Source organism: Paenibacillus sp. OAE614 (assembly GCF_040546645.1).
GTDB classification, from domain to species: Bacteria; Bacillota; Bacilli; order Paenibacillales; family Paenibacillaceae; genus Paenibacillus_AQ; species Paenibacillus_AQ favisporus.
The window spans coordinates 3,761,134-3,991,819 of sequence record NZ_JBEPOD010000001.1 but is presented as its reverse complement, the minus strand read 5'-3'; the positions used below and the strand labels follow the sequence as shown (position 1 = coordinate 3,991,819).

206 protein-coding genes and 1 pseudogene (2 of these 207 running past the window's edge) are annotated in these 230,686 nt (G+C 52.9%); 157 read left to right on the top strand and 50 right to left on the bottom strand.

Annotation, left to right across the window (positions count from 1 at the left end; genetic code table 11):
- The 3 genes from ABIE48_RS18295 to chrB all read right to left on the bottom strand — a co-directional run.
- Positions 1-154, bottom strand: the 5' end (the start) of a protein-coding gene (locus tag ABIE48_RS18295) for a PucR family transcriptional regulator (protein ID WP_192715467.1). It extends 1,433 nt beyond the left edge of the window; the window shows 154 of its 1,587 coding nt (coding positions 1-154); it begins with the start codon at positions 152-154; its stop codon lies off the left edge, out of view.
- Between the two features lie 170 nt (positions 155-324).
- Positions 325-861 carry a chromate efflux transporter ChrA gene (gene chrA / locus ABIE48_RS18290; RefSeq protein WP_076171446.1) on the bottom strand — a complete coding sequence of 179 codons (537 nt, stop codon included), beginning with the start codon at positions 859-861 and terminating at the stop codon, positions 325-327.
- Complete coding sequence (chrB, locus tag ABIE48_RS18285) at positions 845-1,444, bottom strand: chromate efflux transporter ChrB (protein WP_192715466.1); 600 nt, start codon at positions 1,442-1,444, stop codon at positions 845-847. Before chrB ends, chrA begins: the two co-directional genes overlap by 17 nt.
- Positions 1,445-1,712: 268 nt before the next feature.
- On the opposite strand from chrB, the gene ggt reads away from it, so the two are divergent.
- The 33 genes from ggt to ABIE48_RS18120 all read left to right on the top strand — a co-directional run bounded on the left by ggt (position 1,713) and on the right by ABIE48_RS18120 (position 38,647).
- Positions 1,713-3,293: a gamma-glutamyltransferase gene (ggt, locus tag ABIE48_RS18280; RefSeq protein ID WP_192715465.1), complete on the top strand. Its 1,581-nt coding sequence runs from the start codon at positions 1,713-1,715 to the stop codon at positions 3,291-3,293.
- 189 nt (positions 3,294-3,482) lie between these two features.
- A complete protein-coding gene (locus tag ABIE48_RS18275; RefSeq protein WP_192715464.1) occupies positions 3,483-5,162 on the top strand; it encodes a CocE/NonD family hydrolase in 1,680 nt (559 codons plus the stop codon).
- A 170-nt stretch (positions 5,163-5,332) separates the two neighbouring features.
- Positions 5,333-6,700, top strand: coding sequence for an amidohydrolase family protein (locus ABIE48_RS18270; RefSeq protein WP_192715463.1), 1,368 nt, complete (start codon positions 5,333-5,335; stop codon positions 6,698-6,700).
- A gap of 54 nt (positions 6,701-6,754) precedes the next feature.
- Positions 6,755-7,459 carry an NAD(P)H:quinone oxidoreductase type IV gene (gene wrbA / locus ABIE48_RS18265; RefSeq protein ID WP_145024326.1) on the top strand — a complete coding sequence of 235 codons (705 nt, stop codon included), beginning with the start codon at positions 6,755-6,757 and terminating at the stop codon, positions 7,457-7,459.
- Positions 7,460-7,689: 230 nt separating this feature from the next.
- Positions 7,690-8,502 carry an ABC transporter ATP-binding protein gene (locus ABIE48_RS18260; protein WP_145024327.1) on the top strand — a complete coding sequence of 271 codons (813 nt, stop codon included), beginning with the start codon at positions 7,690-7,692 and terminating at the stop codon, positions 8,500-8,502.
- Positions 8,503-8,592: 90 nt separating this feature from the next.
- Complete coding sequence (locus ABIE48_RS18255; RefSeq protein ID WP_192715462.1) at positions 8,593-9,471, top strand: ABC transporter permease; 879 nt, start codon at positions 8,593-8,595, stop codon at positions 9,469-9,471.
- A gap of 51 nt (positions 9,472-9,522) precedes the next feature.
- Positions 9,523-10,296: a cysteine hydrolase family protein gene (locus tag ABIE48_RS18250; protein ID WP_145024331.1), complete on the top strand. Its 774-nt coding sequence runs from the start codon at positions 9,523-9,525 to the stop codon at positions 10,294-10,296.
- Positions 10,297-10,302: 6 nt separating this feature from the next.
- Positions 10,303-10,755 (top strand): cupin domain-containing protein, encoded by a 453-nt coding sequence (locus ABIE48_RS18245; RefSeq protein ID WP_145024333.1) that lies wholly within the window; start codon positions 10,303-10,305, stop codon positions 10,753-10,755.
- A 17-nt stretch (positions 10,756-10,772) separates the two neighbouring features.
- A complete protein-coding gene (locus tag ABIE48_RS18240; protein WP_192715461.1) occupies positions 10,773-11,975 on the top strand; it encodes an amidase in 1,203 nt (400 codons plus the stop codon).
- Between the two features lie 15 nt (positions 11,976-11,990).
- Positions 11,991-12,821, top strand: a complete 831-nt coding sequence (locus ABIE48_RS18235; RefSeq protein WP_192715460.1) for a creatininase family protein — start codon at positions 11,991-11,993, stop codon at positions 12,819-12,821.
- Entirely contained in the window at positions 12,818-13,699 is an 882-nt protein-coding gene (locus ABIE48_RS18230; RefSeq protein WP_192715459.1) for a fumarylacetoacetate hydrolase family protein, read from the top strand. Before ABIE48_RS18235 ends, ABIE48_RS18230 begins: the two co-directional genes overlap by 4 nt.
- Before the next feature lie 76 nt (positions 13,700-13,775).
- On the top strand, positions 13,776-15,095 hold the full coding sequence (locus ABIE48_RS18225) for an FAD-binding oxidoreductase (protein ID WP_192715458.1): 1,320 nt from the start codon (positions 13,776-13,778) through the stop codon (positions 15,093-15,095).
- A 94-nt stretch (positions 15,096-15,189) separates the two neighbouring features.
- Positions 15,190-16,512, top strand: coding sequence for a 5'-deoxyadenosine deaminase (locus tag ABIE48_RS18220; RefSeq protein ID WP_192715457.1), 1,323 nt, complete (start codon positions 15,190-15,192; stop codon positions 16,510-16,512).
- Positions 16,513-16,573: 61 nt separating this feature from the next.
- Complete coding sequence (locus tag ABIE48_RS18215; protein WP_192715456.1) at positions 16,574-17,533, top strand: XdhC family protein; 960 nt, start codon at positions 16,574-16,576, stop codon at positions 17,531-17,533.
- A complete protein-coding gene (locus ABIE48_RS18210) occupies positions 17,530-18,186 on the top strand; it encodes a nucleotidyltransferase family protein (protein WP_192715455.1) in 657 nt (218 codons plus the stop codon). Before ABIE48_RS18215 ends, ABIE48_RS18210 begins: the two co-directional genes overlap by 4 nt.
- A gap of 194 nt (positions 18,187-18,380) precedes the next feature.
- Positions 18,381-19,343 (top strand): FAD binding domain-containing protein, encoded by a 963-nt coding sequence (locus ABIE48_RS18205; RefSeq protein WP_192715454.1) that lies wholly within the window; start codon positions 18,381-18,383, stop codon positions 19,341-19,343.
- Positions 19,337-21,613: a xanthine dehydrogenase subunit D gene (gene pucD, locus ABIE48_RS18200; RefSeq protein ID WP_192715453.1), complete on the top strand. Its 2,277-nt coding sequence runs from the start codon at positions 19,337-19,339 to the stop codon at positions 21,611-21,613. The genes ABIE48_RS18205 and pucD overlap by 7 nt, the downstream gene beginning before the upstream one ends.
- Positions 21,610-22,140 carry a (2Fe-2S)-binding protein gene (locus ABIE48_RS18195; protein ID WP_192715452.1) on the top strand — a complete coding sequence of 177 codons (531 nt, stop codon included), beginning with the start codon at positions 21,610-21,612 and terminating at the stop codon, positions 22,138-22,140. The genes pucD and ABIE48_RS18195 overlap by 4 nt, the downstream gene beginning before the upstream one ends.
- The gene (uraD, locus tag ABIE48_RS18190; RefSeq protein WP_145024354.1) at positions 22,137-22,655 is read left to right on the top strand and encodes a 2-oxo-4-hydroxy-4-carboxy-5-ureidoimidazoline decarboxylase; all 519 of its coding nucleotides are present in this window, start codon (positions 22,137-22,139) and stop codon (positions 22,653-22,655) included. The genes ABIE48_RS18195 and uraD overlap by 4 nt, the downstream gene beginning before the upstream one ends.
- Positions 22,656-22,662: 7 nt before the next feature.
- Positions 22,663-23,643 (top strand): factor-independent urate hydroxylase, encoded by a 981-nt coding sequence (pucL, locus tag ABIE48_RS18185; protein WP_192715451.1) that lies wholly within the window; start codon positions 22,663-22,665, stop codon positions 23,641-23,643.
- Positions 23,640-23,999, top strand: coding sequence for a hydroxyisourate hydrolase (uraH, locus tag ABIE48_RS18180; protein WP_145024358.1), 360 nt, complete (start codon positions 23,640-23,642; stop codon positions 23,997-23,999). The genes pucL and uraH overlap by 4 nt, the downstream gene beginning before the upstream one ends.
- A 22-nt stretch (positions 24,000-24,021) precedes the next feature.
- Positions 24,022-25,443, top strand: a complete 1,422-nt coding sequence (gene allB, locus ABIE48_RS18175; RefSeq protein ID WP_192715450.1) for an allantoinase AllB — start codon at positions 24,022-24,024, stop codon at positions 25,441-25,443.
- Positions 25,440-26,699, top strand: a complete 1,260-nt coding sequence (locus tag ABIE48_RS18170; protein ID WP_192715449.1) for a Zn-dependent hydrolase — start codon at positions 25,440-25,442, stop codon at positions 26,697-26,699. Before allB ends, ABIE48_RS18170 begins: the two co-directional genes overlap by 4 nt.
- Positions 26,696-27,967, top strand: coding sequence for a pyridoxal-phosphate-dependent aminotransferase family protein (locus ABIE48_RS18165; protein WP_354519434.1), 1,272 nt, complete (start codon positions 26,696-26,698; stop codon positions 27,965-27,967). The genes ABIE48_RS18170 and ABIE48_RS18165 overlap by 4 nt, the downstream gene beginning before the upstream one ends.
- Positions 27,968-28,269: 302 nt before the next feature.
- Complete coding sequence (locus tag ABIE48_RS18160) at positions 28,270-29,325, top strand: ABC transporter substrate-binding protein (RefSeq protein WP_354519432.1); 1,056 nt, start codon at positions 28,270-28,272, stop codon at positions 29,323-29,325.
- Between the two features lie 280 nt (positions 29,326-29,605).
- On the top strand, positions 29,606-30,460 hold the full coding sequence (locus ABIE48_RS18155) for an ABC transporter ATP-binding protein (protein WP_192715448.1): 855 nt from the start codon (positions 29,606-29,608) through the stop codon (positions 30,458-30,460).
- On the top strand, positions 30,453-31,109 hold the full coding sequence (locus ABIE48_RS18150) for an ABC-2 transporter permease (protein ID WP_192715447.1): 657 nt from the start codon (positions 30,453-30,455) through the stop codon (positions 31,107-31,109). Before ABIE48_RS18155 ends, ABIE48_RS18150 begins: the two co-directional genes overlap by 8 nt.
- Positions 31,106-31,471 carry a GntR family transcriptional regulator gene (locus tag ABIE48_RS18145; protein ID WP_192715446.1) on the top strand — a complete coding sequence of 122 codons (366 nt, stop codon included), beginning with the start codon at positions 31,106-31,108 and terminating at the stop codon, positions 31,469-31,471. The genes ABIE48_RS18150 and ABIE48_RS18145 overlap by 4 nt, the downstream gene beginning before the upstream one ends.
- A 259-nt stretch (positions 31,472-31,730) precedes the next feature.
- The gene (locus ABIE48_RS18140) at positions 31,731-33,476 is read left to right on the top strand and encodes a sensor histidine kinase (protein WP_483312692.1); all 1,746 of its coding nucleotides are present in this window, start codon (positions 31,731-31,733) and stop codon (positions 33,474-33,476) included.
- Positions 33,469-34,899 carry a response regulator transcription factor gene (locus ABIE48_RS18135; RefSeq protein ID WP_192715445.1) on the top strand — a complete coding sequence of 477 codons (1,431 nt, stop codon included), beginning with the start codon at positions 33,469-33,471 and terminating at the stop codon, positions 34,897-34,899. The genes ABIE48_RS18140 and ABIE48_RS18135 overlap by 8 nt, the downstream gene beginning before the upstream one ends.
- A 180-nt stretch (positions 34,900-35,079) precedes the next feature.
- Positions 35,080-36,756 (top strand): extracellular solute-binding protein, encoded by a 1,677-nt coding sequence (locus ABIE48_RS18130; protein WP_089547819.1) that lies wholly within the window; start codon positions 35,080-35,082, stop codon positions 36,754-36,756.
- A gap of 93 nt (positions 36,757-36,849) precedes the next feature.
- Entirely contained in the window at positions 36,850-37,740 is an 891-nt protein-coding gene (locus ABIE48_RS18125) for an ABC transporter permease (protein WP_192715444.1), read from the top strand.
- 22 nt (positions 37,741-37,762) lie between these two features.
- On the top strand, positions 37,763-38,647 hold the full coding sequence (locus ABIE48_RS18120; protein ID WP_076171504.1) for a carbohydrate ABC transporter permease: 885 nt from the start codon (positions 37,763-37,765) through the stop codon (positions 38,645-38,647).
- Positions 38,648-38,824: 177 nt separating this feature from the next.
- Here ABIE48_RS18120 and ABIE48_RS18115 read toward each other — a convergent pair whose 3' ends face one another.
- On the bottom strand, positions 38,825-40,201 hold the full coding sequence (locus ABIE48_RS18115) for a serine hydrolase (RefSeq protein ID WP_192715443.1): 1,377 nt from the start codon (positions 40,199-40,201) through the stop codon (positions 38,825-38,827).
- A gap of 753 nt (positions 40,202-40,954) precedes the next feature.
- Here ABIE48_RS18115 and ABIE48_RS18110 point away from each other — a divergent pair.
- From ABIE48_RS18110 to ABIE48_RS18100, 3 genes are all read left to right on the top strand, one after another.
- Positions 40,955-42,286, top strand: coding sequence for an ABC transporter substrate-binding protein (locus ABIE48_RS18110; protein WP_076171508.1), 1,332 nt, complete (start codon positions 40,955-40,957; stop codon positions 42,284-42,286).
- A gap of 75 nt (positions 42,287-42,361) precedes the next feature.
- Positions 42,362-43,255 carry a carbohydrate ABC transporter permease gene (locus ABIE48_RS18105; protein WP_105442313.1) on the top strand — a complete coding sequence of 298 codons (894 nt, stop codon included), beginning with the start codon at positions 42,362-42,364 and terminating at the stop codon, positions 43,253-43,255.
- A gap of 2 nt (positions 43,256-43,257) precedes the next feature.
- Complete coding sequence (locus ABIE48_RS18100) at positions 43,258-44,091, top strand: carbohydrate ABC transporter permease (RefSeq protein ID WP_076171512.1); 834 nt, start codon at positions 43,258-43,260, stop codon at positions 44,089-44,091.
- Between the two features lie 101 nt (positions 44,092-44,192).
- Here ABIE48_RS18100 and ABIE48_RS18095 read toward each other — a convergent pair whose 3' ends face one another.
- On the bottom strand, positions 44,193-45,104 hold the full coding sequence (locus ABIE48_RS18095; protein ID WP_192715442.1) for an EamA family transporter: 912 nt from the start codon (positions 45,102-45,104) through the stop codon (positions 44,193-44,195).
- A 110-nt stretch (positions 45,105-45,214) separates the two neighbouring features.
- Between ABIE48_RS18095 and ABIE48_RS18090 the strand changes: the two genes are divergently transcribed.
- Positions 45,215-46,108 (top strand): helix-turn-helix domain-containing protein, encoded by an 894-nt coding sequence (locus ABIE48_RS18090; RefSeq protein WP_192715441.1) that lies wholly within the window; start codon positions 45,215-45,217, stop codon positions 46,106-46,108.
- Positions 46,109-46,132: 24 nt separating this feature from the next.
- Here the strand turns inward: ABIE48_RS18090 and ABIE48_RS18085 are convergent, their stop codons facing one another.
- Positions 46,133-47,023, bottom strand: a complete 891-nt coding sequence (locus ABIE48_RS18085; protein WP_192715440.1) for a LysR family transcriptional regulator — start codon at positions 47,021-47,023, stop codon at positions 46,133-46,135.
- A gap of 169 nt (positions 47,024-47,192) precedes the next feature.
- On the opposite strand from ABIE48_RS18085, the gene aroC reads away from it, so the two are divergent.
- The 7 genes from aroC to ABIE48_RS18050 all read left to right on the top strand — a co-directional run bounded on the left by aroC (position 47,193) and on the right by ABIE48_RS18050 (position 55,349).
- The gene (gene aroC / locus ABIE48_RS18080; protein WP_192715439.1) at positions 47,193-48,248 is read left to right on the top strand and encodes a chorismate synthase; all 1,056 of its coding nucleotides are present in this window, start codon (positions 47,193-47,195) and stop codon (positions 48,246-48,248) included.
- A gap of 140 nt (positions 48,249-48,388) precedes the next feature.
- Complete coding sequence (locus tag ABIE48_RS18075) at positions 48,389-49,093, top strand: hypothetical protein (protein ID WP_192715438.1); 705 nt, start codon at positions 48,389-48,391, stop codon at positions 49,091-49,093.
- Between the two features lie 11 nt (positions 49,094-49,104).
- Positions 49,105-49,803, top strand: a complete 699-nt coding sequence (locus tag ABIE48_RS18070) for a CD3324 family protein (RefSeq protein WP_354519424.1) — start codon at positions 49,105-49,107, stop codon at positions 49,801-49,803.
- 96 nt (positions 49,804-49,899) lie between these two features.
- Positions 49,900-51,168 carry an ATP-binding protein gene (locus ABIE48_RS18065; protein WP_354519422.1) on the top strand — a complete coding sequence of 423 codons (1,269 nt, stop codon included), beginning with the start codon at positions 49,900-49,902 and terminating at the stop codon, positions 51,166-51,168.
- A 164-nt stretch (positions 51,169-51,332) separates the two neighbouring features.
- Positions 51,333-52,286, top strand: a complete 954-nt coding sequence (gene mraY / locus ABIE48_RS18060) for a phospho-N-acetylmuramoyl-pentapeptide-transferase (RefSeq protein ID WP_145024392.1) — start codon at positions 51,333-51,335, stop codon at positions 52,284-52,286.
- Between the two features lie 121 nt (positions 52,287-52,407).
- The gene (locus ABIE48_RS18055) at positions 52,408-54,000 is read left to right on the top strand and encodes an amidohydrolase (RefSeq protein WP_192715436.1); all 1,593 of its coding nucleotides are present in this window, start codon (positions 52,408-52,410) and stop codon (positions 53,998-54,000) included.
- 365 nt (positions 54,001-54,365) lie between these two features.
- Positions 54,366-55,349, top strand: a complete 984-nt coding sequence (locus ABIE48_RS18050) for a phosphotransferase family protein (protein WP_145024396.1) — start codon at positions 54,366-54,368, stop codon at positions 55,347-55,349.
- 98 nt (positions 55,350-55,447) lie between these two features.
- Here the strand turns inward: ABIE48_RS18050 and ABIE48_RS18045 are convergent, their stop codons facing one another.
- The 3 genes from ABIE48_RS18045 to ABIE48_RS18035 all read right to left on the bottom strand — a co-directional run bounded on the left by ABIE48_RS18045 (position 55,448) and on the right by ABIE48_RS18035 (position 61,350).
- Entirely contained in the window at positions 55,448-59,281 is a 3,834-nt protein-coding gene (locus ABIE48_RS18045; protein ID WP_192715435.1) for a S8 family serine peptidase, read from the bottom strand.
- Between the two features lie 392 nt (positions 59,282-59,673).
- The gene (locus ABIE48_RS18040) at positions 59,674-60,306 is read right to left on the bottom strand and encodes a GyrI-like domain-containing protein (protein WP_145024400.1); all 633 of its coding nucleotides are present in this window, start codon (positions 60,304-60,306) and stop codon (positions 59,674-59,676) included.
- A gap of 69 nt (positions 60,307-60,375) precedes the next feature.
- A complete protein-coding gene (locus ABIE48_RS18035) occupies positions 60,376-61,350 on the bottom strand; it encodes a helix-turn-helix transcriptional regulator (RefSeq protein ID WP_192715434.1) in 975 nt (324 codons plus the stop codon).
- 168 nt (positions 61,351-61,518) lie between these two features.
- Here ABIE48_RS18035 and ABIE48_RS18030 point away from each other — a divergent pair, with 168 nt between their 5' ends.
- On the top strand, positions 61,519-61,866 hold the full coding sequence (locus tag ABIE48_RS18030) for a hypothetical protein (protein WP_192715433.1): 348 nt from the start codon (positions 61,519-61,521) through the stop codon (positions 61,864-61,866).
- 154 nt (positions 61,867-62,020) lie between these two features.
- Here the strand turns inward: ABIE48_RS18030 and ABIE48_RS18025 are convergent, their stop codons facing one another.
- Entirely contained in the window at positions 62,021-65,284 is a 3,264-nt protein-coding gene (locus ABIE48_RS18025; RefSeq protein ID WP_192715432.1) for an FIMAH domain-containing protein, read from the bottom strand.
- Between the two features lie 387 nt (positions 65,285-65,671).
- Here ABIE48_RS18025 and ABIE48_RS18020 point away from each other — a divergent pair, with 387 nt between their 5' ends.
- The 3 genes from ABIE48_RS18020 to ABIE48_RS18010 all read left to right on the top strand — a co-directional run bounded on the left by ABIE48_RS18020 (position 65,672) and on the right by ABIE48_RS18010 (position 68,954).
- The gene (locus ABIE48_RS18020) at positions 65,672-67,117 is read left to right on the top strand and encodes an ABC transporter substrate-binding protein (protein ID WP_089547804.1); all 1,446 of its coding nucleotides are present in this window, start codon (positions 65,672-65,674) and stop codon (positions 67,115-67,117) included.
- Positions 67,118-67,211: 94 nt separating this feature from the next.
- The gene (locus ABIE48_RS18015; RefSeq protein WP_192715431.1) at positions 67,212-68,105 is read left to right on the top strand and encodes a carbohydrate ABC transporter permease; all 894 of its coding nucleotides are present in this window, start codon (positions 67,212-67,214) and stop codon (positions 68,103-68,105) included.
- 15 nt (positions 68,106-68,120) lie between these two features.
- Entirely contained in the window at positions 68,121-68,954 is an 834-nt protein-coding gene (locus ABIE48_RS18010) for a carbohydrate ABC transporter permease (protein ID WP_145024411.1), read from the top strand.
- A gap of 184 nt (positions 68,955-69,138) precedes the next feature.
- Here ABIE48_RS18010 and ABIE48_RS18005 read toward each other — a convergent pair whose 3' ends face one another.
- Positions 69,139-69,675 carry a DUF1697 domain-containing protein gene (locus ABIE48_RS18005; RefSeq protein WP_145024413.1) on the bottom strand — a complete coding sequence of 179 codons (537 nt, stop codon included), beginning with the start codon at positions 69,673-69,675 and terminating at the stop codon, positions 69,139-69,141.
- Positions 69,676-69,743: 68 nt separating this feature from the next.
- The gene (locus tag ABIE48_RS18000) at positions 69,744-70,751 is read right to left on the bottom strand and encodes a tetratricopeptide repeat protein (RefSeq protein WP_354519417.1); all 1,008 of its coding nucleotides are present in this window, start codon (positions 70,749-70,751) and stop codon (positions 69,744-69,746) included.
- Positions 70,752-70,972: 221 nt separating this feature from the next.
- Between ABIE48_RS18000 and ABIE48_RS17995 the strand changes: the two genes are divergently transcribed.
- A complete protein-coding gene (locus ABIE48_RS17995; protein ID WP_192715429.1) occupies positions 70,973-71,548 on the top strand; it encodes a TetR/AcrR family transcriptional regulator in 576 nt (191 codons plus the stop codon).
- A gap of 2 nt (positions 71,549-71,550) precedes the next feature.
- Positions 71,551-72,369 carry a DUF2785 domain-containing protein gene (locus ABIE48_RS17990; RefSeq protein ID WP_192715428.1) on the top strand — a complete coding sequence of 273 codons (819 nt, stop codon included), beginning with the start codon at positions 71,551-71,553 and terminating at the stop codon, positions 72,367-72,369.
- Positions 72,370-72,487: 118 nt separating this feature from the next.
- Here ABIE48_RS17990 and ABIE48_RS17985 read toward each other — a convergent pair whose 3' ends face one another.
- Positions 72,488-73,429, bottom strand: coding sequence for a copper amine oxidase N-terminal domain-containing protein (locus ABIE48_RS17985; protein ID WP_192715427.1), 942 nt, complete (start codon positions 73,427-73,429; stop codon positions 72,488-72,490).
- A 165-nt stretch (positions 73,430-73,594) separates the two neighbouring features.
- On the opposite strand from ABIE48_RS17985, the gene ABIE48_RS17980 reads away from it, so the two are divergent.
- Positions 73,595-74,209: an NADPH-dependent F420 reductase gene (locus ABIE48_RS17980; RefSeq protein ID WP_354519414.1), complete on the top strand. Its 615-nt coding sequence runs from the start codon at positions 73,595-73,597 to the stop codon at positions 74,207-74,209.
- A 65-nt stretch (positions 74,210-74,274) separates the two neighbouring features.
- On the opposite strand, the gene ABIE48_RS17975 is transcribed toward ABIE48_RS17980, so the two are convergent.
- Entirely contained in the window at positions 74,275-75,153 is an 879-nt protein-coding gene (locus ABIE48_RS17975; protein ID WP_192715425.1) for a LysR family transcriptional regulator, read from the bottom strand.
- Between the two features lie 107 nt (positions 75,154-75,260).
- Here ABIE48_RS17975 and ABIE48_RS17970 point away from each other — a divergent pair, with 107 nt between their 5' ends.
- The 12 genes from ABIE48_RS17970 to ABIE48_RS17915 all read left to right on the top strand — a co-directional run bounded on the left by ABIE48_RS17970 (position 75,261) and on the right by ABIE48_RS17915 (position 86,980).
- Positions 75,261-76,547 (top strand): adenylosuccinate synthase, encoded by a 1,287-nt coding sequence (locus ABIE48_RS17970; RefSeq protein ID WP_192715424.1) that lies wholly within the window; start codon positions 75,261-75,263, stop codon positions 76,545-76,547.
- Positions 76,548-76,805: 258 nt separating this feature from the next.
- A complete protein-coding gene (locus ABIE48_RS17965; RefSeq protein ID WP_105442337.1) occupies positions 76,806-77,480 on the top strand; it encodes an SOS response-associated peptidase in 675 nt (224 codons plus the stop codon).
- Between the two features lie 284 nt (positions 77,481-77,764).
- Positions 77,765-78,418 (top strand): TetR/AcrR family transcriptional regulator, encoded by a 654-nt coding sequence (locus ABIE48_RS17960; RefSeq protein ID WP_192715423.1) that lies wholly within the window; start codon positions 77,765-77,767, stop codon positions 78,416-78,418.
- Positions 78,419-78,488: 70 nt separating this feature from the next.
- Entirely contained in the window at positions 78,489-79,016 is a 528-nt protein-coding gene (locus ABIE48_RS17955; protein ID WP_192715422.1) for a hypothetical protein, read from the top strand.
- A 1-nt stretch (position 79,017) separates the two neighbouring features.
- A complete protein-coding gene (locus ABIE48_RS17950) occupies positions 79,018-79,434 on the top strand; it encodes an SRPBCC family protein (RefSeq protein WP_192715421.1) in 417 nt (138 codons plus the stop codon).
- Between the two features lie 181 nt (positions 79,435-79,615).
- Positions 79,616-80,218 (top strand): nitroreductase family protein, encoded by a 603-nt coding sequence (locus ABIE48_RS17945; protein ID WP_076171583.1) that lies wholly within the window; start codon positions 79,616-79,618, stop codon positions 80,216-80,218.
- Between the two features lie 182 nt (positions 80,219-80,400).
- Entirely contained in the window at positions 80,401-81,672 is a 1,272-nt protein-coding gene (locus ABIE48_RS17940) for a WD40/YVTN/BNR-like repeat-containing protein (RefSeq protein WP_192715420.1), read from the top strand.
- Between the two features lie 108 nt (positions 81,673-81,780).
- Positions 81,781-82,212 (top strand): DUF2500 domain-containing protein, encoded by a 432-nt coding sequence (locus ABIE48_RS17935; RefSeq protein ID WP_152398039.1) that lies wholly within the window; start codon positions 81,781-81,783, stop codon positions 82,210-82,212.
- A 175-nt stretch (positions 82,213-82,387) separates the two neighbouring features.
- Complete coding sequence (locus ABIE48_RS17930) at positions 82,388-83,137, top strand: SDR family NAD(P)-dependent oxidoreductase (protein ID WP_192715419.1); 750 nt, start codon at positions 82,388-82,390, stop codon at positions 83,135-83,137.
- Positions 83,138-83,356: 219 nt separating this feature from the next.
- Positions 83,357-85,165, top strand: coding sequence for a glycoside hydrolase family protein (locus ABIE48_RS17925; RefSeq protein ID WP_192715418.1), 1,809 nt, complete (start codon positions 83,357-83,359; stop codon positions 85,163-85,165).
- 89 nt (positions 85,166-85,254) lie between these two features.
- Positions 85,255-86,358, top strand: coding sequence for a hypothetical protein (locus tag ABIE48_RS17920; protein ID WP_145024445.1), 1,104 nt, complete (start codon positions 85,255-85,257; stop codon positions 86,356-86,358).
- A gap of 157 nt (positions 86,359-86,515) precedes the next feature.
- Entirely contained in the window at positions 86,516-86,980 is a 465-nt protein-coding gene (locus tag ABIE48_RS17915) for an SRPBCC family protein (RefSeq protein ID WP_192715417.1), read from the top strand.
- Positions 86,981-87,122: 142 nt separating this feature from the next.
- Here ABIE48_RS17915 and ABIE48_RS17910 read toward each other — a convergent pair whose 3' ends face one another.
- From ABIE48_RS17910 to ABIE48_RS17900, 3 genes are all read right to left on the bottom strand, one after another.
- A complete protein-coding gene (locus ABIE48_RS17910) occupies positions 87,123-88,502 on the bottom strand; it encodes an ABC transporter substrate-binding protein (protein ID WP_145024449.1) in 1,380 nt (459 codons plus the stop codon).
- A gap of 143 nt (positions 88,503-88,645) precedes the next feature.
- Complete coding sequence (locus ABIE48_RS17905; RefSeq protein WP_145024451.1) at positions 88,646-89,470, bottom strand: carbohydrate ABC transporter permease; 825 nt, start codon at positions 89,468-89,470, stop codon at positions 88,646-88,648.
- Complete coding sequence (locus tag ABIE48_RS17900; protein WP_260869361.1) at positions 89,467-90,408, bottom strand: carbohydrate ABC transporter permease; 942 nt, start codon at positions 90,406-90,408, stop codon at positions 89,467-89,469. The genes ABIE48_RS17905 and ABIE48_RS17900 overlap by 4 nt, the downstream gene beginning before the upstream one ends.
- Before the next feature lie 244 nt (positions 90,409-90,652).
- Between ABIE48_RS17900 and ABIE48_RS17895 the strand changes: the two genes are divergently transcribed.
- The 4 genes from ABIE48_RS17895 to ABIE48_RS17880 all read left to right on the top strand — a co-directional run bounded on the left by ABIE48_RS17895 (position 90,653) and on the right by ABIE48_RS17880 (position 94,510).
- On the top strand, positions 90,653-91,078 hold the full coding sequence (locus ABIE48_RS17895; protein WP_145024455.1) for a cell wall hydrolase: 426 nt from the start codon (positions 90,653-90,655) through the stop codon (positions 91,076-91,078).
- Between the two features lie 66 nt (positions 91,079-91,144).
- Complete coding sequence (gene gerQ / locus ABIE48_RS17890) at positions 91,145-91,651, top strand: spore coat protein GerQ (protein WP_186325981.1); 507 nt, start codon at positions 91,145-91,147, stop codon at positions 91,649-91,651.
- 347 nt (positions 91,652-91,998) lie between these two features.
- A complete protein-coding gene (locus ABIE48_RS17885; protein ID WP_145024457.1) occupies positions 91,999-93,306 on the top strand; it encodes a hemolysin family protein in 1,308 nt (435 codons plus the stop codon).
- A gap of 286 nt (positions 93,307-93,592) precedes the next feature.
- Positions 93,593-94,510 (top strand): ArsR/SmtB family transcription factor, encoded by a 918-nt coding sequence (locus ABIE48_RS17880; RefSeq protein ID WP_260869362.1) that lies wholly within the window; start codon positions 93,593-93,595, stop codon positions 94,508-94,510.
- Positions 94,511-94,673: 163 nt separating this feature from the next.
- On the opposite strand, the gene ABIE48_RS17875 is transcribed toward ABIE48_RS17880, so the two are convergent.
- A complete protein-coding gene (locus ABIE48_RS17875; RefSeq protein ID WP_192715416.1) occupies positions 94,674-95,126 on the bottom strand; it encodes an SRPBCC family protein in 453 nt (150 codons plus the stop codon).
- Between the two features lie 288 nt (positions 95,127-95,414).
- Between ABIE48_RS17875 and ABIE48_RS17870 the strand changes: the two genes are divergently transcribed.
- The 6 genes from ABIE48_RS17870 (at position 95,415) to ABIE48_RS17845 (ending at position 101,802) form a co-directional block, all read left to right on the top strand.
- The gene (locus ABIE48_RS17870; RefSeq protein ID WP_192715415.1) at positions 95,415-97,169 is read left to right on the top strand and encodes an ABC transporter substrate-binding protein; all 1,755 of its coding nucleotides are present in this window, start codon (positions 95,415-95,417) and stop codon (positions 97,167-97,169) included.
- An 81-nt stretch (positions 97,170-97,250) separates the two neighbouring features.
- Positions 97,251-98,207, top strand: coding sequence for an ABC transporter permease (locus ABIE48_RS17865; RefSeq protein WP_076171622.1), 957 nt, complete (start codon positions 97,251-97,253; stop codon positions 98,205-98,207).
- Between the two features lie 36 nt (positions 98,208-98,243).
- Positions 98,244-99,152, top strand: coding sequence for an oligopeptide ABC transporter permease (opp4C, locus tag ABIE48_RS17860; RefSeq protein ID WP_397341697.1), 909 nt, complete (start codon positions 98,244-98,246; stop codon positions 99,150-99,152).
- A gap of 14 nt (positions 99,153-99,166) precedes the next feature.
- Complete coding sequence (locus ABIE48_RS17855; RefSeq protein ID WP_192715414.1) at positions 99,167-100,150, top strand: ABC transporter ATP-binding protein; 984 nt, start codon at positions 99,167-99,169, stop codon at positions 100,148-100,150.
- Positions 100,143-101,108, top strand: coding sequence for an ABC transporter ATP-binding protein (locus ABIE48_RS17850; RefSeq protein WP_076171631.1), 966 nt, complete (start codon positions 100,143-100,145; stop codon positions 101,106-101,108). The genes ABIE48_RS17855 and ABIE48_RS17850 overlap by 8 nt, the downstream gene beginning before the upstream one ends.
- 178 nt (positions 101,109-101,286) lie before the next feature.
- Entirely contained in the window at positions 101,287-101,802 is a 516-nt protein-coding gene (locus tag ABIE48_RS17845) for a hypothetical protein (RefSeq protein ID WP_354519405.1), read from the top strand.
- Between the two features lie 78 nt (positions 101,803-101,880).
- Here the strand turns inward: ABIE48_RS17845 and ABIE48_RS17840 are convergent, their stop codons facing one another.
- Positions 101,881-102,693, bottom strand: a complete 813-nt coding sequence (locus ABIE48_RS17840; RefSeq protein WP_192715412.1) for a DUF4367 domain-containing protein — start codon at positions 102,691-102,693, stop codon at positions 101,881-101,883.
- Positions 102,674-103,261, bottom strand: coding sequence for an RNA polymerase sigma factor (locus ABIE48_RS17835; RefSeq protein ID WP_192715411.1), 588 nt, complete (start codon positions 103,259-103,261; stop codon positions 102,674-102,676). The genes ABIE48_RS17840 and ABIE48_RS17835 overlap by 20 nt, the downstream gene beginning before the upstream one ends.
- Positions 103,262-103,542: 281 nt before the next feature.
- Between ABIE48_RS17835 and ABIE48_RS17830 the strand changes: the two genes are divergently transcribed.
- Both ABIE48_RS17830 and ABIE48_RS17825 read left to right on the top strand, forming a co-directional pair.
- Complete coding sequence (locus tag ABIE48_RS17830) at positions 103,543-105,825, top strand: histidine kinase (protein ID WP_192715410.1); 2,283 nt, start codon at positions 103,543-103,545, stop codon at positions 105,823-105,825.
- A gap of 59 nt (positions 105,826-105,884) precedes the next feature.
- The gene (locus ABIE48_RS17825) at positions 105,885-106,889 is read left to right on the top strand and encodes an aldose 1-epimerase (RefSeq protein ID WP_192715409.1); all 1,005 of its coding nucleotides are present in this window, start codon (positions 105,885-105,887) and stop codon (positions 106,887-106,889) included.
- Between the two features lie 99 nt (positions 106,890-106,988).
- Here the strand turns inward: ABIE48_RS17825 and ABIE48_RS17820 are convergent, their stop codons facing one another.
- A complete protein-coding gene (locus ABIE48_RS17820) occupies positions 106,989-107,471 on the bottom strand; it encodes a double zinc ribbon domain-containing protein (RefSeq protein WP_192715408.1) in 483 nt (160 codons plus the stop codon).
- Between the two features lie 292 nt (positions 107,472-107,763).
- Here ABIE48_RS17820 and ABIE48_RS17815 point away from each other — a divergent pair, with 292 nt between their 5' ends.
- Genes ABIE48_RS17815 through ABIE48_RS17805 form a run of 3 tightly spaced genes read left to right on the top strand, consistent with a single transcriptional unit; the run spans position 107,764 to position 110,346 of the window.
- Positions 107,764-108,702, top strand: a complete 939-nt coding sequence (locus ABIE48_RS17815; RefSeq protein WP_192715407.1) for a helix-turn-helix transcriptional regulator — start codon at positions 107,764-107,766, stop codon at positions 108,700-108,702.
- Between the two features lie 21 nt (positions 108,703-108,723).
- Positions 108,724-109,422: an AlkZ-related protein gene (locus ABIE48_RS17810; protein ID WP_354519401.1), complete on the top strand. Its 699-nt coding sequence runs from the start codon at positions 108,724-108,726 to the stop codon at positions 109,420-109,422.
- Positions 109,423-109,446: 24 nt separating this feature from the next.
- Complete coding sequence (locus ABIE48_RS17805) at positions 109,447-110,346, top strand: hypothetical protein (protein ID WP_192715406.1); 900 nt, start codon at positions 109,447-109,449, stop codon at positions 110,344-110,346.
- Positions 110,347-110,448: 102 nt separating this feature from the next.
- Here the strand turns inward: ABIE48_RS17805 and ABIE48_RS17800 are convergent, their stop codons facing one another.
- From ABIE48_RS17800 to ABIE48_RS17790, 3 genes are all read right to left on the bottom strand, one after another.
- Entirely contained in the window at positions 110,449-111,213 is a 765-nt protein-coding gene (locus ABIE48_RS17800) for an SDR family NAD(P)-dependent oxidoreductase (RefSeq protein ID WP_440382158.1), read from the bottom strand.
- A 173-nt stretch (positions 111,214-111,386) separates the two neighbouring features.
- Positions 111,387-112,616 carry an aminopeptidase gene (locus ABIE48_RS17795; protein ID WP_192715405.1) on the bottom strand — a complete coding sequence of 410 codons (1,230 nt, stop codon included), beginning with the start codon at positions 112,614-112,616 and terminating at the stop codon, positions 111,387-111,389.
- A gap of 182 nt (positions 112,617-112,798) precedes the next feature.
- Positions 112,799-114,031 (bottom strand): aminopeptidase, encoded by a 1,233-nt coding sequence (locus ABIE48_RS17790; RefSeq protein ID WP_192715404.1) that lies wholly within the window; start codon positions 114,029-114,031, stop codon positions 112,799-112,801.
- A gap of 159 nt (positions 114,032-114,190) precedes the next feature.
- On the opposite strand from ABIE48_RS17790, the gene ABIE48_RS17785 reads away from it, so the two are divergent.
- The 5 genes from ABIE48_RS17785 to ABIE48_RS17765 all read left to right on the top strand — a co-directional run bounded on the left by ABIE48_RS17785 (position 114,191) and on the right by ABIE48_RS17765 (position 118,231).
- Positions 114,191-114,463, top strand: a complete 273-nt coding sequence (locus ABIE48_RS17785) for a hypothetical protein (RefSeq protein WP_076171655.1) — start codon at positions 114,191-114,193, stop codon at positions 114,461-114,463.
- Between the two features lie 56 nt (positions 114,464-114,519).
- Positions 114,520-115,188 (top strand): sporulation-specific diadenylate cyclase CdaS, encoded by a 669-nt coding sequence (gene cdaS / locus ABIE48_RS17780; RefSeq protein ID WP_076171658.1) that lies wholly within the window; start codon positions 114,520-114,522, stop codon positions 115,186-115,188.
- Between the two features lie 43 nt (positions 115,189-115,231).
- Positions 115,232-115,840: a signal peptidase II gene (gene lspA / locus ABIE48_RS17775; protein ID WP_354519398.1), complete on the top strand. Its 609-nt coding sequence runs from the start codon at positions 115,232-115,234 to the stop codon at positions 115,838-115,840.
- Positions 115,841-116,043: 203 nt separating this feature from the next.
- Complete coding sequence (locus tag ABIE48_RS17770) at positions 116,044-117,297, top strand: DUF445 domain-containing protein (RefSeq protein WP_192715403.1); 1,254 nt, start codon at positions 116,044-116,046, stop codon at positions 117,295-117,297.
- A 25-nt stretch (positions 117,298-117,322) separates the two neighbouring features.
- Entirely contained in the window at positions 117,323-118,231 is a 909-nt protein-coding gene (locus ABIE48_RS17765) for an aldo/keto reductase (protein ID WP_192715402.1), read from the top strand.
- Positions 118,232-118,364: 133 nt separating this feature from the next.
- Here ABIE48_RS17765 and def read toward each other — a convergent pair whose 3' ends face one another.
- Together def and ABIE48_RS17755 are read right to left on the bottom strand one after the other, a co-directional pair.
- The gene (def, locus tag ABIE48_RS17760; protein WP_192715401.1) at positions 118,365-118,880 is read right to left on the bottom strand and encodes a peptide deformylase; all 516 of its coding nucleotides are present in this window, start codon (positions 118,878-118,880) and stop codon (positions 118,365-118,367) included.
- Positions 118,881-118,908: 28 nt separating this feature from the next.
- Positions 118,909-119,148 (bottom strand): helix-turn-helix domain-containing protein, encoded by a 240-nt coding sequence (locus ABIE48_RS17755; protein WP_192715400.1) that lies wholly within the window; start codon positions 119,146-119,148, stop codon positions 118,909-118,911.
- 333 nt (positions 119,149-119,481) lie between these two features.
- Here ABIE48_RS17755 and ABIE48_RS17750 point away from each other — a divergent pair, with 333 nt between their 5' ends.
- The 5 genes from ABIE48_RS17750 (at position 119,482) to ABIE48_RS17730 (ending at position 127,135) form a co-directional block, all read left to right on the top strand.
- A complete protein-coding gene (locus ABIE48_RS17750) occupies positions 119,482-121,176 on the top strand; it encodes a M3 family oligoendopeptidase (RefSeq protein WP_192715399.1) in 1,695 nt (564 codons plus the stop codon).
- A gap of 319 nt (positions 121,177-121,495) precedes the next feature.
- Complete coding sequence (locus ABIE48_RS17745) at positions 121,496-122,656, top strand: type III polyketide synthase (RefSeq protein ID WP_192715398.1); 1,161 nt, start codon at positions 121,496-121,498, stop codon at positions 122,654-122,656.
- The gene (locus tag ABIE48_RS17740; RefSeq protein WP_192715827.1) at positions 122,643-123,377 is read left to right on the top strand and encodes a methyltransferase domain-containing protein; all 735 of its coding nucleotides are present in this window, start codon (positions 122,643-122,645) and stop codon (positions 123,375-123,377) included. The genes ABIE48_RS17745 and ABIE48_RS17740 overlap by 14 nt, the downstream gene beginning before the upstream one ends.
- Before the next feature lie 391 nt (positions 123,378-123,768).
- On the top strand, positions 123,769-124,911 hold the full coding sequence (locus ABIE48_RS17735; protein WP_192715397.1) for an NAD(P)/FAD-dependent oxidoreductase: 1,143 nt from the start codon (positions 123,769-123,771) through the stop codon (positions 124,909-124,911).
- A 40-nt stretch (positions 124,912-124,951) separates the two neighbouring features.
- Entirely contained in the window at positions 124,952-127,135 is a 2,184-nt protein-coding gene (locus ABIE48_RS17730; protein ID WP_192715396.1) for an MMPL family transporter, read from the top strand.
- On the opposite strand, the gene coaA is transcribed toward ABIE48_RS17730, so the two are convergent.
- Positions 127,121-128,041: a type I pantothenate kinase gene (gene coaA / locus ABIE48_RS17725; RefSeq protein WP_145024501.1), complete on the bottom strand. Its 921-nt coding sequence runs from the start codon at positions 128,039-128,041 to the stop codon at positions 127,121-127,123. The genes ABIE48_RS17730 and coaA overlap by 15 nt on opposite strands.
- 284 nt (positions 128,042-128,325) lie before the next feature.
- Here coaA and ABIE48_RS17720 point away from each other — a divergent pair, with 284 nt between their 5' ends.
- From ABIE48_RS17720 to ABIE48_RS17690, 7 genes are all read left to right on the top strand, one after another.
- On the top strand, positions 128,326-129,261 hold the full coding sequence (locus tag ABIE48_RS17720) for a DNA-binding transcriptional repressor DeoR (protein WP_076171822.1): 936 nt from the start codon (positions 128,326-128,328) through the stop codon (positions 129,259-129,261).
- 240 nt (positions 129,262-129,501) lie between these two features.
- On the top strand, positions 129,502-130,170 hold the full coding sequence (deoC, locus tag ABIE48_RS17715; protein WP_145024503.1) for a deoxyribose-phosphate aldolase: 669 nt from the start codon (positions 129,502-129,504) through the stop codon (positions 130,168-130,170).
- Positions 130,171-130,339: 169 nt separating this feature from the next.
- Positions 130,340-131,518, top strand: coding sequence for a NupC/NupG family nucleoside CNT transporter (locus tag ABIE48_RS17710; RefSeq protein WP_192715395.1), 1,179 nt, complete (start codon positions 130,340-130,342; stop codon positions 131,516-131,518).
- A 47-nt stretch (positions 131,519-131,565) separates the two neighbouring features.
- Positions 131,566-132,747 (top strand): phosphopentomutase, encoded by a 1,182-nt coding sequence (gene deoB / locus ABIE48_RS17705; RefSeq protein WP_192715394.1) that lies wholly within the window; start codon positions 131,566-131,568, stop codon positions 132,745-132,747.
- A 49-nt stretch (positions 132,748-132,796) separates the two neighbouring features.
- Positions 132,797-133,504, top strand: coding sequence for a purine-nucleoside phosphorylase (gene deoD, locus ABIE48_RS17700; protein ID WP_076171689.1), 708 nt, complete (start codon positions 132,797-132,799; stop codon positions 133,502-133,504).
- A 63-nt stretch (positions 133,505-133,567) separates the two neighbouring features.
- Positions 133,568-134,869, top strand: a complete 1,302-nt coding sequence (locus tag ABIE48_RS17695; protein WP_089547764.1) for a pyrimidine-nucleoside phosphorylase — start codon at positions 133,568-133,570, stop codon at positions 134,867-134,869.
- 140 nt (positions 134,870-135,009) lie between these two features.
- Positions 135,010-135,450, top strand: coding sequence for a MarR family winged helix-turn-helix transcriptional regulator (locus ABIE48_RS17690; protein ID WP_105442369.1), 441 nt, complete (start codon positions 135,010-135,012; stop codon positions 135,448-135,450).
- A gap of 136 nt (positions 135,451-135,586) precedes the next feature.
- Here the strand turns inward: ABIE48_RS17690 and ABIE48_RS17685 are convergent, their stop codons facing one another.
- On the bottom strand, positions 135,587-135,907 hold the full coding sequence (locus tag ABIE48_RS17685; RefSeq protein ID WP_076171824.1) for a DUF4190 domain-containing protein: 321 nt from the start codon (positions 135,905-135,907) through the stop codon (positions 135,587-135,589).
- Between the two features lie 229 nt (positions 135,908-136,136).
- Positions 136,137-137,012 (bottom strand): AraC family transcriptional regulator, encoded by an 876-nt coding sequence (locus ABIE48_RS17680; protein WP_076171697.1) that lies wholly within the window; start codon positions 137,010-137,012, stop codon positions 136,137-136,139.
- Between the two features lie 233 nt (positions 137,013-137,245).
- Here ABIE48_RS17680 and ABIE48_RS17675 point away from each other — a divergent pair, with 233 nt between their 5' ends.
- From ABIE48_RS17675 to ABIE48_RS17665, 3 genes are all read left to right on the top strand, one after another.
- Positions 137,246-138,304 (top strand): Gfo/Idh/MocA family protein, encoded by a 1,059-nt coding sequence (locus ABIE48_RS17675; protein ID WP_076171700.1) that lies wholly within the window; start codon positions 137,246-137,248, stop codon positions 138,302-138,304.
- Entirely contained in the window at positions 138,301-139,158 is an 858-nt protein-coding gene (locus ABIE48_RS17670; RefSeq protein WP_145024509.1) for a sugar phosphate isomerase/epimerase family protein, read from the top strand. The genes ABIE48_RS17675 and ABIE48_RS17670 overlap by 4 nt, the downstream gene beginning before the upstream one ends.
- 63 nt (positions 139,159-139,221) lie before the next feature.
- On the top strand, positions 139,222-140,094 hold the full coding sequence (locus tag ABIE48_RS17665) for a sugar phosphate isomerase/epimerase family protein (protein WP_089547762.1): 873 nt from the start codon (positions 139,222-139,224) through the stop codon (positions 140,092-140,094).
- 98 nt (positions 140,095-140,192) lie between these two features.
- On the opposite strand, the gene ABIE48_RS17660 is transcribed toward ABIE48_RS17665, so the two are convergent.
- The 5 genes from ABIE48_RS17660 to ABIE48_RS17640 all read right to left on the bottom strand — a co-directional run bounded on the left by ABIE48_RS17660 (position 140,193) and on the right by ABIE48_RS17640 (position 150,876).
- The gene (locus tag ABIE48_RS17660) at positions 140,193-141,869 is read right to left on the bottom strand and encodes a COG1361 family protein (protein WP_192715393.1); all 1,677 of its coding nucleotides are present in this window, start codon (positions 141,867-141,869) and stop codon (positions 140,193-140,195) included.
- Complete coding sequence (locus ABIE48_RS17655; RefSeq protein WP_192715392.1) at positions 141,866-148,582, bottom strand: DUF7507 domain-containing protein; 6,717 nt, start codon at positions 148,580-148,582, stop codon at positions 141,866-141,868. Before ABIE48_RS17655 ends, ABIE48_RS17660 begins: the two co-directional genes overlap by 4 nt.
- Before the next feature lie 209 nt (positions 148,583-148,791).
- The gene (locus ABIE48_RS17650) at positions 148,792-149,427 is read right to left on the bottom strand and encodes a helix-turn-helix transcriptional regulator (RefSeq protein WP_105442372.1); all 636 of its coding nucleotides are present in this window, start codon (positions 149,425-149,427) and stop codon (positions 148,792-148,794) included.
- 116 nt (positions 149,428-149,543) lie between these two features.
- Entirely contained in the window at positions 149,544-149,783 is a 240-nt protein-coding gene (locus tag ABIE48_RS17645) for a ferredoxin family protein (protein ID WP_076171713.1), read from the bottom strand.
- 22 nt (positions 149,784-149,805) lie between these two features.
- Positions 149,806-150,876 (bottom strand): Mrp/NBP35 family ATP-binding protein, encoded by a 1,071-nt coding sequence (locus ABIE48_RS17640; RefSeq protein ID WP_192715391.1) that lies wholly within the window; start codon positions 150,874-150,876, stop codon positions 149,806-149,808.
- Positions 150,877-151,329: 453 nt separating this feature from the next.
- On the opposite strand from ABIE48_RS17640, the gene ABIE48_RS17635 reads away from it, so the two are divergent.
- The 5 genes from ABIE48_RS17635 to mnmH all read left to right on the top strand — a co-directional run bounded on the left by ABIE48_RS17635 (position 151,330) and on the right by mnmH (position 155,854).
- On the top strand, positions 151,330-151,695 hold the full coding sequence (locus ABIE48_RS17635; protein WP_234489955.1) for a globin domain-containing protein: 366 nt from the start codon (positions 151,330-151,332) through the stop codon (positions 151,693-151,695).
- A gap of 31 nt (positions 151,696-151,726) precedes the next feature.
- Positions 151,727-152,269, top strand: coding sequence for an NADPH-dependent FMN reductase (locus ABIE48_RS17630; protein ID WP_089547757.1), 543 nt, complete (start codon positions 151,727-151,729; stop codon positions 152,267-152,269).
- Between the two features lie 179 nt (positions 152,270-152,448).
- Positions 152,449-153,474 (top strand): M15 family metallopeptidase, encoded by a 1,026-nt coding sequence (locus tag ABIE48_RS17625; RefSeq protein ID WP_192715390.1) that lies wholly within the window; start codon positions 152,449-152,451, stop codon positions 153,472-153,474.
- Positions 153,475-153,698: 224 nt separating this feature from the next.
- Positions 153,699-154,748 (top strand): selenide, water dikinase SelD, encoded by a 1,050-nt coding sequence (gene selD / locus ABIE48_RS17620; protein WP_483312691.1) that lies wholly within the window; start codon positions 153,699-153,701, stop codon positions 154,746-154,748.
- 11 nt (positions 154,749-154,759) lie between these two features.
- On the top strand, positions 154,760-155,854 hold the full coding sequence (gene mnmH / locus ABIE48_RS17615; RefSeq protein ID WP_192715388.1) for a tRNA 2-selenouridine(34) synthase MnmH: 1,095 nt from the start codon (positions 154,760-154,762) through the stop codon (positions 155,852-155,854).
- 559 nt (positions 155,855-156,413) lie between these two features.
- Here the strand turns inward: mnmH and ABIE48_RS17610 are convergent.
- Both ABIE48_RS17610 and ABIE48_RS17605 read right to left on the bottom strand, forming a co-directional pair.
- A complete protein-coding gene (locus tag ABIE48_RS17610) occupies positions 156,414-157,595 on the bottom strand; it encodes an MGDG synthase family glycosyltransferase (RefSeq protein WP_192713753.1) in 1,182 nt (393 codons plus the stop codon).
- A gap of 368 nt (positions 157,596-157,963) precedes the next feature.
- Positions 157,964-158,515 (bottom strand): TetR/AcrR family transcriptional regulator, encoded by a 552-nt coding sequence (locus ABIE48_RS17605; protein WP_186325773.1) that lies wholly within the window; start codon positions 158,513-158,515, stop codon positions 157,964-157,966.
- A 142-nt stretch (positions 158,516-158,657) separates the two neighbouring features.
- On the opposite strand from ABIE48_RS17605, the gene ABIE48_RS17600 reads away from it, so the two are divergent.
- Entirely contained in the window at positions 158,658-159,422 is a 765-nt protein-coding gene (locus tag ABIE48_RS17600) for an SDR family oxidoreductase (protein ID WP_145017981.1), read from the top strand.
- A gap of 33 nt (positions 159,423-159,455) precedes the next feature.
- Here ABIE48_RS17600 and ABIE48_RS17595 read toward each other — a convergent pair whose 3' ends face one another.
- The gene (locus ABIE48_RS17595; protein ID WP_145017984.1) at positions 159,456-159,656 is read right to left on the bottom strand and encodes a hypothetical protein; all 201 of its coding nucleotides are present in this window, start codon (positions 159,654-159,656) and stop codon (positions 159,456-159,458) included.
- Positions 159,657-159,883: 227 nt separating this feature from the next.
- Between ABIE48_RS17595 and ABIE48_RS17590 the strand changes: the two genes are divergently transcribed.
- Positions 159,884-162,286 carry a YcdB/YcdC domain-containing protein gene (locus ABIE48_RS17590; RefSeq protein WP_192713754.1) on the top strand — a complete coding sequence of 801 codons (2,403 nt, stop codon included), beginning with the start codon at positions 159,884-159,886 and terminating at the stop codon, positions 162,284-162,286.
- A 96-nt stretch (positions 162,287-162,382) separates the two neighbouring features.
- Here the strand turns inward: ABIE48_RS17590 and ABIE48_RS17585 are convergent, their stop codons facing one another.
- Positions 162,383-162,952 (bottom strand): LOG family protein, encoded by a 570-nt coding sequence (locus ABIE48_RS17585; protein ID WP_116230032.1) that lies wholly within the window; start codon positions 162,950-162,952, stop codon positions 162,383-162,385.
- Positions 162,953-163,186: 234 nt separating this feature from the next.
- On the opposite strand from ABIE48_RS17585, the gene ABIE48_RS17580 reads away from it, so the two are divergent.
- The 3 genes from ABIE48_RS17580 to ABIE48_RS17570 all read left to right on the top strand — a co-directional run bounded on the left by ABIE48_RS17580 (position 163,187) and on the right by ABIE48_RS17570 (position 165,910).
- Positions 163,187-163,567 (top strand): potassium channel family protein, encoded by a 381-nt coding sequence (locus tag ABIE48_RS17580; protein WP_145017994.1) that lies wholly within the window; start codon positions 163,187-163,189, stop codon positions 163,565-163,567.
- A 147-nt stretch (positions 163,568-163,714) separates the two neighbouring features.
- Positions 163,715-165,109, top strand: coding sequence for a protoporphyrinogen oxidase (locus tag ABIE48_RS17575; RefSeq protein WP_192713755.1), 1,395 nt, complete (start codon positions 163,715-163,717; stop codon positions 165,107-165,109).
- 249 nt (positions 165,110-165,358) lie between these two features.
- Positions 165,359-165,910 (top strand): HXXEE domain-containing protein, encoded by a 552-nt coding sequence (locus ABIE48_RS17570; protein WP_192713756.1) that lies wholly within the window; start codon positions 165,359-165,361, stop codon positions 165,908-165,910.
- A gap of 104 nt (positions 165,911-166,014) precedes the next feature.
- Here the strand turns inward: ABIE48_RS17570 and ABIE48_RS17565 are convergent, their stop codons facing one another.
- Positions 166,015-167,040 (bottom strand): hypothetical protein, encoded by a 1,026-nt coding sequence (locus tag ABIE48_RS17565; protein WP_192713757.1) that lies wholly within the window; start codon positions 167,038-167,040, stop codon positions 166,015-166,017.
- A gap of 118 nt (positions 167,041-167,158) precedes the next feature.
- The gene (locus ABIE48_RS17560) at positions 167,159-168,034 is read right to left on the bottom strand and encodes a TetR/AcrR family transcriptional regulator (RefSeq protein ID WP_192713758.1); all 876 of its coding nucleotides are present in this window, start codon (positions 168,032-168,034) and stop codon (positions 167,159-167,161) included.
- Positions 168,035-168,266: 232 nt separating this feature from the next.
- Here ABIE48_RS17560 and ABIE48_RS17555 point away from each other — a divergent pair, with 232 nt between their 5' ends.
- From ABIE48_RS17555 to ABIE48_RS17495, 13 genes are all read left to right on the top strand, one after another.
- On the top strand, positions 168,267-168,797 hold the full coding sequence (locus tag ABIE48_RS17555; protein WP_145022842.1) for a sigma-70 family RNA polymerase sigma factor: 531 nt from the start codon (positions 168,267-168,269) through the stop codon (positions 168,795-168,797).
- Positions 168,798-168,898: 101 nt separating this feature from the next.
- Positions 168,899-169,330 carry an NUDIX hydrolase gene (locus ABIE48_RS17550; protein WP_354519386.1) on the top strand — a complete coding sequence of 144 codons (432 nt, stop codon included), beginning with the start codon at positions 168,899-168,901 and terminating at the stop codon, positions 169,328-169,330.
- A 193-nt stretch (positions 169,331-169,523) separates the two neighbouring features.
- Entirely contained in the window at positions 169,524-170,147 is a 624-nt protein-coding gene (locus tag ABIE48_RS17545) for a hypothetical protein (protein WP_260869110.1), read from the top strand.
- Positions 170,148-170,182: 35 nt separating this feature from the next.
- Positions 170,183-173,299 carry an ATP-binding protein gene (locus tag ABIE48_RS17540; protein ID WP_354519384.1) on the top strand — a complete coding sequence of 1,039 codons (3,117 nt, stop codon included), beginning with the start codon at positions 170,183-170,185 and terminating at the stop codon, positions 173,297-173,299.
- The gene (locus ABIE48_RS17535; RefSeq protein WP_145018014.1) at positions 173,299-173,949 is read left to right on the top strand and encodes a response regulator transcription factor; all 651 of its coding nucleotides are present in this window, start codon (positions 173,299-173,301) and stop codon (positions 173,947-173,949) included. Before ABIE48_RS17540 ends, ABIE48_RS17535 begins: the two co-directional genes overlap by 1 nt.
- 217 nt (positions 173,950-174,166) lie before the next feature.
- Positions 174,167-175,609, top strand: a complete 1,443-nt coding sequence (locus tag ABIE48_RS17530; protein WP_192713759.1) for a hypothetical protein — start codon at positions 174,167-174,169, stop codon at positions 175,607-175,609.
- A 6-nt stretch (positions 175,610-175,615) separates the two neighbouring features.
- Entirely contained in the window at positions 175,616-177,061 is a 1,446-nt protein-coding gene (locus ABIE48_RS17525) for a hypothetical protein (protein WP_192713760.1), read from the top strand.
- 58 nt (positions 177,062-177,119) lie between these two features.
- Entirely contained in the window at positions 177,120-177,647 is a 528-nt protein-coding gene (locus tag ABIE48_RS17520) for a YEATS-associated helix-containing protein (RefSeq protein WP_186381917.1), read from the top strand.
- 135 nt (positions 177,648-177,782) lie between these two features.
- Positions 177,783-178,412 (top strand): hypothetical protein, encoded by a 630-nt coding sequence (locus ABIE48_RS17515; RefSeq protein ID WP_192713761.1) that lies wholly within the window; start codon positions 177,783-177,785, stop codon positions 178,410-178,412.
- Positions 178,413-178,572: 160 nt separating this feature from the next.
- Positions 178,573-181,287 carry a winged helix-turn-helix domain-containing protein gene (locus ABIE48_RS17510; protein WP_192713762.1) on the top strand — a complete coding sequence of 905 codons (2,715 nt, stop codon included), beginning with the start codon at positions 178,573-178,575 and terminating at the stop codon, positions 181,285-181,287.
- 231 nt (positions 181,288-181,518) lie between these two features.
- Complete coding sequence (locus ABIE48_RS17505) at positions 181,519-181,809, top strand: hypothetical protein (RefSeq protein WP_145159075.1); 291 nt, start codon at positions 181,519-181,521, stop codon at positions 181,807-181,809.
- 65 nt (positions 181,810-181,874) lie between these two features.
- Positions 181,875-182,567 (top strand): hypothetical protein, encoded by a 693-nt coding sequence (locus ABIE48_RS17500; protein ID WP_192713763.1) that lies wholly within the window; start codon positions 181,875-181,877, stop codon positions 182,565-182,567.
- 152 nt (positions 182,568-182,719) lie between these two features.
- Positions 182,720-183,238, top strand: coding sequence for an NAD(P)-dependent alcohol dehydrogenase (locus ABIE48_RS17495; RefSeq protein ID WP_483312657.1), 519 nt, complete (start codon positions 182,720-182,722; stop codon positions 183,236-183,238).
- 19 nt (positions 183,239-183,257) lie between these two features.
- Here the strand turns inward: ABIE48_RS17495 and ABIE48_RS17490 are convergent, their stop codons facing one another.
- A complete protein-coding gene (locus ABIE48_RS17490; RefSeq protein ID WP_192713764.1) occupies positions 183,258-184,097 on the bottom strand; it encodes a helix-turn-helix transcriptional regulator in 840 nt (279 codons plus the stop codon).
- A gap of 137 nt (positions 184,098-184,234) precedes the next feature.
- On the opposite strand from ABIE48_RS17490, the gene ABIE48_RS17485 reads away from it, so the two are divergent.
- From ABIE48_RS17485 to ABIE48_RS17405, 17 genes are all read left to right on the top strand, one after another.
- On the top strand, positions 184,235-186,253 hold the full coding sequence (locus ABIE48_RS17485) for a beta-galactosidase (RefSeq protein ID WP_192713765.1): 2,019 nt from the start codon (positions 184,235-184,237) through the stop codon (positions 186,251-186,253).
- A gap of 114 nt (positions 186,254-186,367) precedes the next feature.
- Positions 186,368-186,550 (top strand): DUF2524 domain-containing protein, encoded by a 183-nt coding sequence (locus ABIE48_RS17480; protein WP_076164415.1) that lies wholly within the window; start codon positions 186,368-186,370, stop codon positions 186,548-186,550.
- Between the two features lie 281 nt (positions 186,551-186,831).
- A complete protein-coding gene (locus ABIE48_RS17475) occupies positions 186,832-187,032 on the top strand; it encodes a DUF418 domain-containing protein (RefSeq protein WP_192713766.1) in 201 nt (66 codons plus the stop codon).
- Between the two features lie 13 nt (positions 187,033-187,045).
- Positions 187,046-188,554 carry a serine hydrolase domain-containing protein gene (locus ABIE48_RS17470; RefSeq protein ID WP_354519378.1) on the top strand — a complete coding sequence of 503 codons (1,509 nt, stop codon included), beginning with the start codon at positions 187,046-187,048 and terminating at the stop codon, positions 188,552-188,554.
- Positions 188,555-188,615: 61 nt separating this feature from the next.
- Positions 188,616-188,966 (top strand): MmcQ/YjbR family DNA-binding protein, encoded by a 351-nt coding sequence (locus ABIE48_RS17465; RefSeq protein ID WP_089547734.1) that lies wholly within the window; start codon positions 188,616-188,618, stop codon positions 188,964-188,966.
- 131 nt (positions 188,967-189,097) lie between these two features.
- A complete protein-coding gene (locus tag ABIE48_RS17460) occupies positions 189,098-189,226 on the top strand; it encodes a DUF6254 family protein (RefSeq protein WP_219845392.1) in 129 nt (42 codons plus the stop codon).
- 256 nt (positions 189,227-189,482) lie between these two features.
- Positions 189,483-189,839 carry a MarR family winged helix-turn-helix transcriptional regulator gene (locus tag ABIE48_RS17455; RefSeq protein ID WP_354519375.1) on the top strand — a complete coding sequence of 119 codons (357 nt, stop codon included), beginning with the start codon at positions 189,483-189,485 and terminating at the stop codon, positions 189,837-189,839.
- Positions 189,840-189,909: 70 nt separating this feature from the next.
- On the top strand, positions 189,910-190,728 hold the full coding sequence (locus tag ABIE48_RS17450) for an SDR family oxidoreductase (protein WP_192713768.1): 819 nt from the start codon (positions 189,910-189,912) through the stop codon (positions 190,726-190,728).
- A 48-nt stretch (positions 190,729-190,776) separates the two neighbouring features.
- The gene (locus ABIE48_RS17445; protein WP_192713769.1) at positions 190,777-191,259 is read left to right on the top strand and encodes an anthrone oxygenase family protein; all 483 of its coding nucleotides are present in this window, start codon (positions 190,777-190,779) and stop codon (positions 191,257-191,259) included.
- A gap of 534 nt (positions 191,260-191,793) precedes the next feature.
- Positions 191,794-192,966 (top strand): cation:proton antiporter, encoded by a 1,173-nt coding sequence (locus tag ABIE48_RS17440; protein ID WP_192715242.1) that lies wholly within the window; start codon positions 191,794-191,796, stop codon positions 192,964-192,966.
- 492 nt (positions 192,967-193,458) lie between these two features.
- A complete protein-coding gene (locus tag ABIE48_RS17435) occupies positions 193,459-194,409 on the top strand; it encodes an ABC transporter permease (protein WP_192713770.1) in 951 nt (316 codons plus the stop codon).
- Between the two features lie 18 nt (positions 194,410-194,427).
- Positions 194,428-195,303 (top strand): carbohydrate ABC transporter permease, encoded by an 876-nt coding sequence (locus ABIE48_RS17430; protein ID WP_192713771.1) that lies wholly within the window; start codon positions 194,428-194,430, stop codon positions 195,301-195,303.
- A gap of 38 nt (positions 195,304-195,341) precedes the next feature.
- Positions 195,342-196,982: an extracellular solute-binding protein gene (locus ABIE48_RS17425; RefSeq protein WP_192713772.1), complete on the top strand. Its 1,641-nt coding sequence runs from the start codon at positions 195,342-195,344 to the stop codon at positions 196,980-196,982.
- A gap of 257 nt (positions 196,983-197,239) precedes the next feature.
- A complete protein-coding gene (locus tag ABIE48_RS17420) occupies positions 197,240-199,093 on the top strand; it encodes a cache domain-containing sensor histidine kinase (RefSeq protein WP_192713773.1) in 1,854 nt (617 codons plus the stop codon).
- Positions 199,086-199,892: a response regulator transcription factor gene (locus tag ABIE48_RS17415; protein ID WP_192713774.1), complete on the top strand. Its 807-nt coding sequence runs from the start codon at positions 199,086-199,088 to the stop codon at positions 199,890-199,892. Before ABIE48_RS17420 ends, ABIE48_RS17415 begins: the two co-directional genes overlap by 8 nt.
- 15 nt (positions 199,893-199,907) lie before the next feature.
- The gene (locus ABIE48_RS17410; RefSeq protein ID WP_192713775.1) at positions 199,908-200,267 is read left to right on the top strand and encodes a hypothetical protein; all 360 of its coding nucleotides are present in this window, start codon (positions 199,908-199,910) and stop codon (positions 200,265-200,267) included.
- A complete protein-coding gene (locus tag ABIE48_RS17405; RefSeq protein ID WP_192713776.1) occupies positions 200,245-201,447 on the top strand; it encodes a macrolide family glycosyltransferase in 1,203 nt (400 codons plus the stop codon). The genes ABIE48_RS17410 and ABIE48_RS17405 overlap by 23 nt, the downstream gene beginning before the upstream one ends.
- Positions 201,448-201,518: 71 nt before the next feature.
- Here the strand turns inward: ABIE48_RS17405 and ABIE48_RS17400 are convergent, their stop codons facing one another.
- The 9 genes from ABIE48_RS17400 to ABIE48_RS17360 form a co-directional block, all read right to left on the bottom strand.
- Positions 201,519-202,295 carry a glycerophosphodiester phosphodiesterase gene (locus ABIE48_RS17400; RefSeq protein WP_145018073.1) on the bottom strand — a complete coding sequence of 259 codons (777 nt, stop codon included), beginning with the start codon at positions 202,293-202,295 and terminating at the stop codon, positions 201,519-201,521.
- Positions 202,237-203,310, bottom strand: a complete 1,074-nt coding sequence (locus tag ABIE48_RS17395; protein ID WP_145018075.1) for a CehA/McbA family metallohydrolase — start codon at positions 203,308-203,310, stop codon at positions 202,237-202,239. The genes ABIE48_RS17400 and ABIE48_RS17395 overlap by 59 nt, the downstream gene beginning before the upstream one ends.
- Positions 203,307-203,777, bottom strand: coding sequence for a hypothetical protein (locus ABIE48_RS17390; protein WP_192713777.1), 471 nt, complete (start codon positions 203,775-203,777; stop codon positions 203,307-203,309). Before ABIE48_RS17390 ends, ABIE48_RS17395 begins: the two co-directional genes overlap by 4 nt.
- A complete protein-coding gene (locus tag ABIE48_RS17385; protein WP_192713778.1) occupies positions 203,774-204,619 on the bottom strand; it encodes an ABC transporter permease in 846 nt (281 codons plus the stop codon). Before ABIE48_RS17385 ends, ABIE48_RS17390 begins: the two co-directional genes overlap by 4 nt.
- Positions 204,616-205,779 (bottom strand): extracellular solute-binding protein, encoded by a 1,164-nt coding sequence (locus ABIE48_RS17380; protein WP_116230061.1) that lies wholly within the window; start codon positions 205,777-205,779, stop codon positions 204,616-204,618. The genes ABIE48_RS17385 and ABIE48_RS17380 overlap by 4 nt, the downstream gene beginning before the upstream one ends.
- A 51-nt stretch (positions 205,780-205,830) precedes the next feature.
- Positions 205,831-206,856 carry an ABC transporter ATP-binding protein gene (locus ABIE48_RS17375; protein WP_145018081.1) on the bottom strand — a complete coding sequence of 342 codons (1,026 nt, stop codon included), beginning with the start codon at positions 206,854-206,856 and terminating at the stop codon, positions 205,831-205,833.
- Between the two features lie 33 nt (positions 206,857-206,889).
- Positions 206,890-207,714, bottom strand: a complete 825-nt coding sequence (locus ABIE48_RS17370; protein WP_076164462.1) for an ABC transporter permease — start codon at positions 207,712-207,714, stop codon at positions 206,890-206,892.
- Between the two features lie 33 nt (positions 207,715-207,747).
- Positions 207,748-208,752, bottom strand: coding sequence for a LacI family DNA-binding transcriptional regulator (locus ABIE48_RS17365; protein ID WP_145018083.1), 1,005 nt, complete (start codon positions 208,750-208,752; stop codon positions 207,748-207,750).
- A gap of 623 nt (positions 208,753-209,375) precedes the next feature.
- The gene (locus ABIE48_RS17360; RefSeq protein WP_145018086.1) at positions 209,376-209,726 is read right to left on the bottom strand and encodes a helix-turn-helix domain-containing protein; all 351 of its coding nucleotides are present in this window, start codon (positions 209,724-209,726) and stop codon (positions 209,376-209,378) included.
- Between the two features lie 134 nt (positions 209,727-209,860).
- Here ABIE48_RS17360 and ABIE48_RS17355 point away from each other — a divergent pair.
- From ABIE48_RS17355 to ABIE48_RS17265, 19 genes and pseudogenes are all read left to right on the top strand, one after another.
- Positions 209,861-210,499 (top strand): annotated as a pseudogene (locus ABIE48_RS17355) (nitroreductase family protein).
- A gap of 122 nt (positions 210,500-210,621) precedes the next feature.
- Positions 210,622-210,996 (top strand): winged helix-turn-helix transcriptional regulator, encoded by a 375-nt coding sequence (locus ABIE48_RS17350; protein ID WP_076164472.1) that lies wholly within the window; start codon positions 210,622-210,624, stop codon positions 210,994-210,996.
- 72 nt (positions 210,997-211,068) lie between these two features.
- On the top strand, positions 211,069-211,623 hold the full coding sequence (locus ABIE48_RS17345) for a cysteine hydrolase family protein (protein WP_354519368.1): 555 nt from the start codon (positions 211,069-211,071) through the stop codon (positions 211,621-211,623).
- A gap of 348 nt (positions 211,624-211,971) precedes the next feature.
- Complete coding sequence (locus ABIE48_RS17340; protein ID WP_076164478.1) at positions 211,972-212,610, top strand: glycoside hydrolase family 11 protein; 639 nt, start codon at positions 211,972-211,974, stop codon at positions 212,608-212,610.
- A 158-nt stretch (positions 212,611-212,768) separates the two neighbouring features.
- Positions 212,769-213,611, top strand: coding sequence for a formylglycine-generating enzyme family protein (locus ABIE48_RS17335; protein WP_192713779.1), 843 nt, complete (start codon positions 212,769-212,771; stop codon positions 213,609-213,611).
- A gap of 168 nt (positions 213,612-213,779) precedes the next feature.
- Complete coding sequence (comA, locus tag ABIE48_RS17330; RefSeq protein ID WP_192713780.1) at positions 213,780-214,646, top strand: phosphosulfolactate synthase; 867 nt, start codon at positions 213,780-213,782, stop codon at positions 214,644-214,646.
- Between the two features lie 212 nt (positions 214,647-214,858).
- Positions 214,859-215,839, top strand: coding sequence for an aldo/keto reductase (locus ABIE48_RS17325; protein ID WP_192713781.1), 981 nt, complete (start codon positions 214,859-214,861; stop codon positions 215,837-215,839).
- 138 nt (positions 215,840-215,977) lie between these two features.
- Positions 215,978-217,162, top strand: a complete 1,185-nt coding sequence (locus ABIE48_RS17320; protein WP_192713782.1) for a stalk domain-containing protein — start codon at positions 215,978-215,980, stop codon at positions 217,160-217,162.
- A gap of 123 nt (positions 217,163-217,285) precedes the next feature.
- A complete protein-coding gene (locus ABIE48_RS17315) occupies positions 217,286-219,541 on the top strand; it encodes an ATP-binding cassette domain-containing protein (RefSeq protein ID WP_192713783.1) in 2,256 nt (751 codons plus the stop codon).
- Positions 219,542-219,615: 74 nt separating this feature from the next.
- Positions 219,616-220,500 (top strand): DUF1963 domain-containing protein, encoded by an 885-nt coding sequence (locus ABIE48_RS17310; protein WP_192713784.1) that lies wholly within the window; start codon positions 219,616-219,618, stop codon positions 220,498-220,500.
- A gap of 118 nt (positions 220,501-220,618) precedes the next feature.
- Entirely contained in the window at positions 220,619-221,119 is a 501-nt protein-coding gene (locus ABIE48_RS17305; RefSeq protein WP_192713785.1) for a VOC family protein, read from the top strand.
- Between the two features lie 221 nt (positions 221,120-221,340).
- Positions 221,341-222,312, top strand: a complete 972-nt coding sequence (locus tag ABIE48_RS17300; RefSeq protein WP_192713786.1) for a helix-turn-helix transcriptional regulator — start codon at positions 221,341-221,343, stop codon at positions 222,310-222,312.
- Positions 222,313-222,386: 74 nt separating this feature from the next.
- Positions 222,387-222,803, top strand: coding sequence for a RidA family protein (locus ABIE48_RS17295; RefSeq protein WP_192713787.1), 417 nt, complete (start codon positions 222,387-222,389; stop codon positions 222,801-222,803).
- A 301-nt stretch (positions 222,804-223,104) separates the two neighbouring features.
- Positions 223,105-223,836 carry an AzlC family ABC transporter permease gene (locus ABIE48_RS17290; protein WP_354519362.1) on the top strand — a complete coding sequence of 244 codons (732 nt, stop codon included), beginning with the start codon at positions 223,105-223,107 and terminating at the stop codon, positions 223,834-223,836.
- Positions 223,827-224,153 (top strand): AzlD domain-containing protein, encoded by a 327-nt coding sequence (locus ABIE48_RS17285; RefSeq protein WP_192713789.1) that lies wholly within the window; start codon positions 223,827-223,829, stop codon positions 224,151-224,153. The genes ABIE48_RS17290 and ABIE48_RS17285 overlap by 10 nt, the downstream gene beginning before the upstream one ends.
- A 497-nt stretch (positions 224,154-224,650) precedes the next feature.
- Complete coding sequence (locus tag ABIE48_RS17280; RefSeq protein WP_145018124.1) at positions 224,651-226,405, top strand: sensor histidine kinase; 1,755 nt, start codon at positions 224,651-224,653, stop codon at positions 226,403-226,405.
- The gene (locus tag ABIE48_RS17275; RefSeq protein ID WP_192713790.1) at positions 226,402-228,087 is read left to right on the top strand and encodes a response regulator; all 1,686 of its coding nucleotides are present in this window, start codon (positions 226,402-226,404) and stop codon (positions 228,085-228,087) included. The genes ABIE48_RS17280 and ABIE48_RS17275 overlap by 4 nt, the downstream gene beginning before the upstream one ends.
- Positions 228,088-228,299: 212 nt before the next feature.
- Positions 228,300-229,964, top strand: a complete 1,665-nt coding sequence (locus ABIE48_RS17270) for an extracellular solute-binding protein (RefSeq protein WP_192713791.1) — start codon at positions 228,300-228,302, stop codon at positions 229,962-229,964.
- Positions 229,965-229,987: 23 nt separating this feature from the next.
- On the top strand, positions 229,988-230,686 hold the 5' portion of the coding sequence (locus ABIE48_RS17265) for an ABC transporter permease (RefSeq protein ID WP_145018133.1). The gene runs 198 nt beyond the window's last position; 699 of the gene's 897 nt are visible here — the first part of the coding sequence; the start codon lies at positions 229,988-229,990; its stop codon lies off the right edge, out of view.

The following is a 230,686-nucleotide window of genomic DNA, read 5'->3' as shown; positions in this document are numbered from 1 at the left end:
ACAAGATATCCCCTTCCCGGACCCAGTCCGAAATATCGGGTGCATCCATCACGTTGACCGATTTGACGATACGGTTCAAACCGCTGCGGCCTGCGGTCAGTTTACCTTCAGAAAGCGGGTAAATGGTGAGTGCATCTTCGATGGTCAAATACATACAGTCATCATCCTTTCGCAACTGAACTCTGTCGAAACCCGAAACGTACAAGGTAAGCCCTTGGGGAAGGGCTGTACCGGATTGAATTCAATCATCAGGAAAGGCGGTTACTGCAACAGGGGATAGAATTGGACGGCCGTCCGGGTTCGCTAGGTCTACGGAGGGGAGGACTATCTTCCCAGAAAGATGCCTCCGTAAACAAAAGCGCCCACGATGACGAGCGCGGGATGAACTTTGCGGCGCTGCATCAGCCAGTACGAGATGAGGGCGATAGCGCCGAATTGGATCCAGCCGATGGAGAGTATCGACTCTTTGGAGCTTTGAATGGTGAGCTGCAGCATCATGACGGCGATGACAGGCTGCACGAGCAGCGTCATGCCCTTGACGGCCTGGGACTGCTTGTATTTCTGCAAAATTCGCATCAATACGATTAGGGCGACGGCGGACGGCACGACGGTGGCTGCTTCGGCGGCAAGCACCCCCATCCAACCGGCCGCATCATAGCCCACGTAAGCGGCGATCTTCGTCGCGATCGGTCCGGGGAGCGAATTGCCGAGAGCGAGCATGTTGGAAAATTCGGCGCCCGACAGCCAGTGGTAATGCGGCACGATCTCCCGGTACATGAGCGGGATGGAGGAGGGGCCGCCGCCGTAGCCGAATACGTTGGCTAGAAAGAAGCCGATGAGGAGTTCAATCCATGTCTCCATGGCGGCGTTCCTCCTTCCGCTTGCGGGTTTCTTTCAGCTTGCCCATAACTTTAAAGTATACCGAGCCATAGGCCAGCGCGATCGCAATCAGGATCGCCGGGTGCAGCTGCACCCACTCCAGCAGGACAAACGCGATGACCCCGCAGGCGAGCGCCATATACTTGCCAAGGCCTTTGACTGCCTTTTCGCCGAACTCGTAACACATTTGACCCAGCATGACGGCCACGACCGGAACGACCCCTTCGATCATGCCATGGATGATGCGGGACGAACTGAATACGTCGATAAAAGAGACTAGGGCGATCATCGCAACCGCAGTGGGTAGAATATGGGCGAGCAGCCCGACCAGCGCACCGAGCGTCCCTTTCAGGCGGTAGCCGAGATAGGCGGCCAACTTGGTCGCGATCGGACCGGGCAGCGTGTTGGCGATGGCCAGCACCTCCCCGAATTCCTCATCAGCCATCCACCTGTACCGGGAGACGGCCTCGTGCCGGATGAGGGGGACGGTCGACGGACCGCCGCCATACCCGAGAATTCCGGTCCGGAACATGGCGAGGGATAATTCTGCGTATGTTTTCAGCATGGTGCACTTCCTTCCTTGTCTATCAACTATTCTGACATTTCATCTCGGATTCTGGTAGGATGCGAGGGTCGCATTCTATAGGCAAAGCTCTGGCATCATGGGAAAGGGAGCTGGACCGTTTCCGAAGCTGGTGATCATCCATGTGGCATTGATGTTATTTAAATTTACACTATAACGGTTTTCCCTCAGGATGAAAAGTAGTTATTGCCAAAAAATCCTGCTGCATGTTAATTTAGTTAACAATTTAAGGATGCAGGAGGGATGAGTGATGAGGCAGGCTTCAATCGGCACGAAAACGATGGTGGTCAGCCCCCATGCACTGGCATCGGCCGCGGGTGCCCGAATATTGGAAAAGGGCGGGAATGCCTTCGACGCTGCGGTTGCCGTCAGCAGTACCCTGGCGGTCGTGTATCCGCATATGACCGGGCTGGGCGGCGACTCATTCTGGCTGTTGTACAGTCCCGGAGAGGGTGCAGTCCGGGGTTACAACGGAAGCGGCCGCTCGGGGTACAAGGCATCGCCGGAAGCATATGCCGGCGAGCAGGCCATTCCGACGCGGGGGATCCGCAGCGTACTGACCGTTCCCGGCATGGTGGACAGCTGGAGCGCCATTCTGCGCGAGTATGGTACCCTGCCGCTTGGGGACGTCCTCGAGCCGGCAATTACTTACGCCGGAGGGGGCTATCCCGTATCCCGCAGCCAATACGCCAATACGACGTTGTGCGCGGGGCTGTTGGCAGCGAATCCCTATTCGGCCGCAGCGTATTTGCGAGGCGGCGGTGTCCCGCCGGCAGGCACCCGCTGGATCCAAAGCGGCTTGGCCCAAAGTTTGCGCCGGATCGCGTCGAATGGCCGGGACGAATTTTACCGGGGCGGATTAGCACGGGACATCACGTCATACATCCGGAAGTCCGGCGGGCTGCTGCTGGCGGACGATTTCGCCGATCATGAGGGCAATTGGGTTACCCCGCTCACCGGTTCCTATCGCGATCTTGAGCTGTATCAGCTTCCTCCGAATTCGCAAGGATTTACGGGCATCGTGATCGCCCAAATGCTCGAACATTTTGATTTTAACAGTATTCCGCACGGTTCGGTAGCATTTTACCACGTACTGGTCGAGGCAGTGAAGCTGGCTTTCCGCGACCGCAACCTCGAGCTCACCGATCCGGATTTCCGAAATATTCCGGTGGAGCGCTTTCTGGATAAGGCCTACTGCAGGGAATTGGCGGGGCGCATAAGCCGCGATTCGGCCGCTCCGCTCACCGCCGAACCGCTCGGCAGCGATACGGCGTATGCCGCCGTGGTGGACGGGGACGGCAACGCCGTTTCTTTTATCCAAAGCCTGTACTTTGAATTTGGATCGGGCGTGACGGCTGGGGAAACGGGCATTCTGCTGCAGAACCGCGGCTCGTTTTTCTCCCTGGACGAGTCTTCCGCCAACCGGCTTGAACCGCGGAAACGGACTTTTCATACCCTGATGCCTGCCCTCGCGCTCAAGGACGAGAAGCCTTATTTGCTCTACGGCTCGATGGGAGGGGAGGGGCAGCCGCAGACGCAGACGGCGCTTCTGACCCGGATCGTCGATTACCGAATGGACCCTCAGGAAGCGATTAACGAACCTCGATGGGTGTGGGGAAGGACATGGGGCGAAGCCTCCACGGAACTGAAGATGGAAGCCAGGGTGGGGGAGCAGGTGCTCGGCGGGCTGGCCGCCATGGGGCATGAGGTTCGAAAAATCGGCGACTGGGATGCCTTGACCGGGCATGCGCAGGCGATCCTTCTGGACGCTCACGGTTTTCGGATCGGCGGCTCGGACCCCCGCTCCGACGGAGCGGCGATCGGCTGGTAGTTCACCATCTCATAAAGAAGTTATGAAATATGACAAAGATAAACGGGGTCCTTGTGGCCGATGTCCAAACATCGGCCTATTTATTGTGCTTTGTCACAAAGATGCCTTCTGAACCGTTGTAGACTCCTGTATTGTCTGTTATAAAATGTAACATCTAACGAAAAACAGGATCGCAAAGGGGGGACAGCTGTGGAATTCGGACATGTGAAAGTGGAGAGGAAAGCAGCCTGCGTCATGCGGGACGGCATCACGCTGTATGCCGACATTTACCGTCCGGCGGAGGAAGGAACATACCCGGTACTGCTGATGCGGCAGCCGTACGGTCGGAAAATCGCCTCAACGGTTACATACGCCCATCCCGTTTGGTATGCTGCGCGGGGGTATATCGTCGTTATTCAGGACGTACGGGGGCGCGGGGATTCGGAGGGAGAGTTCACGCCATTCGTGAGCGAAGCCAAAGACGGCTACGACACGGTCGAATGGGCCGCCGGGTTGGAAGGGGCCAGCGGAAAGGTCGGCATGTACGGCTTTTCCTACCAGGGAGCGACGCAGTGGGCTGCCGCTTCGCAGCATCCGCCGCATTTGGCTGCCATCGCGCCTGCGATGACTGCGGCCGACCTGTACCACGGCTGGATGTACACATTCGGCAGCTTCGATCTGCAGAGCTGTCTGCCCTGGGCCTATCAGCTGGCCAGGGATACGGCGAGAAGGAAGGGCGACACGGAAGCCGAAGCGGCGTGTTCCCGCGTGATGAGCGATCCTTCCGGTGTGCTGGCCCAACTGCCATTAGCGCAGGGGCACCCGCTGCTCGAAGCTTACCTCCCCGCTTATTTCGATTGGTTGGGCCATCCCGCTTATGATGAGTATTGGTCCCGGCTGAACTGGCTGGACGCCTTCAAGGAACAGCCGGTTCCAGCGCTGCATATCGCGGGCTGGTACGATTTTCTGCTGGAAGGTACGCTGCAGTCTTACAATGCACTGCAAGCACAGGAGAGCAGGCCGGACTGCTTTCACCGTTTGGTGGTCGGGCCATGGACGCATATTCCGTGGGGCCGCAAAGCAGGCGGAACGGACTACGGACCGAAGGCGGACGGCAATATCCACCTGGAACAGCTTGCCTGGTTCGACTATTGGCTGAAGGGCGAATGCGGATCAGCCCTGAAGGAGCGGAAGGCGGTCCGTTATTATGAAGCCGGCAGCGGCGTTTGGGTCGAAGCCGAAGCGTATCCGGCCGGAGCGGAGGGCGACAGCCGGTGGTATTTAACCGGAACGCAGCTGCCTGCGAACGGGGCTTCCGGCGGCGGTCGGCTCGCTGCGGATGCAGGCGCGGAGCCTGGCCGGGCGGCGGATGTGTTCGTCTACGACGCGCGCCTGCCGATGCCGCTTCGCTCGGTGCTGCCGCAGGACCGGAGCGCCCAGCAGGACCGCTACGAAATCCTGGTGTATACCGGGGAGCCTGCCGGCGCGCCGCTGCGGATCCTCGGCGCCCCTGAGGTAACCGTCTCCTGCCAGGTGATGGACGGTCCTACCGACCTTACCGCCATCCTCACGCAGGTCACACCAGCGGGCGAAGCGAGGTTTCTGTCCGTGGGGCGCACGGAGATCGGCGCATCCGGCGGCATCAGCGGCTGGGAGACGGCGACGATCCGGATGCGGCCGCTGGCCGCCGAGCTCCCGGCCGGTTCGATGCTCCGGCTGGAGCTGAGCGGCAGCGCATACCCGCTGCTGCTTCGCCACCCCAACGGTATTCCGCTGCAGGAAGCCGCACGCCAAGGGCCGGATGCGCTGCAGATTGCCACAGTGGCAGTGGATGCCAGTGGAGGCGCCTCGTGGCTTCAGCTGCCGATTCTTGGTGACACCTCGGAATAAAGCGGACTATGAAATGAACCATTGCGTGACAACGGAGCGAAAGGCTGCATTCAAACGCTTATTGTCCAGCCGGGTCGAACGCATACGCCCTTTATGTCCTCACAGCCTGGCGCACGAGAGTGCAGAAGTAGAAAACATAAATACCGACGGATGAAAGGAGCGGGATTGATATGGAACAAGAAGTGGTGATCTTCAACGCCTCCCTGCCGCTGCAATCGGAGGAGACACTGTACACGCTGGCCATCTGCGGCGGAAAGTGGACGTCGGTGACGGCCCAAACCGGTGAAGTGGAGGCTCCTGAAGCGGTGTGCCTGGACAAATGGAACGGATCCTCTGCGGATGCGCAGCTGCTGCTCGACGCTAAGGGAAAAATAGTTCTGCCGGGTTTCGTGGATGCCCATATGCATCTGGATAAAGCTTTTTCGCTCCCGCAGGTCGGGAATGTCTCCGGCACGCTTGGCGAAGCGGTCGTCAATTACGCCGCAGCCGCCCCGAGGTTTTCCAAGGAGGAGATCAAAGCACGCATCATGCGCTCAGCGCTGCAGTCCATTTCTTACGGAACGGTGGTGCTGCGCAGCCATCTCGATTTTCACGTCAAGCATGGAAAAGACGTCGCGATGCGCACCATCGAAGCTGCGCTCGAAGTCAAAGAGGAGCTGAAGCCGTATGCAGAGCTGCAGCTGTTCCCACTGCTCCCTTATTTTGAGCTCAGTGAAGCGGCGCTGGATACGGCCGAGGAATCGGTTGCGATGGGCGTGACGGGATTGGGCGGCGCCCCTCATCTTTCCCCCAACCCGGAACCCGACATCGACAGGCTGTTCGCCTTGGCCGATAAGCTGGGCTGTCCGGTTGATCTGCATACGGACGAGAGCGACGATCCGAACCAGCGGACGGCAATCCATATCGCCCGGCGCGCGATGGAATACGGCTGGAGGGGAAAGGTCACGGCAGGGCACTTATGCTCCTTAGCCGCCATGAAGGACGAGGATGCCGCCATGATCATTGGACTTATGGCCGAGGCAGGCATGGGCGCCGTTACGCTTCCCGGCGCGAATCTGTACCTGCAGGGCCGGCATGACGCCTTCCCGGTGCGCAGGGGAGTCACCCGAGTCAAGGAGCTGCTGGCGGCCGGCATTCCGCTGGCGGCGGCTTCAGACAATATACATGACCCGTTTCATCCGTTCGGAAGGGGCGACCTGCTGCTGATCGGCCTGGTCACCGCCTATGCCGCCCATATGGGCAGTCCTGCCGAGATGCGCGAAGTACTGCGGATGATCACCGAATACCCGGCCAGGGTAACGGGTGCAGACGGTTACGGCATCCTGCCGGGGAACCCGGCCCATTTTGTGGCGCTTGATGCCAGGACGCCGGAGGAACTGCTGACCATGCTGCCGGAACGCCGCTGGGTATGGCGCGGCGGCACCTGCCTGAAAGCAGCCCCGGCGAAAGAGAAATGGAGCTCCGCATTGTTACAGGGCTATTGGGAAGACTCGTGCGAACGAGTCGACTTTGTCCAGAAACGTGCGCTCACGCTATGATCGATCCGTTTGAAGGCATGCTCCGTTTCCACTATGCAATGAGGAGGTATGAGGATGAGCCGCACATTGGTGCTTTATTACAGCGCATACGGCCATGTCTTGGACATGGCGCGGGCGGCCGCTGATGGAGCGCGCAGGGCGGGAGCCGAGGTCCGCATCTGCCGTATTCCCGAGCTGGAATCAGAGCGTAACCGGACCCCTTATCAGGATAAGCACTGCACCGGGGAGCCAGGCGAAACTTCGCAGCTGAAGACCCGTTTTAAGACGGTGGACCGCTTCGCCAAATACGAAGAAACAATGCGCCGGCAGCAGGACATACCGGTAGCCACGAACGAAGATTTAAGATGGGCGGACGGCATCGTCTGGGGATTTCCGACGTATTACGGCTCCATGCCCGCGCAGGTCAAGCTGTTTCTGGAATTTGCCGGGGACCTGTGCGCCGACGGGAGCCTGGAAGGCAAACCGGCGGGTCTGCTGACGAGCGCCGGATCGATCCATACCGGGCACGAAGCGAATGTGCTGACGTCGATGGTGCCGCTGTTTCATTTCGGCATGATCATGCTCGGGCTGCCCTATTCCGAAAATCCGGAATACTTGACCGCCGATCCAATCGGCTGCTCTCCTTACGGAGCTTCCACATTGGCGGGTCCTGACAGCAGCCTCAAGCCGGATGAACGCGAACTGGTGATGGCCGGCCGGCTCGGACGGCGCGTGGCGCTGTGCGCGGAGGCCCTGAAGGCCCAAGGTTTTTTGAAATAACCGGTAACGGCAGAGGGTGGCATCGATCGCCGAGGTATTTTATGAAAGTCCGGATGAATTCCGGGCTTTTTTGTGTTAGATAACATAACATAAATGATCATCCCTTTCGTAAATGAATCCAAAAGAATTACGTTTTATTGTAATTAACCACAAAAACAACGGATATTCATTGAGCGGCATAGGCATAGATGTTATTTATTATTACATAAAGGATTAGAGGAGGGCTGGAAATGTATACAGCACAGCAAACCGCAGCAAATCCGCAGCCGCCCGGAAGTCCCGGCGCTCCCGAGCTTTTGGTGGGCATGGACCAGATCGGCAAGGTATACCCGAATGGAACGATTGCCGTTCAACAGGTCAATCTGCGAGCGGGGGAGGGTGAGTTCCTCTGTTTTGTCGGACCGTCGGGATGCGGAAAATCGACTATGTTTAACATGATTGCCGGCTTGACCGAGCCGTCGACCGGTCAGCTTTCGGTCCTCGGTACGACGCCGCGCGAAGCGCGGAAGCAGAACGAAATCGCTTTTGTGTTCCAGGAGCACACCCTGCTGCCTTGGGCGAAGCTTCTGGACAACGTGACGATGCCGCTCACCCTCCGCGGCGTTCCGAAAAAGGCTCGCAACGAAGAAGGCGAACGCGTGCTGGAGTTGGTTGGGCTCAAGGACTACCGGAAAGTACTGCCGAGACAGCTCTCGGGAGGTATGAAGATGCGGGCGTCGATCGCCCGTGCGCTCATAGCCCGGCCGAAGCTGCTGCTGATGGACGAACCGTTCGGGGCGCTGGACGAAATCACCCGCCAGACTCTGCAGGATGAACTGCTGGGCATTTGGCGCCAAGATCAGAAGATGACCGTGCTTTTCATTACCCATAACGTGTTCGAAGCGGTGTTTCTATCAACCCGGGTTGTCGTCATGACGCCGCGGCCGGGGAAGATTTCCGATATCGTGCCGATTGAGGCGCCGTATCCGCGTACGGATGAATTCCGGACCACGTCCGAGTTTGGCAAATATGTGCGCAGCATAACCGAAGTGCTGAATCACTGAGGCTCGCAGAAGCTGGTGCTTGCTTTCCTGGATAATGGAAATTTAGAGGTGCATGGAAACATGCCACTTACGAAAGGAGTCGTTGAGGTCATGGAAAAAGCAGCAGTGAACGCGGTTACCGATGCGGCGAAACAGGCTTCGCCGGCCGCGCCTATGGTCCGGAGAAGTGTCGGCAGCGGCAGCCACGTCTGGGGGAAAATTGTGTCTCGGGTCGTACCGCCGCTGAGCGTATTCATCTTCGTCGTCTTTGTATGGGAAATGGTGCTGCGGCTGACCGGCACCGCGGAGTACTTGCTGCCCAAGCCGTCCGATATCGTTCAAGCGGTGTCGCAGAACGGGCACAATCTGGTGGTGTCGGTGAGCACGACCATCATGGAGGCAGTCTTGGGATTTGCCCTTAGCGCCATTCTCGGCGTGGCTGTTGCCATTTTGCTTGCGCTGTCCAAAACCGTCGAACGGAGCGTATACCCTTACGCGATCATTTTGCAGACGATCCCGATCGTGGCGATTGCGCCCATCATCGTCATCTGGTTTGGGGCCGGCATGAACGCCATCGTTATTATCGCCTTTCTGATCAGTTTCTTTCCGATTTTGTCCAATACGCTGATCGGGCTAAACTCGACCGAGCAGAACATGAAGAATCTGTTCTATCTGTACAACGCCACGAAGATGCAGACGATCTGGAGGCTCAGACTCCCGGCAGCGCTGCCCTACATTTTGGCCGGCTTCAAAATCTCCTGCTCCCTGTCGGTCGTCGGGGCCATCGTCGGCGAGTATATCGCTGGTATCGGCGGGCTGAACGGCGGGCTCGGTTACGCGATCACGGTCGCGGCGACCCGGATGCAGACGGCGTATTTGTTTGCCTGCGGCTTGTCGGCCGCCGTGGTCGGCATCGTCTTTTTCCTGCTGATCAATGCCCTGTCGAACCGGCTTCTGCGTACCTGGCATGACTCGGCCATCACCGGCTAACCGCATCCGCCAAAACGAGCGGCAAGTTTGCAACAAAGGAGGGGAGTTCCCATGCACAGACTGGGGAATTCGAAAAATTACTGGAACGTGTCGGAGGAGCTGGCCGATTTGTCCAGGAGCGATCCCAAACCGCTCGTCACCGTGACCCTGCCGGCGCTGCCGCAGCGGATCACGCTGGATCTCGCCAAAACCGCCGTCGTCATCATTGATATGCAGAACGATTTTTGCAGCCCGGGCGGGTGGTTGGACTCTATCGGAGTCAATACCGCCCCGCTGTTGGCTCCCACCAAGCCGCTTCAGCGGCTGCTTCCGGCCCTTCGCGAACAGGGGGTTCCGGTGCTGTGGGTCAACTGGGGCAATCGGGAGGACCGGATGAACTTAAGCCCTTCGGTGCTCCACGTATATAATCCGGACGGTGTCAGCCATGGGATCGGCAGCCCGCTGCCGGATACAGGCTCGAAGGTGCTGGAACAGGGGAGCTGGGGCGCGGCGCTGATTGATCGGATGGTACCGGAGCCCGGGGATATCCGGGTGGATAAATACCGTATCAGCGGTTTTTGGGATACGCCGCTGGACAGCATTCTCCGCAATTTGGACGTGAAGACGCTGCTTTTTGCCGGCGTCAACCTCGACCAGTGCGTGATGCATACGCTTCAGGACGCCGTATGCCTCGGATACGACGCCATTCTGCTGGAAGACTGCTGCGCGACAAGTTCTCCGGCTTACTGCGCGGAGGCCGCCTTATACAATATCAAACAGTGCTATGGCTTTGTTGCTGGTTCCGAGGATCTGCTTGCAGGCCTGCACACGAAAAGAAAGGGATGAAGTGATATGATCGATGGTCTGGTTCTGGGGCATTTCGAGCAATGCGAGGTACGCAAAATTTCAAGCAAGGATTCCAACAAGTTTGTCATGCTGTGCGACGGGACGCAGGTGCCGTTCGTATCCGTTGTGGAAATTTTCGACGCTGGCGGACAGACGCCGCCGAACGAACACAGCGGAGCGTATGAGTATTTTTACGTGCTGGCCGGAGAAGGGATTGCCATCGTAGGCGATATGGAAACCGGGATTCGCACAGGATCGTTCTTTGTCGTTCCGCCCGGCAACAATCATCAGGTCATAAATACCGGTGAGGGCAGGCTCTATGTTCTGACGACCATGGTGCCCGATGAGAAGTTTTCCGATTTGATCAAGTCAGGTCCGGCGGCAAGCCTGGACGAGGAGGATTTGGCGGTGCTGCGCGGAGCGGCTCTCCCGGGAGCAGCCGCTCCCGCGAACTCATAACGATTGGAGGAACTCGTATGCAGCCAGAATGCACGCCGTGGATTCGGTTGGGAACGGAGGCGAGACACGCGGAAGGCGGTCTCCTTCAAGGGCTCAACTTTGCCGTAAAGGACGTGTTTGCCGTAGCAGGACACACCAATGCTGCCGGCAATCCCGATTGGCTTAACACGCACAAACCTGCAGTGAAGCATTCGGCCGCCGTGGAACGTCTGCTCGGCAGCGGAGCAAAGCTTCGTGGAATGACTCACACCGATGAGCTGATGTTCAGCCTGAACGGGGAAAATGTGCATTACGGCACGCCGCCGAACCCTATCGCTCCAGGACATATTCCCGGCGGTTCCTCAAGCGGCTCGGCGTCCGCCGTTGCCTCCGGGGAAGTGGACTTTAGCCTTGGCACTGATACTGCCGGTTCGGTGCGGATTCCCTCCTCTTTTTGCGGTATTTGCGGATTTCGCCCGACACACGGCGGCGTGCCCATGGAGGGCGTCATCCCGCTGGCTCCGGCCTTTGACACGGTCGGCTGGATGGCACGCCGGGCAAGCACCTTGCTGCAGGTCGGCCGCGTGCTTCTCGAGGAACCGCTTGATGACGGCGGGGAATTCGCTCGGATGATGCTTCCGGTTGAAGCGTGGGCAGCTGCCGAACCCGGCTGCGCCGAGTCGCTCCGCGGTGCGCTTGTATCATTCGGATCGCTGGGAGCGTTCGAATCCATCCATTTGACGGACGGGGAACTCGCGGCGTGGGCCGGCATATTCCGCACGATTCAGGGGTACGAAATATGGTCTGCCCATGGCGCATGGATCACGGCGCAGCATCCCCGATTCGGTCCCGGCATCGCCGAAAGATTTGCCTGGACCGCCACGATTACCGAGGGAGCGTACCGGGAAGCGAGCCAGCGGCAGCAAACGATTGCTGCCCGGCTTGAGGCGCTTCTCGGAAGCGAAGGCGTGCTCGTCATCCCGACAGCGCCTTGCGGAGCCCCCGTGATCGGGCTGCCCGGCGAGGAAATTGAAATGACGCGCACGCGGATCCTGCAGCTGTCCTGCATCGCCGGGCTGGGCGGGCTGCCGCAGGTTACACTGCCGCTGGCAAAGACGGACGGTCTGCCGGTCGGGCTGTCGCTCATTGCCGGCAGAGGGCAGGACCTGAAGCTGCTTCGATGGGCAGCGGATTTCGAGGCATCGATGCAGTCCGCGGCCGTGATCAACCAAATCCAATAGCAAAGGAACATGCCGATGTTTACACGATACGAAGGAGCAGCCTGGGAGGAGAGATTCCTGCCAAGGCTGACAAGCAAGCAGATCAAAGAGCTTCCCAAGGAAAGCACGCTGGTCATTCTGCCGGTCGGCGCGATCGAACAGCATGGACCGCATCTGCCAGTCATGACCGATACGCTGATCGGGGAGGCTACGGTGACCCTGGCGCTCGAAAAGCTGAAGCCCGATGCGCGGGTGTGGCTGCTGCCGCCGGTTTCGTACGGCAAAAGCAATGAGCATCTCGGCCTGCCGGGAACCATTTCGCTGTCGGCAACGACCCTGCAGAGCGTGATCCTGGATATCGCCGAAAGCCTGCGGCTGAGCGGTTTCCATAAGCTGCTGCTGTTTAATACGCATGGCGGCAATACCGACTTGCTAAACGTGGTGTCCCGGGAAATCCGCATTCGCCACAATATGCTCGTCTTCTATTTATCACCCTCCTCCCTGGGAGGTGCGGAGGATCTCATGCCCGCCGATGAACTGGAATACGGCATTCATGGCGGGGACTACGAAACGTCGATCGTGAAGGCCATCAAACCGGGATGGGTGCAGGATCAATGGCTCGTCTCGGAGACCCCGTCCATGACCGGGCAGAAATTTTTGACCCTTGAAGGGAAAATACGCTTCGCCTGGCGGATGGCGGACATTTCCGACAGCGGCATATGCGGCGATGCGACCCAGGCGACGGCAGCCAAAGGCAGCATCATTCAGGAACGGGTGACCGACATTCTAGCGGAGGTGTTTCGTGAGCTGAGCGAATTCGAGTTCGGCGATATCCGGGCCAAGGCGGAAGCGGGAGCCGAGCGATGAGGCTCGTAACCTTGGCGGGAAGCGGGCCAGGCAGCGCGGGCATCGTCGCAGGCAATCGGGTATTTCCCTTAACCGGGATCAATGAATCGCTTGGAACGGCTTGGCCGACGACCGTTCTGGAACTGTTGCGGACCGGCGAGGCGGCGGCGCTGTCCGGATGGCTGCGGGAACGAGGGCAGGAGGTGCTGACCGCCATCCCCTCCGTTCCCTTGGAGCAGGCACACCTTGGCCCCTTGTATCATGGTGCGGTCAATGTCTGGGGCGTTGGCGCGAATTTCCGGAAAAAGGCCGCGGATATGGCCGTGGTGCCGCCGGAGCAAGAGCCTATCTGCTTCTTGAAACCGGCAAGCACGATGATCGGCCCAGGCGAGGCCATTCTTCTTCCGGACGGGGCCGGACGCATTACGGCCGAGGCGGAGATCGGCCTGGTGATCGGTAAGACCTGCAAGCACGTCAGCCCCGAAGAGGCGCTGCACGTACTTGCCGGCATCGTTCCGACGCTGGATATGACTGCCCAGGACATCCATGCCCGCAATCCGCGGTTTCTTGGCCGCTCGAAAAGTTATGACACCTTCTTCAGTTTCGGACCGGAGCTGGTCGGCATGGACGAAATCGGGGACCTGGATGCACTGGATATACAGACCGTGCTTAACGGATCGGTCCGGTACAGAAGTAGTGTATCCGACATGATCTACTCCCCATGGTTGATTCTCTCGTATTTCTCGCGGATGATGACCCTTTATCCCGGCGATATCATCATGACCGGGACACCGGGATCGGTAGGCATCCAGGATGGGGATACGGCCGAATGCCGGATCGGCTCCCTGCTTCCCCTGCGGAATCCGGTCGTTCAGGAACGGATTAGCACCGTTTTATGAAATCGAAAAATTGTCCTCGCGAAATGTTCTTCTATATGGAGTAAGCTGTGAATCCAAAGAAAGCGGGTGGTTCCTCATGTCAATGGTATGGAAGCCTGAAATGCCTGAAGCGTTCAACGCACTGAAGCTGCTTACCGACGAAACGGCGGTCGAAAAGCTGTCGAAGGATTTTTATTGGTATTCCCCCGTGCTGAGCGGAAAACTGAAGGACAAAAAAGCGGATGCCGTTCTCGTACCAGCTACGGTCGATGAAATCCGTGAAGCGCTGCGCATTGCTTACCGGCATCGGATTCCCGTCACTGTCCGCGGAGCGGGAACTGGGAACTACGGACAGGCGATCCCGCTCGAAGGCGGCCTGGTGCTGGACCTCAGCGGCATGAACGAAATATTGGAGATTGGCAGCGGCTATGCCCGTGTACAGTGCGGCGTCAAGCTCGGCGTCCTGGAGAAGACGGCCCGGGAGCAGGGACAGGAGCTGCGGATTTACCCGAGCACTTTCGCCAAGGCGACGGTCGGCGGGTTCGTGTGCGGCGGCTCCGGGGGCGTCGGGTCGATTACCTGGGGCGACCTGTGGGACGGCAACGTGCTGGAGGCGACCGTCCTGACGATGGAAGAGGAGCCCCAGGTTCTCCGAGTCCACGGCGAAGATCTCAAGGACTATATTCATAACTACGGGACGACGGGCATCGTCACCGAGCTGGTCATTCCTTTGGCACCCCGGACCGAGTGGGCACAGGTGGTGGTGAACTTCGATCGCTTGGAAGATGCGGTCCGATTCGGGGAAGCGCTGGCGGAGGAAGCAGCAATCCCCAAACGGCTGATCACGCCGATGGAGTGGCCGATTCCCTCCTTCTTCAAGCCATTAGAAAAAGTGCTCGCTCACGGCAAATCGGTGGTTTTTACCGAAATCGCCGGGCATGCTGCCGAAGCGCTGCCGGCACTTGCCGCAGCTTTCGGCGGGGAAATCGGCTATGTCATTGACCCCGAGAAGTACCGCAAATCGATCGGGCTGTCCGATTTTACGTGGAACCATACGACGCTTTGGGCGCTGAAGCGTGATCCGGCTTATACCTACCTGCAAGCAGGTTTCAAGCTGGACTGCTACTTGGAGCAGATCCGGACGCTGAAATCGATGTTTGGGGACGAAATGCTGCTGCATTTTGAATGGATCCGCTCGAGGGGCAAACTCCAGCCGAACGGCCTGCCCGTCGTCCGCTACAGCACGGAAGAACGGCTGTACCATATCATAGACACCTGCCGGTCCATCGGCGTGGAAATTTATGATCCCCATACCTGGCTGCTGGACAATGGTGGACGCGGGGCTATACCCGGCATGCAGGAACGTAAGAGGCATAACGATCCGCTCGGCCTCCTGAATCCGGGGAAAATGGGCTGAGCAGCCGGGCAATGCGAAGGAAGAATCGTGTCCGGGAGAAGCGGCATCCGTGCGGCATCTCCCGGACTTTCCGTACAAGAAGGGGGAAGCGCCTTTGACAACGACGATCATACGCAATGCCATCATCATGACAATGAACCCGGCCGACGAAATTATCCATGGCGATGTTCGGATTGAGGACAACCGCATTACTCATATTGGACCCGGCGCGCCGAGCGAAGCCGATCGGGTGATCGAAGCCGGGGGCAAAGTATTGCTGCCCGGCTTTGTGCAAACGCACATCCATTTATGCCAGACGCTCTTTCGCGGACGGGCCGACGACTTGGAGCTGATTGATTGGCTTAAACAAAAAATTTGGCCGCTCGAAGCCGCGCATGACGAGGAGTCGGTGTACTATTCGGCTCTGCTTGGCCTCGGCGAACTCATCCGCAGCGGGACGACGACCATTCTCGATATGGAGACCGTGCACCACACCTCTATGGCCTTTCAGGCGATCGAGGAAAGCGGCATTCGGGCGTTTTCCGGCAAAGTGATGATGGATCACGGCGATGAGGTGCCCCTGGCGCTGCAGGAGGATACGGATCGTTCCCTCCGGGAAAGCGTCGATTTGCTGCAAGTGTGGGACGGGGCTGCCGGAGGGCGGATCCGTTATGCGTTCTGCCCGCGTTTTGTCGTCTCCTGCACCGAGCGCCTGCTGACCGAAGTCCGGGATTTGGCAGAGCATTACGGTGTTCTGGTGCACACGCACGCGTCGGAAAACCAGGGCGAGATCGCCATGGTCGAGGCCGAACGGGGGATGCGGAACGTGATTTATCTGGACCATATCGGCCTTGCCCGACCGAATCTCGTGCTCGCGCACAGCATATGGCTCGATGACGAGGAAAAGCGGATCATCCGCGAGCGCGGCGTCAAAGTCACCCACTGTCCGGGATCCAATCTGAAGCTGGCATCTGGGATTGCAGAAGTGCCGGAATTGATGCGAAACGGTATCCCGGTCGGCCTCGGCGCGGACGGAGCCCCGTGCAACAACAATCTTGACATGTTTCAGGAAATGAGATTATCCGCATACATGCAGAAGGTGGGGCACGGTCCGACGGTCATGAACGCGAGGACCGTGCTGCGAATGGCCACGATTGGCGGAGCGGAAGTGCTTGGCATGGAACGGGAGATCGGAAGTATTGAGACGGGAAAACTTGCAGACCTGATTTTGCTGGACCTGGAAGATTATCATGTCTATCCTTCCTTTGACGCGGATTGGTTCTCACGGGTCGTCTACGCCGCCACCCGCGGGGATGTTGATATGGTGATGATCGACGGTCATGTTGTGATGGAAGGAAGGCAGGTGCTGACCCTGGATAAGCCGCGGGTACTCGACGGAGCGAACCGGGCCTTGCAAAAGCTGCTCCGTAGATTGTAATCCTGCTTCAAGGAACAGGATCGCTGTATTTTTAGGAAAATGCATGTAAGGAGGAGTTCGGATGGAGACGGAAAGCATTCTCCGGTACGTGCAGAATGAAGAGGGGACGGCGGTGCTTGCGAGCCTGGTATCGGTGCGCGGCCATGCTTACCGCAAGTCCGGAGCCATGATGCTGATGGCCGCGGATGGACACCGCATCGGCAGCATCAGCCCTGGCTGTCTGGAAGCGGATCTTGCTGCAAGGGTTCCCCGGATTCTCGAGCGCGGCCGGTTTGAATGGGCGAGTTATAACACCGAGCCTGGCGTCGACCCGATCTGGGGAGAAGAAATGGGCTGCGGAGGCGAGCTCGTCATATTGCTGGAGCCGATCGAAGGCCGTCTTCTAGCGGTTCTTCTGGAAGCGGCCAAAATCGTCCTACAGGGGACGGCTGTCCGGCTCGTTCGGGAACTCTGCCCGGATCAAGAAATGGATTACCGGCTGGAGGAAGACGGCCCCATACAGGATTCGGTTGCAGGGCGGGGAGTGTTCTTCTATGCGACCCGGCTGGCTCCGAGCCGCCGGCTTATCATTTTCGGCGCCGGGGAGGAAACGGCGGCGCTGGAGGCGATGGCGCGCTCCATCGGATTTGCGACAGCGGTGGCGGATTGGCGCGAGGATTGGTGCAGCAGGGAGCGGTTCCCGCTGGCCCAAACGGTTGTTGGCGATGCCGGCAGGATCGTTGAGGAGCTGCGCATCGGCATCCGCGATTACGTCGTCCTTGCCAGCCATCACTTGCGCCGCGACCGGGAGATGCTGCAGCGTCTTCTCCCGCTGCAGCCGGAGTACGTCGGCGTCATCGGCTCCGCGTGGAGGATCGGGCTGCTCTTTGGTGAGCTGCCGATCCCGGACTTCGTGGATGCTCCTGCAGGTCTTCCCATTGGCGCGGAAGGCGCCTACGAAATCGCCGTCAGCATCGCGGCCCGGCTGGTGCAGTGGAAGAGCGGCGCTGAGGCGGCTGTTCGGGAAAGGCGGCATGCATGAGCATCATGGGCGTATACCTTGCGGCGGGAAGCAGCCGGAGAATGGGCTGCCGCAAGCAGTCCTTGGAGCTTGCACCAGGTATGCATCTGGCCGGCAGCGGCTTGGCGGCGCTTCGGGACAGCGGCCTGAGCGGGTTGATCGTAGTCGTTCATCCCGAAGACCCGCTGGTATGGCTGGACGCCGGTCTCCTCGCAGACCAAGCGGACGGCCCTGGCATTGTCGTCGCTGTCTGCCTGGCAGCGGATCAAGGCATGGCGCTCTCGCTGCAGTGCGGCATCCGTGCTGCTTCCGATGCAGGTGCCGATGCTGTGCTTGTGGCGTTGGCTGACCAGCCGTACGTGTCGCCGGCTTGGCTGATGCAGCTGATCGACGCGTGGCGATCAGCTCCCGGGCTGGATTATGTGACGAGCGAGGCGGGAAGGGAGGCGATGCCGCCCGCGGTTCTGTCGGCAACGATGTTTGAGGCGGCTGCCGGACTGAAAGGGGATCAGGGGGCGAAGCGCCTACTGGATTCTTCGCGGTTTCAAGGGCTCCGCTTGGCCCCTGCCGATCCTTTGCTTGTTCTGGATATCGACACGCCGGAAGAGTGGGCGGAGGCAAAACGTATATGGACGCTTCAGACGAACCAGCATCTCCCTATGTGTAAGAAATGATGACATAATTTTGATGGGTCTTGCCCAATTTTGGCATCGGGCACAATGTGAATGAACCGGATTGTGCATGACTCCTAAATCGAAGTTAAGTTTATTTACACAAACACGGTGGCGGCGTATAGTGTGAAAAACCAACCAATCTATTCCATTTAAACACCAGGATGCATTCAAGACACTGCAAAGGAGAGATGGCCATGGATGCTGCCTTCAACCCGGTGATGAGTGCACCGACTGTATGGCATCCGGCAGATGCCCGGGAAGCCTATTTGCTGAAACGCCGTTTTGGTCAGCAAGCGGACTATGTCGCTGGCGGCACACTCCTCCGTACGGAATGGGAGGCCGGAACACGGAGCATTTCCCCGCATTGGATCGACCTGCAGCGTGTGACCGGCTTAAGGGAGGTGTTCATGGAGGCCGGGGGATTGTGCATCGGTTCCCAGGTGACCCTCGGAACATGCCGGAGACATCCGAGCCTAGCCAGCCTTTACCCATTGGTGGGGGAAGCCATCCGCAGCACGGCAGCGTCTTCCGTACGAAACGTGGCGACGCTCGGAGGTAACGTATGCTCCGGCGTGGGGGACGTGCTGCCGGCGCTGCTCCTCTACGACGCAGAGTTGGAATGGCAGGATGAACACGGCCCCGTGGCGCCGCTGCCTTTGACGGAATGGCTGGAGCTTCGTGCCGCCGATGCCTTGGACCCTGACCGGATCCTGCTGACGATCAGGCTTCCTGCAAGGGCGGATGTGACCGGGATCCAACAGGCATCGGGCGGCGATAACGGCTTGCCTTCGCTGCTTCGGATCGCAGTCTACCACAAAGTAGGGAGACGCGAAGCCTTCTCCCCGTCGCTCGTTACGACGGCGGTGTCTGCGGAAATCGATGCCGCCGGCTGTTTCCGGCAGGTGAAGATCGCAACAGGCGGCGGGAAAGCAAAGCCTGCCCGCCTTGGCGCTCTTGAAGCATGGCTGGAAGGGAGCAAGGCAGACCTGAGCCGGCTTCCGGACGTTTATGAACGGGTCCTGGAAGAGTACAGACCGGCTGGCGATATATTCGCCGGAGAATCCTACCGCCGCAAGACGGCAGCATCGCTGATCACCGCAGATTTGTGGCAGCTGCTTCAACAGACTGCATCCGAAGGAGGGGAGACGCTATGCTGAACCGATCCAGCAGCGGAACGCGCTGGAGGGTGCGTCCGGACGGCCCGGATAAAGTGACGGGGCAGCTCAAGTATTTGACGGACATGAGCGCGCCGGATATGCTATACGGCCGGGTGCTGCGTGCGGCTTATCCGCATGCGGCCATCCGGTCCGTGCGGACGGAACGGGCGTTGGCGCTGCCCGGCGTGGAGGCGGTCCTGACCTGGAAGGATGTGCCCGGGCTGAATCGTTTCGGCATCGCCCGCGCCGATCAGCCGGTCTTCTGCGAGGACCGGGTCCGGTATACGGGCGATGCCGTGGCGGCCGTCGCAGCGGCTACACCGGAAGTCGCCGAATACGCCCTTCAGCTGATCGAGGTGGATTACGAGCCGCTCCGGGTTCTTACCGAGCCCGATGAAGCTTTGGCCGAAGGTGCGCCGCAGCTTCATCAGGACGGCAACATGCTTCACCGGAGTGAGTACCGCCGTGGCGATGCCGACGAGGCGTTCGGGATGTGCGCTCATATCGTGGAGGCGACCTACCGGACGCCGCGCCAGATGCACACCTATATGGAAACGGAAGGCGGGCTGTTCGTTCCGGGAGAAGACGGGAGACTTACCGTCTACTCTCCCACACAGCACGGCCTGATGGACCGGCTGCAGCTGGCGCGGATTTTGGCGGTCCCGCCGGAGTCGATCCGAGTTGTGTCCAGCCCGATCGGGGGCTCCTTCGGCGGGAAGGACGAATTAAACGTCCAGCCGTACGGGGCGCTTCTCGCCAGGGTGACGGGCAAACCGGTGAAGATTCACCAATCCCGCATGGAATCGGTACGGGCCGGCCTGAAGCGCCATCCGATGACCATCCGCATGAAAACCGGTGCGGACGCATCGGGACGTATCCTTGCCCATCAGGTCAGGGTTCTGGCCGATACGGGACCTTACGCCACGCTCGGTGCGGAGGTGCTGAACTTTGCGACGGAGCATGCCGTTGGTTCTTATGCCTTCGGCGCCGTCGATGCCGTAAGCATCTCGGTGTTCACAAACAACGGCATGTCCGGCGAGTTCCGGGGATTTGGCGGCAATCAGGCGCTGTTTGCACTGGAGGGCCAGCTGGACCGTCTCGCCGAGGCGCTCGGGATGGACCCATGGGAATTCCGCCGCATCAACCTGCTTCCGCCGGACGGGACCGGACCCTTCGGTCAACCGATTTCGGTGACTGGCGGGGCACTCAAAGTATGGAATGCCTTGAAGGAATCACGGTTGTGGCAGGAACGGGAACATCTCACGGAAATCGGGAACCGGCCCCCCTGGATTCAGACCGGTGTCGGAGCTGCTTTCGTCATGCATGGTGCAGGCCTTGGTTATGGCATTCCCGACCCGTCGGGCGGCCGGCTTCTGCTCACGCAAGACGGGAAGGTGGAGGTCGCGTTCGGTTTCGAAGAATGCGGACAGGGGCTGCTCGCGACGCTGGAGCAAATGCTGGTCGAGATGTACGGTCTGGACGCTTCCGATCTCAGGCTCGTCATCGGGGATACCGATGCGGTGCCGGACAGCGGCTCCAGCACTGCGTCCCGAGCGACCAGCATGATGTGGCAGGCACTGAAGCGTATGCAGCAGCCGTTTACAGAACGGCTGCTGGCCGCCGCTGCCGAAGCTGCGAGCGTGTCGGCGGAATGTCTCCGGATCGGTAACGGAGGTATTTACGATATTTACACGCAGAAGCGGGTGATGACGTACCAGGAACTGGCCGCCGCCGGGAAGGATCCCATCCGTGCCGATACGAGCTTTGCATACCCTGTGTCCCCTACGGCGAGGATCGGAGCTCACTATTTATATTCGTATGCCGCGGTTTGTGTCAGGATCGAGGTGAACCGGTTGACCGGGCGCATTCGACTGCTGGACCAATTTCATGCCGTGGCCGCAGGCCCGGTCATGAACCCGCAGGGCTATCTCGGCCAAATCGAGGGAGGGAGCGGAATGGCGCTAGGCTTTACACTGAGCGAGGATGCCGTCATGGAGGAGGGGATATACAAAACCGGCAACCTCGACACCTATCTCATTCCGACCGCAGCCGACTTGGCAGGTCCCGTCGAAGTGCTGCCGATCGAGGATCTGCCGGAAGGCGACGAGCACGGACCGAGAGGAATTGGCGAGATCGGCTCTGTCGGGCTTGCGCCGGCCATCGCAGCGGCTGTCCGGCAGGCGACGGGAATTTGGCTGAAGAAACTCCCTGCGAATCCGGCTTTGCTGCAAGATGCATCCTTCCTTGGGAGAAAGGGGGAGACGGTATGAAAACCGAAAAGGATCGTATCCAGCTGAAGCCGTGGACCTGCGAGATCAATGGCGGGCGGGTGTCGTTGAACATATCGCCGTCCAGACGGCTCCTCGACATTCTCCGCGACGATTTGGGCATGACCGGGACGAAACGGTCATGCGACATCGGTCGGTGCGGCGCCTGCATGGTGCATATGGACGGCGTGCCGGTCAACAGCTGCCTGGTCCCTGCGTATCAGGCGGAGGGCCGATCCATTACGACGATCGAAGGCATCGGACGGGATGGGCTCCATCCCGTGCAGCAGGCCTTTTTGGAGGAAGGGGGCTTTCAATGCGGTTACTGCACGCCGGGAATGATCATGACCGTCATTGCGCTGCTTGATGAACATCCCGATCCGGAGCCGGAACAGGTAGAGGAAGCGCTGTCCGGCAATCTGTGCCGTTGTACGGGATACGCGGCGATTCTAAGGTCGGTCCGGAGAGCATCGGAACGGATCATCTGGGAAAGGCGCGGTCCCGGAGGGAAGGAGGATGCGCGCATATGATCACGATCAACGAACTGAACGAAGGGACGGCCGAAACGTTCGTCCGGCGCCTGGGCGGCGTCTTCGAGCATTCGCCTTGGGTGGCGGAGCAGGTATGGGAGCTGCGGCCGTTCGAATCGGCTGCGGATCTGCACGGGCGGATGATGGAGCAGGTGTACGCAGCGTCTGAGTCTCAGGTGCTGGCGTTGCTTCAGGCGCACCCCGACCTTGCCACGCGCATGCAAGTCACAGCATTTTCGGCTCAAGAGCAGCGGGGCGCAGGTTTGGATCAGCTGACCGGGGAGGAATACGAAGCCTTTGCATCCATGAATGCGCAGTATGTAAGCAAATTCGGTTTTCCTTTCATTATGGCCGTAACCGGATGCACCAAAGACGACATCGCGCAAGCGATGCGGCAAAGAATTGATCATGATCCGGAGCGCGAATGGACGCAAGCGCTGCGCGAGATTGCCCGAATTACGCGAATCAGGCTGGGGCGGATCGTCACGGATCGCAGCCACGAACAGAAAGGATGACCTAATCATGCTAAAAATAAACTCCGGACGCACGCTTTATTACGGAAAAGGAGACGTCCTTGTTTACAGGACTTACGCAGAGCCGTTGGAAGCGGCCCCAATACCGGAATCTCCCTTTGTCGGGGAGGATAATATTTTGTTTGCCCATAACATCCGTTTTGCGGTCAGCGGTGACGCTCTGCTGACTTCGTTCACCGACGGGGACAACGCGCAGCTGGTGGCTACCGATTCCATGAAAAATTTTATTTTGCGCCAAGCTGCAACCTTTGAAGGAGGGACGACGGAAGCGCTGCTGTATTTTTTGGCCGTACGGTTTATGGAGACTTACGGCCATATCGACACCGTGCGGCTGTCGGCCAACCGGATTCCCTTTCTTCCTCTGCCGGTGCCGGGCCCGGGAGGGTTTCTGGATAACCGTCTCGTGTACAGGCGTTCTTACAACGATCATGCCGCCGCAGAGATGAAGCTGGCGCGCGGCGTCGAGGGGTATGATCTCGACGAGGCGTGGAGCGGCCTGTCGGACCTGCAGCTGATCAAAGTCAGCGGCAGCTCGTTCTATGGCTTTATACGCGATGAATACACGACGCTGCCTGATGCCTATGACCGGCCGCTTTTTATATTTCTCGATATCCGCTGGAGATATGACGACCCGCAGGATGCGATCCATCCGGAGGCAGGCAAGCATGTGCCCGTCCAGCAGATACGCGACATTGCCCAGAACGTCTTTTATGAATTTGCGACCCCGTCGATCCAGCATTTGATCTGGTTGATCGGGCAGCGGATTCTGATCCGGTTTCCGCAGCTGGCCGAGGTCCGGTTTGAAACGAGCAACCGGACATGGGAGACGGTCGTGGAACCTTCGGACGGCTTGTCATCCGGGGTCTTTACCGAACCGCGCCCGCCATTCGGCTTTCAGGGCTTTTCGATGACCCGGGAAGATCTAATTGCCGCACCGGAGCCGGCTGAAGGCACCGTCAGTTCCGGATGAGCGGGCGGATTTCGACACATGTGCTCGATACGTCCCGCGCGGTGCCTGCAAGCGGCCTTAAGGTAGAACTCCGGCTGCTGGGGCGGGAAGCGGTAGGGGGACGGCTGCTGGCATCCGGTATAACGGGAGCTGATGGGCGTCTTTCGCAGCCGCTGTGGGACGGCGGTTTGGTACCCGGGGGCGAATACGAGCTGACGTTTTGGGTTGGCGATTATTTCCGTCAACAGGCGGAGGCCGACGGGATTTCGTTTCTGGACCTTGTTCCGATCCGGTTCAGGGTGTCTAACGGCAATGAAAATTACCATATCCCGCTGCTGCTGGCGCCGGGAGGGTACAGCACGTACCGCGGAAGCTGATAGAAAAAGGGGTGGGCGAAGCATGGATGCGCACGAAGAATGGATCATACGCGGCGGAAGCGTCGTGCTTGAGGACGAAGTCGCAAAGATGGATATCGCCATCCGCGATGGAAAGATCGCCGAAATCAAAGACCGCATCTCGGGGACGTCCGCTTCGAAAATCGTAGAAGCGGACGGCCAGATCGTCATGGCCGGCGTGGTGGATATGCATGTCCATCTCAATGAGCCAAACTTCGGACATTGGGAGGGGTTTGAGACGGGCTCTGCCGCGCTCGCGGCAGGCGGCTGCACGGCGTACGCGGATATGCCGCTGAACGGAAACCCGCCGACGGTTACGCTGGATGCGCTGCGGCACAAAGAACGATTGGCGCAAGGCCGCTCGGCGGTGGATTATGCCTTGTGGGGCGGACTGGTGCCAGGGCGAATGGACCAGCTGCGAGCGCTGGCCGATGCCGGCGTCATAGCATTCAAGGCGTTCATGTCAAATCCAGGCGGGGAAGGGGAGGGGCGATTCCGTGAGGTAGGGGCGGACGAACTGAGGGAAGGGATGCGGCGCATTGCCGGTCTCGGTGGCCTCCTTGCACTGCATGCCGAAAGCGACGAAATGACGTCACGCCTGACCGCCGAGGCCCTTGCCGCAGGGCGGACCGATGCGGCAGCTTATGCGTTGACCCGCCCGGTCGAAGCCGAACTCGAGGCGGTAGCCTCCGCACTTGCCCTTGCGGAAGAGACGGAATGTCCCCTGCATTTCGTTCACATCAGCAGCCCCGAAGCGGTGGATCTGATTCAGGATGCCAAACAGCGCGGCCTTGACGTAACGCTGGAGACCTGCCCGCATTATCTGACTTTGAGCGAGGAGGATATGATCCGCATCGGACCGGCGGCCAAATGTGCGCCGCCGCTCCGTTCGGCCTTTTTAATAGAAGGCATGTGGGAACGTCTTAAGGCGGGTGCGATTGATTTCATTGCCTCCGACCACTCGCCCTGCCCGGAAGCGATGAAGGCCGTGACCGAAGGTGGCGGCTTCTTTGGAGCATGGGGCGGCATCGCCGGTGCCCAGAGCACCCTGCTGCTGATGCTGGAGGAAGGTTGGATCAAGCGGGGAATTCCGCTTCCGCAGCTCTCGAAGCTGTTGTCGGAACGTCCGGCCGGAAGATTTGGCCTTGGCCGCCGTAAAGGCAAAATTCAGGTGGGAATGGATGCCGATTTGGTGCTGATTCAGCCATCGTCTCCGCACGTCTTGCGCAAAGAGGATCTGCTGCAGCGCCACCGGCACAGCCCATATATCGGCAGGATTTTCAGCTGCTCCGTAGCTGCGACGTACTGCCGGGGCCGCCTGGTCTATACGTCGGAGGGAGGAATCGTAAGTCCGGGTGCCGGCCGGCGGCTGACACCGCTGAAGCCGCACACTGCCGGACGCAGCGGGGAGGTTGTGGCGCCATGAATATTGCCGCTGAATCTGGTGCTTTTGCCGATATGATGCGTCTGCTGGAAGATCTGGGCCGGATCGGGCGCGAACCCGGGGGCGGCGTCACCCGGCTGCTGTATTCGCCGTCCTGGCAGGAGGCGCAGCGGCTGCTGGCCGGCCGCATGGCAGATGCGGGGCTGGAGGTGCGTTATGATCGGGTCGGGAACCTCTACGGCCGGCTGCCGGGTACCCGTCCCGATCTACCCGTGGTTCTGACTGGCTCCCACGTGGATACCGTCCGCGCCGGTGGAGACTACGACGGAGCTGGCGGCATCGCCGCCGGTATCGCCGCGTTGTCCTATTTGAAGCGGCGGTTCGGGATGCCTGTCCGTACGCTCGAAGTGGTCTCCTTCTGCGAGGAAGAAGGCAGCCGGTTCCCCTTAACGTATTGGGGCTCGGGCAGTATTGGCGGCCGCTACCGGATCGGTGATGGAACCGGCATTTACGACGCGGAGGGTGTATCGCTGGATGAGGCCATGAAAGCGGCTGGCTTCGGACACGGGAGCCAACCCGACTGCCGCCGGAGGGACATCGGCGATTACGTTGAGCTGCACATCGAACAGGGCGTCGTGCTGGAGGCAGCCGGACGGCGAATCGGCGTGGTCGAATCGATCGTCGGACAGCGCCGGTACGGGATCGCGGTGACGGGCAACAGCAACCATGCGGGAACGACGCCGATGTCCTACCGTGCCGATGCGCTGGCCGGAGCGGCCGACATGATCGTCCGGGTGGAGGAAATGGCGAAGCAGGCCGGCAACGGAGTGGTAGCGACTGTCGGGCGGATCGAAGCCTTGCCGAATACTCCGAACGTCATTCCCGGCGAGGTACGCTTCTCCTTGGATATCCGTCATACCGAGAGTTGGATGCTGAACGAGTTCAGCGAGTCCGCTCTTGAAACGTTCCAACGGATAGCCGCCGCAAGAAAGCTGCAGGTGAAGGCCGACTGCTGGCTGAAGACAGAGCCTGTCCCGATGGACGGTACACTGGCGGGACGGATCGAGCGGCTGTGCATGGAGGCGGGTCTGCCGTACCTGCGCATGGTCAGCGGCGCGGGACACGACGCGCAAATGATGGCCGCCGTCAGCCGCGCGGCCATGTTGTTCGTTCCGAGCCGTGGCGGGATCAGCCATGCCAAGGAGGAATACACGGAGCCGGCTCACCTTGCGGAAGGAGCGGCAGTTTTAGCAGCCTGCCTGCATGAGCTTGCCTATACGACAGGAGTGGATGGATGATGAATAGGGTATCCGGGGGAAGCTGGAATGAATTTGTGCCGATTTCGCGCATCATTATGACGCCGGGACCGGTAGAAGCCGACCCGAGAGTGCTGCGGGCCATGTCTTATCCGATTCTTGGTCAATTCGATCCGGCATTTACGGAGCTGATGAATGAAACGATGGGAATGCTGCGCGAATTGTTTCGTACGGACAACCGGTGGGCGTATCCCGTCGACGGGACGTCGAGGTCCGGGATTGAGGCCGTGATGGCAAGCCTGATCGAGCCGGGGGACCGGGTGCTCGTTCCGATCTACGGGCGTTTCGGCCACCTGCTGCACGAAATCGCCGAGCGGTGCGGTGGCAGGGTTATTACACAGGAGAAGCCGTGGGGCACTGTGTTTGACCCTGGCGAATTGATCGAAGCCATCGGCCGCGAGCAGCCGGATGTCGTCGCCATGGTGCACGGGGAGACTTCCACGGGCCGGATGCAGCCGCTGGCCGGGATCGGCGAAGCCTGCCGTCGCCACGGCGCGCTGCTGATCGTCGACGCCGTAGCAACCATTGGCGGCACAGCGGTCGATACGGACGCCTGGCAGCTCGACGCGGTCATCGGCGGCACGCAAAAGTGCCTGTCCGTTCCTTCAGGCATGGCGCCGATAACGTATAACGACCGTGCAGAGCGGAAAATTGTTGCCCGCAAACGCATTGAGCGGGGACTGCGCAGCAATGCCGCTTCCCTCCCGTTACAGGAGGCTCCGCCGGGGCCTAGTCCCATCCAGAGTAATTATCTGGATTTGGCCCAGCTGCAGGATTACTGGAGCCCTAAGCGGCTGAACCATCATACGGAGATGACCTCCATGCTGTATGCGCTTCATGAAGGGCTTCGCCTGGTGCTGGCCGAGGGACTGGAGGCGCGTTTCAAGCGGCACCGTCTTCATGAATCCGCGTTGATGGCCGGGCTAACCTCGATGGGACTGTCCATTTACGGCGACCCGCTGTCCAAGCTGCCGATGGTGACCTGCGTGCAGATTCCGGAGGGCGTAGACGGGGAAACGGTACGTGCGATGCTGCTGCACCAATTCGGCATCGAAATTGCCAGCTCCTTTGGGCCGCTCGCGGGTCAGATTTGGCGGATCGGCACCATGGGATACAGCTGCAGGCAGACGAATATCCTGCACCTGCTGGGTGCGCTGGAGGCGGTACTGCTCCGGGCCGGCGTCAAGCTGCCGGCGGGTGAAGCGGTGCAGGCGGCATTAGACGCGTATGAAGAAGCGCGAGTGGGTTAGGTTCAGGCACCATCCATCCGTTTGCCTTTCGACTAAGGGTGTCGAAAAGCGCAAACGGCTTTTTTTGATTGTGCCAATGGAATTTACGGGGCCCGGGCGGGTGAAGAAAGATACAGTTTGGTTAGGTTTATGTAAGTATAATTAACAAATTAAAGTTTGTAATGTTAGAGGATAGGCGTCCGTAACATATTTAATTTGATTTTTTGTTCGTGATTACAAAACGGAGGCATATTTGTTGACGCTAATTTGACGTATCTCCTATGATAGGCATAGAAAGTCAAGTCCTAAGGGGGATGGGTAACATGGCAACGAAAATGACAGCGAACAAACGCAGTGTTAAGAAGATGATGGCATTGTCCTTATGCGCCGTATTGATGACGGGACTGCTGGCCGCCTGTTCGGGGAAAACGGCAGCTCCGGAAACAGCATCCTCCGGGGAAAAGACGGGGACGGCTTCCGCAGAGCCGAAGCTGGAGAAATCCACCTTGGTTCTCAACTGGTTCGCCGAACCGGAACACGGCGGCAACTTCGCGGCCGTCCAGCAAGGCTTCTATAAGGACGCGGGGCTGGACATGACGCTGACGCCCGGGGGTCCGCAGGTATCCTCCACACAGATCGTAGCTTCCGGCAAAGCCGATTTCGGCATCGCGAACGGCGACGATATTCTGGTCGCAAGGCAGGAGGGCATTCCAATCGTTGCCATCGCCGCCTCGTTTCAGAAGAGCCCGCAGGTGCTGATTTATCACAAGGAAGCGGGAATCCAGGACTTCTCCGACCTGAACGGACATGCGGTTTACGTCGCTCCGACGGCGAGTTTCTGGCTGTACATGAAAAGCAAATATAAGCTGGATCAGGTCAAGGAGCTGAAGTATACGGGATCGTTGGTCAATTTTGTGAACGACCCTAACGCTTTGACGCAGGGATACATCACATCCGAGCCTTATACTTTGGAAAAACAGGGAGTGAACGCTGGCACGCTGCTGATCGCGGATTCCGGGTATAACCTTTACGCCAACGTCTATTTTACGACCGAGAAGATGATCAAGGAGCATCCGGACAAAGTCAAAGCGTTCGTTGAAGCTACGGTAAAAGGGTGGGATTACTATAAGAACCACGCCGAGGAAATCAATCCAGCCATCCACGAGCAAAACCCGGATATGGATCTGGATATGATGAAATACAGCGCCGAAAAGGAGATGGATCTCGTATTCGGCGGTGACGCGGCGGAGCAGGGCGTTGGTACCATGACGAAGGAGCGGTGGGAAGAGGTGCAGAAGCAGCTCATCGAAGTCGGCGTTTTGAAGGAAGCGGAGCCGATCGCCAACGTATTTACCACCGAGTTTTTACCGGCCAAATGAAGCAACTCCGGCCATTCCGCCGTATCCTTCCTCTCGCGACTCCAGAACAAGGAGCGGACAATATGATCCCGTTAGACCCAAAGAAAAGCAGCGCCGATGCGGCAATGCTTTTCTTTTTTTTGAATGCGATACAACCTTTGGAGAACGCCGGGCGGTTTTAAATTCATGCCTTTTGGATAAAAATCTTTTCAACATTCCGCATTCCATCCATTGACTTCATCCATGGTGCGATGATATATTGTGCATACACGATATACACAATTTATCGAGGAGGAACGGTATGCTGGCATTAGACATTCGAAACTTAAGCAAAACCTATCCGAATTTCCAGTTGAAAGACGTGACGTTTCAGCTGGAAAAAGGTTATATTATGGGGTTTATCGGCGCCAATGGGGCAGGAAAGACGACGACGATCAAATCGATTTTGAATCTGATTCATACCGACAGCGGCGAAGTGCGGATATTCGGCAAGAACATTGCCGAACACGAAATCGAATTGAAGCAGGACATCGGATATGCGTTTGGTGGCATCGACTTTTATACCCGGAGCAAAATAAAAGCATTGACCGAAGTGGTGAAAAAGTTCTATACCAACTGGGATGATGAAATTTATTCGTATTATTTAAGAAGATTCAAATTGGATGAAAACAAAAAAATCGTCGAGTTGTCGACAGGGATGAGAGTAAAGTACAGTTTGGCCCTTGCCTTATCCCATGACGCAAAGCTTCTGATTCTCGATGAACCGACAAGCGGGCTGGATCCGATCGCCAGAGACGATCTGCTCGATCTTTTTCAATCGCTCGTCGCAGAGGGTGAAATCAGCATCCTGTTCTCAACGCATATTACATCGGATTTGGAAAAGTGTGCGGATTACATTACCTATATTCATAACGGAAGAATCATCAACAGTGCCGTGAAAGAAGAGTTTATTGAATCCTACCTTTTACTGAACGGTAGCGTGAGTCAGCTGGACCTGGTGAAGGCGCAGCTGATTTCCTACAAAACGAATTCGTTCGGCTTTACGGGATTGATCCATGCCAAAGACTTCGATCCTTCCTTAGATGTGAAAGCGGCCCGGCCCACTCTTGAGGAGATTATGATTTATTTCGCGAAAAAGGAGGATATGTATGTATAACTTGGTAATGAAGGATTTAAAATTGGGGATCAATCCGTTGTTTTTTTTGGTGCCTGTCGTTTTGGGCGCGTTGATGCTCATACCGGGCTGGTTGTATTTTATCGTGCTGCTGTATTTTTGCTGGATCACGGTCCCTAATACATTTGGCCAGTTCCGGTCACAAAACGATTTGATGTTTACTTCGATGATGCCTGTCACCAAAACAGACATGGTCAAGGCCAGGGTGCTTGTCATTGTCATCCTGGAAATGCTCCATATGCTGATGGCCATCATTTTTGGTATCATCAATATTCGTCTCTATGGGGAAATACACAACGTTTTCTTCGGACCGTATCCGGGTTTTTGGGGTCTGTGCTTTGTGATGTTTGCGGTCTTCAACGTGTTCTTTATCCCCATGTTTTACAAGACGGCGTATAAATTTGGCGGGGCGGCGCTGGCGGGCATTACCGGAGCGATGATTTTTGCCGGACTCGCGCAATGGATCGGAATCCAGAATTCCTATGTGTCCAACATGTTTAATGGCAGCGGCGTCCACAATGTGGCACTTCAAGCATCCTTAATGATCGCCGGAATCGTTATTTTCATCGCACTCACTGTGATTGCTTACCGGATTGCGGTTAAACGTTTCCACAAAGTGGAGATCCAATGAACATTGCGATTTCGAACCATTCCGAAAAACCGATCTACCAGCAACTTTTCGAACAAATCAGCGCCCAAATTTTGAAAGGGGAACTGGAAAGCGGATATAGTTTACCGCCGATCCGGCAAGCGGCCCAGGAGCTGCGGGTTAGCGTCATCACCGTAAAGAAAGCTTGGGAAGAACTCGAGCGATGCGGTTTGATCAACACGGTCACGGGAAAAGGGTGCTTTGTCGCCGATTTCTCACCTGAAGACAAGTTGCGTCTACGCGATGAAATGATTTTGAAGCAGATGGTTAACGATACGGCATACTACAAATCCTTCGGCCTTACCCTGGATGAAGTAATGGATCTGATGAAGAAGATTTATTAAGCACCCCCTGATGGAGCTTGAAAAAAGTCACCGTAAAAGCCCAGCGGAACAGCGAATGAACGATCGCCGTTTCTGCCGGGCTTTTTTTGCGTTGTCTACGCAGCTACCGCATGCAGAGTATTTTCCTGGGCTAACGCGATAAATCGTTAATGCACGCCTGGCTTCGCCTGTGTTAACCTACATCTGATCTTCTCCCATTTCATTTTCCAAGACCTGAAGGAGGGGCCAAGCCAAGCATGAGAAAAGAGGGACTGCCATGATGAATGCCATGAAAACAAGGTGGAAGGCGCGTATCTATCATTATTTGACCTTGAAACGAAGGATTATGATCATTTTTCTGTTCAGCTCATTGATTCCGTTTGTCAGCATCGTGCTCATCTCGTATTTCACCATTTACTCCATCCTCACCAACAAAATCCAAAACGGTATCCAGAGCAACCTCAAGCAGGTCGAGCTCTCCCTGGAAAACTCCATCAACAACCTCAACCATGTGTCGCAGCAGTTCGCCGTAGGCGGAAGCGTCGGAAACAAGCTGAGTGAAATGCTGTCGGCGGAGGAGCCGTTCGAACGGGCGAAAACGCTCAGCGATTTGAAGGAGGAGCTCGGCCTGATTACGTTCACCAACCCCAGTATCGGACTGGCCATGTATTATTTTATGAACGACCGTCACTATGAACTGGAGAATACGGGCGTCAAGGACAGCTTCGCTCCCGAGAAGCTCCCCCTGCTGGCCCAGTACAGCCAAATTTCGTACTACGGACCGCATGTGAGCAACAGCCGTTTTGACAACCAATACGTGCTTTCGGCCATGCGCAAAGTGGATCTGCCTAACCTGGACGGCGTGTACATTTACATGGAGACCGGCTTCAAGCTGACGCAGAACATATTGAATAATGATGCCGTCGGCGGGACGGCTTCCCATGTGTTTGTGGATAACGAAGGGCGGATCGCCTACAGCGACGCCCCGGATTCGTTCCAGGTCGGAACGAAGTTTCCGCATTTCGACCAGGCCAAGTCGTCGGGCACGGAACAAGGCTATTACTGGTTTAAAGAAACAAGCAATCAAGGCTGGAGCATCGTCTCGTTAACGTCCAAGGCGGACTATAACCGCGAAATGAACCGCTGGTTCGTGCAGATCGGCTTGTTTTCGCTGCTGTTTCTCGGCATGAGCCTGCTGCTGGGTTGGCTGTTGTGGAAAATGGTGTACCGCCCGCTTCGCGGCTTTCACCGGGAAATCGAACAAATGGCTGACAGCCGCATCGGCAGTCCGGCTGCCCGCACCCATATTCCGGAATTCGACCTGCTGGTGCGGCGGTTTCAGCAAATGAAGCATCAAATTTGGGAATTGTTTCGGGAAGTCGAGGCCAAGGAAAAACGGCGTGCGGATCTTGAGGTGGAGAAGCTGCTGTATCAGATCAACCCGCATTTTCTGATGAACAGCCTGGATACCGTCCGCTGGATCGCGGTCATGAATGGGCAGGAGGAAATCGACAGGCTTGTCTCTTCCTTGAACAAACTGCTGCATTACAATCTGGGAAAGCTCGGCCAGACGTCCACCATTCAGGAGGAGATCGATGCGGTAAAGCAGTACCTGATTTTGCAGCAGATCCGCTACGATTTCCAGTTCGACGTCCATATCCACGTTGATCAGGAGGTGCTGGATGTGCCCATTCCCCGGTTTATTTTGCAGCCGCTTGTCGAGAACGCTCTCTATCACGGATTGGATGACGACGGCTATATCCAGGTGGATGTGCGGCAGTCGGATCAAATCGAGATCTCCATCCGGGATAACGGAGCGGGCATTCCCGAGGACAAAATCGAGGCGCTGCTGTCCGCGGAGGGTGGTAACCGGAGTGCTGGCATGGGCATCGGGATGAGCTACGTCAACCGGATCATTGGGATGCATTACGGCGAAAGGGCTAAGCTCGGTGTATCGAGCAGGCTCGGAGAAGGGACGACGATCAAGCTTAGCTTACCTAATGAAGGAGGTGCGGACCATGATTAAAGTGCTCGTGGTCGATGACGATAAACTGGTCCGGAAGGGGCTCATTTCGGTGATGCCCTGGCAGGATTTCGAGATGGAGGTGATCGGGGAGGCGAACAACGGAGCAAAAGCGCTGGAATTTCTGGACAACCATGAAGTCGATCTGCTGCTGACGGATCTGGAAATGCCGGTCATGTCCGGCATGGAGCTGATGCACTTGGTGCGTGAACGGCATCCGGAGGTTTACATCGCGGTGCTGACCCTGCATCAGGATTTCGAATACATCCAGGAAGCGATCCGGCTGGGAGCGATTGATTATATCGCCAAGGTCCAGCTGGAGAAGGAACGGTTTGAGGAGGTGCTGGGACGGATTCATCGCCGCATCACAGAGCAGGAAGGGCGGCTTCGGAAGCTGCGCATTCTGCCCGGGGCAAGCAGCCCTGACGAATCCTTTGTGACGGACCGGGGTTATGCGCTGCTGTCAGTGGTCCGCGATCCGGAACAAGGTGCTGTGGTGGAGTGGGCGGTCCGGCATGCGGAGCGTTTTGCTGAATTGGGGCGCCAAGTCTTGTTCTTTACCCTCGGGGGAGGGGAGAAGGGGGAGGAGGGGCTGGATGAACTGGTACGATTGGCTTCAGCGGACGACGGGTGGACGCTGATCCGGTTAAAGGGTATCCAGGGCCGAATGCCTTCCGAAGTGTATGACCAGGTGCGGAGGTACTGCGAAGGGGGGGTTTTTTACGAATATGACCCGGCCGTAAAGGTCATGGATCGATCCTTGTCAGCGCTCGCGCAGAGCGTGAATACCGTAAATGATGATCTTACACTCACCGTAATGGCCCAGTGGCTCTCGCCGGGCTGGATCTACCGGGAAGGTTTGTTTCAGGCAAATCTGCAGGAGTTGAAAGAACTGCGGCTGCCGCAGGCGGAGCTCTCGGGGCGGCTGTACGTGCTGGCCGACCGGTTGGACCAGCTGGCCGGTAAAACCGGAACGACTCGCATTCGCCTGCCCGCCCCGCTGAATTCCTGGTTTGAGGTCGAAGTGTGGTTTGACGGCGTCCGCAAACAGCTTCGCGAAGAATGGGGCAAGGCTCCTTATTCGCCGGAAGTTGTTCAGAGCGTGATGACAGCCGTTTCCATGCTGCACGAGGAGCTGGACCGGCCGGTGACGGCGGCGGATATCGCCCGTAGGGTCAGCATGAGCCGCAGCTATTTCAGCCAGTGCTTCAAGGAAATCGTCGGAACCAACTTCAATGCCTACCTGCGCCGCATCCGTCTGGATCAAGCCAAGCATTACTTGCGGAATACGACCAAAACCGTCCTCTGGATCGCACAGCACGTCGGCTATGAGGACGAAAAGTATTTCAGCCGTTCTTTCCGGGAGTATACCGGGCTGCTGCCGAGCGAATACCGGAATCAATCGGATCAGGATAGAGAAGGGTAGAGAAATGTCCTCCGGCAAGTAGGAAATTCGTCGAAAACGCTTCAGTGAAACCGCTGACATCCTCCCGATTGGAGTCAATTGTCTATCCCAACCTGAAACTTCCGTCTAACCGGGAAAAGCGGATTCCTGTGTTACCTTAAAGGTGCAAGCAAACCAAGAGCGAAAGAAGGGGCGAAGAAGATGAGAGCAAAATCCATGATGAGCCTGGCGATAGCAGGCCTGATGCTGGTTCTGTCGGCCTGCGGCAGCGGCGGCGCTTCGGAGAAGGAAGCCGACGTATCCAAAGATCCGGTGGACCCGTTCGGCAAGTACAGCGAGACGGTTACGATCAACATCGGCAAAGAGGTGGACTCGGCAGATAAGAGCCTTCCGCCAGGCGACTCACCGGAAAACAACGTCTATACCCGGTACGTCAAGGACAACCTCAATATCGATACGAAGATTATTTGGCAGGCCGGCGTCGGCAAGGATTATCAGCAAAAGGTAAATCTGGCCATCGCCAGCAACGACCTTCCGGATGCGCTCGTCGTGACGGACACGCAGCTGCGGCAGATGGTCAAGAGCAACCAGTTGGCCGACCTGTCGGAAGTATACGAGCAGTATGCCTCCCCTGTGCTGAAAAAGATCATCGATTCGACGGATGGGCTTGCGATGAAATCCGTGACTTTCGACGGAAAAATGTATGCGCTGCCAAACGTGACGGCGGAATCGGACATGCAGCATATTATGTGGATCCGCAAGGACTGGCTCGACAAGCTCGGTCTTGAGGTCCCGCGTAACGTCGATGAGCTGGAGAAGGTCGCCAAAGCCTTTGTGGAACAGGATCCGGACGGTAATGGCAAAAACGACACCATCGGCATCAGCGGCCCGCAATCCGGCGGACTGCTCAATGCGGATTTCATCAATCCGAACAACAACAACTACGGATTTGATCCGATCTTCGGCGCCTATCACGCGTATCCGGGCTTTTGGCTGAAAGGTGCGGACGGGAATCCGACTTACGGATCCATCGAGCCCGAAACGAAAGAGGCGCTCGCCAAGCTGCGGGACCTGTATGCCAAAGGGCTGATCGATCCGGAAATGAGCATCCGCAAGGACGCGCAGGAGCTGATCAAGAACGGCACATCCGGGATCTACTTCGGCCTGTGGTGGGCAGGCGGGTACGGCCCGCTGGCGGACGCCATCAAAAACAATCCGAAGGCGAACTGGCAGGCCTACACCCTGCTCGACAAGAACGGAGAGTTCACACCTCATATGGGAACGCCGTCCAACCAATATCTCGTCGTCCGCAAGGGCTACAAGCATCCGGAAGCTGCGATTAAAATGGAAAACCTTTTGCTTCGGGACGAATCCAAATTCGACGTCAGCGTCGGCATCGGGAATTACCCGCTGCGCATCGTATTTGCACCAATGGACGAAATGTACGTGACCTACAACGCGATGAAGGAAGTGCTGGCCGGCACCAAAAAGCCGGAGGAGCTCGATCTGCCGGGTTACAAGCTGCTGAAGGCCGATGCCGAGAACATTAAGAAGGTGAAGCTCGAACCGTACGATAAAATGGACATCCAGTATTGGGACCCGAATGCGGATCTGGGCGCCTGGAAGCGGCTCTACTCCACCTTGGTCGGCATTGCGCCGCTGATGGAGCCTTATAAAAAGACGTACAGCCTGACCTATTCCCAAACGAAAACGATGGAGAGCAAGTGGGCGACGCTCGACAAGATGGAGAAGGAAACGTTTCTGAAAATCATTATGGGAGCAGCCCCGCTGGATACCTTTGATCAGTTCGTAAAGGACTGGCGGAAGCAGGGCGGAGACGACATTCTCAAGGAAGTCGCGGAAATCGCGCAGCAGTAGGCTTTTAACGCTCCAACGAAAGGCAGGTGCCGGGAACCGTTCCGGCGCCTCCCCTATTTAAGCATATGACCCGGAAAAGGAAGGAGCTGCAAGATGATTAACAAGGGATTCGCCAAGCACTATTACTTGATGCTTCTCCCCGGAATGATCTGGCTGACCCTGTTCAGCATCGTTCCGATGTTCGGCATCGTCATGGCTTTTCAGGATTACAACCCAGGCCTCGGAATTTTGCATTCGGAATGGGTCGGTCTTGAAAACTTCAAATACATGTTTTCCTTGAACGACAGCGTCACGATTCTGGTCAACACCCTGGTGATCGCCGTGCTCAAAATTGTAGGTAATCTGGTCATCCCGCTCGTCTTTGCCCTGCTGCTGAATGAGCTGCGGCTGCGGTTTTTGAAACGCTGGATTCAGACGATCGTATACCTGCCGCATTTTTTGTCCTGGGTTATCCTTTCGGGGATTCTGCTCGATATCTTCGGCTACACCGGTCCGGTGAACCAAATCTTGTCGGTGTTTCATATCAAGCCGGTCCTGTTCTTCGGGCGGGCGGACCTGTTTCCGGCCCTCATCGTGGGAAGCGACGTGTGGAAGGAATTCGGGTTTAACACGATCATTTATTTGGCCGCGTTGACCGGCATCAACCCGGCTCTGTACGAGGCGGCTGCGATCGACGGGGCGACCAGGTTCAAGCGGATACTGCACGTGACGCTTCCCGGCATCGTCTCGGCGATCGTGCTGCTCTCGGTGCTCAGCCTTGGCAATGTGCTGAACGCGGGCTTTGAGCAGATCTTCAATCTGTACAACCCGCTGGTCTATTCCAGCGGCGACATTATCGACACCTGGGTCTACCGGACGGGGCTGGTCAATCTGCAGTTCAGCCTGGCGACCGCCATGGGCCTGCTCAAATCGGTGGTCAGCTTCCTGATGATCACGATCTCCTATTATCTCGCTTACCGGTTTGCCAACTACCGTATCTTTTGATGACAAAAGGAGTGCATGTTCTATGGTAAAAGACAACACGGCAGGCTCCCGGCTGTTTGATATTGCGCTGATCGTGATCCTGGTAGGCATCGCAATCTTATGCATCCTGCCCATCTGGTACACCCTTGCCGTATCCCTCAGCAACAACGCAGCGGCAAGCTCGGGCCGGGTCGGGCTGTGGCCCGTCGGTTTCAACCTCGGTTCTTACCAGGAGCTGATGGGAGACCGCAAATTTTTTAACTCGTTCTGGATATCCGTGCAGCGGGTCATCCTCGGGGCGGGGCTGAACTTTGTGGTCATTCTGCTGATGGCGTATCCGTTATCCAAAAATGCCAAGGAGCTGCCGTATCGCAATGTACTCATGTGGATCCTCGTGTTTACGATGCTGTTTAACGGCGGACTGATTCCTTGGTACATGACGGTAAAGTCGCTGGGGCTCATCAACAACATTTGGGCGCTCGTTCTCGGCAACAGCGTGCCGGTATTCAGCGTCATTCTTGTCATTAACTTTTTCCGCAATCTGCCAAAAGAGTTGGAGGAGGCTGCGCTTGTCGACGGTGCGGGCCCCTGGCGGATGATGATCCAGATCTTTGTCCCGCTCGCGGGGCCGGTCATTGCTACGGTGACGCTGTTCAGCATCGTGTACCATTGGAACGAATTTTTTAACGGGCTGGTGCTGATGTCGGCGGCGGACCATTATCCGCTTCAGACGTATATCCAGCAGATGGTGGTGGTGATCGATGCCAACACGATGACGGCCGAACAGATTCAGCGGATGAGCGAACTGTCGAATCGGACGCTGAATGCGGCCAAAATTTTCATTGCGATGATTCCGGTGCTGGTCATCTATCCTTTTCTGCAGCGGTTCTTTATTACGGGGATTACGCTGGGCTCCGTGAAGGAATGAGGGGGACGCTGGCAAAATGGATCAGGGAACATCCGCTGATCCAGTATCGTCCTTGCGTGCTGAGCCCGACGAAAAAGCAAGGAATAAAGACAAAAGGGATGCCCTTACGCCGATATGACGGCAGGGCATCCCTTTATGTGTTGAATCCAGCGGCAGCTTAGATGAAGCCGGACCGGATCAGCGAGTGAAGTTCCACATGCCGGTGATGAATCGGGACCCGTCCTGCCGGTTTGCAGGTTGGTCTGTCCTTCGCGCTGCAGCAGGCTCCATCATTCCCAATTGGAGAGCTTGGCTGACATAACCTGCGGCCCAGGAGGGAACGGTACCTTCGTTGGCTTCGGGAGCTTCCCCTGACGCCGAGGCTCCGCGGTGAATGAACACATAGGCGCGAACCGCAATCGCAGCCATTTCGGCGCGAGTAATTGGAGCAGACCCATTGAACAAGCCCTCGCCGGTTCCTTGCACGAGGCCAGCTTGACGGGCTGCGGCGATATCGCCTGCAAACGGACTGTCGTCACTGATATCGTGAAACTGGCTGGATTGATCCGCAGCGGATGCCAGGCCAAGTTCCCGGGCGACCAGGGAAGTGAACTCCGCGCGGGTGAGCGGACTGCCGGCGGATGCTTCCTGATCCTTGACCTGCTCGCTATAGATGGCTCTGGCGGCCTTTTGCACGATGGGATTGCCGATCCGCTGCGCTTCGTCGAAATCCTGGGTTGTCGTTACTTGCAGCAGCACGGAGACGGCGAGCTCGTGCCCCGGTACAAGGAAATACCCGGCATCGTGGGTGACGTTGGCGTTTTCCCCGGTTTTATGGGCGATTGGCGCATCGGGCAGCGCAGCTCCAAACTTGGTGTTGACCTCCTGCCGGGCCATCCAGGCGATGATCTGATTTCTGGAGGAGACGCTGAGGAAGGAACCCTGATAGATTTGGCCGAGCAGCTCCGTCAAATCCGCGGCGTCGATGTAATTGTCCTGGGCGGGGGAGGGGGCAGCCGCAAACATTTTGCGTCCAAGATGCATTGTCCGCAGGTCCAATTGGTCCATCAGCTGTTGGACCCTGTCCATGCCGACCTTGTCGATGAGCACGTTGGTCGCCGTGTTGTCCGACTGGGTGATCATCAGACGGGCAAGGCGTTCCAGCGTAAGGTTCTGCGGAAAGCTTTCGGTCTGCAGCGATCCGCTGCCGCCCACGACGTCTTCGGGCGTTACCGTGACCTGATCGGCCAGGGACAGCTCGCCCCGGTCAACCTGCTGCATCAATGCGGATACGACGGCAAGCTTGATTGTACTGGCCGGCATGTACGGCTCTTGCGACCCAAGCAGCAGCGTTTCATGCCCGTAATGGCCGCTGAGGTCGCGGATGCCGACCGACATGCGAATCCCGTCCTTCTCCGCCTGCTGGAGGATGGGAGTCAGGGCTGATGCGATAGCAGATAAGCCTTTTTCCGGAGAAGCATCGGACGCTGCCGGAAGCAAGCTGGTCAGCAGGGCAGTGGCGGCAATCGTCGTCATCAGGGTTCTTCTTAATACCGGTTTCCGTCTGCGGGTCATCAAACATCCCTCCAAAAAAGAAATGTTATATAAAATGACATGATCGGTTGATGTATACCTCTTATTATAAATGGGTGTAATATTTGTTTACAATCTGTTTTTGTGAGCGTTCACTTTTTGTTCATAACATTCTGTCGATGCCGTGGTTTTGACAAAATTACTTACATAAACCCGAAAAAAAGCGGTGCGTAGACTCTGTTTTTTATTTTATAAAAACATAAAATAGTAGGGACGTTAGAAGAAACGTGCAGAAAAATGTCGATTGGTTGGGGTGGAATGCAGACAATGAGGATAACGATCGCTAAGTAAAGGGAGAAAAGAGCTAGTATGGGCAGCTAAATGAAGAGAAGGACGTATTGGAGGTAAATGTGACTCCTGTTATTATGTTTTAAAAAAATATAAAATGTTTTAGATTTTATATTTACAACTCCATTTCCTGTATGTTATTTTATACTTGCAAACGGATTCATTCAATATGTATTGAATTATTTTAGAAAACTTTAAAACCGAGGAGGTCATCTTCGCAGCAACCTATCGAAGCTGCCCCGGTTCAGCTTGCGGAAGCGGCGCCCGGAAGAATGGTTCCTGAGATGAGGAGCCGCCGGAGCCCGGCAGGGGAGTTGAAATCAGACACAAATGAAAGCGCTTTATTCATGTTTTTAGGTCACCCGTTCCTGGTCAGTCAGATTTGTTTTGTCCTGCAAGTGCTTGGCGGCAAGAAAAATCATTGAAGCTTAGGGGAGGATCCTGGATATGAAGAAAAAATGGCTGATGCTGCTGCTGGTCGTCACGATGACGACGATGTTGTGGGGATGCGGCAAGTCTTCCAATAGTGCGGAAGGCAAAACGTCCGTCCTGGACGGAGGGGCCGGCGACACGGCAACCGAGCTGTCCTATTGGACGTTTGTGGAGCTGCACGGGCAGCATTTCAAGAAGATGCTGGAGAAGTGGAACGCGGCGAACCCGGACCGCCAGATCAAGCTGAACGTCACGGTCATGCCGTATGACGACATGCATAACAAGCTCTCGATCGCGGTACAGACAGGCGTTGGGGCACCGGATATTGCAGACATTGAGATCGGCAAGTTTCCCGATTTTCTGAAAGGCACCCCTCAGCTGGAGCCGCTGAACGACGTGGTCGAGCCTTACAAAGATACCATCGTCCAGTCCCAGATCGATATGTACAGCAAGGAAGGGAAGGTATACGGACTCTCGACCCACGTCGGTGCGTCGGTCGCGTTCTATAACACTGAAATTCTAAAGGAAGCCGGCGTGGACTACAAATCGATCGTCACCTGGGACGATTTCAAGAAGGCAGGCATGCAGGTGTACGAGAAGACCGGCAAATACATGGGTACGGCGGATACGAGCGCCGGTTGGGAGGCATCGATGATGCTGGCTCAGCAGAAAAGCGATTTTACCGATGATGCGGGCAATCCGATCGTCAATTCGGACGCCATGGTCAAAGGACTGAAGGTGCTGAAAGACCTGCAGGATAACAACGTCATCGCCACAATTGCCGGCGGGCAGCCGGACACAGAGGAAGCGTACGGCGAGTTTAACGAAGGAAAATATGCGACGGCTTTCATGCCGCTGTGGATGATGTCGCGTTACACGAACTATATGCCTGACCTGTCCGGTAAAATCGCACTTGCGCCGATTCCGGTCATGGAAAAAGGAATGCCGCGCTCTTACGGCGGAGGCGGAACCGGTACCGTCGTCACCAAAACGGCCAAAGACGTTCAACTGGCCAAAGACTTCATTGCTTACGCCAAGCTGTCCCTCGACGCGAACATCGAAATCTGGAACACGCTCGGCTTTGACCCAATTAATATGGACGTATGGAATATGAAGGACGTGACGCATAATCCCGAAAACCAATTCGTGAAATATTTCGTCAACAACCCGTTTGACGTGCTGAACGATATCAAGGATGAAATCCGTCTGATCAAATCGACGCCGGCTTCGCCGACGATCAACAACGTGCTGTACACGACGACGCTCAACGAAATTTTCGAGGACGGACGTGACATTAAGGAAGCGCTGGACGATGCGCAGGCGCAGATCGAACAGGAACTGAAATAGCCGGCATGCCCGGAATCAGAGCTGCTCTTGTCTTTTCGGGGAGCGGCTCTTTTTCAAACAGAAAGGAGTAGAGACATGATCAAGCGTTTTATATACTCGCAAAAGGTCGCCCCGTACGTGTTCGTGTTCCCGTTTGTCGCCATTTTTCTGGTGTTCTGGGTTTATCCGCTGCTCAGCTCATTCGGCATGAGTTTCCAGCATGTCACCCTGGGGCAGGAGGCCGAGTGGACAGGAATGGACAACTATCAGAAGCTGATGGGGGACAGCGTGTTCCTGAAGTCGATCGGCAACAGCGCTCTGTATATGGTGCTGACACTGGTCATTCTGATTCCGTTTCCGATGCTGCTTGCGGTACTGATCAACAACAAATGGATGTGGGGCCGCGAATTTTTTAAGTCGGCTTTCTTCTTTCCTGCACTGACATCCGTGGTGGTGGCGGGGACGATCTTCCGTCTGATGTTCGGGGAGATGGAAGGGTCGCTGATCAACAGCGTCCTTGGCGTCTTCGGTATCGAGCCGGTGAAATTTCTGAAAGGGCATCTGACCGGTTTTGTTGCGCTGCTCGCCCTGGCGACTTGGCGGTGGACTGGAGTTAACATCCTTTACTTCCTGTCGGGTCTCAAAAATATTCCGGAGGAATACTACGAAGCCGCCTCGATCGACGGCGCCTCCGCATTCCAGAAATTCACGAGAATCACGATGCCGCTCCTGAAACCGACCACGATTTATGTACTTACGATCAGCATTTATGCGGGACTGGCCATGTTTATCGAAAGCCTCATGCTGTGGAACGGCAACAACTCGCCGAAAAACATCGGCCTCACGATCGTCGGCTACTTGTACCGCCAAGGGATCGAGAAGAACAATCTCGGCTACGCCGCCGCGGTCGGCATTGTGCTGCTCGCCGTGACGATGATCATTAATCTGACGCAGCTGGCGTTCTCCGGCATGTTTAAGAAGGAGGATTAGGGATGAAAAAGAATACCGCGCTCAACATCGTCCTCGTCGTCATTTTCGCCGTCATCTGCTTCCTGATCTTGCTACCGTTCTACGCTATTACGCTCGCTTCCTTCAAGCCCGGCGAAGAGCTGATCCGATACGGATTGAACCTGAAGCTTGATTTCTCGGTCATGAGCCTGGACAACTTTGTCTTTTTGTTCACGGGGGATCACGCGTATTTCACCTGGTTCTTCAACTCGCTGCTGCTGACCGTGGTACAGGTCGTTCTGACGCTGCTGGTCAGCGCAACGGTAGCTTACGGCTTTGCCGCTTATGATTTTAAAGGAAAAAATATCCTTTTTATCTGCGTACTGCTGATCATGATGGTTCCCTTTGAAATACTGCTGCTTCCTTTATACACGCTTACTTTTAACCTTGGCATGATGAACTCCTACTCGGCGATTATTTTGCCGGGCATTGCCAATGCGGCGACGATCTTTTTCTTCAGACAATACCTGTCTGGCATTCCGAAAGAGATTATCGCCTCCGGCCGGGTGGACGGTGCGAGCGAGTACGGCATTTACGCCAGGCTGATCCTTCCTGTTATGAAGCCTTCCTTCGCGGCGATGGCCATTCTCAACGGCATGAACAGTTGGAACAACTTTTTGTGGCCGTTTATGGTGCTGAGCGATTCGCACAAGTATACGCTGCCGATCGGTTTGAAGACGCTGCTGACGCCGTACGGCAACAACTATGACCTGCTCATCGTCGGCTCGTTCTTTTCGATTCTGCCGATCTTTATCCTGTTTGTGGCCTTCCAAAAGTACTTCATCGACGGCATGACAGCCGGTGCGGTGAAAGGGTAGATTCGTTTCGGAAATGGCTGCATACACCCACGAGTACCGGCAAATTTGCCGGTTTTTCTTTTGAGCTGCATATGAGAAATTCGATATATGAAAAAATCGCACTAGTCGGATGAAGGTTTCTTATTCCATGCCAGAAGCAAAATCAGCCCGATGATACACGCCGTACCCAGCCACTGAAAAAAACCAAAAGGCTCTTTTAACCAAAATACGGTTGTGATCACAGCGGCCAGCGGCTCCAAACTGCCTAAAAGGCTTGTTTCTTTGGGTGATAGGCTTTGTAAGCTTTCGATATAAAACCAAAATGCGACCATCGTGCCGAAAAGGACCACGAAAGCAAGGTATAGATAGGCGTCGATCGTCAAGCCTGTAAAGTCGGTGTGCCATGGTGGATGGATCACAATTAAGCCCAAACCGCCGATGATCATCGCCCAGCCGACAATGACGAGGGAATCGTATTGCTTCAGCAGCGGGACGGCATACAAGGTGTAGAACGCCAAGGCCGCACCTGATAAAACACCCCAAACAACGGCTGGAAATGGCACGGAAAGCTCCGAGATTGAGCCGTTGGTTAATAAGAAGAAGCAACCCGCTAAAGCTAGGATCACGGTGAGCAAGTCTTTTCGCGTGAAAACCATTTGCTTCCGCAACATTAAATAGAGGATGATCATGACAGGCGCCAAATACTGCAGCAGTGTTGCCACAGCGGCATTTCCATGCTGAATCGATGCCATATACGTATATTGAACCGATAGCATGCCAACCAATCCGAAAACAATGAGCCGCAAAGCGGTCCGACTGTTTCTCCATACCCCAACGATTTGCGAGCGGTCTTTGACCCAAAATTGAATGGTTAACAGTAAAATACCGGCGATGAGCAGGCGTACCGTGACCAGTCCGTTAACATCGATTGCAGTTTGCTCAAAGAGCTTTTTGGCGACGGTGCCGCTCACTCCCCAAAATATCGCTCCTGTCATGACAAGAAATAACCCTTTTCTTCTAGCTGTTGGATTCATCGATCGATTCTCCGCTTCAAATATAATAATAGTGTTATAATAGGTAAAAAATCTCGTTCGGAATACCGGAATTGGATATAAAAATATAACAATATTGAGGTGGGGGTTATTTGCAAATTAAAGATTTCAGGATTGGCGGCAATTTGAAGGAGTTAACCGAGCACCGGACGGTCGTGCTTCCGGTTGCCTGCTACGAAACGACGATTAACCAAAACATACACGGACATATTCCGCTTCATTGGCATGATGAATTGCAATTCGTTCGGGTTGTCAAAGGGGAAGCCGAGTTCCAAATTAACGAAGAGAAGCTCGTTGTTCGGCAAGGGGAAGGGGTCTTCATCAACAGCGGCTGCCTGCACATGGCGGAAGATCGGAACTCATCGGGCTGCGTGTATATTTGCCTCAATGTCTCACCTGACTTTGTCGTATCACGGGAGCTATATGCAGCCTATGTGGCTCCGTATATTCAAGCGACGAATCTGCCTTATTTATACATCGATCCTAATCAGGCTTGGGGCGCCAATATTTTAGATGCCTTGGTGAACATTCATCAATGGATCCAGCGTCAACCGCCATACTTTGAACTGGATATGACGATGCAGCTGGCTTTCATTTGGAAAAACCTGATCCTGAACGGATTTCAACTGCAATATGACCAGGTGGAAGCGGTAAAAAACGAGCGGATGAAGCAGATGTTGAGCTGGATCGATAACCATTACGCCGAAAAAATCGTGTTAAATGATATTGCCAGAGCCGGTCAATTGAGCCGCTCGGAATGCTGCCGCTATTTTAAACGAATGCTCAATACGACTCCGCTCAATTATGTGACCGATTACAGACTTCAGAAAAGCGCAGTCCTCCTGCGTCAAGCCGATTCCAGCATTACTGAGGTGGCCTACCAAGTTGGGTTTAACAGCACCAGCTACTTTATAGAAAAATTCAGAAACGCGATGAATATGACACCACTTGCTTACAAGAAATGTAAAATGGATGCGCGTTCATAATCGGAACGCGGCGAGGACAGACGGTCAAAGAGGCCGGCTGCTTTGTATGTTCAAAAAGGCCTCTGCGGCGAGCGATAGGGACGAATGCTTTCTGACAGCTACGCCTATGTGTCGGTCCGGCAGCGGAACTTCCATAGAAAGCTCCAATAAAGCACCCTCATCGATCTTTGAAGCTACAAACGCTCTCGGCAAAATAGCTGCGCCATACCCCCGCTCGGCAAACTCCGCCAGCATATCCAAGCTGTTCAGCTCGAAATCGGCCGCTGCTTCCACGCCTTGGGATTGAAACCAGGCTTCGATATAGGAGCGGGTCGCACTTCCCTGGGACAGCATTAACAGGGGAAGCTCGGCCAATTGTGCAGCGGACAAGGGGGCTTCTGCCAGAGCGGCAAAGGGTTTCCCTGCCACCACACCATACGGCGAGACAAAAGTATTCACGACCTGAATCTCCGCTTCCTTCACCGGAAGATAAACGTAGCCCAGATCAAGTAAGCCCTGCTGTAACTGCTCCAAAATCTGACCGGTCTTTTGCTGCGAGACTTGAACCCGGATGTTAGGGTATTGGGAACGGAAAATATCGAGTAGAGGAACGATATAGTCGCGGATGATCGCTCCGTTGGCACCGATCCGCAATCGCCCTTCGTTCAGCTGTCCCAACTGCTTCATGTAACGTTCGGCGTAATCCAGTTTATCGAATACTTGTCTGACTTGATCGTACAAGGCATGCCCTTCTTCTGTTAAAACGATTCCTTTGGATAAGCGGTCGAACAGCTTAACTCCAAGCGCGTCTTCCAGCTGCTTGATCGCATAACTGACGGAGGGCTGTGTCATATTTAAGCGCTGGGCGGCTTTCGTCATATTCAAGGTTTCCGAAGCATGAAGAAAAATCCGGTACCATTCCGTGTTAATCATCATTTGGTATCAATCCATTCTATGGCAAGAGTCGAATATTACAATTTCATTTATTACAAGTATACCTCTAAACTAGTACATAAGGACAATACATGATGTTAGATAGAATGAACTAAAGAGATGGAAGTTCAATTCAAAACTTTAGTTCAATCTATATAGAGGGGGGATTTTTATGCCGGGAAGTACTTTTGGTGAACGGTTTAAAATGACGACGTTTGGTGAATCGCATGGAGAAGCCATTGGCGTCATTATCGAAGGCGTCACTCCAGGCCTTGAACTGAACGAGGACGATATTCAGGTTCAGATGGATCGCAGAAAGCCGGGACAGTCTTCGGTCACAACGCCGCGTAAAGAATATGATAAGGTCCGGATTTTATCCGGTGTGTTTGAAGGCCGGACAACAGGGACTCCACTCAGCGTGATGCTGAACAATACGGATATGCGTCCATCCGCATACGATGACATCAAACAGATGTATCGCCCGGGGCACGCGGACTTTTCTTACGATCAGAAATATGGCATTCGGGACTATCGGGGCAGCGGGAGGGCTTCCGGGAGGGAAACTGCGGCACGGGTCGCGGCCGGAGCGGTTGCGCGGAAACTGCTGGAACGGCGGGGAGTCTCCGTCATGGCCTACACGACCGAGGTCGCCGGAATCCGCTGTGAAGCCTTCCATCCCGATGCCATCGAACGAAATCCTGTTCGCGCCTGTGATCCTGAAGCGGCGGCTAAGATGATTGAGCGGATCGAACAACTCGCGGCAGAGGGCGACAGCTGCGGCGGCATCGTTGAATGCCGGATCAGCGGCGCTGCGGCAGGGCTTGGGGAGCCCGTGTTTGATAAGCTGGATGCTGAGCTGGCCAAGGCCATGCTTTCGATCGGCGCGATCAAAGGAATCGAGTTCGGGACCGGTTTCCGGGCGGCATCCATGCTGGGAAGCGAACACAACGATCAAATGGACGAGAACGGGTTTATTACGAACCATGCCGGAGGCGTTATCGGTGGAATCAGCACCGGGGCCGACATCATTTTCCGGGTTGTCGTGAAACCGACTTCGTCGATCTCCAAACCCCAGCGAACAGTGGATACGGAAGGAAACGAAAGGGAAATCACAACGATCGGAAGGCATGATCCGTGCATCTGTCCGCGGGTAGTACCCGTGATTGAAGCAATGGCCTGTATGGTGATCGAAGATCACTATAAAAGACAAGCGGCGCTGCTGTACTAGCCTCATTCGAGGGTAAAGTTGACTTAACCTATTCATTGCCTATTTCCGTTACATGATCAAGTGGTATGATGACGACAGATCAGGGGCGCGCAGCTGATACTGAAACTTCAATCATTTGTGTATGTAAAGGGGATCTGCACATGAGTAAGGATCATATCATCAAGTCCATGCTTTCCGCACAGGTGAGCATGACACCAAACGGATTTCTCGCCGATGCGTTAAATCCGCAGCAATTTGCCAAAGTCTACGAATTGTTTTTTGACAGCATCTTAAAAATCAGCGCATCAGATATAGCGGGCGTCGAAGGCTACGGTGAGTTCAATGAGAATTGTAAAACGGAGTACAGCACCTGCAGGGAGTTTCTCGTTGACACATTCGCGGATGATAAAGAAGGATATTGGTATCATTGGAAGGAACTCTATGATACGACGCTTCTGGATCGTGAATTTGTCGAAAAATACTTGATGGAGATGGAAGCCAGAATCGAGTATTGTGAAGGCAGACGTTATTTAGTGAACAATAATACGTTTTTTGAAATTATGATCACCGATGGAAAAACGCAGGTTGGTTTCCCTGACTGGAGCCGGTCCGGCATATGCGACTTCCTTCTGGATTTTGCCATTATGGACTTAAATAAGCCCTATTTGAACATTCCTGAATTGTTATTCGAATATTGCGGACAACGAAACATCGTCATCCCGGATTTTAAAGAAAGATTTTTATGTATGGCGTATTATAAGGGAATCGATGTTTTGCGGTGGCATGCGTCGATCGATGACGAGGAATCGTGCATGTCCATCATGAAATCCATCAGCGAACTGAAGGATCGAATTTACGCTTTATAAAGGATGATCGTATGAAATATGAAAATGCCGGCGAGGTCCTGCCTGAGGAGCTGCTGAAAGAAATCCAGAAATACGCCGCCGGGAAACTGCTGTATATTCCGAAGGGTCAGGAGAAAAAGGGCTGGGGAGAAACGTCCGGCTACCGGGATCGCCTGCAGAGGCGAAATGTGATGATCCGCAACAAATATGCCAATGGGATGACGGTTTCGGAGCTTGCGGACGAGTACTTCTTATCCCTGGATTCCATAAAGAAAATCATTTATTCGAAGAAACATGACAGGCATATCACTTATGCTCCGACGGTACGCTCGGCAGTACAATATGCGAATAACGGGCTGCTGGAAGAATGGATTCAGTGCTACCTGATGCTTACGAGGCAGGTGGCTTCGGCTCTGCATGATTATTCAGGAGAGAAGAATCATTATTTTGGAGTCGTCAAGTTTCCATTACGCCTGATCCAGATGGATGGAATAAAGCTAGAGGCAGATGATTCGGATGAAGCGGATGATCACGCTGCGGATCTTCCGCCTCTTCTTATTGAATATGAAAGAGGCAAATTTTACTGTATCGAACAGAAAGGACTGTTCGCCAGACTAAAACGGCGCAAAGTAAATGCTTATTCCACGATCATTGTCTTAAAGGAATCGGCGGATTATAAAAGGTTCATGAAGCACTATGGTCACGTGCTGTTTTTTATAGATCATGCATAATGAGCGCGGATGCGGAAAAATTTACAATTTAATGAGAAGGAATTTATCCTGTGCCCCGAGAATGCTTATTTACCACAATCGAAGGGGCTACAGGGGATGCATATCGAATCCAACCTAATACTCAATGTTTTCATCATATTACTGCCTATCATGTTCTATCGTTTTGTGTGTAAATCGAAAAAAACCGTACTCTATTTCCTGCTGTTTCTTGTACCTTTGATCATCACGATGTCGTTCCCTGTCAAAGTGTTTAATACGTTTTTAGATTTGCGGGGAATACCGCTTGTGGTGGGCTCCTTATACGGCGGGGTGTACAGCGCCTTACTGTTATTCGCCAGCGCAATTATTTATCGACAAGTATTGGGTGATATTCATATTGTTTATTATACGCTGTCCCTATTGCCTACATTGGTGCTCGTATGCCTGGCGATTCCAGTATTTAACCGTGGGAGCTTCATGAAGCGGATGGTGATCGTGTTGGGCCTTTGCTTTTTTTTACGTATTACCGTCTTAAATATTTATTATTTGCTTGATAGCAATCCATCGTATTTCCTGCACTCATTTGTGCCATCCTTGCCAATCGTTCTCATGCAGTGCGCAATGTCGGTTTTATTGGTGTACATATTGGAAACGGTCCGTCGCGACGTGAAAATTCAAGAAGAGATGATCGAAGCCGAGAAACTGAAGGTCGTCAGCGAAATCGCCGCATCGGTCGCTCATGAAGTACGAAATCCGCTCACTACTGTGCGGGGATTTGTTCAACTATTGGGTGAGCCGTCCTTAACGGATCAGAAGCGTAAAGAATTTTCCCTCATTACCCTCGTGGAATTGGATCGGGCGGGATCGATCATTTCCGATTACCTGTCGTTAGCCAAACCTCAAAACCAGAAGCTCGAACCGATTTCACTGAACGAAGAGTTATTGGAAACCTCCCATGTGCTGAGCTCCTATGCTAATTTACAAAATGTGAAAATGGTCACCGAATTTCATTCATCCGGTACCATTTATGGAGACAAATCCAAGTTAAGGCAAGCTATCATTAATTTGTGCAAAAATGCGGTTGAAGCGATGCCTGACGGCGGTACTTTAACGATTAAATACTTTGTGGATGAAAGCGACAATAAGGCCAGAATCTATATCTCGGATACAGGCGTAGGCATGACAAAAGAGCAGGTCAAAAGGCTGGGATCCCCCTATTACTCCACCAAATTAAAAGGCACGGGGCTCGGAACAATGGTGACCTTCAATATCATACGAGAAATGAACGGACATATTTCGATTGAAAGCAAGGAAGACGAAGGGACCACATTTATTATTACATTGCCGCTGTATACAAAAAAAGAGGAAGCTGCTCCTAGGAAGTAACTGGTGAGGTAGAAGGTACATATCAAGGTACATATTTTTCATAGATGGCTTGCACAAGCAAGATGATCCCTAAGAGATTTTGACTTCGGGGAATGTTTGTCTACCTATCCGAATTATTTATAATGTAAGGGAACTATATTTTTCAATGTGAAGGGGTTCGTCATATGTATGGAATTATGGCTGTTTCCGGCTTATCTTTCCTTCTGGTTGCCGTACTGACGCCATTGCTGATTTGGACCTTGCGCAGGTTGAAGCTGACGCAGCCGATCCGCGCCGAGCTTCCGGCAGATCATCAAGCCAAACGCGGTACCCCCTTGATGGCCGGATTAATCCTGCTAATCGGGGTAGCGATTTCGCTGCAATCACAACCGGCATCCCTCATGCTGCTCCTATGCGCTACGTTTCTGTTGTTCAGCTCGGTTGGCTTTCTCGATGACTTCAAAAAGGCCTTCTGGCAAGACCCAGCCGGCATCTCCGGCCGTACGAAGCTGGTGCTTCAATTTGCTTTTACGGGAATCCTGTTGTATGTATTGCTTCATTCCTTTGGCGTAACGAGTGATATCGCGCTGTTTCAAGGATACCATCTGCAGCTGCCTGTTTACGTATATGTGGCCATCATACTGCTGTTTGTGGTAGGTTCTGCGAATGCGATCAACTTTACGGATGGATTGGACGGACTGCTGATCAATGTGGCGATTCCGACTTATTTTTTCTTCTTTTTGATTTCGGACAAACCTGAGGTTCAGACATTTTCGCTGGTGATGATCGGCTGTTTGCTTGGACTATTTCTTTACAACATCTATCCGGCAAGGGCGTTTATGGGGGATACGGGATCGATGGCGATCGGAGGGTCGCTTTCCATTTTGGCCGTTATTGAAAAGGTTGAAATATTGATACCGATCTTGTTTTTTATCTATCTTGCGGAGCAGTTGTCAGTCATTTTGCAGGTGTGGTATTACAAAAAGACAAAGCTGCGGTTATTTCGAATGACCCCGATCCATTTCCACTTCAGTCTGAAATATGGATGGAGCGAGAACAAAATTGTTACGATCTTCGGTTTCATTTCGTGGATTTGTGTGCTGATATGCTGGCTGATCTGGAAATACGTGATGCATTGAGCGATAGATTGATTGATATGAGGCAGCAGCGGTCAGGGGACCGGCTGCTTTTTTTGTGCTATTCTTGTAGCAGTCAAACTTATCGATGATTGAGGAATGAAGCGATGGAGGAGGGAGCGTCATGGCCAAGTGCTGGACGAACGGAACCATCTACACGATGGAACAGGAACATAAGACGGTTGAAGCGGTAATGACCGAAGGAGGACGCATCATTGATGCTGGCGATAAGCGGGAACTGAAAGAGAGATTTCACGGCAGGATCGACGAGGTGATCGATCTTGGCGGGGGCACCATGTTCCCTGGATTTGTGGACAGTCACATTCACCTGATCGGCCACGGAGAGACCTTTCTCAAGCTGCAGCTTTCCGGTCTGAAGCACCGGGGCGAGCTGCTGGACAAGATTGCCGGACAAGCCCGGCGCCTTCCGCCAGGCACGTGGATCATCGGGGAAGGATGGAACGAAAATGAGTGGGAGGAAGCGCTCCTCCCGACTAGAGTGGAGCTGGACCGGGTCGCTCCGAATCATCCCGTGATGCTGCGGCGGGTCTGCCGGCACGTGCTGACCGTCAATACACTGACCCTGCAGGAGACCGGCGTTAATGAAGACACAGAGGTGCCAAGCGGCGGAGTCGCGGGAAAAAGCAGTGACGGACGCTTAAACGGTATTTTTAAGGAGCAGGCCCAGGATCTGATCCTGCATCGGATGCCCGGCGTGACTCAGAGCTACCTTGAGACTGCACTGACGATGGCCATTGAGGACTGCTGGAGACAGGGGATCACCGGCTGCCATACGGAAGATCTGAGCTACTATGGCGGCTGTACACGAACGCTGCAAGCGTTCCAAAAGGTCATTATGGAGGGGCAAAAGAAATTCAGAACGCATCTTCTGATCCACCATCTTGCGCTCGATGAATGGCTCGAGGAAGGAAGGCGCCTTGTGCCGGAATCCGAGTTCCTCGAATACGGGGCGATGAAGCTGTTTGCGGACGGATCCCTGGGCGGAAGAACGGCCTTGCTCAGCCGCCCCTACGCAGATGATCCAACCACGAGCGGCGTGGCCGTTCATTCGGATGAGGAGCTGAACCGGCTGGTGGCCAAGGCAAGAAGCGCTGGGCTTGCGGCGGCTGCGCATGCCATTGGCGACGGGGCCGCAGAGAAGGTGCTGCACGCATTGGCCGCACATCCATGCCCGGCGGGCAGGAGGGACCGGCTGATTCACGGGCAGATTTTGCGGGATGAGCTTCTTGCGCAGCTGAAGGAGCTGCCTGCTATTGTCGACATTCAGCCGAGCTTTGTCACCTCTGATTTTCCGTGGGTGCTGGACCGGGTCGGCGATGCGAAGGGGCTGCATTTATACGCTTGGCAGACGCTGCTTCGCAGCGGGATTCCTTGTGCCGGCGGATCGGATGCGCCGATCGAAAGCGTCTCGCCTCTTCTTGGCATATACGCTGCTGTAACCCGTATGAAGCCGGGGGATGCTCAAAAGACCGTGTATGGTCCCGATGAGCGGCTCAGCATGTATGAAGCGATCTCGCTGTACACGACAGGCAGTGCCTATGCAGCAGGTCATGAACTAGACCGGGGACGGATTCAGCCGGGATACGCCGCTGATTTTACCGTTCTTGAACGAGACCCGTTCGGCGAACCGCCGGAATCGATTTTGGAAAATAAGGTTCGGATGACAGTTGTCGATGAAACGATCGTATACGGATAGCCTGGTGGGAAGGAACAATGGCTGTTGAAGGCCAAAGAAGTGTACTTTTACAGCTAGGTCAACTTAAAACTGAGTAAATTGAAGTTGTTTTGTTCCAAAAACTCATTATATGAAAAATTCACAATAGAAAAATCATCACAACACCGATCCCAGATTATCCGAGCTATATCACCATTACAACGTACTTAACAACAGATCATTTGGAAAAAAGGAGCTGCGAAAAACCATAATTTATATGATGTTAACTTAAAGATCAAGCGTAAATGTGGTTATTCGAGCTTTTAAAGGTCGGTTCATACACGTGAGCAAGGAATCGATAACCTATTACCAGAGGAAATCCTTGTTCGGATCGGAGGCGAGAATGGATGAAAGAAGGTTGGGAGCGGACGGAGCAGCCGCTGGAACTAAGTCTGGAAGAACTGAATCAGATCGCAGCCCCTGCATTTCTTGGCCGTGAGATAATCTCATCCCGGCGAATAGGCGTGGGTCTCAGCAACTCCAATTACAAAATTCAGGTAGAGGGGGACGGCAGGCCGTATGTATTGAGATTTTTTCGCCGGGGGAAAGACATTGCCGGCAAAGAAGTTGCCCTTACCCGGCTCGTTCGGGAACGGGTACCGGTCGCCAAGTTTGTGTATGCCGATACGAGCTGTAGCAGGTATCCGAAACCCTGGGCGGTGCTGGAATGGAAGCCTGGTGTACTGCTGAGCGATATAATCCGGGATGGTACGCTTGAGGAGAAAACATCGGCAGCAGCCGCAGCCGGCAGAACGCTTGCCCATATTCATGGATTTCCGTTTGAAGCTTCCGGTTTTTTCGGCAGCGATTTGGAGGTCACGCAGCCTTTCAGCATGAGCGGCGAGCGGTTTCTTGCATTTATGGATGACGTGATCTTCCATAGTCCATGCGAAGCTTGGCTGGGAGAAGAGCTTAGCCGGGAGCTGTGGGCATTTTGCAAACGATATGGGCCCATGTTATCGGCTAGTCAGGAAAAACCCATGCTGGCCCACTCCGATTATAACGGGTTAAATATACTGATGGAGAAAGGTTCCGAGGGGTACTTTGTTTCGGCCGTGCTCGATTGGGAGGAGGCTTTTGCCTGGAACCGGCATGCGGATCTGGGAAATATGCTGCGTTATGAGGCGAACGGTTCGTGGATCGAACAGCACTTCATAAAGGCTTACGAGGCAGAGGGTTTGGTGCTGGAAAAGAACTGGAGGCTTCTGTCCCGTCTGGAGGACCTGGTCGCCTTATGCGACATGCTGAGCCACTCGACGGCAGAGACGCCGAACCGGGTACAAGATTTGCGCCGATTGATCGCGGGAACGGTTCGGGGCGGGGGAGAATAAAATATCAACCTTTACAAAAAAAGACACAGGCGTTTTGGAGAGTTACTCCAGGACTGCCTGTGTCTTTTTCAAAAGCGAATCAAGTCTTATTCGAATTTTTACTTTCCTTGCGTATCAGTATTGGTATCTGCACCGGCTGCTGCATTGCTGTCTACAGCTGGCGTTTGGTTTGTTGCTCCTGTGTTTGCGCCCTCACCGGCAGGACTTGAACCCTGTTGTACGCCATCACCCGATTGAGCCGGTTGCTGGCTGTTATCCGGCTGCTGAGAAGGATCGGTTTCTGGTGAAGCTGGCTGGTTATCATCCGTAACTGGACTTTGATCAGGGCTCTGGGTTCCATCCGTGCTTTGAGAACCGTCCGGGCTTTGTGCCTGGTCGAGGCTTTGATCTTCATCCGTTGTTAAGTTGTCATCAATATTTTGTGCATCGTCGGAATTGGAGCCTTTGCCAGGTTTTTTGCCACCGGTGACTTCTACGCTGGTACCGGTCAATTTTCCGGATAGAACGGGCTGCTGATTTGAATCGAGCATCGTGACGCTGCTGATCTCAAAATCGTAGGTGCCTGCATCCGAAGCGGTGAAGGAGAAATCCACCAGGGTACCACTCTTGACTGGTTTGTTGAATTCAATGCCGAACACGGCCCGTTTTTTGCCTGTCTTTGCCAAAGATGCTTCCGCATCGGTTGCCGTGACATCATTTTGGATTTTAACCTGCTTGGAAGTAGGTGTAATCTTGTTTAGTTTTAATTTAGCATCGTAAGTTACCTCGACCGTCATAAATTGCACGGCCTGTTTACCTTTGAATTCAACGGAAACGTTAAAGGGTTTACCTGTTTTAATCTTACCTTGCTTGGCTGACAATTCTACGTCTGTGCTGGGGGTCTCCTCCGGCTTGTAATTATACTTATAGGATTTGGCCGCTTTAGCTGTTCCGTTGCCGGCATCGTCAGAAATATACAGGTCGATGTTGTTCGTTCCGTTCTCAAGCGGAACTTCTACGGTGTAATTACCGTACTCATCGATTGTTCCCTGATATTCGTTATCTTTGCCTTTTACGGAATTGACCGCCTTCACATGGATCAGGTCCTGCAGATTCGTGCCGTCATAGAAGTAATCCAGCAGCAAATCTCCGTTGATCGTTCCTTGAAGCACGCCGACGTTCGGCTTATCCGGATTGACTACAAGCTCATCCGGCACCGACGCATCCGGTGCAGTGTTGTCGACCAGGAATTGCGACAGCGAGTCGGTCACTACTTCGGCGGTTTTGTCGCCTTCCTCGACCGTTACCGGAACGATGCCGTAGACGCCTTCCGGATCCAGGTACACGCGTTTCTTTCCTGGTGTGGTAGCGATATCCACTTTGCCGTCCCATTCATAGGAGTAATAGAACGGGTCCAGCTTGTTCTGGAAGTCGCGGTCGTAGATATATCCTACGTACTCGCCGTTCCCTTCGTCATCAAAACGGTAGACGTCGAATTCGTAATCCACCAATTTTTTATTGAGTGCATAATAAAGGGTCGAGCCTTTGCCTTCGTTGGTGCTGGACAGGTAAATCGGATCGAGTTCTACGTTTGAAATATCGGCCAGGTTATATGTTTCGCCGACATACACGCTGAACGGCACGTGAAGGACGTGCCCGTTTCCGGCTTGCGTAAAGATCAGCTGACCGTCATACAGGCCATCTGCGGTTCCTTCCGGAATGTTCAGAGATACGTTCAGATCGGCAGTCGATTGTCCTGCGGATAGGCTTACCGAATCCGCTTCCGGCGTCAGAACCGGCCCCCCGCCATGATTCCATTTGACCTCAATCGAATAGGATTGATCCGTATTCGCGATATTTTCCACCGTCAGCTTGCGGGCGACGTCCGCTCCTGCACCCTGCAGACCGAAAGAAATGCTGCCGGAGTACGAGGTTTGGTGGGTATCGTCCTGAAGCTGAGCCGGAAGCGATTCTTCCACCTTAACGATGGCATCCGCCTCGGAAGAATTTTTCAGGTCAACGCGGCCGGCACCTTGCTCGTTGGTGCCATACTCACGGTTATCCCGGTCTTTGATCAGAACCGCGTTGTTCGTAAGCAGAGCCTTCACGTCATCCGGCTTCAGCTGAAGACCTTCTTCGCGCGTCTTCTCCAGCATGAGGGCAGCCGAACCCGCCACATGCGGAGCGGCCATGCTTGTGCCTTGCAGTTCCTCGTAAGCGTTGGTATAGTCGCCGCCAAACGCCGGAATGGAAGACTTGATGCCCACGCCAGGCGCGGTAATGTCCGGCTTGATCGTATAGTTCGGCAGAGCAGGACCTCTGGAGCTGAGATCTGCGAGCAGGTCGACTTCGGCTTTATAGCCGAACGTTACGTGGTTATTGCCTTTGGCAATCTCGCTCTTCAGCTTCTGGCCGCTTTCCTGGCTGATCGTGTACGCTGGCACGACGTCTTCGGCGCCATTCAGCGTAGCTCCGCCGATTTCGCCTGGCACGTTATTGTAAATGATGACAGCCACGGCGCCGTTGGCGGCCGCGTTTTGCGCTTTCTCAGCGAAGGAGATTTCTCCACGCTGCACAAACGCCGTTTTGCCCTTTACGTCAATGTTGGCGTAATCGGAAGTACGGCCGAGGCCGGCGTCCACAAGCTCCAAGTCCGCGCCTTCCGTTTCCAGCTTCGGCGATGTCGCCGCCAGCTGGGCGTACGTAATGCCAATGGTATCGGATGTGAAAATCGGCGTTTGGAGCGGCGGCGTCGAGGCGCCCACGGAAATGGCCAGCTGTGCCGCAGCCGGGCTGCCAACCGTTTCCGCATCCGGTCCTTCATTGCCGTTGGAGATAACGACGGTGACTCCCGCCAGCGCCGCGTTGTCCGCTGCGATGGCATCCGGCGTATATGAGTTGTTCATATTGGAGCCCAGCGACAGGTTGATGACGTCCATTCCGTCGCTGACCGCCTTTTCAATCCCGGCAATGACGTTTTCGGTCGAGCCGCTGCCATAAGGACCGAGTACGCGGTATACGTACAGATCCGATCCCGGCGCTACGCCGCGGACCCAGCCCTTGCCCGCATCGGGGTGCTCAGGGTCGCCTCGTCCGGCAACCGTTCCGGAGACATGCGTTCCATGATACGTATCATAGGTGTTGCCATTGCTGTCGAGCGGCTTGCTTGGATCCGGGAGCGTCTCCATCGGATCGGCATCGTTGTCGACAAAGTCATATCCGCCTTTGTAGGCGTCCTTTAAGCTTGGATGATTGTAGTCGATACCGGTATCAATGACGCCGACCTTAACGCCTTCCCCGTCATATCCCGAATCCCACATGTCTTCCGCACCGATCAGCGGAGCGCTTTCATCCATGTTCGGCGTTACTTCATGCCCGTCCGCAACAGGCAGGGCGTGCATTTCCTCATTCGGGAAGACCGCTTTTACGTTCGGCAGTGTCAACAGTTTGTCCACTTCGTTCGCCGGGAGCGTCACGGAATAACCGTTAAAAACTTTGGAATATTCCCGTTTGAACTTGGCGCCGGTTTTCGATAAAGCCGCCGATTTAAAGGCGCTGTGCTCCTGATTCAATATGCTGCTGTAGCTTCCAAGGGATGAACGGGCCTGTGCTCCCGGTTTGGCCTCGTAGACCTTAAGCGGATCGTTCTTCAGCTGAACGATGACCGTTACCGGTTCGCTGCTGTCCGAAGGATCTACGAAGTTTTGGGGCTCGTCCGGTGCCGCAGCCGCCAGGCTTTGAACAGGGGATAAGGTGCCTTGGGCCGGAGGGTTAAGCTTCCAGTCCCCTTGGCGCAGGGAAGATTCCAGATGAATGGCCGAATGGTCGGCCGAGCGGAGATCGGGTGCAGCAGCCGCCGACACGCTGGCGTTCGGATAGGCGACACCAATAGCCAGCAAGGCACTTAACAACAGCGTCGAATAAGTACGGATGGTCGATGAACCTTTTTTCAAAAGATGTCCTCCTTTATCGAATGAGATAGGAAATCATGCCGAAAAAACGATCCTCCTTTGCGCGTAACTAATTGAACACTAGTAAAATACATTTTTCATTTTACAATTTTTGCATTCTATTGGGATGAGACAAAAGGTTGATAGGTACTTTGGGCAGGGTGGGCGTTTGCTGTCGAGCAGAGGTGTCGAAATGCTCCAAAACGGCGCTTTCTGTGGCACAACAGATATTTTTTGCCTTATCCCATCGGTTAGATAGGTTTATAGAATCGTTATCGTAGGACTAAAGAAAGAGGGAAATGCGAAAGGCCAAAAGACAAAAATCCTCTTGATCTCCCATGAGACGGGAGGCCAAGAGGATCGGAAAGTCCCCCTGCGGGGCTCAGAGGACCTGATCAGTTCTCCTGCTGGATGACAGGATGCCGCAGGATGGTTCTCATTTTATGGGGAGGTGTTCTGCGCGGATCCGACAAATAAATTTCGTGATGCCGCCCCTTTGGTGTCAGGCGCTGGGCCTCAATATACTCGAAAATCTGCCGGATCGTTTCCGGCTCGGTACTGAACGGACCGACATGCAGCATCTGCACACAATCGCCCTCATACAGGCGTTCGAAGCTCACGAAGCGAAGGGGGGCAAGATGCGGTTTCTTGTTCACTGCCAGCATCCGGGCTTCTTCGAATCGTTCGGCCGATACATAGTCCGGTATCCGGATCAGCAGCTTCCACATCCAATCATCCCTTGAAGCGTACATGGCGTCCTGTCCGGAATGGGACCTTGCCCACCAGAGTCCTTCGAGCTTGGCCACGGTAAAATCCTGATCCTCCTGTTTACACATCCCTTTTATGCCATAAGCTACGGTGTAGAGGGCTTCGGTCGCTTCAGCAAATCCTGGTCCGTTTGGATCGCCTTCGCCGTCGATCGTGAGGTAGGGGATCTCATCAAAATAGCGTTTTTCCGGGACTTGAGGGGCGGAATAATATGAGGGGTCCGCTTTGGTCAAATCCAGCTTGCGGTTATCCAATTTCATAAGGTTATACTCCTTTCTTGTATTACAGGATAACCGCATCATACGACAACTTCCCTGACAGCTAGATTGTCAGGGAAGTTTAGGGCTTGTATGATGTTCGGCAATTTCGTGACAAAGTTCGGCGATCCGTTCTCCCAGCAGGGATGGTTCCAGCACAGATACCAGCGTACCGAAGGAAAGAAGAAGGTGGGGCATATAGGTCAGCATCACGGAGGGCGGCATTTCAAACCGAAGCTCCCGGTCCATGTGTTCAGTCAGAAACGGCTGCACGAAATATTGATTCCCGATGGACTCCAAAACATCCGAATCGCCGCCAATTCGCACCGCAACCCAGGATGCGTCCGTTTTCGAATAACCGGCCAAGGTATCCCTGGCCAGCTCAATAAACGTAACATCCTCCGGCCTCGCAAACGTTTCTTCCGTTACCTCCAGCTGCTCAATCCGGTCGACGCGAAACATTCGGACAGAACCCCGCAGCTCACAGTAAGCGGCGACATACCAGCGGTTCGTCCGGTAAGCCAGGCGATAGGGATGGATGCGGCGCATCCGCTCAGCATCTCCAGTCGTGTTGGCATATTGAATGCAGCACACACGGGAATGGGCGGCCGCTTCTTCAAGGTCGGAAAGTAACCGCTTAATCTCCCGGCTTGTTGAATAGGGGACGGCTTCCAGCCCGGCCTGATGGCGCCTTAATTCTTCTCCTTGGTCCTCATTCAGCCGGTGGCTGATTTTATCGAGCGCATGCTCCAGAGCGTCCGCAAACGGATACCCTGCCTGGGAAGCGATCCGTGCGCTGTGAGCCATCGCTTTCAATTCATTGGTGTCAAAAAACAGGGGCGACTCCCGAAAGGAGTCCGGAAGCGTGAATCCGCCCCCATGACCCGGTTCCGCCACGACCGGAACGCCGCTCTGGCATAGGAGGTCGATGTACCGGTAGACGGTGCGTACGCTGACTTCAAGCGCTTCGGCCAATTGTTCCGCCGTCATTTTACCCCTCGACCGCAAAAGCCACAGGAGCGACAGCATATAATCCAGTTTGGGCATATGATGAGCCAGCCTTCCATTTTCATAGTAACAATACAAATAAATGGGATATTCATCCGTTCCCCGTTTGGTTGATATTCCCACAGTACCATGGGCGCGTCCGCGATGCAAAATCGATCCTAAAACCGCTTCAGCACACATATGGTGTAGGTAGAAGGGAGTGGGAAGATGGACAAGATCGTAGACAGGTACTACCTGCTGAAGCAGCGGCAGAGAGAAACGGAGCAGGAATTGAAGCAGCTTCGCGAAGAAATTACCGCCTATTGTGAGAAGCAGCAGGCCGAGCAGCTGGAGATTGGTGCCTACAAAGTGAAGCTGGTATCACAAATCCGCAAGGAATACGACGACCAGAAGCTGTATGAAGCGCTGCCGGACCCGGATTTGTGGCGGCTAATGTCAAAAGTGGACGGATCGAAAATTTCAAGTCTGGTCCGCCTGCGTGTTATCCCGGAAGAGAGGCTGGAGAATACGTACGAGGTCAAGCAAATCAAGCTGCTGCACGTGGATAAAATATAACTTCGAGATAGGAGACTGCCCGGGCAAGGGCAGTCTTTTTGTTGATCCCGTATAGCTTCTCACACCAGGCCAAACAGCCTCTCCGAAGAGAAGCTGTTAGTTGTGTACCATGTCGCAATCGATCGCAGCCAGCCTCTTACGACTTCAACAGACGTTACTTCTTCTCAAGCTGTTCAAGGAACGATTTAGCATAATAGTTCAAAGTGAAGGAAGCTTCGGAAGAAAGATACGCCTGCATATTTTCTTCACCGAGCTGCTTCAGATACTTCTCTAAAAAGGATGCGGCCTGCTTCTTGGAGCCCTGCTCCAAATGATGTTTGACTTGCTTCAGGCTGTTCGTCAGCTGCGGGACAAGCGGGCCTTTGAGGTCGCCTGTTGCCTTGAACTGCTCCGTATAGTTCTCCAGCACCGTCATTAACCCTGGCGTGACCGTCACGCGGTTGGACGCAGCGGATTCTCCGGCGCCGTTCTCCGCCTTGAGGTAATAGGTGTATTCCACGCCCGGCTCGGCCGTGCGGTCATAATACGTATGAACCTTGGCGTACCCAAGGTTGACGACCTCACCGCCGCCTTCCCTGTAAACGTTGGTTTGGGTCTCGCCGCCTTGGGACGTCCAGATGAGTCCGACAAAAGTGTCGCCCACCAGGCCCACTGAGAGATCGGAAGGGGCTACCGGTACGGGCATGGCGATCCGCAGCCCATCTGTTTGATCCGTTTCGCCCATTTCATTGACGGCGGATATTTTGTAGGTATAACCCGTACTGCTTACGCTGATGCTGTCATCGATGTAGTGGGTCGAAGTTATGCTGTCTATCTTGGCAAAAGACTCCTCGTCATCCGCTTTTCTGTAGATGTTATAGCTCTCCGCACCGGCAGCTGGCTCCCAGCTGATTTCAAACGCCGAAGCCGAAGCCGATCCGGCAGCCAGCCCGGCAGGGACTTCGGGCAGCAGGACCGGTGCTGTTGTTGTCGCTGCGGCGACGCCTGACGCCGCGGACTCGCCGCCGATTCCAGTCGCCGTTACTTTGTAGGTGTAGGCCGTAGAAGGGCTTACCGCTTTATCGGTGTAAGAGGCGGAAGCAGCTGTGCCTATTTTACTGTAATTGTCGTCCGCTCCGGCTCTGTAGACGCTGTAGCTCACCGCGCCCGCCACCGTCTTCCATTCCAGCTCGACGGACAAGCTTCTCGCTGCCGTGATGCGGAGATCGGACGGAGCCGAAGGCGCCGGCTGCGAAGCGTCGAAGTTAAGCACGTCTACGGCTTCGGACAGTGGAGATTCGCCGCCGGCATTCAATGCGGAAACGTTGTAAGTGTAAGTGACTCCCTGTTCTACGGCGGTATCTTCGTAACCAGCCGCATGAATGCTTGCGACAGCTCTGGATACCGGATCCTTGGAGGAGGAGCGGTAGATGAGATACGCGCTCGTTCCATCTACGGGAGTCCAATGCAGCGATATGCCGGTACCAGCTGCCGGCTCTCCTGTCAGGCCTGCGGGCGCCCCCTCAGGCGGCTCCGTTTCTGGATTGTCCGGTTTCAAAATCACGAAATAAGGGCATTTCGACGTATTATTATTCGCTCCCATAACGACATGAGAGCCTGCGGGGTAACGCTTTTTGTAGAGCTTATACTCCACAGGCTGACTGTCTGCGATCGTCTCGCCCGTCACCTCGTAGTTTGCGGTCAGCCAATCAGGTTCCGTCGTAATCCTCGAATCGTACGCGATATACACATCGGCGTCCGCCGCCAAATAGAAGGAGACCAGATCGCTGCTCGTCGAGCTTCTGGAGCCTACGGCCGAGCGGATCCATTCCAGACCCTTCAAATGCTCCGGCACGGACTCGAACTTGTAAATCTTGCTGCTGCTGCCGGTCATCCGGTCGCCGAAGACGATGTCTCCAGGCTGGAGATCATCCTGAACCGACCAGTTTGCCGCATTGGCGCTACCGCTGCTGCTATTATCGTTGATGATGACGTTGCGGACCGTTTTCCCGTCCATGCTCGGCGCAGGCACTGGGCCGGGGTCCGGTTCGGCGGGATCTGCCGGTGGAACAAACGGTGGGCCGGACCATGCGGGAGGCGTCATCGGATAGCTGTCAGGGAAGCCGGGAGCCGCCAGATCGTTCAAGTAGGCTTCCAGGTTCGTGTAGCCATCCCTGTCTAAATCGCCGTTTCGGTCTGCCGGGTCGGCCGGATTGAGATCATGCGCGATCTCCCATTCATCAGGCATTCCGTCCCGATCGGCATCGGCAGGTGCCGTGCCTTGCTTCAAAGGGGGGAAACCTGTCATATCATCCTCGTCACCGATAATTACGCCCGTCTGATTGCGGACGCTGTTGATCACGCGTGTGTCTACCGCGTCCCTGGCAAGGGACGATCCGGCGTACTGCAAAATATGATCATAAGCTTGTTCCGGAGCCTCGGTATGAACCAGCGGGTACTCAAAACGTTCGGATACGACAACGCTCGGCCTCTCCGCCTCGACGATGCCGGTTCCGGCGTCCTTGCCGTTCAGCACGCCGTCTTTGTTGCTGTCGATCCGGTTGTTTTCGAGATACACCTGATAATTCTCGTTACCGCGAACGACGGCGTATTCAGGAGCGGCCGAATTTTTGCCAGCGATAAAATAATTCCCGACCACGTTACCGTAGCCCTTGGTCCCGGATTCGCCGCCCGCCACATACGGAAAGTCGCCCCAATTGTAGACTATGTTGTTCACAAAGTCGATTTGGCCCTTCGTTTTCGGGTTCCGGTCGTTATTGTGGGCATAGAGGTTGTGGTGCATCGTGATCGTATTCATCTCGATCAGGCCGCCCATCGAGTGGGTGAGCAGGCCTTCGGAGATGACGGACCATTGGACGGTTATATTTTTGGACAGCGGATTTTCGTAGTTCTTGCTCTTGATGGACAACACTTCGTCCGTGCCCCACGAAAAACTGGAGTGGTCGATGATCACATTCTGGCAGTTTTCAAAATACATCGTGTCGTCGTTAAAGCTTAGGTCGCCCATGCGAAAACGCAAATAGCGGATGACGATATCGTGGGAATCGATGAACCGGATATTGTTTCCCCGGATCGTTACACCATCCCCGGATGCCGTCTGACCGGCGATCGTAATATGGGATTTGTCCTTCACGACGATTTGAGGGATCGTAATCTCGCCGGAGATGTCAAAAACGATCGTGCGCGGCGTATCGCCGGCTGTCATCAGCGCATCGTGAAAGGTGCCCAGGCCTGTGAGCTCGTAGCTCGTGACATGATAAACTTCCCCGCCGCGGCCGCCCGCAGTCGCATAACCGAACCCTTCAGCGCCCGGAAAGGCCGGGAGCAGGGAGTTATCAGCCCGTGCCGTCGGCGATTGCAGCGGGTACATCGATAAAGCCCATACCAAGCATAACAAGAGTGCCAGATAACGCTTCATTTGCAGCCTCCTCAAATTTGAATTGGGATGCTATTCCCGTAAACTCCGCTTTTCCATCCTCCTCTTTTTGAAATGTCAACTAAAATTCATGCCCATTATAGATAGCGCTTACATTTGGTGGCAATCAATGATTCGTACAGCGGGTGTGCAATACGCGGAAATGGGAGAAGGTGTTGAATTTGTTGATTCAGCAGCGGATTGGTTTGTTGAAAGCGGAGATCGAAGAGATTTGCGGGTGTCCTGTAAGTGAAATGGTTCTGTCCAGCCCGCCCCAAAATATGTTGTTATGAAAACCTGAAATGCTAATACACATACATAGTAAAGCGCTTTACTCCAAGGCTTCAAGGCAGAGATCCCAAGGCTTTACATCAAAAAGGAGGGGCAAGCATGGTCAAAGGGAAAAAGAAATGGCTGCTCGGATCCACCGCGCTCTTCTGCGCGTTAACGGTGGCGATGGCAGGCTGCTCAAGCGGCAGCGGCGGTACGAAGACGGCGGAGCCGGGGACGGACACGACTACGACCACGACCACCGGCAATACTGATTCTTCAGGTGAAGGAACCGCCAAGACGAAAACGACGATATCGATCACTTACCGGGACGACGGAATCGGGGAGAAGGGCACGTTCTACAAATGGCTGAAAGAGCTGTCCGAATCGTATCCGAACAAGGATGTGGAAATCAAGCCGACGCCGATCCAGGCATCCGAGGGGGATTATTTTGCCAAGGTCGCTCTGGCGCTGAAGTCCAAGGATACCGCTCCGGATATCGTTACGGAGGATACATTTATCCTCAATTCCGATGCCAGCGCCGGTTACCTGGAACCGCTGGATGATAAGGTCAAGGCTTGGGAGGACTGGACGAACGGCTCCTTTATCGAGGCGATGAAAAAAGGGGTTACGGCCAGCGACGGCAAGGTATACGGAGTACCGTACAACACCGATTCGCGGGGACTGTGGTACAACAAAGAGATTTTCAAACAAGCGGGACTTCCCGAGGACTGGCAGCCGAAAACGTGGGACGACGTGCTGAACGCGGCCCGGACGATCAAAGAGAAAACGAAGGATGTCGTGCCGATCTGGATGAACATGGGCAAGGCGACAGGGGAAGCCACCTCGATGCAAACGTACGAAATGCTGCTGTACGGCACCGGGGAGCGTCTCTATGACAACGATACCAGCAAATGGATCATCAAAAGCCAAGGCATCATCGACGCGTTGACTTTCATCCAGACGGTCAACAAGGAGAAGCTTGGACCTCCGCTGTCCAAAGTGCTGAACGGCCAGGCGGGCAACACCGCGTCCCGCGAATATTTGCCGAAAGGCAAGCTGGCGATTTCGCTCGACGGATCGTGGATTACCGGCAACTACTTTGATACCGGAGCAGCGCCTTGGCCGGAGTATAAAGACGTGCTGGGCTTTGCCCCGATGCCGACCAGCAAAGGCCAGGATCCGGGTTCCATCACACTCGCCGGCGGATGGGCGCTGTCGATCCCGAGCAACGCGCAGCATAAGGACGAAGCGTGGGACTTTATTAAGTACGCTTTGAACAAGGACAATACGAAAAAGCTGGTGATCGCTTCCGGCAACATTACCGTCCGTGCGGACGTCGCCAAGGATCCCGAATATACGGCTCAGCCGTTTAACGGCATCGCCACGGAATACCTGCAGCATGCCGAATTCAGACCGGCGCAGGACAAATATCCGGAAGTGTCCACACAGATCCAGACGATGGTCGAGAGCGTCGCCACCGGAACCTCTCCTGCGGATGCTGCGAAGAAATACGCGCAGGACGTAACCCGGATTGTCGGTGAGGACCATATTGTAGAGAAGTAACGTATCAAAGCTTGCTCATGCTGCGGCTTCCGGCGGGAAGAGCGCGTGGGCAAGCGGTTTTATTTTCAGCTTAGGGGAAGGAGACGTAACCTGGATGAGCAGTTTGACCGTATCTTCGGTGTACAAAAAAAGAAAGTCGTATACGTGGCTCTACTTCCTGCTTCCTTCAATCGCAATCATGCTCGTGTTTTTCATTTATCCGATCCTGTTAACGTTTTTCTATTCATTCACCAACCTGGCGTTGACGGGGGAAGCGGCCAAGGAACTGAAATTCGTCGGCTTCGACAACTATGTCCGCATGTTCCATGATCCCACGGTCCGGGTGAGCATTTGGAACACGTTGATCTTCCTGATCGGCTCGGCTGTCGTCGGCCAGCAGGTGCTCGGATTTATCATTGCGCTCTTGATGAAGCACAAAAACCGGCTGTTTCGCCGGATCATCGGCACGATAGTATTGGCTGGATGGGTCACGCCGGAAATCGTCTGCGCGCTGTGTTTATACAGCTTTTTCGGCGATGAAGGGACGCTGAATGCCATTCTCTCCTTCGTCGGGATCTCCGATGTGACCTGGCTATATACCGTACCGATGCTGACCATCATTTTGGCGAACATTTGGCACGGCACTGCCTTTTCGATGCTGGTATTCCAGGCTGCACTCGACGACGTACCGACGGAGATCGAAGAAGCGGCCGTCGTCGACGGCGCCTCCCGGCTGCAAATCTTGTTCCGGATCACCATCCCTTACATAAAGGACACCATTCTGACCAATATGATGCTCGTCACGCTGCAGACGCTGGGCGTTTTTGGCCTGATCTATGCGATGACGGGCGGGGGACCGGGAACGTCGACAACGACGCTGCCGATTTTTATGTATAACCAGGCTTTCGTCAATTACCAGCTCGGGTACGGCACGGCCATATCGCTGCTCCTCCTCCTGCTGGGCATCGTGCTGAGCCTGTTCTACATCCGCTCGATGAAAGAGCAATAAACAAGGAGACTTCGTATGAACGCGAAACAACGCAATCTCATCTACCGTATTCTGCCGTATTTGATCCTTACCGTCATCGGGATCTGCTTTTTGCTTCCGCTGCTGTGGGTGCTGGTCGCGTCCGTCGATTCCAATGCGCTGCAGTCGCTGAAAATGCCAACTCGTTTCACCGGTGCGAACTATGGGGCCGTGATTACGAATGGCGAGAACCAGCGCGCCTTCCTGATCGGTCTTGTGATGTCGCTCGGCCAAGCTGTCATCGTCGTCGTTCTCGGTCTGCTGGCCGCCTATCCGCTGTCGCGGTATCAAATGAAGTACAAGAAGCCGTTTATGCTGACCATTCTGTTCATGACTTCGCTGCCAATTACGGCGGTCATGGTTCCCGTGTATCAGCTGTTTCTCAGCCTGAAGCTGTACAACAACATCTTTGGCGTCATTCTGTTCTATGTCGCTTCCGCGATGCCGTACGGCATTTGGATGCTGAAAAACTTCATGGATTCCGTGCCGAATGATATGGAGGAGGCCGCATGGGTCGACGGCGCGTCGGTGTTCACAGGAATTCGCAAGGTGGTAGCCCCGCTCATGATCCCCGGGATCTGTACCGTGGCCATCTTTACGTTCTCCGGAAGCTGGGGCAACTTCTTCGTCCCGTACATTTTGCTGCAATCCCCGGAAAACTTTCCGGCGTCGCTCAAGCTGTATCAGTTTTTCGGCCAATACGGCATGGCGGATTACGGCAAGCTGGCGGCATTCTCCGTCCTTTATGCGCTTCCGTCGGTCGTGCTGTATATTTTGTCGCAGCAGTTTATGTCCAAAGGGTTTGGGCTGCAGGGAGGTACAAAGGGGTAAACGTTGCGTTTTGTATTTAGATGGGCCGGGCCGAGTCTACTTGCCGGGTCTATGTCACAAGACGTGAAAAAGCAGGCAAAGGAACGTTCCCGTTCCGCTGCCTGCTTTTTTTGGTAAAGCGGGGTGTTTCCGGCGTGATAGTTTCTTCGTTAGATAGATTTCCAGTGGACGGGCGGCTGGCTGCTTATAACGTTTTGGCCAGCTCGTTCAGCTTATTCATCGTATTCCAGTTACGCGACGTAGCCGGAGCGTCAGCCTTGGACAAATTCGCGGCAAGCTTGGAGTCCCGGATACTTTGCCGGAGCATGAGGTATACGACATCGCCGTCGGTGTGGAAGTCATCTCCGCCTTTGTCTAAGGCCGCCAGCTTGTCCAGCGCTTCCTGGCTGGGCTGTGTGGTGCGAATAGAGACATGGATGCTTTCACCTTCGCCCAAAGCAGAGGCGTCATATGGACATCCCGCGATGATCTGCTGCATTTCCTCCGCAGATTTCAGGGCGACCGATACCGGCTTGCCGATCGCCTTTTCCAAAAACTGCTCAATTTTGGACTTCAGTCCATGCGGCGCTGCTTCACTTTTAAACAAAACGTTCCCGCTTTGAATATACGTTTTGACATCGTGGAAGCCCATGTCCTCGAACATTTTCTTGAGCTCGGTCATTTTCACCAGATTATGTCCGCCAACGTTAATGCCCCGCAGAAGTGTGATATATACTGTCATCCATCGGCCGCCCCGTTTCGTTTTTTAAAACAGTATACCATACATTTACTGGAATTCCGCTTAGGGATTCACGTGTGATCGCTCAGTCGTTCCAGCCGTTCCTCTGCTCTGTGAACGGACAGTGGGAGCTTGAGTACATGCCCTAAATAGAGAGCTTTTTCATAATAGGTACGGGCGGCATCAACCCTTTGTTGAGCGAGTTCAATATCGCCGAGGGCGAGGCAGGAGGAGGACACTGTTCTTAGATATCCCATCTCCTCTCCCAAGCGGGTGGCGGTTTCAGCATGCTGCCGAGCCGTTTCGATCTGGCCGCGTTTGAGGTAAATGTCGCTCAGCAGCAAATGATCCAGCGGCAGATGGGGCTTGAACCCTGCTGTTTCTCGCATGAATAAAGCGTGCTGTGCAAACCTTAACGCTTCGTCCAGGTCTCCGGATTGAAACGCATGGAAAGCAAAGTGGCGGGCAGGCTCGCTCTGCTCTAATGGAAAATGGTGCTCCTCAGCGATTCGGGCTGCCTGGGCGTAATAATTCAGGGCCATCTCTTTCTTTTGCCAGCGTTCATACACGGTACCGATTTGAAAATACGATTCGCTTATACCGCGGTTGTCCTGAAGCTCGACCCTCAGCTGTAATGCCTGCTCATGGTAATTCAGAGCCTCCCTATATTGCCCTGTGGTGTTCTCGATCGTTGAGCTCGCATTGAGTTCAACAAAATAGTGAGCCGTACCCAGGGAACTTAGCGCATCGGCCAGGCCTTTTCGGTCATTGGATTGCTCAGCGAGAAGCCTGGCTTCGTTCAATATGGAAAACATAGGTTCCGGTTCGGCGTTGGTGTAGACATATTCATTGGCTTGTATTTTGCCAAGCTGCAGCAAAATCGGAAGACGCAGGTGCTGCGCCTCACAGATGCCGGTGATCGGGAGAAGCTGATTCAGGATGTGCAGCGCCTCCTTGGACCGCCCGTTCCAAAAGTATGCCGTGGTGATTTCAACCAGTTCTGTTATAGCGTTGTTGAATCTGCCGCCAAGATCACTTTGTGCTTCATGCTTTGTGTCCGCTGCATATTCTTCCACCATTAAATTTCCCCTTTCATAGTTAAAACGTAGATATTCACAAGAACTTAATGTGATATCCCTTTCTTCGCAGAAGTCCGTTGAGATATGATTATTTTAGGTCGGCGCAAGGAAGTGAACCATATACAAATCGCAGCCAGTGTTCAGTTTTGAACAGTAAGGAAGAATTGTTCAGCAGTAGGTCGTTGGATCATGAACGATATCCAACTAAGGGAGGGATCAATATGGCGTCCACAGGTAAAAACGGTGATCGCAGAATCGAGCGCACACGTCAGCTGCTTCGGGAAGGTTTCGTCGAGATGATCCGGGAAAAGGGCTTTTCCGCCATGAGTGTACAGGACATCACGGAGCGGGCGAATGTGAGCCGGGGGACGTTTTACATCCATTACACAGATAAATATATGCTCCTGGAACATGTCATCCGGGACAACTTCGGCAAGATGCTGTTGAATGCCGTTTCGCCGAGTTCTCCGTGGAACCGCGAAGCAGTACGGAAGATCGTGATTGCCGTTCTTCAGTGCTTTGAGGATAAATATAGCCACCGGCAGCCATCCAGCAGGGTACCGGTTTCAATTTTGGAGGAGACCATCCATGAAGAATTAACCCGTTATATCTCAGGGTTGATGAGGAATGATCCTGGATATCCGCTTGATGATCCATTGCAGCTTAAGGCACGGGCAAGGGCCGTTAGTTGGGCTATTTTTGGTCCGGCCATTCAGTGGGCGCGAGAGCCGCGGACAATGTCCGAAGAACAGATGGCAGAGGTTATTTTGTCCGTGGTGGAAGTGGGGAGGAGGTAGCCTTGAAAAGGCGGCTTGAGGAGTTAATAGCCATATCAAAGGAGTCGATGACGCGTGAATTGGCCAACGAAATGATCTCCTTTATGCTGGAGAACATCGGTGCGACTGATCCCCGGCTTCGAGACGAGCTCATATACGCAACATTAGCCCGATGGATACATAACGATTTTTTTAACGAAGACCAACTGGAGCACATTCTGACTAAAGCTACTGATGATAACCATTTATTTTATCAAATTGGTGAATTGTGCACAGATTCGGTGTTTAAACGTTCATTTTCGGCACTTGCTGCTGCAGCCGTATTACAGAAAGACCAGAATGATGTCCGACTTGACCGAGATACCGTAAACAGGCTCCTTGAACGGGTCTGCCAGTATCTCGAAATGGAGCAGGATACGAGAGGATATGTGGAAGGGAAGGGGTGGGCTCACGCGATAGCACATGGGGCGGATTTATTGGCAGCGGCCGTAAAACATCCGCTTAGTCCTGTTGATGGGTCAGTTTGGCGAGTCTTAAATGTTGTGGGTCAAACCCTGTACAAAGGAGACGTTTACACAGACGACGAGGATGAAAGATTGATCCAAGTTTTAATAGCTCTACTTCATCGAAAAGATCGTAGAGAAGTGGATCTCGGCCTTTGGCTGCAAGGGATCGCTCATGATCTAGTTCGGATTCATGCTGATGAGGGAGCCACGTTATACTTTTTTCGCTCAAGAACGAATGTAATGAACTTTTTCAAGACTTTGTATTTTTATCCGGCTGGTGAGGAGTACCGCAAAAATCTTGAAGGCCACATATTGATGCTTCAAAATATGATTTAAAAGCAAAAGTGCACTTAAACGAGTTCATTCGAGCTGAAATTCGGCAGAATGGCTGAGTTTGGTGCACTTTTGATTTATAGACTCCGCATGAATATCTACATGAAGTTATATGCAACATTCATTTCTTCACATCTGTCCGGACCTCATCGGGGAGCTTTAGAATAAGGGTTCCGGACTGCTCCCGGATCTCCCCGTCTTGCGTCAGCTTATATGCCAGTTTGTTCAGCTTTCCATCCGGATCCAGACGTCCCGCCGTGTACGTATTGATGTTCACAATGCTCCCTTCGCGGTAATAAAAATAGGTCGTATCCTTCCAGGGTAACGGTCCGGTTGCGTCCGTAAATTTCTGCTGTGCAAACAGCTCCTCCACAGGTCTCACGCTCGGCGAGATGTGCGCCTGCCAGGTGACGATCTGCATACCACCTCTCAGCTCGATCCTAGACACCAGGTTGTCGGAGATGACGTAATACCGGGTGGCTACCCCTTGAGGGAAGAGAAGGATGGTGCTGAACCCTTCGGAAGTATGCTCGCTGCTCAAGGCTTCATGCTCATAATGCAGGCGACTGTTCATATCGAGCATCATCCGGCGGGCGTCGGCCAGGTCACCTGAATTCAGCACAGCCAGCTGCATCGGATTCAGCGGAGACTGAAACGATACCGTCGTGCCCTTCACCTCCAGACGGTACCCCAGCCATTCACTCCACAATCGCAGCGGTACATACATTTGATTATGTATTCTCTGCATAGGCACATCCAGCTTGATTTTCGTCGACCCATCTCCCTGCTTCACTACAGCTGCGTTTTTACCAAGCGGAATCACAACCTTCTCCGACCATTTGCGGACGGTCGCTGTCTGGGTTTTGGCATCCCAGGATACCGACGCATGGATGGAGTTGGCTAAGGTACGTAAGGGGACCAGCACCCGTCCGTCTTTCAGCACAGGTGCTGCATTCGGGACTTCAACATTTCCCATATATAACTTGTCCGGAACAGCCGCATAGACGGACGAGCCTGACATGAGCAAGCATGCCGCAGTGATCGCCCCAATCATCTTTTTCATACAAAGTTCACTCCTTTTTATCTAAGACGTCTGAATAGGGGAAGAGGTTACCCGGATTAAAAATGTTGATATCATGACTTGCGCTGGAGACGACTCCAGCGATTAGAATGCTTAAGAGAGGGGGCTTGCTCCCCCCCAATCTATCCATTGCAAAGGAGAATGACCATGAAAATAGGTGTGATCGGAACGGGACACATGGGTGGAACGCTAGGGAAAAAATGGGCCGTGGAGGGGCATGAGGTGATGTTCGGCACTCGGGATCCGCAAAGTGAGAGAATTCAAGCTCTGCTTCAGGAGGCCGGCCCTCAGGCACAGGCGGGAACCGTGCGGGAAGCGGCCGCTTTTGGCGAAGTCATCTTGCTGGCCGTAATGGCCGACCAAGTGGAAAGGGTGCTGGCGGAAGCCGAAGCTCTAACCGGCAAAATTTTGATTAATTGCACCATCTGTTTCGACGGGCAGTCGGCAGATATGGAGGTGAGAAGACTGGCGCAGGAGGCTAGGGTTGTCCGGGCATTTCATACCCTTACTTGGGAAGTGCTTGCCCAGCCCCGATACGAGGAGGGAAATGCCACCGTTTATATCAGCGGGGAGGATGCCGAAGCAAAGGATACGGTGGCCCGGTTGTCCCGCGACATCGGGTTGGATCCGGTGGATGTCGGCGATTCCGGAAACATGGAGCGGATAGAGGCCGGGATCGGCATGCTGTGGCAGGCGCTGTCGCCCCGGTTCGGACGCGATTTCGGCTTTCGCCTGCTCCGGCGGGAATCGATGGATGCTTAAAATAGGGCGCGCGACCGTCATTACCCATCCGTGAACCGTAACTCAGGCTGCATTTCGGTTTTCAGCTACGACAAAAAGCCAATAAACCGTTTGGATGCAGCCGAAAGAGGAACGTTTTTGAGCGTCGCAATCCCGATGTGCCGAAGTGGGAGCGGGGGTGTCAAAGGGATTTCTACCAGCTTGCCCGAGGCTAACTCTTCGGTGATGAATTGGCGCGTAATGAAGGTGAGCCCAAATCCGCTCTGGGCAAACTGGACTAAGAGATCGAGGCTGCCAAGCTCGAATTCCGGATGAAGAGTCGTGCCGTGCGCCCCGGCGTAGCTGTCAAGAAATCGGCGCGTACTCCCACCCGGTTCCAGAAGCAGCAGCGGGTACTGGTGAAGCTCCGCCAAAGGCAGCGGCTGCCGTGCCAATTCCGCATACTTCGGATGCCCGACAAGGCAGTCCTGCTGGGGAGCGCTTGGCCGAAAATCGATTTTGGGGTCGTCCGCAGGCAGATTCACGATCCCGAAGTCGATTTTTCCTTCTTTTAACAAGGTGATCGTCTCTGGCGTCGTCCGGTTCGTGACATGCACCCGGATGTCCGGATACTGCTGGTGGAACTGTTCGAGGCATGGCAGCAGGTAGTGTTTGCACAAGGTATCGCTCGCTCCGATATGGATTTCCCCAAGCAGCAGATTTTGCATCTCGGCCATCTTTTTCTCCCCGATGTCCAGCATCTGCATGGCCTGTTCCACATAGCTGTACAACACTTCGCCTTCTGCGGTTAACGTGACTCCTTTTGCTGTCCGGAAAAATAAAGCCCCGCCAAGAGCACCTTCCAATTGCTTCAACGTATGGCTGACCGCAGGCTGGGTAATATGCAGCTGCTCTGCTGCCTTTGTCAAACTGCCAAGCTTGGCTGTCCAGTAAAAAACACGGTACCATTCCATTTGAATATTCATTGTCATTACCTCAATTTATATAGATCATTATTAATATCAATTTTACTTATGTGACTAATCCAAATTATAATGATCGCTGTAAAGGAAAACAAGAGGAGGCCAAACCATTGACCGTAACAGCGATTGTTGGAGCCAACTGGGGCGATGAAGGAAAGGGCAAGATGACGGACGTGCTGGCAGCCAAATCATCTTACGTGGTGAGATATCAGGGCGGAAGCAATGCCGGGCACACGATTATTAACGAATACGGGAAGTTCGGACTGCATATGCTGCCTTCCGGCGTATTTTATCCGCATGTGACAAACGTGATTGGAACTGGAACGGCGCTGGACGTAAACGTGTTGGTGAGCGAACGGGAATCATTGCTGGCAAGAGGCGTTCCTGAACCGAAACTGGCCATATCGGATCGGGCGCAGGTCGTCCTGCCAATTCACCGACTGCTGGATGAGCTGGAGGAGGAACGCTTGGGGGCACGGAGCTTTGGATCGACGAAGCAGGGGATTGCCCCGTTTTACGCCGATAAATACGCCAAGCTCGGCGTGCAGGTGGCCGATCTGTACGATGAAGAAAGACTTCGGCGCCGGCTGCAACAGATGCTGGAAGCCAAAAATGTTCTGCTGACACATCTTTATGGTCATCAGCCTCTAACTCCGGAGGATCTCATGCCGGCATTACTGGAGCAGGGCGAGAAGATTCGTCCGTTCGTGTGTGATACGGCCCAAATGCTGAATGAGGCCTACCGCAAAGGGGAAGGCATTTTGCTGGAAGGGCAGCTCGGAGCGCTGCGGGACCCGGATCACGGCATTTACCCGTTCTCCACGTCCTCCTCAACGTTAGCGGGATTCGCGCCGGTTGGTGCCGGCCTGCCGCCGTATGCCATATCCCAAGTGGTGGCGGTGGTCAAAGCTTATTCGAGCTGCGTCGGTGCCGGCCCATTCGTGACCGAGCTGGCAGGCGAAGAAGCGGAGGAGCTGCGCCGGCGCGGGGGCGATGCGGGCGAATACGGCGTATTAACCGGACGTCCGAGACGCGTGGGCTGGTTCGATGCGGTAGCAACCCGCTACGGCTGCATGATCCAGGGAGCCACCGAGATCGCGTTAACGAATCTGGACGTGCTCGGGTACCTGGACCAAATCCCTGTATGCATCGGATATCAGCTGGCTGACGGGACGGTGACCGACCAGTTTCCAGTGAGCGCGAAGCTGGATGAGGCCAAGCCGGTTCTGCAGCATCACAAGGGCTGGAACTGTGACATTACCGGCATTCGTTCCTTTGAAGAGCTGCCTGAGGCGGCGAAGCGATATATCGAGATCATCGAAGTGACCGCACGGGTGAAGGTAAAATACGTATCCGTGGGGCCTAAACGGGACCAGCTGATCACACGTAATCTATAGAGCGAGAGCGATTCGCCGATGGCGCTGCTTCTGCCCGTAAGCCTCCGGACGGCCTCGAAGGGGCTGCTTTATAAGTAAGACGAGGAAGAATAAATCACGCGAGAACCTGACCGAGACTCCGGCAGTGTTTTCCGAGTAACCAAGCGTCAGAACGGTCCCCTCCGCGAAGGGGGCCGTTTTTTTGTTGTGAAGCGGCAGGCACATGAATAATTTCCCTCCAATGGCAAACAATACGGGATAAAGGGAGGCTGATGCTTCATGTGTCAACGTTTTTCCATGGCCGCCGAGCTGCCGGAGGTTCAGGAGCATTTTCAAATCGAACGGGTGATGTATTACTATAAAAACCGCTACAACATAAGCCCGACGCAGCATATGCCGGTGGTGCTCCAGCAGGACGGGGCGCGGATTCTGGATGAGTTTCGCTGGGGCTTTATCCCTTATTGGGGAAAAGACGCGATCAATGCAGACCTTCGGAATGTGCACCAGAACCCCAGTTACCGGAAAATGGTGGACAAGCAGCGCTGCGTGATCCCCTGCAACGGATTTTATTATTGGAAGAGGGAAGGCAAGAAGTCTTATCCTGTCCGTGTAGTGATGAAAAACCGCAGCATGTTCGGGGTGGCCGGATTGTATGAAATTTGGCGGGATACGCGTGGAGAGCCGCTGCGCACCTGCACCTTGGTCATGACGGATGCCAATCCGCTGATCGGTGAATTCGATGCCCGGATGCCGGCGATTCTGTCTCCCGGGGACATGGAGCGCTGGCTGGATGAAAGTACGATGGACCTGGACGCACTGGATCCGATTCTGCGTACTCATTCGGCGGAAGAGATGCATGCATACGCGGTCACACCGCTCATCGACAACGACACGCACGACACGGAGGAATGTATTCAGGAAATGAACCTCGAGCGGGCCTGGGTGAAACGATAAAATTAAAGCAGCTAATCACTGCATACGAAAAAGCCTTGCGGCTGAGCAGCGGGAGGGGATCTAACGCCTTTTCGAGCTGAATCAGCCCTAAGGCTTTTTTTAGTTTGCCGCCGATGACCGGCAAATTGACAACCCGGTATGCTTCTCCTATAATTTCGACTAGTATCTATATAGAATGAACTAAAGAAATGAATGTTATAGGCATATTTGGCCGTTATCATAGGATGTTCAAATGCGAATACTTTAGTTCAATCTATCTAAGTCAACGAAAAGGTGGACGTATGATGTCTCCGCGCACCAAAGAACAAAATGAGGAAATCCGCAGGCAGCGGCAGCAGGAAATATTGCAGGCTGCCATGCGCGTGTATGTTGAGAAGGGGTATGCGGCTTCGGAAGTCAGCGACATTGCGGATCGGGCCGGGCTCGCCCACGGACTTGTATTCTATTATTTTAAAAATAAGAAAAACCTGTTCAGAGCGCTGTATGAGCATATGATGGAGGAATCCCGGCGCTATACCGATGCATTTTTTGCACAGGATCGTCCCGTGCTGGAGTTGCTCGAAACCTATGCTGGGATCGTTTGCGAACGGGTTCTGGAAAATCCGGTGATGTCCCGTTTTTATATGCGGATCAGTCACGATATCCATTTCCTCTATACGCCGGATGAGATTTCACCGTTTGATTGGGTGAAGGGATTTATGCTCCCGATGACCCGCACAATTGACAGAGGCATCGCGGAAGGCGAGATCCGTGAGGGTGATGCACACTTGATGGCGATGCAGTTTTGGGGTTCGGTGAGCCAGGGCATGGCTTATTTGGATCAATCCAAGCAGGAGATGGAAGCCCAAGGGCTGCCGGATGCCGAGGTCAAAATAAAGCTGACCGGGATGCTCCATCAAATCGTAGATTCATCGGTTTCCTTGATCAAAGGAGGCTGATGTTTTTTTTGATTTTAATATTGACTTATAAATCAGTCAAAAATAAAATGAAGGCAAGGAGAGTGATATTTTGAAATTAGTGGAAATGAAGAAGCAGGCATTTGATGCGTTAACCGATGCAGAGCTTGTTTTGGCTTGTACCGAACCAGCAGTCAGCGCGGTGCAGGGAAAAGAGGGTGCCAATAAGGCAAGTGTGATTCGATCGCTTCATCCGGATCAGCAGCAGGTGTTCATGATCAGGCTGCTGTACCCCGCACGCCATTCGGAACCGGACTTCCAAGCATGGATCCGGTATTTGCTTGATACGCCTGGATATTGGCAGGGCGTTCAAGGCGGATTGCATTTTTTTGGCGAAACCGAATTCATTCGGATGCTGGACAAAGCCAAGGAAGCGATCGAAGGAAATGTCCCCCTTTCGCGCACGAATGCCGCGATCCCTTATTCAGAAATCTCTCCTTTATATGAGCAATTCAAATCTGCATTCGACGACACCATGCAGCGGATCAGCCGATACATCCGGATTCATCCGGTTTCATTCGTACAATTCGTTTCATCGAATGCCCAATCGGCCCAACCATGGAATGGAGGCGAATGCTGAAATGGCAACGATTTACAAAGAAATATGGATCGAAGCATCACCGGAACTCGTTTGGGACGTCGTCCGTGACGCCGGCGCCGTGCATAAGCGGTTCGTGCCTGATTACACGGCCGAGACGCATTTTGACGGGGTGAATCGGCAGATCCATTTCAGCAACGGCAATATTGTGAAAGAACTGATCGTCACCAGGGATGATGAGCGGAGAAGAATGGCTTATGCGGTGGTGGAAACGAAAATGCCGCTGCAGCATCATCATGCTTCGTTTCAAGTGTTCGAAGACAGCGGGAGCCGGTGCCGCCTCGTGTGGATTACCGATTTTTTGCCCGACCAGCTGGCAGCGGAAATTCAGATCCGGATCGACCGGGGGGCAGAGGTTATGAAGCGTACCATTGAAACCGAAGCACGGAACAACGTGTAACTAACAGGCAGGTCCATTCGTGATATCAGCGGATGGGCCTGCCTTTTTGATGCAAACAATCCCAGTGGGTCCGCATATTAAAAAAGCAGGCTGGGAAAGTTAACCGGTAACGGCCAAAGTTCATTTTCCTTGGTCCAGGCACATTGTCGCCAGATATATAACATGGAGGTAAGAAAGAGCGATGCCCAAGGATTTTATCGAAGCACTGAAAAGAAGACGTTCCATCTATACCATCAGCAAACAGAACGTGACCACCGATGAGCGTATTCAGGAAATCGTGGAGGATGCAGTCAAGCATGCGCCTTCGTCGTTCAATTCCCAAACCTCCCGTGCGGTCGTTCTGCTCGGGTCCAACCATGACCGCTTATGGGATATTACGGAGGATATTTTGCGCGAGGTCGTCAACAATCCGGAGGCGTTTAAATCGACCGAGCAAAAGATCGGTTCGTTCCGCAGCGGCTACGGCACCGTTTTATTCTATGAAGACATGGACGTCGTCCGCAAATTTCAGGACCAATTCGCCGCCTACAGCGAAAACTTCCCGATATGGTCAAATCAAACCTCGGGGATGGTGCAGCTGATCGTTTGGACGGCGCTTGAGCTTGAAGGCTTCGGCGCTTCGCTTCAGCATTACAACCCGCTGATCGACGAGCGTGTCCGCGGCGAATGGAACCTTCCCGAATCCTGGAAGCTGATCGCCCAAATGCCTTTCGGCAAACCGACGGCGCCGGCAGGGGACAAGGAGTTCCAGCCGATCGCGGAGCGCGTGAAAGTGGTTCGCTGATCCATTGCGCTCATACCAGTAAACAATACCCGGTGTCCTTCATGAGGATGCCGGGTATTTTGTATTTTTGTGTACCATTGCATACCAGTCGTATCCGACTGGCGTGAGCACCTCTTTATGTTATAATATTTATTTTAGAAGATGACTTGAGTGTAAGGGTCCTCAGCGAAGGAGGAATGAGAATGAGACGGTGGAAACAATGGACGTGCATCGGTCTTCTGTTCTGTTTATTGCTCTCTGCCTGCACATCAGAGAAGGAAGAACCCGCGTCTGTACCTGTCCCGAATCCCGAGCCTGCGGAGCTGGGGCAAACACTGACCGTGGTGCCGACAGAATCAGCCAAGGCCGCTGCGGAAGATCCATCCCAATACCAAATACAGACCCGCTTGACGGACTTCCAGCTTCTAAGCGGGACGACGGGTATCGCGTGGGGACTGACGAGAAATGAACTGCGGATGTACCTCACGGAAGACAACGGAAAAACGTGGATCAACATTTCGCCGGCTTCCAATGTACAATTTCCCGATAATTTAAAATATGGAAGAGACCTGTATTTCAAAGACCGGATGAACGGCTGGGTTGTCCGCAGCGCTTCCGGCACGTCGGAGACGATCGTGCTGCATACGTCGGACGGAGGCGGTTCCTGGAAAGTGTCCTCCATCCCGGACAAGAACAAGGTGACCTCGATCTTTTTCGATTCCAATAACGTCGGCTGGATTATGCTGACCGCGGAATCATCGACAGGCAAACAGGATAAAACGCTGTATAAAACCGAAGACGGCGGAGCCAAATGGAAAATGGTGATGCATAATTATATCAGCAGCAATCAGACGTCGACGCAGGGTGCTATTCCGCCGCTCGGCTATGCGATGGGCATGACCTTTACCAGCCCGGCAAAAGGCTATGCGATGATTCAGGAGCTTGGGGTGCCGAAGCTGTACCGTACACAGGATGGGGGCAGCGAGTGGAGTGAAGGACCGGCGTTTTTTAACCGGGACAAGCTGGCGTCCTGCAGCGGATTTATTCCGTCAAGCCCGGAATTTTTCGATACGTCCAATACGGAAGGCTGGATTCCTGTCGGCTGCCAGGTCGGCGATTCAGCTAAATACAACGGCTTTTTCACGACGGACCAAGGCCAGACCTGGACTTTCGCCCCTTTTAATCTGGGTTGGAATAAGGGCGTAAACCAGTCGCTCCGCCCTTCATTTATTAATTCTACACAAGGTTGGGCTCTGGTCGGCAATCTAATGTATCACACCGAAGACCAAGGGAAGACGTGGATGCCGCTGCCCGCAAGCCGCGTGCTGACCAGTATATTAAAGGAATATCCCGAGGTCGGTAAGCTGCAGTTCAGCTCCCAGCGAGTCGGCTGGATGCTCGTTATGAAAAATGACGAAATGCGATCGCGGCTCCTTCAGACGATTGATGGGGGAATTACTTGGAAAGTGCTCTGATCCCGTAAGATTGGCATCAAGTTCTTCAAATGGACGCATATACTGTTAATGACCATGCTATGCGTGTCACTGTGAAGCTTGAAGCTGGTGGATGGAAGGGGGAAGAGCATGGGAGATACGTCTTTCTGGATGTTCGATTTCTTCGGAAAGGTCATGCCGATCTTTTTTGTCGTTGTTATCGGAATTATTCTACTGTCTGCCGGAAAAGGAATTCTGCAGTGGGGGCGCAACAACAAGCAGCCCGTGCTCACCGTGGATTCCCGGATTGTCAGCAAACGCAGTCAGGTCAGCCATCATCAGCATCAAGATACCAATGACCATCTATCCAGCTATACGAAAACGACCTATTACCTTACTTTCGAAGTGGAGAGCGGCGACCGGATGGAGTTTACGGTCAGCGGCGAACAGTACGGTTTATGCGCCGAGGGCGACGCCGGCCGTCTTACCTTCCAGGGAACGAGATACCTGGGATTTCAGCGCTACATGCGCGTATCCGGAGAAGAAGGCACCCCCGGCGCTTTTCGGAGGATGAACCCATAGTTTCGGAACCCGAATCCAAAGAATTGAATGGATGCGTCTTCGGCAGATCGCTCTGCCGGAGGCGCTTTTTTTTCTGATTTGCGCGAGGTGGCGTGCAGCACGGACGTTTCTTGATTCCCCGGCTGCGTTAAGGTTAAATAGAGACATCGAGATTAGATCTAAAGGAGGAATGGTCATGTCATTCGAAGGAAAAGTCGTCGTAGTGACCGGGGCGGCGCAGGGAATCGGAGAAGGGGTTGCCTGGGCTTTTGCCCGGCATGGCGCGCTGGTCGTCCTGGGTGATCAACATGAGGAGAAAGGTGCGGCAGCTGCCGCCTCCCTCCGCCAGGACGGGGGACAAGCCGTGTTCTGCCCGTGCGATGTGCGAAGCGAAGCGGATATCAAGCGGCTGATGCAGACGGCGCTGGACGAATACGGGAGACTCGACGTCGTGATCAATAATGCCGGCGTGTCACGCTGGAAGTCGCCGTACGATCTGACGGTGGACGAATGGGATGACGTGCTGAACACCAATGTCCGCAGCTGTTTTTTGGCGACCAGGGAAGCGGCCCGGATCATGAAGGAGAAGGGGATTCATGGATCCGTTGTGAACATGGCGTCGACCCGTTCACTCATGTCGGAGCCGAATTCCGAGGCGTATGCCGCCTCCAAAGGGGCGATCGTGGCCTTGACCCATGCGATGGCCGTCTCCCTTGGGCCGGACGGGATTCGTGTCAACTGCATCAGCCCGGGATGGATCGAAACGGGTGACTACTCCGCTCTGCGGGAGGAGGACCACAGTCAGCATCCGGCGGGACGAGTAGGTAAACCGGATGATATCGCCCGTGCCTGTCTATATTTGGCAGATCCGGACAATTCATTTGTAACCGGGACCCACCTCGTAGTCGATGGGGGCATGACCCGCAAAATGATATATGAACCGTAACTTTTCGACTAATCAAAAGGTACTAATCCTTTCCAATTTTTCTCTATAGCCTTGTAAAAGGAAAAAATGAACTGGAGAATTTAGTTCCTTCTATGCAGTCGGGAAACCTTCTGCCCGCGGTGAGCCCAGCCTAATAAGGACTTGGGCTCATCTCTTTTTTCGACATCAATGCTATAATTACTCCGTTCTACTAGAGATCTATAGGAATGGAGGGAAATTATGATTGTCAAAAGTTCTCGAATCCTGCTGACCGCGCTGATGTGCCTTTCGGCTTGGCTGCTGATGGGGTTTTCGTCCCCGTCCGAACCAGTTAAAGCCACATGGGTATGGCAGACGGAGCTGATCGAGGATGGCGGGAAGGACCTGCTTGACTTTGCCCAAAACCAAGGAATCAACTTGATTTACTTACAGATTAATCGGGACATGCCGGCAAGCGAATATGAAGCTTTCATAAAAAATGCTCATGCTGACAACATTGCCGTGCATGCGCTCGGTGGAGACCCGGGTTGGGCACAGACCAAGCACCGTGACCGGCTTGTGGGTTTGGTGGATTGGGTAAACGATTACAACAACACTGAAGCATCTGAAGCCCAATTCGACGGCATCCATTTGGACATCGAACCTTATGTTCTTCCGGAATGGGGCACCGACCCGGAAGGCGTCATCGAGACATGGATCAATAATATACAAGCCTTCCTGGATGCAGCGCACGCATCCGGCTCCAAGCTGGACCTCGGGATCGATCTCCCGTTCTGGTTTGACGGGTATACCGTCCCGGACCAGGGCGACGAGAAGCTGACCGAATGGTTTATGAAGTCGTTTGACCATGTGACAGTTCTGGCTTACCGCAATACGGTCGATTCAGAGCACGGCATCGTGGAACTGGCCAGGGACGAGATGGAATCCGCCCAGCGGCTAGGCACCAAGGTCCTCGTGGCCGTCAATACGAAACAAATGCCCGGTGAGGAATATACGTCCTTCTACGGAAGCGGTAAAAGCGAAATGGATCAATCGCTTGCATCGCTGTCGGGCGCGCTGGAATCCTATTCCTCGTATGGGGGCATCGCGATTCACGACTTCCGCAACTGGGAGAACATGCCGGACGGCGGAGAGCCGGGAGGCACCAATCCGGATCCCGCACCAGACCCGGAGCCCGCACCTAATCCAGATCCGGAACCTGAAACACCTTCGGACGGCCAAGTGCCGGACCCCGATCCGGTTGACAGGGATAAACAGGTGCGAGGTACATACGTATGGGAAGCCAATCAGGTCATGGAACACGGCCAGGAAATTATCGAATTTGCCAAGGAGAAGAAGCTGAACTGGCTGTTCGTCCGCCTGGACCTTCAGCAGCCGGTCGAAGCGTATCGTTCGTTTGTGAAGGAAGCCTCGGCGGCTGGAATCGAAGTTCACGCCATGGGCGGTCACCCGATTTGGGCACTGACGGAAAGCCGGCCGAAGATGATGAAACTGGTGAATTATGTGAAGAAATATAACCAGGAGGTGGCAGGGGACGAGCGTTTCCACGGTATCCATCTGGATATCGAGCCGTACGTGCTGCCGGAATGGAGAAAGGATCCCGACCACCTCCTTGAGGAATGGACAGGGAATTTGAGCGCTTTTGTCCAGGAAATCAAAACGGATTCGAATCTGCAGGCCAGCATGGATTTGGCCGTTTGGCTGGACAAATACAGGGTCCCCGGCACAGATGAATCCATCAGCAAGTGGATGATCGACAAGATGGATTTTGTATCCCTGATGGCATTCCGCGATACGGCGGGAGGAACGAATGGGATCGCAGCCGTCTCCAAGGAAGAGATTGCCTTTGCCAATGAGCTTGGCAAGCCGATTCTCATCTCTGTCGAAATGAAGGACAGCGGGGAAGGGAACCATATTACTTTTGCCGAGGAAGGATCCGCCTACATGGAGGAAGAACTCGCGAAGCTGCCTGGGCTGCTCGCCGACTCGCCGTCCTATACTGGAAACGTTGTTCACGCTTACGACTACTGGAGAACCGCGAAGCCTTAACCTGTTTTCCCTAGGCATTCACACAGATCTGCCGCCATGCATAACATAGGATGTAAACATTTTCGGACGACAAAGGAGTGTTGACCCGTATGGCGGATCAAGTGAAGCATTATTTTGCGAGGGGAAATACGGCGGACGGTTTATATACGCTGTTTGATTCGGTGCTGAGCGGTTTGGATACGGTTTTCGTACTGCAGGGCCGGGCAGGGACGGCGGTCTCGGCATTTCTCTCGGAGCTTGCAGAAGCATGGAGCCAAAAGGGCTGGAGCCTTCACTATATTCATCATCCGTTGAACCGAGACTGGCTGGAAGGCCTCATCCTGAAGGATATCGGCGTCGGGGTTGTCGACGGCAACGCCTGGAGCGCCGATCCGGTTCTCGAAGGAACCGAAATCCGCATGATCGATCTGGAGGATGCGATTTCCACGGAGCTGCTGAACGAGCATGCCGGCGAAATGGAAGAGGCCGAACGGCAAACGAGCGCGCTCTACAGCGAAGCCTACGATACGTTCCAAAAAACGCTGCGGATCCATGATGAATGGGAAGCCTTCTATATCCAGAATCTGGACCGGGCCGTCATGGACCGGCTTGCCGAAGAGTGGGCGGAAGAACATCTCGTTCCGATCCGGCCCAGACGTGCCCATGCCGTTCACCGCTTCCTTGGCGCGGCTACCTGTGAAGGGGCCGTCGATTATGTTCTGAATTTAACGGATGGCCTCGAGAAGCGCGTCTTCGTCAAAGGCCGCCCGGGTTCCGGCAAATCGACGCTGTTTAAACGCCTTGCCAAAGCGGCGGAGGAGCGAGGGGTCGACACGGAAATTTATCATTGCGGCTTTGATCCGAACAGCCTGGACATGATTATTTTTCCGCAGCAGAGCCTGGCGATCTTTGACAGCACGGCGCCCCATGAGCATTTTCCGAGCCGTGAGGGGGACGAAATTCTCGATGTTTACGAACTGGCGATTACGGCGGGAACCGACGAACGGTATGAGGATCAGATCGCCGAAATTCGCGGCCGCTACTCTCGCTCGATGAAGGAAGCGATCGCCCTGCTGGCCACAATCAGAGAAGTTCAGGAGCCCGTTCTGCGAATTTATGACCAGGCAGTCGACCGGGAGGCCATCCGCCGTTTGGCCGAAGGAATCTCGGCCGAAGTGGATGCCTTGACGAACTCGTCGGTCGTTGGCGATTAATTACGGTCGTCTTTGCATCATAGGAAAGCCCCGGTTTCCAAATCATTGGGAGCGGGGCTTTTTGATGTATGGCTATCCCACAGCGGCTTTACTTGACCTGCCTATGTCTGCTGTCTATGATGATACAAGCTCCGAAATCCATGAGAAGAGGGAGGAAATGAACCGAATGGACAAGCGCTCCTTTGTTTATGTCACCTATATTGCTGCGACGCCCGAAAACCTTTGGCAAGCCTTGACGGATGGCGACCTGACCGAGAAATACTTTTTCGGAACACGGGTGGAATCCGAGTGGACAGTCGGATCGGCCGTGAACTATTTGCGAGGCGGCGAGGTGACCGATTATGGTGAGGTGCTGGTCTGCGATGCGCCCAGGCAGCTGTCTTTTACTTGGACCTATACAGGGGACAACACGCCCCGGAACAGTCCGGGCGTCGTTAACTTTGAGCTGCAGCCCATGGGTTCGGTCGTGAAGCTGATCCTCCGGCACGAGAACTTGCTGGAAAGCGACTTTGTTGATGAAGAACGCACCTTTGAAGGGTATAACAACGGCTGGCCGGCGATTCTCAGCAATCTCAAAACTTTTTTGGAAACAGGCAAGACGATGCCGCCGATCTCCCTATAACAGCTTGCGGACACTAATTCCTTCAAAAGACAAAACGAAAGCCGGAGTTCTCGAGAGGAGAACTTCCGGCTTTTCCTGTTTGATGAAGCTAAAAGTGCTGCCTGTGCAACCAAATGAGTTCAGCTAAAGCTATTCGTTGACCTTAATGGCCAACCGTTTTGTTATATTCCTCGATCTTGCTCGTAATTTCCTTGGCGGCATCATCTAATGCCTGCTTGGATGTTTTCTTGTTGTTAAGCACTTCCTCGATCGCCGTTTCCGTCAGCTGGCGCGCTTCGGGAAACACCCCCATCACCGCGCCTTGGGTAGCGAGGCTTGGTTCGGTTTGGTGCAGCTGATCTACGGCCGTCTGGAACTGCGGGTACTCCTTCATGTTGTCTTTTACGTTCTGTTCGTCATAAGCTTTGGTCGTGATCGGGAAGTAGCCGGTATTGATATGCCATTCGGCTTGAGATTTCGGCTCGGCCAAGAATTTGATGAACTCCCAGGCTGCTTTTTGTTCGGCTTCCGGCCGATTGTTCAGGATCCAGTTGCTCGCCCCGCCGACAATGACTCCGCCTTTCGTTGCGGCGTCCGGCTTCGGCAGGAAGGCGGTGCCGACTTCAAACTTGTCACCAGCAGCCTTAACGATGCTGCGCAGCGAAGCCGTGGAATCGAGCGTCATGGCGATTTGGCCGGCGGCAAAGGCCTTGGACGTATCATCCGTCTTGCGACCGAGGTTCAAAAGCGACTTGTCGTCCACCATTTGTTTCCACCAATCGAGCGTCTTGACGGCCGCGTCACTGTTCAGCTGCGAGGCGGTGGCCATACTCGTTCTGCCGTTGCCGTTGTTCAGGAGCTCTGCGCCCTGATTGGCCAGCAGCTGCTCCATAAACCAGCCGTAGATCGCGAAGGAACCGCCGGCTTGTCCCTGCTTGGTCAGCTTCTTCGCCGCTTCCGCCACTTCGGCGTACGTGGCCGGCGGCTTCTCAGGATCCAGCCCGGCTGCTTTGAACGCGTCTTTGTTGTAGTACAGAATCGGGTTGGACGTGTTAAACGGCATGGAGTACAGCTTGTCGTCAAATTTGTAATAGTTCAAAATGTTCGGTTCGAGGCTGGAAATGTCAAATTGGTCCGCATCAATGAACTGCTGTACAGGTGTAATCGCCTTGGTGTCGATCATGAAGCGGCTTCCGATCTCGTACACCTGAATCAGGGAAGGACCGCTGTCCGAGCCGAGCGAAGCTTTGAGCTTGTTCAGGCTCTCGTCGTACGTCCCCTGGTATTCCGCCTGAACGACGATATCTTTATGAGAAGCGTTAAATTCATCCACCAGCTGCTGTGCCGCTTTTCCCACATCCCCGCTCATGGAATGCCACCAGACCACCTTTACAGGACTGCTGCCGCCGGAAGCGGAAGCCGCGGCATTTGCCGTATCTTCCCCGGAAGCTTGGCCGCCGCTGGATGTTCCGCATGCCGCCGTAATCAGCATCATGCAGGACAGCAGCATCATGGCGAGTGATTTCTTGCCAAATGGTTTCATCTTCAACAATCTCTCCCTTTTTGAAATCGTTAATTGATATCGGAAATTATAAGCCGGCAGGAACGCCAACCGGCTTATAACAACGATCCGGTTCTGAGTGTAAACGGATTGAATGTGCATCGATAGACGTTTTCCTCATGCCACTAGCCTTTGAGCGCGCCTGCCGTAATTCCCCGCACCAACGGCTTCAGACCGATGATCAGGAGCAGGAGGGACGGCAGCAGAAGCACCACGATGCCGGCCATGACGACGTTCCAGGCGGTGACTTCCTCAAACTGCAGCATGCCGATGCCGATCTGTACGGTCCGCATGCTTTCCTTGTTTGTAATGAGCAGGGGCCACAAATAATTGCTCCAATTCGTCAGAAAGGAATAGACGGCAAGGGTCGCCAGGGCCGGCGCCGACAAAGGCAGCACCAACCGGGAAAAGATGCGGAGATGGCCGCAGCCGTCCATTTTTGCCGCCTCGAACAGTTCTTTCGGCAGCTGCAAAAAGTACTGTCTGAGCAGGAACGTGCCGAACGCCGAAGCGATAAAGGGAACGATCAAGCCTTGATACGTATCGACCCAATGCCAGCTGCGTACGGTCAAATAATTGGGAATCATCGTGACTTCCCATGGAATCATCATCGTCGACAGAAACAGGGAGAACAGCAGCGCCTTGCCGGGAAAGCGCAAGAACGCGAAGGCATACGCCGCCAGGCTGGCCGTAATCAGCTGGCCGAGCATGATGGCCGTGGCGACGACGAAGCTGTTGCCGATGAACCGGGCCACCGGAATGGTCTGGAACACCTGAACGAAGTTGGCGAAATGCAGTCCCGAAGGAAGCAGCCTGGGCGGGTATGCCGCCGATTCAGCGCTGCTCATGAAGGCTGACGACAGCGTGTACAGCAGCGGAAACAAAGTCGCCAGAGACGCCAGGATCAGGAGAAGGTACAGCAGCGGCTGCTGGATTCTGCTAAGGGTCATTGGTAATGCACCTTCTTTTCGCCGAATTTAAACTGCAGGATCGTCAGCGCCGTGATCAAGACGAACAGGATCAGTGCCTGCGCACTGCCGCTGCCGAAGCGATAGTTGATGAATGCATCCTGATAAATGTTATACACGAGCACGTCCGTGCTGTTCATCGGGCCGCCTTTAGTCAAAATGTTGATTTGGGCAAAGGATTGGAACGCGCTGATGATCGACACGACCCCAACGAAGAAAAGGGATGGAGAGATCAGCGGCAGCGAGATCCGGAAGAACGTTCGCACCGATCCGGAGCCGTCGATCTTGGCGCTTTCGTACAGGTCGTCTGGAACGCCCTGCAGGCCGCTCAGCAGCACGATGTAGTTAAAGCCGAGGTTCAGCCAGACGGTCATAATCGCGATCGAAGGCAAGGCCCACTTCGGATCGGTCAACCATTGGATCGCCGGAATGCCGAGAAAGCTGAGCCCGTAATTCAGAATGCTGAGGGTCGGGTGGTACAGAATCATCCAGATAACAGAGCCTGTTCCAACCGAGACGGCCATCGGCAGCGAAAAGATAAAACGGAAGATCTTCATGCCTCTAAGCTTCTGGTGGGACAAGGCGGCCAGCAGCAGGGCGGCCGCAGCGCCGGTCGGCACGGTGAACAGGATGTATTTTACGGATACCCACAGGCTGTTATAGAACTGGTCCGAGCTGAGCACCGCCGTGAAATTGTCGATTCCGACGAATTCGGCAATCCGGCCCTGTGGATCCGTCAAAAACAAGCTCAGGTAGACGGATTTACCCAGGGGGTAAAACAGGAAGATGCCGAAAACGATAAGGGAAGGAGCCAGGAAGCAATAGGCAAGCAGCCGTTCTTTCCAGCGGGAAACGCGCAGCGATTTCAGCGGGATAGCCCCTGCACGGGCGCGGGATCGGGGAGGATTTGGTAGCGTCATGTCTTTTTCCATCAGCCTGGTTCGACCTCACTTTATAAGGATGTGGACTTTCCTTACCCAGTATAGAGAGGCGTTGTTAACGGGAAATCAGACGAATGTAAAGCTTTTCCGATAAACGGACAACTTTGTCAAATGCTTGTAAATGAGCCGCAGGATAGGACAAGAAGCGCAATTTTTCTGGTCACCAACTGGGCGGATGCACATACACTGTAGAGGAAAACATCGAAGCAAGGAGGATGGACCTTTGGCTGTCATCAAAACCAATTCGGAGCAAACCAGGCTATTGGCACGGCTTATGAGAGCGGAAGCGGAATCCGAAGGAGACCTGGGCATGTTGATGGTCGGCAACGTCGGGGTGAACCGGGTGCTCGGGAACTGCCTGGATTTCAACAATATCCGCAGTATTCGGGATATGGTGTTTCAAAGTCCCGGCGGGTTTGAGTCCACGCAAAAAGGGTACTTCTATCAAAGAGCGAGAGACGCCGACATCAGGCTCGCAAGGCGGTCGATTAATGGCGAGAGAACCTGGCCGGCATCCAATGCACTGTGGTTCTTCCGTCCGACGGGAGAATGCCCGCCGACCTGGTTCAACCAGCAACAAACCGGACGTTTTAAATCCCACTGCTTCTTCAGCCCATCCGCCGCGGATTGCCCACGAGTCTATGGATAGACCTTCAAGCAGCACATGGGACATGGTTTTCCAATTTGCCATATATAAAGGAGGATGCAAAACACAATGATACCGCAACCGTTCCGACCTGTTACGTATTCTGGAGGAGGTTATCCCGGGGTCTCCGGCATGGGGCCGATGGGCCAGCACGGAATGATGGGTCCGATGGGACAGCAGGGGATGATGGGTCAGCAGGGGATGATGGGACAGCCCGGAACTCTGGGAACCGTTCCGCCGCCGGTGACGAGCGGCAGCCCGATGACACAGACCGGCGCTGTCGTCCAGGCACCGCCTTCCCAGCAGTTTGAGCAGTCGTACGTTGAGAACATACTTCGCCTGAATCTGGGCAAAACGGGCACCTTTTACATGACATACGAAAACAACTCGCAGTGGAATGCAAAAATATTCACCGGCGTCATCGAGGCGGCAGGCCGTGACCACATCATCATCAGCGAACGTTCGACAGGCAAACGGATTATTTTGCTGACGATCAACCTGGACTACATCACATTTGACGAGCCGCTGACCTATCAATATCCGGGTGTTATCGGCAACCCGCCGACAACCCGTTAAACTGCATTTCGCCCATAAAACCCATAGCAAATGACGAAAAAGCCGTCCCTGGTGTCTGAATTGACAAGGGACGGCTCTTTTAGCCTGGCAACCGCTCGATTGCTTGAAATATCAGGCCGTCCCTGAATGATGCAGTCATACCTTGCCGTTTGACTGTGTAGTGTATAATTATATAATTAAGTATAGTGTATAGATTAAGCTAAAGATTTCGTTTATTTGAAGGGAGATGAATCCATTGGGAAGTTGACGGCCTATTCGCAGCAGTGGATAACGGTGGTTCACCATTTTAACTTACGAAGGAGGTGTACCTATTTGCCGGTCAAGGATGACGGTGAATAGGAAGCAGATTGGGAGACCCCTTACCGAGTTTGATATGGGTTTTTATACTCGTATTATTGAACGGTTTTTTTGTATCGGTTGAATTTGCCATGGTCAAGGTCCGGAGCAGCCGGGTAGAGACCTTGGTGGAAGAAGGACGACGAGGCGCGGTGTATGCCCGCAAGATCGTCAACAATTTGGATGCGTATTTGTCCGCATGCCAGCTGGGCATTACGCTCGCTTCGCTGGGGCTTGGATGGCTCGGCGAACCGGCGGTCGCGACGCTTCTCAGACCTTTGCTTCATTCGCTAGGGTTTGGGGAAGCAGCTGTACACGGCATTGCGGTCGTCATTGCATTCCTGCTTATTACGATTCTCCATATTGTGCTTGGAGAACTGGCACCGAAGACGATGGCCATCCGCAAGGCGGAATCGGTCGTGCTCATGTCGTCGGCCATCATGATCTATTTCAACAAATTAATGTACCCGTTCATTTGGGTATTGAACGGATTGGCAGGCAGCCTGCTGCGGGTGTTCCGTGTCGCCCCGGCTTCCGAGTCGGAGTCGGCGCATACGGAGGAAGAAATCCGCATTCTGATGAAAGAAAGCAACAAAAACGGACTCATTGACAATACGGAAATGGCACTGGTTGATAACATATTCGAATTTGCGGAAACGACCGGACGGGAAATCATGATTCCCCGAACGGAGATGATCTGTCTGAATACTCAGCTGTCCCGGGAGGAGAATCTCGAGATCGCTTATGAAGGCATGCGGACCCGGTATCCTGTCTGTGACGGAGATAAGGACCATATCATCGGCTTCCTGCACATTAAAGACTTATTACATTCCACAACGCTCGAATACAATACTTTAATACGTCCGATCCTGACTGTGCCCGAATCCATCCAGATCAGCGCATTGCTGAAACTGATGCAGCGGGGCAAAACCCAGATCGCCATCCTGATTGACGAATATGGAGGCACATCCGGGCTGGTTACCCTGGAAGACATTATGGAAGAGATCGTCGGTGAAATTCAGGACGAATTCGACGAGGAGCGTCCGGGAATCGAGAAAATCCGCGACGACGAATATTCGATTGACGGATTGATGCTGATTGAAGAAATTAATGAACGCTTTGGTCTGGAGCTGGATACATCCGATTACGATACGATCGGCGGCTGGCTGTACTCACGCATCGAGGCGATTCCTCCGCAGCGAGGACTGTCGGCAGAACTGGACGGCCACATTTTCATAGTGGAAGAAACGGATAATAAGCGCATTTCAAGGATTAAGCTCCTGAAGCCGGAGGTCATGGTCGAGGAAGCGGGCGCGTAGAGTTGTAACATATAGGGAGAAGTTCACGGGAGCAGTCCGCGGATTGGCGGGTGCTTTCTAAAGGGCACAGTGCTGCGGCGCTGTGCTCTTTATATTCACAGGTTGGTCTTCAATTTTTCTTAGTAAATCGATAAGAAATCCTTATATTTAGTTCCATTTTGTGCTGAAAAGGCAGCATTTCGATCGAATGCCGTTTGGACTATCGTACGGTGATTCGTTAAAGGAGTGGAACATCACGGAGCATTCACGTTATAATGATTACTAATTTGAGAGGGGGAACCGAGGATTGGATTACCGCATTGACATAAAATTCGAGCCCGTACATGAATTTATGAACAGCCTTCATACCTATATTTGCCGGGCGTCCTACAAAAAGATCGATCTGTCCCCTTCGTGGGCAACGGCCACCAAGAAACAGCTCAAGCCGGAATTTGCCGCCATGCTGGACGAGATGCTCGTGAATGGCGACTGGTGGAGCTTTGCTTACCTGCTGGGCCTCCTCGTTCCGGAGGGCAGGGGCGTCGAGGGATTCCTGGACTGGCTGGAGAAACTGACGATTCAGGACCTGGTCCAGCTGTTTACTGCGAACGGCAATGAGTTTCCGGACGAGGATCTGGAGGTTTTCCTGGCCCGGACGCGGTCGATGTTTGAGCAGTGGAACGAGCAGTACTTCCGGAACGTGGATCGTGCCATTCTGCAGGCGCTGGAACGGGAGAAAGAGGAGCGGCTGCAGCAGCTGACGGACGCGGACCGGGCGGATTTTGTCGACGAGACGACCAACGGAATGCTGTTCAAACCGGTGGACAGCGCGGACGAGCTGGTGCTCATTCCGCAGTACCATTTTCAACCGGTCAACATGGTGACTCATTATGGACGGAAAATTTACTGCCATTATAATTCCCGTATTTATTTGGGAGACGATGATTATATTCCGACCCATGACCTGCGGATGATCCGCAGCCTCGGCGAGAAAAGCAGGCTTAAAATTTTGCGCTTTCTGCATGGAGGACCGCGGACGTTTACGGAAATCGTCAGTCATGTCCAGCTGTCCAAAGGCATTACCCATGACCACATTTCGAAGCTGCGCACCGCCGGGTTGATCTACGCCCATTTTGAAGGGGAGAACCTGACCGAATACAGCCTGAGAAAACGGGCCATCCATCAGATGCAGGAACGGCTGCTCGGGTACATAGAAGAAGGCTGAAGCTTCGATACCAATTGGAACAGCAGAGCATGAGGGACCGGACCATAGTACACGAAGGGGTCATTCGGCAGCAGGGTCGTATAGACAGAAGCGAGCAGATATAAATATAAAAAATAGCCTGGCCGTAGATGTTACGGAACCAGGCTATTTGTACGTTAACCATTTACGGCCGGCTGAGTATATGATCTTCGGACTCTATTGCCGCTTTGAGCTCGTCCAGCAGCTGAAGCCACGTACGGACATGCCACTGCCTTGCAGCCATGCCTTGCGGCGTATTTTTCCATCCGATATGCATCACGCTGAGGCGGGTAAGGTCCTCCAGCTGTTTGAAATTGACCTGCACCCTGGTTAAATCCCCGTCCAGATTCATCGTCTCCGCAAAAATTTCAGGTCCTTTCCACTCAAACTGCAGCACCCGCGGTTTCTCATATTTGAGCAGTTTGCATCCGGTTGGTGTCTGATCATTCGGGTCAGGGTACAGCTCGTATTTGCCGCCTTCCCATGGTTCAATCCGTGCTGCAGGAGCCAGCCACGCCTTGACGCGGTCTTCTTCCGTCCAAGCCCTCCATACCAGATCCAGCTCTTTTTCAATGAATATTTCGTGTTTAATGGTCACTGTAATGAAGTCTCCTTTGGCCAGTCGTCAATGAATCTATGATTTACCTTATCCTAGCATATTTTTACGGCCGAAGTCATGCCAAAACGGGAACAAACTGGGGATATCTCCTTTACGTTGAAACGGGCTGTTTCCCTTACAGAAAACGCATATGACAAACTTTCAGAAAAAAACTTTTAGTTCTCTATTTACAGAACTCGAAATGGTTTCTATAATAACGATATCATCTACAAATATAAATCATACTTAATTCATCGGAATGGTGAGTAAAAACGGGAGGTTATGATGATGAAAAAAGGAGTGTACTTGCTAACTTCGCTGTTGATCGTCGGATCAATGCTGGTTACGGCATGCTCGAACAATAGTAATGACGGGGGTTCATCCAGCGGTACGGCTCAAACGGAGCAGGGTACAAAAGATACAGCGGCGTCCTCCGATGCCGGAGGAACCTCTGCACTGACCGAGGCTTATACGGCAGCCGACTTGTCCAAACTGCCCGATGTGGCCAAGCAGCGTACGGACACAATTATCGTGGCGCTGACCGACCCGAGCGGCGCGTTCACACCTTATTTTACCCAGAGCGGTTATGACGGCAACGTCAACTCCCTGCTGTTCGGTTCGCTGGTGACAGTGGATGATAAGGGATTGCCGGTTCCTGACCTTGCGGAGAAATGGGACATTTCCGAAGATCAGAAGACGATTACATATCATCTGCGGAAGGATCTGAAATTCAGCGACGGCTCACCAATGACTGCTGACGATGTCGCGTTTACGTGGACGATCCTGTTCGACCCGTCCTATGACGGCGATTCGATCATCCCGAGCACGATCGCGATCCAGGGAGCGCAGGATTATAAGGATGGCAAGGCGAAGAGCATTTCCGGCATCAAGGTGGTCGATCCGCAGACGATTTCCGTCACGCTGGATAAGCCGAACGCAACGGCGCTTGTGACGCTCGGCTCGAACATTTTGTCCAAGGCGTACTACGGCAAGGATTATAAGTTCGGTGACCTGAGCTACATCAAAAACCTGCATCAAACGCCGGTCGGCAACGGCCCATACAAGCTGGAAAAATTCATTCCAGGCCAGGAAGTCCGTTTTGTCGCCAACGAGAACTACTATAAAGGCAAGCCGAAAACAGAGCACTTCATTTATAAAACGTCCGAAGGCGACGCTTGGCAGTACCTGGAGACCGGAGAAATTGACTACACTTCGTTCCCAGCTACAACCGAAAATATCGAGAAGCTGAAGTCCCTCGGCTTCACCAACATTTTGCCTTACACGGCCAGCAACTACGGTTACCTGCAGGTCAACCTGGAACACGAAGCGCTGAAGGATAAAAAGGTACGCCAAGCGATCGCTTACGGCCTCGACCGTCAAAGCATCTACGTGGACGCGAACGAAGGTGCCGGTGCAGTAGCCAACATTCCGGCTCCGCCGATCTCCTGGGCTTACACCGAAGACGGCATTAACCCGTACAAATTTGATTCGGAAAAAGCCAAGCAGCTGCTGGACGAAGCCGGCTGGAAAGTGGGCGCAGGCGGCATCCGCGAGAAAGACGGCAAGAAGCTGACGATCCACTACCTGGGCTCGAAGAGCAAGCAGACGGATATCTTTATTCCGGTGGCTAAAGAGAACTTCCAGGCGATCGGCGTCGACTTCCAGCCGGAAGTGTTCGCCGACTTCAACTCCCTCGTGTCCAAAGTGGAGAGCGGGGATTACGATCTCGTATCCTTCTCGACTCCGCTGCTGCAGGATCCGTCGGACGGCGTCATGCAGTTTATCGACGGCGAGATCAAAGCCTACGACAATCCGAAGGTGAAAGAGCTCTATGACAAAGCGCTCGCGACTTCCGACATCGAAGAGCGCAAGGCCATCTACAAAGAGCTGTTCCAGCTGCTGAACGATGAGCTGCCGGTCATCTTCACAAACTACAAGAAGACGGTGTACGGTTACAACGGCCGCATCGAGAACCTGAAGGTCAGCCCGTTCGTCGGACTTGCCAACAGCTTGCCTGACTGGTCGCTGAAGCCGGTACAATAATCAGAAGGACCCACAATGGAGTCCCCCGACCGCGAAGCAGCCGCTTCTGCGGCGGGGGACCATGTAATTAGGAGGCGAATGATGGGCACTTATTTGACGAAGCGTATCATTTACATGATCGTCATCCTGTTTGCGGCATCCTTTTTGATCTTCAGCCTCTACGCGCTGACTCCGGGGGATTTCATCAGCAGCAACATTAAGCTGAGCCCGGAACGTAAAGCGGAGTTAAGGGAGATTTACGGACTGAGCAAGCCGCTGCTGGAACGGTACGGCATATGGATGAACAACGTATTTCACGGAGATTTCGGTTTCTCGCTGGCGCAGCAGCAGCCGGTGCTGAAGCTGTTTAACCAGTATATTTGGAACTCTTTCCTGCTGGCGGTCGTATCCACGTTTTTGACCTGGGTCATCGCCGTGATCATCGGGGTCGTTTCCGCTTATAAGCAGTATTCGTGGTTCGACACGATCGTGATGGTGGCCATTTTCGCTGCCATGTCGATCCCTTCCTTCTTCATCGGCTTGTTCCTGATCAAGATTCTGGCCGTCGACCTCAAGTGGCTGCCGCCGGGCGGGATGTTAACGACGGGAAGCAACGCGACCGGCTGGGCTTATATTAAGGAAGTCATCCATCATATGACGCTGCCTGTGATCGTCATGACGCTGCTCGGCGTCGGCTCGCTGACGCGCTATTTCCGCAGCAATATGATCGACGTCATCAAGCAGGATTATATCCGCACGGCCCGGGCGAAAGGGCTGAAGGAAGACAAAGTTTTGTTCAGACACGCTCTGCGCAATGCGCTGCTGCCGGCCATCACCCTGGTTGGCTTTGAACTGCCGGCCCTGTTCGGAGGATCGATTATTATTGAAAAAATCTTTAACTGGCCGGGAATCGGCCAGCTGTACATGCAGTCCTTCAGCCTGCGGGACTATCCGCTGCTCATGGGCTTCACGATGCTGCTGGCCATTCTGACGGTCATCGGCACGCTGCTGTCGGATGTGCTCTATCACATCGCCGATCCGCGCGTGCGGCTGCATTAGGGAGGGGAGACGCTTATGGCCATTAACAGTACACCAATGACCGATGCCGTTCCGGCTGCAACAACGACGCCGAAGTCTTCCTCCTTATTTAAACAGTCGATGCGGAGGCTGTTGCGTAACAAGCTGGCGATTTTCGGACTTGTCGTCGTGGTCATCATGTTTATCGCTTGTTTTCTTGGGCCCGTATTTTCGCCTTATGCCGACAACAAGATTCATATGAATGTGATGAACAAAGCGCCAAGCATGAAGCACTGGCTCGGGACCGATGCCCTGGGGCGTGACGTGCTTACGCGGGTGCTTCAGGCCGGCCGCATTTCCTTGACGGTAGGCCTGGCTTCCATGTTCCTGTCCGTGTTTATCGGTGCGCTGCTCGGCGCGATCGCCGGCTACTACCGGGGGATTGTGGACCAAATCATTATGCGGATCGCCGATTTGCTTCTGACCATTCCGGGACTGCCGCTGCTGTTTATTTTCGGCGCGCTGCTGTCGGAGTGGAAGGTGCCGACGAATTACCGCATGTATATCGTCATGCTGATGCTTGGCCTCGTCAACTGGCCGGGGCTTGCCCGGATGGTCCGGGGGCAGATGCTCAGCCTTCGCGAACGCGAATTCATGCAGGCCGCCGTGGTGCTCGGTCTGCGCGACCGCCGCAAGCTGTTCAACCACCTGCTGCCGAATATCGTTCCGCTCCTGATCGTCATTGCGACACTCAACATTGGCGGATCGATCCTCAGCGAGTCGGTGCTGAGCTTCTTCGGCCTCGGCGTCATGCCGCCGACACCGACTTGGGGGAATATGATCGACGCGGCGAACAATTTGATCGATTTTCAGGAGCATCCATGGCTGTGGATTCCTCCAGGATTCTCTATTTTTATCACGGTAATTGCTATTAACATATTTGGAGACGGACTCCGGGATGTGCTGGATCCCAAACAGAAGAGGTAGGTGAACAGCGTTCTATGAAAGATCTCATTAAAATCGACCATCTGCGCACGCATTTCTTCAGCGACAAAAACGTGATCAAAGCCGTAAATGACGTCAGCCTGCGCGTCCGGGAAGGCGAAACGGTATGCGTCGTCGGCGAGTCGGGCTGCGGTAAAAGCGTTACCGCCATGTCCATCATGGGTCTGATTGAGGAACCGGGAGGTAAAGTGGTTGGCGGAAGCATTGAGTTTGACGGCCGGGACCTGCTGAAGCTCAGCAAAAACGAGCTGCGTACGATCCGCGGGAATGACATCTCCATGATCTTTCAGGAGCCGATGTCTTCGCTGAACCCGGTTCTGAAAATTGGGCAGCAGATTATGGAGCCGCTTATGGTGCACCAGAAGCTGAGCAAGAAGGAGGCCCGCGCCCGTGCGATCGAACTGATCGAGCAGGTGGGGATCTCGCGAGCGGGGCAAATCGCCGATTCCTATCCGCATGAATTGAGCGGCGGTATGCTGCAGCGGATCATGATCGCGATTGCGATCTCCTGCGGTCCGAAGCTTCTGATCGCCGATGAGCCGACGACGGCGCTGGACGTTACCATCCAGGCTCAAATTCTGGATATGCTGCGCGAATTTAAAAAGAAGTCGAACATGTCGATGATGCTGATCACCCATGATCTGGGCGTCGTGGCCGAAATGGCGGATTACGTCGTTGTCATGTACGCCGGCAAAGTCGTGGAAGAAGGCGAAGTGGTGAAGCTGTTCGAGTCGCCGAAGCATCCGTATACGCAGGGGCTGCTCAAGTCCAAGCCGATCATTAATCAGCGGCAGGATGAGCTGTATTCGATCCCGGGGCAGGTGCCGAATCCGCTGGATCTGACCGAATCGTGCTATTTCCATGACCGCTGCGCGCACTGCATGGACATTTGCAGAACGAAACAGCCGGCGCTTAAAGAAGTTGCGGATCAGCAAAAAGCCGCTTGCTGGCTGTATGAGGAGGCGGTTGTTCATGTCTGATGCATTGCTTGAAATCAGCCATTTGAAAAAGTATTTTCCGATCCAGAAAGGTCTGCTGAACCGCACCGTCGGTCACGTGAAGGCCGTTGACGATATCAGCATCACGATCCGGCCGGGCGAAACGTTCGGGCTGGTCGGGGAGTCCGGCAGCGGCAAAAGCACGGTTGGCCGCACGGCCATCCGCCTGATCGAGAAGACGTCAGGGGAGGTCAAGTTCAAGGGTATCAATATTTACGATCTCCCTCCCGAGGAACTGCGCAAGCTTCGGCCGAGCATGCAGCTGATTTTTCAGGATCCGTACAGTTCCCTGAACCCGCGGATCCGCGTCGGGGACGCCATCGGCGAAGCGCTGCTGGATCACGGCCTGGTGCCAAAAGCGGAGATTCGCGACCGGGTGCTGGAAGTGCTTCAATCCTGCGGATTGTCCTCTTACCATATCGACCGGTTCCCGCATGAATTTTCGGGCGGTCAGCGGCAGCGGATCGGCATAGCCCGGGCACTGGTGCTTAATCCGGATCTCATTATTGCCGATGAGCCCGTCTCGGCGCTGGATGTATCCATTCAGGCGCAGATCATCAACCTGTTCCGCAAGCTGCAGGAAACGCGCGGGCTTGCGTACTTGTTCATTTCCCACGACCTCAGCGTCGTGGAGCATTTATGTACGCGGATCGGCGTCATGTACCTGGGCTCCATGGTCGAGACTGCGACCCGGGATGAGCTGTTTAAAAATCCGCTGCATCCGTATACGAAGGCGCTGCTGTCAGCCGTGCCGGTTCCGATTCCGAAGCTGAAGCGGGAGCGCATCGTGCTGAAGGGCGACATTCCGAGCCCTTCCAATCCGCCTTCGGGCTGCAAGTTCCATACGCGCTGCCCGTTTGCGGTGGCCCGCTGTAAAGAAGAAGTGCCGGAGTTCCGCGATGCGGGCGGCGGTCACTTCGTTGCCTGTCACCTAGTGTAACTGCCCCTTGTTAGGGGAAGGGAAACCCCCGTTTCGATCGAAACGGGGGTTTTTTAGTGCATTTAATGAAAATGTGAGAAAAAGCAAAGAAAATGATGAAAAAATGATGAAACCTCTGAAAGGAGGCCGCCGTTAATAGTAGTGAAATTCAATATTTCCTAAAGGAAAGGTGAGAGTCATGACGAAGAAATGGATCAACCACAAACTGCCAGCCATTATTGCCGCCACTACCGTACTCAGTATGCTTCTCGCGACCGGGGCGGGTGCCGAACCAGCCGGATCCGATGATGCGGACATTTCCGCAGCCGCCGTAAAAGAACCGGGAGCCTTAACCACTCCTCCGCCTCCTGAACACTTCATCACGAGCTTCGCGTCTTTCACATACTTGAACAACTGCTATGCGTCAGCCTCGCTCGTCAATAGCACAACCGTGGCTTTAAAGGCCAGCACTTACGCCAAACAGAGCGTTGACAAGATTGGTGTCGACCTAACCCTGCAGCGCTGGACTGGATCTGCATGGGTCGATATGGAAACTAGACGGTTCCTGGACACTGGAAACAGCACTATATCCGGGGATTACAACGGCACGGTGATCACGGGATATTATTACCGAGCCAAAGCCTACCATACCGTATATCAAGGATCTGCTTTCGAACAGACCACCTCGTATTCCCCACAAGTGTTGGCCAAATAGGATAACAAATAAAAGTGACCGCCTGCGGGCGGTCACTTTCTGGTCACGCTGAATAGGGATATGCCAACAAATCATTCATTAGGGAAGCGGCTCGACCAGGTTGAGAATTTCCTCTTTACTCGCCGTGGTTATGATGTACAGCTGCACTTTATTATATTTCATGATCAGCGAATTCATGTTGCTTTCGGTATAATAGGCTTCATAACCGTTCTTGAGCTTGATCTTGACAGGTTCTCCGTTCGTGAAATAACCTGTGCTGGAATTCGGGAGAATTCGGCTCACGGTAATGAACAGATTATCATCTTCCTTTGGTCCGGTATAAAGCATAGTAATTTCGTTATACTTCTTTGTTTCGAGATCTTTTGCTATGACGGTGGATTGCTTGAAATGATAACGCTCCGGAATTCGGCCGCTAAAATCCGGAATGGTAAAGCTCAATTCTTTCTGCACTTCACTGAGCGGGCGCGTTGTTGGGACACCCTGTTCCGAAGAAATGATTTTCCCATCCCATGGCGGCGGTTCCTTCTCTCCGTCCATATAATTTGGCGGTGGAGGGGTTTTCGCGATCCCTCCCGTATCAGACTGATCGTCTTGGAGAAAAGCCACATTCTTAACGCCGTCTCCCCAGTCAACAATGGAGTCGATCAACGGAGAAATGGCCTTCGTCACGGCTGTGGAACTGAAAATGACCGCTCCGGCCACGAAAGATGCGGCCACCACACCGCCAAGCTGAAGGTGCCGATTACGTCTGCGGGAACGGTTCACTTCGTTCAGCCGGGCTTGAACCTTGTTCCAAGATGCCTTCTTGCTATCTTCGGACGTCAAGGAAGTTGAAGAGGCTGCCTTCTCGAAGGCGGAATCGAACCAATCTTCAAATTTTTCGCTTTTCATCCTTTACCCCCCACTCCTTAAAGAGCATTTTCTTGATACTTTCGCGTGCCCGGTACAGACGTTGTTTGACGGCATCCTCGGTAACTTCAAGCAGATCGGCGATTTCCCGGTATGACAGGCCCTTTCGCCAGCGATACTCGACCAGAACCCGGTATTCCGGTTTCAATTCCCTTAAATACTGGACAATCGATTCTTCCATGAACTTCGTTTCTACCGTATTTTCGATTGACACCGTCGGCTGCGCAATCTCTTCTTTATACATAAAGACACCTTCGACATCGACTTGGTTACGGTACTTTTTATTTTTTCGTAAATAATTTATGGTCGTGTTGCGCGTCACGACTTTGAGCCAGGCTTTCAGCTTGGCTTCATTTTCAAACACGGGTTTGCTTTTGATGATCTTAATGAAAGCATCCTGGATAATATCTTCCACCACGGAATGGTTTTTCACGATATACATGATCATGCCGTAGGCATAATCATAGTACTCATAATAGATTTCTTCCTGTAAATCCCGGCTGAGATCGTTGTAATCCGTAGACACAAGAAGCCGGATCATGTTCGGCATGGTTTTCCCCTCTTTCCCATTCGCCCGTCTCTCGTCTGTTTTATCTCATCTTTCCCATTTTACATGATATGTCCAGTTTAGCCTATTCTTTCATGTGAAACGGATACGGAAGAGACAGGGGGAATCAGGCTTAAATAGCCGCATTTTCTTCCGAAAAAGACGCTAGATCGGGCAATACCAATACAGGGTGATCCAAAAAGGGCGGTGAACGATTTTACAAAGATGGCTGTGAACAGGTAAGATTCACCACATATCAACAATGTGCAGAAGGGGCTTGAGCCATGGGGGATTACAGACGCAAATCGCCGGAAGAAATTCTCGAAGAAATCCATAGACTGCGGCGGGGGCGGCTCAAAATCATTATCGGGGCGGTGACCGGTTCCGGGAAAACCTATCATATGCTCCGCGAGGGTCAAACCCTGAAGTCCCAGGGGATTGACGTCGTCATATGCGCGGTGTCCACGCTGCAGCGTACGGAAACGAAAAAGCAGCTCGCCGACCTGGAGAGGGTGCCCAGCATCCACTGGAATGAAGGAGAAACGGAATACAAGGATCTGAATCTGCCGGGCATTGTAAGCCGAAATCCCGAAGTTGTGCTTGTGGACGGATTCGCTCATCGAAACCGCAAGGACGCCGAGCATCGAACCCGGCTGGAAGATATCCAGTTTCTGCTGAATCACGGCATCAGCGTCATCACGACCGTCAATGTGTATGAAATTGAAGGCATTCATGAACTTGCCCGCAAATGGACCGGAGTAGAGGTCAGGGAAACCGTTCCGCTAACGACGCTGGGTATGGCCGACGAGGTTCGGCTGATCGACGTTTCTCCGGAAACGCTCATCTCCCGGTTGAACGAAGGCCATCTGCAGAGCAGCCGGGACGGGGCGTCATTTACCCGCAAGGATTTGGCCCTCCTTCGGGAGCTTGCGCTGCGCTTGATGGCCGATGATGTGAATCAGTCGCTGGAGAAGTTCCGCGAGCACGAGGGCATCAGCGGTCCCTCCGGTGCCTCGGAGCGTATCCTGGTGGCGGCGCAATACCATTGGAACGGTTCGATCTATGTACGGCGCGGACAGCAAATCGCAAAGCGCCTGAACGGCGAACTGCTCGTCGTAGTCTTTATGCAGCCCAAGCCGTCACTGTCACGCGAGCAAGAGGCATTTAAGCGTTCTTTGCACAAAATGGCGGACAAGACGGACGCCAAGCTGGAGGAGCTGCCTTTGTCGGCTCCAAGACGGTTTGCCAAGTCGCTGATCCGATATGCTTTTGATAGAAAAGTGACCCGTATCGTGCTGGGGCATTCCCGGAAAAGCCCCTGGCAGGAGCTGTGGCAGGGTTCAGTGACGAACGGCATTCTGAAGCATGCGCATGGCATCGACGTGTTCTGGGTAGCCGACCGCACGGCGCAAGGGGAACCGCGGATTCTGCCGGCCCGCCGAACGCAAAACAAGCAGGGGAAGGGGTATCACCGGCTCAGCCGTGAGGAAATGAACGAGAAAGTGAAGCGGATCGAGCGCGGCCGGTTCAAAATTTATATCGGCGCGGCCCCCGGCGTAGGCAAAACGTACACCATGCTTCGCGAGGGGAATGACATATTGGCCAAGGGAACGGGTGTGGTTATCGGGTGGCTCGAGACGCATGGGCGCGCGGAGACGGCGGCGCAGGTCGGCAGTTTGCCTGTTATTCCACCGAAGGAGATTTCCTATAAAGGCACTACGCTGTACGAAATGGATACAGAGGCGCTGCTGGCAAGAAGTCCGGAGCTCGTGCTCGTCGATGAGCTGCCTCATACCAACATGCCAGGCAGCCGTTTCCGCAAACGGTATGAAGATATTTTGCTTCTGCTGGAGAACGGAATTTCGGTCATAACAACCTTGAATATTCAGCATCTGGAGAGCCTCAACGATGCCGTCGAGCGCATCGCCGGCATCCGGGTCTCCGAGACGGTTCCGGACACGCTGCTGTCAATGGCCGATGAGGTGGAGCTGATTGACGTTACGCCGCAATCGCTGCAGGAGCGGATGAGGGAAGGGAAAATTTATGCGGCGGACAAGGTCGATCAGGCGCTTGGTTCCTTTTTCCGAACGGGGAACCTGATCGCGCTAAGGGAGCTGGCCCTCCGGGAACTGGCCGACGATGTGGACGAGCGGCTGGAGTCCTGGCAGCGGAATATGTCCCTTCGCGGACCCTGGAGAAAGGAGGAGGTGATCTTTGTGTGCATCCTCCCCGGGACCTCTGCCGAGCGCCTCATCCGGCGCGGATTCCGGATCGCTTACCGCCTCAAGGCCGCGCTTCACGTGACTTGCGTCCGCATGGAAGGCCGGGATTGCGATCTTGGGCGATGGCAGGGGCTGACCGAAAGCTTGCAAGGGCATTTCGGCATTCTTGAAACAGAAGGGTGGAAAGGACTGCCGGCCAAAGTGCTGGGGCAGGCCGAACAAATTCATGCAACCCAGATGATTCTAGGACGCTCAGAAGAAGGAATCATGACTAGATATGCACGCCGAAGAATGCTGAAACGGCTGATTCATGGGGCAAGCCGGATTGATGTGCTTCTCGTATAATGCCACAAATGGTATATTAGAAGAACATTCCTTTTAATCATGAACAGGAGGAGAACAAGTTGACACAATTTGCGGCATTTGAAGGCGATTTTAATGGGGAAAAGGCGATCTGGCTGAAGCATGGGAAATACGAAGCGGCGGTGCTGCCTGAGATCGGCGCCAATCTGATTTTGTTCCGGGATACCGAGCAAAACTTCAAGTTTTTGCGGGAACCGGAAGCCGGTGAAATGGAAGATTTCAAGGCGAATCCGGGTGTTTACGGCATTCCGGTACTGTTTCCGCCCAACCGTTACGATGGCGGCAAATTCGAATGGGAGGGCAAAGTCTACCAATTCCCAATCAATGAAGAAGCCACGGGCAACCAGCTGCACGGATACATGCATACGATCCCATGGACCGTGGATTACATAACCAGCGACGATTATGAAAGCGCAGTCGTTGTGTCCCAGCGCGTAGGAGAAGGGCATCTGTATAAAAAGTATCTGCCTTTTGATTTCACGATTACGCTGCGATACTCCCTGAACCGGGAAGGGCTGCGGCAGCAGGTCACCATCACCAATGACGGCAAGGAAAAAATGCCTGTGCTGCTGGCGTTCCATACGGCGGTCAATGCCCCGTTCGTGCCTGGAAGCGAAGCGAAGGATTACCGGGTTAAAATTACGATCGGCCAGCGGCGTGAGCTGGATGACCGGATGCTGCCGACAGGTGCTTTCCAGCCGCTGTCTCCGGAAGAGGAGCAGCTCAAAGGAGAAGGCGTGTTCCCTTACTTCACCGAAATGGACTTCCATTACACGGCTGAACCGCAGGACGGACGCAACCGGATGGAGCTCACGGATACACGCACTGGGGACGTGCTGATTTACGACGTAGGTAACAGCTATAAGCACTGGATGGTTTGGAACCAGTTCGCCGGCGGCAAATTTTTCTGCCCTGAGCCTCAGATCAACCTCGTCAACGCTCCGAATATCAAAAACATTCCCGCAGAGGAAATGGGACTGTTCGGCTTGACCCCGGGCGAGAAGTGGGAAGAGACGAGCTTTCTGTATGCGCTCAAAAGAAATTAAGCATCGCGGCCGGGCTTCCTGATCCGCTCTTGAATAAACGACCAAACGCCGTGTCCCTGATGCAGTGAGGGATACGGCGTTCTCTGATTTACTGATAAATTACTCGTGATGAAGCTTATGACCGCAGCTGCGGCAGAAATGATCCGAAAATGAGGCCGGTTCTCCGCATTTGGTGCAGTAGGCGCTTTTGGGAATCGAGCTCGAAACGGCTGCCGGCTGAACGACCACCGTATGGAACTGCTGTCCGCAGAACGGGCAGTAGGTCGCGTCCGCGGGAAGCATCTTGCCGCATCCGCATTCCTTCAGGTTTTGCAGGTGCTGGATTTTCCGCTGTAGCTCTTCCACTTCTTCTTCCAAGGCAAAAATGGCCTCCCGGTATTTCTGGATCTCCGCGCTGGGGATCGTGCCGTCAGGTTTCTCCAAGGACTGATGGACGATACGGCCGATTTCCGTATAATTTTTTTCGATTTCCTTTTCCTTCGCCGCCGCTTGAAACTTCAGGGTTGTGGATTCAACCGTGTTCTGCGCTTTCTTGCCGGCATCCGAAACGCCCTGCTTGATTTTGTTGAAAAAGTTGGACATGACGGGTTTTCTCCTCCTTGCGTCCGTGTTCTGATGAAGCCGCCGTGTCGGTCACAGCGGCTTTTCATATCCTGTCCAGTCGTTTGACTCGCTTTTATGCTATTGTATGGCTCTTCCCAATGCATTATAACTGAGCCGGGGCTGAAGGGAAAGTCCCGCCAGCGTCCTATACCGCGTCATTCGACAACTTTTGCATTATGTTAAAAAAGAAAACTCGGCCAAACATTAGTGACATCCAAGTTGTCACCAATAGGCTGATACAATGATTCTACAGCGTGAAGAGGTGAAATACATGAACCGTATGGACCGCCTGATGGCGATACTCATCGCGCTTCAGCAGGGAAACCAGACGGCCGCAGGGCTCGCCGCAAAGCTTGAAGTGTCGCGGAGGACCATTTTGCGGGATATGCAGGCCCTCTCCGAAATGGGCATCCCGCTTGCCGCGGTGAGCGGCCCCCAAGGCGGCTATTATCTGATGGAGGGCTATCAGCTGCCGCCGCTGCAGCTCAATTCCCGCGAAGCCCTCTGCCTGCTGTTCGCGCTGGAAGGGCTGACCCGTTACGCGGACACGCCATTCAATTCGGAGCGGTGGACCGTAATGGACAAAATCAAGGCCATTCTGCCCCGGGAAACTGCGGAGACGGTCCATCCGATGCTGGATCGCCTGGAAGTGGAGGTGCCCAAGCGTAAGTATACCGTTCCGTACTTGAACGAACTGCTGGATTATGCCTCCAGCAATCAATGGGTATCGGTGTTCTACCATTCGATGAACAACCGCCGCAGGCTGCTGATCCATCCGCTGAGGATTTACGCCGCCAACGGGTTTTGGTACTGCGATGCCTATTCGCAAACCCACGGGGAGCAGCGGATCTTCCGGATCGACCGGATGACGGAGCTTCGTCCGGAAGACCCGCCTGAAGTTGGTGAAGGCGATGGCGATCGTAATTCAGGAAAGTCGGAGCCGCAAACGGTCCATATCCGGGCGAAGCTGACCTACCGCGGAATGCTTCAGGTGGAGCGGGATGAGCATGTCGGAGAGAAAATCAGCGCTGTCGGAAACGAAGAGTGGCTGGCGGATTTTCATCTGCCGGTATCGGAGTGGCATTGGGCCGTGCAGCTTTTTTACGCGCTTGGTACGGAGGCGGAGGTGCTTGAGCCCGAGGCTCTTCGCCGGGAGGTATGCGCCAAGGCTGCGGGTCTGCTGGCTGCCTATGAGGCAAACCATACATAAGACGTTGGAGGAGATGATCTGGTGCTCAAGGAAAATGAACAAAAACCGCTGCACATCGAACGGTACGAGGACGCGTGCGATTTAATCGCCCGTGTCGGCATCCTGCCGCTGGCCGGCTTGATCCCGGGACATCCGTCCTTGGACGGGGTCACTCCCAAGGAGAATTGGCATACGGGAACTGAACGGGATCCCTGGCTGTGGCGCGCCCAGTTTCCCGGCGACGGGACGGCGGCTTACGGCAAGTTCATCAAAAAGAAGGCGGTGTTGATCGCGGCGGATTGGTTTCCACTGGTGCTGCGGCTGCTTGGTAGAGAAGAGGATCCCGAGAAGCGTTACCGGGACGGCTTGTTATCCAAGCCGGCATGGGAGCTGTACCAGCTGATCCGGGACGACGAAGGGATCGAGACGAGGGAGCTGCGGGCCCGCGCGGGCATGAAATCACCGGACCGGAAAAAGGAGTTTGACCAGGCACTGGCGGAGCTGCAGGGGCAGCTCGCCATCGTCATTTCCGGTGTCAAGGAGAAGCGGAACCTGCTCGGAGAGAAAAACGGCTGGAGCAGCACCTCCTACCAGACTACAGGGGATTGGATGCGTCAGTATGGTATCGAGCGGTTCCGGGGAACGAGGGAGCAGGCGCAGTCTGAGCTGAAGTTTAAAATGGAGCATGCATGTACACCAGAAGCGGCGACGTACATGCATAAAATATTTGGCATCCGATAATCTGGATTAAAGGAGGAACTGTTGATGGGAGTAAAGGAAGGAAGGGCAGCCCGTCTGGAAAAAGACAGAGCATTCGTGCTTGCCAATGCGCGGCTGCTGGATCGGCGTCGTTATGAAATGCAGTTCGAAGGAGGATCCGCGGATGGGGTTATTTCTGCGCTCAAAGCCTATCAGAACCCTGACGGCGGGTTCGGCAATGCCCTGGAGCCTGATATGCGCACATCCGCAAGTCAGCCTGTGGCGGTGGAGCAGGCGCTCTGGATCATGGACGAGGCCAACCGGTTTGATGCGGATATCATCGCGGGGATCGCGTCATATCTCAAATCGATTACCGTCCCGGCCACTGGCGGTTTCCCCCGGGCGCTGCTGTCCGTTAATGATGCTCCACATGCTCCTTGGTGGATAACAGAGGACGACCAGCAGGCATCGCTGAATCCAACCGGAAATATTCTCGGTCTGCTCTACAAGCAGACGGCCGTGAACGATTTCAAGCAAGAGGAATGGTTCGCGCGAAGCGCGGAATTCATCTGGAACCGGATTCCCCAGGCAGATCAGACGGATTATCACGACCTGCACCAATGCATCACCTTTTTGCAATACGCTCCCGATCGGGGAAGGGCCTCAGCGATGCAGAATGAGCTAAACGAATGGCTCCGCCAGCCGGGAGTTATTGAGCTTGACCCCCGCGCGGAAGGCTATGTCCATAAAGTGTTGGACTGGGCGCCTGTTCCGGCCAGCTACGCCGCGGAGCTGATCTCCCCGGCGGATATCGAGCGTCACCTGGACGATTTGGAAGAACAGCAGGAGGCCGATGGCGGGTGGAAGGTTTCTTTCCCATCCATCAGTCCGGGCAATGGGGCGGAATGGCGGGGGCTGATCACGGTCAACCGGCTCATCACACTACGGGCATACGGCAGGCTGTAGCAGCGTCATTTCATATAGGAATGGTATATCGGAAAAAAGTAAAAGGACAGCATCCGGCTGTCCTTTACTGTATACGCTTTGATAAAGTTTGGTATGTAGCCTCTAAATGGCCGGCATGACATTGCCGCCGTTCACCGGAATGTAAGCCCCGGTGATAAAGCTCGACAAGTCGGACGCCAGAAACAGTACCGCATTGGCAATTTCCTGGTCGGTGCCCCGGCGCTTGAGGGGAACGCTGCTCGAATACCCTTCGCTTACCTCGGTGTTATTCTCCCGGTCGCGGTCGCTGATGGTCCACCCGGGAGCGACCTGATTGACCGTGATGTTATGCTCGCCGACCTCCTTTGCAAGCACGCGGTAGACGCCGTCCATGCCGCGCTTGCCGGCAACATAAGCGGACTGGCCGGGAAAGTTCTGCATGGAGCACTCGGTGTTGATGCCGATCATCCGCCCCTGCTTGCGCTCGATCATGGCCGGGATGAAGGCTTTGGCCAAAAGGACGTTCTGCAGCACACAGGATTCGAACTGGCTCCGGTAATCCTCGACCGGCTGGTTCAGCACGCTGGTCCATTCATACTGAATGACAGCGTTTGCGACAACGATGTCAATGGCCTGCCACTCTCCCAGCAGGCGGTCTCTCATCGCCGTAACCGATTCGGCATCGGTGATGTCGGCTTGAACGGCGATGCAGCGCCGGCCCAGCGCCTCGATTTCCTGCTTCAGCTCCAGCGCTTTCTGTTCGTTGCCACGGTAGTGGACGGCCACATCGGCCCCGGCACGGGCCAGTGTACGGGCCATGACCCGTCCAAGCTGGCCGGAGGCGCCGGTGATCAAAGCGGTTTTCCCCGTAAGATCTATAGATATCATCAAACTGCTCCTCTCCATGGTAGGTGAATTCGTACAAATCGTACCACTGGCATCCGGGAGCGTCAAATGGAATCCATGATTATACCTGAACGGGAGGTGGGGAGGGGGCAAATTTTGTAAACACAAAAAAGCACCCCGTCGGTCATGCGGCCGTCAGGGGTGCTGCCAGAGAATTAAGCCCAGTTTCCGTTGACAAACACCGGCTCTTCTTTGCCATCATGGGTGATTCCGGTAATGTTCATTTCGGGAGAACCCATCATGAAGTCGACGTGTGTGATACTTTGGTTCATGCCATGGGACTCAAGCTCGTCCTGGGACATCGTCTTACCACCCTGTATATTGAAGGCGTAAGAGCTGCCGATTGCCAGGTGGCAGGAAGCATTCTCATCAAACAAAGTCGTATAGTACAGGATGTTGCTTTGTGAAATTGGAGACTGGAACGGTACAAGGGCTACCTCGCCAAGATAGTGGGAGCCTTCGTCCATCTCGATCAGGCGTGCGAGCGTATCCTGGCCTTCTTCCGCTTTGTAATCTACGATACGGCCGTTTTCGAATGTCAGCGTAAAGCCATCGATGATGTTGCCGCCGTAGCTGAGCGGTTTGGTGCTGCTCACGGTTCCGTTCACGCCGGTTTTGAGCGGGGCGGTGAACACCTCTTCGGTCGGAATGTTGGCGACGAACGCCGTACCCTGCTCATTGACGCTGCCCGCCTGAGCCCAAATATGGCCTTCGGGAAGCTCGATCGTCAGATCCGTGCCCGGCGCCGTAAAATGCAGCTTTTGATACTTTTTGGCGTTCAGCTCATCCGATTTTTTCTGCAGCGTATCGATATGCTCTTCCCAAGCGGCGATCGGATCTTCGCGGTCCGCGCGGCACGCATGGAAGATGGCGTCCCACAGCTTGCCGACCTGCTGATCCTTCGGCGCATCCGGGAACACCTTCGCGGCCCAGTCCGGGGAAGGGAAGGCAACGCCCGTCCAGCTCATTTTATCCGCCTGCTGAAACTGGCGGTATTTCGCCATTGCCTGACCATAGGTGCGCTGATAATCGGCGATTCTTCCAGGCTCTACTCCTTTGAGCAGGTCGGGACTGGAGGAGAGAACGGTCAGGAAAGCGGCTCCGTTCTCAGCGAGCTCGGTCATTTCGCCCGCATACCAAGTCGGGGCTTCAAGGAAAGATTCCGCCGGTGCCAGATCGTAACGGAGCCGCGTGACCGCCTCGTCGGTATAATTGACTTTGACGAGCTTGGCGCCGATCTCATACGCCTTGCGGACGATCAGGCGAACGAGCGGGGCGGCGTCGATCGTTGCATTCACGACCAGCGTTTGTCCGGGCTGCACATTTGCACCGATTTTGACGGCAAGCTCGGCATAATTGTTTAATTTGTCTTCGAACGAGAGCATAGGCTCTACCTCCACATATGTATTCAATTCTTCCCCATTATAAATTAACCACTGGATAAATAAAACACCTGACTACAAAAGAGCCCTCCTGTCATCGCTCCAGGAAGGCTCTTGCGGCTCCAATATTTCATCGTATGCAGAACAAGGATTCACAGCATTAATGGACCGATTGGAGTCAGTCCTTAAAATGCCCAGTTTCCGTTTTTAAATACAGGCTCTTCCGAACCGTCAGCATTAACGCCGAAAATGTCCATTTCCCCCGAGCCGATCATAAAGTCGACATGGGTCACGCTTGTGTTCAGACCGCGCTCAGCAAGCTGCTCCTGATTCATGTTCTTACCGCCTTCAACACAGAAGGCGTAGGCGCTGCCGATCGCCAAATGGTTGGAGGCGTTTTCGTCAAAAAGTGTATTGAAGTACAAAATGTTCGACTCGGAAATCGGTGATTGATGCGGAACCAGCGCGACCTCGCCGAGGTAGTGCGCGCCTTCGTCCATTTCGACGAGATGCTCCAGCGTTTCCTGTCCCTGTTCGGCGCTGACACCTACGATCCGGCCATTCTCAAATGTAATGGAGAAGTTGTCGATGATGTTGCCTCCATAGCTCAGCGGCTTGGTGCTGCGCACCGTGCCGTTTACGCCCGTCTTCAGCGGAGCGGTGAACACTTCCTCGGTCGGCATATTGGCGACGAAGCTGTGTCCTTTCTCGTTGATGCTCTCGCCGGCTGCCCAGATATGTCCTTCCGGAAGCTCGATGGTCAGATCGGTTCCCGGTGCGATATAGTGGAGCTTCTTATATTTTTTGGCGTTCAGGATGTTCGATTTTTCATCCAATGTGGCCAGATGCTGTTTCCAAGCACCGACCGGGTCTTCCTGATCAATGCGCACCGTATGGAAAATCGCTTCCCACAGCTTCTGAACCCGTTCAGATTCGGGAGCGTCAGGGAACACCTTTGCAGCCCATTCCGGCGAAGGGACAGCCACGATTGACCAGCTGAACTTGTCCGCCTGCTGGTAAGCACGGTAAGGTGCCATCGCCTGGCCGCGTGTTTTTTGGTTCATGGCGATCCGTTCCTGCTTGATCCCCTTCAGCAAATCCGGGTTCTCGGCAATCACGTGCAGCACGGCTGCCCCGTTTTCCACGAGTTCGATCATTTCCCCTGCAAACCATTTCGGTGGAATCGCGAAGACTTCATCGTCGGCCCGTTCATACTGCAGACGGGTAACGATTTCGTCGCTCCAATTGACTTTGACGAGCTTGGCGCCCGCATCATATGCTTTTTCCACGATTAAGCGGACAAATTCCGCCGACTGGATCGATGCGTTGACGACCAGCGTTTGGCCCTTCTGGACGTTGACGCCTACACGGACGGCAAGATCGGCATATTTGTTTAATTGACTGATGAAATCGGTCATGGATTCATCCCTCCAGATACTGGTTATCAACTGACACAAGTAGTATTGTACTAAATTGTTCCGCATAATGAAAACCTAAGCTCTGCCGTTTGATGGAAACGGCCGCCTCCATGGTATACTATAGTATCAAATACACCACTTAGAAGGAGCAATGGATTCATGGACTTTACAATTATCGAAGCCGGGATGAAGCTGGACGAGGAACGACACTACGTGGGGCACACCATTTTTACTTTGGAGGGGCATAAGTCCAAGTATGAAGTTACCTTCTTCAGCAAGAAGGGCGATGATTGGGATTACAGCCTGAACTATGCGGACGAATCGGGCATCGAAGAGGAGATGCTTCAGGCCGATGCGCGGCTGGAAGAGGACGACGACCTGTTTGATGCGCTGCTTGATGCCGCCATGGATACGATGGAAGACGCCGAATAGTCGGAAGGCTGGACGGAGCAGTCTATATTTTAAGTCATAAGGAAAGGTGAGCCGACGTGAACAATGAAGATGAGCTGGGTCTGTCTGAAACGATACAGGTCCATCTGAAAAAGAGCCTGTCCACTATTAAGGCGGAAATCGAGAGCATGCTGGCGACGATCGACCAGAAGGAATGCTGCATTCTGAATGAGTTTGAGCAGATCCACAGCGTCTTTACCGACATGCAGATGACGGCCGCATCCTACTATCTGAATGCGTATCTGTCGCCTTATACAGATCGCTACGTAGCGTTGTCCACGGCGCTGCAGCATCTGTCGGAGCGGAATCACGGGGCGCTCATCGTCGTCAAAAGAAACGATGCGCTCCCGCCGCTGGTGCATTCCGGCATACCGGTCGGGGCGGACGTGTCGCATACCCTGCTGGAATCGATTTTTTATCCGGGGGGACCGCTGCACGACGGGGCGGTGCTGGTCGACAAGAACCAAATCGTCTCCGCCGGCAATGTGCTGCCGGTTTCCAAAGCGCTGCGCGAGGGGAAACTTGGAACCCGTCACCGGGCCGCGTTGGGGCTTTCGGAAATATGCGATGCGCTGATCCTTGTCGTTTCAGAGGAGACGGGCAGGGTTTCTTTTGCGCTGAACGGTACGCTCTATCCGGTACGCCCGGGGGAAATGGATTCGCGGCCGGTGTTCAGCCCGGATGTAGCCGTCCCTGGAGGGGATTGAGGCAAGTTCGTGGCAGCCAGCAGATGCAGGATGGGAGTCAAACTTGTGTACGCAGAGCGATCTGACGCATAATGGACATACAGGCATGCTGCATGACTCCATTAGAAGGGTCAGCATCGGCGTCTCTACCCATTTTGTTCCTTTGCTGAACAAGGGAAATGAGACAACGGACGCAGAGGGAAAGAGGTGCATCATTATTTTGTTTTACATCATATCGCTGATCGTCATTGCGATCGACCAACTGAGCAAGCTCTGGGTCCGCTCATCCATGGTCGTCGGAGGTTCGAGGCCTTTTCTTGACCCGTACGTTCATTTTGAGTACTACCAGAATACCGGAGCCGCGTTCAGCTCGTTCCAGGGCTACGGCAAGTTATTTGTCGTATTTGCGGTGTTTGTTACGGCCGTCATTATCTATTACCGGAACAAAGGCGTGCTTAAGGGGACATGGATGGAGCTGGCCACGGGCTTTCTTGTCGGCGGGGCGATCGGCAATGCGATCGACCGGGTGCTGTTCGGCAAGGTAACCGATTTTATCGTCCTCGGCCGCATGACAGGCATTATGAATATCGCGGATATCGCGATTAATATCGGCATCGTGGCCATTATTCTGTCCGTGATTTTCCGCCGCGAGCCTAAGCAGTCTTATTCCTGATGCCCTGTTAGCCGGACATCTGGAATCATGATGTGCAGACAGCAGACTCCCGGGAAGCCGGGAGTTTTTCGCGAGCCCGGGTTTTTCGGCTGTAAAAGAAACAAATGGGCTACAATATGGTTAATAGTTTGATAGCGTGATCGGTCATTGAAGCAAGTCGAATCGACGCCATCATGGTATACGTACATATGGGGGTATGCAGATTGAAATCCAAATATTTGGCCGGGTATTCCCTGGCTGTTATGGGTGCGGGCTTTCTCGTAATGCTTTTCCTGCCGCAAAATTCGTGGGTTAAGCTGCTGCTGGGAGGCTTTGAAGCCGGACTCGTCGGCGGATTTGCCGACTGGTTTGCGGTCACCGCCTTGTTTCGCCATCCGATGGGGATTCCGATCCCACACACGTCGCTGCTGCTTAAAAACCGCAACAAAATCGTCAATTCGCTCATTTCCGCATTGGAAACCGAACTTCTGAATAAGGAAAGCATCACGTCCAGGCTTCGGCAGATGAAGCTGTTCCAGTCTGTGTCGACCGGGCTGTTCAAGCTGATCCGGCGGAAAGAGGTCCGCACGAAGCTCCTGTCTTCGCTGGAGCAGGCCGTTCGCGAACTGCCGCTGGAGAAAGCGGCCCCGCACATCCGGGACATGGTGCTTCGGTACATTCATAGCCGGAACATCACCGAATTGTTAAACCGTGTGGTCAAAGAGACGGAAGCGCACCAGTTGGACGAGAAGGTATTGGACTACGGACTGCTGTACGCCGCAGAATGGGTGAACAACCCTGACAACGAAATGATGCTCGGCAAGCTGGCGCATGCCAAACTGGACGAGCTTCAGCTTGGAGGAATGAAGGGCTTTGCCGTTCAGGCCATGCTGGGCTTTATGAACGAGGAGAAAATGGGAGCGATTCTGAAGAAGCTGATCCTCTCGGCATTGCTTGAAGTGGCGAATCCGGAAAGTCCATACCGGGAACGGGTTGTCAAAGGCATCCGGGAGCGTTTGGCCCAAGTAGCCGACAGTCCGGAAACGGAAAGCCGCGTAAAGGGTTGGCTGGATGACAAGCTGAGCACTGAGAACGCGGAAGCATGGATTGCCGGCCAGCTGAACCATTTGCGTGAACGTCTGCTGCAGTGGATGGAAGCCGAACGGGAGCGCGGCGGGCGTATATGGATTCGTCTGTTCCGCTGGTGCTATGATTTGTTGCAATCCAAGGAAGAGTTAACCCACCGGTGGGAACAAGGGGTTCTGGCAATGATCGTTCAGCTGGTGGAATCCAATTATTATCGCATCGGCGTGCTGGTTCGGGAAAATCTGGACAAGCTGGACGATCAGTCGCTCGTCAACATGCTGGAGGAGAAGGTCGGCAGCGACCTGCAGTGGATCCGGGTCAACGGCGCGATTTGCGGTTTCGTGATCGGCATCGTGCTGAGCGCCATTCATTTGCTGATTTTAAATGGGTAATTCAGGGGAAGGACAGGTGAGAATAATGAAAAGGAACCAATTGGGAACCTCAGAACTGAACATCAGCGAGATCGGGCTGGGCTGCATGTCCTTGGGAACCGATGAGGCGCAGGCTGAGCGAATCGTTCACGCGGCGCTGGAGCGGGGCGTGAATTTTTTGGACACCGCGGATCTCTACGACAGCGGCAGAAACGAAGAAATTGTCGGTAAGGCGATCCGCGGACGCCGGCAGGACGTTGTTCTGGCGACGAAGGTAGGAAACCGGAGAATTCCTGGTCAAGAAGGCTGGGTATGGGACCCTTCCAAAGCGTATATCCGCTCTGCGGTAAAAGAAAGCCTTCGCCGCCTCCAAACGGATTATATTGATCTGTACCAGCTCCATGGCGGTACCCTGGACGATCCGATTGACGAGACGATCGAGGCGTTTGAGGAGCTGAAGCAGGAAGGCGTGATCCGCTATTACGGCATTTCGTCGATCCGTCCAAACGTGATCCGGGAATACGTAAAGCGTTCCGGAATCGTCAGCGTCATGAGCCAGTACAGCATTCTGGACCGCCGCCCAGAGGAAGAGGTGCTGCCTTTACTGGCCGATAACCATATCAGTGTCATCGCCCGCGGTCCGGTGGCTTCCGGTGTCCTGACCGAGCAGGGCGGAGCGAAAGTGGCGAAGGGGTACCTGGATTACAGCCCCGACGAACTGATCCAGATCCGCGAGCAATTGCAGCGCCTGGTCAAGAATGACCGGAGTATGGGGCAGACCGCGATCCGGTACGCCTTGGCAAATCCGGTCGTGGCGACGGCCATCGCGGGAGCAAGCTCCCTGGAGCAGCTGATCCACAATACTGCGGCTGAAGACGCTCCAACGCTCACTGACGAGGAGATCGAACGGATCCGCAGCTTTAGTAGAGCTAATCAGTATACAGCGCACCGTTAATAACATTATTTTTCTTTATATAAAGGAGCCGTCCCCGGGTCGCGAATGACCTCTGGACAGCTCCTTATTTTTTCATATGTGGGGGACTTATAAAGAAACTTTAAGGGATGTCAATAAGAGCATAGAAGTGCAGCTAAACGTTCTGAGTCAGCTTTAAGGCAGCCATCAAATCCGCTCTGCGTTCCGTCCGATTGACAAACAGCTCCCCGTTTTGGATATGATCGATGTACAAAATCCCGTCGAGATGGTCCATCTCATGCTGAATGCAGCGTGCCAAATAATCCTCTGCCTCCATCACAATCGTTTTGTCCTCACGGGTTAACGTACTGATCTTCACGTATTTCGCCCGCTTCACGATACCGGTATACCCGGGGTAGGATAAGCAGGCCTCCGGTCCGGTCTGCTCTCCGGCGTGTTCGAGCAGCACCGGATTGATCAGCTCAATGAGCCCGTCCCCGCAGTCCATGACGATCACCCTGCGGAGAATGCCGATCTGCGGTGCGGCCAGGCCGGCTCTGCCTTCTTCCGCGTACAGGGTATCCGCCATATCATCCAGCAGCTTGTGAATCCTCGGCGTTATTTCCGTAACGGGTTTGGCTTTTTTGCGGAGAATCGGGTCTCCGAAGGGAAGAATTTCTTTTTCCGACATGCTTGTTACCTCCAGTTTCAATAAACGTCTAGGCCCCTCTAACGTTCGATGGGGTATGATGCCATAAGTCGCTAGGAGTGCAGTCGAGAGTTGTGCACAGCGCATCCATCGTATCGGCCTTTATCTGCTTCGGATTGCTGTTCAGCAGGGCGCTGATCGAGGGGGGAGACAGCTCGTAGCCGGCTTTGTCTTTCAGTAGACGGGCCAGTGCGGCTCCCGTCCAAATTCCGCGTTCTGCCATCACTTGGCGCAGCATCCATATGAGCATCGCTTTCAAACCACCTTTGTATGTTCAGTATATGTATATTCAACCATTTAGGTGATGCCTAATATTTTTAGGTACGAACTAATATAACACAACCGATGGCAAAAGGGAAGAACGAGGATATAAGCATAAGGGCGGTTATTATTGGGCAATTATCGGAACCTAAATATGTATTCATCTGTAAAATATAGCCATTCCATGTAGGGAAGCTTGTAGAATTTTGACTAACGGGAAGTGCTTTCACGAACATTAAATTTTTTTTGACGTATCTGTTGTCTAAGCCTGATTCTCTAGTATAATGGTAACGAAAGCCAATCAAGAAGGGATGCGTGATGCATGAAGTTCAGCGAGTACGAATACAAGCGGCCAGACGTGAAAGAAATTGAACAACGGTTTAAACAACTGATCCAGCAGTTCGAGCAGGCGGCTTCCTTTGAAGAGCAGGACAAGGCCATGTCCGATATCAACAAGCTGCGCAGCGAATTCGAAAGCATGGCAGAGATTGCCGTCATTCGCCATTCCATCGATACGAACGATGAATTTTACAAGGCCGAACAAGAATACATCGATGAAGCGAGTCCGGTCTATCAAGAATACATAACCGATTATTATAAAGCGCTGGTAGAGTCCAAATTCAGAAGTGAACTCGAAGCCAAGTGGGGAACGCAACTGTTCAAGCTTGCCGAGCTGGCGCTTAAGGCCTTCCATCCGGATATCATCGAGGATATGCAGCTCAATAACAAGCTGGCCACCGAGTACAGTCAGCTGATCGCCTCTGCGAAGATTCCGTTCGAAGGCGAGGAGCGGACGCTGTCCCAGCTGCTTCCGTTTGAGCTGTCGCCGGACCGCGATCTGCGCCGGAGAGCGTCGGAGGCGAGATATTCCTTCATGGCGGAGCATGAGCAGGATTTTGACCGGATCTACGATGAACTCGTGAAAACCCGGACGCGCATGGCTCAAAAGCTCGGTTATAAAAATTACGTTGAGCTTGCCTATATTCGCATGAACCGTACGGACTATGACGCCGACATGGTGGCCAACTTCCGGAAGCAAGTGCTGGAACACATCGTACCCGTAGCCCAGAAGCTGAAGGAACGCCAGCGCGAGCGGATCGGTGTCGATTCCCTGCGGATCTATGACGACAATTTCAGCTTCAAGACCGGGAACGCGACGCCAAAAGGGGATGCGGACTGGATTCTGGAGCAAGGGAAGAAGATGTACGCGGAGCTGTCTCCGGAAACCGACGAATTTTTCAAATTTATGGTAGACCGGGAGCTGATGGATCTCGTCAGCAAAAAGGGCAAGCAAAGCGGCGGATACTGCACGTTTATCAGCAAATACGAATCGCCGTTCATTTTCTCCAATTTCAACGGCACTTCCGGAGATATTGACGTTCTCACGCACGAAGCCGGCCACGCCTTCCAAGTCTATTCCAGCCGTCATTATCAAGTACCGGAATACATGTGGCCTACGTATGAATCGGCCGAAATCCATTCCATGAGCATGGAGTTCTTCACGTGGCCGTGGATGGACAACTTCTTTAAGGAAGACACGGAGAAATACCATTTTGACCACCTGTCCAGTGCGCTTCTCTTCATTCCGTATGGCGTATCCGTCGACGAATTCCAGCACTTCGTGTATGAGAATCCTGAGGCGACACCGGAGGAACGCAAACGCGCTTGGCGCGAAATCGAGAAGAAGTATTTGCCGCACCGGCAGTACCCGGACAACGAATACCTGGAACGGGGCGGCTTCTGGCACAAACAGGGGCATATCTTCCAGGCGCCGTTCTATTACATCGATTATACGCTGGCGCAAATTTGCGCGTTCCAGTTCTGGAAGAAGATGAACGAGGACCGCGAAGCGGCTTGGGCGGATTACCTGAGACTGTGCCAGGCGGGAGGATCCCGTTCCTTTACTGGACTTGTGGAGCTTGCCGGACTGCAGTCGCCGTTTAAAGACGGCACCGTCGCTTCGGTAATCGGCGTCATTGAGAACTGGTTGAACAGCGTGGACGATAAAGCGCTGTAAAAATAAGTGATTGCGAATAAAAATGTAGAAAGCAGGCATTGGGGATGAGCCCTATGCCTGCTTTTTGTGTATGCCGTAATTTTAGTGCACACGTTTTCCGCTGACCGGAATCGGGTAAGCATCAGTAGCAGGAGGGTGGTTTTCCCTTTTAAGCCGGAGATTTCTGTACAAAGTGATTCATCCGGTTTATACCACCTAAAGCAGGCAAACAGGTATTTGTCCTCACGGAGCATATGCGTTATTACGGTGAATATACTTGTTCTAAGGCTTATGTGCGTAAATGGGACGTAAATGAATGAATGGAGGTGATCTTTTGACGATGATCAGTGAACATGTTGCAGGCAGGGCATTGATTCAGGGCATCGGTACGGCGCTTCCGCCTCACCGCCTTTGCCAGGATGACGTATTTGCCAAAATCGAAGCTTCGTTAAGGGAAGATCCCCACGCGCTAAGGTGGGCGAAAAGAATATTTAAGCAATGCGGAGTCCAGGTCAGGTACACCTGTGAGGAGGATTTCCTCAAACCTGCCGATCAGTGCACGTATCTGTCCACGGACAAGCAGCAGGCTGCCCCTTCGACCTCCAAGCGGATGGAGGTATACCGGAGAGAATCGGTTCCTTTGGCGGAGAAGGCGGCGGAAGAAGCCATGCGTGATGCGGGGGTGCAGGCTTCCGGAATCACTCACATTCTGACGGTAAGCTGTACCGGTCAATTTCTTCCCGGATTAGACACCGCCTTGATTCACCGGCTTGGATTGTCTGCGCGGATTCAGCGGATCCCGCTTACCTTTCAAGGTTGCGCTGCAGGTTTGAGGGCGATTCAGTTAGCACAGCAAATCGTGTCTGCCAGCCCGGCCGCGACGGTGCTCATCGTTTGCGTCGAACTGTGCACCATCCATTTGCAGCCTTCGGGATCCCGTGAAGCCTTGTTCGGCGCTTCATTTTTTGGGGACGGGGCTTCGGCATGTATCGTCAGCTCCAGTGAAGCCGACCAACAGGGAGGGTTCCAACTCGGCGGAGGACACTCTGTGCTCCTTCCGGATTCTGCTGACGAAATGATTTGGGAGGTCGGGGACACCGGTTTCGATTTATACCTCTCCCCCAATATCCCCAAGCTGCTCAGAACGTTTCTGCGGGATGAAGTGGACCGGCTGCTGGACGGAGGAGCACTTCCGCCGTTATGGGCGATTCATCCGGGAGGACGGGGCATCGTAGATGCCGTTCAGGATTTATTCGGGCTGGAGGACAGCCAGACCGAATTCAGCCGGAACGTGCTGCGGGACTTCGGGAATTTATCCTCGGCAACACTGCTGTTCGTATTAAAAGGGATGAGAGAGCGTTTGAGGGAACAAGGCGAGGGAGAACGGTCCGGAGTGGCACTGGCGTTTGGCCCGGGCTTGACTGCAGAACTCCTTCGATTTACGTATGTTCCTTCATTCGTTAAGAAACGGGAGTCAAGTTATGAGTATGCCGGCCTTTAAGCGGTTAAACCGGCGGGCCGTGGAAGAGGAATACATGGACGACTTCAGCATTGGCGGCGACGAGCTGCTGGAAGCGCTGCGCCATTTGCGACGACTGAACCGGATCTTTGGTGCTTCGTCTCCATCCTTATACGGGTTCAAGCGGTTGTGGCGTCAATCCGGCCGACCGGACAGGGTATCGGTGCTGGATATTGGCGCCGGCTCGGGAGATGTGAACCGCCGCATTCTGCGCTGGGCTGCCCGAAACGGGGTCGATGTCCGGATTACATTAGTGGACATTACGGAAGAAGCCTGCGAGGAGGCCAGAAACCTGTACCAGGGGGTACCGAATATTACGGTCAGACGCTGCGATTTATTTGACCTTCCGGAAGGCAGTGCAGATATCGTCATGTCATCGCAGTTCCTTCACCACTTTGACGACGTCCGGCTTCCCGAAGTGGTGGGGCAGATGCTGAAGACATCCCGTCTGGGCGTCGTGATCAGCGATATTCACCGGCACTGGATTTCGTGGTCCGCCGTTTGGGTCGTAGCGCACCTTGTTTCAGGCAACCGCTATATACGGCATGACGGGCCCCTGTCGGTAGCGAAGGGTTTCAAATCTTCCGATTGGATCAGGCTGAGACAGCGGCTGCAGGAGCGGGATGGGCAAGCGGACTTGCTGTACAACTGGAAGCCGTTATTCCGTTATGTGGCCGTTGTTCATAAAACGGGAAAAGTATAAGTACGTGTTCAAAAAGGTCGGTTTTCAGCACCGAAGTTTAAGCTTCCGATGTGTGTTTTTACAAAACACTTGAATTGGATGAAGCTAGGGACTGAGGAGCAGAGCTACACGTTTTCGTAGAAAACGACTTCGTAAGCATCTGCTTGTAGTGGGTACGTGAGCACCGGAAGGCCCGGCTGAATTCAAGATTCGATGCCGAATCAGCTTCCCGATTTACTTCGTGTTAGATATAGAATTTATTCGTTATCAGCAGAGCTGATGAAATTCTATATCGCAAGAAAACCTACATTTTAATCGCGGTCACTCATCCTTGATTGGCCTCGATTGGTTTTCTTATCAAAAGCGGACTTTTTGAACAACCTCAATAAAACAGCGAAAGGAGATGATTCCCATGCAGGACGCGGTCATAATCGGAGCTGGCCTTGCCGGCTGCAGTTTAGCTATTCGGCTGTCCGCCCAAGGGTGGAAGACCGTGCTCATAGACCGTCAGTATTTTCCCCGTCATAAGCCATGCGGGGAATTTCTGTCTCCGGAGGCGAGGGAGACGCTGGCCAGCCTTGGTGTAGCGGAAGCTGTCGAGCGAATGGAGCCGAATCCGATTCACCGGGCCCGCCTGGTGCTGAGGCATGGACAGGTGCTGGAAGCAGCGCTTCCCGGTACAGGCTGGGGCATCAGCCGGTATACGCTGGATGCCGGCCTGCATCGGGCCGCACGGGAGGCGGGCGTGGAAATACGGGACGCGACGACGGTCACAAGCATTCATGCCCGTGAGGATGGAGGCGGATATATCGTCGGGACCCGGACCGGCGGACTCAGCGATACGCTGGAAGCGAGGACGGTAATTGCCGCCTGGGGCTGTCACCGCCGGCCGGATTTGATCGATTATGAAGAAATGGGGCAGGACGGGCATGCCTACATCGGGATAAAAACGCATATGACCGGACTCGCAGGGACGGAAGCCGTGGAACTTTATCTGGTTCCCGGAGGCTACATCGGGATCGCTCCTGTGGAAGCGGGCACATATAATGTGGCCGCGCTTCTGCGGCGGGACCGGTTGAAAGGCGCGGGAGTGAAGATGAAGGAGCTGCTGGATTTTGCGGCAAGCGGCAATCCCCTGCTTGCCCGCCGATTGTCGGAAGGAACGCCGACCGACGGGACGATGATCTCGACAGCGCCGGTATATTTGTCCCGCCGACCTCAGCCCTGGCGGATGATACCGCATGCCGGAGATGCCTGCGCCATGATTCCGCCGCTCTTCGGAGACGGGATGAGCGCCGCCCTGCGCTCCGGCATTCTGTGTGCCTCGTTTGCCGACCGCTATTTGCGGGGCGAGCTTAGCGTGCAGGACTGGGAGCGGCTGTATACCGAGGCTGTACACCGTGAATTCAGCGGTATTTTGCGAAAAGGGCGCTATTTGCAGGCGATCAGCGGCCGGCCCTCTGCCGGAAGGATTCTGTCAGGCTTTGCCCGGCTGTTCCCGCCGGTCGCTGATTCATTGGTCAAAGCGACGCGGCTGAAGAACACGATGTTTTAGCTAGACTGCAGACCGCATGCCGACAGGAGGAGGGAATCGGGTGATTTACCGTTTCATAACCGGACTTGCTCTCCGCTATCCTGCGTGGGTGCTGGCATGCTGGACTGCGATGCTCGTCCTGTGCGGTTCGGCAGCGATATCACTGCCCTCCATCCTGAAGGATCACGGGCTGCGTACGGAGGGAACTTCCGCACAGGTCGAGCGGATCCTGTCGGAAGATTACCAACTCCCCCATGAACCGGCCGTTATCGTCTTCGAACGGGAGCCCGGAGCCTCCCGCGCTTCGTTTGAATCGGGAATCCGGACGGTATTGGAACATCTCCGGCGGGTGGACGGCAGCCTGACCGTCATTTCACCGCTGGAGCATGAGGGGATGATGGACAACCAGGCCGCCTATGCCCTGTTGGGGTTGAACACCCAGGATCAGACCGCCGGGACAGGGCTTGACGCCATTCGCTCAGCTTTGCCCGAGCCGCCCGGTGTGAAGATCACGCTGACCGGCAAGCCAGTCGTGCAGGACGATGTCAACCGGGCGAGTATGCATGACTTGAAGAGGGCGGAGCTGATCGGTCTGCCGCTGGCCTTTCTGATCTTGTTCTACGCGTTCGGCGGCTGGATCTATGCTCTCATCCCGATCGCAGCAGGATGCACGGCCGTGGGCGTTTCGATGGGGATTCTTTATTGGCTTGGGAGCGGCCTGCAGCTGGAGCTGTCCAACTTCGTGCTGAACGTCATACCCATGGTCGGCCTGGCGCTCGGCATCGATTTTGGACTGATTTTTGTCAGCCGCTTCCGTGAGGAATGGGGGGCATCCAGCGGCCGCGTGGAGCTGGCGCTGTCGGTCACCATTAGGCAGGCTGGCAGGGCTGTGCTCTATTCGGCCGCCTGCGTGATCCTGGGGCTCGTCGCCATTACATTCATCCGGATGCCGATGTTCCGTTCGGTCGCCATCGGGGCGATGGTCGTCGTTTTTGTATCGGCCTTGGTGAACTTAACGCTTGTCCCGGCCTTTTTGACCTTATGGTCACCGGTGATCCCGATTCGGCGGGGTTCCGCAGCGGCAGCAGCCACCTTCAAGCCCGGACTGATGCAGCGATGGACCCGCTACGTCATGCAGAGGCCTGTCCGGATGACGCTGGTGTCCGCAGCGCTTCTGCTGACAAGCATCCTGCCGATTCGCTACTTGCAGACCTCCGTTCCTGATGCCGCCTCTCTGCCGTCAAGCTATCCTTCACGGCTTGGTGCGGAACTGGTGGATTTCCGTTTCAACGCCCCCTTTACCTCAGTGATCCCGATGGTGGTTTTGGGACGCGGGGATGCTTTGTCGGCAGAGGAATGGAGCGCAGCTTACAAGCTGTGGCAAAGGTTGAAGACGGACCGGGATGTGCTCCGGGTTGACTCCATCTTTTCCAATATCCCCAAGTTCAGTGATCAGCCGGGGGGCTTGTTAAGCCCCAGAATGCTGCAGCAGCTGCCACAGAATACAAGTCAACCGTTCGTTCGTGAGGACAACCTGTTGATGTCAGTAACACTTCGGCCAGGCATGGATGATAAGCAAACCGAGGCATGGCTGCAGAAGTGGGAAATTCAGGGACAGAATGAGAGGGGTATTCGGATACTGATTGGGGGAGAAGCCAAGTACCGGCTAGAAGTAAGCGAAGAGATCAAAGCCAGGCTTCCTTCGGTGCTTTTTTGGATGGCTATAACCAATTTTGTGGTGCTGTTCGCAGGTTTTCGTTCGATCATCATACCGGTAAAAGCACTGCTGATGAACCTGCTCAGCCTTACAGCGTCGTTCGGGGTGTTGGTGTACTTTTTTCAAGATGGGATGCTGGGGGGCGGATCAGGCAGCATCGCTGTCATGATCCCGGTATTTATCTTCGGATTGGTGTTCGGGGTTAGTATGGATTACGGCGTTTTCCTGCTGTCCCGAATGACCGAGGTGTATCATCGCACAGGAAATGCGGAAAAAGCGATAGCTGCGGGACTCTCTTCCACGGGAAAAGTGATCACCTCAGCGGCAGCCATCATGATCGCCGTCACTTTGCCGTTTATCGCAGGGGACGTGGAAGGAGTCAGACAGCTTGGGTTCGGTATCGCTGCGGCGATCCTGATCGATGCGACCCTGATCCGCTTTATGCTCGTTCCAGCGTTAATGAAGCTGATGGGGCATGTCAATTGGTGGCTGCCGCATCAGCTTCGCCGCTGGTTATTTACGGAGTAACACCTGCTGGATCTGATGATCCGGCCCTTTTTTTAAGATGAGCTTGGCACGCGCCTTCGTAGGCAGAATGTTCTCCATTAAATTTTTCATATTGATCGTTCTCCAGATTTCCGACGCGTTCTGCACGGCTTCCTCTTCGGAGAGACCGGCAAATTTGTGGAAGTAGGACCTTGGATCTTGGAAGGCGGTATCGCGCAGCAGTTGGTAACGCTCGATATACCAGCTGCGGATATCCTGCTCCTCGGCGTCGATGTAGATCGAGAAATCAAAGAAGTCGCTGATAAAGACCGGCGCCTCCGTATTGACCTGAAGAACGTTAATACCTTCCAGTATGAGGATATCCGGCTGGTCGATCAGCTGCTCCTCGTCCGCCAGAATATCATAGGCCAGGTGCGAATAGACCGGGGCCTTCAGCGCAGGCTGTCCGGATTTGACGCTGCTGATAAACTGCATCAGTTTTTTGATGTCGTAGCTCTCCGGAAATCCCTTTTTGTTCATGATGCCTTTTTCCTCAAGAACGCGGTTCGGGTACAGAAAGCCGTCCGTCGTGACCAGATCCACGCGCGGATGCTCCTGCCATCTGGACAGCAGCGTTTGCAGCAGGCGTGCGGTCGTGCTTTTGCCTACGGCTACGCTGCCGGCGATTCCGATGATATAAGGCGATTTGGGCGCTCGGATGCCGGTGAATGTGTTCATCTTTTCTTGAAGCTGCTGGAAAGCACTTACATACAAATGGATGAGGCGGGTCAGCGGAAGATAAATGTCGCGCACTTCCCGCAGCGAAATTTTCTCGTTCAAGCCTTTGAGGCGTTCAAATTCCTCTTCCGTCAGCGGAAGCTTCGAGTCCTCTTGTGCCGCCTTCCAGTCCTTCCGGTCAAATGTATAATAAGGGGAGTATGTGTTCATGGTACACTCGCTTTCTAAACAAAGTAGGGCCATGCCAAACCAGCTCCTGTCGTTTCAAGAGTATGTAAACGGGAAATGAATCCCAAAATAAACTGTGACATTGCGCGTTACTAATGCGAACTGAATTATAGCATGTTAAGCGGCTTAAATAAACCTTAGGGTTAAAAATGGATACCAGAAAAACCGTTCAATCGACAAAAGGGTTTGGGCTTTCGGGAACAAGAGGTATAATAGGATCAGTGCAAGCCAAATCATGCGAGAGCGGGACAAGTGAGCTGAAGACGATGGACATTGAAAGACAAAGATTAGCAATTGAGGCAGCCAGACTGTATTACCAGTCCGATTACAGCCAGCAGGATATCGCCGAGCGGCTTGGCGTTTCCAGGCCGACGGTATCGAGATTGCTTCAGCATGCCAAGGAACAAGGATACGTGCGGATCGAAATTGTCGACCCTGGCGAAGATTTAAACGTACTGGGCCGGAAGCTGAAGCGCAAATACGGCTTGGATACGGTACAGGTCTGTTATTCCCCGTTAAATCAGTACGAGGAAATCAAGAAGCATATCAGTAAAAAGGCAGCCGAATTCCTCCACGAGATCGTCCAGGACAAGGATATTATCGGGGTCACTTGGGGGACCACAATGCATGCGGTCGCGCTTCAGCTTGCGCCCAAGCAGGTAAAAGGCGTCGAAGTCGTGCAGCTGAAGGGCGGTGTCAGCCATTCCCACGTCAACACCTATGCGGCGGAGACGGTGAACCTGTTTGCGGAGGCGTTCCAGACTGTAGCGAGATACCTGCCGCTGCCGGTCATCTTCGACAACATCGAGCTGAAGCGGATCGTGGAGGAAGACCGGCATATCAGCCGGATCATCGAGCTTGGCAAACAGGCGAACATTGCCGTGTTCACGGTCGGTACGGTGAAGGAAGACGCGCTGCTTTTCCGGCTGGGATATTTTAACGAGCAGGAGCAGGAGCTGCTGAAGAAGTCCGGTGCCGGAGACATCTGTTCACGTTTTTTTGATGAAACGGGCCAGATCTGCAGCGAAGAGATCAATAACCGTACAGTCGGAATCGACCTTCACGAGCTTCAAAAGAAGGAAAAGTCCATCCTGGTTGCCGGTGGAGAACGCAAGGTGGAGGCCATTCAAGCGGCCCTAGCGGGCAATTACGCGAACATTTTGATCACGGATCAGTTTACAGCGCAGGCTCTGATCTCTTAGAAAATCATTCATTTCATATCGATTGCTTTTTTAGATTTCCGTCCGGATTACATAGGGCGGATTTTTTTTGCGCACATTACGGGAGTGGGCAGAACGATTTGTGAACATAATTTCACGATCTATTTACATATGTTCAGGCCGGTGTTATGATAGTCGTGCAGCTTGAAAGAAAAGCTTTTCAATTCCAGGGAATTGGATAAATAAAAGAATAACCCATCATGAATCAAGGAGTGGATCAGAATGACAAATTTGGCGGGAATGATCGATCATACCCTGCTTAAGGCAGATGCCACCCGGGCCGAGATCAGTAAGCTGATTGACGAGGCGAAGAAGTATGAATTCGCATCAGTGTGCGTAAATCCGACCTGGGTCAAATTCGCTGCAGAACAGCTGAAGGATTCCAAAGTGAAGGTTTGTACGGTCATCGGTTTTCCTCTGGGAGCCACGACTTCGGCTGTCAAAGCATTTGAAGCGAAGGACGCGATCGCTGGCGGCGCCACGGAAGTCGACATGGTTATCAATATCGGCGCGCTGAAGGACGGCGAGGACGATCTCGTAGAAGCCGACATCAAAGCGGTGGTAGATGCGGCTGCCGGCAAGGCTCTGGTCAAAGTCATTATTGAAACCTGCCTGCTGACGGACGAAGAGAAGGAACGCGCAAGCCGCTTGGCGGTTAAGGCGGGAGCCGATTTCGTAAAAACTTCGACGGGCTTCTCCACGGGCGGTGCTACTCCGGAAGACGTTCGCTTGATGCGCCAAACGGTAGGCCCGAATATCGGCGTCAAAGCATCCGGCGGCGTACGCAGCCTCGAAGACATGAACAAAATGATCGAAGCGGGCGCAAGCCGTATCGGTGCCAGCTCTGGCGTCAAGATTATGGAGGGCGGCCAATCCTCGGCTTCCTATTAATAAGGAAGAGAAGAATCTCGCGCTGAAGTAAAGTGTACATGAAATGAACGGAAGCGGTTCACATCGGAATATGGCAAACCGGGCGGGAAGCTTCCGTTTCTATTAATACCAAGCCTGTAAGCGCTTAATAGATTTGGTTTCATAAAAAATTTCAACTGGGGAGACAGCTATGAAATATTTGATTGCGGTACTAGGGTTACTTGTTGTTTTCGCCCTGTCTTTCGTGGCCAGCAACGACAAGCGGAAGATCCGCTACCGCCCGCTGGTGATCATGATCATTCTCCAGATTATTCTGGGGTACGTTCTGCTCAACACCGTCCTTGGCACCGTGCTGATCAAAGGCTTTTCCGGTATTTTTGAAAAGCTGCTGGTCTATGCCGGAGAAGGGGTCAACTTCGTGTTCGGCGGTATCGCCAACGAAGGACAGGCGCCATTCTTCCTCGGCGTGCTGCTGCCGATCATTTTCATATCGGCACTAATCGGCATCCTGCAGTATTTTCGCATCCTGCCGTTTATTATCCGGTACATCGGCCTCGTGCTGAGCAAAGTGAACGGGATGGGCAAGCTGGAATCGTATAACGCGGTCGCTTCCGCGATCCTGGGCCAATCCGAAGTGTTCATTTCCGTGAAAAAGCAGATCGGCCTGCTGCCGAAGCACCGGCTGTACACGCTCTGCGCCTCGGCCATGTCCACCGTTTCAATGTCGATCGTAGGCGCCTATATGACGATGATCGATCCGAAATACGTGGTCACCGCGCTGGTGCTGAACCTGTTCGGCGGGTTTATTATCGCTTCGATTTTGAACCCATATGAGGTGACCAAGGAAGAAGATGAGCTTGTCGTTCAGGAAGAAGAGAAACAGTCCTTCTTCGAAATGCTGGGCGAATACATTATGGACGGCTTCAAAGTCGCCATTACGGTTGCTGCGATGCTGATCGGCTTCGTCGCACTGATCGCCCTGATCAATGGCATATTTGACGGCATCTTCGGCATTTCGTTCCAGGAACTGCTGGGCTACATCTTTGCACCGTTTGCCTTTGTTATGGGCGTTCCATGGAAGGAAGCGGTGGAAGCGGGAAGCATTATGGCCACCAAAATGGTGTCCAACGAGTTTGTTGCCATGCTGGAACTCGGCAAGCATACCGCATTGTCCGCACGCACGACAGGCATCGTGTCCGTGTTCCTCGTTTCCTTTGCGAACTTCTCATCCATCGGCATTATCGCTGGTGCGGTCAAAGGCCTGCATGAGAAGCAGGGTAACGTCGTCGCGCGTTTCGGCTTGAAGCTGCTGTACGGGGCGACGCTGGTCAGTGTCTTGTCCGCGATCATCGCCGGACTGTTTCTATAAAAGACTTGCGTCATGTATACTCAAGGATGAAGGAGTGATAGAAACTTATGCCAAACTTTAAACGTATCCACCTGATTGTTATGGACTCCGTGGGGATCGGCGAAGCGCCGGATGCCGCCCAGTTCGACGATTTTGACGTCGATACCTTCGGGCATATCGCCCGTGAGCGCGGCGGCTTGAACATGCCGAATATGGGCAAGCTCGGCCTGTCCAATATCCGCGAAATCGAAGGGATTGCCAAAGCGGACAAGCCGCTGGCGTTTTATACAAAAATGCAGGAAAAATCCGCAGGGAAAGACACGATGACCGGCCACTGGGAGATCATGGGGCTGTACATCGATACGCCGTTCCGGGTGTTCCCGGATGGCTTCCCGGACGAGTTGATTCAGCGCATCGAAGAGAAGACAGGCCGCAAAGTCATCGGCAACAAGCCGGCGAGCGGCACTGAAATTATCGACGAGCTCGGGGAAGAACATATGAAGACGGGAGCGCTTATCATCTACACCTCAGCGGATTCCGTGCTTCAAATCGCGGCTCACGAAGAGATCGTGCCGTTGAAAGAACTTTATGAAATCTGCGAATTCTGCCGGGAAATTACGCTGGACGATCCGTACATGCTGGGCCGGATTATTGCCCGTCCGTTCGTGGGCCAGCCCGGATCCTTCAAGCGTACCGCCAACCGTCATGATTATGCGCTGAAGCCGTTTGACCGTACCGTGATGAACGAGCTGAAGGATGCGAATTTCGCTGTGATCGCGATCGGCAAAATTTCCGACATTTATGACGGGGAAGGCGTCACCAAAGCGATCCGCACAACGTCCAACATGGACGGTATGGACAAGATCATCGGTGTTATGGACGAGGACTTTACAGGACTCAGCTTCCTGAATCTGGTGGACTTTGATGCGCTGTACGGCCACCGCCGCGATCCGCAAGGATACGGGCAAGCCTTGGAAGAGTACGATGCGCGACTGCCGGAAATGTTTGCCAAAATGACGGATGATGACCTTCTGATCATCACAGCGGACCACGGCAACGATCCGACATACCGCGGCACAGATCATACGCGTGAATACGTACCGCTGCTAGTATACTCGCCGCGCTTCACCAATGGAGGCAGTGAGCTTTCGCTGCGGAAGACGTTTGCCGATCTCGGTGCGACCGTGGCCGAGAACTTTGGCGTCACGATGCCGAAATACGGCACCAGCTTCCTGGGAGACCTGAAGTAGCACGATTTTACAGTATACATCAATCCATGACCTATGGGGAGGAAAAGAAATGAGCACTCATATTGGAGCCAAGGCAGGAGAAATCGCAGAAACGATCCTTTTACCGGGGGATCCGCTGCGGGCCAAATTCATCGCGGAAACGTATTTGCAGGATGTGCAATGCTACAACGAAGTGAGAGGCATGCTCGGTTTTACAGGCACGTACAAAGGGCAGCGTATTTCCGTGCAGGGAACCGGCATGGGAATTCCGTCGATCAGCATATACGTCAATGAACTGATCCGCGAGTACGGCGTCAAAAATTTGATGCGCGTCGGCACGTGCGGCAGCATGCAGGAGCATGTACATGTGCGTGACGTCATTCTTGCGCAGGCTTCCTGCACCGATTCCGGCGCCAACCGCCACCAATTCGGAGGATACGATTTTTCGCCGATCGCAAGCTTTAACCTGCTGAAATCCGCGTACGATAAAGGGATTGAAAAGGGCTTGAAGCTGCATGTGGGCAACGTATTCAGCTCCGACATCTTCTATCGTGACGATAAATCAATCGTTGAGAAGCTGATGGAGCACGGCGTTCTGGCAGTTGAAATGGAAACGACGGCCCTGTACACGCTGGCAGCCAAGTTTGGCGTCAATGCATTGACCCTGCTGACCGTTAGCGACCACCTTCTGACCGGTGAAGAAACGAGTGCCGAGGAGCGCCAAACCACTTTTAACGACATGATGGAAGTGGCTTTGGAAACGGCGATCGGACTGTAAAGGCAGCATTCTTTCATCCCATTCACAGACTAACAATCCCATGGAAAGCGAGGCAGACATCCGATGAGAATGGTTGACTTGATTGAGAAGAAACGGGACGGCGGCGAGCTGTCCACGGAAGAGATTAATTTCATTATTGATGGATATACCAAAGGGGATATCCCCGATTACCAAATGAGCGCGTGGGCCATGGCTGTGTTTTTCCAGAACATGACGCAGCGCGAGCGCGCCGATCTCACCATGGCTATGGTGAATTCCGGCGACACGATTGACCTGTCCGCCATCGAAGGCGTCAAGGTCGACAAGCACTCCACCGGCGGTGTGGGCGATACGACGACGCTGGTGTTGGCACCGCTCGTGGCGGCGCTGGACATTCCGGTGGCTAAGATGTCGGGCCGCGGTCTGGGCCATACCGGCGGTACGATCGACAAGCTGGAGGCGATTGAAGGCTTCCACGTGGAGATCGACCGCGAAGAATTTGTTCGCCTGGTGAATCAGGACAAAATCGCCGTCATCGGGCAGACCGGCAACCTGACGCCGGCCGACAAGAAGCTGTACGCGCTGCGCGACGTGACCGGCACAGTCAACTCGATTCCGCTGATCGCTTCCTCGATCATGAGCAAAAAAATAGCCGCAGGCTCAGACGCTATCGTGCTCGACGTTAAGACGGGAGCCGGGGCTTTCATGAAAACGGTGGACGATGCCAAGGAACTGGCTCACGCCATGGTCAGCATCGGCAACAACGTCGGCCGCAAAACGATGGCCGTCATCTCCGACATGAGCCAGCCGCTTGGCCTCGCGATCGGCAATGCGCTCGAAGTAAAGGAAGCCATTGATACGCTGCAGGGCAAAGGACCAAAAGATCTCGAAGAGCTCTGCCTCGCCCTGGGCCGCCAAATGGTATTCCTGGCGAACAAAGCAAGCTCCCTGGAAGAAGCCGAAGAGAAGCTGAAGGAAGTTATCAAGAACGGCAAAGCGCTGGAGAAATTCAAGGAGTTCATCAAGAACCAGGGCGGTAACCCGGATGTCGTCGACCATCCAGAGAATCTCCCGCAGGCCAAATACCAGATCGAAGTACCGGCGAAGGAAGACGGCGTAGTCGCCGAAATCGTCGCCGACGAGATCGGTACGGCCGCCATGTGGCTGGGTGCCGGCCGCGCGACCAAGGAATCCGAGATCGATCTGGCCGTCGGCCTGATGCTGAACAAGAAGATCGGGGATTCCGTGAAGAAGGGTGAGTCGCTCGTCACGATCCATGCGAACCGCGAAAACGTGGACGACGTCATCGGCAAAATTTACGAAAATATCCGAATCTCCGATCATGCCGAAGCGCCAACACTGGTGTACGGCATCATCACAGAATAGGCCCTACAGGCTGGAGCCTGGAACTTGCAGAAGTTCCAGGCTTTTTATATTGCTTCGGGTTCATTGACCAAGCTGTTAAATCAAGGTATACTTCAGCATATGTAGTTGATTAGTAAACAATTATTTCGAGGTGAAGAGTATTGGAGCAGACAGGCAGTGTTTCCAGGTGGATATCGGTGCTGCACCGCCAGTTTCAAATCTATTTGAATCGGGAATTGAAGGAGCATGACATTAATTCGTCGGAGTACATTTTCCTGGTCAACTTGTATATCGAGGACGGGGTATCGCAGGAGAAGCTGTCGGCCAACCTGTTTATCAACAAAGCGGCGACAGCACGGGCCATCAGCAGGCTGGAGGCGCTCGGTTATGTTAAGCGGATACGGGATCCTCAGGACAGCCGGGCATATTTGGTGACCCTGACGGAGAAAGGGCTGGAGAAGCGGAAGTTTATCAGGTCGAAGCTGAAGGCGTGGACGGATATCATTTCGAGCGGCCTGACCTCCGAGGAGACCGATGACATGATCCGCAAATTAAAGATCATGTCCGCCAATGCGGTCGCGGAGACGAAGGGATTGACATAAATCAGCTGGCCGAGCAACGCAGCGCTCGGTCCGTGGAACGCCCAACTGCGCAGAAAACGCACTAAATTTTTAAAACAGAAAAAGGAATGGGCTACGGGATGCCTCATTCCTTTTTGTGTACCCGTTTGGACGGGAGTTATGCCGTTTTTACTCTTGGTACGGTGGACATCACGTCATATAAAGTGGACGAGTCGATATCCGATCCGAAGAACGCGACCGCGAGCACGACGAAGAGCAGAATCAGGCCCCATAGGAGCACGCCGATAATACCGCACACGAGCCCGGCAATCGCCATGCCTTTTCCTTGTTCATACCCCCGTTTGAGTTCCTTAAAAGAAAGGGCGGCAAAGATGATCGCCAGAATCCCCAGGATAAATCCTATGTACAAAATCATTACGCTTAGGATGCCGAGCACCATTGAGGCAATGGCTTTGCCGTTCGTCTTGGGCGGCGTCATTGGCGGCTGCGGCTGAAAATGTTGATACGGGTCTGGTGAATGTGGATCCAACTGTGATTTCCTCCTCCTGCATTTGGCAGAACGCTTTATGTTTATATATTCTGCTTAACATGTCTATTATCACTTAGCCGGCCCTATTTGTCGATATTTTTTCGGTCATCATTCCCAGATTTGACGTACTATTACCTGTTCAATCCGATCAGAGGAACCATCAAGAAACCAGTGCTTTCTATACGCTGAAGCTCTTCCGGAGCTCCGAGGGGGATACATGCTTGTATTTTTTGAAGGCCCGGCTGAAATAATAGATGTCCTTGAAGCCGGAAGACAAGGCAATCTCCGAAATGTTCATTCTGGAGTTGCGCAGCAGGTATTCGGATTTGTTGATCCTAAGCGTATTGACGTATTCGGTTACCGTCCGCGCCGTAAGCTCCTTGAACAGGCGGCTGAAATGAAAACGGCTGAGGCCGGCCAGCCCGGCCAGCAGATCGACGGACAGTTCTTCTTGGTAATGCTCCTCAATATATTGAAAAATAGGGGTAAACCGCTCCAAATTTTTCAGCCTGTACAGGCTCTCTTCCGGAGAAAGCGTATCTTTGCCGTAGCGGCGCAGCAGTATGGCGAGCAGACGGTATAGATAGGATTTGATCGACAGCTCATAGCCGAGTTCCCGTTCGTCCATTTCCCGGATCAGGGATGTGGCGCACTCGGTGATTTCCGGATCACCGGAAATTTTGCTTGCGAACATAATCTGGTTCTGCGTTATCGGCGTAATAAACTTCGTTTCGACAGCGTCCGGTGTCTGGCTCTGCAGCAGCTTGATATCGACGATCATCGCATAATAGACCAAATCATCGGACAGGCATACCCCGTAATGCAGGTCGTTGCTGTTCACGACCACCATCTCACCCGCTTGAACTTCATAAGGAACCGAGTTCAGCTCGATGAGCGCGGAGCCTTTGGTAAAATACAGAAACTCCATATGATTGTGCCAATGGTGGGTAAACAGCGTTTTCCCGTATTCCTTGGCGGTACAATAATGGATCTTCATCGGAAAAAAACGGTCGGGCATATCCATCGGCTCCAGCAGAGCAAGGGGTCTATCCATCCAAGTCACCTCAAAATCGCACAATAAGATAAATTATTAGCATAGCTCTTCATGGCAGTTCCGCCTGTTCTTATTATAATTCAATATATATAGGTTGAACTAATCTTTTTACACCTTAATGGCCTGATCGTGCTTGCCTTTTTATGGGTGACATTCACGCGCAGGAAGGGCTTCACGGGTTCAATCTACATTTGGAAGCCAAATGCGAGAACCAAAAGGAGAGTTGAAAACGCATGGATAAAGTAAGAGTAGCTGTAATCGGAGCAGGGTCCATTTCGGAGTCCCATTTGAACTCGTATCAAAACAACCCGGAGGCAGAGATCGTGGCGATCTGCGATTTGAACGGGGAAAGAGCCAAGGCCGCTGCCCAGAAATACGGAGCTCAGAAAACATATACCGACTATCATGAACTGCTGGCTGACCCTGAAGTCGATGCCGTGAGCATCTGTACATGGAACAACCAGCATGCCGAAATCAGCATTGCGGCCGCCAAAGCGGGCAAGCATGTCCTGGTGGAAAAGCCGCTGTGCAGAACGGTTGAGGAAGCGCTTCAGATCCAGGAAGCCGCGCATGCCGGCGGAAAGGTGTTCCAAGTGGGCTATGTGCGCCGCTTTGACCCGAACGTCGCAGTGCTGCAGAGCTTTATGGAGAGCGGCGAAATCGGTGAGCTGTACTACGCCAAAGCCTCGCTCCTACGCCGTGTGGGCAATCCGGGCGGCTGGTTCGCCGACAAGGAGCGTTCCGGCGGCGGGCCGCTGATCGACATCGGCGTGCATGCGATTGACCTGTGCTGGTATATGATGGGCAAGCCGAAAGTGAAATCGGTGTCCGGCAACGTATACCACAAGCTGGGCAACCGCAGCCATGTGAAGAACTATTCTTTTTACAAAGCGGCCGACTACGACGCCAGCAAAAACACCGTAGAAGATATGGCGAACGCCTTGATCCGTTTTGAGAACGGCGCGTCGCTGCTCGTGGACGTAAGCTTTTCCCTGCATGCGAAGCAGGATGAAGCGGCGATCAAGCTGTTTGGTACAAACGGCGGCTTCGAAATCGATCCGGCTCTGGTCATCGTCACGGAGAAAAACGATACGATCCTGAACATCGAGCCGCAGGTGGACCATAAAGGCTTTAACTTTGCCGCCGCGTTCCAGAACGAAATCAATCATTTTATCGAAAATATTAAAAACGGCACGGAGCCGATCGCCACGGTCGACGACGGCGTGGAAATGATGAAGATTCTGAACGGCATTTACGAATCCTCTGAGAAGGGAGTCGAAATTCAGCTATGAAAATCGGAGTAAGCACATACAGCCTGTACCGTCCGATTCAATCGGGTGAAATCACGGTTCTGGGCGCGATCGAGAAAATCGCCGAGATGGGCGGAGAACACGTGGAAATCGTTCCGATCGGATACACCTTGACCGGGAACCCGGAGCTGGTGGATCAGATCGTGGCCAAGGCGAAGGAAGTCGGAATCGACGTATCCAACTATGCGATCGGCGCTAACTTCGCTGTGGACACCGAGGAGGCTTACCGTAAGGAAATCGAGCGCGTCAAAGGAGAAGTGGACATCGCCGCACGCCTTGGCGTGAAGCTGATGCGCCATGACGTAGCCAGCCGCCAAGACACATCCATCAAACAGTTCAACCAGGAGGTTGGACGTCTGGCGGAGGCATGCCGCGAAATCGCTGATTATGCGGCGCAGTATGGCATTACGACAAGTGTGGAAAACCACGGCTATTATATTCAGGCAAGCGACCGTGTGCAGACGCTGGTTCAAGCCGTAGACCGGCCGAACTTCCGGACGACGCTGGACGTGGGCAATTTTATGTGCGCGGACGAAGATCCGGTGGCCGCCGTCAAGAACAACATTCCTTATGCTTCCATGGTGCACATCAAGGACTTTTATTTGCGGCCTGCCGCCCTTAATCCGGGTGACGGATGGTTCCGCACGGCCAGCGGGAATTTCCTGAGAGGCGCCATTGCGGGGCACGGAGACATCAACCTGCGCGAATCGATTCGGATCATCAAGGAATCCGGATTTGACGGGTATTTCTCGATCGAGTTTGAAGGAATGGAAGACAGCTGTCAGGGGACAAAAATCGGCCTGGAGAACGTCAAACGCTTCTGGAACGAGGTATAGGCCGGGAATCAAAGCAGCCAATCTTTTAAAAGATTCAGCATAAACAAGGGAGAGGTGACTGGAATGAACAATAAAATCGGCGTTATTGTCGACAGCTTCCGGGTCGGGGTCCGGGAAGGACTGGCCAAGGCGAAGAAGGTAGGAGCGGACGGCGTTCAGATCTATGCCGTGAGCGGTGAAATGGACCCGGCTAACCTGTCTGCGGCGCAGCGCAAGGAACTGAAGAGCTATATCGAGTCCCTGGGACTGGAAATTTCGGCGCTGGTGGGCGACCTCGGCGGTTACGGTTTCCAGGATAAGACGGTCAACGCGGAGAAAATCGAGAAGTCCAAGCGGATTCTCGATCTGGCGGTAGAGCTCGGAACCAGCGTAGTAACGACGCATATCGGACTTGTACCGGAGGACAAGAACAGCGAAATCTACCAAACGATGCACGATGCATGCGAGGAACTGGCTTCTTATGCCACCAGCATGAACGCTTTCTTTGCGATCGAAACGGGCCCTGAGCCTTCCGCACGACTGAAGGATTTCCTCGACGGGCTTGGCTCGAAGGGCGTATCCGTCAACTTCGACCCGGCAAACATGGTCATGGTTACCGGCGATGATCCGGCTGAAGGGGTGCACAACCTGAAGGATTACATCGTACATACCCACGCCAAAGACGGTATCCGTCTGAAAGAAGTACCTGCCTATTACATCTATGAAACACTTGGCTTCGAGCCGCCGGCCAACGAGAACAATACTTTTGTTCCCGGGGAAGGGCAGTATTTCCGCGAAGTGCCGCTTGGCGAAGGCAGCGTGAACTGGCAGAGCTATTTGCAGGCGCTGAAAGATATCGGCTATCAAGGATACTTGACCATTGAGCGCGAGGTCGGGGAGGATCCGGAGGCGGACATTTCCAAAGCGGTGCAATTTTTGAAGCAGTTCCGGGGATAATCAGCCACTTGGCAATGTATGAACCACTCCTCGAAAAATGAACGGATGACAAAACAGCGAATGCGATCGATAGGATCGGCATTCGCTGTTTTTTGCTTTTATTCATCTTCTGTGTTGACGGCAATGCTGATCGTTTCGGATACCCATTCCCGTTCATAGACGCATCCGTCGACTTCCGCCAGGGTCCGGAACAGAAAATAGCTGTTTATTTCCTCAAGCTGTCCGTCCACCGGATCGGGAACCTTGGCTGTATACCTGAACGTCAGTGAACCGCCAGGGTCCATGGAGCCCAACAGGACATCCTGGGGAGGATTAACCGCTTTGCCGTTTACGATCACGGTGCCTGCCTGTAATAGAATGGGATCCTGCATCCAGCCGATGAGAACCACGGACGCTCCTAAGCTTCCACTGTTAAAAAGTTTGACGGTAATCAGCAGTTCATCCCCTGGCTCAAGTACGTAATGGGCGGCATGAGCCGTTGCGGTCAGGCTGGGGGCAAGCAGCTCAACCATGGCCGTTTCGGGTGAGGTGCGCTGGCGGACGATCCGGCCGTCGGGCAGGTGGAAGGCGTAAGATACGGTTGCTTCGTTTGGTACGCGCAGCGGGGCTGCAGACGGTATAAACGGGTCAACGCTTGCTTCATAAGTGATGCTTACTTGCTGCCCCGGAGAAAGGGTCCCTAGGAAAAGCCCATCCATCAATGGTGATCCTTCCAAGTTTTGACCATTTAGCCGGACACTGCCCGGAACGAGGGATAATCCCTGGGGAAACGCATCCTGCAGCGTTGCATCTACCGCTTGGCTGCTCGTATTTTGCACCGTACATTCGTAACCGATCATACAGCCGATGGTTGCCCGGTTTCTGTTTGACTTCTTGCTGAGACTGACTTCAGGGTCGATCACGTTCACTTGAAGCTCATTGGCCATGGCCTTATACTCAATCCCATCAATGTAATACTTCAAGCAGCTTTGGATGACCACGGAATCGGTGTCCACCTTCCCGACTCTTAAGCTGACCCTGATGCGGATGGAAGCGCCGGGAGCGATTGTCCCGATCGGAATTCCATTTTCGGGCTGCACGTCCGGGTACAGGACGCCATTGATGACGACACTGCCCTGTACAAATGTTAATCCCGGTGGGAGCGTAATAAAGATCACCGCTTGGGATAGCGGTACACTCCCTTGATTCGTCACCAGAAGTTCGTAGAACAGTATATCCCCGATAAACGTTTGGAAGGTGCTGATGTCGGCGATTAGCGATACGGAAGAAGGTAGCACGGACAGCGTCACCGGGTTGGAGGCGATGGAGCCGCGTACCGTTCTTCCCCCGAGGGATTGGAACGAGTACTCAGCACGTCCTTCATTGGTGATTTGCAGCGATGGGGGGATCGCCACCACGATCGCCTGAAACACAACATACACCGAAGCATCAGGCACCAGGATGCCGAGATCGATACCTGAACCGGGTTGAGCCCCCGGGACGGGGGCGCCGTTCTTCAAGACACTATTCGGAATAAACGACAAACCGGCTGGCAGCGGATCGTACAATATCAAGCCGGCTTCGCGATTGCCATCATTGCGTATTGAAAAGCTGTAGGTCACCATTTGATTCAGCGAAACGACGCTATTTTGGACAAAGTTGCTGAACTTCAGCAGTGGGCCGATCCATGGCGTATCGACGGTATTGGAGTAGGCTACCGACTCGGCTCCACCAACGCTAAAGCGGACCATGGTTTGATTTTTTAAAATAAAATCAGATGTCAGCCCGGACTTCATAGGGTCGTCACCTGTACCTGGAACGTCACGATCACGGTGTCTCCAGCCCCGATGATGCCGACTGTAATGCCTGTATTCGGATTGGCGGTCGGTCTAGGCGTTCCGGCGACCGTAACACTGCCTGGTACAAACGCCGAACCTGTCGGTACCGGGTCAACAAGCACAACGCTGTTGACGGCTTCGATTCCGTTATTTGTGACGGCAATAGAGTACGTAATGATGTCTCCGACGACCGCGTCAACGGACGGTGTGCTTTTGACGACGGAAACGTCAGGCGACGAGACCGGAATCGTCAGCACGTTGGATAGGGAAGTTCCGGTAACGACCACCCCGTCCGGACGCGTAAAGGAGAAGTTTACGGTTGCCTGGTTCACGAGCTGCTGCGGGTTTGGCAGGGTATCCACCGTCACTTCCATGGTAACGGTCACTTGGACGGTCTGGCCAGGATTGATTGTGCCGACGGAGAATCCGGTTGACGGGTCCGCACCTGGCAGCGGCACGCCGTTTACCTGAATACTGTTAGGGACAAAGACAGCTCCGTTAGGAACAGGGTCGGTTAATGTTCCTGTCGCCGCAATGTTGCCTGTATTCGTCAGCGTTACCGTGTAGACGATCGTATCTCCAACCGTGGCGTTCGTCGTATTGGCCGTTTTGTTGGCACTGATAATTGCCTGATAGACAGGGACGGACGTAACGTTGGAGAACGCGGTGCCGGTGAATGCGCCAGAGTTGAATGTTACGGACGATTGGTTGGACAGGTTGCCGTCGTCAGGGATGGACAGGACGGTTACGTTAAACGTCACGGTTACTACTGCACCAGGGGCGATCGTACCCAGCTGAATGCCAGCCGCCGGATTGGCCGAGGGCTGGGCAGTTCCGTTAACCGTTACGCTGCCCGTTACAAACTGGCTCCCTGCGGCGATCATATCCGAGAAGACCGCATTGGTGACATTTTCAATTCCATTGTTGGTTACAGTGATGGTATAAGGAACCACCGTGCCCACCGAAGCTTCAGCAGCACCGGAAGCTTTGACGACGGCGACGTTTGGCGCAGACACCGGAATCGACAGCGTATTGGAGGCAAAGGAGCCATTGATGACCCGGGAGTCCGGGAGTGTGAAGGTAAAGGCTGCGGTCGCTTGGTTGGTCAGCTGCTGGGTTGGCGGTACCGCATCAATGACTGCCGAGAACGTAACGACCGCTCCTGTCACGATAACACCAAGGGGAATTCCCGCGGCCGGATCGGCTCCCGGCACCGGCTGGCCGTTAAGAATTACGCTGTTTGGCACAAAAGTCGTTCCGGCAGGAAGTGTGTCCGTTAAGGTGACAGCCGCGCCGAAATTGCCTGCATTGTTCATGCTAACGGTAAATACGACCGTATCGCCGACGGTTGCGTTGGTCGTGTTGGCGTTTTTTTGCGCGGTGAAGATCGGCTCAAATACCGGGGTAGTAACGGTATTGGAGAAGGTGACCCCAGAAAAGGTACCCGACGTAAAGCTGACCGAAGACGTGTTTGCAAGCTGCGCAGGCGTTGGCAGCGAGGTCACCGTGATATTAAAAGACACGGTAACCGTGGCCCCCGGGGCAATCGTGCCGATGATGATGCCTGTGGCCGGATTGGCTGCAGGCCGGGGGGCACCGTCGACCGTGACGGAACCGGGCACTAAGGCGGCGCCAGGCGGGATCGGATCGGTGAACAGGACGCTGCTGACCGTTTCAATACCGTTGTTCGTGATTGTCGTTGTGTAAGTCGCCGTATCGCCGACTGTCAGCGCGGTTGACGGCGTGCTTTTAACGACCGTAACGTTGGGAGCGGATACTGGGATAGTCAATATATTGGATACGGCTGTCCGGGTAATGGATCTGCCATCCGAGAGAATAAAGTTTCCTGAAACGGCGCCCTGGTTTACGAGCTGCTGCGGGGAAGGCAGTGAAGTAATATTCACCGAAAACACGGCTGTCGCCGTCTGTCCCGGATTGACGACGCCGACAGGTATGCCGGTGTCAGGACTTGCCCCAGCAACTGGTGCCCCGTTAACCAGAACGCTGTTCGCAACAAATATAGTCCCTGACGGGATGTTGTCCGTTAATGTGATTTGAGCGGGATAATTTCCCGTGTTTCCGATCGAGAACGTATACGAGACGGTATCGCCTACAGTGGCATTTGCGGTACTTGCCGTCTTGGCTACAGTTGGCACGGCGTTGAATACCGGAGTGGTCACGCTGTTCGAGTTGGCAAGTCCCGAGAAGGTCCCGGACGTAAACGTTACAGTTGCCTGATTGCTTATGATCCCGCTGACGGGAACGGAATTTACGGTGATGCTGAAATTTACTGTGACGGAGGCGCCGGGATCTATCGGTCCGAGCGAGATGCCTGCGGACGGATTCGCTGTTGGGGCAGACGCGCCGTTAATCGTCACACTGCCGGTCACGAATGATGTGCCCGCCGGAACACTGTCGGTAAACTGGACGTTGTTGACCGTCTCGATCCCTTGGTTGGTGACTGCTACAGAATAGACGATGGTATCCCCAACGGTCGTCGAAGTCGTGGTCGTCGTTTTGACCACGCTCACGTTCGGGGAGGATACGGGAATCGTAACGGTGTTGGATAATGCGGAGCCAGTCAGCGTCCGGCCGTCAGGCGGCGTATACGTAAAATTGGCCGTCGCCTGGTTCGTGATGAATTGCGGGCTCGGCAGCGAGTTGATCACCACCACAAAAGTCACAACTGTGCTTGCTCCGGGCGCGAGAGTCCCTAGATCGATGCCGGCTGCCGGGGATGCGCCCGGTATTGGAAAGCCGTTGACGATGACGCTGTTGGGAGTAAACGTAGTCGAAGCCGGAATCGTATCCGTCAGCGTAACGGCTGCTCCGAGATTGCCGCTATTACTGACCGTTACCGTGTAAGTAACGGAATCACCGACGGTGGCATTGCTCGTATTGGCACTTTTGGTCACAGCGATTTGCGGTTGTATGACAGGCGTCGTCGTCATGTTCGAAGACGCGGTTCCTGAGAACGTGCCAGATGTAAAGCTTACGGTTGACTGGTTGTTGATTTGCGATGGAATCGGCATGGTTATCCTCACCTCAAAAGTTACGGTAGCCGCAGCACCAGGGGCCAGGGTACCGATTGAAATGCCCTCGGACGGAACTGCTGACGGGCGCGAGGTACCGTTAACAATTACGCTTTGAGGAATAAACGAAGCGTTTGAAGGGACATTGTCGATCAGGTTGACGTTGTTGACATTGGACGTCCCGTTATTCGTGACCGTGCTTGAAAAAGTCAGGACATCTCCAACGACAACATTCGGCCTCGAGGCTGTTTTGACAATGCTAACGTTCGGAAGCGCTACAGGAATCGTTACCGTATTGGACGCTGCAGATCCCGTAACTTGCCTGCTGCCCGGTAATGTATAGGTATAGGATGCCGCCGCCTGATCCGTAAGCTGTCTCGAAGTGGGCAGGGAAGTAATCGTAACAACAAAGCTGACCGTTACCGCAGTGCTTGCCACGAGAGAACCCAGAGGAATTCCGGTCACGGGACTAACGCCTGGAACGGGATTGCCGTTAATGAGCACGCTGTTTTCAATAAATAAGGAGCCAGGCGGAATGTTATCGGTCAGCGTGACGGCAGCAGCCGTGTTGCCGGTATTACTTACTTGAAACTGGTAGGAAAACGTGTCACCGACCGTGGCGTTTAGCGTACTGGCCGATTTTACGATGTTGATGACCGCCAAGAAGACGGGGATCACCAGCGTGTTGGACAGGGAGGTACCGCCAAAGGTGCCGGACGTAAAAGCGACGCTGGCCCGGTTACTCAGCTGCCCTGTGCCTGTCAGGGAATTGACGCGGACTTGGAACGTTACGACGGCAGCGGCCCCTGCACCCAAAGATCCGACGGACACGCCGCTCGCGGGATTTCCGCCGGGAACCGGGGTTCCGCCTACCGTCACGCTCCCGCTGATCAACGATGTCCCCTCTGGGATCGGGTCCGATACGATGACATTGCTCACAGGCCCGATCCCGTTATTGGTCGCTGTAATGGTGTAGGTTATAACGTCCGATACGGTCGCTGCCGACGTGTTGGCGCTTTTGACCACCGTCACGTTTGGCGCCGAGGCTGGTATCGTCAGCGTGTTGGAGGTTGCCGATCCCGACAGGCTGCGCCCGCTTGGCAGCTGGTAGTTAAAACTGGCTGCTGCCGTATTGACCAGCGACGGCGGAGAAGGGACCGAGTTCAGCACGACCTGGAAAGTGACGGTAACGGAGCCCCCGGCTGTAACAGTCCCTGCGTTTATGCCTCCGGTTGGAGTGGCTCCTGGCACAACTGTTCCTCCAACCGTAACCGAGTTCGCTACGAAGCTTGTTCCTGAAGGAATGTTATCGGTCAGTGTAACCTGGGCTGCCCGGTTCCCGCTGTTCCGGACCAAAAGCGTGTACGTAATGGTGTCGCCGACCGTGGCGTTCGAGGTCGAGGCGCTCTTGGCAATCGTGATGACCGGCTGATAGACGGGGGTCGCTATCGTGTTCGACACCGAAGTCCCTTGAAAGGCACCCGAGCTGTAGGACACGGTCGATTGGTTCGATAAGGACCCGGATGCAGGAACAGATTGAACGGCCACCTGAAAAGTTACCGTAACGGAGCTTCCTGCTGCCAGAGTTCCCAGGGATACGCCGCTGGCGGGATTAGCTGATGTCACCGCTGTGCCGCCGACGGTTACACTGCCGGGTACGAAGGCGGCACCGGAAGGGATGGCATCGGTGAATACGGCATTCGTCACGGCTTCTGTACCGTTATTGGCTACTGCAGACGTATAGGTCAACGTCTCTCCTACAGCAATATCCGAGAAATTAGCGCTCTTCGTAACCGTAATATTCGGCAGGGTTACCGGGAGAGTGAGCGTGTTCGACGATAAAGAACCCGATATCGTTCTTCCCGCTGAAGGCGTGAACGTATATGCAGCAACGGCCTGGTCGACAAACTGCGGTGGAGAGGGCAGAGAGTTCACCTGTACCCGAAACGTTACCGTCGCAGATGATCCTGCACCAATACTGCCAATCGCAACGCCTGCCGCCGGATTCGCCCCTGCAATGACCGTTCCGTTAACCGTGAACGTGCCGGTAACGAAAGAACTGCCTGTCGGGATGTTGTCGGTTAACGTGACATTTGCGGCGATATTTCCGGAATTGGCCACCAAAATGGTGTATGTAACGCTGGAGCCTACCGTCGCATTGGTCCGGTTGGAGCTTTTGGTCAGCGAAAAGGCCGGCGATACGACGGTAACCGTGACCGCATTCGATGGAATTACGCCGGTAATTGTCGACCCGCCGGCAACGCTTTGGAAGGAAAAGGATGCATTCGCTGTGTTGACTAGCTGGTTGGAGGATGGTTGTGCCGTTACCGTTGCTCGATAAGTGACCGTTGCTGAAGTGCCAAAGTTTAACGCTCCTAGCGGTGCTCCAGCAACAATATCGTATGTCGGGCGGGGGATACCCCCAACCGTTACACTGCCGCTGACGAAGCTCAGTCCCGCAGGCAGTGCATCCGAGAGGACAACGCTGTTGGCATTGGCAGTACCTGTATTGCTTACCGTCACCGTATACGTGATGACATCGCCGACAACGGCAGTCGTTGTGCTGGAGCTCATGGCTACGGTGATAGCCGGCGCGTTGATGTCCACTTGAATCGCATTCGCGTTTACCGCATAGGCATCCCCCGAGGTTGTAAGGATCAGTACCGCTGAAGATTGGTTGTTGACAAGTCGGGAGGAGACGTCGACATTCGTGATATCCCAGCCCTGACGGCCCCCAATGATGTTGCTTCCGGGCGCTCCGTTGGTCTGATTGCGGGTCCCGAACGTCCCGGTCGTATTCAATTGGCCGGCATCGTTGTTAATCTGGGATGCGAAAAAGTTGTTGGCAAAGTTGTTTGGGCCCGACAAGGCGGAAGCCGTGTTAGATGTCGGGCCGAACAACGCCTGATCTCCGGTCCGGTTGGCATCGCCTTCCTGGGCACTGAACAGCGCTCTGCCCCCCAGCGCGCCCGAAACCGGGGTAGCAAACCCCGTCAGGGTCGTCGTAACCGGGTCGGAGTTAGCCTGAACTAGGACGGCGCCCGCACGGATCGACATGTTCCGGAAGGGAAGGGAGGGATTCTGGTATATGACGCCCAGCGTCCATCCGGCGTGATTTCCTGTAGGATCGTTAGCGATGACGATGGTTCCCACAACGCCGCCGGTTGTATAAGTACCTGCACTTCCTTGCTGAACCAGCGATGTAACATTCGCGGACCGGACGTACGCTGTCATTCCGTTTCCGAAATCTATGGAATTGGCGGTTGCCGGATCGGGAGTAACGCTGCTCGTGCCTGCCGGCGTAATAAACGTAACGGGATTGTTAATTGAGCTGCTGAGATTAACGCTGCCTGAAATAATGTAAGATCCGCCCCAGATCAGTTCGGCATATAAAACCGTACTTCCAGTGGGAAGGGATAATGCAGCCGAAGAGCTGTTGCTCTGAAAAGTGTTCGTCGTTCCTGCCGGATAGCTTCCAAAAACCGAGCTGGTGTTGGTCGTCGCAAACGCGCCAATACTGTCGAGCGTTCCCGGAACACCTGTCGTGTCCGATCGGCTGAGCCCGAGGGTATTCCCGGTAAACGTGATCGCTCCCGTAGCATTGAAAGTTGCTCTAACGATTAGAGGAATATGGATCACCCCCTTTGTGTCAAATCCGGAAGAGACGAAAGAAAGGACCTGAATAACAGGATGGCACAATTCAAGGTATGAAGAATGAACCGGGGGTATGTGAAATTGCGGGGCTGAAATAAAAAACTTATCATTCCGATCGCACAAAAAAGATCCGCAAGCTTATCCACACACAGCGATCTCATCCCAAATGAGAGGTTTGTGGCAGACCTTGCGGATCATCGGTGGGCTTTGCGGATTTTATAGACACATTTTCGGTCGCCCATGGCGAGACACTCGTCGCGGGATACCTCGGCCCCGAGCAGCGATTCGAACAGCTTCAGCTCGCAGGCGCATGCATGATTGTATTTTTTCGCAATTTGCGATATCGGACAATTATGCTCGAATAAAGTATATTCATCTTCATTGTTTTTTTGAAGCTCAACCATATAGCCGTTTTCGTTTTGAATTTCGGCTAGCTGTTCGACCTTTTCGGCAAAGTCCTTGCCTTCCATTTTACCGGCATGGTTTTTCAGCAGCGATTCGCCCCTACGGTCAAAGAGGTGGTTCACCATTTCCGTCCCTGCATCCTGCTCGAGTTCCCCGAGAAGATCCAGCGTAAGCGAATGATACTTGTTGGGAAAAAAATCTTCAGCCTGCTCTGTCAGACGATAGATCGCGGAAGGCCTTCCCATCGGCTGCCGAATCGTCTTGGATTCGATCAAGCCTTCTTTTTCTAACGTGTTGATATGGCGTCTGACCGCCATGCTGGTGATACCAATAAACTCCGTAATTTCCTTTGCACTGAGTTCGCCTTTGGTTTTCAGCATCTGCAGTATTTTGTCCCTGGTTGAAATATCCAGCTGTTGATTCATGTTAACACCGCCTATTCACTGATCCGGGCCATACATTTCTTTGTAAAAATGAATTCAAAGTATAAACAGCCTGTCGATTTGGAAATCAACAGGCTGAACCAATCGCAAATCGTCAATTATTTGGATTTGTAGAAGTTTTCCGCTTTTTGGATCATATGTTTTTCTTCTTCCGGAAGATCGGTATCATAGTATACCGCACCTACCGGGCAGGCAACCTCGCAAGCACCGCATTCGATGCAAATATCCGAGTCAATAAAATATTGATCCGGACCTTCCTCGATACAATCGACAGGACATACATCCACGCAATCAGCCGCTTTTTCGTCTATGCAGGCCGAAGTAATTACATAAGACATTTGTTTCACCCTTTCAAATTAATTAAATATCATGGTTAATAATTCTCTGAGCCAAATTCATAAAAATACGCCATTGCTCGCTGTCATCCCCGAATACGGCCGGGGACTTCTCCGGGTCCGCCGACTGGCCGGGCGCAGAAAGCGGGATCTCGGCCAGCAGCTTGGTGTTGAGCTGCTCCGCGAGAGCAGCTCCGCCGCCTGTGCCGAACAGATCATGCCGCTGACCTGAGGGGTCGGTAAAATAAGACATGTTCTCGATGACTCCGAGGATCGGATGGTTGGTCTGCATCGCCATCTCACCGGCCCTGGCAGCAACATGATTGGCAGTAGGGTGGGGCGTGGTCACCAAAATTTCCGAGCACTGCGGAATTTTATTGTGAACATCCAAGGCAATATCACCTGTACCCGGAGGAAGGTCCAACACGATGAAATCGAGCGGACCCCATTCCACTTCATTCAGGAACGTGCTGAGCATCTTGCCCAGCATCGGGCCGCGCCAGACGACGGGCTTGTTGCCTTGTACGAAAAATCCGGTCGAAATAACCTTGATTCCGTGCCGTTCTACCGGTACGATTCGGTTATTATGCTTCTTCGGAAGATCATGAATTCCCATCATTTCCGGAATACTATAACCATAGACATCCGCGTCGATGATTCCTACGCGTTTACCCTGCTTGGCCAGTGCCGTAGCCAGGTTGACGGTTACCGTAGATTTGCCGACACCGCCTTTGCCGCTGGCGATCGCGATGAACGTCACGCCAGAATCGGCGGCGACGAGCGGGGAATTCATCAGCGTTGGTGCACGGCGTACCGATTTATTCAGCTTTATTGCTATAATATCATTTTTTTCTTCATTTGAAATGGCTTTAAACCGGATATGCACGTCCGCGATGCCGATTCCCTTCAAGGCGCTGACAATCTGTTCCCCGATGCTCTCTTTGCTTGCGGACATGTCGGGATCCAGAAGCACCGATAGAGCCGCATGATCCTTATTGATTGTAATATCCCGGATCAAGCCGAGCTCAGCAAGGGGGCGCTCATGCTCATGGTCTTTCAAATGGGTCAGGGCAGCGACCAGGTCTTCTTTGGTCATGGTTGATCACCTTCATTCTCTATCTATGATAGATTGAACTGGTGCATGAAACGTCGTTTCTTCAGTCCATTCTATCCCTATTACAGTATGGCTCAAAACAGCAGTACAGACCTCCTGTAGATAAAACCGGCGATTTCTAGCCCTTTTACGGATCTGTTCCCGTCGTGTTTTCCCATTACAGAACAGGTATGTACTATTATCAGAGTAATTGTAGTTCACACGGGTAATATAGTCAACATATATGTATATAAAGTAAAGAATATTTACGGAACAAGTATTGACAAAGGGAACGCTCAATTATAATAATTAGTATACGTTTATGTTTACTAATTAGGGGCTCACACCCGTGAAGGGAGGTTCAATTCCCCATTGGACTCGAATATGAATCAGGATCCCGGACAACGGGCGGATCAGGGGAACCGGGAAGCGCGCCCGACGTCTTTTTATGAGCAAATGGGCGGCGCAGACACGATGAAGGCGCTGGTGGAAGCCTTTTATCCCAAAGTGGTGGAGCACCCGCTGCTTGCTCCGCTGTTTCCGGAGAATATATTGCCTGTCATGAAGAAGCAGGAAATGTTTTTGACCCAGTATTTCGGAGGACCTCAGTTATACACGATGCAGATGGGCCATCCCCGCATGCGGGCTAGGCATCTTCCGTTTGCCATCACGCCAAAGCGCGCGGAAGCCTGGATCGGCTGCATGCAGCAGGCCATGGAAGAGGTTATTGAGGATGAAATGCTGCGCCAGCAAATGATGGAGCGGCTTGCGATGACCGCATTCTTTTTCGTCAATACGGATGAAGGCGAAGTCGAATATTAAGGAAACTACAAACAGAAAAGGAGTTAACATCATGAAGCTGGTTGGAATATCTGGCGCGATCATCGGCAGCAAGACGGCTCTTGTGGTGAACAAAGTGCTGGAAGAGGTCAAGAAGCAGTATCCCGATGTGGAGACGGAGCTGCTCGATATGAAAGATTACGATGTGCAGTTCTGTGACGGACGCGATCCATCGGCATATACAGGCGACACGAAAAAAGTGATCGATGCGGTCATTTCCAGCGATTTTTGCTTGATCGGCACACCGATCTATCAGGCGTCGATGTCCGGCGTGCTGAAAAACCTGTTCGACCTGATTCCGGTCACGGCGCTGCAGCAAAAAGTCGTAGGATTCGTCGCTACAGGCGGAACGTACCAGCATTATCTGGTGATTGAGAACCAGCTGAAGCCGATCGCGGGATTTTTCCGTTCTTATGTGGCGCCAGGCTATGTCTACGTCCATGATGATCATTTTAACGAATATAAAGAGATTACGGATCCGAACGTGTTGGAGCGGATTGAGCGGCTGGCCCACGAGCTTGTCTTTATGCAAAAACGGCTGAAAGGTTCGGAATAAGACCTGTCCCCTAAGGAGCGTACATATTTTAGCGTTGGATGAGTCCTGATCGAAAAGATCGGGGCTTTTTTTGTCGTATCTTCCTCCAATATGTCGTATAATAGATCCAGGTATGATAGATTTATAGATTGATAGAAAGCCGTGGTCTTGAATCACGCGGTATTATTTGAGGTGAACACATGCGAAAATGGGCAACATTGATCGTCGCAGTCATTATTGTCGGCGGCGCGCTGATCTATTTTGCGAACAGCAGAGGAACGGCCAAGGATGAGGCGACCGTACAGAATCCTCCGGCTCTCGCCCAGCAGGGCGGCGGAGACCAAAGCGATAATGGCGGTATAGTAGATCCTGAAGGCACCAACGGAGACGGAGATACTGCATCGGATAACGGCAGCACATCCGATACCGAAAGCACGAGCGGTACCGGCAGCGATGCCATTGAAGGCGCCGGTGACGGCACGACCGGTCAGAATGCCGGACAAACGGATGATGGCAAGGATTCCGCTGCAACCGGCGGCAATTCAGGCCAGGATACCGGAAAGGGAGCGGACGAGCAGACTGGCGGTGCGCCTTCCAGCAGTGATTTTGTCAATACGTACGACGTTGAGCATGTCGTATCCAATCCGACAAGCGATACGGTACTCGTCAATAAAACGTACCGTTTGCCGGAAGGTTACGTTCCGCCGGATCTCGTCTATCCGGATGTGCCTTTCACGTTTTCGGAAAAAATAGATAAGCGCAAAATGCGCAAAGTGGCTGCTGACGCTCTGAAAGAGCTGTTTGACGCTGCCAAGCAGGACGGCGTTTACTTGGCCGGTGTTTCGGGCTACCGTTCCGAATCCCGTCAGACGACGCTGTATAATAACTATGTGGATCGGGACGGCGTCAAAGCGGCGGATACCTACAGCGCTCGTCCGGGCCACAGCGAGCATCAAACCGGTCTGACCATTGACGTGTCGGGAACCGACGGCAAATGCGCCGCAGAGAGCTGCTTTGCCGGCACGAAGGAAGCGAAATGGCTGGCTGACCATGCTTACGAATATGGCTTTATAATCCGTTATCCGGAAGGAAAAGAATCGATTACCGGCTACAAATACGAGCCGTGGCATATTCGCTACGTCGGCAAAGACATTGCCGAAGACGTGACGAAGAAGGATATCACGCTCGAGCAGTATTTTGGAAGCGCGGTTCCGGTATCCAAATAAAGCAGGCTGCAATAAACAGCAGAAAGTTATGAAGGAAGCCCAGTTTATGCTTCTGACCATGACATTCTGCTGTTCTTTGTTGGGTTTGTCCAAATGAAAGCTGTATCGCACCAGGGCAAGGCTCATTTGCGTTTTTTTTCAGCGATGTGTACGATGGAATTTGCGGGTTTAACAAAATATCAGGCTGATGCCAATGATGAATATAGAAGGGTTGTGTCATGATTATGGATTCCGATTTGAATATTAAATTAACATCTTATTCCAGTAAGGGCGGATGCGGCTGCAAAATCGGCCCTGCCGATCTGAGCCAGGTGCTTCGCGGCCTGCCGCCGGCAGCGCATGATCCGAATCTGCTGGTCGGGCTCGATACGAGCGATGACGCCGGCGTATACAAGCTGAATGACGATTTGGCGCTTGTACAGACGCTTGATTTCTTCACGCCGATCGTGGACGATCCGTATTCTTTTGGTCAAATCGCCGCGGCGAATGCGTTAAGCGATATTTATGCGATGGGAGGAAAACCGCTGACGGTGCTCAATATCGTCGCCTTTCCGATTTCCACGCTGGATAAACGCGTGCTGACCGAAATCCTTCGAGGAGCGGGGGACAAAGTCAAGGAAGCAGGCGCCACGCTCGTTGGCGGACATTCGATTGACGACAAAGAGCCGAAATTCGGTTTATCGGTCACCGGACTGGTGCATCCTGATAAAGTAAGAAGCAACGCGGGAGCTCGGCCCGGAGACAAGCTCATCCTGACCAAGCCGATCGGCGTGGGCATCATGACTACTTCGATCAAGAAAGATCAGCTCACCCCGGAAGAAATCCGGCGGGTGACGGAAGTCATGTCGACGCTGAACAAGAAAGCGGCAGAAATTATGGATGGCTATGATGTCCATGCCTGCACCGATGTCACCGGGTTTGGCTTAATGGGCCACTCGCTTGAGATGGCCAAAGGCAGCGGGGTGGAAATCCGGATCCGCAAGCAGGACGTTCCCGTCCTGCCACGGGTTCGTGAGCTTGCGGAGCAGGGACTGGTTCCAGGCGGATCCAAAAATAACTATGCGCATGTGCAGGACCATGTGATTTTCCCGGAAGAGATGGACGAGACGGACCGGTACATTTTGTGCGACGCGGTTACCTCCGGCGGCTTGCTCATTTCCGTAGGGCCGGATGAAGCGGAGCGTCTGCTTCAGGAGCTGGCGGATGCCGGTGTGGAAGCGAAACTTATAGGTGAGGTTACCGCTAAACATAGCGGGCAAATTGTGATTGAGTAAGGAGCTGTATCATGTTTCAGGATATACAGATCGAGAAGCTTAATGAACTGAGAGCGAAAAATGAAATCACCGTCATCGATGTCCGGTCCCCGTCCGAGTATGCGGAATCAACGATTCCGGGAAGCATCAACATCCCTTTCTTCAATGATGAAGAGCGGGCGGAGATCGGCACGCTGTACAAGCAGGTGAGCACCCAGGCTGCGAAGGAGCGGGGCCTCGAGATTGTGTCCGCGAAGCTGCCTTCCTTCGTAAAGCAATTTGCTGAAATTCAAGGGAATAAGGCGGTATTCTGCTGGCGCGGCGGCATGCGGAGCCGTACGACAGCGACGGTGCTGTCCCTGATGGGCATTCATGTGCTCCGGCTTGAGGGCGGCTACCGAACTTACCGTAAATGGGTGGTCGACACGCTTCAGAGCATGGACTTTGCTCCGGAAGTGTACGTGATCCATGGCAACACCGGAACGGGGAAAACCTTGATTCTCCGGGAACTGCAGGAGAAGGGCTACCCGGTCGTTGATCTTGAAGGGATGGCGGGGCACCGCGGTTCCATTTTCGGCGAGATTGGCCTGAAAAGCAGCAACCAAAAGACCTTCGATGCCCTGCTGGTGGAGTCCCTGATCCGATATCAGGATTCTCCGTACATTCTGCTTGAGGCGGAGAGCAAGCGGATCGGAAAGGTGGTCCTGCCTGAATTTCTGGTCCAGAAGAAAGAGCTGGGGCGGCATATTGTGCTCGAAGCTCCGGTTGAGCTGCGGGTGAAGCACATTTTGGACGATTACCGCCCGTGGGAGTATCCTGCGGAAAGCCTGCTTGCTTTCTCAAAGATCAAGTCGCGGATTCATACGCCGATCGCCCAGGAAATCGAATTCAGCATGCAGCAAGGAAATTATGGGGCAGCCGTGAGACTGCTGCTGGAATACTATTACGATCCGAGATATGCACATACCACCGAGGCTTACGGCGAAGCTTTCCATAAGGAACCGGTACTTGCCATCGGGTCGGTTGAGCAGGCGGTACAGCTGGTCGAGGAACGGATTCAGAGAGACCAGGAGCATGTCCAGGCAGCGGCGGAAGATGTACAAGTGAAAAAGCATCAATCCGTATAAAATGTTAGGAATGGGAAGGGCCAGGGGTCTGGTTCACCCGTATAATGCAAAAAGAAGGGATGCGCTGATGAGCGCATTCCTTCTTTGTTTAAGAGATCAGAAAGTATAAGTTTCGGAGCTTCTGCTTCCTGATCTCGCAAGAAAAACTTCAGCTAAACGCGGTCTGTCTTCTTTGAAGGTACGTCGATAGACGTTTTTCTTAAGAGATCAGAAAAGTATAAGTTTCGGAGCTTCTGCTTCCTGATCTCGCAAGAAAAATTTCAGCTAAACGCGGTCTGTCTTCTTTGAAGGTACGTCGATAGACGTTTTTTTTAAGAGATCAGAAAAGTATAAGTTTCGGAGCTTCTGCTTCCTGATCTCGCAGAAAAACTTCAGCTAAACGCGGTCTGTCTTCTTTGAAGGTACGTCGATAGACGTTTTTTTTAAGAGATCAGAAAAGTATAAGTTTCGGAGCTTCTGCTTCCTGATCTCGCAAGAAAAACTTCAGCTAAACGCGGTCTGTCTTCTTTGAAGGTACGTCGATAGATGTTTTTCTTATGATCGTAAGCACGGATCAGCGTTACATGCTGGCCCAGAGACTGCGCCGCAGCTCCGCCGGTCTTGAACCGGCCGTGCGTGCGTTCAGCAGTTCTACGAGCTCCTCCGCGCACCGCTCTGGCCGGTAAACCTCGCGTGGAGCGGAATAGTACGGGCTCATGCGGAAGCCGTGCGGTGCGGCAGCGGTACCGCCGGTGCTGATGGCATGCAGCCACCGGTCCAGGACAAGCGGGCTCAGGACTTCCCCATAGCCGCCGCTGACAAAATATTCGCAATTTTTCTCCTCTTGGCCCGGAATGGACTCACAGAACAGCATGGGCAGCCCTTTGGCCATCGCTTCGGTGCAGGTCATCCCGCCCGGCTTTGTAATAAGCAGGTCAGAGGCATCCATCCATTTGCTGACTTCCTTCGTCTGCCCGATCACAACGATATTCGGATGCGAGAATGCAGGCGAGCTCTTTAATTTGGATAGCAGCTTCTGGTTATTCCCGACACAGAACACGAGCTGTACGCGGTCCTTCCATTGGGCGAGCTGGTAGAATAGCTCTTTGTTGGCGACCAATCCCCATCCACCGCCCATAATGAATACCGTCGGCATGTTTTTCAGTTTCAGCTTCCGCCTTACCGCCGCTTTATCTTCCTTCGTCCAAAACGTTGGATGGACCGGAATGCCTGTCACGTTCACGCTGTTTGGATGAACCCCGCGTTTCAATAAAATCCGGCGGACGGATTCCGTCGATACGAGGAACTGGTCCACTTGACGGTTCATCCAGGAGCCGTGTGCGTCATAATCGGTAATGACCGTGCAGAGCGGAACGTCCAGTCCGGAAGCCTTCAGCCGTCCGATGATTGCGCTGGGGATCGGATGGGTGCAGACGATGAGGTCGGGTCTCAGCTGACGGATCACATCAGCCGTATGATTGTAGAACAATTTATGGAGCGCCAAAGCGGTCAGACGCTTCAGCGGTTTGTCATGCTGTTTTCGATAAAGCATGCCGACAAGGCCCGGATTGGTGCTTACCGTTAGACGGTAGGCCGACAAGATCCATGGAGCTACGGTAGGATTCAGAAAAGAGCCAAGCTCGATTACCTTCGTATGCACATTGGGTTGAATTTCCTTCATGCCAGCAGCCAGCGCATAACCCGCCTGGGTATGACCGCTGCCGAATCCCTCGGATAATATGAGTACACGCTTCTTTTGCACGATTGTTCACCTTCTACCTAGATTAATTTCGGGCTTCGCTAGAGAGCGGCCCTCGTTTCTATAAAAAAGTTTGCTTATGTTATAAGTGGGTAAGCTTATGTAATTGAACCTGCTATAGTAACAGTGTATGCTTTCATGCGTTCAAACAAAACGGCCCGTGGACCAGTCTCAAACTGGACTTAAGTCGGGGGGCGCTGCTCACGATCCACTTCACTGCCGTTGACCAGTGACATCATATTCATTAGACGCTTGAGAGTCACGGCAGCCCTGCAAATGGAATATAGAAACTGAATTCATAGGTTCGTGATCAAGTTCGGCTAGCATTCATTGAGAAGGGTGCAGAAGGGGAAAAAGGTCAGTCCTGCGGGTTACGCCTCCGGCCGATTCAGCGGATACAGCGCGGCGCGCGTAAGCCATAGGGCCATCTCCTCAGCCGTCTCTTGCATTTGATGGTTCAGCCAATAGTAGATGAGCCCCATCATCCCGCCGGATGAGAAGGAAGCCTGGAGTGCGTCTGTGGTGAAAGCGAGCAGTTCGCTCTTGATCACCTGGTCCAGCTGGACAGGGAAATCCTTGACATTCATCATGACGGTGTAGAATGTCGCATGCTGACGGATATGCTCAAACAAGGCCACGGCTGAAGAAATCGGTTTACCGGATTCCTCATAATCCTTCCTGGCCGACTCATGGGTATAGGAAGGATTGCGCATCGCGCTGCGAAGCGCCGTAAGAATGCCGGATGCGGTTTGGTTCAGCAGGTCATCCTTGTCGTAATAATGAAGATAGAAGGTCGAACGGTTCACGCCCGCTTTTTCCACAATGTTGCGGATGGTGATCGAAGCGTAGTCCTTTTCCGCCATAAGGCTGATTAAAGCCTCGGATAGATAGTGCTGGGTGTAAGTGACTCGTTTGTTCATCATTCTAATATCCTCCAAATGTTTTTGAAAACGCTGTAAAATAGACATTTTCAGCCGGATTGACGTTTGATCGCCAAATTGGACGGGCGCTATAATGATTATAGACAATGTGTTGTCTAATTCAAAGGTTGGAGGTAGGTTGGTCATGAAGCTGCAAGACAAAGTAACGGTTATTACAGGTGCCGGATCAGGAATGGGAAAGGAAATGGCTCTTTTATTCGCTAAGGAAGGCGCCAAACTGGTTCTCGCTGATATCTCCCAGGCCTCTCTTGACCAAGTCGTTGCGGAAATTCAGCAGCAGGGCGGTACCGCGGTTGGGGTCATCGCGAATGTTGCCAAGGAAGAAGATGTGCAGAACATGATCGATACCGCAGTGAATCAGTACGGATCGCTGGACGTTTTGGTCAACAATGCGGGAATTATGGATAAAATGGTGGCAGCGGCTGAGGTGACCGACGAACTGTGGGAGCGTGTCTTCGCCGTCAATACGACAGGCCCGATGCGGGCGATCCGCAAAGCGCTTCCGATTATGGTCAAGCAGGGAAAAGGCGTCATCGTCAATACGGCATCCGTCGGCGGATTGTTTGGGTCCCGGGCAGGGGCAGCTTATACGGCGTCCAAGCATGCCGTGATTGGTTTGACCAAAAATGTCGGCTACCAGTACGCGAAGCTCGGCATTCGCTGCAACGCGATCGCCCCGGGCGGCGTGGAAACCAACATTATGTCCGATACGCCTAGTATGGATATGAACGCGCTTGGCGTGCAGCAGGCGATGGCCGGCATGGGCGTGAATCCAAGAACCGGCAAGCCGGATGAAATCGCGAAGGTCGCTTTGTTCCTCGCCTCGGACGATTCCAGCTTTGTAAACGGTACGGTCATTATAGCGGACGCCGGCTGGACGGCTTATTAATCCCGCTTCCACCCGGATGGTTCGATTCATACGCTAAATGTATATTCTCTGATTTCCCATTAAAAAAGCGCCGTCGTCCGTGCCTTTTCGGCACCACGATCGGCGCTGTTCTGCTTTCTTATTGCTGACTACCTGTGTCATCGGTTTGCGGCCCCAGGATTTACGCCCCCCGAGAACCGGATCGCTGGAAACCTTTTGCGGCTTCCCGGAATCGATCGTCTTCATTCTTTTCATCTGTAGATTCCTCCATCGTTATCATGTTCGCCCGGAAACCGGTGTCTAGCTTCACGGCAAATCAAAGCTTCCGGCGTTCAACTGATTATAGCATAAACGGTCTTTCTGCTTAGCACAAGATGCTGCAGCACAAAATTTTCCTGGAAAATCCAAATTGGCAGCCAATTCTCTAACGTCCCATGTTATAATCAAAATGGTTTATATTGGTATAATAGGGAGGAAGAAGGATGGACGAACAACAACATGCCGCGGGCATGCCAAAAAATCAGGCAAAGGAGAGGAGCTTAAGAAACACATCTGTAGCCAAAAAGGTGCTTGCAGGCACACTTGGACTCAGTCTGCTGCAGGTGCCCTTGTTGGCATCAGCGGATACAGCCAGCGGAACTTCCGTTGTGAAGGATTCCGTAGTTTCAGCGTCCCAGAACAGCGGCTCCACAGCCTCGAAGGGACTCAATCCGGCCGACGCCAAAATTACGAAAGCCCAAGCGGAATCGCGTATTAGGTCTTTGTTTCCTGAATTGAAGGATGCAAAGCTGAACGGAGTAACCTATGGTGAGCAGAACGTGTACCCATCCAACACGAAGAAGGTATGGGAGCAGAACTGGACGATTCAACAGGGGAACCACTCGGTGGGCTTCAGTACCGAAGTAGATGCGATTACAGGTGATATTCTCAGTTATAGTTATCCATATATGTACCCGTTAGACGATTCCAACACAGCCTACTACCCGCCGGCGGTTTCCGAGCAGGAAGCTCAAAAAATCGCCGAGGCGTTTATACCCAAAGCGGCTCCTTCCATTAAAGCAGGTACGATGAAACCGTCAAACCAGAACCTCTATTCATCCAACAAGGCGTTGTTCGGACCGGTTCAGTATTCATTTTCATACACGATTGACGTCAATGGGATTCCTGCCGACAATGAGTCTGTGAGCCTGGACGTGGACGGCAACGGAAATATCGTCCGCTTTAACCGCAATACTTACCAGGGGGATTATCCAGCGGCCAAAGCCACCATCAGCAAGGAAGATGCGGAGAAGAGACTTGAGCAGGGCTTGTCCGTAACGCTGGCATACATACCGTCCACCTCGCTGTATGATACGTCCGCCAACCGGGAATGGAAGATCGGTTATGTTCCAGACCGGACATTGGAGCCGATCGATGCCAATTCAGGGAAGCGGATCGATACCATTTTTGGCAAGGATTTGGAAGGCCCAAGCCAAGCGGTTAGCTATATAACATTAAAGGCTTCCGGTAAATTGTTCACCCCGAACAAAGGCGGGCAGCTGACCTCGGACGAAGTGCTGCAGCGGCTTCAAGGCATTGCCCCGGGCCCGGATTACCAGATCCAATCAAATCTCAGTAATTATTGGGGCGGCACCGGCAAGCAAGTCTGGAGCTTGAACTGGAACAAAAGAACTGCCGGAATAAACCGCGATGACAGCAAGTACGCGTACGTGGACGCCGACACAGGGCAGCTGCTGAGCTACCATGAGTTCCAGTATCCGGATGCCGAACCGGACAAAGCTACCGCTCCGTCCGTGACAGAAGCCCAGGCACAAGCGAAAGCCATTGAGCTGGTGCTGGCCCATTATCCCAGTGCCGCCGAAGTTTTGAAGCTGTCAGATGCCAAAACATTGAATCCGGCATCGGGCACGGTATATCAATTCGTGTTCCAGCGTTTCTACAAGGACTTGCCTGTTAACGGAATGACTGTGAGCGTCTCCATTGACGGCAGCGGCAAGCTGCTAAGCTACAATGCGGATACCTACCTGTCGGATAAGGATATCAAAGCGTTAGATACCCTGACAGCAAAAGTTGATGCGAAAGACGCACAGCAGCGCCTGCTGGACGATCTCAGCGTGGAGCTGCGGTACATCAGCAGCGGCGGTTACACAGTGGATAACACGTACGTGGAACCGGCTGTTCGGTTGGCGTATGTTCCAACGCTGAACGGAGACCGGAACGTAGGATATATCGATGGGGTTACAGGGAAAACCGAAGCATCAAGTCTGCTGCCTGTTTCGAACAAGGACAAGAGCGCTGCGCTTCCGAGCGATGCGGCAAACCACGCGGCAAGCAAGGATTTGGCGACGCTGCTCGAATACCGCGTGTTGTCGCCTGGTGAAGATGGCTTGCTCCATCCCGATGCGCAGCTGACTTTGGGGGACTGGATCCAAATGATGGCAAAAGGGGTTTACCCGGATCAAGGCTATTATGGGGGCCAGTATCAACCAGTCTTCACCGACGTTCCAGCCGACAGTCCGATCGCGGGAGCGGTACAGCTGTTCACGGATAAAGGCTGGCTGAAAGACGTGAAATCGTCGGAGCTGCATCCGGAGCAGAAGCTGACCCGTGAAGCGGTGGCCACCAGCCTAACCACGGCTCTGCATTACAACCGCCTGTCCAAGTTCTTCCAGCAGGATGCACAGGCGTTGTCCCTCTCCGACGCGAGTGCGATCCAGGACAAAGGCGCTGTTGCGCTTATGCTGAAGCTCGGACTGATGGACGCCGCGGGGGGCAAATTCGACCCGGCGAAGCCGGTCACCAAAGCTGAAGCGGCGACCATTATGGTCCGCTTGGCACATCTCCAAAGCAAAGTGGATACTCCGCTTAACCAAAGACGATACTAGTCATTTTACGTGATCGAGCCTGGGGTTTCCATTACCCAGGTTTCCTCTTGAACAACAGCCGCAGTCTCCGGACTGCGGCTGTCTGTATGTTAAGGCTTATTTAACGTAACTTTTAACGGCGGGGGCTTCATATTTACTCATCATGTCCAGCAATACAGACACATTTGGCTCAATGATGGCCATGGATTGGTACTGCGGCTGCATGAACTGTTCCCGTACCATGTGCTCAAACAGGGAGATCATCGGATCGTAATAACGATTCACGTTCAGCATGCCAATGGGCTTGCGGTGAATGCCGATCTGGGCCCACGTGAACGCCTCGAAAAACTCCTCCATCGTCCCCGGTCCACCCGGAAGCGCGAGGAATGCGTCGGCGAGCTCCGCCATTTTAAACTTCCGGTCATGCATCGTGCCGACCACGTGAAGCTCGGTCAACCCTTGATGCGAAATTTCCCGGTCTACCAGCACCTGTGGAATGACGCCGATGGTCTGCCCGCCTTCAGCAATGACCGTATCGGCCAGTACGCCCATGATCCCTACGCTGGATCCCCCATAAACCAGGGTTAACCCGCGGCGTACCATTTCTTTGCCCAGCTCGACTGCCGCTTCCCGATACGCCGGCGACGCACCGTAACTTGATCCGCAATACACAGCTAAATGTTTCATAACATAACTCCCTTCCTACGAGCCTTCTCTGTTTAGGTCTTTTTCATTATAAATGATTTTCCGGACCCATGGTCGTAAAAATGTCCTGCGTTAGGTTAAGCCAAAGTAAAAAACGCTACCCCAAAGTTCGTGCTCAAGTCACGGTTTATTGGATGGAAAAAGGGGAATATTAAGGGAGAATCACCACCCGAACGCGGACTCATTTACCAATATCTATGACAAGGCGGAACAACCATGATATCCTTTGTCTTGACCTTGAAACGGCTGCTGACCGGACTGTTTCATGCGTTTAAACTGAAAAATTTCCAGGTTTTCTTTGTTTTAATTGTTCTGCTGCTTGTTTCTGGCACGATTTTTTATTCCACGGAAGAAAATTTAAGCGTCATAGACGCGCTATATTTCTGTATCACGACGCTGAGTACGGTAGGTCATCCGGACTTCATGCCCAAGACGGGACTCGGCAAAATTTTTACGATGGTTTATATCGTTGTGGGCACCGGCGTCTTTATGGGGCTGCTCAGTTATGTCGCTTACGGGGTCGTTCAGAGCAATCAAAAGGACGGCGATATTGATACGGAACGTGACCGTTTTAAGAAGAAAGCGAAGCATAAATAATATGAAGCAGGCGAAAATCTCCGCGGGATCCCGCGGTTTTTTTGTACGATTAACGTCACGAATGAGGAAGTCCGGGTATGAAGCACTATGTTATAATTTACGGGAAGGTTGAACATGCAGTCATCTTGGAAGCAGGAGTGAAGCGTCTTGAAAACAGTCGTCATTATCGGCGGGGGGATTACGGGGTTGTCGGCCGCGTATTATTTGCGCCGGACCTTAAATCAATACAGCGGGCAGACGGAGCCGGCGAACATCATTCTCGTTGAAGCGGAACAGACGCTGGGCGGAAAAATGCGAACCGTATACGACGGCGGTTTTACGATGGAATCCGGCGCCGATTCGATCGTGACCCGGAAAACGAATGTGGCTCCGCTGATTCAGGAACTGAACCTGGCGGATCAGGTCGTCTATAATGCGACGGGAATTTCCTACATCTATACGGACGGCAGGCTGAAGCAGATACCGAAGGATGCCGTCTTTGGGATTCCGACCAGCATCGAATCGCTTGCCACTACCGAGCTGGTATCCGCGGAGGGCAAGGTGGAAGCCCTGAAAGACCTGTATACCCCCAATGAGCATTTCACAAAAAATGATTCGGTCGGCGCGTTTCTGGAAGCCTTTCTTGGAAAGGAGTTCGTGGAGAAGCAGATCGCGCCCGTCTTGTCAGGCGTTTATTCAGGCAAACTGAGCGATTTGACGATCGCATCAACGCTGCCTTACTTGATCGATTATAAAAACGAATACGGAAGCCTGATCAAAGGGCTGTCCGAAAATCGCGCAAAATTTCAAAGCGGCGGGCAAAAAAAGTTCATGTCCTTCCAAAACGGTGTTTCAGCGTTGATTGATGCCTTAGAGCAGCAGCTGACCGGAACGGAGATCGTGAAGGGGGTACGGGCCGAATCCGTGGCCAAGGATGGAAGCCGTTATGCGGTGACGCTGGCAGACGGCCGCGTGATTGAGGCTGACTATGTGGTGCTCGGCACGATGCACTATGCGGCGCAGCAGCTGCTTGCGGATCCGGTATTGGATCAAGAATTCAATCAGCTGAAGAACAGCTCCATGATCAGCGTTTACGTCGGTTTCGATCTTCCGGATGCCGAGCTGCCAGCAGACGGCACGGGCTTTATTACGGCCGATGGCAGCGACATTACGTGCAATGCCTGCACATGGACAAGCCGGAAATGGGAGCATACCTCCCGTGAGCGTAAGCTGCTCGTCAGACTCTTTTACAAAAGCAGCAATCCACGCTACGATGAGCTGGTTCAGTTAAGCGAGGGAGAGCTGCTGAACGTTGCGCTGGAAGATATCCGTAAGAGCCTGGGGATTACCGGCGAGCCGGTCACCCACGAGGTCACGAAGTGGCATAACGTGATGCCGAATTATCATATCAAGCACCACAGCATCGTCAAGGAGCTTGAACAGAAAATGGCCGAGCGGTTCCCGAACATCTATCTGGCCGGATGTTCCTATTATGGCGTCGGCATTCCGGATTGTATTGCTAACGGCGAGCAAACGGCATATAAAATCGCTGCACAACTGTAGGCTTAAAAACGATCAAACAGCGAATACAAGCGAATAGAGCGAGTATGCGCGAACAGCCGCCCAAAAGGGCGGCTGTTTTAACGATAGACATGCATCCATTTCCAATTTCCCTGCCAAAGTGAATAATATTCAGTTTAGCATTGCCCTTCACATTGGAGGCTTGGAAAACGATGCGATGCTTGAGCATTTTCCCGCCTAGCCCGATAATATATTTAGCGAGACTTTGGCAGAAACGGGGGAGAAGCTTGCATGTTAGAAGCTATCGACGAAGCAGTGAGTATCAATTCGCTCATTTGGTTGTTTCTTGCTGCATTTATGATTCACGATTTTGAAGAAATCATTACGGTGGAAGGCTGGATGAGGCGAAATTATGATCAGGTCAGCCGGATCGTCCCTGACCGCGCGGACCGGATCCTCAAAGATTTCAAAGATTTTTCCAATATCACCGGTTCCCAGTTTGCCGTACCCGTATTTTTCGAGTTTATCTTGTTCATCCCTTTTACATATTTGGCCGCCGAGCATCGTTGGATGCTTCTGTTTACAGGCTTTAATACGATTATGCTTATCCATGTATTTACGCACGTGGGGCAGAGCATTTACCTTCGGAGATATACGCCTGGCGTGGTGACCGCGGTACTGGTTACACTTCCGTATTCAATTTACTTATTTTACCGCCTGCTGGATGCAGGCTTGGTATATGGCTCAGACCTCGTCTGGAGCATCCCCGTTGGTGCTGCTACCGTGCTGCCTGTCGTGTGGATCGGTCATCAGTGTGCGCGGCGGATTGCGCCGAACAGGTAAGGGGGATGGACGTCTCTGTTAGGATATTTTGACCTGAGCGTGTTCCGTTCTGGCTCTTCCGTTCTCTGGCAGCAAAAAAGGAGCCCTAAGGCTCCTGCCGGAGATCAGTTTCGAATTCCGTTCACCGGTGTCATCTGGAGGAAATAAAACTTTCCTTTTTTATTGATCTTTCCGGTAATGGTGGCTGCGCCTTTCTTTGTAAAGACGTATTCGTTCTTCTTGATCTGCACCGAGTATCCTTTCATTTGAATCCCGAACACAGCCTTGGCTTTGGGCTTGATCGCGGATAGGGCCTGGTTTTTACTGAGAACGGGCTTGGCAAAGGATTTGGCGAAGTCCTGGTCGCTCGTCCAATCCTGGCCGTATAAATTTTGGATCTCCCAGACCTTACCGGTTTTTGCCCCGATGACGACGTGATTGTTATCATCATCGTCCCGGAAGTTCCAGACAAACTTCTTGTCCCCGGTTTTTTCGCGCAGCACATATTCGAACGGTTTGGTGAGGCTGATGCCCAGCGTCTTCAGGGACTGATTCGCTTTATTGGCAAGCTGTGCTTTGACAGAGGCTAATGAATAAGTCATGCTGGCCGATATTTGGTTCCCTTGATCCAGATCGATGTACAGGCTCTGGTTGTTCCCCCAGAGAACCCAATAATTTCGGGGAGCATTATCCTGGTAAGGGGAGTAAACTCGCCAGATGGCTTCTGTTTTGAACTTGTGATCCGTGTCATAGGTTTTCAAGAAGGCAGCCGTTTTATTGGCCAGGGCTGCACCGATAACCGCATTGGTATTCGAAGATTTATAGATGATGCTGGTCGATTCCACCCGTTTCTTTGCCGGATTATACTGCTGGTTAAACTCGGCATCGATTTGGCCGCTGAGTTTTCCGTAAATAAACAGTGGCTGGCCGTTTGCATCCTTATCCACACTCGTAAATTCGATCTTGGTGCTGCCTGCGAGTTTGTTCAGAGCTTTTGTCAATTGAGCTTCAACTGCAGGATCCAAGCTTACGGAAGATGCTTCGATTTGTGCTTCAGCAGGCATGGATTGGGGTGCCGCATAGATCGGGGCAGCAGACAGCAGCAGCGAAAGGGCAGCGGCTGATAAGGTGATAGAACTCCATTTTTTCATTTGTTGTTTTCCCTCCTGTGTCTTGTATCCAAATGGTTTAGGTATTCATGCACTAGACGTCGTTGAATATGAAAATGTTTCAAGATATGGATTTTTTTTGTTTTATTGAATTTATAGCTTAAATCAAGGGGAGAAGCTGCTTCGCATAAAAGGAAAGTTCGCTTTCCGATTCTAAATCGCGAAGGAGCGCAAGCTGCAGAAAACGTCTCGGCTGGTCCTTCGCGGATTCTTCCCGAAGCATGGCGGCGACCTCCGTCAATTCATTCTTTCTCTGGTTCGGTACGGCGATATCCGGAATGATCGACGCTATTTTTTGGATCAGCGCATCTTTTCTCCCTTCGCGGGATGCAAACAGGCCCTTGAGATCGATTTGGGAATATTCCGTCATGAGCTCGTCGGTAAGCAGGGAGGGAGCCGGCCGTTTTGCCAACCCCTCCATTAGATCATCCATCCGCTCAGCGATGAACACAGCTAACCTTTTTTTGTCGATAGGCAAATAACCGAACAAAAGGTGAAAGGTATACTCTCGAATTAGACCGCTCAGCATTGCAGTGGCATCCCACTTCCACTCCTCGATGCCAGGCCCGTACCGGCGGAGCAGAATATCTTGATAGTACAGGAACATGCTCCTTCTCATTCCGTTCAGAACGTTTTCGATTTTATCGTTATTGACCGGAGGCAGCTCGTTATGGTCACGCGAAATATAGTACCCGTGCTCCACATAAAAATCGAACTGATAGGCAAGCTCCTCCAGGTAGGTTTCTTTTGTCGGCAGCTGCATTTTCCGGATACGATCGACTGCATCGATCATGTCCTGCTGACGCATCTCCAATATGCTGATGTACAGTTCCTCTTTCGAACTGAAATGCTTGTACAGCGAGCCTTTGGCGATGCTGCAATCGTCGGCGATATCCTGTATTGAAGTCGCCTGGTAACCTTTTTCCGCAAAAAGCCGGATTGCCGACTCCAAAATTTTCTCCTTCAGCACACTCATTCGTGCCGCCTCCTTCGTTGGCGCTCAATCACTACTCATGTCTAGCTCAGATATGTTTCCGGACGCGATGTCCGGTTACGGGAATGACCATAAGGTTCTTGTAAAAACTAATGGGTCACATTACAATTATCTTATCGGCCTACACCATTTGTGTCAAATCCAAATCACGCTTTATGCGGCCGATCCATCTTAATGATGGTGCTTGAAAAGGAGAGAAAACAACTTGCTGGATATGGTAGTGGAAGTCAAAAAAGCTCAAGAGGGAGATCTCGATACTTTTGTCAAGCTTATACGCCAACTGGAATCACGGCTGTACGGCTTGGCCAAGTCTATTGTGAAGCGTGATGAAGATTGTGCGGATGCAATCCAGGAAACGCTGCTTAAGGCATATAAGTCGTTAAATACATTGAAGAAGCCCGAATTTTTCAATACTTGGATCATCCGGATTTTGATCAACGAATGCAATCAAGTGCTGCGGCTTCGAAAACGAACCATCGTGATGGGTGAGCTTCCGGAAACGAACTACCCTATCGCTGCTCATGGCGCAGATCATCAAACGAGCGACCTGCAGGAGGCTGTTGACCGGTTAAACGATACGCTAAGACTGGTTGTGCATTTGTTTTATTATCAGGACCTGTCGGTCAAGCAAATCGCGGAAATACTTGAAATTTCGGAAGGCGCCGTCAGGGCAAGGCTGCATCGGGCAAGGGGCGTACTTGCGGATTGGATGAAATCGATAAGAATGAACTTTGCGGGGATTTGAAAAACGACAATAATCACTCAGAAACGGTTAGAATAGATATTTATACAGAAGCATCGTATGGATAAAATAAATGATCCATGCCAAGAAAGGAACATGTGGATATGCCTGCAACATCCGTCGGAGTCATCATCACGAACCGTACCGTATTCCTCGCCTGCCATTCTACGGGCAATACGTTTTACGATCTGCCAAAAGGTATGCCAGAGGAGGGAGAGACACCGGAGCAGACCGCATGCCGGGAAGTCCGGGAAGAAAGCGGACTTAACATTCTACCGGATCAAATCAAGGATTTAGGCGTGTTCCCGTATAACCGAGCCAAAAACCTTCATCTATTCTTATGGACAACGGAATCTCTCCCCCCGATAGAGGAAATGGCCTGTACCTCTACGTTTATTGACCGATACAGCGGTCAGGCGAAGCCGGAGGTAGACGGTTATGAATACATCGGTTTCGATCAAGCCGTTAACATGATGACCGCGAATATGGCACGCGTAATCCGTGATGCGGAGCGGCGTATCCGAGAAATATCCTGAGTTTAATCCTGACAACGAAGCCGCCTCTAGCAGGCGGCTTTTTTGCTGCGTGTTCACGTCCTCTGTGCAGCTTCCTGGAGTAATGGTAACACCCGGTTCTATCAAGTTATTGACAATTGTGAGGCTGGGTTTACTATAAACATGGAAGGAAAAAATTAGGTATTTCATATACCGGCAGGGGGTCTGGTTAAAATTGTTAACGGTAACTTATCAAGAAATTGAACCTAAGCTGCAAACAGGGGACATTTTGCTGGCACATGGCGTCGCCAAGGGCAGTCAGCGGATCGAAGAGCTGGAGCATTGTCCATGGTCGCACGTGGCAATGGTGGTTCGGGCGCCGGACGGTGAAGCGCTGCTGTGGGAATCCACGTCACTGGATAATCTGGAGGATACTTGGCTGCATGTCAAGAAATCCGGTCCCCAGCTCGTTAAGCTTCGTGACCGCCTGTCTACGGACGTCGGGAACCATTATGACTCGATTTTCGCGATCCGGCAGCTTCAAGCTGATCGTACACCGGAGATGCAGGCTATGCTCGATCGCTTCATTGAAGAAGTGCATGGTGCAGTTTTTCCAGACAAGAAAAGAATGTATTGGGAAATTATAGAGGGAAAGTTCGGGATAACTTCTTCTTTCCGCGACTTCTTTTGCAGCAAATTGTTAGCTGAAACGTATATCCAGCTCAAACTGCTGTCCTCCACCAAAGCGCCTAACAGTTACGAACCTAGAGATTTCACATCGAAGCATCGTTTGTCATTGCTTGGAGACGCCAGACTCGGCGACGAAATTTACTTGGACGCCTCTTCGTTTCGTGCATGAGTTGGCGTCGCCGTATCAGGGCTGCCGTATTTGCTGTGCTGGTCTTCACTGCAGCCTGGAATCCGGCGGTAACCTCCGCTTCGTCTTCGCTGACTGTGAAGAACGGCGAAATGCAGCTGTCCGGATGGGACTTTAGAAGCGACGGATCCATCGAACTGAACGGGACTTGGGAATTTTACTGGAAGCAGCTCCTCTGGCCGGATGATTTGCAGAGCACAACGTCACCAGAGGTCAGCGGATACGTGGAAGTCCCCGGCTACTGGGCGAATCACAGGCTGAACGGATCACTGCTTCCGCCGGACGGCTATGCAACGTATCGTATGGTAATTCGCGGTCTTCACCCGTCAGACGATGTGGCCATTAAACTGCGGAATATGTATTCTTCTTACGCTTTGTGGGTGAATGACAAACTTGAGGCTTCATCCGGACAACCCGGAACGACGTCCGAAAACACATCTCCAAAGTATGGTGCCTCCATCGTCGTACCGGTTGAACCCAGCCCGGAAGGGAGCTTGACGCTGCTGATCCAGGTGTCCAATTTCACTTATCCCAAGGGAGGAATCAACAATTCTCTCGAGCTGGGAGATGCCAAGCTGCTTCAGAAGGAGAGGTCAGGAGAGCTGATTCAGGACAGCCTGGTCATCGGGGCGCTGCTTGTCATGGGAGTCTACCATCTGTTCCTGTATGGATTCAGGCGAAAAGATGTTACCCCGCTGTATTTCGGGTTGTTTTGCATGTGCATCGCCTTTCGAACGATGCTGGTCGGTTCGAGATACATTCTGGAGATCCTTCCCGGTTTTTCGTGGGAATGGTTCGCCAAAGCCTCCTATTTAACGGTTTACGTGGGCGAGTTTTTCTTGATCTCATTTATTTATTATTTGTTTCCTCAATATTTGTCGCGTTCAGTTCGACGCGTTACGCAAATTTTCACCCTCATCTTGACTTTGCTTGTGCTTACCACGGACATACGGATTTACGATTATTCGCTGCTGCCCTTTGAGATTTATTCGATTGGCCTCGTGCTGTACGCCATTTATGCTTCTTACCGGATCGCCCGTCAGCGCCAGGAAGGGTCTCTGCTGCTCATCCTCGGGTTTAGTTTGATCTTCGTGACCGCACTGAATGATACGCTGAACCGGAAAGGCATTCTGGATACCCCGGCACTGCTGCAATTTGGCGTACTTAGCTTTGTTTTTATGCAATCGCTGCTTATATCCAAAAAATTTTCCCGTGCTTTCTCCCAGGTCGAGAGCTTATCGGAGCGCTTGTTAACGCTGGATAAGCTGAAAGATGAATTTTTGGCCAAAACATCCCATGAACTCCGGACACCTCTGCACGGCATTATCGGACTGGCGGATTCGCTGATCGACGGAAGCTCCGGCAAGCTCCCTCTGCCCGTGATTGAGCTGCTGCGGCTCATGAAAATCAGCGGGCAAAGGCTGGCCCATCTGGTGAACGACATCCTGGATTTCTCCAAGCTCAAACACCAGGAGATTACTTTGCACAAAGTGACGGTGGATTTGCGCCTTGCCGTCGATCTGACCCTTCAAGTCCTTAAGCCTCTGGCAGTAAACAAGGGACTCTATATGGAAAATAAGCTGCCGGACGATCTGTATGTAATAGCGGACGAGAACAGGCTCCAGCAAATATTGCATAACTTGATCGGTAATGCCATTGCGTATACGGAATCCGGAACCGTCACGATCACGGGACGCAAGTCGCACGGTCAAGCCAAAATTCAGATCAAGGATTCGGGAATCGGCATTGCTGAATCGGACTTGTCCCGCATTTTCGAATCGTTTGAGCAGGTCCATCCCATGAACGGTCCTCAGCAGGGCGGAACCGGTATTGGGCTGTCTATTACGAAGAAGCTGATTGAACTGCATGAAGGCGAGATTGAAGTGGTGTCCAAATTGGGCGAGGGCTCAACGTTCAGCTTTACGCTTCCGCTGGCGATGCCGCAAACGCCGCGGATACAGCCGAGGACGGCGCTCTCTTCACAGGACACCGTGGTGCAGGATCGGCATACGGATTGGAGCATGATCCGGACAACCGCGGAACCCGCGGAAGCTCGAACACATCTGCCTTCAGTGCTTATCGTCGATGACGACCCGATCAACGTTCAGGTGCTGCTGCAATTTCTCGGAGGGAAATATGCGCTTAAGTCAACGGGAAGCGGGCAAGAAGCCATGGAATGGATCAGGAACGGCTACAAGCCGGACATCGCTCTGCTGGATGTGATGATGCCGTTTGTGTCGGGGCTTCAGGTGGGCCAAGAGATACGCCGGCATTACAATTCCGGGGAGCTGCCGGTGATTTTCCTCAGCGCCAAGAGTCAAATGACCGACCTCGTTGCAGGCTTTGAGCATGGCGGCAACGATTATCTTGTGAAGCCGGTCGACAAACAGGAACTATTGGCCAGATTGGAATTGCATCTGCAGCTGGTCCGCTGGAACCAGACCCTGGAGCGCGAGGTTGAAGCAAGAACAATTGAGCTGGAGCATTCGCTTGAGGAGCGGGCAAGAGCGATGTCCGAAGTCTCGGTCCTCGCCGAGCGCAACCGGATTGCCGGTGAAATCCACGATCATGTGGGGCATATTCTTACGGCGAGTATCGTTCAACTTCAAGCCGGTCTAAAAATGTTATCCATGAGCGCCCCTGAATCGGTCGACAAGTTGAATCTAGCGTCAGAATTGGTTCGCAAAGGGCTCCATGAAATGAGGAAATCGGTACATATGCTGGGCGAGGAAGCAGCGGCCGCATCCTCCTTCCAGGATTCTCTGCTGCAGATCATAGAAGATTCGGAAAAATACGCTGAGGTGACACTGGAGCACATCATTGAAATCACGGATGGCCGTCTGGAGCCGGAAGCGGAAAAGCTGATCCGCCATGCGCTGCAGGAAGGAATCACGAACGGCATCAGGCATGGCCGGTGTACGCATTTTCGGTTTGAGCTGGTGGAAGAGGACGGCTCGGTCCGGTTCACACTGGAGAACAACGGCTTGCCATTTGCATCGGATCGGCTTGGTTTCGGACTGACCATGATGCGGCAAACGATCCGTCGAAGGGGTGGAACCTTCCGGATCGGCACGAATGAAGGTGCAGGCTGCCTATTGGTGCTCACCCTGCCAAGTAGAAGGGAGGATCAATGATGTCAAAACTAACGATACTTATCGCAGAAGATCAGACGCTTGTGCGGGAAGGCCTTGAGACGATACTTAATCTGGAATCCGATATAGAGGTTGTAGCGACAACCGACAACGGCCAAACCGCCTTTGAGCTTACTAAGAGCTTAAGACCACAGCTTGTGTTGATGGACATCGAAATGCCCGTGATGAACGGGATTACGGCGACCCGGCTGATTAAGGAGTCGAGCCCGGATACGATTGTTCTGATTTTAACGACGTTTACCAATGAAGATTATATTATTGAAGGGCTTGCGAGCGGAGCGTCCGGCTACCTGCTCAAAGACTTTTCTTCCGACAAACTGATTCACTCATTGAAAGAGGCGGTTCGGGGCGAGCTGATGCTGCCCTCCAAGCTGGCGGCCAAGTTTGCTGCCCGTATGCGCACAGCAGCACCCCCCAGGCAGCCCGGAATCGATTATGGGCTGACCCCGAGGGAGCTTGAGATCGCCAAGCTGATTACGGCACATAAGAACAACCGGGAAATTGCCGATACGCTGTACATCACCGAAGGGACGGTGAAAAACTACATCAGCGTGATTTATGAGAAAATAGGTACGAATGACCGGACCAAGGCCATCCTGCTGCTGAAGCATGCCTTGGAGGCTGTAAACTAAATGAAAATGAAGTTCTCACCAGCACCGTTTCCTCTTTAAAGGAAGCGGTGTTTTTTTATTCCATAAGTATATCGGTGAACCAGGATCCCGTACAGTTACTTTCGTCATATCCCGGTCATATGACAAAATGTACACTTCAGTCACTTATCGACAGCAAGGAATGCCCGTTATGATGGAGGCGTTGAGAGCATAACCGAATCGAAGGAGGAATTTAAAAGTGACGACGGTGAACACCAATTTAAACGGAACGGACGCTGGTTCAATCTTTGATCCAAATACGACGGATCCGGATAAGCTGAAAATGCAGGCGGATGCGATGCTGTTCGTATCTGACCTGCAGGTCAACCAGGTGCTGAAGCAGCAGTGGACTTCGCTCTTGGCCAATATCAAATCGAAAATCGACGCGAATCCCCCGGCCGGCAGCGACAAAGAGACCGTATATAAGGAAAAGCTCAAAATCATCAACAACTTTTTGGCGCAAAAAGGGTATGAAACCACATCAGTGTATGTGCTTGAGCTAACCCGTACCGATTTTTACGAAGACCATTTGAAGGAAAGCGAACCGAATGCGGAGTCCGACCGATTCGTCCAGGATATCCTGGCGAAGACCGCGCTTCTGGCCGGCTGGCAGGATGCGATGCAAAAGGCAACGGATACCGATACGTCGGCGCCGGATCAATTCCTGGCTCAGCACGGCTATAAATGTACCGCGAAGCAGGTCAACGCTTCTTTTAAGGCGATGCGGAATGTAGACATGAAGTTCTGGACAGGTATTTATGGCAATACGGTTATGACCACATCCGACGGCAAAACGGATACGGGACCCGTAGTCATTATTTACGACAGCCTCGACGGGATCTCGATTGGCAGCGATATGCTGGATAAAGATTTGAATAAAGTCACTTACAAGGACGGCGTACTCAGCTGGACGAAGGATGACTTTACGGTGAATCATTCGGGTCAGCTGACATTCAGTCAGGTTACCCGGGCGGCCAAAGACGATAAAGATGCATACGTCGGCAATGAGTTTTTCGGTACGATTACGTATTCCAACAGCGACGGCACCGAAAAGAAGGAAAGCATATTTGGACGGATTGGCAAGCCGCCGGAAGGTTCTTCGGGCAGTCACGACGGAAATCGGAAATCGTGCCCTACTCCGCCATCCGTACAGCTGTCTGTCGTTGATAAAGCGATGAAATACCTCGGTTACTTTATGGCTGCGGTGTTCGTCGTGGATTTCATCGCCTCTGTGCCTAAGCGGTTTAAGGCTATATCGGAATTCGTAGAAAAAATCAAAAAGCCGAACGAACCGAATAAACCGGAAGTCGAGAAGAAGCTCGACAGCACTAAAGAGGAAATCAAGGAATCCAGTGATCCGAAAGCGCTCGAGGAGAACGGTTCGTTTGTGGACAATATCGACAATGTGCAGCCGGAAAATTTCAACAATGAGCAGGGACTCGACTTCATTAATAACGAGCAGCTGCCGCCGGCAAGCGATGTTCAGGCGATGGAGCAAGGTATTGAAAACATGAACGAAAACGGAGAAATCAATCAAAACGAGGAAAATGTCCAAGAGGATCCAAATCCGGTTGACGATAATTTTCAAGGCAATGAGGAAAACGAATTTGAGGGCTTATCTGAGCTGTTTGGGGAGGCGTAAATGGTGATGAGCAATAATGCGGTGGCGCAGGACCAGGCACGTTTTTGGCAATTGTTCGTTCAAGCGATATCCGGGCATCTGCCGGGCAGCGATCCGAAAAATTTTATAGCGGCGGCCGGACGGGTGGACTCCCATCTGGGCAGCGAGACTGAAGTTGTCGCTCTGACGGACGCCTATAATGTAGGCAATACGATCCCTTCCTGGGGATTAACGTGGAGCGGCGCGTTCAATAATAAGCTGTTCGATATTTACCAGCAATGGGTCCGGGATATCGTCCCTGCCGGCAGCGGCGATTCGGGAAGCGGCGGCTCGTCTTCCGGCGGGGGATCGGCCGATCCACTGGACACGCAAATCGAAGACCTCCGGTCGAAAATCGCGCTCCTCAGCAGCGACGTTTCCAAAATCAACCAAGGCATCTATTCGGACTGGCTGAACGAAGTTTGTGCGGAGCTCGACTCAACGGGAAAAGCATGCAGCGTGTATTTTACCAACCCGCCGGATCCGACCTGGCCTAACTTCCGTACCCAGCAAATGGGAACCGAAGACTACAAAGCAAAGGTAGAGTCGCTGCAAACGACATACGGCGCCCTGCTCGGCGGAATGACGGAACAGCTGAACGCCCTGCTGCTGAAAAAGTTCGGACCCGGCTACCAGGAGCTGGCCGATGCGACCGAAGCGGTCGCACTCGCCGATCCTTTCGAGCCTCATTCAGCGGATGAGCTGCAAAAAACGGCTCAGTTCCAAATGACGATCAAGGAGAACGATACGACAGCAAGTGTTCCCCGGTTTAAAACGAGCGAGCTTAAAGACGTCCGGCAATGGCTTATCAAGCAAAATGACATCGCTACGAAGAACGGAGGTCCGCTGTTCGCAGAGCAGGCAAACGTGCAAATCGCATTAAATGATCAGCAGCAGACCGAAAGGGACAGCTCATGGAAATTCAGTGCCAACGTGGGCATCCCGATCGACTGGTTCTGGCTTGGCGGAAGCACCAATGATTCCGGATCCACACAGTTTAAAGAGGATTATTCTTACGATATTCTGATCACGTATCAAGATGTGATTACCGTGAATATCAACCCGGGGGATTGGTTCTTCGAAGGGCTGCTGTCCACGTTTAAGGATTACACCGATTGGCCGCAGGGCAGCGTGTTTGCAGGTAAACCGCTCTGGGGCGAATCCGGACTCATGAATGTTGTCGTCAAGGGAGTCGTCCTAGGATACGCGCCTTACTTGAGATTCTCATCCAAAGACTGGACCAACACAACGACGCAAACCCAATGGTCCGCCAAAGCAACGTTTGGCATCGGCCCGTTCAACTTCGAGTCGGCGTCCGCTTCCGGTTCAGATTACAGCTCGATGACGACCCAGCTCCAGGACGGTTTCGAAGTTCGCGATACGAGCGGAATTCCGAAAATCATTGGTTTAATTGTGGATACCCCCAATGGATGATCCATCCACTCCGATACATGCTCCCTTAGCTTCATCCCCGATGCTGGATTCAGCCCCTATGGCCGTTCAGCAGCCGTCTTCCCAAGAGGCGGCTGCTCCCCAGCCAACTAAGGAGCCTCTATGGCTGATCAATGTCGATGCGGCGTTTAAGGTCGGCTGTCTTGTGGCATTGCTGCTGATCTTGTGGTATTTGGCACGCCTTGTCTTTTTTCAGGCGCTGTCGGAAGGAGAGATTTATTTTCTGACCATGACGCTGTGCGGGTCCGTAGGAGGTGTAACCAGCTTCCTGCTGGTTAAAAACACGGATACCGACACCGGGATGCACTTTAGGGACAACAAGTCGTTCTACCTGCTGGTCACCGCGGTGTTCTGCGGAAATATTGCTTCCTTTTCCGTACCGCTGCTGCTGAATTTCATTCAATTGGAGAATGTGATCAGCACGCAGGTACCGCAAATATTTGTATTCATCGGGGTGTGCCTGATCGCAAGTACGTTTTCCGCACGGATCATAAGCAGCATTTCATCCCGGATCATTAAGCTGAATGAAAATTCAACGGTCAACATCAATAATGATAAGCAGGGGTAAAAAAGTGATAGGAGAGTGCTGGCATGCTGCGGCGCTCTTCTTTTTTTGTCTGCCGTCAACATCACAGCGGATTCTAATCGGTTTTTAATCTTGTTCTTTTATAGTGAAGTCAATTCTCTATGAAAGGTGCAGCCCATGAAAACAAAAAAGGTTTGGATCCCTGCAATCATAGCAGCTGCTGCTGCCGTCCTGCTCTTAGCTTACTATTTCTATATTTCTTCTTTTCACAGTAATGGTGATCACCTCTTGGCATCCCCGGAAGGACGTGGGTTGAGCGTGCATTCACACGGAGAACAGCGGCCTGAAGGTGGCGCGGAAATTTTTAAGTTCCTGGGAACGCTCGCCGTGTTCCTCGGTGCGGCTAGTTTCTCTTGGGTCTGGTTTAAAAAGAAAATGAAATCGCCTTCGAAGCTGGTGCGAAAAACCGGAAAATTGCTGTACGGCGTGCACAAGCTTTTGGGTTGGATAATTCTAACGCTCGTCACGGCTCACGGTTTATATTTTTTGATAACCAAGCCAGATGATCATAAAATATTTACCGGTCTTTCCGCATTCACGATCTTATTGATGATCGCCGGATACGGCTTCTTCATAAAAAGAATTCGTAACAAGAGGATGCGCGTGGTGCATCGTTATCTCGGCATTCTGTGGGCTCCAGTGCTGCTTCTGCATGCCGGCGGATCAGCCATCATTGCAATCATTGCAACGCTTGCAGTATGGGTAGTGATACGAATGCTGGAAAGAAAGCCGCGGTCATCGTCGTAAAACCATTCACTGCAGGTGAAAAAGAGCCGATTATACGTTTAATTTTTAGTGGTGGAAACATCCGATTAAAGATATCATGATGGATATAAATCATAGAATGGGGCTATCTCGTGATGCGGATTGATATGAGCAAAAATGGGTTTAACGAGGGATTATATCCATGAATATTCCGGAACTTCCTGTATTATCTACTAAACTATACATCCCGCAGCCACGAACGAGGCTCGTCGCTAGGCCGCGTCTGATTGAGCGGCTGAAGGCGGGGATGGGGCGCAAGTTGACTTTAATCTCTGCTTCCGCCGGCTTTGGCAAGACGACACTGATCAGCGAATGGGCTGCCGGTTGTGAACGGCCTGTCGCTTGGGTGTCTTTAGACGAAAGGGATAAGGATAGTCTGCGTCTGCTTACGCTCCTAGTCGCTGCTTTGCAGACAATAGAGCAGCATTTCGGAGAAACCGTAATGCGTGCAATCCAATCCCAACCGCCACCGGAAGCCGAATCGATGCTCACAATGCTGCTGAATGAAATTTCAACAATGCCGTTTGAATTCGTCCTTGTGCTGGACGATTATCATGCTGTAGGAGACAGGCAGATCGATCATACCATCGCGTTTCTGGTCGAGCATTTACCGCCGCAAATGCACCTGGTGATCGCGACTCGGGAGAACCCGCAGCTTTCCCTCAGCCGGCTTCGCGCCGGCGGCCATTTAACCGAATTGCGCGACACGGACCTGCGCTTTACTGCAGGCGAAGCAGCCGAGTTCCTCAATCAGGTGATGGGGCTGCATCTATCAGCAGAGGAAATTGACGCGCTGGATCATCGTACCGAGGGCTGGATCGCGGGGCTGCAGCTCGCGGCTCTATCGATGCAGGGACGTAAGGACATTCCCGCTTTTATCCGTTCCTTCGCCGGAGACAACCGGTACATCGTCGACTATCTGGTCGAAGAGGTTCTTCAGCGTCAGCCGGCTGATGTCCGCAATTTCCTGCTTCAGACCTCGATTCTGGATCGGCTGCATGGCCCGCTGTGCGATGCCGTTACCGGCCAGAACGAAGGGGCAGCTCGGCTTCAATCGCTGGAGCAGGGCAGCTTCTTTATCGTGCCCCTAGATGACAGGCGGCAGTGGTATCGCTATCACCATCTCTTTGGTGAAGTGCTGTCCATACATTTAAGAACGGATCAACCTGACCTCATTCCTGAACTGCATCGGCGTGCGAGTGAGTGGTACGGACGGCACGGCTCCTACGCCGAAGCAATAGGGCATGCGTTGGCCGCCAAAGACTTCCCTCGAGCGGCGGATCTGATCGAGAAGGCTTGGGCAGCCATGCGCAGGAGCAGGCAGGAGTCCGCAGTGCTCGGGTGGATTCAGGCGCTGCCCAGGGAAATCATTCGCCATAGGCCCGTTCTCAGCGTTGAATATGCATGGGCGTTACTTGCCGTCGGCCAGGTCGAAGGAGCAGAGGAAAGGCTGCGCGATGCCGAAAGGTGGCTGGAGAATTCCTCATTGGATAGGACGCCGGAAACTTCAGCAACCGATATGTGTTACGTAGACGAGGAGGAATTTCGTCGCCTTCCGGGCACCATTGCCGGATACCGCGCCGCTTATGCCCAGGCCATGGGGGATATCCCCGCCGCCATTACATATTCGAAGAGAGTACTTGAACTCGTTCCGGCGGACGATCATCTTCGGCGCGGCGCGGCAGCCGCGCTCCTTGGTCTTGCGGCCTGGACGAGCGGTGATCTTCAGGAGGCGTACCGGATGTTCAGTGAGGGAATGGCGAATGTCCGGCGGGCAGGGAACATCTCGGACGCGATCGGGGGCTCCATCGCTCTGGCCGATATAAACATAGCGTTGGGGCGGCTTCGCCAGGCCATGGATATCTTTCAGAAGGGATTACTGCTTGCTGCGGAGATGGGTACTCCTGAAATGCGGGGCACAGCGGACATGTACGTCGGAATGAGCGAGCTAAGCCGGGAGCAGGGGGACTTGGACGCCGCCATGCAGCATCTGCACAGAAGCCAGGAGTTGGGTGAGCAAATGGGACTGCCCCAATATCCGTACCGCTGGCGGGTAGCTATGGCGCGTATTCGGCAATCGCAAGGAGACTTGGATGGCGCGCTTGAACTGCTTCAAGAGGCTGAGCAGCGGTATGTCGGTGATTTTTTTCCAAACGTGCGTCCGGTGTCGGCTTTGAAAGCACGCGTGTGGCTCGCTCTGAATAGATGGAGCGAGGCTGCCGAGTGGGTACACGAACAGGGGCTCTCCACAGCGGATGACCTGCACTATCTGCGCGAATTTGAGCACATAACCCTGGCCCTGGTACTTTTGCACCCGCATCCAAGTAGCCTTGCACCAATTCAGGAAACGTTGGGATTCCTGGAACGCCTGTCCCAAGCAGCGGCAGACAGCGGAAGGACGGGGAGTCAAATCGAAATTTTGATCCTTCAAGCCCTTGCTCATCATAGCCAAGGTGACATGTCCTCCGCACTTGCATCGCTGGAACGAGCACTGACACTTGCAGAGCCGGAAAGGTACGTTCGGATTTTTGCAGACGAGGGCCAACCGATGGCCGCATTGCTGGAAGCAGCTTGGAATGGAGGGATCTGTCCAAACTATGTCCGGCTTCTTCTGCTATCCATTGGCAAGGAGGGGGGCGGATCGGCTGCGAAAAAGGCAGTTGGAGAGCCGCTGAGCGAACGGGAGCGGGACGTGCTGCGTCTGCTCAAAACCGATTTGAGCGGGCCTGAAATCGCACGAGAGCTCCATGTCTCGCTGAATACACTGCGAACTCATACCAAAAACATTTATGACAAGCTTGAGGTGAACAATCGTCGGGCAGCCGTTAGGCGCGCCGAAGAGCTTGATGACTTGTGACATCGCGATTTCCTTATAGCTTCGGACCTGGAAGGAGGAATAAGCCCAGGATCGGGGCTCTTTTTTATGCCGCTTACTTCGAATGAATGTACAGTGACCAATTAAAATCACCACATCTGGTGATGCCGTCTCACCACATGATCTTGTATCTTCAATTTAGGAACGGAGCTGCACGATGAAAGGAGACTGACCACGACATGAAATGGAAAGGAAATTAAGGGAGGCGGTTGAATGAACGAAACACATGATATACGAGATAACCCAAATGAGCCTGAACGGTATGAAATTCGGTTTCAGGGATATCTCGGCGACCGGTGGGCTGACGGGTTCGAGGGACTTCGTCTCAATCAAGAGCCAGACGGAACATCCATTTTGACCGGACCCGTGGCCGATCAACCCGCCTTATACGGCTTGCTTAGAAGATTCCGCGATCTCAACCTGCGGCTGATTTCAGTCATCCGGCTAGAACCACACCCGAAATCACCATCAGAGATTAATAGGACACAAGAAGGCTGTCAGTAAATATACCAGAGTGAACAGAACTTGCTAATCGTCGACAAGAATAAAAACAAAGAGGAGAAAACGATATGAACATAACAGCTTATCGCGTCATTCGTTGGAGCGGTTTATCCGCCATCTTGGCGGGCATTCTTTTTATCGTCATCCAGGCAATTCATCCGCCTGAAATTCTATCATCCGTTACCACAAAGGCCTGGGCCATCGTCCATTACATGACCCTCGCGATGTCTCTGCTCGGACTGCTCGGCATAACCGGAATTTATACAAGGCAAGTCCATGTAGCGGGGTGGACCGGATTGGCCGGTTTTCTCCTGTTTGGTCTCTTTTGGACAGCTACAACGGCTTTCACCTTTGTAGAAGCTTTTGTTTTACCGGTTATCGCTGCGGATGCACCGGGTTTCGTGGAGGGGTACTTAGGGATTTTTGCCGGATCATCAGCAGTGTCCAACCTTGGGCTCCTGCCCGGAGTAGCACCTGTAGGTGGTGGGCTGTATGTGCTCGGCGGTCTGCTGCTTGGCATAGCTACGTTCCGCGCCGGGATCCTCCCGCGCTGGACAGCTGTTCTGTTGGCTTGCGCCGCTGTGTCGACACTGGCTTCATCACTGCTTCCACACCCGCTGGATCGGGTATTGGCGGTCCCGATGGGAATCGCTCTCATGGGTATGGGTTATGCGGTTTGGTCAGAACGGAGTCTTGAAGAAGCGCAGCGACGGGTCCGAAAACAACACGGGGGGCGAAAAAATGAGAGCCATCGTATATGAACAATACGGACCGCCACATGTGCTTCAGCTCAAGGAAGTGACCAAGCCGGCCCCTAAAGCCGGCGAATATAACGTTTGAAGAGGCGGCTGCCGTTCCGGTTGGCGCCCTCACTGCGCTCCAGTTTCTTAGAGCAGGGAAAATAAAAAGCGGCGTGCGCGTACTCGTATATGGTGCTTCAGGCAGCGTCGGGACGTATGCCGTGCAGCTGGCAAAGCACTTTGGAGCGGAAGTCACCGGAGTATGCAGCGCTTCGAATGTAGAATTGGTGACGTCAATCGGTGCCGATCGGGTTGTGGATTATACGAAACAGCAGCTGCCTAATGACGGCCCGCCTTACGATATTATTTTCGACACGGTGGGAAAAAGCCCCTTTAGTGCATGCGTCAAGCTTCTGGCACCCAACGGTGTCTACCTTCGGGCTTATCATGTGAACCCGGTGATCATCGTTCGCGGGCTGTGGGCCAGCTTGACGAGCAGCAAGAAGGTGATTGGCGGAAATATGAAGGAAAACGCGAAAGACTTGGCCTTTCTGAAGGATCGGATCGAAGCGGGTCAGCTCCGGGCGGTCATCGACCGTCGTTACCGGCTGGAGCAAGCGGCCGAGGCACATGCCTATGTTGAGCTAGGCCACAAGAAAGGCAACGTAGTTCTAACCGTTTGTGAGGATTGAGACGCCCATTAATAACACATCACTTGACGTAAACGCCACGAAGTTCCCGAAACTGCTCTGGCGTCATGCCTTCGTTTTTGCGGAAACGCTGAATAAAGTACGTACTGCTGGCAAATCCGACCGTCTCCGCAACCTTTTTCACGGTCCAACCGGTTGAAATCAGCAGGGATTTGGATTGAAGAATACGGCATTCGTTCAAAAATTCGATCGGCGTTTTGCCGAACAAACCGTGAAACTGCCTGCTGAAATGGGAGGGACTGTACTCTGCCTGGCTCGCCATTTGCTCGAGCGTAAGGGGTTGATGGCTGTGAGTGCGAATCCACTGCGCCGTCTCCATCAGCTTGGTGCGCATCCCCGGCTGAGGACGTTCTTCCGAGCCGTCTACGTACATGATGAACTCGGCAAGCATCTCGTAAAGCATCGCGGACAACCGAGGTTCGCCGTCCTGCAGCGGGTGAATGCCGGTGGCCAGGAGATCCGACCACAGCCGATCAAGCCGGTCCGCGCCCTCCCACGAAAATACCCATGCCTCCCGTTCACCTCTCCCTTGAAGTAACGTACTAAGACCAGGACCCGTAAAATGAACCCACCGGATATCCCAAGGCTCGTCTTGATCGGCATAATACCGCTGGGGAACACCGGGGCCGCATAGAAAGCCGGTACCTTGACCAAGTTCCAGTATGGTTTCACCGACTTGAATGTACCCTTTCCCGCCGCGGACGATATGCCAATTATAAGTGGAGAGTCCGTGCGTCCGGTTTTCACTGTGTGACGGCTCATCTGCATAATGTCCAAACGATTCGGGATAACAAATGAGGTTCGTAAAGCGCGGGCTCGGAATGAAATAATTGATTCTCATATCTCAGCTTCCTTTTAGCATAATTGTTATACGTGATCATCAAAATCTTGCGATTTAAGCCCCATATGATTAATAATATAATAGATTCAAGAAGATGTTTTCAAGCAAAATAATGATATATATCGGAGGAGATACCCATGTATTTCGGCGTGGATTATTACCCTGAGCATTGGCCCGAAGAACGTTGGGCCGTTGATGCCCGAATGATGCGGGAAGCGAATATCAACATTGTCCGGCTGGCGGAATTCGCCTGGGCCAAACTGGAGCCGGACGAAGGACGGTACGACTTTACGTGGCTCGACCATGCCATTGAGGTGCTGGCCAAGGAAGGGATCAAGATCATTTTGGGAACACCGACGGCGGCGGCTCCCAAGTGGCTGATGGACAAATATCCGGATATGTACCCCGTCGATGTCCACGGCTTAACCAAAGGCTTTGGTACACGGAGGCATTATTGCGTTAATCATCCGGTGTATCAGAAGTATTCCGCAAGCATTGCCCGGGTTATGGCCGAGCATTACAAAGACAATGAGCACATCGTTGCTTGGCAGATCGATAACGAATTCGGCGGTCCGTGCTACTGCCAGAGCGATCTGCATGCCTTTCGGATCTGGCTCCGCGAAAAGTACGGCACCGTCGACAAGCTGAACGAAGAGTGGGGAACCGTGTTCTGGAGCCATACCTACCGCAGCTGGGAAGAAATTATGCTTCCCACGTATGCCGCAAGCGACGGCTTCAGCCAGGGCGGTTCCGGCGGATTGATGTCCACCCCATATAACCATAATCCCGGCATGCAGCTCGATTACCGCCGATTCTATTCCGATTCGACGGCCGCCTATCAGCGGCTTCAAATTGAAGAGATTCGTGCATGCACCTCCCTGCCGATCACCCATAACTTGATGGGTCATTTCAGCGAGATCGATTACTTCGACTTAGGCAAGGATCTTGACTTTATTTCTTGGGATAACTATCCGAATAATATGTGGGGCAAATCTTCACCTCTGACCGTCGCTATGGCCCATGATCTGATGCGCGGCATCAAAAATCAAAACTACTGGATGATGGAACAGCAGAGCGGTCCGTGCGGCTGGCACTCGTTGGGTGATACGCCGGAGCCGGGACAACTGCGTTTATGGACCTATCAGGCGATCGCGCATGGAGCGGATGCCATGGTCTATTTCCGCTGGCGGGCCTGCACGGTCGGCATCGAACAGTATTGGCACGGCATCCTTGATCATGACGGCGTCGGCCGGAGAAGGTACCGGGAGATCACTGCGATCGGGCATGAACTCAAAGAACAGTCACCCCTGTTCGTAGGGGCCGTCAACAACAATACCGTAGCGCTCATTAAAAACTATGATCAAGTGTGGAGCCACCGCGCTCAGCCTCATAACCGGAATTTCAGTTATGAAGCTCTGCTGGCAGGCTACTACGATGCAGTTGCCGGGCAGCATGTCGGCGTAGACGTGGTCAGCGTGGAGAATGACTTTACGCCTTACAAGCTTGTTCTGATGCCGGCATTTAATTTGATGACGGAGGAGATCGCAGACAAATGTGAGGCATATGTGGCAGGCGGCGGTTCGCTGCTCATCACGTTCCGGTCGGGAACGCGTACATGGAATAACCGCATGACGACTTTGACACTGCCTGGCTTGTTCCGGAGATTGGCAGGCGTTGAACTGGAAGAGTATGACTCGGTTAATTTCGGCCGTACCGTATCCGTGAGCGGAGAGTTCGGGGACGGCACCGCTTCCATGTGGTGCGATGTGCTTAAGCTGGAAGGGGCTGAGAGCCTCGCGGATTATGAGAGTCATTATTACAGCGGAACACCGGCAGTTACTGTTCATACCTATGGTAAAGGGAAGGTTTATTACGTCGGGTGCGACCTGGATGACCGGGCGATGGAGAGTTTGATGAAGCTGGTTCTTGAAAGGGAGGGCGCTGTCCCATCCTTGCCCCAAAAATATGATGGAGTCGAGGCAGTAGAAAGAGAAAAGGATGGCAAAAGCTACTTAATGCTGCTGAATCATCGCAGCGAATCCGTCGATGTAGAACTGGGGGGCACGTATATAGATGCCCTGAGCAAGCAAACCATTGAAGGCCGCATTCTCCTGGAACCATACGCCGTGCATGTGCTTTTAAACCAAGGGATCTAGAGTGTGGTTCGTAAAGGAACATAACCAATTTCTTCGCTGATCCCATTCTGAATAATTTCGGGTGAATCCTCCATAATAGGGAAGTACATCCAAGAGAAAATGGAGGAAAAGCATATGCTCGAAAACCTGGAAAGTAACTATGACTGCAGCAATGCCGGGGAGGATTTGCATCAGCTGAAGCAGGAGCTCGCCTCGCTCCGGGGCATGGGCAAGGAAGACCCCAAGACGCAGGAAGACATTAACCGCCTCGAGAATCAGATCGCATTTATTATGAACAAATGTGACATTAATCATTAGTTTGGCAGCAGCACTCCTAAACCCGGTATGTACCTATACCGAGTCGCGGGGTGCTTTTTTCATGGATTAAGCATTCGGAAGATACATCGTTTGCGGCACCCGGCATTGCCGTGATTAAAGACGGTCGTTCCTAGTAGGGATGATCGTCTTTTCGTATAGAGGAAATGATTGCCTTACTAAAGTGTAAGGCATATGTAAGGCTTTCTCTATTCAAATCACTTTCAATTTAGCTTACATTAGCGAGGTGCGACGGAAGACAGCAAGATGAGGAGTGATGCAGAATGAATCAGGATGATACGACATTCATCGCACTTTGCATCTATGCCGTACAGATTCCGCTCAGTTCCTTTTGGCTCAAACGGTTTCGTATGGGGCCTATGGAATGGCTATGGCGGCTGCTGACTTACGGTAAAAAGGATGCCCATCAGAAAATAAGTAAATCGCAATCGACTTATGAAGCCAGGCAGATGTCAATGAATTAGGGAGAGAAAAAGAATGAACGCATTGAAATCATGGATCAAAATGGGCTTGTTATTAGTTGCAGCCGTTTTGACCATCAGCAGTGTCGCTCCGGGAATCGTGTGGGCGGAGTCAAACGATAAGATCCAGAAGATCGAACAGTATGTTAAAAACCAGCAAAGCATCAGTAAAATACCCGGAATCTCTTTGGTGATTGTCGAGAAAGGGGAGACGGTGTATCAAAAAGGCTTTGGATACGCGAACGTAAAGACGAAAACTCCCGTAACATCCGATACCTTATTTGAGATCGGTTCGACGACCAAAGCTTTTACGGGTTTAGCGATTTTGCAGCTGGAGAAGCAAGGGCTGCTGCTTCGGACGGATGATGTTCAAAAATACATTCCATGGTTAGAGCTGACCTATCACGGTGTGCCGCAAAAGATAACGATTAACCAGCTGCTGCATCATACCAGCGGCATCCCCTCCAATACAATCACCCGGATCCCCGAAAGCAAAGCGGACAAAGCGCTTGAGCTGACGGTAAAAACATTGCAGGGCCAGGCGCTGGACCGAAAGCCGGGAAGTTCCTTTGAATACGCAACGATAAATTACGACGTGCTGGGCCTAATTATCGAAGTGGTCTCCAACATGCCCTATGATCAGTACATGAAGCAGCACATTTTAGATCGGATCGGCATGACTAGCTCGTTCGTGGGTGTACCGTCGACTCAACCAGACCATATGGCTTCCGGCTATAAAATCGGATGGATGAGTCATAGGCCATTCACACCTCCGATTTATCGGGGCAACATCCCTGCGGGTTATATCGTCAGCAATGCGAATGATATCGCGAAATGGATCAAGCTCCAGCTAAAGAGCGCTCCCGAACAGGTCATCGATCCCAAACTGATTGAGGAGTCGCACAATCCGGACAAGTCGGTAAATCCTTTTGACCAGAATACGTATTATGCCAACGGATGGGCTGTCATGAGCAAAAGCAAGGAAAAAGTTATTTTTCATGCCGGTGAGAATCCGTCATTTACGTCGTATTTTATTTTGCAACCGGATCAACAGCTGGGTGTGGCGATTCTCGCCAACATGAACACGAGCTTTACAACAGCAATTGGGCAAGGCGTGATGGACTTGTGGGAGGGGCGGGCTCCGGCGGTGAATCATACGGACAGCTATCAACTGCTGGATCGCATCGTGAGTATCCTCGAAATCATCGTCATTTTATTCGGTGTATTATGGGTTGCCTTGTCAGCCCGTATCGTCAGAAAGCTTGCCGTTAATGAACGCCGGAGAAGCCCTTTATCCGGAAAAAGAAAGCTGCTGCTGCTCGTCCATATTTGTATGGTTGCTGCTGTTCTAATATTTATAAGCATGCTGCCGACCCTCCTGCTTGGAGGATTACCTTGGGCATTCATTCAAGTATGGGCGCCGACGTCTATTCCTGTATTACTTTATAGCATCGTCACGGCGAGCATCGTTTATTTTATCTACGGATTGCTTCTACTCTTCACAAAAAAAATGAAAAACCAATAGGACTGGATTATAATAAGTAATCATGTCGAATTGTAAAATAATCAAGCAGTGAGGGAAACCAATGACGATCGACGAAATCATTGAATACTGTCTGTCCTATCCAGCCTGTTATGAAGACCACCCGTTTGGAGCAGAGTGGACCGTAATCCGCCATAAAGGGAACAAAAAGAGCTTTGCGCTGATTTTCCATCACAACGATCACTTGTGCGTGAATTTGAAATGCGAACCGAGCCGGGCCGATTTTTTGCGCAGTGTGTTCCAAGAAGTGACGCCGGCGTATCACATGAATAAGGAGCACTGGAATACGGTGATCTTGGATGGGGACCTCCAGGATGATGATATCCATGAGATGGTAAAGCACAGCTATGAATTGACGAAGCCCAAGATCCGATTGAGAAAGGCTAAACAATGAAGTGCGCTGCATGAACGCCGTCATAAGTTGTTCCGGGATTGAGACTGTTTCTTTTCACGAATGAACGAGGCCCTGGAATGACAACATAAGGAAGTGGTATACAACTCACTTTCCAGAGGAGGATATCTGTCATGGCTCACCAGAAAAGAAGAAATGAAGCAGCCTGGAAGTCACGCAAGCAAGAACAGCATCCCCATGGCAAAATCAAATCGCTGAAGGAATTGTCCAGCGAATATGATGAGGAGCATACTGCGAAGTAGGGAAGAGGAGACTGTACGGGCAGATGTCCGGCAGTCTTCCTTTTTGTCCACGATGGCAATAAGGCACTAACGTGCCATTGCTCAAAATCTGAAAGTCACTTCACATTTCCAGTCTTTACAAGTTGGAAAAAGTGTATTATATTTGTTTGTGCAAACATTAATTTGAATTTTGAATCGAGGCAGCGACATGTTGGACACTTATTTTAAAGAATGCTTATATTTCACAGCCAATCGTCTGAGCAGGATTATTACCAAAATGGCCGAAGATGAATTTGCACCGAGCGGACTTAACCCAACCTCTGCATTTTTGATGCTGACGGTGCTGGAGAAGAACGGTATCTCTCAGAAAGAAATCGGCCAAAGCCTCCATCTTAAGCCTTCCACCATTACGCGGCTCATCGAGAGCCTTCAAGCCAAAGGACTTCTCAGCAGCCGCCAGGACGGTAGAATGTCAATGATTTACGCAACAGACCGGGGAAGAGAGATGGAGAGTCAAATCCACGAATGTTGGCAAAAGCTGCGGCAGCGTTATAACACGATATTAAACAGCCAGGACGATGAACTCTCGCTTCAGCTGAATGAGGTAAGCAACCGCTTGGAAAGTGCCGAATGACAGGAGCATTCGGTTTTTCAATCGCACAACGTTTGCTTGTGCAACTAAATGAAATATTGGAGGAGATTGAATGAATCAGCCGGTTCTTATCGTAGGCGGTACGGGGAAAACAGGGCGTCGGGTATCAGAGAAGCTGCTGCAAAAGGGAATACCGGTCCGTTCCGGATCACGTTCCGCTGAGCAGCCCTTTGATTGGGGCGATTCGTCCACGTGGGAGCCTGTACTGCAAGGGACAAGGGCAGCGTATATTACCTATTATCCGGATTTGGCCGTTCCGGGTGCTGCTCAAGCGATCGGTTCGTTCGCAAGATTGGCGGTAAAAACCGGTGTCCGCCGATTAGTTCTTTTGTCCGGCAGAGGTGAGGAGGAAGCCCAGCGAAGTGAACTTGCGCTGCAGAATTCCGGCGCGGACTGGACGATCCTCCGCTGCAGCTGGTTTTGCCAGAATTTTAGCGAGAGCTTCCTGTATGACATGGTAAAAGCGGGAGTGGTAGCACTGCCGGCGGGAAGCGTGAGAGAACCGTTCATTGATGCAGACGATATTGCAGATGCAGTCGTCTCGGCTTTGACAGATGACCGGCATATCGGGAAGCGGTATGAATTGACGGGTCCGAAGGCGATTACTTTTGCGGAAGCTACGTCCTTGATCGCTCAAGCCTGTCAGCGGAATATTCGGTATGTCGAGCTTACTTCCGAACAATTCCTATCCATGCTTGCCCAACAACAAGTACCTAATGAGTATATAAAATTGCTGTCTTATTTGTTCTCCATCGTGCTGGATGGCCGAAACGAGGTTCCGGCGGATGGCGTGGAGCAAATACTAGGAAGAAAGCCAAGGGATTTCTTCGACTTTGCACGGCAGGCGGCCACAGACGGAGCTTGGGGTTAAAACAGTCGTTTATCAAAGTGGTCCATCAAATCGTAGGAGGACAAATCAGTGGTGAATTTTTTATATTATCTGACCTTTGTGTCTTCGTTAGGATCCGGATTGCTGGCCGGCGTATTTTTCACCTTTTCGGCATTCGTGATGACGTCGCTTTCCCGGCTTCCTGCAGAGCAGAGCATATCTGCCATGCAGTCGATCAATTCGGCGATACTGCAATCGTTGTTTATGCTCGTTTTTATGGGAACCACCATCCTAAGTGTCGTTTTGGGCGTTGCTTCGTTCTTCAAATCGGGCACCCATAGCGCGGTCTATGTAATCATTGGCAGCTTGTTCATTTTTGTCGGAGTTTTTCTGGTAACGGCCATCTTCAATGTTCCGCTTAATAATTCTCTAGCAGCTGTAAGTCCGGGGGCTGCCGAGGGAGCGCAAGTATGGAGCGAGTATATTGCCGGCTGGGTACCCTGGAATCATGTAAGAACGATTTCCTCCATCGCTGCGCTGATTTCCTTTATGATCGCTATCCGTAAATGGTAATCATGTTACGTCAATGCCTGAAAACCACTGATCCAGGATCAGTGGTTTCACTCACCCAGCTGCCATCCGATGAAGCAGCTAGAGAGCATGGCGTCACTGCTAAGTTCAGCACCAATTTTCAACCCCTGAAGATTCGGTAACGATCGCAGGACTGATTGCTGACGGGACACTTAAAGCGTCGATCGATGCCATTTTTCCACGCTGAGTCAAGCTAAGAACGCTCTGGAGAAAAGCGAAACCAGACATGGGCGCGGCAGAATTTTACTCCATTAAGCTCAAGTTAAGATCAGACCGTTCCAATTTGTCATCATTCATTTTTCTAATAAGACTGTGCTTTATTGATTACTGCAATTTGCATAAAAGTATTTAATCATGTATAATATAATCAAATTCATACATCGGAACACCGGAGGAGCCTGTCACGACAGGCTCTTTCTGCGTTCTTGTAGGAGAGCCCTGTCGTTGACGGGCTCTTTTTGTGCCTTTTTCCGGTTATGGATGGTTGAGTTCAAACCCCAAGGAGGCGCTTATATGTTGGAAATTATACTGTATCTAGCTATTATTTTACTTGCTACCAAACTGCTGGGGGACTTGTTCGTTAGGCTCGGTCAGCCTGCTGTTCTGGGAAAGCTGCTTGCTGGTATTCTTGTCGGTCCTGCTGTGCTTGGCTGGATTCATCCGAATGAATTTATATCCATTTTCTCAGAGATCGGCGTCCTGCTGCTGATGTTTATGGCGGGTCTGGAAACGGATTTGGATCAGCTGCGAAAAAATTGGAAGTCGGCGTTCGCCGTAGCGGTTGGAGGCATTATATTGCCGTTTATCGGCGGCTATGGAGCCGCATCTGTTTTTGGCCTGAGCAATAACCAGGGACTTTTCCTGGGCTTGCTGCTTTGTGCCACTTCGGTTAGCATATCCGTTCAGACTCTGAAAGAAATGGACCGCTTGAACACAAAGGAAGGCACGACGATCCTGGGTGCAGCGGTTGTGGATGATGTCATCGTCGTCGTCCTGCTGGCTGTGATGATGAGCTTGCTTGGCACCGGTCATGACATCTCCCTTGGCCTACTCATCGGCAAAAAGCTGCTGTTTTTTGTCGTTGCTATCGTTGTCAGTTGGCTGGCCGTTCCTTGGTTCTTGAAGTTTTTTGCACCTCTGCGCGTAACAGAAGCCGTCATCAGCGGAGCGCTTGTCGTGTGCTTTGCCTTATCGTATTTTGCCGATCTCATGGGTGTAGCCGCCATTATTGGCGCTTTTGCGGCGGGCATTGCCGTTTCCCGGACCCCGTTCAAACATGACGTCGAGGACCGTTTGGAGCCGGTGGCTTATTCCATTTTCGTTCCCGTATTTTTTGTCAGCATCGGTCTCAACATTACGTTTGAAGGTGCTGCTAACCAGCTGCTGTTCATGGGCGTCATTACGATTGTTGCGATTCTGACCAAACTGCTCGGAGGCGGGCTGGGCGCTAAGCTCACCGGTTTTAACGGCCGCTCATCGCTCGCGATCGGGTCGGGAATGATTTCTCGCGGAGAGGTAGCTCTCATTATAGCGGCAACAGGTCTGGAGTCCGGACTGCTGCTGCAGAAATACTTCACCTCCGTTGTCATTGTCGTGATTTTGACGACGCTTATTACGCCTCCTTTGTTGAAGATGTTTTTTTCGGGCGGAAAAAAGAGAGGAAACCAAGCGTCAAAGGAGAATGGATAAATGGAACCTGCATCGCATGGAAGACAACTTTGGAGGTCCCCTAAGGAACTTGAAAAGGCTTAAAAAGTTGGTCAAAAAAACGATCCCCGCTTGTTGAGCGGGGATCGTTGCGGTTGGAATCAGGATGACCTGCAACCAATAGCTTATTTGATGAGCTGAAGCAGCTGATAATATCTTATTCATATCGTGCTGGCCGTTCAGTCAGGCTGCTATTACTATAATCTTAGAAAATCATCGTCAGATTTCCGACTTTTCCCCGGTATTATCATCCTTCGCTCCGGTTTTCCACGTTCAAGGAAGCCGGTATTCTTAATTATGTAAGCACTTCCATTCCGGAAGGCAGCGGCGGAACAGGAATCGGTGTTCATCCCGCAGACCGCCGTTCTTGCAACGAATGGATTGGCGCAACTGGCAAATTCGCAAGCGGCAAGTGTACAACCGAGAGAGGTAAATGCGAATTGCCGGAGCAGTAAGAAGGATGGAGGAGGGACGATGGAAATCGTTACTGCGGGAATTCCCGCTAGAACGGAGAAGTCGCGAAGGCGGCTGCTAATGAAGATATGGAAATACAAATGGCTTTACGCCTTGCTACTGCCGGCACTGGCCTGGGTCATTGTGTTCGATTACTTGCCTTTGTACGGCATCAGCATCGCGTTCATGGACTACAACGTCATCCAAGGATTCGGGGCCAGTAAGTGGGTGGGTTTCGCACATTTCCGGGAGCTGTTTGCGTCGGAGATGTTCCTGAACGCTTTTCGCAACACACTGCTCATCAGCCTGTACAAGATGATCAGCGGATTTATCTGTCCCATTTTGTTAGCGCTGTCGCTAAACGAAATTCGGACCAAGTGGTTCAAGAAGACGCTGCAGACGGCCGTCTATCTGCCACGTTTCGTGTCCTGGGTTGTCTACGGCGGCATCATTACGCTGCTGCTTTCGCCGGAGACCGGCGTGATTAACCAAATCGTCGAATGGTTTGGCGGCAAACCCGTATATCTGCTCGTCGAGCCTGCGTATTTTCGGATCATTCTCGTCGTCACCGATGCCATGAAAGAGATGGGATGGGCAGCGATCATTTATTTGGCCGCCATTGCTGGGCTAAATCCCGAAGTGTACGAAGCCGCGGTGATGGACGGAGCGACGAGGTTTCAACGCATCATCCACATCACGCTCCCGGGCATATCGAGCACGATTATCGTCATTTTCATCCTAAGGGTCGGCTATCTGATGAGTGCCGGGTTGGACCAGGTGCTCAACCTGTACAACCCGATGGTGTTCGAAGTTGGCGACATTCTCGACACCTACATCTACCGGGTAGGCATCGAGCAGTTCAGCCTCAGTCTCGCGGCGGCGGCAGACGTCATCAAGGGAATCATCGGCTTCGCCATGGTGCTGATCGCCAATCAGATCGCGAAGCGAATCAATGATTCCGGCATTTTCTGACAAAGGAGAATCCGAATCGTGAAGCTCACTCGAGGCGAATCCATTTTTATCGCTACCAACTACTTTGTACTGTCGCTCATTACGCTTATTATCATGATTCCTTTCTGGTATGTTCTATGCGTGTCCGTAACGCCATACTCGATCTTCAGCGAAAAGAACGGTCTGGTGCTGTTTCCGACATCGCTCAGCTTCGATTATTTCGCCTACTTGCTCAAGAAGGGATCGCTCATCTATAACGCTTATGGGGTGACGATCCGTAATACAGCCGCCGGTGTTCTGCTTGCGCTTCTGCTCACAGCTTCGGCTGCTTACTCCCTGGCGGAGAAGAAGCTGCCCGGCCGGCGGATCATCATGCTGATCTTCGTGTTCACGATGTTGTTCAAGGGCGGTTTAATTCCGACATATATCACGATCAAAAATTTAGGTCTGCTGAACACGGACTACGTACTGATCCTGGTCATGGCCTATAGCACCTTTAATATGATCATTATGAAATCCTTCTTCGAAGGTATTCCAGACAGTCTGAAGGAATCTGCTGCAATTGACGGGGCATCCGAGATCAGGACGCTGCGTTCGATCGTTCTCCCGATGTCGATGCCGGTCATTGCCTCGATCGGCTTGCTCTACATGGTGACGTACTGGAACGATTTCTTCAATGCGCTTCTGTATGTCACGGACTGGCACAAAGCGCCGGTGCAGCTCGTATTGCGCACCATCATCGCGAGTTCCAGCCTGCCGCCTGAATTGCTCGAAGCGGCAGGGAGAACGCCGCCGCCCACGATCGGAATCCAGATGGCGGCCATTATCATCGTAGCGCTGCCGATGATGGTTCTGTATCCGTTCATTCAGAAGTATTTTGAACAGGGCATGCTGATCGGTTCAGTTAAAGGGTAATCAACCATTTAAGTGAAATTACAGGGGGATGTCTGTATATGTCAAAGACAGTTAAACATCGGGGTTACGGCGTACTCGCCGCCTTACTTTTGGGAACGCTTACGCTGTCGGGATGCGGCAGTAACAACGATGGAGGCGGGAACGCAAGTCCCGAGCCGGTAAATCCGTCAGGTACGTCTGAAGCAACTGGGGAACAATCCCCTTACGAGCTGAAGTGGCTGAAGGCACAGGATATTTCACTGCCATATGACCCTTCTAAGGACGCGGTGAAACAAGCGATTGAGGCCAAGCTGAATATTAAGATCATCCCGGAGATGGTCGATGTCCAGCAGTACAAAACGAAGCTGAATCTGAAGATGGCGAGCAGCGACATTCCGGACGTGACGAAGATCGATTTTGCCGATGACTTTCAGAAATACGCGCAGCAAGGCGCTTTCGTTGATCTGACCGACCTCATTAACGAAAAGGACACGCCGAATATTATGAAGGAAGTACCGCCGGATGTGTTCGAGCAGGCGAAAGTGAACGGCCGCATTTACGGGATTCCGTATCAGGGCGGGCCGGGGGCGGGGTATCGCTGGGACTTGGTCATGCGTAAGGACTACATGGAGCAGGCAGGCGTACCCGTACCAAATACGCTTGATGAATATTATAACCTGCTGAAAAAGGTCAAGGAGCAGCACCCGGAGGTCATTCCGCTCGGCGGTTATACGTCCCAGATCGGACAGGTAAAATTCGCGAACAATTCCTTCGACAACGTGTTCGGCGCGTTCGGTGTCACACCCGGTTTTTTCACAGAGAAGGATGGAAAATTCAGCAACTATGACATCGATCCCCGGATGCGGGACGCGCTGCTGTTTCTGCAGAAGATGTACAAGGAAGGGCTCATCGACAAGGAGTTTTCGACGATTAAGGAAGAGCAGCTGCGGGCAAAAATTTTCAGCGGCAAGGTGTTCTCCTGGATGGGCTGGTGGTCGACGGCCAGCGATTACGACACGCAGATCGAGACCAATGAGCTGATCAAGAGCGGCAAACTGGCGAAGGACGGATCGCTCCCGAACCAGGCTGAGGAGCCTTTTAAATACTTGACTTTGACCGGGTCTTTGCTGGGGACGGACGGCACGGCCGTTGCGCCAATGGGGGCACCGTTCTCGCAGATGAATGCCATTAGCGCAAAAACGAAAGATCCGAAGCGCGTACTGTCGATCATCGAGGATTCGCTATCCGAGGAGAACCAGATGTTGACCGTCTGGGGTATTGAAGGTGAGGACTATTCCTTCGTAGACGGTAAACTTAAAACGAACACGACCCTCGTCGACCCGAAGACACAGCAGGATCCCAGCGGCAACTTCAGAGGCACACAAAGCTATCTGTTTGCTCCTGGCCTGAAGGGCTGGCCGCATTACCTTGAATCGCTGCCGCTGCGGTTCTCCGAAGCGCTCGGCGTAGCGATCAACAATGAGCATCAAATCACCGACGCTTCCAATTACCTCGAATCGCCGACGAAGATCGCCAAGCTGACAGAGCTGGATACGATGCGTGATTCGGTATTCACTCAAATCATTATGGGCGCCGACATCAAGAAGTTCGACGAATTCGTAGAGAAGTGGAAGTCGCAAGGAGGCGATCAGATTCTGAGCGAACTTGAAGCTTCCTATCAGAAAAAAACAGGCAAGTAAACATAGGAACGTCGGCAACCTTTCTGGTGCAATCCGGCCATGCCGGAAGCATTAGGGAGGTGCTTTGCCGTTTGATTAGAGAACGTCTCGATTTCAGGGGAACGCAGCGGGTCAAAGCCGCCAGCATCACGCCGATCATGCAGGAGATCTAGGTGGAAAGAGGGAAGAAGCTAAATAAGCGTACGCCTCCATGATGATTATAGATTGTGATTTACTTGGAGGTTATGAAAGGCAATTTGGCAAAGGAGGACTTGGCGATGGTCACGAATAAGCGTCACACCAGCTTGCTGGCTCGGATCAGTCTGCCGGTCTTTGCGCTGGTCGTGATGGTCATCGCCCTGTTCGCCGCTTCGGCAAGCTACATTCTCATTCGGGTGCAAAATGAACACACGCGTCAGATGGCGGAACAATCAATGAAGTTCGTGCACCGCAATCTGGAATATCAGCTGGACACGATGAACAATATGGCCGCGTTTCTGCTGTCCAACCAATCGATCGAAAATTTGCTCGAGACGGAGCATTCAGCGCCCTACGAAGCGGTCAACGACTTCTTCACCCTGCAGACGAATTTGCAGAATCTGTCTCTCTTGTCACTGCTGAATGATGCCAATTCCGGCAGTATCGTTCAACAGACATATGTCGTCGCCGTCGCGTTGGAGCCGGAGAGCGGCCTGTACACCCTCGCGACCGACCACTTCGCCCCGGTGACCGGCATTTACAAATCAACGGACCTGCAGAACGAGAGCTGGTATCGTGATCTGATTTCCGGAGGGCGTCGCAACGTCTGGTGGGGACAGAAGGCCGGACGCTCGGGGACAGCGATGATCTATTCGGCAACCAAGAAAATTAGCACCAAGGACGGCCGCGTGATCGGCACCGTCATGATCGGGGCGGATACCGGAAGCATCCGGAGCCTGTTCGAGAACGCTGCGCTGACATCAGGCTTTCACCTTTTGGTGGATGAAGAAGGCCGCGTCATTTACAGCGAACGGTATGCATTTCTCGAACCGGCCGGCGGGCTTCCGTTCGTTCGATCGGCCAACTGCGATGGAAGCTCGGCCGACGCGAAAGTCGAAGGGACGGTGCACCGTGTCACGTGCGTAAAAATGGACAATGGCTGGAAGCTTTTGACCACCGTTCCAAAGAGCCACTTCGGAAGATACACGTTTGCCATCTCGGCGATCGGCGCTTTGGCTGCGATCGCCGCCGTACTGATCGCAGGACTGTGGCTGCGGCGTATCGTCATACGGGTTACCGTACCGATCACCCGGCTCGTTAACGCTGTTCAGCGTCCCGAAGAGCTTGCATTCCGTGAGCCGCTGCCTAAATTGAAGTCAGGCATCCACGAAGTCGAGACGCTGAACGAGAAATTCGCGTCCATGCTGGTTACGCTTCACGGCCTGATTGAGAAGAGCTTTGAGGAGGAGATTGAGCGCCGCCAGCTTCAGTTGGAACTGCTGAATGCCCAGATAAACCCTCATTTTCTATACAATACACTCGATCTGATCAATTGCCGTGCCATTTTGGCTGGAGACCGGGAGACGAGCGCGATTGTGCGTTCGCTTGCCAATGTGTTCCGATTCGGTTTGAACCGGGGCCGAACATGGATCTCCTTGGACAATGAGATCAAGCAGGTAGAAGCCTATTTGCACATCCAGCAAATGATGCACGACGATCTGCTCGCCGAGTTTCATATCGCTTCCGATCTGCAGGACATCGTCATTCCTCACTTTATTCTACAGCCGCTTGCGGAGAATGCCATCGTTCACGGCTTTGCCGGGCGAACGGACGATTGCCGGATCGCGATTACCGCACAGGCGGAAGGGACTACGCTTATTCTGCGCATCGAAGACAATGGAAAAGGCTGCAACATAGAGGAGCGCAATCGTGTGCTGCGGGAGCAGGAGTCGGGGGAACACGGTTTAACGTCAAACTCATCTGCCGAGAACGGTTATGGAACGCTGAACGTGCATCGGCGGATACAACTGTACTGCGGGCCAGGCTTTGGGCTGCGCTACGTGCCCGTAGACGAAGGAACATGCATTGAAGTTGTACTCCCGCTGCGTTCCTATGTTCAAATCGACCCTGAGGAGGAATCGCCTGATGTATAAACTGCTGATCGCCGAGGACGTCAAACTCGTCCGGGAGACGCTGTCACGCTCCATCGACTGGGAGCGGCTCGGCATTGAACTCGTCGGAGCCGCCAAGAACGGAGAGGAAGCGCTCGAATGGCTGAAGCGCGATCCTCCGGATCTGCTGCTTACCGATATCGGCATGCCGAAGGGGAATGGCCTGGAGCTGATTAAGGCGTTCCGGGCCAGCAAGCCGGAAATTAGGTGCATCATCCTGTCGGGGCTGAACGAATTCGAGTACGCGCGGCAGGCGATCAAGCTACAGGTGCTGGAATACATCATGAAGCCGATCGATCCGGAGGAGATCGAGCAAGTATTCGCTAGAATCGTTGCAGAGCTGCACAAGGAGCGGGAGGAACAGCGCGGTGTCGAGCTTATGGAACAAAGGCTTAGGGATCGCCTGCCCAATCTGGCCCAGACGCTGCCAATGGCTGAGTGGTCTGGCAGCCTCAAGAAGAAGAAGCTCGTCGAACAAGCGATCCAGGCCATTCGTGAAAATTATTCGCGGAAGGATCTGTCGCTTTGGGACGTTGCAAGTGGGGTTGGCCTTAGCGAGAAGTATGTAAACGCCCTGGTCAAGGAAGTGACCGGCATGACGATCAACCATTGGATCGTCAAACTGCGTATGGAAGAGGCGGCCCGGCTGCTGAAGGACCCCGCAAATCGGATTTACGAGGTATGTGACCGGATCGGTTATGTTGATCAGGACCATTTTCGCGAAACGTTTAAGAAGCAGTTTGGACTGACCCCTACAGACTATCGAAACAACTACATATAAAGGAGCGTTCAGGGAATGCAAATGGAGCAAACGGACCTGAAGGCTGCGGCGGACCGCGTCTACCGCTATCTGATGTTCAGCAGTCCGGAGAGCTGGGGCGGACACGAACGGGCTGAATGGGCGATGGACCGGAACCGCTGGGATTGGCCAGGGGCTCGTTCTGCTTCTGTTTGTGGAGAAGCTGCGGATGATCGCTTAAGCATGACGATGTCGCTGGATGGATACATTAATGACGCGAATAGGCGACATCTGGTTGACTTGCAGACCATGCCCAAGAAGACGAGGCTTGTTGAAACAGACCAGCTTACTGACATAGGGTTTACCATTGTAATACAGGAAAGGAGTATTGAATATGGCACGCGTTCTATTTATTAATGCCGGATCAGAAGGGCATATCAATCCAACGATTGGCGTTGTTCAGGAGCTGACCTCGCGCGGGGAAGAGGTTGTGTACTTTTGCATCGAAGCTTTTCGGGAGAGGTTAGAGAAAGCGGGAGCGGTCGTACGAACATTTGACGACCAGAAATTTATCAAAGCCTTTATCTCCGGCGGAAGAAACTATTTGCTGGAAAGGGTCAACGGTCTCTTGATGACGGCTGATGTGGTGATTCCCAGCGTTCTTGAACAGATCCAGGGAGAGCATTTTGACTATATCATCCATGACTCCATGTTCGGCTGCGGACGTTTGCTGGCGGAGATTCTTAAACTTCCCGCCATCAGCTCTTGCAGTACTTTTGCAGAGTCCAAACCATCTTTCGACCATAAGATGGAACAATTTTTCAACGATCTCCCTGAAGAGATCACTAAACCGATCAACGATAAGTATCAAAGCCTGACGGCCATGATCCAGCAAAAATACGGAGTCGAGATCCATTCTCCTTACGAGGCGTTTTGTAACCCTGCATCACTTACGATTGTCTATACAGCAAGGGAGTTCCAACCGGGAGGGGATACATTCGATCCGTCGTATAAATTTGTGGGTCCATCCATCGCTTCGCGGTCCATGGAAGATGACTTTGACCTTTCTGAAATCCAGGGGAAAAGCCCGATCTACATTTCACTGGGCACCGTCATGAATCAGGCGCTGGATTTCTATAAGCTTTGTTTTGAGGCATTTGGAAGTTCCGATCATACGATTGTCATGTCAATCGGGAGTAAAACCCCGATATCCGATTTAGGAGACATCCCGGATCATTTCATCGTCAAAAGTTATGTTCCACAAACCGAAGTGCTGCAGCACGCCCAGCTATTTATTACACACGGCGGGATGAACAGTGCCCATGAAGGTCTTTACTTCGGAGTTCCGCTTATTGTCCTCCCGCTCAGCGCGGATCAGCCGGTCATCGCGGGGCAAGTCGCTCGTACCGGTGCGGGCATGACCTTAGACATGCAGAGCTTGACGGCCCATCAGTTGCGGGAAGCGGCAGACCTGGTATTAAGCCACGCTTCTTTCAAGGAAGCCGCCGCAAGGTTGGGCGAATCCTTTCGCAAATCAGGTGGTTACCGGCAAGCGGTCGATGATATTTTCGAATTTAGAGATCGGCATACGAACTAAGGCGGAAGATCTCCGTTTATCCGCTGCTGATGGAGTGGCAAAATGAGATCGTACAGCAAAAGGTCCCGGAATTATTCCGGGACCTTTGTTGTTTCCGTGGTCAAACTTCTCTTGAGCCGGACCAAAGCATCGACGTTCCGCGTCGTAATGGAGGCGACTCCCATACTTGCGAACCGTTCCATCCATGTCTCCTCATTGACGGTCCACACGAAAACCGGAAGCGAGCGGGCTGCAGCCTGTTCCAACAGTTCCTCCCTGACCAGCTGGTACGGAACATTGAGGCCGATGCAAGCTGCGGCAGCTGCATCCTCGCAGGTACGACGGACGGCATCCGTATACTCTTGGGTTAGAAAAAGCTCCGTGTCGACGTTGAGCAGCTTCCTAAGCTCCGGATGCGTTTGCTGCACAAGCATGGCCCGGTCGGGTCCGCATCCTGTCAGCAAGACTTGGTCCACCATCTTGTAGTGATGAATGAGCGCCGCAGCCGCTTCGACGCTGTCATCGGTTTTGAGATCCAGATTCGCGGTGATACCGGCAGCCTGGACCCTGGCCAGCATCTCATTCAGCCTTGCGATCGTCATCGTCCCGGATTTGCCGGCGTAGTCTACGCCGAGAACCAGCTCCTGCAGTTCTGCCATACTCATTTTCGAAATATGAATGAGCCTGCCGTCCTCCGTCCGCCATTCATCATCATGGGCAAGCACGGCGATCCCGTCCCTGGTGACCCGGACGTCTTCTTCAATAATGTCGGCGCCAAGCCGGATGCCGGTCTCGATCGAGGATAGCGTATTATCGAGCGTATCCATACAGCCGCTGTGTGCCGTGATCAGTGGAAATGGTGCTGTCATTGCGCGTTATTGCACCTCCCGGTTCATCAAAATAAATGGGGTTGGTAAAGGCAATCATCGTGCGAATCCCGCGGATTGTTCCCCACAGCTCCGCACGCACCCACCGCAATCCTTCGCGTGAAAGCGTCACATTGCAGCCCTTGCTATCTGCAGCATAGGGGAGTTCCGATACCATACCAAGATTGCTGTGAAAGCGCAAGGTATAGATTTGTTCCGGCAGCTCCCAATGCTCTTTCCGTGCCTCGAAATCGGCAGTTGCCTGCAATTCGATCGTGTGATCCGGCGAAGTTCCTTCTGGGACGGCATCCCCTATGACGTAAAGTTTGCCGCCGAAATGGACGCCAAGATCGAGCCGCGGACCAAGGGTGACGGTGGCCCTTCCAGCGGAAAGGGCAGCGACCGCCTTGTCGGTGATCGAGCCTCCATGCTCTTCCATAAGCAGATACGTGACGGACAGCGGTTCATCCGTCTGTTCCTGTCGGTGCCAATCCCGGCCGGAAGTCGCCGCGATCCGGAAGCCTTCGTTCAGCTTGTCGGTCCAGAGGCGAAATGCACGGGCGTTGTTATTTTTCAGCGGGGCAAAGGTCGTGGACCACACTTCGATATAATCAAGGTCATTCCAGTCGCGGAGCTCGAATTCCCAATAGCAGCCGGTGCACATGGGACTGCCGGGGCGAAAAGGGTGGGCCATGCCGGCGATGCCGCCTTGCTCGTGCACCCGGGCGAGTCCAGCGTGAATGTCACCAGGACCTACCGGACGCCAATCGATATAGTCCTTCACGCCAAGCGTCACCATATGTCCGAAGAAGGTGGTCCATTCCATGCCCTGAATGATGTTCATGCCCGTCTGCTGCTCAACCGTCTCTTTATTCCATAAGCCGGACATCGTGTTGTGGTCCGTCAGGGCGATACAGTCAAAACCAAGAGCTTTTGCGCTGGCAGCCAATTCTTCCAGGCTCTGACCTCCATCACTGTGAAAGGTATGGGTATGAAGCTCACAAGCCATCCAGTTCATCCATGGTCCTCCTCATGCCAGATTTGCAGCGAGTAGCGGCAGTCGTCCGTCACGATGGCATGCAGGCTCAGGGTAACCGTCCACATGCCGGCTTGCAGAGCCCCTTTGCTCAGACCGGGAGACGATTCAAGCCCGGAAATAAACAGATACTGCTCGGGATCATGGCGGTGGGCAGCCCCGCGGTGACCGGACGGATCGTCAACGGACAGCGTGATCAAATTTTTGAGCGGAAGGTAGGACTGCCATTTGGACTTGGCCTGTTCCCTGAGTTCATCTTCAACATATCGATCAAGACCCTGCTCAATCAGCATTTTCGCCTTGGCGCCATCCTCTAGATTTTTCGGACTATAGGAAAAGTCGATTTTCATCCGTCCCCCAGACTCGGCTAGAAAAAAACGGTAAGCGATATGCGTTTTGGAGCACTCTGGCGTTACAGCTCCCTGTACGTTAACGAGTAAAGTATTCATGATGAACGCACGCTTTCTTCTTTGATCATGGAGCGGATATAGAAATATCCGACAAAAGAGCAAAGCAGGAAAGTGAAGAAAGCTGTGGCCGCCGCCAGCTGGCGGTCCTGAAACACACTGAAAATTTGCTCCATAGACACGCCCAGCATTTGCGGCGCATTGGGTCCAATCAGAAAGGGAGCGGTGAAGGAACCGATCACGCCCATAAATACAAAGGTAAGGGCGACGAGCAGCGTCTTGAACGTCAGCGGCAGAATGAGCCGGAAAAAGATTCTCATCCGTCCGGCCCCCACATCCTTTGCGCTTTCAATGACTGCATCGGGTACGCCGGACAAGGCCGAGCCCAGCAGCATCGTCGTAAACGGAATATTAAACCAAAGATTCGCGAGAATGATGCCCTTCATGTCAAATATAATCCTTGGAAAGCTGTCCGTACCCAGATGGTACAGGATCCTTGCCATCCAGCCATGGTTGCCGAGAAGCTGAATCAGGCCGTATGTCGCAATGACCGATGGGATAAAGATCGGTATCATGTAGGTGCGCCGGATCCACCGTACCGCAAAGCCGTTATTGAACCGCATATACACAGCCAGCGAATAGCTGATAAGCAAAACCAGGATGGAGGAAACAAAGGTAATTTCCAAGGTGAAAATAATGTTGGAGCGCATCAATTTGTCCGTGAACAAATAGGTGTAATTGGATAGATCATACCCGCCGTTATCATTCTTCAAGCTTTCGCGGAGTGAACTAATGATCGGGATGACGACAATCAGCACCAGCACGAGAAAGGAGGGAAGGACCATGGAAATGCCCAGGATCCCTCTTTTGAATGATTTACTCATTGTGCGGCCACTTCACTTTGCCAGCGTTTGTTGATGTCTTTGTCCAGATCGCCGATGTTGAACGAACGGAATCCTTCGGAAGCGCCTTTAAAGGAATCCTGAACCTCCTGAGACATGTTCGTCAGCTTGATGCCCGGGAAGCCGTGCATTTTATCGACGACGACATTCTGGGCTTCAGGCGACAGCACAAAATCAAGGAATTTGTACACGGCGTCTTTCTTCTCGGATAATTTCGGAACCATCAAGTAAGTCGGACCGCCGTTAAATCCAGGCGTGATTTGCGTAATTTTTGTCGTTTCCGGGAGCTGTCCTTTGTCCAGCTGATCCAGCACCATGTCGGACCAGGCCGGAATCATGTCGACTTCGCCGCTCGTCAGCAGATCAAGCGTGCCTTGGTTTTTCTTCGGATAGATGCCCTTGCCGTACATGTATTTGCCCAGATCCTTCAAGAGGGAGAACCCTTGATCCCATTGGCTTTCAATGCTGGGATCCGTGTTGTGAATCGCGTCTTCGGGCAAAAATTTGTAGATGCTGGTCGTGACGAAGGAACTTCCAGCACCGCCTGTCGACGGATCGTTGTAGGCAAAACGCTCCGGATGGCTGCGGATCCACTCATATACGTCGTCCAGCGTTTTCGGCACATCCTTGACGGTTTCGCTGTTATAGGCAAGGACAACCGCCGAGGAGCGATAAGGGATCGCGAGGTTAGACACATCGTTCAGCGTGTTTTGGTCCACGTTGTTCAAATTCGGAATATGGTCCGTGCTTAAATTGTCCCATAAATCGTCCTTTTGCCCTTTGGTCACCACCCCGAGGCCATCTTCAAAGAGGTCAATATCACCCGAGCCTTTGCCGGATTGCTTCGCGGCAAGAATGCGGTCATAGGTCGGCTGCGCTCCGGTGCCCGACGGCACGTAGACGGCTTTAACCTTGATGTCGGGATTCTTTTCTTCGAACATCGGAATCAAATTTTTCCACAAATCGTCTACGTTCTGCGATCCGGAATAATAAAACGAAAATTCGACCTGTTTGCTTGACGTACCCGTACCTTCAGCAGCCGAACTCGCGCCGCCGTCCTTGCTGCTGCCGCAGCCGGACAGCAGGGAGGCCGCGAGGACAAAGGAAGTAACAAATGCAAATGCCGATTTCTTATTCAACATGGAAGTAAACCCTCCTATAGGTTTGTAAAGTTGGTTGATTCCAATTACGCCTTACGGATACGCGATTACCTTTGCAAACTGAACGGACACGGACTGCCCGTTAGACAGTTCATTGATTTGATCGCGTGCCTGGAAGGCGCGGATGGTGCCATAACCTTGTACATCGACGGAAACTTCGGCATAATGCCCGAGGATCATGATTTGCTTGATTGTGCCCGGCAGACCGCTGCCGCCGGCCAAATCCAGAATAATATCTTCCGGCCTTACGGCAACCGTGACATTGCCCGAAAGACGGGAGGGGTTCGGGAAGCGGATAGAACCAACCGTAATTTGATCTGCGTCAATCACCCCCTTTACGAAGTTCATTTTCCCGATGAACTGGGCCACATAGAGCGACTTCGGCGCATCGTAGATCTCCTGAGGAGAGGCGATTTGTTCAATGTTGCCGTGATTCATAACGACGATCCGGTCCGAAATCGATAATGCTTCTTCCTGATCGTGGGTGACAAAAACCATGGTCAGGCCGGTATTGGCCTGGATTTCCCGCAGTTCCTCGCGCATCTCGTGCCGAAGCTTCGCATCCAGTGCCGAAAAAGGCTCATCGAGCAGCAGGACGGCGGGATTCAGCAGGAGCGACCTGGCAACGGCAATCCGCTGCTGCTGGCCTCCGGACAGCTGTGCTGGGAATTTGCTGCCGGCTCCCGGAAGACGAACCAGCTCCAGCACGTCCTGAATCGCTTTTTCCCTGTCCTTCTTTTTGATTTTGCGGATTTTCAGGCCAAACGCGAGGTTATCATGGACCGACATATGCGGCCACAAATTGTAGCCTTGAAATACCATGGAGGTTGGCCGCTTCTCAGGCGGAACCTTTACCACGCTCTTTCCTTCGATCAAGATGTCTCCCGAGTCCGGCTCCAGAAAACCGCCGATGCTGCGCAGCACCGTGGTCTTTCCGCATCCGGAAGGTCCGAGCAGGGTGATCAACTCTCCTTTCTGCACGTCCAGCGAGATATCCGATACGCCATCGCCGGTTTTATAGCGTTTGGACAGGTTTTGAATCGATAACTGAATGTTCATAGGGACCTCCTTAATACATCTATCGCTATCTATTTATTTGATCTGGAAACCGCTCGCCAGCACGTCGGCGCTGACGAAACGCTGGGCAGCCACCAGCAGGATTATGGAAGGCGCCGTTAAAATGATGGAGAACACCGCGCCGGCATACGCCGGATAATCGCTGATGATCGAATACATGACGATCGGCATCGTTTTGAAATCGGGAATACCGACCAGAAAGGTGCCCTGCGCTTCATCGAGGGAATTCAAAAAGGTGAAGATCGAAGCCACCAGAATCCCGGGCAGGGCCATTGGCAGCGTAATGCTCCGGAACACGCGGAACGGGCTGGCGCCGACATCTCTCGCAGATTCTTCCTGCGCCGTATGAACGTTCCGGAACGCGGAAGTCGGGATCCAGGTCATGAACATCAGCACATTAATAATGTGGATCAGGATGACTCCCGCCAGCGTGTTCATTAGACCAAACTTGTAGAACAGCACGGCGATCGACACGTATAGGCCCATTTTGGGGAAAGCATGGGTGAGGAGGAAGGAGAACAGGAAAAATCGGCTTAACGGAAAACGGATCCGGGCAAATGCGTACGCCGCCGGGATGCAGAGCACGATCGATATGCCCGTCACCAGCGCTGCGATCACAAAGGATAGCCCGATGGATTTGGCGATGTCCTGCTGTTGAAAGACGAAGGTCCACCATTTCAGCGACCATACGGAGGGAAGCAGATCGGGATAATTCCATTTGCCTGTGAAGGCCAGAATCGCCAAATTAAGCAGAGGCCCCATAAAAAAGATGACAAACACGACAAGTGCAACAAATTCAAAGATTTTTTTTGGTCCGATGGCTTTGAAATACCAGCGCATGGATCAATCTCCTTTCGTTTTTACTTATAGGATTTAAGTAGATTGACGAATAATCAGTTCGGGCACCAGCTCAATATCCAGCTCGTTAACCGGCTGCTGGTCAATCAGCTTGTCCAGGAGGGTGCAGGCGGTTCTGCCCATCGCTTCCGTATCGACCTTGATGGTCGTTAGGGAAGGGGTATAAATGGAGGCGACGTCGATGCCATCAAAACCGATAACAGCCACTTGGTCCGGAATGCGGACCGATTGCTCAATCAGAAATTTCATCGCACCGAGCGCAATCATGTCATTCGTCGCAAAGAGGGCCGTATAGCCTCCTGACTTGAAATCAGGCCAATGCTGCCGCATCATTTCGTATCCTTGCTCAAAGGTGGATGCCTGCGGGTAGGCGAGTGATAACGGATTGAGAGGAGATCCAATTCCATTCAAATAATCGCGAAAGCCGTGCAGTCTTAAATAATGGCTCCGGTGGGTCTGCGGTCCGGCCAACACGAAGATTCGCCTGTGCCCTAGACCGGTCAAATATTCGGCTGCCATCATGCCTCCGTCCTGATCCCGGTTAACGACATGTACCACATTGTCGACATCGGTAGATCCGTTCACCATGACGTAAGGAATGCCGAAATTGTGAATATAATCGATCACATTTTGCTGCAGCCGGCTGATCAGAATGAGTCCGTCCACGCGTTTCTCCAGCATAAAATCGGCGGATCGAAGCGACATCTCATGATCCGTCGTCACAAAGACGGAATAGTTCATGCGAGCCGCGGTCGCCAGAATGGCATCCACAATTTTGCCGTAAAACGGGTGGGAGGCAATCGGGTACTCCCTGCGGTAAATCAGGACTCCGATGTTGTGCGTCCGCTGGGATACCATGGCCCTGGCTACAGCGTTCGGCTTATATTGCAGTTCTTCAATGACTTTAAGCACCGCGTCCCTTGTTTCCGGGTGGATATAACCTTTTCCCGAAATGACTCTGGATACGGTTGACTTGGACACCCCGGCTAACTGGGCAATTTCCCGGATCGTATGACTCATGTCTAACCCCGCTTTCTGAATGTGAGACCGTTCCCACATCCCAAGATTAACTCGTGAATGTAAGCCGCGTATGAAACGAATTGGCGATCATTATAAAAGCCAATCTCGATGAAAGCCTTTTAATAATCCATATTTAGGGAAAATGACATTAGAACCGCTTCGTTAAGCTTTACATCCGGAAGGAGCAGCATCGTGCCCGGAACGCTTCAATGCCCAATACATGAATGCTTAAGCTCACTTCGGTTCGATCCGGAACGAGAGGAGTTGGCTAAACGTGGATTTTGTAAAATGTCGGATTGTAAAACATTCGTAAAATGGATTTCTGCTGTCGTGGAACCCATTCGATCGAACCCAAACCGTCGTAATCGGACCATTCTAAGAGAAGCCATGGGCTTCCTTTCTATTAATTTTTAGACCAGGTTCGCATTTGAGGTGGTGAAATGAAAGTGATATGAAGGGGAGTTTACTCTTTGAAAATAAGCATGCACGGGTAAGAGGGAGAATGAAGGAACGATAGCAGGAGAAGGGTGATGAAGACGGGTTGTATAATGCTGCGAAAAGAGAGAGGGGAAGCATCTAAATCTATCGGATCTCATTGCGGTAGGAGGCGGCTTGATGGTTTGTTACCAGGTGCAGTCCTGAGCCGACTGTAGGGAGTCTTGAAGAAAGTGCTTTGCATCGTCCAATTTTTTCTGTAATTCTTCAATTTCATTCATTTTCTCTTTGATGATGTCCAACTGTTGTTCTCGCGCAAGTTCTTTTCGGGAAAGGATATCCTTAATCTCATGAATTGAAAAGCCGGCTGAGAGTAATGATTTTAGACTCATGATGAATGGGATTATTTTTTCGTCATAGGCCCGGTAATTGTTTTCATCTCTTACCATGTAGGTCTCCGGGATAATCCCCTTTTTTTCATAGTATCGGAGGGTTGAAATCGGCAAATCCACCATTTTGGAAACGTCGCTAATCTTCATCGAAATCACGCCAAATCCTTTCTTGCTATGAACTATAGTTCATAGTTTATGCTTTCCCCATGATAACTTAATGAATTTCAAAGGGTCAAATGAGTTATCAGAATACACATCAAAAATAGAGGAGAGGTATCCATATGACCACTACGATGAAAAACAACGATTTTACCCATATTATGAAAGGGAGACGTTCGATTCGTGCCTATGACCCCGCTTTTAAAATATCCAGAGAAGAGCTTAAAGAGATGATTGAAGAAGCTGCCACAGCCCCATCTTCAGCAAATTTGCAGCCTTGGCGCATCGTTGTCGTTGAAAGCGAAGAAGGGAAAAATACGTTGCGGCCTTTGATCCGCTTCAATACCCAGCAAAATGACACATCTTCTGCAATGCTGCTGATCTTTGGGGACATGAAATCTTATGAGTATGCGGAAGAGATTTTCAATACGGCGGTGGAACAGGGGAAAATGCCGCCGGAAGTCCGTGACCGGCAATTGGAAAGCATTCTTACGATCTATCCTACGCTTCCTAAAGAAGTTGTAAATGACATTGTAAAAGTGGATAGTGGATAGCTGGCCATGCAGCTCATGCTCATCGCCAGAGCTCATGGTTATGATACCAATCCCATCGGTGGATTTGAGACTGATCAAATCGCAGCTGCTTTCGGATTAGATCCGGAGAGATATACTCCGGTACTCATTCTTGCCATCGGTAAAGCGGAAGAAGAAGGTTATGAGTCCGTTCGTTTGAGCGCTGATCAGATCACCTTTTGGAAATAAGTAGTTTATGTTTTGCCGTAAAATGAACAAAGGCCTGGGTTACGAATCCAGGTCTTTGTTTGTTAATATGAATGAGAACGGATGGATATCTGACCCAGAGAACATGGATGGAGGTGAATTTCATGATGATTCGGGAGCAGTGCACCTGCCCGCTGGAGGTTGTTCATGACATCATCAAAGGGAAATGGAAAACGATGATCATTTATCAATTGAAAGACGGAAACACGTCCCTGGCCCAACTGGAACGGGATATTGACCAGATCACCCAAAAGATGCTGCTGCAGCATCTTAAAGAACTAATTTCCAGCGGGATCGTAGATAAAATCAAAACGGAAGGGTACCCGCTGCATGTAGAGTATTTTCTGACCGAGCGGGGAAGAAGGCTGTTGGATGCGGTACTCATTATGCAGGAGATCGGAATTGATTATATGGTGGAACGGGGACAGACGGAGCTTCTGGACCGCAAAGGCATCCCATACCCACAAAAAAGTGGGTAATTCACCATTCATGATACCGATATTATAATGCGGTAAGAAACTACTCTTACAAATTAAAGGAGACCATGACCCATGAATACCGCATTCATAATGGTAGACATTCAGAAGGATTATTTTAAAGGGGGCCGAAACGAGTTATTCCGTCCCGACAAGGCGCTAACCCATGCGCAGGAAGCTTTAACTCTGTTCCGGGGCAAGAAGTTACCGATCGTTCATATTCAGTGTATCCTGCTAGAGGACAACGCCACATTTTTTCTTCCCGGTACGGAAGGGATTCAACCGCATGAAGGCATCTTACCCGAGCCTGGCGAAAAAGTGATTGTAAAGCATACGCCGGACAGCTTTTTCCAAACGGAATTACAGCAGCATCTTGAATCGCTGAATGTAACCCGGTTAGTCATTTGCGGCATGATGAGCCACATTTGTATCGATTCTACCGTAAGAACCGCAAACCGCCTGGGATATGAGTATGAGGTTCTCGTGCTTGATGATGCGTGCACAACCAGAGATTTACTCTGGGATGGTACCGTGATTCCTGCACAAACCGTTCATAATACGTTTATGGCATCCTTGGACGGCACTTTTGCTCAAGTGATCCCAACCAGCAGTCTCTACGAGCGGATCTAAGCTTCATACATAGACTTTAATTAGTCGAGACGTCGTATAATAAGATTCAAAGGGTTACCCAAAATATTCTCTATTAACGTACCCATGGTCCAAACGCCTAAAAAAGCGCGGTCCATGGGTGTTTTTTTGTGCCCATTTTTCCCGGATGGTCCGTCGGTTTCTAAAAATTGTAAGAAAATCTATATATGATGTTTAATTTGCGAAGTGTTATGTAACCGCTGTCATTTTATAATTTTCACAGAAAGGAGGAAAGGGAAAAGAGAAGGACTAGCCGTGTTGAGCACAGCAGAGCCAAGAGAAACCAATGGCAGACGGTTGTAAGGTGCAAAAAAACAGAGGAGGCAGTTTATGTTGAAACGGAGTAAAAAATGGTTAACGGTCGTTCTTGCAGCTTCCATGAGTCTTGGGTTATTTGCAGCTACCTCAAATGCAGCCACGACGGACTATTGGCAAAATTGGACCGATGGCGGGGGCACGGTTAATGCCGTCAACGGATCCGGCGGAAATTACAGCGTGACCTGGCAAAATTCCGGGAACTTTGTTGTCGGCAAAGGCTGGAATACCGGATCGCCTAACCGGACGATTAACTATAATGCCGGCGTCTGGGCGCCGTCCGGAAATGGATATTTGACGCTCTATGGATGGACGAGAAATTCCCTCATTGAATATTACGTCGTGGACAGCTGGGGAACTTACCGGCCTACCGGAACCTACAAAGGAACAGTGACGAGTGACGGGGGCACCTATGATATTTATACGACCATGCGGTATAACGCGCCATCCATTGACGGCACACAAACCTTCCAGCAGTTCTGGAGTGTCCGGCAGTCGAAAAGAGCGACCGGGGTCAATTCTTCCATCACGTTCAGCAATCACGTCAACGCATGGAAGAACGCAGGCATGAATTTAGGCAGCAGCTGGGCTTATCAGGTATTGGCAACGGAGGGATACCAGAGCAGCGGAAGCTCTAACGTAACCGTGTGGTAATCAGCAAGAAGCTGCTTTTCATAAGTCATACACATTAATCAATCCAGACATGTTGAAGGCCGTTTGCCATCAGACGAACGGTCTTCGACGTTGACGGATATTGGCATCGGTCCACCGCGGTCTGTCTTTTTCCTATTCGTCCTAAAGGAGAAATCCCTATGAGAAAGCTATGGGTTTGTATTTTACTAGCAGCTATGTTTTTGGCCAGCGCTTGTTCACAAGAAGAAACGGGCAAGCAGGAAGATATGGTGTACGTTAAAGGCGGGACTTTTAAGAGCAATGGCTCCAACAATACTGAAACAAGCATGACCCTTTCAGACTTTTATATCGGCAAATACGAGGTTACACAAGCGGAGTGGGCCAACGTTATGGGCGGCAACCCCTCAGCATTCAAAGGTGATCAGCTGCCGGTAGAGATGGTAAGCTGGTATGACGCCGTGGAGTATTGCAACAAAAGAAGTATCCAGGAGGGCTTAAAACCGTTTTACAACATAGACAAGGATCATAAAGATCCGAACAACATAAACGAAAACGATCAAATAAAATGGACCGTAACGGTCAATCAGGAAGCGAACGGATACCGGCTGCCTACAGAAGCAGAGTGGGAATATGCCGCAAGCGGAGGTCTGGAGGGCAAAGGTTTCAAATACAGCGGAAGCAATAAAGCCGAGGATGTCGCATGGTACTGGAGAAACGCCGGGGATAAATATTTATCAGGGGATTGGAACTGGCCGGTCATCGAGAGCAACCACAACCGGACGAAACCGGTCGGTACCCGGAAATCCAACGAGCTTGGTCTTTACGATATGTCCGGCAATGTAAGGGAATGGTGCTGGGACTGGTATGGGGACGGCACGGTTCGTCAAGGCGGTTCCTTCCGGGTTGTGAAGGGGGGCGGCTGGATCGGGGATATCAGCAACACTGAAGTTTCATTTCGAGGCAAATTCGATCCCAATGGGTACGGCCCCGATCAGGGATTTCGTGTCGTCCGTGGAAAATAAAGAGGGGAAGCCCTCTTTTTTTGTTGAGGAGCCAACCGCCTAATTCTCCGAAGCATTCGTCATGGAATAGATCACTCGGACCTGGGCACGTGTCATGCGTCCCCCGCATATGATATGCATGTCATGGGATTCAAACGACAAACCAAAAAGAATTGAGGGAGATCCAACATGAACAACTCCATGCGTGCAGTGTGGCCCAGGGAGTTACGTGACCCGAGCGGGACCCGCTTCGATTCCGACAAGGAAAAGAAAGACGCAACCGTCTCTCGGGATCCGGACCGGGGATTGACGATGGTCATCGATAAAGGCCTCGGCAGAAATACGTTCGCAGATGTGATCGAAACCGCCTCACCTTACATCGACTGCATCAAATTTGGATTTGGTACGGCCCCGCTGTATAGGACGGATATGCTTCTGTATAAAATCGGCCTTGCCAAACAGCACGGCATATCCGTAATGACAGGCGGCACTTTGCTGGAAATTGCCGTTCAGCAGGATATCGTGCCTGCGTTCTTTAATACGGTGTGCAATCTTGGTTTTAATGCGCTCGAAGTATCCGACGGTACGATCGAACTGTCCCGCCAAAAACGCACGGAGCTGATCCAGGAAGGAAAGAAGCGCGGACTTCGGGTCTTTTCCGAATTTGGAAAGAAGTTGTCCGGTTCCTTGATTGATGCCGCTATTCTTGCAGATACCGTGGAATTGGATCTGGCTGCAGGCGCCGAATATGTTACGGTCGAAGCCCGCGAGTCGGGGGTCAGTGTCGGGATTTTCGATAAAAATGGGGAATGCAGGGAAGATGTGGTGGACGACATCCTTAAATTCGTTCCGGATCACCGGACACTGATTTGGGAGGCGCCCCTTAAAAACCAACAGGCCATGCTCCTGCGCAAATTCGGATCCAATGTTCACTTGGGAAATATCGCTCCGACCGAAGTTATGGCACTTGAGACACTCCGGCGCGGACTTCGCCAAGACACGTTTGAATTCGGCCTCAAGGAGAAAGTGCCGGATGAATTTTGTTATATGATTTAAGAATTACTGCGGCCGCGTAAATCGCGGCTTGTTTTTTTGTGATGACATCCCTAAAGTACCATAAAGACCATAAAAATAATGAACAATCTCGACAAATCCGTCCAGTATTAAACAAATCCCGTATATTTAACAATTGCATGTTCGTTCATGGGAATTATAATGGAAGTCGACGATTAACGCTTACATAACAATCCGAAATGGAGGCCTGATTTATGGATTACATGAAGCTCGGTAATACGGGTATGGATGTCTCGCGGATATGCCTCGGTTGTATGAGCTTCGGCGAAGTGCAGCCGGGAGGGCATCAGTGGGTGCTTGATGAGGAGCAAAGCCGCCTGATCATTAAAAGGGCGCTCGAGCTCGGGATCAACTTTTTTGATACAGCGAATGTCTATTCCGGGGGAACCAGCGAAGAGATCACTGGGCGCGCATTAAAGGATTATGCGAATCGGGACGAGATTGTCCTCGCTACCAAGGTCTGGGGGCGCATGCATCCAGGCCCCAACGGTGGGGGGCTCTCCCGGAAGGCGATTATGAGCGAAATCGATAAAAGCCTGAAAAGACTAGGCACCGACTATGTAGATCTCTACATTATCCACCGCTGGGATTACAACACGCCGATTGAAGAAACGATGGAAGCCCTGCATGATGTAGTGAAGGCCGGAAAGGCAAGATATATCGGTGCTTCCGCCATGTATGCGTGGCAGTTTCAAAAAGCGCTGTATACGGCAGAGAAGCATGGCTGGACGCGCTTTGTCTCTATGCAAAATCACCTGAACCTCATTTATCGCGAAGAGGAACGGGAGATGATGCCGCTGTGCAAGGATCAAAAAATAGCGGTGACCCCTTACAGTCCTTTAGCATCGGGAAGGCTGATCCGCGATTGGTCGGAAACGACGCACAGATCGGAAACCGATCAAGTCCAAAAATCAAAGTACGATGCGACGGCGGATGTAGACCGGCTGGTCGTTGAGCGAGTGGCCTCGATTGCAGAGAAACGCGGTGTACCCCGTATCCATATCGCGCTAGCCTGGCTGCTGCAAAAGGAATCGGTAGCTGCTCCAATCTTAGGGGCGACGAAAATCGGCCAGGTTGAAGATGCTGTAGGAGCTCTATCCGTAAAATTAACTCCGGAAGAAATTGCATATCTGGAAGAACCGTATGTTCCGCATCCGGTCGTTGGAGCCCAGTAAAAAAAGAAAAGGCAGCTCATTTGCTGAGCTGTCTTTTTTTGTGTGGATCAGCGGATTTCGGCAGACATCCAACTAGTTGCTGTTCGATCCCGTTAAATAAGTATAAGATTATATTTTCTGATGAAGGGATGGTAGGACATGAAGAAATGGTTGTGCCTGATCATAACAGGAGTCGCAGCTTGGAGTATCGGAGCAAGTGCCCTTGCAGATTCCGCACCCACAATTGCAGCAGAGCCGAAGGGCGATGTAGCGAAAATGTACAGAGTCAAGCACGAAATGAAATTTGATCTTCAAGGGAGAAAGGCAACGCTTGATGGGAAGGTTATATCTGCAGAAAAGCCAATCTTAAAAGGAGGACGTGTATATGTGCCGCTCCGTACCCTCCGGCAATCTGGTGCGGCGGCCAACGTGACCTGGAATGCCGATAAAAGGGAAGTACAAGTCGTAGTCCATCCTGAGCTGCTGTCTACATTTAGCCAGCTAACCTTCCGAATCGGCTCGGAGGACGTATACCGTCCGGACGGAAAGCCGATCGGTGAAAAAATTCCGGCACCGTTTCTATCTTCGGGAAAAGCTTATGTACCGATTCGGGCGTTATCTTGGCTTGGATTGGCGGTCTCAACCGTGAATGACACAGTGAGATGGAACTGGAGCGATAAAGTTATAGAGGTGCTAAATCCGGAATGGGAGACGGATGAAGCCAGCACCACATTTACCATGCTGTATCAGAAGGATATGTACACTCCGCAGTATATGTTCTCTATCGGCGAAGCGGGTTGGCTCGGAGGCACAGGCAAGCTTACGCAAAAGGATATATCCATGGATGGACGGTTGTATAACCGTATTCATTTTACAGTAAATTTGCGCCCCGGTCCTAACCCCGTAATGCTCACAGCAAATTCGGCAGGCAGCAAGGTAGTTACAGTGATGAGGAATGTAACAAATATTGCCTCGCTGCCAGTCACAATCATGGGTGAAGGGAAAGAAAACATTGCCTTCACCAGTCCGGCTCAAGGCTATATTCTAGCAAAACCGAATCAAAAGATAGATGTGTCGGGAGATATCCTGCAGCATAACGACCTATATGATAAGCTGACCGTGAGTGTCGAACAGTATCAACAATCAAGCGAGGAAGCGTATCTGCAATATGAAAAGGTGAAAAGCATTGAGCTGCCCATTAAGGACCAAGCATTCGCAGGTTCGTTTACTTTAAGCGAGAAGGGCAGCTACCTGATCAGAGTACTCAGTCCTGCGTATATTTCTTCCGTAGAATCCAGGCAAATGATGACACAATGGGCTGAGTTCGTGGTCGATGTGGAATAGTGAGCCGACATATACCAAGGGACGCGGCATCCTTTTGCACGATTCATAGACTTTCTTCGGGCAATGAATGGTACAATACGAATGGAATAAATAGAAATGATCACGAACGGAAGGATGTTAGCCATGAGCGAATCGAATCAGGAATATATCGTCATCTCGGCTGCGAGGGAAAACAATCTTAAAAACGTTTCCTTGCAAATACCCAAACGGAAAATTTCAATCTTCACCGGGGTATCCGGATCAGGCAAGTCATCGATCGTTTTCGATACGATTGCCGCAGAATCTACGCGATTGTTGAATGAGAATTTCAGCATGTTCATACGCACGTTCCTGCCCAAATATCCGCAGCCGGATGCGGATGCGATCGAAAACCTGAGCATGGCTGTCATAGTCGATCAGAAGCGGCTGGGCGGAGGGTCCCACTCCACAATGGGAACCATTACTGATATTTCACCCATACTCCGGCTGCTTTTCTCCAGAGTGGGTCAGCCTTATGTCGGAGGGGCGAACATGTTCTCGTTTAACGATCCGCAAGGCATGTGTCCCGAATGTAACGGAATTGGCCGCAGCCTCGGGGTCGACATGAGCAAAGCGGTGGATATGTCCAAGTCGCTCCGGGAAGGGGCCATTATGCTGCCGGGATATACGGTGGACGGATGGGAATGGAACATGCTCATCCAGTCGGGCTCCTTTGATCCGGATAAGAAGCTCAGCGACTATTCGGATGAAGACTTGGAGCAGCTGCTGTATGGCAAGGCAAGGAAAGTGAAAATGGATTTCGCTGGTAAGGCAACCAATATTACCGTCGAAGGCGTCATTGAGAAGTTCACCAACAAATATATCAAACAGGACGTAAAGACAAAGTCTGAACGCACGCAGCAGACCGTTGCTCCGTTCATGACCGAGGGGCCCTGCTCCAGCTGTCACGGCGCAAGGCTTAGTCAAGCGGCGCTGGACTGCAAAATTAATGGACACAACATTGCGGAGCTGTCTTCCATGGAAGTCGGACATCTCATTCGCGTAATTCGCGAGATTGACGATGCCGCGGCGGCGCCGATGGTCAAGTCGCTGACGGAACGGCTGCAGCATCTGGTGGATATCGGCCTTGATTACTTGACGCTGGACCGTGAGACAGATACTTTATCCGGAGGAGAGTCGCAGCGCGTTAAAATGGTGAAGCACTTGAGCGGGAGCCTGGTGGATGTCACTTATATTTTCGACGAGCCCAGTGTCGGACTTCATCCTCGCGATGTGCACCGGTTAAATGAACTGCTTCAGAAGCTGCGCGACAAAGGCAACACGGTGCTGGTGGTTGAGCATGATCCCGATGTCATCAAAGTAGCGGATCATATCGTCGACGTAGGACCCCATGCCGGCAGCCGCGGAGGAACCATCGTCTATGAAGGAAGCTACCCTGGTCTGTTGGAATCCGGCACATTGACGGGTACTCATATGAAGCGTCAGCTCCAGCTCAAGCAAGATTGCAGGCAGCCATCCGGCAAGCTGTCCATCCGGAATGCCAATCTGCATAACTTGCAGAACGTGAATGTCGATATACCAACCGGGGTTCTGAACGTTATAACCGGCGTCGCCGGCTCTGGGAAAAGTACCCTCATTAACGATGTATTCCTCAGTCAGCATCCGGACGCCATCGTCATCGACCAATCGGCAATCGGCGTGTCGACACGCTCGAACCCTGCGACCTACACAGGCATATTGGATGATGTGCGCAAGGCGTTTGCTTCCGCCAACAAGGTGAGTCCAAGCTTATTCAGCTTTAACTCCAAGGGGGCCTGCGAGAATTGCCAAGGGCTGGGCGTAGTGTACTTGGATCTATCGTTCTTCGAAAGCGTGAAGCTGCCATGCGAAGTCTGCGGAGGGAAACGCTTTAAGGAAGAAGTGCTCGAATACAAGCTGAATGGCAAGTCCATAGCCGAAGTGCTTGAGATGACGGTCGAGCAGGCATTGGAATTTTTCCAGATCAAAGAGGTTGTCCGCAAGCTCCAGGCCATGAACGATGTGGGACTGAACTATATTACCCTCGGCCAGCCGCTCAGCACGCTCTCTGGCGGGGAATGCCAGCGTATCAAGCTGGCTAGCGAGCTGCATAAGAAAGGCAGCATCTATGTGATGGACGAGCCGACGACCGGCCTGCATATGTCGGATATCGGCCACCTGCTTGGGATCATGAACCGCCTGGTGGATGCCGGAAACACGGTGATCGTCATTGAGCATAACCTGGAAGTGATCAGCCAGGCGGACTGGATCATCGATATGGGACCGGACGGAGGCAGCAAGGGCGGACAGGTGGTGTTCGAAGGCACGCCGCAAGAGATTATCCATGCGGAGCAGTCGATCACGGGAAAATACTTGAGGTAACCATCCAATAAACAAACAACGGCTTGATCATAAGGGATTCAAATACCATCACAGCAATGAGGAGGTGGCAATCGATGTTAAGTGAGAACAACGAAAATAAATTAAAGCGGATCATCCATGAACAGCAATTCGGGCATGCATTGGATTATCTAATGGAGACCGTTCGCCAAGGCATTCGTTTGAGCAAAAGTAGGGTAGAAGATTACAAGGCAGCCGGATGTTCTAGGATCGGTGGTGATCCGGATCTCCCGGCTGATGTGGAATGGCCTGTGGATTCAAAGGGAACTCCCATGACGTTCCTGGCCCAGCTTAGGCTGCGTGAGCTGATGGCTTATGATGAAGCTTCCCGATTTCCGGCAAACGGCGCGCTATATTTTTTCATTGGAATCGATGAACCGGCTTATGACATTGAGCATAAAGTGCTCTATTTGCAGGAGGAGCAGCTTCAAGCAGCGCAGCGGCGGCATGCCCCGGAAGTGACGGCACTGGAAGACGCATTTACGGGTTACCAGGTGTCGGCAAGGTCCACCCTGGAGCCGCCTAATTACGGTTATGTGGATTACGATCAGGTGGAAGACGATGAGCATGATTACGAGCATTACGAGGAGCTTTGCTTCGAGCTAACCGGATACAGCTCTAGTGACCTGGCGATGATGTTCGGCTATCCCCAAACCCAGCATGGCGATTGCGAATACGAAGCGGCACTGAAGCTGCTGACCGGCGAAAAATACAACTATTCCGAAACGGAGGCGCTGAAGCAGATCACCCGGCACCTGAACGGTGACCCGAATCGGGCGCAGCAGGAAATCAGGGATACTCTGTTGCTGTTGGCACTAGATTCGGACGATGATGTAGGTTTTTGCTGGTGGGATGCCGGCGAACTGCAGTTTTTCATCCGGAAGGAAGATTTGCTGGCCGGCAATTTTGATCGTACATACTGCTCCCTTTATTCGAGTTAAAATAAATCCGTTGAGAGATCGCCATTCATTCTTCTGACAACCCCAAAAAGATGACAAACTGCTGTCAAGTTTTTGGTGATACACTCCAAACAGAATAAATGATTGGAGGTTGGAGCAAATGAATGAAAGCCAAGTTTCGGAAACGGTGAACCGCACGGTTACACCCTGGATCACGACGCAAAGCACCGGGAAGTTAATTGACTTTTTAATCAACGCTTTCGATGCACAGGAACTGGGGCGGGTGTACAATCCCGATGGAGCCATTGGACATGCGGAAGTGCGTATTGGCGATTCGAAAATACTCATGTTTGATGCTGATCCGAAGTGGCCTCCGTTTATCAGTCTCATTCGATTGTATGTGGACGATAGCGATGTCTTATATGCGAAGGCCATCAAGGCCGGTGCGGTTTCCATGACGGAACCGACAACGATGGCGTGGGGAGAACGGGGAGGCCGGGTGGTTGACCCATTCGGGAATATTTGGTGGATTACGTCAAAGGCAGAAGAAGTTAGCCCAGAAGAAATGGTTGAGCGTTCTCAGCAGCAAGCGTATATTGATGCGATGGAATATGCCCAGACAAGCTTTAATCCATTGATGGCAAACGTGAAAAAGGGCTGACGTCTTCAAGCTAGGAACTGGAATTCGTCATTCGAGAGTGAATCTAAATTAGCCGGAAGCAAGGAGCCGCCTGAGAAATCAGGGGGCTCTTTATCCTTAATCAAGAATGTGGAACAACTTCTATTTTAACAAGACGCAAACTTTTCCATGAAGAGACTTCCTCCGCACTCATTTCAACGGTATACTTTTGGAAGAATACGGTTTGGAAGGGGTACCTCGTCTTGGCAAAATGGGATAATATGCTGTCCATCCTTTGGATGCTTAAATCCAGAAAAAAGCTGACCGCCGCGCAAATAGCGGATCAATTGGAGATCAGCGTTCGGACGGTCTACCGCTATATCGATGCATTAAGCGCCAGCGGCGTTCCGATTGTTGCTGATTCAGGGCATGACGGAGGGTTCTATATATTGGAGACATTCAGGGAAACGCCTTTATTTTTTCGGGCGGTAGAACTCAAGGCGATCGTGGACGCATCGAAGTTCGCGAAGGGGGTCGGGTATCCGTATACGGATGAACTCGAGCAAGCCCTGGAAAAAATCGAACACAGTTTGAATGAAGAGCAAATGCTGGATCTGCAGCGTCTGACGAGCGGCTTCAGTGTAATCTCTTCCGCGTCCCATCCGGGTATTGTTCCTATGCTCCGGCAGTTGGAGCAGGCCATTTTGGACGGACAGACGCTTCTCATCGCTTACCGTAAAGAAAACTCCGATTCGGCCAAAGAGCGAAGTATCGATCCCTATGGGTTGACCTTACGCAGAAACGAATGGTATCTTATCGCATACTGCCATCAATCTTCCGAAGTTCGGACTTTCCGTGTGGACCGGATCGAGAGTGTATTCCGGACTGATGCCTTTTTCACCACGCCGGAAAACTTCTCGACAGAGGACTATTTCCGCGAACAATCGCACAAGGAACGAGAAGCGGAAGGACCGATGGCGTTAATCCGAATTGAAGGAGATACGAGGTCTCTGGATGCGATATGCAGCCACTGGCATATGCATCACTATTTGACGGAACGTACCGACGCCGAAGCGCGGTTCCTCATCGACATCCCAACGATTGACAAATATCTTCCGAGATATCTGCTTACCTTTGGAACAAGCATCCGGGTGTTGGAGCCGATCGCGTTGAAAAATCAAATCAAAGCAATGGCCTGTCAAATCGCCGAACTGTATGCGGAAGATGAAAATTGAACTTCACTGACGGGGGCTGTCAGTGAAGATGCCTATAATGAATGTAAAACATGAATCTTGAAGGAGGAAGATGAATGTCTACATTCAGAATGGAGCATAAAAACCCGGAGGGGTTATTCCAATCTAAAGCGTTCAGTCAGGCGATTACTGTAAGCGGAAAGGCAAAAACGATTTATATCGGTGGGCAAAATGCCGTTAATGCGTCAGGCGAACTTGTTGGACCCGGTGATTTGGAAGTACAGACCAAGCAGGCGCTGCATAATATCGCAACGATTCTAGTATCTGAACATGCAAGTTTCGCCAATTTGGTTAAACTCAATATTTATTTAGTCAGCGGCAGCGATCCCCGAGTTGGTTACAAAGCATTTCAGGAGATAGCGGGTGAATTAGAACATCCTCCTCTGGTCACGGTTCTATTTGTTTCGGAATTCGCCCGCCCATCCGTTCTCCTTGAAATCGACAGCATTGCTGTCATTGAAGATAACGATTAAGCAGCGGATGAATCAGACTCCGGCTCCATTTCGTACTGGGTACGAAGGGGGCCGTTTTTTTGATTTTGCTTGGGTTACAGGATCAATAGAACAGGGGCAGGATAGCCCGAATGGAATCTGCAATTATATCAACTTCATCCAAGTTTAGTACACCGCACCCGATATATTGTGTGTTATAATGTACAAAAAGGATAGTATAACGCACGGATTGACCGGGCTGTGTCCACACTTAAAGACGCATCGTTATTTTATTTACCGGCTCAACAACGAACAACACAGAAAAGAATTGAGGATAAAAGACGTGTCAGAGAATGTTCAACTCAATCAACAAGAAATCGAAGTGAATGAAGACAGCTTGCTACAGGGGATCAGAGACTGCATCCCCACACTGCTGGGTTACTTAAGCATTGGATTCGCCGCAGGTGTTGTAGGCAAAACCTCCGGTTTATCCGTCCTCGAAATTACCTTGATGTCCACCTTGATCTATGCCGGTTCGGCACAATTTATTATGGCAGGCATGATTGCGGCGCATGGGTCGGCTGCAGCGATCATTCTTACGGTATTCATCGTCAATTTGCGCCACCTGCTGCTCAGCGCAGCTATGTCGCCTTATTTCCGCCACCTGTCGGCATTCAAGACGATGTTCGTCGGTGTGCTGCTTACAGACGAAACCTTCGGGGTCGCCATGAATAAGGCGATGAATCGCAGCTCACTCAGTGAAAAATGGATGCACGGCCTCAATATTACCGCATATTTGAATTGGATCATCGCCACCATCGCGGGAGCGTTTTTCGGGAAGTGGATTACCGATCCTGAGAAATACGGCCTTGATTTTGCGCTGACCGCCATGTTTATCGGACTCCTTGTCCTCCAGATGATCAGCAGAAAAATCATCCGGAAAGATCTCATCGTAGCCGTCTGCGCGGTTCCGATCGTGCTCGGAGCGGGCTCCTTTGTATCCGGGAGTGTGGCGGTTATTATAGCAACCATCGTGGCGGCTGCCATTGGAATGGTGGTGGAAAAATGGAAATAAGATGGGACATCCTGCTGGCGATCATGGGCGCCTCCGTCGTCACGCTTCTTCCGCGCGTTCTTCCGCTCGTGTTGCTGAGCCGTATGCAATTGCCTGAGTGGACCATGCGCTGGCTGAATTACGTACCTGTTGCCGTTATGGCGGCATTAATCGCGCAGGAGCTGTTCACGACGGACGGAAAGGTCCATATTTTACAGCATTACGTTGAAATTTTGGCCGCCATCCCTACCTTTGCGACGGTGATCCTAACGCGAAGTTTATTAGGAACGGTAGTGGTAGGCATTCTTTCCTTAATGGTACTCCGGTTTGTGCTGTAAGCGGATGACGGGGAACGGAGCTGCTCAAAGAATAAGACTGTCGGTGAGTTTCATTTACCGGCAGTCTTTTTCATGCTCATTTGGCGTATATCCGGAAAGAACTCCAAATCAGACAACAGAACACGAATTATTATTATGGTGATTTTCTGGAACACAATCTAAAATGAAGGCGCAAGTCTTGGATTGCAATTTCTATCGCGGATGGGATGTGGGATCATGAAAATCATCGGTTGGACCCTGCACACAGAGCACTTGGTGTACGGAGACCGTCGATTTTTATGGTCCCGATGCAACCCGTCATGTGACCGGTGCTGACTTCTATAAGGCTAGAGTCTGGAACCCGACTTATCAATAAAGCAACCTCCGACATCCACCAGCTGGTATACAGCCGGCGGATGTTTCTTTATCTTTTCTAAATATTCCTGCGGCGATAGAATGAATGTTGAGATCCTTACCATCATTGTCCATGGCGGACAAGCTGAAAAACGGGGGTGCCCATGTCGTTGATCAAACGTCCCAAACTGAGCATTTACTTGAGGCTGGTGCTTACTTTTCTGTTTATCGTGGCTCCTCTCTACGCAGTCAGCGCCCAGATGAACCGGGTCGGGCAGAACTCCGTCAAGGAGGAAATCTCCAGCTCCATGCTGGCTAAAGTGCATTTTTACTTGGCTTCGCTGGACCAGGACTTCAGTAAAATGATCAAGCTCGGCAGAGAGTATATTACAGACGATGATATCGGTAAGCTCAGCGTGGCTGCCTCGATCATGCCGGATTACGAGCGAACGAAGGCAATGCTGCGCCTTCAGAAGCAGATGCTGCTCCTGAAGGCATCCAGCAGTTACATTACCAATGCAAGCATTCATATTTCGATGCTGGATCGGACCATCTCATCCAACAGTGGTGTGGATATCATCCCCAAGGATGAATTCAACGTGCTGAGCACATCGGAACAACGCGGGTATTCGCCGTTTATCGCCTGGAAAAACCGCTTGTTTATCAGTATGCCTTACCCCGAAAACATTCTGTCCGAAGAAGAACCCACTTATCTCGTCGATATAGAAATTGATCAAAAGGAGATCGTCAAGGCGCTGGGCGACATGATTGACAACGCCCAAGGCGGCGCCCTGCTGATCGACGATCGCAACCAATGGAGCCTCTCGAGCTTGCATCGTCCTGAGACGGAAACGGGCTTGCGTGATTGGGTTACGGGTAAAATCAGCTCCGGTTCCAAGAAAGGGGTAGAGTCGATTGAAATCGGATCGAAAGTCTATTTTATCAGTTATGAGCACTCCTCGACCATGAATGCTGTCCTTCTGACCTATTTGCCGCAGGACAGCGTGCTGGGACCTTTGAATACCTACCGGTTCTGGTTTCGCCTTTTTTCCATCATTTCGATTTTTATCATTGCCTATTTTTCCTACATCATTTATCGATTGATACATCAGCCATTGCGGACATTGGTGAAGGCATTTCGTTCGGTCGAACACGGGAATTTCAACCATGTGGTTTCCTACCGTTTCAAGGATGAATTCTCATACCTTTACATTCAATTCAATGCGATGCTGGAACATATCCGCGTGTTGATTCACGAAGTGTACGAGCAGAAATACCGGGCAAAGGTGTCGGAGTTCCGGCAGCTGCAGTCGCAGATTAACCCCCACTTTTTATACAACAGTTTCTTTACGCTCTCACGCATTGCCAAAAACGAGGATTACGAAGGCGTGACCACGTTCGCTCAATACTTGGGGCAATACTTCCAATTCGTCACGCGCGACGGCGACGGGGAAGTGACGCTCGAGGCGGAATGGATGTTTGTCAAGACGTATGTCGATATTCAATCGTTCCGGTTTTCGAACCGTATTTCCGTACAGCTGGGTGAGCTGCCGTCTGCTTACAAGAAGCGGGAAGTTCCAAGACTGATTCTTCAGCCGATCGTCGAAAATGTGTATAACCATGGGCTAGTGAACAAAAAGAAGGACGGCATGATCGAAATCACCTTTGAGGACGCCGCCAATTGTATTGTGATCGCTGTGGAGGATAATGGGGACGAATTGACGGATGAACGTTTAAGAGAGCTGCAGTCCAAGCTCGGATCGGATCAACCTCCGCTTGAGACGACGGGACTGGTCAATGTCCATCGAAGAATTCAAATCAAATTTGGTGATCGCTATGGACTCCGGATGTCGAGAGGCAAGCTGGGCGGGTTAAGGGTCGAAATGACAATTCCTTCGGAGGGTGAGGACGGAATATGAATCGTTTGCTGATCGTTGATGACGAACCCATTATCGTTGACGGAATCTATCGTCTTCTGCAAGAGGAAGAAGAACTGCAATTAGATCTGCACCGCGCTTATGGCGGAGATGAAGCCTTAGAGAAGCTGAATGCGATCCGGTTTGACATCGTGCTGTCGGATATATGGATGCCCGGGATGACCGGCCTTGAGCTGCAGGAGCATATCAACGAGAGATGGCCGGCCTGCAAAATCATTTTTTTGACCGGGCACCCGGATTTCAATTACGCCCAGACGGCCATTCGCAATCAGTGTATGGATTACATTCTCAAGACCGAAAGCGACGAAACGCTGCTGCGCAGCGTCAGAAAGGCGATCGAGCTGCTGCAAACCGAACGAATGAATGCCGGATTTCTCGATAAAGCTTCAGAGCAGTTTCAGCTAGCCGTACCGGCGCTGCAGAGAGAAATTCTTCAAGGATTTTGCGAAGGAGCCCAGCCGCTGAAATCGCTGAAGCCCGAGCTGCTGAAGAGTCTATCCATTCCACTTAGGCTTGACGGGAAGGTCATGCTGGTTATGGGGAGGGTCGACCGCTGGCCCATTCAAATGACAAAGGCTGCGGATAAAGCGCATATGATGTTTGCCATCCATAATATTGCGAAGGAATACCTGTCTTCCTGTGCGCTTCAATCCGTCGATGTAGAGCATAACCGCTTTTTCTGGCTGATCCAGCCTAAGGTGCTGTTGGAATGGGGCTCAACCCATGCAGCAGCCCCTGAGGACGAATGGTCCCGAACGATCAGGTTTGTTCATGGCACCCTGGAAATGATCCAGTCGACGAGCCTGGAGCTGTTGAAGATTCCTCTTTCGCTTGCGGCTGCAAAAGAAGGGGTGGAATGGAGAGAAATCCCGGCCCGATATCAGAAGCTGCGCGCAGGCCTAAGCCGCGGGCTGGGAATCGGCCAGGAGACCATCCTCATCGAAGGCCAGCAATCGGGAGATTTTTCGGTGGATGAAAGCGAAATTCAGAAGCAAACGATACGTCAATTGATTCGAAAATGGTCGGGGAACGACTACGTCTCCGAAGAGGAGAAGCAGGAAATGTATAAGCTGCTTTCCTTACTGTCCGGTATGATGGACCCGTTTTACGAGGATGTTGGTTTTTTTCTCGAAATTTACTACGCCATCGCTTCGCATCTGTTGACTCAATTGAACCGGTGGTCTGTGGATCATGCGGCGCTAGAGGAAGTAGAGATGGACCGGGTGTCTCATTATCAGCTGCACGCGACCAGAAAAGACGCATTCCATTATTTGATTCATGCGGCGCTGCGATTGATCGAAGCGCGTGATGATGAGAAAAAGGAGCATACGAATCAAGTGGTATCCAGGTTGAACCGCTATGTGGAAGAACATCTGGACTCCGACTTGTCCCTGACGACGCTCTCGGATCTTGTACATTTGAATCCCTATTATATGTCGAGACTGTACAAACAAATGACCGGCGTGAATTTGCCTGATTATATCACCGACGAACGGATCAAAAAAGCAAAAGAACTGGTCGTCGAATCCCACCTGAAGATGCATGAAATCTGTAAAAAAGTAGGGTTTGAATCCCCTGCCTATTTTACGCGGATTTTTAAAAAGAAAACGGGCTGTACGCCCCAGGAGTTCAGAGAAAAGCACCAGCCGACCAGATTTAAATAAATGATGCAGCTGGTGTTTCGCAGCAGTGCTCCATGTCGTGCAATTCGAGCAAGTAATGTGCAATTCTTATTATGGGATGGCTAAATACGTCACTTTATAATATGGGTAAGGCCTAGAATCACCGGTCGACAGGCCGCTTGTCCAGAGCTCGGCAAGTGGTTACCCGTGGATCACGAGGGCTGAAAAGCGATAACAGAAATGGGAGGGTACTCATGAAGTCAGTCAAAGCTATGCTGGCGCTTCTCGCGGTCAGCTCCATGATTGTCGTATCGGCCTGCGGTTCTTCCACAAACGAATCTTCGGATACCAAGCCAAATGCCGGCTCGGATAAAGCCGCTTCCACAGCAGCTTCTGCAGGGCCGCTCAGCAAGTACACGTCGCCAATTGAAGTGACTACGGTGAGAACCGCGGATGCTTCGGTAAAGTTTGCCGGCAGCGATACCCTTGAGAATAACGAGTGGACCCGTGCCTATAAGGACGAACTTGGCATCAATCTGAAATTTAAATGGATCGCTACCAGCGGTGATGATGCGACCCAGAAAATGAACGTCATGATTGCATCAGGAGATCTTCCCGACATTATTCCGGTTAACGCAAATCAGCTCAAACAATTGGTAGACGCCGATATGATCGAAGATTTGTCGAGTGTTTATGAAAAGTATGCAACTCCGCTGGCCAAACAATTTATGGATGGCGCACAGCTCGATTCCGCTAAATTTGATGGTAAGCTGATGGCCATTCCGAATACGAACTCGTCCATTGATGGAGCGAACGTCCTTTGGGTACGGACCGACTGGCTCAAGAAGCTGAAGCTGCCGGAGCCGAAAACGATGGATGACGTCTATACAATCGCAGAGGCCTTTGCCAAGCAGGATCCTGATGGAAACGGAAAAAACGACACCTTCGGACTGGGGATCAACAAGGGTATCGTCGGCGGCGGCATCATGGGTCTGGGCGGCTTCTTTAACGGTTTCCATGCTTATCCCGGAGCGTGGATTAAGGATAGTTCCGGCAGCTTAGTCTATGGTTCCATCCTGCCTGAGACAAAGGCGGCGCTGCTGAAGCTGCAGGAAATGTACAAAGCGGGGCTGCTGGATAAGGAGTTTGGCGTGAAGGACGGAAACAAGACGGGCGAAGATGCGGTTGCAGGAAAAATCGGGCTGTATTACGGAGCGATGTGGAACCCGATCAATCCGCTCCAGAAAGGTAAAGACCTGGATCCGCAGATGGAGTGGGAGGCCTTCAAAATCGTCTCCGTTGATTCCGATCCGGCAAGGCCGCAAGTCGGAAATCCGGTATTCGCGTATTATGCAGTCAAAAAAGGCGCCAAAAATCCCGAAGCGGTCATGCAGATGGTCAACTTGTTTATCGAGAAGGGTTGGGGCGAGAAGGCGGATTTCAGCCACTTCTTCAGTTCCCCGGATGGAATCGAGCTGTTTAAGCATGCGCCGTTCAATGCCTGGTCTCCCACGAAAAACCTGGATGTACACCTGTCTGTCATCGAGAGCTTAAAAACCGGGGACACATCCAAGCTGAATGGAGAACAACTGACGACTTACGAGAAGATCAAGCAATTTAATAACGGTGACAACAAGCAATGGAATCAGGCGAGGGTGTTCGGCGAATCCAGCTCATTCGCGGTCATCAACCAATATCAAAAGGAAAACCTGCCGCTCATGAACGAGTTTTTCGGAGCACCGACCGAGAGCATGGGGGACAAGAAAGCGACGCTGGACAAAATGGAACTGGAGACATTTACCAAGGTTATTATGGGCGAACCGATCGGTACGTTCGATAAATTTGTCGAGGATTGGAAAAAGCTTGGCGGAACCGATATGACAAATGAGGTTAACGAGTGGGCCAAATCGGTCAAGTAAATTAGAGAAGGGCAGGCGATGAAATGACATTCAAGAAATGGAGGCATGAACTGCCGCTTCACTTTATGCTTCTGCCGGCGCTTGTCCTCCTTGCCGTGTTCAGCTATTGGCCGATGGTAGGCATCGTCATCGCGTTTCAGAAATTTTACCCGAATAGGGGCTTTTTCGGTTCGGAATGGGTCGGCTTAGACAATTTTCTCTACGTGTATCATCTACCCGGCATATCCCAAATCGTATTCAACACGATCTTTATTGCCGTCATGAAAATTATCGCAGGCCTTGTGGTTCCGATCACGGTGGCGCTCCTTCTGAATGAGATGGCGAGAGAGCGGATTAAGCGGATGATCCAGACGCTGATCTATTTGCCCCACTTTTTGTCATGGGTCATCTTGGGAGGCGTTTTGATCGATGTGTTGTCGCTCAAGGGGATACTCAATCAGTTTCTCGGCTGGTTTGGAATGGACCCGGTTTATTTTCTGGGCGACAACCACTGGTTTCCGTATGTGCTGGTTGCCACGGATACGTGGAAGGACTTTGGCTTCGGTACGATTGTTTATTTGGCAGCGCTTACGGGAATTGATCAGTCGCTGTACGAAGCGGCAGAGATCGACGGTGCAAGCCGTTGGCGGCAGACACTGAACATTACGATCCCCGGAATTTTGCCGGTCGTCGTCCTGATGACGACGCTAAGTCTGGGAAATGTGCTGAATGCCGGATTCGAC

What these genes read in the sequence shown, in the direction of transcription:
- chrA (WP_076171446.1), bottom strand. Translation starts at nt 861, where the DNA reads ATGGAGACATGGATTGAACTCCTCATCGGCTTCTTTCTAGCCAACGTA.
- chrB (WP_192715466.1), bottom strand. Translation starts at nt 1,444, where the DNA reads ATGCTGAAAACATACGCAGAATTATCCCTCGCCATGTTCCGGACCGGA.
- ggt (WP_192715465.1), top strand. Translation starts at nt 1,713, where the DNA reads ATGAGGCAGGCTTCAATCGGCACGAAAACGATGGTGGTCAGCCCCCAT.
- ABIE48_RS18270 (WP_192715463.1), top strand. Translation starts at nt 5,333, where the DNA reads ATGGAACAAGAAGTGGTGATCTTCAACGCCTCCCTGCCGCTGCAATCG.
- wrbA (WP_145024326.1), top strand. Translation starts at nt 6,755, where the DNA reads ATGAGCCGCACATTGGTGCTTTATTACAGCGCATACGGCCATGTCTTG.
- ABIE48_RS18260 (WP_145024327.1), top strand. Translation starts at nt 7,690, where the DNA reads ATGTATACAGCACAGCAAACCGCAGCAAATCCGCAGCCGCCCGGAAGT.
- ABIE48_RS18255 (WP_192715462.1), top strand. Translation starts at nt 8,593, where the DNA reads ATGGAAAAAGCAGCAGTGAACGCGGTTACCGATGCGGCGAAACAGGCT.
- ABIE48_RS18250 (WP_145024331.1), top strand. Translation starts at nt 9,523, where the DNA reads ATGCACAGACTGGGGAATTCGAAAAATTACTGGAACGTGTCGGAGGAG.
- ABIE48_RS18245 (WP_145024333.1), top strand. Translation starts at nt 10,303, where the DNA reads ATGATCGATGGTCTGGTTCTGGGGCATTTCGAGCAATGCGAGGTACGC.
- ABIE48_RS18240 (WP_192715461.1), top strand. Translation starts at nt 10,773, where the DNA reads ATGCAGCCAGAATGCACGCCGTGGATTCGGTTGGGAACGGAGGCGAGA.
- ABIE48_RS18235 (WP_192715460.1), top strand. Translation starts at nt 11,991, where the DNA reads ATGTTTACACGATACGAAGGAGCAGCCTGGGAGGAGAGATTCCTGCCA.
- ABIE48_RS18230 (WP_192715459.1), top strand. Translation starts at nt 12,818, where the DNA reads ATGAGGCTCGTAACCTTGGCGGGAAGCGGGCCAGGCAGCGCGGGCATC.
- ABIE48_RS18225 (WP_192715458.1), top strand. Translation starts at nt 13,776, where the DNA reads ATGTCAATGGTATGGAAGCCTGAAATGCCTGAAGCGTTCAACGCACTG.
- ABIE48_RS18215 (WP_192715456.1), top strand. Translation starts at nt 16,574, where the DNA reads ATGGAGACGGAAAGCATTCTCCGGTACGTGCAGAATGAAGAGGGGACG.
- ABIE48_RS18210 (WP_192715455.1), top strand. Translation starts at nt 17,530, where the DNA reads ATGAGCATCATGGGCGTATACCTTGCGGCGGGAAGCAGCCGGAGAATG.
- ABIE48_RS18205 (WP_192715454.1), top strand. Translation starts at nt 18,381, where the DNA reads ATGGATGCTGCCTTCAACCCGGTGATGAGTGCACCGACTGTATGGCAT.
- pucD (WP_192715453.1), top strand. Translation starts at nt 19,337, where the DNA reads ATGCTGAACCGATCCAGCAGCGGAACGCGCTGGAGGGTGCGTCCGGAC.
- ABIE48_RS18195 (WP_192715452.1), top strand. Translation starts at nt 21,610, where the DNA reads ATGAAAACCGAAAAGGATCGTATCCAGCTGAAGCCGTGGACCTGCGAG.
- uraD (WP_145024354.1), top strand. Translation starts at nt 22,137, where the DNA reads ATGATCACGATCAACGAACTGAACGAAGGGACGGCCGAAACGTTCGTC.
- pucL (WP_192715451.1), top strand. Translation starts at nt 22,663, where the DNA reads ATGCTAAAAATAAACTCCGGACGCACGCTTTATTACGGAAAAGGAGAC.
- uraH (WP_145024358.1), top strand. Translation starts at nt 23,640, where the DNA reads ATGAGCGGGCGGATTTCGACACATGTGCTCGATACGTCCCGCGCGGTG.
- allB (WP_192715450.1), top strand. Translation starts at nt 24,022, where the DNA reads ATGGATGCGCACGAAGAATGGATCATACGCGGCGGAAGCGTCGTGCTT.
- ABIE48_RS18170 (WP_192715449.1), top strand. Translation starts at nt 25,440, where the DNA reads ATGAATATTGCCGCTGAATCTGGTGCTTTTGCCGATATGATGCGTCTG.
- ABIE48_RS18165 (WP_354519434.1), top strand. Translation starts at nt 26,696, where the DNA reads ATGATGAATAGGGTATCCGGGGGAAGCTGGAATGAATTTGTGCCGATT.
- ABIE48_RS18160 (WP_354519432.1), top strand. Translation starts at nt 28,270, where the DNA reads ATGGCAACGAAAATGACAGCGAACAAACGCAGTGTTAAGAAGATGATG.
- ABIE48_RS18155 (WP_192715448.1), top strand. Translation starts at nt 29,606, where the DNA reads ATGCTGGCATTAGACATTCGAAACTTAAGCAAAACCTATCCGAATTTC.
- ABIE48_RS18150 (WP_192715447.1), top strand. Translation starts at nt 30,453, where the DNA reads ATGTATAACTTGGTAATGAAGGATTTAAAATTGGGGATCAATCCGTTG.
- ABIE48_RS18145 (WP_192715446.1), top strand. Translation starts at nt 31,106, where the DNA reads ATGAACATTGCGATTTCGAACCATTCCGAAAAACCGATCTACCAGCAA.
- ABIE48_RS18140 (WP_483312692.1), top strand. Translation starts at nt 31,731, where the DNA reads ATGAATGCCATGAAAACAAGGTGGAAGGCGCGTATCTATCATTATTTG.
- ABIE48_RS18135 (WP_192715445.1), top strand. Translation starts at nt 33,469, where the DNA reads ATGATTAAAGTGCTCGTGGTCGATGACGATAAACTGGTCCGGAAGGGG.
- ABIE48_RS18130 (WP_089547819.1), top strand. Translation starts at nt 35,080, where the DNA reads ATGAGAGCAAAATCCATGATGAGCCTGGCGATAGCAGGCCTGATGCTG.
- ABIE48_RS18125 (WP_192715444.1), top strand. Translation starts at nt 36,850, where the DNA reads ATGATTAACAAGGGATTCGCCAAGCACTATTACTTGATGCTTCTCCCC.
- ABIE48_RS18120 (WP_076171504.1), top strand. Translation starts at nt 37,763, where the DNA reads ATGGTAAAAGACAACACGGCAGGCTCCCGGCTGTTTGATATTGCGCTG.
- ABIE48_RS18115 (WP_192715443.1), bottom strand. Translation starts at nt 40,201, where the DNA reads ATGACCCGCAGACGGAAACCGGTATTAAGAAGAACCCTGATGACGACG.
- ABIE48_RS18110 (WP_076171508.1), top strand. Translation starts at nt 40,955, where the DNA reads ATGAAGAAAAAATGGCTGATGCTGCTGCTGGTCGTCACGATGACGACG.
- ABIE48_RS18105 (WP_105442313.1), top strand. Translation starts at nt 42,362, where the DNA reads ATGATCAAGCGTTTTATATACTCGCAAAAGGTCGCCCCGTACGTGTTC.
- ABIE48_RS18100 (WP_076171512.1), top strand. Translation starts at nt 43,258, where the DNA reads ATGAAAAAGAATACCGCGCTCAACATCGTCCTCGTCGTCATTTTCGCC.
- ABIE48_RS18095 (WP_192715442.1), bottom strand. Translation starts at nt 45,104, where the DNA reads ATGAATCCAACAGCTAGAAGAAAAGGGTTATTTCTTGTCATGACAGGA.
- ABIE48_RS18085 (WP_192715440.1), bottom strand. Translation starts at nt 47,023, where the DNA reads ATGATGATTAACACGGAATGGTACCGGATTTTTCTTCATGCTTCGGAA.
- aroC (WP_192715439.1), top strand. Translation starts at nt 47,193, where the DNA reads ATGCCGGGAAGTACTTTTGGTGAACGGTTTAAAATGACGACGTTTGGT.
- ABIE48_RS18075 (WP_192715438.1), top strand. Translation starts at nt 48,389, where the DNA reads ATGAGTAAGGATCATATCATCAAGTCCATGCTTTCCGCACAGGTGAGC.
- ABIE48_RS18070 (WP_354519424.1), top strand. Translation starts at nt 49,105, where the DNA reads ATGAAATATGAAAATGCCGGCGAGGTCCTGCCTGAGGAGCTGCTGAAA.
- ABIE48_RS18065 (WP_354519422.1), top strand. Translation starts at nt 49,900, where the DNA reads ATGCATATCGAATCCAACCTAATACTCAATGTTTTCATCATATTACTG.
- mraY (WP_145024392.1), top strand. Translation starts at nt 51,333, where the DNA reads ATGTATGGAATTATGGCTGTTTCCGGCTTATCTTTCCTTCTGGTTGCC.
- ABIE48_RS18055 (WP_192715436.1), top strand. Translation starts at nt 52,408, where the DNA reads ATGGCCAAGTGCTGGACGAACGGAACCATCTACACGATGGAACAGGAA.
- ABIE48_RS18050 (WP_145024396.1), top strand. Translation starts at nt 54,366, where the DNA reads ATGAAAGAAGGTTGGGAGCGGACGGAGCAGCCGCTGGAACTAAGTCTG.
- ABIE48_RS18040 (WP_145024400.1), bottom strand. Translation starts at nt 60,306, where the DNA reads ATGAAATTGGATAACCGCAAGCTGGATTTGACCAAAGCGGACCCCTCA.
- ABIE48_RS18035 (WP_192715434.1), bottom strand. Translation starts at nt 61,350, where the DNA reads ATGCCCAAACTGGATTATATGCTGTCGCTCCTGTGGCTTTTGCGGTCG.
- ABIE48_RS18030 (WP_192715433.1), top strand. Translation starts at nt 61,519, where the DNA reads ATGGACAAGATCGTAGACAGGTACTACCTGCTGAAGCAGCGGCAGAGA.
- ABIE48_RS18025 (WP_192715432.1), bottom strand. Translation starts at nt 65,284, where the DNA reads ATGAAGCGTTATCTGGCACTCTTGTTATGCTTGGTATGGGCTTTATCG.
- ABIE48_RS18020 (WP_089547804.1), top strand. Translation starts at nt 65,672, where the DNA reads ATGGTCAAAGGGAAAAAGAAATGGCTGCTCGGATCCACCGCGCTCTTC.
- ABIE48_RS18015 (WP_192715431.1), top strand. Translation starts at nt 67,212, where the DNA reads ATGAGCAGTTTGACCGTATCTTCGGTGTACAAAAAAAGAAAGTCGTAT.
- ABIE48_RS18010 (WP_145024411.1), top strand. Translation starts at nt 68,121, where the DNA reads ATGAACGCGAAACAACGCAATCTCATCTACCGTATTCTGCCGTATTTG.
- ABIE48_RS18005 (WP_145024413.1), bottom strand. Translation starts at nt 69,675, where the DNA reads ATGACAGTATATATCACACTTCTGCGGGGCATTAACGTTGGCGGACAT.
- ABIE48_RS18000 (WP_354519417.1), bottom strand. Translation starts at nt 70,751, where the DNA reads ATGGTGGAAGAATATGCAGCGGACACAAAGCATGAAGCACAAAGTGAT.
- ABIE48_RS17995 (WP_192715429.1), top strand. Translation starts at nt 70,973, where the DNA reads ATGGCGTCCACAGGTAAAAACGGTGATCGCAGAATCGAGCGCACACGT.
- ABIE48_RS17985 (WP_192715427.1), bottom strand. Translation starts at nt 73,429, where the DNA reads ATGAAAAAGATGATTGGGGCGATCACTGCGGCATGCTTGCTCATGTCA.
- ABIE48_RS17980 (WP_354519414.1), top strand. Translation starts at nt 73,595, where the DNA reads ATGAAAATAGGTGTGATCGGAACGGGACACATGGGTGGAACGCTAGGG.
- ABIE48_RS17975 (WP_192715425.1), bottom strand. Translation starts at nt 75,153, where the DNA reads ATGAATATTCAAATGGAATGGTACCGTGTTTTTTACTGGACAGCCAAG.
- ABIE48_RS17965 (WP_105442337.1), top strand. Translation starts at nt 76,806, where the DNA reads ATGTGTCAACGTTTTTCCATGGCCGCCGAGCTGCCGGAGGTTCAGGAG.
- ABIE48_RS17960 (WP_192715423.1), top strand. Translation starts at nt 77,765, where the DNA reads ATGTCTCCGCGCACCAAAGAACAAAATGAGGAAATCCGCAGGCAGCGG.
- ABIE48_RS17950 (WP_192715421.1), top strand. Translation starts at nt 79,018, where the DNA reads ATGGCAACGATTTACAAAGAAATATGGATCGAAGCATCACCGGAACTC.
- ABIE48_RS17945 (WP_076171583.1), top strand. Translation starts at nt 79,616, where the DNA reads ATGCCCAAGGATTTTATCGAAGCACTGAAAAGAAGACGTTCCATCTAT.
- ABIE48_RS17940 (WP_192715420.1), top strand. Translation starts at nt 80,401, where the DNA reads ATGAGACGGTGGAAACAATGGACGTGCATCGGTCTTCTGTTCTGTTTA.
- ABIE48_RS17935 (WP_152398039.1), top strand. Translation starts at nt 81,781, where the DNA reads ATGGGAGATACGTCTTTCTGGATGTTCGATTTCTTCGGAAAGGTCATG.
- ABIE48_RS17930 (WP_192715419.1), top strand. Translation starts at nt 82,388, where the DNA reads ATGTCATTCGAAGGAAAAGTCGTCGTAGTGACCGGGGCGGCGCAGGGA.
- ABIE48_RS17925 (WP_192715418.1), top strand. Translation starts at nt 83,357, where the DNA reads ATGATTGTCAAAAGTTCTCGAATCCTGCTGACCGCGCTGATGTGCCTT.
- ABIE48_RS17920 (WP_145024445.1), top strand. Translation starts at nt 85,255, where the DNA reads ATGGCGGATCAAGTGAAGCATTATTTTGCGAGGGGAAATACGGCGGAC.
- ABIE48_RS17915 (WP_192715417.1), top strand. Translation starts at nt 86,516, where the DNA reads ATGAACCGAATGGACAAGCGCTCCTTTGTTTATGTCACCTATATTGCT.
- ABIE48_RS17910 (WP_145024449.1), bottom strand. Translation starts at nt 88,502, where the DNA reads ATGAAACCATTTGGCAAGAAATCACTCGCCATGATGCTGCTGTCCTGC.
- ABIE48_RS17905 (WP_145024451.1), bottom strand. Translation starts at nt 89,470, where the DNA reads ATGACCCTTAGCAGAATCCAGCAGCCGCTGCTGTACCTTCTCCTGATC.
- ABIE48_RS17900 (WP_260869361.1), bottom strand. Translation starts at nt 90,408, where the DNA reads ATGACGCTACCAAATCCTCCCCGATCCCGCGCCCGTGCAGGGGCTATC.
- gerQ (WP_186325981.1), top strand. Translation starts at nt 91,145, where the DNA reads ATGATACCGCAACCGTTCCGACCTGTTACGTATTCTGGAGGAGGTTAT.
- ABIE48_RS17870 (WP_192715415.1), top strand. Translation starts at nt 95,415, where the DNA reads ATGAAAAAAGGAGTGTACTTGCTAACTTCGCTGTTGATCGTCGGATCA.
- ABIE48_RS17865 (WP_076171622.1), top strand. Translation starts at nt 97,251, where the DNA reads ATGGGCACTTATTTGACGAAGCGTATCATTTACATGATCGTCATCCTG.
- opp4C (WP_397341697.1), top strand. Translation starts at nt 98,244, where the DNA reads ATGACCGATGCCGTTCCGGCTGCAACAACGACGCCGAAGTCTTCCTCC.
- ABIE48_RS17855 (WP_192715414.1), top strand. Translation starts at nt 99,167, where the DNA reads ATGAAAGATCTCATTAAAATCGACCATCTGCGCACGCATTTCTTCAGC.
- ABIE48_RS17850 (WP_076171631.1), top strand. Translation starts at nt 100,143, where the DNA reads ATGTCTGATGCATTGCTTGAAATCAGCCATTTGAAAAAGTATTTTCCG.
- ABIE48_RS17845 (WP_354519405.1), top strand. Translation starts at nt 101,287, where the DNA reads ATGACGAAGAAATGGATCAACCACAAACTGCCAGCCATTATTGCCGCC.
- ABIE48_RS17840 (WP_192715412.1), bottom strand. Translation starts at nt 102,693, where the DNA reads ATGAAAAGCGAAAAATTTGAAGATTGGTTCGATTCCGCCTTCGAGAAG.
- ABIE48_RS17835 (WP_192715411.1), bottom strand. Translation starts at nt 103,261, where the DNA reads ATGCCGAACATGATCCGGCTTCTTGTGTCTACGGATTACAACGATCTC.
- ABIE48_RS17830 (WP_192715410.1), top strand. Translation starts at nt 103,543, where the DNA reads ATGGGGGATTACAGACGCAAATCGCCGGAAGAAATTCTCGAAGAAATC.
- ABIE48_RS17820 (WP_192715408.1), bottom strand. Translation starts at nt 107,471, where the DNA reads ATGTCCAACTTTTTCAACAAAATCAAGCAGGGCGTTTCGGATGCCGGC.
- ABIE48_RS17815 (WP_192715407.1), top strand. Translation starts at nt 107,764, where the DNA reads ATGAACCGTATGGACCGCCTGATGGCGATACTCATCGCGCTTCAGCAG.
- ABIE48_RS17805 (WP_192715406.1), top strand. Translation starts at nt 109,447, where the DNA reads ATGGGAGTAAAGGAAGGAAGGGCAGCCCGTCTGGAAAAAGACAGAGCA.
- ABIE48_RS17800 (WP_440382158.1), bottom strand. Translation starts at nt 111,213, where the DNA reads ATGATATCTATAGATCTTACGGGGAAAACCGCTTTGATCACCGGCGCC.
- ABIE48_RS17795 (WP_192715405.1), bottom strand. Translation starts at nt 112,616, where the DNA reads ATGCTCTCGTTCGAAGACAAATTAAACAATTATGCCGAGCTTGCCGTC.
- ABIE48_RS17790 (WP_192715404.1), bottom strand. Translation starts at nt 114,031, where the DNA reads ATGACCGATTTCATCAGTCAATTAAACAAATATGCCGATCTTGCCGTC.
- ABIE48_RS17785 (WP_076171655.1), top strand. Translation starts at nt 114,191, where the DNA reads ATGGACTTTACAATTATCGAAGCCGGGATGAAGCTGGACGAGGAACGA.
- ABIE48_RS17765 (WP_192715402.1), top strand. Translation starts at nt 117,323, where the DNA reads ATGAAAAGGAACCAATTGGGAACCTCAGAACTGAACATCAGCGAGATC.
- def (WP_192715401.1), bottom strand. Translation starts at nt 118,880, where the DNA reads ATGTCGGAAAAAGAAATTCTTCCCTTCGGAGACCCGATTCTCCGCAAA.
- ABIE48_RS17755 (WP_192715400.1), bottom strand. Translation starts at nt 119,148, where the DNA reads ATGCTCATATGGATGCTGCGCCAAGTGATGGCAGAACGCGGAATTTGG.
- ABIE48_RS17750 (WP_192715399.1), top strand. Translation starts at nt 119,482, where the DNA reads ATGAAGTTCAGCGAGTACGAATACAAGCGGCCAGACGTGAAAGAAATT.
- ABIE48_RS17745 (WP_192715398.1), top strand. Translation starts at nt 121,496, where the DNA reads ATGATCAGTGAACATGTTGCAGGCAGGGCATTGATTCAGGGCATCGGT.
- ABIE48_RS17740 (WP_192715827.1), top strand. Translation starts at nt 122,643, where the DNA reads ATGCCGGCCTTTAAGCGGTTAAACCGGCGGGCCGTGGAAGAGGAATAC.
- ABIE48_RS17735 (WP_192715397.1), top strand. Translation starts at nt 123,769, where the DNA reads ATGCAGGACGCGGTCATAATCGGAGCTGGCCTTGCCGGCTGCAGTTTA.
- coaA (WP_145024501.1), bottom strand. Translation starts at nt 128,041, where the DNA reads ATGAACACATACTCCCCTTATTATACATTTGACCGGAAGGACTGGAAG.
- ABIE48_RS17720 (WP_076171822.1), top strand. Translation starts at nt 128,326, where the DNA reads ATGGACATTGAAAGACAAAGATTAGCAATTGAGGCAGCCAGACTGTAT.
- deoC (WP_145024503.1), top strand. Translation starts at nt 129,502, where the DNA reads ATGACAAATTTGGCGGGAATGATCGATCATACCCTGCTTAAGGCAGAT.
- ABIE48_RS17710 (WP_192715395.1), top strand. Translation starts at nt 130,340, where the DNA reads ATGAAATATTTGATTGCGGTACTAGGGTTACTTGTTGTTTTCGCCCTG.
- deoB (WP_192715394.1), top strand. Translation starts at nt 131,566, where the DNA reads ATGCCAAACTTTAAACGTATCCACCTGATTGTTATGGACTCCGTGGGG.
- deoD (WP_076171689.1), top strand. Translation starts at nt 132,797, where the DNA reads ATGAGCACTCATATTGGAGCCAAGGCAGGAGAAATCGCAGAAACGATC.
- ABIE48_RS17695 (WP_089547764.1), top strand. Translation starts at nt 133,568, where the DNA reads ATGAGAATGGTTGACTTGATTGAGAAGAAACGGGACGGCGGCGAGCTG.
- ABIE48_RS17685 (WP_076171824.1), bottom strand. Translation starts at nt 135,907, where the DNA reads ATGACGCCGCCCAAGACGAACGGCAAAGCCATTGCCTCAATGGTGCTC.
- ABIE48_RS17680 (WP_076171697.1), bottom strand. Translation starts at nt 137,012, where the DNA reads ATGGATAGACCCCTTGCTCTGCTGGAGCCGATGGATATGCCCGACCGT.
- ABIE48_RS17675 (WP_076171700.1), top strand. Translation starts at nt 137,246, where the DNA reads ATGGATAAAGTAAGAGTAGCTGTAATCGGAGCAGGGTCCATTTCGGAG.
- ABIE48_RS17670 (WP_145024509.1), top strand. Translation starts at nt 138,301, where the DNA reads ATGAAAATCGGAGTAAGCACATACAGCCTGTACCGTCCGATTCAATCG.
- ABIE48_RS17665 (WP_089547762.1), top strand. Translation starts at nt 139,222, where the DNA reads ATGAACAATAAAATCGGCGTTATTGTCGACAGCTTCCGGGTCGGGGTC.
- ABIE48_RS17660 (WP_192715393.1), bottom strand. Translation starts at nt 141,869, where the DNA reads ATGAAGTCCGGGCTGACATCTGATTTTATTTTAAAAAATCAAACCATG.
- ABIE48_RS17650 (WP_105442372.1), bottom strand. Translation starts at nt 149,427, where the DNA reads ATGAATCAACAGCTGGATATTTCAACCAGGGACAAAATACTGCAGATG.
- ABIE48_RS17645 (WP_076171713.1), bottom strand. Translation starts at nt 149,783, where the DNA reads ATGTCTTATGTAATTACTTCGGCCTGCATAGACGAAAAAGCGGCTGAT.
- ABIE48_RS17640 (WP_192715391.1), bottom strand. Translation starts at nt 150,876, where the DNA reads ATGACCAAAGAAGACCTGGTCGCTGCCCTGACCCATTTGAAAGACCAT.
- ABIE48_RS17635 (WP_234489955.1), top strand. Translation starts at nt 151,330, where the DNA reads ATGGGCGGCGCAGACACGATGAAGGCGCTGGTGGAAGCCTTTTATCCC.
- ABIE48_RS17630 (WP_089547757.1), top strand. Translation starts at nt 151,727, where the DNA reads ATGAAGCTGGTTGGAATATCTGGCGCGATCATCGGCAGCAAGACGGCT.
- ABIE48_RS17625 (WP_192715390.1), top strand. Translation starts at nt 152,449, where the DNA reads ATGCGAAAATGGGCAACATTGATCGTCGCAGTCATTATTGTCGGCGGC.
- selD (WP_483312691.1), top strand. Translation starts at nt 153,699, where the DNA reads ATGGATTCCGATTTGAATATTAAATTAACATCTTATTCCAGTAAGGGC.
- mnmH (WP_192715388.1), top strand. Translation starts at nt 154,760, where the DNA reads ATGTTTCAGGATATACAGATCGAGAAGCTTAATGAACTGAGAGCGAAA.
- ABIE48_RS17605 (WP_186325773.1), bottom strand. Translation starts at nt 158,515, where the DNA reads ATGATGAACAAACGAGTCACTTACACCCAGCACTATCTATCCGAGGCT.
- ABIE48_RS17600 (WP_145017981.1), top strand. Translation starts at nt 158,658, where the DNA reads ATGAAGCTGCAAGACAAAGTAACGGTTATTACAGGTGCCGGATCAGGA.
- ABIE48_RS17595 (WP_145017984.1), bottom strand. Translation starts at nt 159,656, where the DNA reads ATGAAAAGAATGAAGACGATCGATTCCGGGAAGCCGCAAAAGGTTTCC.
- ABIE48_RS17590 (WP_192713754.1), top strand. Translation starts at nt 159,884, where the DNA reads ATGGACGAACAACAACATGCCGCGGGCATGCCAAAAAATCAGGCAAAG.
- ABIE48_RS17585 (WP_116230032.1), bottom strand. Translation starts at nt 162,952, where the DNA reads ATGAAACATTTAGCTGTGTATTGCGGATCAAGTTACGGTGCGTCGCCG.
- ABIE48_RS17580 (WP_145017994.1), top strand. Translation starts at nt 163,187, where the DNA reads ATGATATCCTTTGTCTTGACCTTGAAACGGCTGCTGACCGGACTGTTT.
- ABIE48_RS17570 (WP_192713756.1), top strand. Translation starts at nt 165,359, where the DNA reads ATGTTAGAAGCTATCGACGAAGCAGTGAGTATCAATTCGCTCATTTGG.
- ABIE48_RS17565 (WP_192713757.1), bottom strand. Translation starts at nt 167,040, where the DNA reads ATGAAAAAATGGAGTTCTATCACCTTATCAGCCGCTGCCCTTTCGCTG.
- ABIE48_RS17560 (WP_192713758.1), bottom strand. Translation starts at nt 168,034, where the DNA reads ATGAGTGTGCTGAAGGAGAAAATTTTGGAGTCGGCAATCCGGCTTTTT.
- ABIE48_RS17555 (WP_145022842.1), top strand. Translation starts at nt 168,267, where the DNA reads ATGGTAGTGGAAGTCAAAAAAGCTCAAGAGGGAGATCTCGATACTTTT.
- ABIE48_RS17550 (WP_354519386.1), top strand. Translation starts at nt 168,899, where the DNA reads ATGCCTGCAACATCCGTCGGAGTCATCATCACGAACCGTACCGTATTC.
- ABIE48_RS17535 (WP_145018014.1), top strand. Translation starts at nt 173,299, where the DNA reads ATGTCAAAACTAACGATACTTATCGCAGAAGATCAGACGCTTGTGCGG.
- ABIE48_RS17525 (WP_192713760.1), top strand. Translation starts at nt 175,616, where the DNA reads ATGAGCAATAATGCGGTGGCGCAGGACCAGGCACGTTTTTGGCAATTG.
- ABIE48_RS17520 (WP_186381917.1), top strand. Translation starts at nt 177,120, where the DNA reads ATGGCCGTTCAGCAGCCGTCTTCCCAAGAGGCGGCTGCTCCCCAGCCA.
- ABIE48_RS17515 (WP_192713761.1), top strand. Translation starts at nt 177,783, where the DNA reads ATGAAAACAAAAAAGGTTTGGATCCCTGCAATCATAGCAGCTGCTGCT.
- ABIE48_RS17510 (WP_192713762.1), top strand. Translation starts at nt 178,573, where the DNA reads ATGAATATTCCGGAACTTCCTGTATTATCTACTAAACTATACATCCCG.
- ABIE48_RS17505 (WP_145159075.1), top strand. Translation starts at nt 181,519, where the DNA reads ATGAACGAAACACATGATATACGAGATAACCCAAATGAGCCTGAACGG.
- ABIE48_RS17500 (WP_192713763.1), top strand. Translation starts at nt 181,875, where the DNA reads ATGAACATAACAGCTTATCGCGTCATTCGTTGGAGCGGTTTATCCGCC.
- ABIE48_RS17490 (WP_192713764.1), bottom strand. Translation starts at nt 184,097, where the DNA reads ATGAGAATCAATTATTTCATTCCGAGCCCGCGCTTTACGAACCTCATT.
- ABIE48_RS17485 (WP_192713765.1), top strand. Translation starts at nt 184,235, where the DNA reads ATGTATTTCGGCGTGGATTATTACCCTGAGCATTGGCCCGAAGAACGT.
- ABIE48_RS17480 (WP_076164415.1), top strand. Translation starts at nt 186,368, where the DNA reads ATGCTCGAAAACCTGGAAAGTAACTATGACTGCAGCAATGCCGGGGAG.
- ABIE48_RS17475 (WP_192713766.1), top strand. Translation starts at nt 186,832, where the DNA reads ATGAATCAGGATGATACGACATTCATCGCACTTTGCATCTATGCCGTA.
- ABIE48_RS17470 (WP_354519378.1), top strand. Translation starts at nt 187,046, where the DNA reads ATGAACGCATTGAAATCATGGATCAAAATGGGCTTGTTATTAGTTGCA.
- ABIE48_RS17465 (WP_089547734.1), top strand. Translation starts at nt 188,616, where the DNA reads ATGACGATCGACGAAATCATTGAATACTGTCTGTCCTATCCAGCCTGT.
- ABIE48_RS17460 (WP_219845392.1), top strand. Translation starts at nt 189,098, where the DNA reads ATGGCTCACCAGAAAAGAAGAAATGAAGCAGCCTGGAAGTCACGCAAG.
- ABIE48_RS17455 (WP_354519375.1), top strand. Translation starts at nt 189,483, where the DNA reads ATGGCCGAAGATGAATTTGCACCGAGCGGACTTAACCCAACCTCTGCA.
- ABIE48_RS17450 (WP_192713768.1), top strand. Translation starts at nt 189,910, where the DNA reads ATGAATCAGCCGGTTCTTATCGTAGGCGGTACGGGGAAAACAGGGCGT.
- ABIE48_RS17435 (WP_192713770.1), top strand. Translation starts at nt 193,459, where the DNA reads ATGGAAATCGTTACTGCGGGAATTCCCGCTAGAACGGAGAAGTCGCGA.
- ABIE48_RS17425 (WP_192713772.1), top strand. Translation starts at nt 195,342, where the DNA reads ATGTCAAAGACAGTTAAACATCGGGGTTACGGCGTACTCGCCGCCTTA.
- ABIE48_RS17420 (WP_192713773.1), top strand. Translation starts at nt 197,240, where the DNA reads ATGGTCACGAATAAGCGTCACACCAGCTTGCTGGCTCGGATCAGTCTG.
- ABIE48_RS17415 (WP_192713774.1), top strand. Translation starts at nt 199,086, where the DNA reads ATGTATAAACTGCTGATCGCCGAGGACGTCAAACTCGTCCGGGAGACG.
- ABIE48_RS17410 (WP_192713775.1), top strand. Translation starts at nt 199,908, where the DNA reads ATGCAAATGGAGCAAACGGACCTGAAGGCTGCGGCGGACCGCGTCTAC.
- ABIE48_RS17405 (WP_192713776.1), top strand. Translation starts at nt 200,245, where the DNA reads ATGGCACGCGTTCTATTTATTAATGCCGGATCAGAAGGGCATATCAAT.
- ABIE48_RS17400 (WP_145018073.1), bottom strand. Translation starts at nt 202,295, where the DNA reads ATGACAGCACCATTTCCACTGATCACGGCACACAGCGGCTGTATGGAT.
- ABIE48_RS17395 (WP_145018075.1), bottom strand. Translation starts at nt 203,310, where the DNA reads ATGAACTGGATGGCTTGTGAGCTTCATACCCATACCTTTCACAGTGAT.
- ABIE48_RS17390 (WP_192713777.1), bottom strand. Translation starts at nt 203,777, where the DNA reads ATGAATACTTTACTCGTTAACGTACAGGGAGCTGTAACGCCAGAGTGC.
- ABIE48_RS17385 (WP_192713778.1), bottom strand. Translation starts at nt 204,619, where the DNA reads ATGAGTAAATCATTCAAAAGAGGGATCCTGGGCATTTCCATGGTCCTT.
- ABIE48_RS17380 (WP_116230061.1), bottom strand. Translation starts at nt 205,779, where the DNA reads ATGTTGAATAAGAAATCGGCATTTGCATTTGTTACTTCCTTTGTCCTC.
- ABIE48_RS17375 (WP_145018081.1), bottom strand. Translation starts at nt 206,856, where the DNA reads ATGAACATTCAGTTATCGATTCAAAACCTGTCCAAACGCTATAAAACC.
- ABIE48_RS17370 (WP_076164462.1), bottom strand. Translation starts at nt 207,714, where the DNA reads ATGCGCTGGTATTTCAAAGCCATCGGACCAAAAAAAATCTTTGAATTT.
- ABIE48_RS17365 (WP_145018083.1), bottom strand. Translation starts at nt 208,752, where the DNA reads ATGAGTCATACGATCCGGGAAATTGCCCAGTTAGCCGGGGTGTCCAAG.
- ABIE48_RS17360 (WP_145018086.1), bottom strand. Translation starts at nt 209,726, where the DNA reads ATGAAGATTAGCGACGTTTCCAAAATGGTGGATTTGCCGATTTCAACC.
- ABIE48_RS17350 (WP_076164472.1), top strand. Translation starts at nt 210,622, where the DNA reads ATGATGATTCGGGAGCAGTGCACCTGCCCGCTGGAGGTTGTTCATGAC.
- ABIE48_RS17345 (WP_354519368.1), top strand. Translation starts at nt 211,069, where the DNA reads ATGAATACCGCATTCATAATGGTAGACATTCAGAAGGATTATTTTAAA.
- ABIE48_RS17340 (WP_076164478.1), top strand. Translation starts at nt 211,972, where the DNA reads ATGTTGAAACGGAGTAAAAAATGGTTAACGGTCGTTCTTGCAGCTTCC.
- ABIE48_RS17335 (WP_192713779.1), top strand. Translation starts at nt 212,769, where the DNA reads ATGAGAAAGCTATGGGTTTGTATTTTACTAGCAGCTATGTTTTTGGCC.
- comA (WP_192713780.1), top strand. Translation starts at nt 213,780, where the DNA reads ATGAACAACTCCATGCGTGCAGTGTGGCCCAGGGAGTTACGTGACCCG.
- ABIE48_RS17325 (WP_192713781.1), top strand. Translation starts at nt 214,859, where the DNA reads ATGGATTACATGAAGCTCGGTAATACGGGTATGGATGTCTCGCGGATA.
- ABIE48_RS17320 (WP_192713782.1), top strand. Translation starts at nt 215,978, where the DNA reads ATGAAGAAATGGTTGTGCCTGATCATAACAGGAGTCGCAGCTTGGAGT.
- ABIE48_RS17315 (WP_192713783.1), top strand. Translation starts at nt 217,286, where the DNA reads ATGAGCGAATCGAATCAGGAATATATCGTCATCTCGGCTGCGAGGGAA.
- ABIE48_RS17310 (WP_192713784.1), top strand. Translation starts at nt 219,616, where the DNA reads ATGTTAAGTGAGAACAACGAAAATAAATTAAAGCGGATCATCCATGAA.
- ABIE48_RS17305 (WP_192713785.1), top strand. Translation starts at nt 220,619, where the DNA reads ATGAATGAAAGCCAAGTTTCGGAAACGGTGAACCGCACGGTTACACCC.
- ABIE48_RS17295 (WP_192713787.1), top strand. Translation starts at nt 222,387, where the DNA reads ATGTCTACATTCAGAATGGAGCATAAAAACCCGGAGGGGTTATTCCAA.
- ABIE48_RS17285 (WP_192713789.1), top strand. Translation starts at nt 223,827, where the DNA reads ATGGAAATAAGATGGGACATCCTGCTGGCGATCATGGGCGCCTCCGTC.
- ABIE48_RS17280 (WP_145018124.1), top strand. Translation starts at nt 224,651, where the DNA reads ATGTCGTTGATCAAACGTCCCAAACTGAGCATTTACTTGAGGCTGGTG.
- ABIE48_RS17275 (WP_192713790.1), top strand. Translation starts at nt 226,402, where the DNA reads ATGAATCGTTTGCTGATCGTTGATGACGAACCCATTATCGTTGACGGA.
- ABIE48_RS17270 (WP_192713791.1), top strand. Translation starts at nt 228,300, where the DNA reads ATGAAGTCAGTCAAAGCTATGCTGGCGCTTCTCGCGGTCAGCTCCATG.